Origin of the sequence: Kocuria sp. HSID16901 (assembly GCF_003989425.1) — a bacterium.
GTDB classification, from domain to species: Bacteria; Actinomycetota; Actinomycetes; order Actinomycetales; family Micrococcaceae; genus Rothia; species Rothia massiliensis.
Window position 1 is genome coordinate 1 of sequence record NZ_RBLM01000003.1, and the last position, 227969, is coordinate 227969.

Consider the following 227969-nt stretch of genomic DNA (forward strand, 5'->3'; position numbering starts at 1 on the left):
GAACGGTCGCCTCGAGCACCTGCGTGGCCTGGCCCTCGGCTTCCGCAACCTCACCAACTACATCGCCCGCGCACTCCTCGAAGCCGGCGGATTCAGACCACACCTACACCCCGAATTGTGAAGAGCCACGTGTCGACGTGTCCGTTGGGGGAGTCTCTCGTATCCCTTATTTTGGCTAGATACTTTGCTCATTGGGGTGTTTTTTAGTGTCAAGTAGACGTTAACTTTACAAAACGGAAGGCCCTTTGTCGCAGGTTGCGGAAGAGCTTCAACATGGAGTCTGTAAATGACATCGCCCTGTTCGCCTTCCTCTTTCTTATGATTGGCGCAGGGGGCAAAAGTCTTAATTGAAGCAAAGTCCATGACCTGGACGTGTTCGCCGATGCCGTTGAAATTAGCGTTCTGGTGGTCAATGCTTCTTTGTAATTGGTCGAGGTAGAAGGCGGGGAACGGGCCTCAGCCGCCGTCGATGTGATCACTTGTGGTCGTCTATGCCCTTAGCTCGTAGTCCAAGCGTTTCAAGCAAACATCGCGTTCTGTCCGCCGGCTTTCAGCCGTCACCTGGTAGGCGGTGCAACGAAGTTCTTACGTGTAACCCCGGCGTCGTTAAAACACTCATGGCGGCCCACCCCGGAGGGGGACCGCCATGAGCAGGCAAGTAAGGTCGCCTAATTAGCCCTTGAGCTTATCGCCGATGTTGCGAGCGGCGTCCTTGACCTTCTCTGCGCCATCCTTGACGGCGGCGGAGAGCTGGTCGCCCTTGCCTTCGTTTTTCAGATCATCGTTGCCAACAGCTTCGCCAACTTTCTCCTTGGCGTTACCGGAGGCGTCCTGAAAGGCGTTGTTTGCCTTGTCCTCGATACCCATAGCGGGACTCCTTTCGTAAGGTTCCCCAAGGTATTACCCGAGGGGTCAGCATGATTCTTTGTAAGGAACCGTGACTTAGTTGCCGAACTTGTCGTTCAAGGCATCCTTGGCCTTATCGACATGCTCGTCCTTGACGGTATCCTTACCGGTCTTGTCATTGACGGCATCCTTGCCCTTGTTCAGAGCGTCGTCAACCTTGTCGTTATTCAGATCGAAACCCATAATCGGCTCCTTTCGTTGCGGCAACCCTTTGAATTTTGTGCTCTGGGTCGCCTCTTGGTGATCACACTAGGCCAAGCGTCCGGGCAATGTGAACCGTCCACCGCCAGATTCCGGGATTGTTCACCCCTGGCAAAACGTCGTCACTGAATCGTGACCTCATTTTCAGCCAATGTGGAGATAGTTCCCTGGAAGCATTGGTGAATTGGGCTCCTCATTACCTTGCGGCCCGATAGAACTGCCCTGGCGACTCGATGTCCTGGCGCAACTCACGAGCGGCACGCCATGCCCACCGCGGGTCGCGAAGCGCCTCGCGGCCAATGCTCACGGCGTCGGCTTGTCCACTCGCAACGATGTGCTCGGCCTGTGTGGGATCCGTGATGACTCCGACGGCGCTCGTCACGATGCCGGTCTCTTTACGGATGTGCGCAGCAAATTCCGTCTGGTACCCCGGCCCCGGCTTCACATGAGGCTGCGGCAAGTTCCCGCCGGACGAAACATCCACCATGTCGACGCCGAGCTCGCCGGCCTGGCGGACGAACTCGGTGATCTCAGCGAGATCGTCGTCGTTAGCGCGGCGTCCGGCGTCGGTGCCCCATTCTTCCTTCCAATCCACCGCCGAGACTCGCAGCAAGAGCGGCATCTCATCAGGCAGTTCCGCGCGAACACGGCGGATGACCTCAAGGGGGAAACGCATGCGGTTTTCCAGTTCCTCTCCGCCCCAACGGTCATCGCGGGTATTGACAGCCTTCTGGAGGAATTCATGCAAGAGGTATCCGTGGGCCGCGTGAATCTGCACCGTATCGACGCCGGCCTGCACCGCCCGACGCGCGGCGTCGGCGAAAGCCTGGGCGGTCTCCAAGATGTCGTCCTCGGTCATGGCGCGCGGAGCGTCAAAGGGGCCGAAAGGCTCATCTGTGGGGGCGAGGGTTTCCCAGGCGCCGTCTTCGGAAGCCAAAGACCCGTCTGGGTAGCCCGGTAGCGCGTGGTAGGTGGAGGCCTTTCGGCCTGCGTGGGCCAGCTGAATGCCGAAGGCGGCACCTTGGCCGTTCTCGTGGACGAAGTCCGCGATCCGCGAGAAAGCGCTGACCTGGTCATCGCTCCACAGGCCCAAATCGCCTGGGGAAATGCGGCCCGCGGGAGTGACACCGGATGCCTCGGCAAGAACCAGGGAGAAACCACCGGTAGCGAAGGACCCAAGGTGGGCAAGGTGCCAATCGGTGGGCACGCCGTCGTCGGCCGCGCTGTACTGACACATCGGAGCGATCAAGGCCCGGTTCTTGAGAGTCAGACCACGAAGAGTCAGGGGCTGAAATAGATGGGAGTAGGCCACGAGGAAACCTTTCCGAGGGGATTGTTCTGAAGTTTTCCTCCACACCAACGACGCTTTTGTGGTGTTTTATTCCCCCTGGGTGCCGCAAAGAGACACACCCTGCTGACGCGACGCGAATTTGCCGGAAAAAAGAAGAACTATGACGCTGCTTCGGTCAAGGTTTGGTAAAGAATCCCGCGCCGCATTGGTGTTTTGTACTCACGAGTGTTTTATACTGAATTGTCGATATCGACGAGATGTGCGAAGGCTTCGCGCATGCCGTCACGTGCGCCTGCAGCGTGACGGTTCTATGGGAGACGAACCACGTGAGACAGGCAAGAAGGCGGGACGCGCAACGCGTCCCGCCTTACTTCTTTAACTATTGGAAGGCTCTGCAACTAGCCCGGGATGTCCAGAGCCTCACACGTCCCGATTTGCGGGGCGGCCCGGTGCCAGAGGCAGAAAAACCGGTACCTCAAAATCGCGCTGTGCAAAAGCGTCGGCAACCGCCTGGGCAATCTGGCCAGTGCGCTCTTGCGAAACCAAGGCCAAAACCGCGCCACCAAATCCGCCGCCCACGAGCCGGGCCCCGAGGGCCCCATTGTCCAGGCAGGTCGCGACGGCGACATCGAGTTCCTCGCGGGAAGCGCCCAGATCGTCCCGCATGGAGCAATGCGACGTCGTAAAGAGCGAACCAAGCTCGGCCCAAGTTTCCGCGGTGGTGGGCAGGCGATCCGTGAACAGTGAACGGGCCCGCTCCACCAACATCATGTCCGTGAAAATATGTTTCATCCACGATCGGAGTTTGGTGACGCCCACGCGGCGAACGACGGTGGGGTCTGCTGCGAGCCGCTCCAGGGTTTCCTCCAGGACTCGTTCCCTGGCTTCGCGGGCTTGCTCGGCGTTCAGGTCGGGAAAACCGATCTGCTCCGGTAGGAGATCGCGGAGGTATTCGACTCCGGTGGCGTTCTGGAGGGCTTCGCACACGTCGCGGCGAGCCGAATACTGGCCATCCGCCAGATCATGCGGGGCACGGGTATCGATCACCAGGAACGTTAGGCCAGCATCCGAAACGTTGACGTCCACCGGCTGGATCGAGAAGTCCCGGAAGTCGATGACTATGGCCTGCCCGGGCAGAGAGCGCAGGGATGTGGTTTGGTCAAGCCCACCGGTCACGGCGCCGGCCACCTCGTTCTCGGCCCGCATGCACACTCGAGCCAGGCGTGCGCGAAGTTCGTCGTTGTCCGGACCGCAGCCGCCCACGGGGAGGGGTTGCATGGAAGCTTCGGTGCGCAAGGGGCAGGAGAGCTCCAGGAGCGCCAAGGCTGTTGCACACTCGAGTGCGGCGGAGGATGACAACCCGCCTCCGACTGGGACGGTCGAGTCGATGAGGAGGTCGGCGCCAAAATCCGGCGGTAGGGCGATGTCGCCGCCGCCTTCCTGATTCATGGACCAGGCGACGCCGCCCACGTAAGAAAACCATCCGCTCACGGTTCCGGGCGTGATCTCCGAAACGCGGTGTTGCACGGGTTCGCTCATCTGCAGCGACTCGGCGTGAAGGATGCCGTCTCGCCGGAGACGGCCGGCGATCAGCGTCCGGTACGGCAGTGGCGTGGGAAAACATGCGCCGCCGTTGAAATCGACGTACTCGCCCAAGAGGTTCAGGCGTCCGGGGGCTGACCAAACGCCGTCGGGCTCCGATCCGTACCTCTCAAGGAACGCCTCTCGCAGGGCCTGCACCTGCGCGGTGTGGTCCGGCAATCTGGCCCATCGAGCCGCGATCGAGGCCTCGGTCATGGAGCTGTACCTGAATTCTGTGTTGGACGTTGTGGGGAAAATGACGCGCGGTTCGGCCGTGGAGAGTCAGATTGGGGATTGGCGGAGACCGCGCGCATCAATCATTGTAATGCGGTTCGGATCCGCTCCCAGGCGGCGAGAGTTTTGTGGACCGAAGCAGTCCGTCCACGGCAGCGCGAACGCCGAACTCGCAGGCCTCGGCCTCAAATCCGGCCACGCTGGCGCCATCGCCCTCCGCGCCTCCGCCCCGTGGCCCCGGTGAGGTGAGTCGCGCACGATTGTGTTCGGCTGAGACAAACCCCAACACCGAGTAGAGCACCGTTCTGGCGCCCCAGTCGGCGTGGCGCTCGTCCAAACCGGCCGCTTTCAGGCAACGGCGGACCTCCACAAAAGACCTGATGGACTCCGGGTGGGCCGCCATCGCCACCCCGACGACGTCGGCGCCGTCCGGATACGGAACGATAGCCTCCCGTGCGGTCCTGGCCAGGGCGACAACGGCCTCCACGGTTTCGGCGGGATCGAGCGGGCCCGAGGGTTCCTCGATGCGTTCCGGAGACGCCAGCATCCGCTCGGCCAGCAGGGTCAGCAATTCCTGCTTATTCTTCACGTGGTAGTACAGGGCACCCGGCGCGACGCCGAGTTCCGAGGCGACCCGACGCATCGACAAATCGCCCAACCCGTACTCGCTCAGCAGCGAGAGGGCGGTCGAGAGAATGCGTTCTTGGGTCAGGGCCACGAAAAGAGTCTACCGAGGGTCTTCTCGCCCACGCTGCTGAGGCTTAGGAGAGGGCCTCAGAAATGGCGGCGTTGAAGGCATCGATGTCGTGGGGATTGCGGCTCGTGATGAGGTTGCCGTCCACCACTACTTGCTCGTCCTCCCACGCGGCACCGGCGTTAATGAGGTCCGTAGTGATCGAGGAGAACGAGGTCAGGCGGCGCCCCCGCGCGAGGTCGGCCTGGGCAAGGATCCAGGGTGCGTGGCAAATCGCCGCGACCGTCTTGTTCTGGTCGAAGAAGGCCCGAACGAAGTCCGTGGCGCCGTCGGCGATACGCAAAGCGTCCGCGTTGAGGGTTCCGCCGGGAAGGACGAGGGCATCGTAGTCTTCCGGGTTGGCCTCCGCGAGCGGGACGTCCACGGAGAAGGAGTCTGCGTGGTCCCAATCGCCGTTCATGGCCGTCAAGGTCCCTTCGGCGGGGGAGACGATGACGGTCTTAGCGCCGGCGTCGTCGAGAGCCTTGCGGGGGCGGGTCAGCTCAACCTCTTCGACACCGTTGGTCAAGAGGAAGGCGACGGTCTTTCCGGAGAGGTCTGCCATGGTGTAATCCCTTCTGAGCGTGCTGTTTTAAGGCCACGCTACGTCTGAACGACGGAGCGACGAAAGGGTGTGCGCTCAGAGCACATTGTCGATGAGGCAGCCCCCTGCGAACATTGAACACCGTTCAAAAACGGTGTTCAATGCTCACATGATGTGTGAACCAACTGCCCTCGCCCGCCGAATCTCCGAAGGCCAGAGCCTTAACCGAGAGGAAGCACTGTCCATCCTCAACGCCTCCGACGCCGAAACCCTGGGGATCGTCGCGGCCGCTTCTGACCTCCGCCGCCAACACTTTGGCAATAGCGTCAAGGTCAACTATCTGGTCAATCTGAAGTCCGGCTTGTGCCCGGAAGACTGCACCTACTGCTCGCAACGCCTAGGTTCGGCCGCCGAGATCCTGAAGTACACGTGGATCAAGCCCGAAGAGGCCGTGCGGCAGGCTGAGCTAGGAATTGCCGGTGGTGCTTCACGCGTATGCATGGTGGCCAGCGGCAAGGGGCCTACCGACCGGGACGTCGACAGGGTCTCGACGATGATCCACGGCCTGAAAGGCGCCAATCCCGACGTCGAAGTCTGCGCTTGCCTCGGAATCTTGCGTGAAGGCCAGGCGGAGAAACTCCGTGATGCCGGTGCGGACGCCTACAACCACAACCTCAACACCTCCGAGGATCACTACGGGGAGATTTGCACGACGCACGGATTCGGTGAACGTGTCGAAACGGTGCGTCGCGCCCGTGAGACCGGGCTTCAGGCGTGCTCGGGCCTGATCGTGGGCATGGGGGAGAGCCCCGAACAGCTCGTCGATGCCGTGTTTTCCCTGGTGGATCTGGGTGCCGAATCTATTCCGGTCAATTTTCTGATGCCCTTCGAGGGCACTCCGCTGGAAGGAACGTGGGAGTTAGATCCCCTGAAATGCTTGCGTATTCTCGCGATGGTGAGAATGGCCGCCCCGGATCGTGAGGTTCGGATGGCGGGGGGACGAGAAATGCATTTGCGTTCGCTCCAGCCCCTCGCCCTCAATGTGGTCAACTCGCTGTTCCTGGGCGACTACTTGACGAGCGAAGGGCAGTCCGCCCTGGATGATCTACGGATGATCCGCGACGCCGGATTCGAGGTTTTGGGTGCGGAGGGCCGCGACCTGGTGGCCGAACACGAAGAACGCACGGAGCAGGTGTCCCTCCGGCGTCGGGGAGTAGGAACCGAGACCGCGCCAAACGCCTAGCCCACGAGGGGTTTGTCGCCGCTCCTGCCCAACCGCTGCCTATGGGCCGTATGGTTTGTGTGTGGACTTCATGATCGTCATTATTGTGATTCTGTTGGCGACCCTCGTGCTCGTAGGCGTCGGCGACCGATTCAATCTGCCCTGGCCGGTGCTGTTGACGCTTGCCGTCGCAGCGATCATTTTCATTCCGGCGGTTCCGAACGTCAGCATCAAGCCTGAGCTGATCCTGCCGATCTTCCTCCCGCCCTTGCTCTGGGCGCTAGGGCAAAGAGCCAGTTGGCAGATGTTCCGAACCAACTGGCGGGCGATCGTCATCTATTCGGTGGTCCTCGTGGCCATCACGATCTTGGCCGTGACGTGGACGGCCCTCGTCTTCATCCCGGGAATGACGCTCGCGGCGGCCGTGGCCATCGGTGCGGCCGTCGCCCCGCCGGACCCCGTGGCGGTTGAGGCTGTCGCGGAACCGGTGGGAATCCCACGACGCATCGTCGCCACGCTCCAAACGGAGGGCCTGTTTAACGACGCCGTCTCCCTCGTGGCCTTCCAGGCGGCGCTCGCGGCCATTACGGATCACGGGCACCTCTCCGCTCCCATGTTGGCCTTGGAATTTCTGTACACCGCGGTTGCGGCCGTGGCAGTCGGCCTGCTTTTCGGGTGGTTGGGTGGCATTGCGCGGCGGTACCTGACCTCGAGCGTGGCACGGTCCGGCTTGACCCTGGTCATCCCGTTCGCGATCTACATCGCTTCCGAAGAGATCCATGCATCCGGCGTGATCGCCGTGGTGGTCGGAGCCGTCCAGATGTCGAGCACCATCGGTGACCTGGAGCCCGAGGATCGTCTCAGCGGAACGGCCTTCTGGGGCGTCTTGGAATTGCTCATCACCGGCGTCGCCTTCGGCCTGATTGGGCTGCAGGTTCGCGCGGTTATCGACGACGCCGGCGACCGCATCGGCGAAATGATCCTGCACGGAGTCATCATCTCCGCCGTCGTGATCCTGTTGCGGCTGGCATGGATGGCCGTGATGGTGGCGGTCAACTCCGCCAAGGGTGGCCGCTTCATGACGCCGCGCACCTTCGGCGAAGCCCTGGTAATGACGTGGTCCGGCATGCGCGGACTGGTGACGCTGGCGCTGGCCCTCTCCCTTCCGACGATCGGCTTTGATTTCCGTTCCGAGGTGCTGGTCATCGCATTCGTGGTGCTCCTGTTCACCATGGTCTTCCCCGGACTGACGCTGCCCATGCTCGTCAAGATCTTGGGGCTCGACCAAGAGGACGACCAAGACCGGCAGGAACGCGAGCTGCTGCAAAGGGCTCAGTACGCGGCGATGGAGGCCGTCCGATCCTCAGCCAAGGATGCGCCCCCAGAGATGGTGGCGACGGTTTCGGAACTCTACCGGCGGATGGTCCCGCGAAGCCCGCAGGAGATCGAAAGCTCCGAGGTCTACGACCAGCAGATGCGGGAACGCACCAAGCGGCGCAAGCTATTTGTGCATATTCGCGATATCGCCTTGAACGCGGCGCAGGACGAAGTGATCAAGGCACGTTCCGACCGGGGTGTGGACCCGGCAACCGCCGACCAAGTGTTACGGAGACTCGATCAGCTCGCCGCCATCGAGAACCCCGATATGGCCGGAATACTTCCCGCGATGAGACCAGACGGGAACCCACAAGCAGCCCAACGAATGGGCAGGAAAGAGCCTGGCGACTCGCAACCGCCGGCCTCATGATGAAATAGAAGACATGAACTATCGCGTCTTCCTCACCCCCGCGTACCTGACGTCCCTGCTGGTGATTCTGCTCGGCGCCATCCTCGTAACCGCCCATCTGGGCGTTCTCGGCTGGATCCTGCTCCTTGCCGGCCTGGCCCTGAACGTGGTGGCCTCGATGGTCAGCCACAACCGCGAAGAGCTCCGCAAGGCGGACCAGCTGGAATCCGGATCTCCCGCGGCCAAACCGTGGTCTCAGGAGGGCCGTACGCGGGATACGTCCCGCTCCTAAAACACACCGGCCCCGCGCCGTCGACACAGAAAGGGCCCGCACCCCACGCGCGTGCGTGAAGTGCGGGCCCTTCCTGTTTTCTGCGCCCTGATTAGCCTCGGCGGAGGACCTTGCGGACCCTGGTGAAGACGCTCTCAACGGTCTCGGCCTCTTCCAGAGAGACCAGGCCGTTGAACATGTCTCCGACGTGGCGCTTATGGATCTCCTGGGCCTCCAGGAAGACCTGCACCCCATGGCTGGTCAACTCTGCGAAGGCTGCCCGGCCGTCCGTCGTGTCCTCGATCCGTCGGAGAATTCCCTTCTCGCAGAGCACTCCAACTTGGTAGCTGAGGCGTGACGGGGAAAAGACCATCTCGTGGGCGATATCGCCCAAACGCAGACGCCGGTCCTTGGCGTGGTACAGGAGCTGGCACACGTCGTAATCGGCGAGACGAAGCGCCGTGTCCTTTCGGAGCAGTTGTTCGAGCTTGTTCAGCAGCATCTGTGAAGTCTCGAAGTACTGCCGCCACGCGTCGGAACGAATCCTCTCCTCGCTCCCGACCGGGCTTTCTTGTGGTTCTGTCAACGGTTATCCCCCTTGGTGGTTTCTCTGCGATGACCTCTTGACGTCCCCAAAATTTAGGCCCGCTAAGAAAATGCCATGCGTTCAAAGAGTACTAGGAAATTTCCAAACCAAAACTTTGGAAACCACGATTGGGTGAACTTTTCGCGTCTCGAAGTTAACGCAACCGTGCCCTTCCGGTTAACCAGGCTCGATCCTGGCGGAAATTCAACGAATTTACTTGTCAAGGAAAGTAAGTACGGCTCGTACTCGCCGGTTACCGGCGTCGGGGGCCAAGCCAAGTTTGTCGAAAATATTACCTATGTGTTTGGCCACAGTCGCCGAGGAGACGAAGAGTTCCTTCTCGATCTCGGAGTTGGCTTTCCCCTGTGCCATGAGATTGAGAATCTCCAATTCGCGGGGGGTCAGCTGATCCAAGGCGCTCGAACGGCCCGTGGACGAAGCGTTGCCCATGAGGTGCTTCACGACGTCGGGGTCGATCACGGTGCCCCCGCCGGCCACGGTTTCCAGGGCACGAGCGAAGTCCTCGACCTTGGCGACCCTGTCCTTGAGAAGGTATCCGAGTCCGGAAGAGTCTTCGGAGAAGAGTTCACGGGCGTACGCGGAGGCGATGTACTGGGAAAGCACCAAGACCGGTAGGCGGGGGTAGCGCTCGCGAAGGGTGTGGGCGGCTTGAAGTCCGTCGTTGGTGTTGGTGGGTGGCATGCGCACGTCGGTAATGACGACGTCGAGGCCTTCGTCCGCGTGTGCCTCGTCCACCGCCGTCAGGAGAGCGCCGGCGTCTTCAACTTGGCGCGTGACCTCGTGACCGAGTCTCGTCAGGACCATGACGAGCCCCTCCCGCAGCAGAGTGGAATCTTCCGCAAGAACAATGCGCACTGGTTCGGCCTTTCGACAGGGTCGGGACAGGTAGTGGGAGCGTAGCTTCATGGCGACGACCCACCCCTCCCAGGGTATCTGCCGACGCCTCCGGTGGAGATTAGGTGGCTGCGTCGATGGAATCGGGGCTTTGACTGCTCAATGGCAGGCGTCCGTAGAGGGTGGTTGGTCCGCCCACCGGGGATTCCACCCAGACGCTGCCGCCCAACGGTTGCACGCGTTCGTTGAGCCCAGACATTCCCGTTCCCTTGCTCATATCGGCGCCGCCCTGGCCGTTGTCCGTGATCTCGACCGTCAGGGCGCCGTCCATGACCGACGCCGAGATCCACAGGGTGTTCGCCGTGGAGTGCTTGAGGGCGTTGGTGACGGCCTCGTTGGCAACGTAGTAGGCGGTTCGCTGGATGTCGTTGGGCAGCTGGTCGGCTGCGGTGTAGTGCAGATGCACCGGCAGCATGCAGTTGTTCGCCAACTCTTCGAGCGCCGCCCGGAGGCCGTGATCTTCCAAGACTGCGGGGTAGATGCCTCGAACGGTGTTGCGAAGGGTCTGCAGCGCGTGGGTCATTTGCTCCTGGGCGCGGACCACTTGTTCCCTGGCCGACGTGATGTCGACCCCTTGGCCTTCGAGCATTTGAAGTTCAAATTCCGCCATCCCGAGACGCAGGTTGAGGTTGACGAGTTCTTGCTGGACGCCGTCGTGAAGGTCCCGCTCGATGCGGCGTCGTTCGGACTCAAAATTGTCCAAGATGCGGGCGCGGGAAAAGGTCAACTGGTGAACTTGACGTTCAATTTCCTCGGGCCGAGGGCTGAGCAGGGCCTTGGAGACCGTGGCGGTGATCGCGGAGTAGAGACCGTTGAAGTACGCGAAGAGGATGAGGCAGCCGAAGAACGCGAGGGCGGGAATCCACCATTCGTCGGCGTGCAGGGGGCGCTTAGCCATCCACGATATGACGAGGGGGTCTTGGCTCAGGCTCTCCGTATCGATGTCTTGGTGGAGCGCTCCGGTGACGGTCCACAGCATGACCGTGATAAACAGTGTGGCCGCCTCGAGGAACAACACGATCATGGTGGCGATGCCGAACATTGCGGAGGCCACCATCGCCAGGACGTTTCGCCACGAGGCGGGTTCCTTGTACCGGGTTTTGAGCCACACGGTAAAGGGCCTCAGGGGAAGGGCAACATGGGCCGAGGGGATGTCGCGGAACCCCAACATCCATAAGCGGCCGCGTTCGACGTAGCCGAACCACAGTCCCAGAATTGGTAGGAAGATGAGGCAGATGGCGGGAAGTAGGAGAAGTTCGAGAGAAATCCTGACCGAGGAATTGGTCGAGAGGGTGAGCAAGGTCAGGAAGCCAAAGAAGGCCACGAAGAAGATGAGGGGCTGAAGGACCATCCCCATGATCGCCGCCCACGGACCCGCCGTCACGAGATACCAGGGGCTCCTGAGCAGGCGCCACATCGACTGGTTCATTCTGTTCTTTGCCTCAGGTTCCAGGGTTGGTGTTACTCGTGAGGTTACACGTCGGTTCAGGACGAGGCCGAGCCGAAGGGGGCTATGGGTTGGCCGATGAGGCATGCACTGGTCGAGACGGCCTCGTCGGCGCGGGAGGAACCCCTTCGGGTCGGCGCTTCGTCACAAACTATCGTGGCTCGGATCGGCCCGCCGGGTCAGTGGGGCGGGCACTGAAGATGGGGTAGTGCTAGTTCTACCCTTCAAAGGGCGCGGGGGAGAGGCCCCAGAAATGCGTGATGGCCTCTGCGGCGATGAACGAGCGTGTGCCTGAGCCCAACTGTGGCGGAAATTCGTGTGGTGAAGGAACCACGTGTCCCATTCCCTCGACGGACCACAGCTCGACGGGTTCGCGGCCCTGTTCACTCCATCGGGTCACCTCGACGTCCTCGAACCGGCGTTCCGTCACCGGGTCGGTGGAAATGCCGTTGCGGCGGGCAAAGTACGAGGCCGAATCGACGGCGGAGAGTACCTCGCCACGGGATTCGGAACCCCAGAGTGATGCTTCGCCGCCCGCGTAGGGCGCGAGGGGATCCGCCGTACCGTGGATTGCCATCAGGCGGATAGGGCGCGGCTTCACGGTTGGACGGTCGGTGAGCAGAAAATTGCTCGGCGCGGGCTGGGTGGCCGCGATGATTGCTGCTCCGGCGAGCAGCTTGGGTGCTTCGTGGAGGAGGCGTATCACCATCTGGCCGCCGTTGGAGTAACCGACCACGAAAACCCGGGCGGGGTCTACGTGGTGTGCGCGGGTCATGTGGCGGATGATGGCGGCCGTGAAGGCGACGTCGTCGATTCCCTGGCGGCGGGACTCGAAGGTCGAACCGCGACGGGAATCGTTGAAATGCCGATGGAAGGCGTCGGGGTAGGCCACGAGGGCACCTGCGGCAACGGCGGCGGCGTCGAAGGTTTCGGCGGTGAATTTCCGGAAGACGCGCGAACTTTGTTGCGATCCGTGGAAAGCCAGGATGAGAGGTGGGCTCGGATCGTGCCGTTCGGGGGCCACCACGGTGAACGTTCTCTCGACACCCTGAAGGGGAAGGGATTCCCTCGTCACGACGTATGGCTTGCTCACCCGGACAGCATAGGCGGAAGCGGCAGTGAGGGTCGAGGAGCCGCCGATTCATGGCTTCATGTGGACGACGTCGACTGTGTTGATGGTGGCCAACGCGCTATTTTGTACAGAATCCGTCCGTTTTGAGGGCGACCATCGACCCTGTGCCTCGACGAGGAGAACTATGACCATCGTGAACGTCTTGCCGCTGATCGCGGCCTGGGTTGTTGCTCTCCTGGCTCCTGGCCCCGACGTTCTGATGATTCTGCAGCAGGCGGCCCCTCGAACCTCGACGGCGGAGGTGCCTTCCACGGCGGCCCCTCAGGCAACCGGTGCCCGCCCCAGAATCTTGGGGCTTGCGGCGGCCCTCGGGGTCATGACCGGGAATTTGATGTGGATGGTGGGCGCGGTCGTGGGACTAGGCGCGCTCGTGGCACTCTTCCCCGCGATAGTTCCGATCCTGAAAATCTTGGGCGGCTGCTTCTTGGCGTATATGGGCTTGTCGGGGCTGTGGTCGTTGCGAGGCGCCTCGCGTGGGGGCCCCGCGGTGAAAGTACGCCGGGCGAGTCTGCGTGGTGCGTATCTCAAGGGGCTCGCGACGAACCTCGCGAACCCCAAGGCCCTGATCTTCTTTACCGCGCTCTTGGCTCCGTTCATGAGCCACGGATTTCCGTGGTGGCAGACGGCCATCCTCGTTGTGGTCTTCATGGTGATCGGACTGGCCTGGTTTGCGACCTTCGCATGGGTGGCTTCTAGCGGGGTCGTGGTGCGGTGGATTCGCACCTACTGGTTCCGCGTCGAGGTTGCGACGGCGTGCCTGTTTTTCCTGATCGGGGTCGGCTTCCTGGTCGACGGCGTGGTTGGGCTGGCTGGATGACCACGGTCGACGTCGTCGACTGTGGTCCTTCCCGACGACGCTTCTGACATGTGTGAGTGTGCACCGGGCGACATGTTCGGAAACTTTGGGTAAAGGGACGTTAGCGGTTCATATTTAATACCTAATAGCCCTAAGTTTCTGGGTTTTCGGTGCTGTTTGGGTTTATTCATAAAAATTGCCGCCGGAATGGTCGTTTTGGTAGCCGCCCCTTTAGCAGCGCCCCAAGGGCGCCGGATCACTATGGTCCTCAACCCCGAAGTTTCGGGCTCATCGGGCTGGTCGCAGGAAAATTTCCTCCTCGAAAACGTGGAAACTTTTGTCAAAGTAGATAATTTCTTGATGATTCCTTGTAAAGAGCTGTCGATAGATCCAGAAACTTAGCGTTACAAGGGATTCACGGATTGGAAAGAGTTAACCGACCTTCACGTAAGAATCCGCTGGTTATTTGGAGAGTGCACGGTCGCGGTATCCAACCGGCGGTTCGTGCCCTCGAGAACGGAACATCCCCTCGGAAAGGCAAACCTGAAATGGCACTCGGAAACTTCAGCAAAGCGACTGTGGGTATTGGTGCGCTGGCTATGGTCGCGGGATCGCTGGTGGTCCCCACCGCCGCGAATGCAGCGAACGACAATGCCGGGCCACAGCCGGATCATGCTGCTGCGGCCGCGGCTCCCAAGGACCTCAAGGACCCGCAGCTCAAGGAATTGGCGAACGACATCGTCGCTACCAACGAAAACAGCGACCTCAACATGGATGCCCACTACGGTTTCTATCAGAAAGAAGACGACGGCCGCGGCATCACGCTCGGAATCGTCGGATTCACCACCGGCACGGGCGACTTCAACAAGGTCCTCGACAACTACGACAAGGCGACCGGCGGTCAGAACGCGTTGCACGACTACATTGAACCGCTCAAGAAGCTCTCCGGAGACAACTTGGACGGCCTGGATCAAAAGGGTTTCCACCAAGCGTGGAAGGAAGCCGTGAAGGATCCCAAGATGCAAGAAGCCCAGCGTCAGGTTCGTGACGAGCTCTACTTCAATCCCGCCGTCGACCAGGGTGAACAGGACGGGGTCGGTGCCCTCGGCCAGTTCATCTACTACGACACCTTGGTGCTGAATGGCATGGGTAGCGACCCGGATGAAAAGGGTTTTAAGAAGATCCACCAGGAGACCGTGGATTCCTTCGGCGGCAAGACACCGGCACAGGGCGTGGACCAGAAAGAATTCCTGGAGCGGTTCTTGGACATCCACCAGGACAGCATGGAGCACTCGGACAGCCACAACGACAAGGACACCTTGCAACGGGTCACCGACGAGCAGCGTCCGTTTGTCAACGAGTCCAAATTTGATTTGCAGTTCCCGCTCGACTGGACCGTCAACGAAGACCACTACCAGGTCAACAGCTTCGACGACCTCGGCAAGTAACCCCCTCCACGACTCGGAAGACCCTACCGATAGGACAGCAGACTCATGCGAAAGTTCGGCACACGATGCGTTATTTCGGCTTGCATCGGCACCCTGATGGCGGGCGCCGTCGCTCCCATGGCTCAGGCGGCTCCCGCCCCTGGCGATCAGAACTCGGCGGCACAGGCCACCCAGCAGAAGGACAACCAGCCTTCCTCGATGCTCTACGGGCTCAATAACAATCCGAATACCGTCAAGGACGAGGACATCAACAAGGTGGTCGGCAAGACACCGGCAACTAAGGTTCTTTTCCACGGTTTCGCGGATAACGAGATCGATTCGACGCGGTCTGATCTGGTCAACACGTGGAACAGCGGTTCCGTCCCGGTATTTACGTGGGAATTGCGGACCGGCGATGCGAATGAAAAGAATGTTCTGCACGACATCGAGACCGGGAAAAAGGACGACCTCATCCAGCGCGAGGGCAAAATGCTCCAGAGTTACGTCAACGGTCCGGATGGAAAGGCCGGCACCGACGACGACCGCCAGGTCTATCTGCGGCTCGGCCACGAGATGAACGGCGATTGGTACCCGTGGGGCGCCACGAAGGAAAATTCCCCGAATGACTACGTCTCCGCTTTCCAGCACGTTCACCAGCAGCTAGACGGCGTCGGTGGTCTCGATAAGAGCCACCTACAGTACATGTGGATCCCGATGAGCATGGGCGGCGTTGGAGCCAACGGAAACGTGCCCGGCAAGGAGTTCTACCCGGGGGACGATTACGTCGATTGGGTCGGCGTCGATGCGTACAACCGCAACAACGAACAAGGATGGCAGCAGCCCAGCCAGATCCTGGAGCAGTCGCTACGTGAAGTCACCGAAATTGCCCCGAATAAGCCGCTGGCCATTCCGGAAATCGGCTCCAACGAGGGTGACGGTAAGAACCAGTGGATGAACGACATGTGGGGCACCGCAAGCTACTTCACGGGTGCGCACGGCGAGAAGGTCAAGATGCTCTCGTACTTCAATAACGACAAGGACGAGGGCGGCAAGCTCGGCTGGACCAAGTGGTCGGCCATCGACCGCGATAACCAGAAAAATGGCGGCAACGGTGGAGACCAGCAAGTCACCGGTGCCAGCGGCGATCCCCTGCACGTGTACAGCGCCTTCGTGGACACCATGAAGAAGGACAACATGGTGGGCGCCGACGGCCAGAAGCACCTGACCGAGCAGCAATTCCAGGGAAATTTCTAAATAGCGCCCCGCTCCTCCCCGACGCGAATGCGTCACCCCGGCCGGCGAAGCCGCTGAAACGACGGCCCTTCGTCGGCCGGGAACCTCACCCACATTCACTCTTCTTAGGAGAAACCATGAAACTCTCCCGCACCCTCCTCGCCGCCGGTCTCCTCGGAACCACCGCGCTGTCCCTCGGATCTCAGGCGGCCATGGCCGATGTCCCCGCCGCCCCCGCACATGAGGTATCTCCGTATATCGACGTCAATGCGGATAATTTCCACACGATTAACGACGCTCAGCAGGCCTCCGGGGTCAACGCAGCCACCCTCGCGTTCCTGAATTCATATTCCGGGAATTGCGACGTTCAATGGGACGCCTCGAGCAGCGACGGCTCCGGATACATGAAGGACCAGATCTCGGAATTCCAGAAGAACGGTGGCGACGTCACCATCTCCTTCGGCGGAGCCAGCAACGGTGATCACATGGTGGCTCACACGTGTAACGACGTCGCCAAGATCAAGAGCGCCTACGAAAACATAGTGGATACCTACGGGGTCAATCACCTGGACTTCGATATCGAAGGCGGGGCACAGAAAGACGACGCTGCCAACCAACGACGCAATGAGGCACTGGCCCAACTCCAGAGGGAGCGCCCCGACGTCAAAGTGGACTACACGGTCCCGGTGGGCCCCGATGGAATCGACCGCGATACCCAGGGCGTGCTTGCCGACACCAAGGACAAAGGCGTGGCAGTGAACACTGTGAACATCATGGCGATGGACTTCGGTGAGGATGAGGACACCGTGGCCGATGGCAGGAAAGCCATCGATGCCACCAACGGTCAGCTCCAGGGCGTCTTCGGTGACCAGCATCCCGGGCTCGGAGTCACCTTCTGCGCCAAGAAGGACGGCGACCAACAGTACTTCAGCGTGCAGAATGCTCGCGATCTCGAGGGATACGCCGTGGAACACGGAGCCCAAAAGCTCTCCTTCTGGCAGCTCGAGAAAGACGTCCACGACGGCTACGAGTACTCCAAGGCTCTCGCCGAGATCCAGTGAATTTCAGCACTGACCCATGTCGAAGGGAACGAACACCATGAGTAAGACCCTCAGAATGCCCTCCCGCGCCACACTGGGCGCGATCTCGGCGGTCGCCCTTGTCGCGACATCCGGAATCCTCTCCTCCTCCGCTGCCATGGCCGACGGTCCCGCGAGTTCCGCAAACCTGCCCGACCTGGGGAAAAACGGAACCAGCTTCCACCTTCAGGCCGGCGGTGCTGATTTCGACACCGCCATGCCGGACAAGTCGGTGGCGACGTACGTGATGAAGAAGGGCCAGAAGCCCACGATGTATCTCACGACTGCGGACCAGGGGAAGAACAACCTCAAGTACAAGGTCCAGCAATTCGACGCCGAAAATACGAGCGGCGGTCCGTCGTCGGGCGATATTCGTACGAAGCCAGACACGAACTACGGACAGGTAGCTGGCTTCGGGGCCACCATGACCGACTCGGCGGCCTTCTTGCTTCAGCATTCACCGAACCGCGATGAGATCATGCAGAAGCTTTATGGCCAAGGTGCAGACGATGCTCATCTGAACATCGCCCGCGCGCCGATGGGATCAACGGATCTCATGTCCGATCCCGATGACTATCACTCCTTGCAGGACGGTGGGGCGGATACCTTCTCGATTGATAAGCACCCGAGCGATCAGCGGGAGATCGAGATGCTGCAGCAGGCTAAGAAACTCTCCGGTCAAGATTTCAAGCTCATCGGTACCCCATGGACCGCTCCGGGCTGGGCCAAAAAGAGCGGACAGCTTCATCCCGGTAACGACGACGGCGGGGCGAATGAGCTCAATATGGATAAAACCGGGGATTACGCGCAGTACTTCAAAAAATATGCTGAAGCCTACGACCAGATTGGCCTGAAGCCTTGGATGGTTTCATTGCAGAACGAACCGCTGAACCCCAATACGAAAATGCCGACTACTCAATTGAGCAAATTTGTTCAGGGAAGTAACGGCAACTGGACGCCCGACGCCGCAGAGGCCGGGAAAAACGAGGTAACGCTGGCCCACGCGGTGAAGCAGGCCCTGCCGCAAGACGTCGGCATCCTCGGGTGGGATCACAATACGGATACTCCGGACGGCTCCGAGCCGGTTGCGGGTTCGGACGACGTCGACATGATGGGGTACCACTCCTACAACTCGACGAACCCCTCGGGGCCGAACAACTACCAAGATCAATCGCGGAAAAAGAACTCCTTGATGAGCGAAGGTTCCAACATGGTGGGGGAAACCGACGCTCGCGATAAGCTCGGCGACACCGTGGAGAAGGACATTATGGGGCCCATGCGTCACGGAGCTTTGGGATCGCTGTACTGGTCCTTGATGCAGGACAGCCAGGGAAACCCCCATTTTGGAAGCGATGATTCCTGCGATTCGTGCCGCGGTCTCGTGACCGCCACGGACAACGGCAACTACGAACTCTCCCAGGAGTATTACTACTACTCCCAGTTCAGCCGTTTTGTGGCACCGGGTTCCACGAATATCGAGTCGAATAACTCCGGCAATCTCTCGTCTGTGGCCTTTCAGAATGGGGACACCACCACCGTCGTCGTCCTGAACGACGGCGACCACAAGGTGAAGTAACACCGGTGCGGCACGGCACGAGGAGTGGCCTCGGGGGTTCTCCTCGTGCCTTGTCGCGCGTTGCCTATTGATCCTGGAGGGCCTGAGCGCGTCGGGGCGGTACGCTCTAATTACCTAGTGACACTATTTTTTGGCTCCTTATCGGGAGGAAGTCTCCACCTATGCCCAGTTCCTTACGACGCACGGCACCGGCCACGGGCGTCCGACGCGACGTCATCAAGCTCCTTATTTGTCTGGCCATGGTGCTCGTGGGAGGTCTCGGTTCTTATATCGTCCAGACCAACGCGGGAACCGTTCAGGTTCAGAGCCTCAAGATTCCCGGGCCCAATGGTCAGGTGATTTCCGCGGACCTGTACAAGCCGGTTACGGCGAGCGAGGACCATAAGGTGCCGATGGTTGTGGTGACCCCGGGCTTCCAGCGAACCAAGGAGACCCAGGTCAGCAATTCCCTCGAGCTGAGCCGGCGTGGCATGGCCACGCTGGTGGTGGACCCCTATAACCAAGGCGAATCTAGCTCTCAGGCGCCGGACTCGAAGGACTCTGCGCTGATCCCAGCGGTCGATTACGTCACGAAGACCTCCACCTTCAACTACGTAGATCAGGACCGTATTGGAATTACGGGGCATTCGGCCGGAGGTAGCCAGGTCAGAACCGCCGCCGCTCACTACGGGAAATTGGAGAAGGACGCTCTGAAGAAGGCGGCTGATCCCTCCTCGTCCGGTGGTGCGACCGTGACCGAGGAAGAGCGTGCTCACGCGCGGTCCCTCAATAAAATCCGTTCGGCGTATATCTCGGGATGGTTGCGCAATTTCGACGACAAGTCCTTCAAGAACATCGATTCGAACCTCGGCCTCGGTTATGCCCGATATGACGAGGGCGGATACAGGAACGCCAACGGAAACGGAGACCTGACCAACGCCCCGGAAGCCATCGCGTTCATCAACTCCGGTTTACCCAAGAGCCAGCACATCTCTTCCGTCAAGACTGGTAGCCCTTACGGCGATGCTTCGGACCGCACGTACCGCATCGCCAACAACGACGAGACGATTCACCCCTTCCAGCCGATGTCGCCCAGCGCCATCGGCGGCCTGATGGACTTCTTCACGACGACCCTCGACTGGCACACTGACCTTTCGAGCGGGAATCAGACCTGGTTTCTGAAGGAAGTCTTCAACCTGATCTCCATGGTCGGTGGGCTGGTGATGCTTCTGCCGTTGAGCAGGCTGTTCCTGCGCATCCCGGCGCTGAGATCTGCCGCTCAGCCGGTCCCGGCCCCACAGGCCCGACAAACCGGCGTCGGCAAACTGATCTTCTGGGGCACGCTGGTGGTCGCCGCCGCAGTGGCCTGTGTGACGTTTATTCCGCTCTCTAACGCCACGAAATTCGTGTTCCCCGACGCGACCAACTCGGTCAACACGTGGTTTTTCCCGGCGCGCATGGTCAACGGTGTGTTGCTCTGGTCCTTGGTCAATGGCCTGTTCGGCTTGGCGTTATTTTTTGGGACACACTGGCTCTACGGTCGACGTCGCGGGGCAAGCTCTCGCACATGGGGGCTCAGGATTGGGGCCAAGGACTTCGGAAAGACGCTCCTGCTCGCTCTGCTGCTCGTCACGAGCTTCTACGTGTTGCTGTCTGTGATTTACGGACTGTTCCATTCCGACTACCGTTTCCTGGTGGTTGCGGCTCGCCCGATCTCGGCACGGTGGTTCTGGGTCGGACTCATGTATATCGTGTTGCTCTTCGTCTTCTTCTTCAGCAATTCGCTACGCGTCAATGGGTCGATGCGCATTGCGGGGCAGAAGAAGTGGGTGGGCTACCTAATCGCCGCGCTCGCGAATTCGGTCGGCCTGGCGGCGATCTTCGTGATCCAGTACGTCACGTTCTTCTCCACAGGAACGGTGTTCTGGACGGATGACTGGCTCTACGTGAATATGCTCCAGTCGGTGCTGCCGATGATGGTGATCCTGCCACTGTTCAACAGAGCGTTTTTCACCATCACCGGACGGGTCTGGCTTGGGCCCATCGTCACCGTCACACTCTTCGCGATGATGGCCCTCGGCGGCAGCGTGATCTACGTGCCTCTGCCGCACTAAACGCCGGCCAATCGCCTTCTCGCGCGTTAGCCCTTGAGGAGATCCTCGAACGGAGTCACCTTGAGCGCGGGAAGGCCCCCACCGCCGGCCAAGTGGGGCCGTTGTGGGGTCGTGCCGACCGGGGCTCGCTTCTCTCCCGACCCTGCATCCGTAGCTGGGGCGGAATCTTCGGCGACATCGGACGAATCCAAACCGACAGCAGGCTCGGCCGGGTGCTGCCGGCCGGTGGCTCCGAGCCTCCAGGTTAACCTCTCCGCGAGCTCCCCACCGGCACGGTCGATCCGGGTTTGCAGGGTGGTATCCGTGCCGAAGTCATCCGTTGCGGCGAAGACTCCGGTGGGCACGACGTCGGCGTGGAGATAGGCAAAAAGCGGACGCAGGGCAGTCTCGATCATGAGGGAATGTCGAGCCGTTCCGCCGGTCGCGGCCAGGAGCACGGGCTTGCCCAAGAGATCGTCGTCGCTCGTGAGGTCCCAAAAGGACTTGAACAGGCCCGTGTACCCGGCCTTGAACGTGGGCGTCACCGCGATGACGGCGTCGGCTGTTCGCACGGCGTCGAGGGCATCGCCCACGGCACCGGACGGGAACCCCATGGTCATGGTGTCGGCGATCCCGTGGGCGAGGCCGCGCAAGCCGATCGTCTCGACCGAGGCGCTTACGCCGGCGCGATCCAACGCTGTACGGGTGGCCTCACCGAGGCGCTCGCCGAGCAAGGCGGTGGAGGAAGGCTCCGAGAGGCCCGCGCTCACGATAACGATGGTGGGGTTACGCATGACGTTCTCCTTCAACGTGCTCTTCCGGTGCTGAGTGATTCTCAGAGGTTCGCTCCGCTTCGGCCTGTGCTGCCCGCCGGGCCTCGAGAACGCGGGGGTGTACGGGTGCCTCCGGGACCTCCGGATTGTGAGAGGCCGCGTATTCCTTACGGAGCTCCGGCAAGACCTTCTCCCCGAACAGATCCATCTGCTCCAGCACTGTCTTCAACGGCAAACCGGCGTGGTCCACGAGGAACAGCTGGCGCTGGTACTCGCCCGCGTAGTCGCGGAAGGACAGGGTCTTTTCGAGGACCTCCTGCGGGGAACCCACGGTCAAGGGTGTCTGATCCGTGAACTCCTCCATCGTGGGCCCGTGGCCGTAAACCGGTGCGTTATCGAAGTACGGACGGAATTCGCGCCGGGCATCCTGGGAGTTGGGCCGCATGAAGAACTGACCACCCAGACCCACGATCGCTTGCTGGGCCGTTCCGTGGCCGTAGTGTTCGAAGCGCTCGCGGTACAGGTCGATCATCTGGCCCGTGTGCTTCATGTTCCAGAAAATATTGTTGTGGAAGAAGCCGTCGCCGTAATAGGCCGCTTGTTCCGCGATCTCGGGCGTCCGGATGGAGCCGTGCCACACGAAGGGCGCGACGCCGTCCAGCGGGCGCGGCGTCGAGGTGAAGGACTGAAGCGGCGAGCGGAACTTCCCTTGCCAATTCACGACCTCTTCCCGCCACAGACGGTGCAATAGAGCGTAGTTCTCCACCGCGAGATTGATGCCATCGCGGATATCCCGACCAAACCACGGATATACCGGGCCGGTGTTTCCTCGGCCGAGCATCATATCCACGCGGCCATCGGCGAGGTGCTGCACATAGGAGTAATCCTCCGCGAGGCGCACCGGGTCCATGGTGGTGATCAGCGTGGTGGATGTGGACAGAATAATGTTTTTGGTTTGCGCCGCGAGGTAACCCAAGAGGGTCGGAGGGTTGCCCGGGGCCGCGAACGGCGGGTTGTGGTGCTGCCCCGTGGCAAAAACGTCCAGGCCAATTTCTTCCGCCTTGCGGGCGATCTGAACGGTCGCCTTGATGCGTTCGTTCTCACTAGGGGTGGTTCCGGTGGTGGGGTCCTGGGTGACGTCCCCCACAGTCATGATGCCGAGTTGCATGGTTTCCTCCTGGGTCGTGGTTCGTTGTTCTGACCCTATCAACATTCGTGATGTCCCGCTTATTCCCGGAGAAAAATACGTGAATTGTAAAGTAATTTCGACGTGGGGTGGGTGCGATGTCCCGAGCCTGATGTGGCGCTACAAAGTTTATGTACTTTCGAGTTTTTCTTGGAAGAATGGGGCCTTAAGGACCCAAGCGCCGCGCGGAGGCGGCGTTGAGAAATGGGGCGGCGCCGAAATGCTGTGGGCGGCGATCTGCCCGCGATTGAAGCGAGGAAGAGATGAGAGGACGCCGTCCCGGAAAATGTGACACCCGCGGGGAGATCCTGGCTCGGGCTCGAGAGCTGTTTCAAGAGCAGGGGTACGCCAAGACCTCCATGCGGTCGATTGCCCGTGCGTCAAACGTGGATCCGTCCCTGATGCACCATTATTTCTCCTGCAAGTCGGAGCTATTTTCCGAGTGTCTGCTGGGTAAACCCACGGACTTCGTCCCAGAGGAGATCGCCGACGAGGTTTTCCAGACGACGCCGGTGGGAGAGCTCGGGAACAAGCTGGTCCTCACGATGATCACGGCGTGGGAGAGCCCCGGGGTCAGCGCCGCGATCCGGGCCAATCTGATGTCGATTGGGGAGGACCGGCTCTTGGTCAGCCAGTTGCAGGCGGCCATTCGCGGAATCATTGGAGGGAGGCTCGCGGCGCGCATGGGCGATATCGACCACGTGAATCTGCGGGCGAGCCTGGTGATCTCTCAGATGGTGGGCTTGGCCATCGCTCGGTACGTGTTTGTCGAGGAGTCGGATTTGGCCCGAATGGAGCCGCAGGAAATCGCCGAGATTATGGGGCCGACAATCCAGCGTTACCTCGTGGGCGACGTGGGGGTCTGACCTGCGGGGTTGACCGCACAGGAGCCTCCGCCGAAGCGCCAACGGTTGCGCGAGAACCACCGATACGCCAGCTGGGAAACGGCCGTAACGCCGGGCGCGAGAATAATGCGCGCCAGGAGTCGGTCCGCCCGATGATGCGATGCCGCGAGTCCAGCCGCAATGGCTCGATGGCCCCAGAGGTGCGCGGCGTCGGGAAGGGCTGTTCCCGGAGCAGGGGCTGGTCCGGCGGCGTAGAGGGCTTCTTCGGTGAAGCGCTCGACGTCGTCCTCTGAGAGTTCAGTAATTACCCGCGAAAAGGGGATGACCTCGAGGCGACCGCGCGTGCGTTGTGCGAGCAGGCGGGCCAGCGGAACGCATGGCCCGCAGTTGTCGTCGTACACGAATACCCTCATGACTTGAGGTTATCCCGCCCGTCAACGCCGGCGGCTTCGAGGTTAGCCCCGGTCGGATTCTCGCTGGACCGGGTAGACGTCGCCGCCGAGGTTGGGGTCGGGAAGGACGTCGTCGGGGTCGATGATTTCGACGCGGTGACCGTCTGCGATGAGGCGCCGGAGGCCCTCCAAGAACATGCGGCGCGCCATCGCGTCGAGGCGGGTGACGCGGGAGAGGTCGAAGACCATGGTGCCCGAAGCGCACTCGAGGCCCGCCAAGCGGTGCATGATCGCCTCGGCACCCGAGAACTGAATGACACCCTGCATCCGCATGATGGTCTCGTGAGGCTCCTCGCTGACGGAGCGGATGACGTTCGAGCCGAAGATGCCGGCGTCGAGTAGGTGCAGGCCCATGTCCTGTGAGAGCTTATTGAAAACCCGGACGCCGCGGACGCTGTTTCCTTGGCGATCCAGGCGCGGGGACATGACACCGATGCCTACCTGGCCCGGCAAGACACCGAGAATACCGCCGGAGACGCCGGACTTGGCGGGAATGCCGACGTTCGAGAACCACGTTCCGGAGGCGTCGTACATTCCGGCGGACACCATGACCGCGAGCACCTGGCGTGCGACCTCACGGCTCGCCACGTGCTCACCGGTAAACGGGTGCACGCCGCGATTCGCGAGGGTCGCTCCCATGACGGCGAGGTCGCGCACCGTGACCTTGATGGCGCATTGGGCGACATAACCGGCCACCGCTTGGTGTGCGTGCTCCTCGAAGACGCCCAAATTGCGGAGCATGTGCGCCAAGGCGAAATTGCGATCTGCCGTTTCCAGCTCGGAGCGGAACACGGATTCGTCCATCTCGAGATGTCTGCCCGCGAGGCGCGAGAAAAACTCCACCGTCCGTTCGGCCCGTTCCTCGAGTGAGGAGCCCGGCTCCGCGAGCATGCTGTGGATCGTGATGGCGCCTGCGTTGATCAGGGGGTTCTTGGGTCGGTTGGTGCCCCGCTCCAGGGAGAGCTCGTTGAAGGCCTCGCCTGTGGGCTCGACGCCCACCTTGGCCGCCACGGCGTCGAGCCCGCGATCCGTCAGGGCGGCCGCGTAGGCGAACGGCTTGGAAATCGACTGGATGGTGAACTCGCGCTCGTCGTCGCCCACGGAATAGGTGCGTCCCTCGATGGTGGTCATCGCGATGGCAAAGACATCCGGGCGGGCCTTGGCCAATTCCGGGATGTAGTCGGCGAGTTCGCCCCCATCCTGGCCTCGGGTTTCCTCAAGCAACTGCAGCATGTACTTGCGTACGGGAGACTCCACTGGGTCCTTCCTGGTGATCGGCGGTGACCACGATTGCGATTCGGTGCACGTCGAGCCTATGCGAAATGTGAGCCCGTGAGGGCATCCGCGATCACACGGTTTAGGACTCCGCCTTCCGCAGCGTCCGCAGGGACATTGCGGCCGCAAGGATCATGAGGACCACGCCGATTCCCGAGGTGAGCGCGACCCCCGAGTCGAAGGCCGAACGTGCCGACTCGAGGAGTTGTGCCCCGGCGTCGCCTCCCACGTGAGAGGCCACTTCCGTGGCACCCCCGAGGGTTTCTTGGGCGGCGGCTCGTGCGTCGTCGGGAATGCCCGCCGGAATGGTCAGGTGAGACGAGTAGGCGGCGTTGAGGATGGATCCCAGCACGGCCGTTCCGAGGACCGCTCCGGTTTCGTAGGCCGTCTCTGAGATGGCCGACGCCGCCCCCGCCTTGTGCGCGGGTACCGCGGAGAGAATGACGTCGTTCGAAATGGTTTCCGCGGCACCGATACCCGCTCCGAGAATCACGAATGCGGTGATCAGGCCGAGGTCCGAACCGGCCGGTCCGGCAATGGTCACGATGCCGAACCCGACGGCATTCAGCGCGAGACCGCCCGAAACCACCTGGGCCGGCGTGAAGCGGCGCACCACGGGAACCACGGCGAGGCCCGAAATGACCGTCGCCGCCAAGCCGGGAATCAGGACGATTCCGGCCTGAAGCGGGGTCTTGCCGCTGATCAGCTGGAGGTGCTGAGAGATGAAATACAAGAAACCCACCAGCGAGAACACGCTCAGCAAGTTCGCCAAGACGGCCCCGGAGAACGCCGAGTTGGTGAAGAGCCGGACGTCCAGCATGGGGTCGGGCCGGCGCAACTGCCGACGAACGAACGCGAAGCCAGCGACCACCGCGACCACCAAGCCTACGACGACGTCGCCCCGGAGCCCGTCGCTCGCGAACGTCTTGATGCCGTAAACGAGCGGCGTCATGGTGGCCATCACGAGAACGATGCTGATGAGGTCGATGGGATTGGGCGAGGGATCCTTGGACTCTGGAACCAGCATGGGGGCGAAAACCAAGAGGGGAATCAAGACGGGAACGGCCAGCAAGAAGACCGAGCCCCATGAGAAATGTTCGAGCAAGAAACCGCCCACAATGGGCCCGAGTGCGGCCCCGCCAGAGAACCCTGCGGCCCAGATGGCAATGGCTCGACGGCGTTCCTGCGGGTCCACGAAGATGTTGCGAATCAGCGAGAGCGTGGCCGGCATGAGCACCGATCCGAAGAGGCCCATGGCCGCACGGGCCGCGATGAGCCATTCGGCGGAAGGGGCGAAGGCAGCCGCGAGGGAGATCACCGCAAACCCAGTACTCCCGATCAGAAGGATTCGGCGTCGGCCGATGCGATCCCCGAGGCTTCCCATGGGAACCAATAAGCCGGCGAGAACGAGGGAATAGATATCCACGATCCACAACAGCTGTGGCCCGGTGGGTTCGAGATCCCCGGAGATGGCCGGCAGGGCAAAGGAGAGGACGGTGTTATCGACGGCGATCAAGAGCACCGGAAGCATGAGGACGGCGAGGGCGGCCCAACGGCGGTCATGGTGCTGAGGGCGCTCACCTTTGCGTCGTAGTGACGGTGACATGCTGCTCCTCTCCGAGAATGGGGTGACTTCTTACGGTACTGTACCGTCTGGACGGTTTACTTCCAAGAGGCTAGGGTCGAAATCATGAGCGCAAAGAACCGAATTGTGGACGCTTACGAATCCATCTTGATTTCGGAGGGGGAACGCGCCGCCACCATGGATGCGGTGGCTGCACGGGCCGAGGTCTCCAAGGGTGGCCTGCTGTATCACTTCAAAGACAAAAACGCTCTGGCTGACGGCTTGATCGAACGACTATTGGAGTACGCGGCCGAGGATTGCGAGCTGATGCGTTCTTCGGGCGAAGGGGCTTCAAGGTATTACGTGCGCTCGTCGGCCTTTTACCTCAATGACGATTCCAGTCAGGGTGCTCCGATTGACCGCACCTTCATCGCCGTGTTGAGCCTGGGGCAGGAAGCGCAACCTAAAGCCCGTGAAGCCATGCGCCGCATTCACGCGGACTGGTACGAGATCATTCTGGAGGAGGTCGGAAATCCCGTGACGGCCTCCGCCATTCTGCTGATGGGTGATGGTCTGTATTACAACGCCGCCATGGCAGGTGGTGGGGTCGATTCGGAGGGAATGCCGGTCGTAGACGGCCTGCGTGATTCGGCCCCCGGGTCCGCGTCGATCATGAGCCCCGATGGCCTGGAAGACCTGCTGGCCCTTGTGGACCGGATTAAGGGTGGGGCCTAGGCACCGTCGCCGGTGAGGCGCCGAATCAGCGATTCCGTGGTGCGTGTGAAGATCTCATCGCCCAATTCCTCTGGCAACGGACCGAGTTGTCCGAAGAGTTCCATGCTGATGGTGCCGATCAACGTTCCCCATGCCTCGATGCCGAAGGCGATGTGACGGGGAGAGGCTTCGACGCCCATCTTTTCCACCTCGGGAACGACCCATGCAGTCAGCGCCTCGGAGGGTTGGCTTACGGGTGGGTTCCCCTCCGAGATGGTGGCGATCAGCATTCCGATGACTCGCGTTCCTGCGTTCGTGGTGCGCTCTTCCGGCGCCGCATAGCCGGGAACGGGTGAACCGTAGAGAAGCGCCCACTGTTCCCGGTGTCTCAGTGCCCAGTCCCGCATGGCGTGGGCAATGGATCGAAAGCGTGTGGCTGGTTCCGCCGAGGGGTCCAGGTTCTGGGTGACGGCGTCGCCGAGAGATTCGTAGGCATCGACCAATAGCGCCGTCAGTAGCTCCTCTTTACTCGACACGTACCGGTACACCGCTGAGGAGACGACGCCGATCGTGCGCGCGACTTCGCGCAAGGACAGGTTGGCGGCTCCGCGCGTTGCCAGCTGTTGGCGGCCGGCCTCGAGGATTGCTGCCTCCATATGTGCGCGACTCTCCGCGCGAGTGGGGCGTGAGGTGCTCATGAATTCAGTGTGCCACGGGTTCGATCCACACCTTTGAAAAGAGAGCACTGCTCTTGAAGTGTCTTCGAGTGAGGGCTAGGCTGAAAGTCATCAACTAGAGAGCACTGCTCTCGGAAAGTGGTGGGTCATGAAATACCTCGTCACGGGTGCGGGTCAGATCGGCACCCAAATGGTGCGGAATTTAGTCGAAGCGGGCCACCAGGCGGTGGTCTTGCGGCGTAGCCAGAAGTCGGTGGAAGGGGCTGAGGTTCTGGTGGGGGATGTTTCCGACCGGCGTCTTCTGGCTCGGGCCATGCGGGATGTGGCTGCGGTGTTTCACTGCGTTCACGCGGCGTATGACGCCGATGCTTGGCGAAAGATGCTCCCAGACCAGGAGCGAGCCGTCATGGACTTGGCCGCCGATGCGAATATCCCGGTGGTCTTTCCGGAATCCGTGTACGGATTTGGGGCGGGGGCTGAAGACCTGACGGAGGGCGATGCCTTGGCGCCGCGAAGCCCGATGGGCCAGGTGCGAGCGGAACTTCTCGCGGCCCGGCGCGAGCACGACGCGACCACGCTCAGCATCGTCGCCTCGGACCTGTGGGGGCCGACTGCGGAACCATCGACCTCGGTGGCGCATTTGGCGGTGATGGTTCCGCGCCCGCGAGGTAGAGCCGGATACGCCATGGGAAACCCTCGTCTGCAACACACGTTGACCTATATCCCTGACTTGGCAACGTCCATGATCGCGGCCGCGGAAAACGCCGCGGAGCTGGCGCCCAAGGGGGATCTCATAGCGCACGCCCCGTCGATTACAGAGTGCAGCTTGGAAGAACTGAACCGTGTGGTGAGTGAGGAGGCGGGGGTGCGGCGTCGAACCATCCGCCCCGTGCCGGCGGGACTGCTTCGGGTCATGAGCTGGATGCATCCGATGCTTCGAGAGTTATCGAACCAGTCCTATTTGTGGACGCGACCTGTGCTCATGAGGCCGGGAATACTGAGTGATCGATATGGGCTGGAGGCGACGCCGCTACGCTCCGCCGTCCGACACATTCTGTCCGTCACGACCCCCTGACTAGCGAAGCTGGCGGTAAGCTGACAACAAGGTGAGCCATCACATCATCTCGCACTCCGGAGGATGCCCCCATGAACCGTTCAGCGCAGAATAGGTCTCGTTCCCTGACCATCGCGGTCGTCACGCTCGCCGGCCTCGCGCTCGCCGGGTGCGGAGGATCCTCCGATGATTCGAAGGGGTCCTCGTCAGACTCGCCCTCGAGCAGCTCGAGCTCCTCGTCGTCGTCATCATCTTCGACGCCGTCGAACTCCCCCTCGAAAAAGCCCTCTGAGGGAACGGACGGCGCAACTCCTCAGCCGTCGTCCACTCCTTCAACCGACAGCTCCCCAAAGCCAGATCAGGGCCAACCCACGCCGACTCCAGAGACCAGCACACCTCAGGCTGAACAGAATGCGCCCGCACCGGGTAGCCGGTCACAGCGAGGCAACCTTGTCAAAGGCATTGGCCAGCCAGCCGTCATCAACGGCGCGAGCGGTCAGCCCGCAGCGACCATGGTCCTCAACGGCATCCAAAACTCTCCCCAATGCACGGCCCCTTATGCGGGCCAGCCCGAGAACGGACGGTTCATTAGCCTGAACATGGGCGTCTCCACGGGCAGCGCCGCCGACATGCAGAGCGTCCTGAACGACGACCGGTTCTACTTCTCCGAGGCGAACTGGAAGTTCATCGGGGCCGACGGAAGCGTGATCGATCAACCCGCGACGGTCTCCACGTACAGTTGCATCCCGCCCAACCAAACCATCCCCCTGGGAATCGCTCCGGGCCAGAACCTTCAAGGTTCCGTGATCCTCGATATTCCACAGCAGGCAGGCACCCTCGTGTACACGGATCCGGTGATTCACGATGGCTGGGAATGGCAGGTCCAGTAGTCGCTTAGGGTTCCGAAGGGACCTTCTGGGGTTCCGGCGTGGGCTCTAGGGCCCGCGCCGTTCCTTGTTGTCGGATGACCCATCCGAGGGTGATGATCCACGCGACGGCCAGCAGGATAAGCACGATGTTGGAGGCGCCTGCCGGCAGTGCGTCCTGCGCGGTATCGGTGCCCAAAAGGGTGCGCCCATTAGTCAGAATGATGAGGCCGCCTGCACCGACGGCGAGAACACGCGGCGCCAGAAACCGGACGAGCCACGCCGCCACGGGGGCCGCGATGACGCCACCGACGAGCAGCGCGAGGACGAAGGGCAGATTGATGCCTTGATGGCCGAGGGCCAGGAGGAACCCCGCGGATGCCCCGAGGCTCACCACGAACTCCGAGGCATCGATGGAGCCGATCACCTTCCGAGGCGAAATCTTTCCGGACGCCAGCAATGTCGGGGTGCCGACGGGCCCCCACCCGCCGCCTCCGATGGCGTCCATGAACCCGGCGAGCATGGCCAACGGAACGAGGAAGAACCCCGGGACCCGGCCCCGAAAAGACGGCCGCACGGTGCGCGTTCGGAGAAAGCGCACCAGAACATAGACTCCCAGCAGGAGCAAGATCACCGACATGACCGGCTCGGCCCCTTCGCCGGAAGCGGCCAAAACGTTGGCTCCCAGGAAGGCCGCGATTCCCCCGGGAACGGCCATGAAGGCCACAACCCGCCAGTCGATATTGCCGAAGCGCCAATGGGAAGCCCCGGAGGCCAAGGTGGTGCCGATTTCGGCGAGATGAACCGTGGCCGAAACCGAGGCCGGGGCAAGTCCGGCGGTGAGAAGGAGCGACGACGACGTCACTCCGTAGGCCATGCCCAGGGAGCCGTCGACGAGTTGTGCTGCCAGCCCAATGAGGCCGAGGATGATCAGGGTTTTCACGTGGCGCTCCCGATTGAGGTGTTGTGTAGTTTTGAACACCATAGGGAGGCGCGCACGCGGCGCTCAACGGTTGAGTAGAAGCGAGTAGTCCGGTGACCTCGCGTTTCGTCGCAGGGCGGTCATGACCGCGAGAGTGTCCTACGATGACGCGATGGTGGAACCCTTCAGGACGGAACGGATGTATTCGGCGGCGGTGGCCACCACGGTGTCTGTGGCGTCCTGGACCTCCAGCGGCGAATACGGGAAGGACGCCGAATGCTGGGCCCAGGCGTGCATCGCCAGATCGTTCCACGAGTCGCCGATCGAATAGGTCTCATAACGCCCACCCAGGTACGCCTCGTCTAGCCATGCCAACCCCGTCCCCTTGGTGCAGCTTGGCGGCACGACGTCGAGGAAGTCCTGGTTTCGGTGGCAGTCCACCTGGCCCTGAAAGCGCTCGCGGATCCACGACGTCGTGCGCTCCATCCGTTCCTCGTTCCCCTCAATGAACAAGGGAATGCCTACGAACTCGTGATGAGGAATATCCTCAACGGCCATCGGGGCGAAATGGGCCAAGATCGAGCTGGATTTGGAACCGGTGGTTGAGGGGAAGTGGGCGTCGTGACCGGATTCCAGGGTGGTTCCGTAGACCGCGATGCCCTGCTCCTGAGTCAGGGTCTCCACGATCTCGCGGACGACGACGTTGGGGATGGTGTGGCTCGTCAGCACGCGGAAATCGGCGTCGGTCACGGCACCGCCCGTGTACAGAACGTAATAGTCGAATCGAAGGCCAGTACCTTGGAGCGCATGAATCGTCGCGGCGATGGACTTTCCGGTGGAGCACACCGCCAGATTTCCGGCGGCCTGCCACTCGTGGATGGCTTCTACGCTTTCGGCGCTGATCTTCTGGTCAAAGACCAGGGTTCCGTCTAGGTCGAAGGCCATCAACTGCGGCGACATGGAGTCCTCGGTTTCCTCGGCGATTACGTGAAGTAATGGTCCCACAGTACGGAACGGAGCTGCGGTTCAGGGTAAGGTCCGTCACAGAACCCCGAATGGGGGAAATGGCCAGGGACCCGGCTGGAACAGTCGGCCCCACGACAAGGAGCCGCGACGGAGCGCTCAGAGGGAAGGACGCATGGAGCAAACCCATCACCAGCTGTCAGAGATCCTGGGGCAGGCTGAGGCCTACTACGTGAAGGAGGGGGACGGGCGGTTCCGCTCGACCATCCATGCTCAGGGCGCCTGGAACGAGCACGAGCAGCACATGGCGCCCGCCTCCGGGCTCCTGGCGCACTGCCTGGAACAGCATGAACCCCGCGAGGACATGCGCATTGCCCGCATCAGCTACGAGATCTTAGGGCTCATTCCCGCCGGCGAATTTGAGGTCGTGACCACGACCCTGCGGCCGGGACGGACCATCGAATTGATTCAGGCCGAAATGATTGCCGGGGGACGGACCGCGATTCGGGCCAGTGCGTGGCGATTGATCTGCACGGATACCAGCGAGGTCGCAGCGACCGAAGAAGCCAGCATCCCCTCTCGAGACCAGTGCACCCCGTGGCGAGGTGCCGACGAATGGCCGGGCGGGTTCATCCGCTCCCTGGACGGCCTACGAGCCCCGGAACACCGAGCGGGCCACGGGATCGGATGGGTTCGCCCGATCTTTCCGCTGGTGGATGGCGAGGAATCGCCGGACTGGGTGCACCTCATGGGTGCCGTGGATGCCTCCAACGGCATCGCGACCCGAGTGGCCCCTGGAGATAAAAAGTGGATCTTCCCCAACGTGGATCTCCAGGTTCACCTGTTCCGTCGCCCCGAAGGCCAATGGCTCGGTCTGGAAAACGAGGTCAGTTTCGGTGACGACGGCATCGGACTCACCTCGTCGATCCTGCACGACGACCACGGCGCGTTCGGCCGGGCGGAGCAGACCCTCACTCTGAGGCGAATCGGCTCCTAGGCATCTTATTGCGACGACGCCGCCCGCACCGCTCAGAGGAGAGCGAGGCGGGCGGCGTCGTGCGTGAGGTCGTGTGGGGCTAGCGCAACACGCGCACGCCTTCCGAAGCGCTCCAGGTGACCTCGACGCCCTTGCTGAACTTCTGGTGGATCTTGCCGTCAGAACCGCGGTATTCGTCCGTGGTCGGGGCGCCCCAGCCGTTCTCGCGGCCGTTATCGATCCAGGCACCACCGATCGCGCCGGTCTCGATGATCGTGTGGGTTCCGCTACCCGGCGTCCACATGTAGAGGTTGGAGACGCCGCCCTTCTTGAACCACTGGTACGCCAGGCCGTTCTTGGAGATTTCCTCGCTCGTGGGAACGCCGGCGCCATTTTCGCGGCCGTCTGTGGCCCACTTGCTACCGATCCCGCCGGATTCGTTGATGATGTGCGTTCCGGTTGCGGGTGTCCACATGTAGAAGTGGCTGGTTTGGCCCTTCACGAACCACTGGTACGCGGTGCCGTTCTTGGACACCTCGTCGCTGGTCGGGAAGCCGGAACCGTTTTCGCGGCCCTGCTGAACCCAGCGGCTACCGATGCCGCTAGTTTCCTGAATCGTGTGGGCGCCGGTTCCGGGAGTCCACATGTACAGGTTGGACACCCGGCCGTTCTTGAACCACTGGTAGGCCATCCCGTTCTTGGAGATTTCGTCGCTCGTGGGGATGCCGGAACCGCTTTCGCGGCCGTCGTTGGCCCATTTGCCGCCGATCGCGCCCGATTCGTTGATGATGTGCGTTCCGGTTGCGGGGCTCCACATGTAGAAGCTGCTGGTGTTGCCCTTCTTGAACCACTGGTAGGCCAAGCCATTAGCCGAGATCTCGTCGCTGGTCGGGAATCCCGAACCGTTTTCGCGGCCCATTTGGACCCAGCGGTTGCCGATGCTGCCCGATTCGTTGATGACCTGGGCACCGTTCTGAGGGGTCCACATGATCAGGGTCGACTTGCCGGCCTTGGTCTTGAACCACTGGTAGGAGAATCCGTTCTTCTTGAATTCTTCCGACGAGGGGTACCCGTAGGCCCGCTCGTATCCGCCAGCGCGGTACTTCGCGCCGATGGCACCGTTGAAATTCACCGAGTGGGTTCCGGTGAAGGGGGTCCAGTAGATCGTGTAGTTCTTGGTGAACTCCTGGAATACGCCACCGTCGACGAGTCCGCCGCGTTCGTTGGCCCGCGGGTTTCCGAAGGTCGAGGCGCCGCCGAGGGCGTCGTAGAGGTTGCGGATGCCGTTGACCACCACGGGCGTTGACGAACCGCCGGCTGCCGGCGCCACAGCGTTGACCGCCGCCTTGGCGTTGATTCGGGGGTAACCGCCCACGTTACTGCCGGTGGACACCAAAATATTTCGGATCTGTTCCACGCCGAGCGACGGGTTCCGCTGCTTCATGAGGGCGATGAGACCGGCGACGTGCGGTGCCGCCATCGAGGTGCCGTTCAACGTGCCGTAGCTAGCCGCGGCCGGAGCGGAATATCCGGTGTTGTAGGTGGACCAAATGTCGGCTCCCGTGGACCCGCCGGGGGCGACGACGTCGAGCATCGGCCCGTAATTCGAGTAGCCCGTCATGACGTCGGAGGAGGCCGTGGCACCAACCACGATGGCGCCCAAGCAGTTCGCGGGGCTGACGTCGTTGGCGTTGACGCCCGAGTTACCCGCGGCCACCACCACGGGAACGTTGCGGGAGGCCGCACCGTCAACCGCGGACTTCATGATGGAGGAACACTGGCCGGGCCACGCTGCCGAGAAGTTGACGACGGTCGAGGGGTTCGGGTTCGCGGGAGCACCGGCGACGCGACCGCCCGACGCCCAAGTGATCGCGTCCGCGAAGTCAGACACGTAGCCGGAGGCGCCGATGCCGAAGGCCCGGACCGGCTGAATCTTCGCGTCGGGGGCAACGCCGGAGACGCCGATGCCGTTATTCGTGGAGGCCGCCGCGATGCCTTCAACGTGAGTGCCGTGCCAGTTTTCCCCTGCTGCCATCACACCGGGGTCGGTGGGATCTGAGTCCCGCCCGTAGACGCCGTCACGGTCATAGTCCGGGGAAACGAAGTCGTAGCCGCTGACGACCTTCGAGTTGAGGTCGGGGTGGTTGGTGGTACCCGTATCGACCACGCCGATGGTTTGGCCGGCTCCGGTTGCACTTTGCCATGCCCCAGGGGCGTCGATGATTCGCATATTCCACTGGTACGGCCCGAAATAGGGGTCATTTGGGGTGGTCGGATACCCGGTGGTGGCATTCTTGACGATCTTGTCCGCTTCCGCGAATTCAACGTCGGGCTCTGCCGAGAGTTTCTTGACCACCTGGTCTTGCTCGCTCGCGTTGAGCTTCTTGGAGGACTGCACCACGTCCGAATTCGCGGCCGACGTCTTGACGATCTTGGCGTCCTTGGCCGGTGTTGTTTGCCCGGTCTCCTGCAGAACCTTGGTTTTGGTGGCCTCGGGGGTGTTGTCCTTGAACTTCACGACGACGCGGTCGGTGGAGTCCTCGACCGTCGCGGTGGGAGCAGCTGCCGCGGTTTTGCCCGAGAGCTGAGCCAGCGATGAGTCGCCCGTCTGCGTCTGGGACTGTTGTTGGCTGGTCGGTCCAGTGGGGGGTGCCGCCACGGCCTGGGTGGCCGTGAGGCCGAGGGCCCCGGACACGAGGCAGAGGGCGAAAAGAGTACGGGAGGAACGCATGGGGGCCTTAAAAACTCAGGGTGCGAAAGAGTGAGATTGATGGGCGCGAGTTCACGTTCGTGACGGACACGAAAACGATCCTCGCACTCTGTCGAATCATGTTTCAGGAATGCCGCGGTGTCAAGGTCACTGATTTCCTCGTCGACCGGCACAGAGCCCATGCGCTCCCGTAAAACCTACAATCCGTACATTCTTCGAATGTAAGCACCGTAGAGAATTCGATAGATGTTGGGGGAGACTTTCAGGAGAATTCCTGCGAGGCCGAAGACCGGTTTCACACGGAGTACCGCGGGAATTCCGCTCCATTGGATACGACGACGGCACGTTTCCAGAACCTTTTGAGCTTCTTCGCCTTGGAGCACGATGGCCTGCTGGGCATTATTCAGGTAGGTCAGGATCCGCGAGGCCTGATACGCGTTGCGGCCCGCCGGGGTGGTGAGGAAGGGGCCAGCCACCCTTCGGATTTCCTCCACGAGAGCGTCACTCTCGGCCACCGGGGTGATCTTGCCCCACGTGGCCGAACCGGCGTCGACCGTGTATTCATACAGAGACGAAGGAATGATGGCTACGCGTCGCGAATTGGCGTAAGCGGAGACGCAGAACAGCGCATCTTCGGCGCGCGTCACCTCAGTGTGGAACCGAACGTCGCGAATCGCCTCGGCGGAGACCAGCTTGTCCCACACGTAGGGTGTGACGTCGTCGGACAAGAGTTCCAGGGTCGCCTCTCGACCCGTCCGGATGCCCGGCTTGCCGGCCCGGCGGTCGCGTTGCGTACCATCCGCGCTGAGCAGCGTGTGGCTACAGACGACCAGGTCAACCTCGGATTCGCGTGCGTAGGCGTGCATGGTCGACAGGAAATTGGGGCGGAAATGGTCGTCCGAATCGATGAATGCGATCCAGTCGCCGCGGGCGGCGTCGAGGGCCTGATTGCGGACTGTGGAAACACCGGCATTGACGGGATTATCGAAAACCCGCACCCGCTCGTCCGGATGCTCGCGCAGGAAGTCCGCCACGACCTCGGAGGAATGATCCGGCGAACCGTCGATCATCACGAGTAGTTCGAAGTCTGGGTCCGTTTGGGCCAGCACGGACTCGATGGACGAGACCACCCGGTCGGCGGTTTTGTAGACCGGCATGATGACCGAGGTGCGGGGGTGCTGACCTGAGCTCACGGAATCTCCTGTGTCGTTTCGGGTACTGCTGCCGCCGTCATCCTAGCGAAGTCGGCCGGGGAGAGCCTTAGAGCGCGGCGCGAGGTTAGGCGGTCACGACCTCGACGACGTCGTGGTGCTGACGCCCCAGAGGTCGCTCGCGAGCCTGGCGATATGCATGGCCAGGTAGGTGTGCTCGTCGTCGGAGAGTTCTTGATGCAGGTGGACTTGGAGCAGGAGCACAACTTTATAGGCGCAGTCGTAGGCGCGGGGGTATCCGGTCCGCACGGCCTCGTGAATCGCGGGGAATGCGGGGTCGGTGGTGTTGGCGTGAATCCCTTGTTCGGCCCGAACGAATAGGTACCGAAGATGCGTGACGAAGCGGGCGACCGAAAGGTTTGACGGGTCGATTTCCTGGCCAAAGGCGTTGGAAATCACGCCGAAGATTTCGGTAAAGACTTCCGTCATTTTGAAAGTCTTAATGAGATCTTCGGTCGCAAATTGCGAATTAACGAGGTGCAGGGCCAGCGGCGTGGCTTCGTCCTCAGGGAGTTTCACACCCAGGCGTTCGTTAATGATGGAGATGGCACGATGGCCGAACGCCGTTTCTTTGGGGTAGAGATGTCCGACCTCGATGCTGAGGGGGTATTCAATCCGCAATCCATCGGTGGCGCGCACGATCGCGTAGTTAATGTGGTCGGCCAGCGGCAGGATGAAGGAGTGCGAAATGTTGGCACCCAGTTCCTCGCGGGCGATTTTTTCCAGGTCCGTTGCCACGGCGAGAACGTCCGAGGGAATTTCCGAAAGCATGGCCGTCAGGTGTTCCTCGGCTTGCTGCTCGGGGTAGAACTTTTGCGTGACGGCGTCGGCGTCGATGGGTTGGCCCTTCTTTTTGCCGAAGGCCAAGCCGCGTCCGATGGCCACCACTTGATCGCCGGTATCGGTTTCCGCCAGAACCACGTTGTTATTAAATATTCGAAGGATTCGCACGACTGCCGTTCCTTTCTTCCCCAACGTTGCCCAGGCGCTACCGGGCGGCCGCGTCAGCCTCGATGAACCCGTGTGTTCAAATCTTAGAATCCCGGGGCTTTGAACACGATCAAAGCCACGAAAATTGCCGCAAGAAGGACGGCGCTGATGATGATGAGGGCTGTCAGGACGACGACGTTTGTGGCGTGACCCGGCTGATGTTCGAACCGAGGGTGGGGGTTCTTCTGTGGGGCGGGAGCGGCAGGTTTCTTCTGCGAGCTTTCCGGGGAGGCTTGGGCCGATGTGGGCTCTTCCTTCGGTGAGGGCTTCGCTTTTTCCCGATCACCGGTGGTGGCACGTTCCTTGCTGGGCTGCGACTTTGCCTTCGACGAGGAATCGACGGTTGAAGTGGAGGCCGCGTCCTTTGTCTTTGAAGCGGACACGGAATCACCGGAGGCGGATGCCTTTTCTCGTGCAGAGGTGGGCTTGTGGGCCGAGTCCGGTGTCGAGGAATCCTTTTTCGTGGAATCTGCCGAGGGCGAGGCGGACGATGCCGCTTTTTTCGACGAGCGGAAGGTTGACATGGGCCTCCTTTCAGAAGTGTGTCCCACGATACACAGTTTGCGCTCGCCCTCGACAGTTGGGAGATGTGGTGTTGCTCCTGGTCAGCCCGTTGTTCCTGAGCTATTTACGCCGGGCTGCCGACGCTTAGGCGGCGGCGTCGTACTGGACCTCCACGGAAATGCCCTGGTCCGTGACGAACGGTTTGCCGACGTGGGCCGTGCGGGATGAGCCGAGGGGACAATTCACGACCTCGCGCCCGGTCTGATCCCGAATGACGAGGTTTCCGCCAGCGGGGATCGTTTCCTGCGCCACGGAGTATTCCTTCTCTGCTCCATTGAGTGTGCCCTTGTTGGTGTACGAACCGTCCGCGTTCGGGACCGGCTTGGGGGTGCCTTCGGGGTCAGGGAATCGGATGTATTGGGAGAAGTTCCCGTAGGAATTGTCCTTGACGTCGTTGATGATGAATTGCTCGTGGGTGGCCTGACCGGAGGGCTTGACGTCGACGTACACGGTCGAGTTCATGTCCATGAGCTGGTAGAGGAGGTGGGGTTGACCGTGCACATCAAAATTCGTGGCCCGGTCGGCAGGTATCACCGACTCGATGGCCTGCCGCGCGGACTGCGCTCGCTTGTCGGACGCGTTGCGGTCCCAGACTGCGGTCACCACGGCGAGGGTAACTACGACGATCACGGTGGATAGGGCGGCCACAAGGAATTTACGCATGAATGTTCTCCGGTTTTCAGTGGGTTGAGGAAATGTTGAAATACATCGTTTCAACTCTGAGGTTTCCGGTCAGTGGAGGGGCCTGTAGTTGTGGGTATAGCTGCCGATACTTCGTGGCGGTGGAGGGCCTTGGTACGGAAATGGCGAGGACGGATACCTCGTGGTGCCGAAGCGTGAACGGTTTGACCAAGGTGAAAACTGATGGGCGCATCATTTTCGGCGGTAAGCATAGGTTGCCAATGAGGAGTAGCTTGTAGGGTGGTTCTTCGAATTTTCGTGTCCCCCAAAGGAGCAAGAAGCATGAGTACTTCTCGCACGGAATCTGCCGCGAGCTCCAGTAGCCGCGTCAAGGTTCTGGCATTCTCGGGCGCCCTCGGTGGTTTCCTCTTCGGTTTCGACTCGTCCGTCGTCAACGGCGCGGTCGACTCGATTCAAAAAAGTTTCGGGCTCTCTTCGGCCATGACGGGCTTCGCGGTGGCATGCGCCCTGCTGGGTTGCGCCGCCGGCGCCTGGGTTGCCGGTCCGGTGTCGAACCGGTGGGGGCGCACCAAAGCGATGGTCTTGGGATCCGTCTTCTTCCTGGTTAGCTCGCTGGGCGCTGGCCTCGCTTTCGGCGTGTGGGACCTCATCATCTGGCGCTTCATCGGTGGGTTAGGTATCGGCATCGCATCCGTGACCGCTCCCGCCTACATCGCGGAGATTTCCCCGAAGGACAGCCGCGGACGCTTGGGCTCCATGCAACAGCTGGCCATCACCATCGGTATTTTCGTGGCATTGCTATCTGATGCCGTCATCGCGAATAGCGCTGGCGGGGCCGGTTCTCAGCTGTGGTTCGGAGTCGAAGCGTGGCGGTGGATGTTCATCGTCGGGCTGATTCCCGCGCTGGTGTACGGCGTCGTCTCATGGGGACTCCCGGAGTCGCCGCGCTCGCTGGTCTTGCAAGACAAGAACGACGAGGCGAAGAAGGTTCTCGCGACGATCGTGCCGCCGGAGAAGGTGGAATCCGAGATGTCCGAGATCAAGCTCGCCATCGAGGAAGATCGCCGAGCAAACTCCGGATCTATTCGAGGCACCGCGCTCGGCCTGCGCCCGATCGTGTGGGTCGGAATCGTCATGGCCATCTTGCAGCAATTCGTCGGCATTAACGTGATTTTTTACTATTCGACGACGCTGTGGAGTTCGGTCGGCTTCGACGAGTCGGACTCGTTCATGATCTCGGTGATTACCTCGGTCATTAACGTATTGGTGACCCTGATTGCCATTGGCCTGGTGGACAAGATCGGGCGCCGCCCGTTGCTATTGGGCGGATCGATCGGCATGTTCGTTTCTCTGGCGATCATGGCCATTTCGTTCACGCAGGCCGTGACCGTTGACGGTAATCCGTCGCTCCCCGGGGCATGGGGGCCGCTCGCTCTGATCTTCGCAAACGTATTTGTGATTTCCTTTGGCGCCACGTGGGGTCCCTTGCTGTGGCTCATGCTCGGTGAGGTGTTCCCCAATACGATCCGCGCTAAGGCGATGGGCCTCTCGACCGCCGCGAACTGGCTGGCGAACTTCGCCGTGAGCATGCTCTTCCCGGTACTTGCGGGATTCTCCCTGGCCTTCTCTTACGGCCTGTTCGCACTCTTCGCGCTGATCAGCCTGCCGTTCGCCTACTTCTTCATTCCCGAAACCAAGGGTGTGGCGTTGGAGGAGACGGACAGCCTGACGGTTCCGCGCCGCCAGAAAGCGCGCATGCCGAAGCTGTAACAGCCCTGGACTGCACCACTCGGCAGCCGGATTCGTACCGGCTACCGAGTGGTGTGGCGTTTAAAGGCTCATGACGTAGGCCAAGGGGACGGCGACGATGAGCACCGTCGCGGCAATCCACGCGAGGATTTTGCCGGGCCCGATGGCGCGGGGGCCGTCGTCGATCTCGGCGTCGCGCAGTTCCGGGGGAATACCGTCGGGGTAGATCTCCTCACGAGGGTGATAGCCCTCAATGGCGAAGTCCTCGTCATCCGACGGCGGCTCCTCCACGGGGAATTGTGCGGCGGGAAGGGCTTGGTTGAAGAGTTCGCGAGCCTCGATGTCGGAGAGGTCGTGCTCGGACGGGTGGTGTTCGCCGGGCTGGTGCGGGATTGGGGCCACGGAATCCTCCTGGATGGGTTGTCACCAGGGTATCGAGTTCTTATCCAGCGGGAAATGATGCCGAGGAACGAGGGTGGCGTGCCATAATCGCGTTGTCCGTCGTCAATGACGAATTACGCACCACTACCGGAAGCCTCGTTCTATGCATTTCTCATCCTTTGGTATTGGTGTCGTGATAACGGTGCTGACGGTCGTTGTCGCGGGACTTTCCCTGCGGTACACCATGCGTAAGAACCGGGCGGGTGGAGATGGGGGCCCGACGGTTGCTGGGACGCCGGTCAGGCGACAGCGAACGACGGCCCTCGTTCTTTTGGCTGGATGGGCATGGCTTGGCTTTGGCGTCTACATCGTGGTCACCAGCCTTCTTGGGCCCGGGGACGGAGCGGCCATCATACTGGGCCTGCCGGTGCTCGCAGCTGGTGCCTTCTTCATGATCTGGTTCAGGAATGTCTATAAGGAATTTGACGCTCACGAAATGCGGTGGCACGGAATCACCGGAAGTGAGCACCGCATGCTGTACCGGGAGATCGAGCATTTTCGGTGTGAAACGTCGGAATCGAATCGACATGTGTCTATTTATCTTGCGGGCATCAACGGTCAAGAGGTGAAGGTTTATTTGTCGATTTACGATGCCTCGACCCTGTTGCGTCAGCTTCAGTACAGGTTGGACCACGGCAAATGGGCCGACCGTCCCTTGGGTCCGGGTGATGCTGGACCGGAGGACTTCCTGTCCCGGTCGGTGACGCTCAAGCCCACTGACCTGTCGGATCCGCGGGTTCGGGAAGATGCGTAGGGGCAATCGGCCTACCTACGGGACGTGTCTTGAGCTGAGAGGGCCGCATTCGCTGACCGCCACTCCTTCGCGCTCCGAGGCAATGAATTTCCTTCCGAGGCACGGCCTCGAAATAATGGAGTTTCCGCCCGTCAGCGCGGGGTTTTTGGAATATACTCGCGTCGTCAACCACCTCGCGCGAACCCCGGAGCAACTATGCCAATGCACACCATAATTTCCGTCGGTGTAGCGATGATCGTGATGGTTGTCGTCACCTCCATCGCTTCGTGGTTCGGTCAACGCAAGAATAAGCAGGCCGATCGGTCAATCGCCCCGCAACCTTACGGTTTCAGCGCCGGAAATAGCGGTCCCCAGGCTTATCCTGGGTCGCCCGAATACATGGCGGCCGGGCGGGCTCACGACAATCAGCCTATTCCGGTGAAGAGGCAGCGAATGCTGCGGATTATTCCGATCGTCGGTTGGGTTTTTGCGGTCGTGGGCGGCATTTCGGTCCTCTTTGGCCTCTTGGGTTTGTTGATGTCAGAGCCGCCCCTCCTGGGGATGGGAATCTTCGGCATCATCTGCCTGCTCTTCGGAATCATGTTCATTGCGTGGTACCGGAATTTCTACATGGAATTCGACGACATGGAGGTTCGCTCGCGCAGTGTCTGGGGCCAAGAACGTCGCATGGCGTATCACGAGATCGATGTGTTCAAATTGGGACAGTCGGGAAATGGCATCACCCTGACTGCTAAGAGCGTTCGGGGCGACAAACTGTCGATGAGCGCCACCATTTACGATTTCACGCGCCTGATGCGCCAGGTGAAATACCGTCTCGATTACGGGAACTGGGCCATGCGTCCGCTCCTCGAAGACGAGGTCGGCCCGGAGAATTTCGTGGAACAATTCAACGGGGTGTCGGTCTCCGGGTTGGCACGCCCCGCCGAGGGCAATCAGGTGCAGGCCAATGACTGATCAACCTAAACCGATCCAAAAGCCCTCCGTCGAGGGAGCGCCTCACAGGTCCAGCGCCGAGGAGAAGTTCTTCAACGATGTGGATTCAGACAACATCGTTTCCATGTTTTTCATGGCATTGAACGCCAAACCCCTTGAAGAAGCTCAGAAGTGGTTCCACGACATCAGCGTTGAGGACGCCGCCCGACTCGAGCGAGGCGAAAGCATGGAACGCCTCCCGGTCGCTCCTCAGCCGCAGGTGCCGACGATGAATCGGAGCTGGTCGTGGTTGGTCTGGGGAATTCTGGCATGGCTGATTCCCTCGTTGGTCATCTGTGTGCCGTTGGCCCTGTTCGCTGGGGCCTCATGGATTGTGATCGCGCTGATCGTCGTGGGTTTCTTAGTCCTTGGGACGGCCGTCGCCGTCCTCCTCAAGGCGAGGATCATGTTCCGAAATGGCCAGGCCACCATGAATTACATGGCTGAGGCGGGCCGTCACGAATTCGGGTCCTCTCGAGAAGCCGCACGGGTTGCCATCCTCGACGGAGAGGATCCGAAGGAATATCTCGAAACTATCCGAGAAATTCTGGAAGATTCGTCCGAAGACAACCCTTCCGAGCCCGAAAGTGACCCCGGGCAGGACCTTCGAGGCCGTTGATCGATCCAGCAACGCCTGTCTATGTCCGGTGAGTGCACCGGTCGGTTCAGGTGGTGGAGGCCGCTCGTTCGTGGCCGTCCACTTGCCCGAATTCGCCTTCCAGACGGCCACGCGAACCCGGTTGAATCAGGCGGGCGAGACTGACCAAACCGTCTCGTGACCAGGTGCGACGTCGCACCATGAGGCACGGCTCCGCGACGTCGATGCCGAGGAGCTCGCATTCGGCCTCATTGCCGAGCACCGCCTCGACCTCGTGGCGGCCGCGAGTCAGCGGCGCGACTTGGGTCAGATAGTCATTGGGCGTGGTCACGGTGAAGTCTTGGCTGAGATAGTCGGGGGCGGCGTCGGGCGCCACGTAGCGGTCCTCGAGCTGAAGCGGAACTCCGTTGTCGTAGTGGACGACCAGCGAGTGGTAAACCATCCCGGAGAGGCCGTCAGCTTCGAGCCATTCGGCGTCGTCCTCCACAACCTCGGCGCGCTGGAACAGAACTTCGGTGCGGTGTGCGTGGCCGCGTTCGTGGATTTCGTCGGCGATATTGCGGATTTCCACGAGTGAGGTCGGCGTCTTGGCGTCGGCGATGAACGTGCCGACGCCGCGAACCCGTTTGAGCATCCCCAGGGAGCTGAGTTCCCGGTAGGCGCGGTTGATGGTCATGCGGGAGAGCCCGAGCGCCTCGACGAGCTCATTTTCAGAAGGGACGGGCTCGCCCGGTGAACACGTGCCGTCGTGGATGCCCTCCTGCAGGACCCGCATGATTCGCCGGTATGCGGGGTCGCTGTGGGTGGCCACATTTTGGTAGGCGTGCGTGAACGCTTCGATATCCACAGGGCCCCTTTCGCTCTTGACAACTGGTTGTATATACAGGACTATATGACAAAGGTCATTTTGTGATTCACACTGCATTTGTGTGGTCGTGGGTCACTCCACGAGTCTACGAATCCCACGGGGTCGAGCGAAGAGGCTTGGCTCTTGTGTCACCACATCTAGGAGAGTTGCCCGATGTACGACGTTTCATCCCCCAACCACCAGCCCCGTCCTGTTTCGGCCCCGCGTGGCCCCGAGCTCACCACCCTCGGGTGGCAGCAAGAGGGAGCCTTGCGCATGCTCATGAACAACCTTGACCCAGAGGTAGCCGAGCACCCCGACTCCCTCGTGGTCTACGGCGGAACCGGCCGCGCTGCCCGTAGTTGGGAAGCCTACGACGCCATCGTGCGTACTCTGAAGACGCTCAAGTCGGACGAGACCATGTTGGTTCAGTCGGGTAAGCCCGTGGGCGTTTTCCGCACCAATGAATGGGCGCCGCGCGTCTTGATCGCCAACTCCAACCTCGTGGGCGACTGGGCGAATTGGGAGGACTTCCGCAAGCTCGAGGCTGAGGGCCTGATGATGTATGGCCAGATGACGGCCGGTTCCTGGATTTACATTGGCACGCAGGGCATTCTGCAGGGAACCTTTGAAACATTCGGCGCCGTCGCCAGCAAGCGCTTCGGCGGAACCCTCGCCGGAACCATCACCCTGACGGCAGGTCTCGGCGGCATGGGTGGTGCTCAGCCGCTCGCCGTCACCATGAACGAGGGTGTGGCCATCTGCGTCGATTGCGACGAGTCTCGCATCGACCGCCGTATCAAGCACCGTTACCTCGACGTCAAGGCCAACAATCTCGATCACGCCCTGGAACTCGCGGTGGAGGCCCGCGACGCCAAGAAGCCGCTCTCCATCGGTCTCGAGGGCAACGCCGCCATCATCTTCCCCGAGCTCCTCAAGCGTGAGGCACCTATCGACATCGTCACCGACCAAACCTCGGCGCACGACCCCCTCGCGTATCTGCCCATCGAAATCCCCTTCGCCGAGATGACTCAGGAAGCTGAGCGCGATCCTCAGCTGTTCACCAAGAAGTCCCGCGAGTCCATGGCCGCGCAGGTCCAGGCCATGGTGGAATTCCAGGACCGTGGGGCCGAGGTCTTCGACTACGGCAACTCGATCCGCGATGAGGCGCGTCAAGCCGGTTACGAGCGCGCATTCGAATTCCCGGGCTTCGTCCCGGCGTATATTCGCCCGTTGTTCGAGGAAGGCTTGGGGCCGTTCCGTTGGGCGGCTCTGTCGGGGGACCCCAAGGACATCGAGGCCACCGACCGAGCACTCCTGGAGCTCTTCCCGGAGAACGAGCACCTGCGCCGGTGGATCACCATGGCCGAAGAAAAGGTCGCCTATGAGGGCCTGCCGGCACGTATCTGCTGGCTGGGGTACGGCGAACGTCACCGTGCCGGTCTGAAGTTCAACGAGATGGTGGCCAACGGTGAGCTTTCGGCGCCGATCGCCATCGGTCGTGACCACCTCGACTCCGGTTCCGTGGCCTCGCCGTACCGAGAGACCGAATCCATGAAGGACGGTTCGGACGCCATCGCCGACTGGCCACTCTTGAACGCCCTGGTCAACACGTCATCGGGGGCTTCCTGGGTGTCGATTCACCACGGTGGCGGCGTCGGAATGGGCCGTTCGATCCACGCCGGGCAGGTTTGTATTGCCGACGGCACGGACCTCGCCGCCCAGAAGCTCGAGCGCGTGCTGACTAACGACCCCGGCATGGGCGTGATTCGCCACGTCGACGCCGGTTATGAACACGCTTCGGACGTCGCCAAGGAACGCGGCGTGCGCATCCCCATGGCTGAAGGAGACGAATGAGTTCAACCCTGTTGACGGGAATCTCCGAGCTGGTCACCAACGATCCCGAGGCGGGTCACGGCAAGCTCGGATTGATAGAAGACGCCGCCGTGGTTCTCGACGGCGAGACGGTCGCTTGGGTCGGGCCGCGTTCGCAAGCTCCGGCGGCGGATACGGCTCGAGACCTTGGGGGACGCGCCGTTCTGCCGGGCTTCGTGGAATCGCACTCCCACATGGTCTTTTCGGGCGACCGTTCGGAAGAATTTGCTGCTCGAATGGCTGGGCAGAAGTACACCGCCGGTGGCATTCGTGGGACCGTGAAGCACACCCGCGAGGCCAGCGAGGAACACCTGCGTGCCAACATGCAGCGCCTCGTCAACGAGTCCTTGCGTTCTGGGACCACCACCGTGGAGTGCAAGTCCGGATACGGCCAGTCCGTGGAGTCCGAGCTGCGTAGCCTCGAGGTGGCGGGCTCGCTGGCGGATGAGGTGACGCTCCTCGCCGCCCACGTGGTGCCCCCGGAATATGAAGGGGACACCGACGCCTACGTTCGGGTGGCTGTTGAGGAGATCATTCCCCGATGCGCCGAGAAGGCGACGTGGATCGACGTCTTCTGTGAACAAGGTGCCTTTGACGAGTCGCAATCCCGCAAGGTGCTCCAAGCCGGTATTGACCACGGTTTAACCCCCCGAGTGCACGGGAACCAGCTCCATCAGGGGCCGGGCGTCCAGCTCGCGGTCGAACTTGGTGCAGCGTCGGTGGACCACGTCGTCCACATCAATGATGCCGACATCGAAGCGCTCGCCTCGAGCGACACCGTCGCGACGCTCCTCCCTGGGGCCGATTTCTCGACCCGCAATGAATATCCCAATGCACGCGGCCTCCTGGACGCCGGGGTGACCGTCGCGCTCGGTGCCGACTGCAATCCGGGAACCAGCTACACCACCAGTCTGCCGTTCTGCATCGCGATTGCCGTGAGAGATCTGCACATGACGGCGGACGAGGCGGTCTGGGCGGCAACCGCCGGTGGGGCACGGGCTCTTCGACGGAACGACGTCGGATCCCTTCGCCCCGGCACGAGGGCCGATCTCGTGGCATTAGACGCACCCAACCACCTGCACCTCGCGTATCGACCCGGTGTGCCGCTGGTGTCCACGGTGTGGCAGCGGGGGCGTCTCGCATATCAGGCTTCGGAGGTGACGTCATGACGAATTCGATGGATCGTAGTGCTTTCACAGTGGACCAATCGGCCGCGGAATGGACCGGTCGCATCGACGGCGACGGCCGCGAACACCGCAGGTGGCACCAAGTGGTTTCCCCATACACCGCGCAGGCCGAACGGGAAGCTCCGGGTGGCGTGGTCTACCTGGGTTTCTCGAGCGACGAGGGAGTCGAGAGGAATAAGGGCCGGCGGGGTGCCGCGGCCGGTCCGGAGGCACTCCGTGGTGCGCTCGGTGGATTAGCTCTCGCCGATCAAGACGCGGACATCCGCGCTTGGGACGCGGGAACCGTTGCCGTCACTGACGATCAGCTCGAAGCGGGTCAGAAACGATTGGGCGAGGCAGTACGTCGCGTCATCGATGCGCAACGTCTCCCCATCATTCTGGGAGGCGGTCACGAAATCGCCTTCGGGACGTATCAAGGAGTGGCCGCGTCTGCCCGTCGCCAGGGCAAGAGGCTCGGGGTCTTGAACCTCGATGCACACTTTGATCTTCGACCGGACCCAGTCCCCAGTTCGGGAACGCCTTTCCGTCAGATGCTCGAGACCGAAGAGGCGGGCGGCGGAGACTTCCAGTATTCGGTGTTGGGCATCAGCCAGCCGAGTAATACACAGATCTTGTTCGACACGGCAGAGAAGTACGGCGTCCGGTATCTGCTGGATGAGCACTGTTCCGTTGCCGACCGTGAGCGAGTTCGAGAGTTTGTGGCCGAGGTTCTCGACGACGTCGACCTCCTTTACCTAACCATCGACCTTGACGGTCTCCCCGCCTCGACCGCGCCCGGTGTCAGCGCCCCCGCGGCCTACGGCGTCCCCCTGGAAAATATTCAACTGGCCTGCGACCTCGCGGCCTCGAGCGGAAAACTCGCGGCCTGCGACGTCGCCGAACTCAACCCCACGTACGACATCGACGGACGGACCGCGCGCACCGCCGCGCGCCTGGTCCACCGTATTGCGACCGCATCGCAGAACTCAGAGCTAGGAGCAACCTCATGAATCAATCGACCCAACATGAATCCGACCAGCGGCCCGAGGTCGTCGTCGGTGTGGGTGCCGTGAGCTTCCAAGACGTCGTCGACGTCGCGCGCCACGATGCCACGGTCCGACTCTCCGATGAAGCCTTGCAAGCCATACAGGAGTCCAGCGAACGCATCACCGAGCTCGCGAACTTCGACCGCCCGGTCTACGGCGTCTCGACTGGATTTGGCGCGCTCGCGAGCCGTCACATTCCGCAGGAGATGCGCCGTCAGCTGCAACGCGGCCTGATTCGTTCCCATGCGGCGGGTTCCGGTCCCGAGGTCGAACGTGAAGTCATTCGCGCCTTGATGTTGTTGCGGCTCTCTACTCTCGCCACGGGTCGAACCGGGGTGCGCCCCGAGGTGGCCCGGGCCTATGCGGACATGCTCAGTGCAGGGATCACCCCGGTCGTGCACGAATACGGTTCGCTTGGATGTTCCGGAGACCTCGCGCCGTTGGCTCACTGCGCGCTCGCGATCATTGGTGAAGGCCCCGTTCGTACTCGCGATGGCGAATTGACGACGTCGGCCGAGGCACTCTCGGCGGCCGGCCTGGAACCCGTGGTCCTCGCGGAGAAGGAAGGCCTGGCGCTCATCAACGGAACCGACGGCATGCTCGGTCAGCTCGTGCTTGCCCTGAACGACCTCGACCGCTTGATGCGGCTCGCCGACTTGGCCGCCGCCATGTCGGTTGAGGGCCAGCTCGGGACCGATCGCGTCTTCCAGGCCGATCTTCAAGCCTTGCGCCCCCACCCCGGCCAGGCAGCCGCGGCCGCGAACATGACGTCGATCCTGACGGATTCCGGAATCGTTTTCAGTCACAAGGGCGACGACTGCACCTACGTCCAAGACGCCTACTCATTGCGGTGTTCCCCGCAGGTTGCCGGTGCCGCTCGAGACACCATCGAACACGCACGCATGGTCGCCGGGCGTGAGCTCGCCGCGGCGGTGGACAATCCCGTCGTGACCTTGGATGGCAGGGTCGAGTCCAACGGCAATTTCCATGGCGCCCCCGTCGCGTACGTGCTGGACTTCTTGGCCATCGCGGTTGCCGATACCGCTTCCATCTCGGAGCGCCGCACGGACCGGTTCTTGGATGTCGCTCGCAACCGCGGCCTGCCGCCTTTCCTGGCCGACGACGCCGGCGTCGATTCCGGCCACATGATCGCTCAGTACACGCAGGCGGCGATCGTCTCCGAACTCAAACGCCTGGCCAACCCGGCTTCGGTGGACTCGATTCCGTCCTCGGCGATGCAAGAAGATCACGTGTCGATGGGCTGGTCCGCGGCTCGCAAGCTCCGGAAGGCCATCGACGGCCTCAACCGGGTGCTCGCGATCGAGATTCTCACGGCCGCCCGCGGTATCGACCTGCGCGAACACGACGCCGCCCCGGCCACATCCGCAGTGATCGCCGCAATCCGCGAGGCCGGAGTCGAGGGGCCCGGGCCTGATCGATTCCTCTCGCCGGAGATCGAAACGGTGGTTGAACTGGTGTCCTCCGGGGCTCTTCTCGAGACGCTCGAGACGGTGACCGGCGAACTGCGCTAGGTCTTTGCTGCGGTAACGCGAAGGGGCCGTCGCCGACGAGTCGGTGACGGCCCCTTCGCTTTGCGCGGCCCCGTGCGGGATGGATCGATACCAACAAGGACGGGAGTAGGCTTCGGCCTGGGGTAAATAGTGAAGCCGAGGTACGGTCGTTGCTAAGCCATTGCCGCGCCACAGGGTTGTTCCACCAGAATCCTGATTCCGTCTTGGGTATTCTCCGATAGACGTATGGGCGTCCGCTGTTTACTGATTTTGGTCCGCCGAGCGCAGCAATTGACGGGGTATAGGGTCAAGAGTGGTGGGAGAGAGAAAAGCAGGCCTTGGTGTATCGGACAATAGGTCGAGCCCAATGTTCCTCGACTTGCCCCTTACGTTGTGTGAGGGCGGATTGTGGGGTCTATGAGGAATTACTATAACGCCTTCGAAGTGAGCCCTGTCCCTGCCCCCCCCGGTCCTGATGCGGTCGCGCCCGAGCCGTTCCACGGGATCTACGGAATGCCGTCGTTCGTGACCATCCCTACAACTGATCTGGCCGCTTCTGTCGACTTCTGGACTCGCGGCATGGACTTCTTTGAGCTGTTCAGCGTACCGGGCCAGCTCGTGCACCTGCGCCGATGGCCTCACCAGGGGTCGCAACCTGAGGCATACAGCGATGGGTCGAAGTAACCCGCACTATTGATCGGAGAACGGTCCCTCACTGGGAGACTTCTGGAGTCTTCGTGTCAGACTGAGTGATCGCCAGATTCGCGGCGATTGGATTCCCACGGGACCCGCCCGAATAAGCGCCCGGTGAAGCCTGCCAAGGCGGTGCAGCCGGGTTTAGTTGCGGTTCAGGCCATGACGACGAGTGTCCAAGGCTTGCTTGAAGTGACTCTCGGCGGCATCTATCTCCGAGTTCGGTGTGGCAGGATCGAAGACCCTTAACAACGAATAACGGAACGTGGAAGGGTCCAGGCCACGTAGTTCAACGTTGCCACCATGACCGTTGGCGGCATAGGAACTCCATCTTTGGTTGATGCGTTCGGCCCCATCAGCTTTTCCTACGTATTGGCGACCATCGCGTGTGTCGGTAATGAGGTAGAGCCCTAGCACTGAGGCCAGGGCTGTCCGCCATGCTGCGTAGCGGTGCTCGCGCATCACCGCCTGCAACTGGTCGTAGTCCAGCACCAGTTCATCGAATCCGGGGAAAGGGATAGGTGCAGCATCGGCGATTTCGAGAACAGGATAGTTTGCTGCCGTGGTGGTTGCTATCCGCCAAGCCCGTGGCGATCTCCACCCGATGACGAGCCGATTGTTCAGATCAGCCATCGCATCTGAGGCCGTCAGATCGAAGACGCGACGGTGCTCGTTGGACGAGACCAGTCCGTGATTCTCCACGACTGACCAGAGTCGGGCTCGGTTGCTGCCCTCTGCGACGAATACGATCCAAAATCGCGGCGGCTTGGCCGGAAAACTCCGGGTATTGAGGGACTGGTTGGTCGTGTACTCCATGATTCGTTCGTATGTGGAATTTGGGCTGATACCGGCCGAGCTGTCTTCGTGTTCCTTGATGAACGCGTGACGGATTACTAGGGAATCGAAGGGGTCGATGCCGGCGTTGTTGAGGATCGTTTCGAAGGTGAGCACGATGTCTGTACCCCAGTTCCAGAGTTGGATGATGCTTTTTGCTCGTCAGCATATAACTGTGTGATGTCGACACGGACAAGCTCTGATGCCTTCCATTAGCGCATGGAGAGTCTAAGAAGCATCCCGCGGGCCTATGAGCACAATCATCATGTTGGGGACACTGGGGTGTTCATCGATGACGATGGTGAGACCATCGGTAGTAGTGCGGTGCCTCTTTAGATTGGTATAGGCATCTTGCACCATAAGGTACGCACTATCCTCTGGGACACCGAGAGAGGTGATTACACATTTGGCCTCGACCCTGCTCACATAGCGCGGATCGTCTTTGTCCGTGGCCTTGGTAGAAGCGAAGGCAAAGTACTGCATATCGGGTTCGGAGAACCAACTGGGCTTCTCCGCAGCCCCACACGCCTGGCCTGCCGTGTCAAACCATGCCCTGATCTCTTCTTTGCTGAGTGCCGAAGGAGTCGGAGTAGGGCTGCTTGTTGTAGGAGTAGCGGCAGGGGTGCTGGTCGTTTCGGTTAGTGAGTTGTTGCTGACGGTCCGGCGGGCACTAGGGGTAGAGGTGTTGAGAGTGCTCGCGATCCCTATGCCCGCTGCGGCGACAAGTATCACAGCGGGGAGGCAGATGGCTGTCACGCCTTCCCAAATGATGCGATCTCGCTGTGTCAGTACGACAATGCCAATAATTATCGCGGTGATCAGTAGGGACACTCCAAGCATCTGAACGGCGGGGAACAAGACAAACAATGCGCCAAGGACTGCAAGGCCGACTGCGGTGAGACCGAGAGCTGTGTATTTGGGTCCGGGGTGCATAAGGGTGTCCTGTCGGTGATTCGCTGGAGACTAGCAAGGGTGTGGTGAAGTCAAGGAGTCAGCACGACGGCACCCTGAGTGGATTATTGTGACCACACTTTGAGGGGTGGCGGTGCCACTAGCCGTGACGTTGTCTGGGCTGCGGCTTTAGTTTACCTGATCGTAGCCTTGGCGAAGCCTCCTTAGAGAGTGGCAAGATCGGTGGAGGGGGCCTAAGGACGCGGGTACAGGATGTGGATTCTGGTTGTGGGATATTGAATACGGGTTGAATGCAAACGACCGAACGTGATGCAGAGACGCTAACTAACGGTTAAGTCCTGATAGTTACGAAACAAGATCTCCAGACGCTGCTCTTAGGTGCTTAATTTCCTAGTTGCTCTGAAAGCTTTGTCTACGGCTCGATCTAGTTTGTCGTGGGCCTTGAGCAATACGGGGTCCATGGCCAGAGGGTTGTAGTGCTCAGCCAAGGACCGATCGGGATGTAAGGCGCGAGCTTCGAGTATTTTTTGCCCAGCCTCGATGATTTGTTCCCTCTGAGAATCGGTCAGGTTCGGGGGGGGGGGGGGGGGCGAAGCTCACGGTGTCGCAGGAGAAACACCTGGTCTCGCTGTACCGCTGCGGGGAACATGCGACGGCGGAGATTGCAGAACTGTTCGGTGTGGCCCGATCAACGGTCTGCCGTGCAGTCCAACGTGCTGGAGCATCATCGACCGAACTGTTAGTTCATGATCAGCCGCATCCGTGTCATCCATCAGGTGCCATGGAGCACGTCTTTCCAAGCCGCCCAGTGGGCAAGTCAGATCAGAGTCACCTCTCCCTAGCCCAGCCTCATCGGTGTCCACTGATCGACGGCATATAACCAAGTCGAATTCGATCTCTATGGCGTTTAGCGCCTGCGACGTTGCAGGGAAAGCAGCGATTGCAGATCGTTGGCAGCCTGTTTGCATTGTGCAATCAGCGTGGAATCGACGACCAGGTCGCCTCGCGTGGCGACAGAAATGGCGCCGAGCGGGTCGTTCTTCACGAGCACAGGAACCGCCAAAGCGGAGACCGCTTCATCATATTCCCCATGAGTCGAGCAATATCCGGCCCTCGCGATCTTTCGAAACTCTTGCTCGAGTTGTAATGGATCGGTTGTCGTGGTCGCGGTGAACTTAGCCATCGGCCGACCCGTGACAAACCGAGCGCGTGCCTTCTCAGGCAACTGCGCGTAGTAGACCTTAGAGATCGCCCCGGCGTGAGCGGGGAACAACTCTCCTCCCAGCGGATATCCCCGAAGAGCGCCTTCCTTACCATCGCAAGCGACGAGGGAGCGCATGTGGGCATGGTCAGGCACAGCAAACGTCGCTACCAACCCCGTGGATGCGGCGAGATCGATGATGATGGGTTCAGCGAACCTCTTGAGAGAACTTGCCCGATTCCAGGCTTTGGTGAGCTGCAGTACGGCTGTACCTAGGTAGTAACGCCTGGTCTGGTCGTCACGACGCAGGAATTGGAGCTCGCACAGTGTATTAACGGCACGCTGCGCCGTCGACGTGCTGCAACCGAGCCGCCTGGCGAGCTCCGAAACCCCCAGGCTGTCGCGTTCTGCGTCGAAGGCCAGCAAGGCCTCCAAAGCATGCGCCGCTCCGTTAACACGTTCCACTATGAACCCTCATCCCTTTCTCCGGGAAACTCTGGAATAGCCAGTGTTGTCCAGATCATACTCTCACTCAAGGACTAAAGAACTCAGACAAAGGTGGATCCGTGAAGTGGCAATCCATAAGGGATGAGACCCCAGTTACTCATCAATACGCATATTTCGATACGGCAGCCGCTGCACCGCCAGTCAAAAGTGCCGTACAGGCAATGGCCGACTACCTCGCCAAGACGGTGGACTCAGGTCCATACCTGCCGTCACTGCGAGCAGAGATATACCGAAAGATCGAAGACATACGGGGCAAGACCGCACAGTTTATCGGCGCAGAATCCGAGGAAATCGCCTTCACTCGCAACGGTACGGAATCGATTTCCTTGGTAGGCCGAGGGATTGAGTGGAGGCCAGGAGACGAGCTGATCCTGCCCGATACTGAGATGCTCAGCAACGTCGCCATCTGGCGTCAGCTGGAGCCGGAATTGGGCATTCGAATCGTTACGGTCAGGGCCGATGAACACGGTCTGATCGACCCTGCGTCGGTTGCTAACGCCATTTCTCATCGAACCAGGCTGATCAGCTTTGCATCCCTGTCCAACGTGACCGGAGCTGTGCAGCCAGTGGACCAGATATGTCAGGTGGCCCGAAGGGCTGGCGTTCTAACTCACGTGGATGCAGCGCAATCCTTGGGGATGATCCCCACTGACGTCAATCACATCGGTTGTGATTTTCTCTCGGCGTGCACCAGGAAGGGGCTTCGGTCCGTCGAGGGGTCCGGCATCTTATACGTGAGGCAAGAACAAATTTCGAGTCTCTCTCCCGTACTGGCCGGCTGGTGGAACGCTTCAATAGGTGAGGGCGGCGGTATTGAGTTTCCGGGCACGGCTCGCCGTTTCGAGGCAGGGTCCCCGAATGTGCCCGTCATCCTGGCTCTCGAAAAAGCCATTGACTACGCAGAACACATCGGTGTCGCGGACATCGAGTCACGCGTGCGGGAGCTGACCGAATATGCCGTGGCGAAAATTCGGTCCATCGACGGGGCATCTGTTTATGGACCCCCTGATTCCACTCATCGCTTGGGCATCATTCCATTCAACGTTGCCGGAACCGATCCTGCTGAACTGGTATCAGCTCTCGAGGAGCAGGGAATCATTATCGAGTCTGGTCACTTCATGGCCACGCCGATTCTGAAGACATACGGGATCGAAACGATGGCGCGAGCTTCATTACATTACTTCAATTCCCACACCGAGATCGACCGCATGATCTCGGTTATCAAATCAATTGTCGATAACGAACAAGGTAGGCACTGATGGTCAATGCAATGCTGATGAGCAGCTCTAAGAAAGACAATTTGGGCTACCTCGAACATGCCTCCAGCCAGCTAAAAACCCTGCTTGGCAGTGGACTGAGGGATGTACTCTATATTCCGTATGCGGCGATTACGCCAACTTATGACGAATATGAGTCCCTTGCGGCCGAACCGTTTTCACGTCTTGGTTACACCATTCGTTCTATTCATCACGAGCCGGATCCTCTCCGTGCAGTATCTGAAGCGGGGGCAATCGCGGTAGCAGGCGGCAATACTTTCGCCTTGCTGGACCGTCTATATCACGGAGGTCTTGTGGACCCGATCCGGCGTCGAGTAGTAGACGAGGGCATCCCATACGTCGGTTGGAGCGCGGGAACAAATGTAGCTACGCCAAGCATTCGCACCTCCAATGACATGCCGATTGTGCAGCCGGCCTCTTTTGAAGGTCTGGGCTTAGTTCCCTTCCAAATCAATCCACATTTCGTATCCGGTAAACCGGCCGGTCACAACGGTGAAAGCCGTGAAGAACGGCTGACCGAGTTCGTGACTCTTAACAGCAATGAGGAAGTCCTGGCCTTATACGAAGGTTGCGCGCTTCATGTCCAGGGGGACACCGGAACTATTCTCGGTGAACGTGAAGGAATTGTGTTCAGCCACAACTGCCAGCCCAGAACGATCGCTGCCGGAAAAACGTTTGGCCTTAGCGAAATCAAGGGGAAGAAATGAGCATTAGAGAAGTTTCAGAAGTTATCAATCTCATCGATGACCCGGACCTTAGCGGAGCAGGGGTGAAGAAACTCTTGGACTCCGCTAGCGCTACAGGATGCACCATAACGGTGGACTCTGTCCCCTACGATGATCCGCATCGGGCATTCACATGCGATTTCATTAAAGTCACTATTCCGGGAAGCAATGGGAAAACCCATGGCGGGAAACGGCGAACATTGGGAATTGTCGGTCGCTTAGGAGCCCAGCAAGCTCAACCTGAGCGCATTGGCATGGTCTCTGACTCCGACGGATCCATTGTTGCTCTAGCACTTGCGCTGAAGCTGCTTCGTATGCATCAGGCCGGAGCCATTCTTCAGGGCGACGTCATCATCACCACTCACGTCGCTACGCACGTGTCGATCACGGAACACCAACCGGTAGATTTCATGGGCTCGCCTGTCAGCTCCGCGACAATGAATGATCACGAGGTCGACGAGAACATGGACGCGATCCTTTCCGTGGATACCTCCAAGGGCAACAAGATTATTAATCATCGCGGAATTGCCATCTCTGCGACGGCGAAGCAAGGCTACATTCTGCCTGTCGCCCCCGATCTGGTCAGCATCCTGGAGAACGCGACAGGAGAACCCGCATTCACTTTCCCCGTATCGCTCCAGGACATCACTCCGTATGAGAACGGGTTCTACCACTTCAACTCGATCATGCAGCCTCATGTTGCAACGGTTGCTCCGGTCGTTGGGGTTGCGCTGACAGCCAAGGCCGCAGTCCCCGGAAGCGTGACGGGAGCGAGCTATCCAGACGCGATTCTGGACGCGGTTCGATTTGGGCTCGAAACCGCAGTTCAGTTCACCTGGGGTCGCGCGGAGTTCTTCGATTCATCCGAATTTGAAAAGCTCCAAACGCGGTACGGGTCGCTGAAGCAATTCCAAACCTCAGGCAAGAAATAGCCCCGGACACAGGAGTGAGCGACGTGGCTGAGAACAAGGTTGCCCCGGAAAGCAACGAAACACGGCACCCAAGAGCCTTCGAGCCCGTGGTGCTAGTACCCACGATTATTCTGAGTGTTCTTGGCGCCATCGTTGGGTTGAACCTGATTACTACGCTGGGAATCTCCGCGAATACCAGCATCATCGGCGCAGTGATCGCCATGCTGCTGGGGAGGGTTTCCTTCTTCGGGTTATCCAAGCTCCGCAGTGAAAATCGACAGAACCTGGTGCAATCGGCGGTTTCGGCCTCGACATTTGCAGCAGCAAACGCTCTTTTGGCGCCCATCGCTATTCCATTCGCCCTTGGAAAGCCTGAGCTCGTTTGGCCCATGCTGATCGGAGCATCGATAGGTGTGCTCGTAGACGTCTTTGTCCTTTTCAAAGTCTATGGATCGAAGCTCTTTCCGGCATCCAACGCTTGGCCGCCGGGGATCGCTGCGGCCGAGACGATCAAGGCGGGATCGCGTGGAGGCAAGCGCGCGCTTATTCTTGCCGCTGGCACCGCAGTAGGTATCGGAGGGTCATTCCTTTCTCTACCCATGTCCGCTGCCGGTGTGGCACTTATCGGCAATATGTGGTCCTTGACGATGTTCGGAATCGGCCTGCTGATTGCCCAGTACGCTCCGACCCTGTTTCAGGTGGAACTGACGGAGCTGTACATACCGCACGGGCTGATGGTCGGGGCCGGCATTGTCGCCCTGTTTCAGGTGCTGTGGATCATCTTTGGCTCGCGAAGCAAATCGGCCCAAAAGCGCGAGGCAAAAGTCGCAAAAGCTGCCGAGACTGATCCGTCTTTGAAGTACACGGTGAATTCCCAACAGCTTGCTCGAGCTTTTGGGTTTGGGTACTTGGCATTCGTGGTGGGAGCTGTAATTCTTACCGGCTTTGCAGGCGTCCTAGAAGGATTGCCGTGGTGGGAAATCGTGGGTCTGGTTCTGTTTGCCGGATTGGCCGCAATCATTCACGAACTGATCGTGGGATTGGCTGCAATGCACGCGGGTTGGTTCCCGGCTTTTGCAGTTACGCTGATCTTCCTGGTTATCGGTTTGTTGATTCACATTCCAGTCGCACCCCTGGTCTTGTTGGTTGCCTACTGTTCAGCAACTGGACCGGCCTTTGCTGACATGGGTTATGACTACAAGGCCGGATGGATCCTGCGGAGAGAACATCGTCCCTACACTGCATTCGAAATGGACGGGCGCAAACAACAGCTGCAAGCGTCCGTGGTAGCAATCGTTGTCGCCATCGGCATCGTCGCAATTTCGTGGGACCACTTGTTGAATGGTGGCGGCATTCCGCCGACCTCCCAAGTCTTCGCTGACACCATCAGAGCCGGCGTCAGTGACCCGTCTATTGGCAAGACGATGGCCCTGTGGGCCATACCGGGGGCGATCATTCAGCTCGTGGGCGGCCCTCAGCGGCAACTGGGCGTCTTGTTCGCAACGGGCTTGTTGGTGGCCTCGCCAAACGCTGGCTGGCTGGTCCTCATCGGATTGCTTGCGCGAAAGCTTTGGACGACTTGGCGCGGTGAAGAAGGTGAACGAGAGGTCGGGCTGGTTGGTGCAGGATTGATTGCCGGTGACTCGTTGTTCAACCTCGGCAAGATCATTCGGATTTGATGTCTTGCTGACAACGCAATGTATGTTCCGAGGTCAGAAATCGTGTTGGAACCATGTCGAAGCGCCATACCGACACAGCGATTATTGCGACTCCTCGCAGTTGAGGGCGAGCTGGCCAGAGCCGAGCAACCATAAAAGGCCCCTTCGCTGGTCCCGCCTTGGGGCGCCCAACCTCAGGACGCCCGGTCGGGGGTATCTACAGAGCAAGCTGTAAGATCAACAACGGAGAAACGGACTGGATGCTGCCGAGCAGATCCCAAAAGGTACGAAGGTTCGCTGCCGGTTCGGGCCCCAGGGTCTCTTTTGGCTACGTTTGGCCGCCCTGGGGTTTCTTCATGTATCGGCCACTCCCGTGACGGAATATCGAAGGATGAGCCGTCGTATTTGCCCGGGCCGTGGTGCCTCTCGCGGGCTTGTGAGCCACTACCCTGATCTCAGGTCTTCTCGTAGGCTCGGACTCAACGAAAGGAGCGCGACATGGCAGTTCAGATGCCGGAGGGGTCGGAACACACCACTCTTACTCCTGCTCAATTGAGTGCTCTGATTGATGAATCGCAAGAGCGGCTCGCCGGAGTGAATCGGCTCCTTGAATCCTGGTGACCTCTTGGGTCTACCTCACTCGTGATGACATTGTGAAAATTCACCAGAGGATCACATCCGCGCCAATACGCGATGAGCACCTTCTTCTCAGCGCTGTGGACAAGCCATAGGCCAGTTGCATGGGCGTGGCGGTCTACCCTGAAATCGAAGACAAGGTGGCGGCCCATTTGATCGGCCTCTCCCAAGGGCAAGTCGAGCAAGCCTTTGTCTCGGCATGGATCAGGGCGTTTACGAAACCCTTGAAATAACAGACTCGAAACCCTCCTGTGACGTCCTCCTGTCTTGCCCCTCAGAAGCCTCTGGGAAAAACCGATGGGAGACGGATGCAAGGTGCAAACCGCATTCAGGGATTTGGTGTCATCCGGGAAACGAATGATCGTCGCGGCCAGTACAGCTAGACCCGCTCGATCTCGCGCACGGAAATACTGTGAGTCCCCGGCGTCAGGCCGTGCGCCGTAATGACCTCATTCACCCGCGTCGCCACGGCCTGGGCGATGCTGAGGGCCGTGACTCCAGAGTCCTCGGCGACCCAGACGGCTGCCGTGAGCGTCGCCGTCGAACCCTCCTGATTCAAAGAGAGTCCGTGAGTTTCGTCCGCTTCGGTGGTCGGTTGGCGCTTCCAGAGCGTGCGTAGGAAATCCCCGATACCGGCCTCACGACGGGTGACGCCCGGAACGGCGTCGATGGACCGGGCGAGAACCTCGATAAGCCCTTCCGGTCGATCGGTCGAAATGACCGTGCCGGAAACGGCTGCCGTTCCAGTGCCCTTGCTGGAAGCCGCTGACTCGGATGGAGAGCTTGACCGAGATGAACGTTGGCTAGTCATTGAGCACATCCTCCACAGAAAATTCGATGTCGGCGACGTGCGCCCCCAGCTTGCTCGACATGATGTCCCTGATCGCGGGGCGGACGACGTCGTCGAGATCTTGGAAATGGAAAGTGGGCGAAACGGTCAGGCCGATGCGCAGCGTGAGCGGTTGCAGCCCGTCAGCGGGGTCTTCGGAGCCGGTCACGGTGCAACGTCGGGCCATGAGCCCCGGGTGGGCATCGACGATTTCACGGGCGGTACGGGAGATCACCAGTTGACTGAAGGATACGGTGGCGTCGTCGTCGCGATGCACCGGGATGTCCGCGCCGCGGCGCAGGGTTGAGCGAGCGAAGTTCAACACTCGCTCCCGGGCTTGGGAAGTCATCGTGAGGGAGCGGTCTTCCCGCTGGGCTGCATCGGTCATGCGATCGAGCTGCTGAAGCCGGTCGCGCAGATCGGAGCAATGCGGGCAAGCGCGTTGGTGCTCATCCGGCACGGAGTCCTTGGTGTCCATGACAGATTCGACGGTTCGCCCGCATTCCAAAGGTTCGTCGTTATTCATCGCCATTCCTTCATGTCCTGGGCCAGACGCGCGCGTGCTCGGGAGAGTCGACCGCGCACCGTGGCAACCGGGGTCGCGAGCGTTTCTGAGATTTCCGCATAGGAAAGGCCCATGTATTCCCGTAGGACCCAACATGCCCGTTGGTCATCGGGCAAGGTCAGCAGAAGTCGTGACAGCTCATCCATGCTCGAATGCACCTCCGTCACACGCTGAGGGTCATTCGCGGGTCGAGTATCGGTCATCGAGGGGTGGTCTTGATTCGTCTCATCGATCGGGACAGTCGCGGAGCGCTTTGGTGACCGCAATATGTCCTTGCAACGATTCACGGCCTGCCGATAGAGCCACGTCGGAAACGCTTCCGGGATCGCGAGGTGTTCCAACGTGGTCCATGCCTTCACCAGCGACTCCTGGGCGACATCCTCCGCGTCGGCGCGATTGCCGAGCATCCGGTAGGAAAGTCGAAGAAGGGGCGCCTGATAGCGATCCACGAGCCGTGCGAAAGAGTCGAGATCTCCGTCCTGAGCACGCAAGACCAAGGTGGCGATGTACTCCGGGGTGAACTCATCGTCGGAATTCATGGATGCGCCTCCTTGCCTCTGGTCGCCCCAAAAGGCCATGATGCCCACCATCCTCGCAGATTGAAGCCCCTAATGGCACCCAAAAAAATTCTTTAAGAAAAGTCGTGACGAATGGTTCGCAGCCTCGTCAGTATAGGTACAAGCCCGTTTCGACCAGATCAAGGGAGTCATCATCATGGCACATGAAAACAAGGCACCGCAGAACAGCAGCGTTGGCGAATCGGTAAGCCCTCTGCAGACCAGCAAGGGCAACACGACCATCAACGACACCGTCGTCCAGAAGCTCGCCGGCATTGCCGCCCGCGAGGTTCCCGGCGTTTACTCCATGGGCAACGCCGCACGCCGCGCCTTCGACTCGCTCTCGGAGCGCATCCCGGGATCGCAGACCAACGTCGCCGGCGGCGTCTCCGTGGAAAAGGGAGAAAAGCAGGCGGCCGTTGATCTCAGCATCGTCATCGAATACGGCACGTCCGTCGTCGAGATCGCGAACAGCATCCGCCGCAACGTGATCCGCACGGTCGAGCAGGCCACCGGCCTGGACGTCATCGAGGTCAACATCGACGTCACCGACGTCCACCTGCCCAACGACGACAACCAGAACGAAGAGTCGAACGACCGCGAGCTTCAGTAATTGAGTAGGGGCCGGCGCACTGGTGCCGGCCCCACCCCTCAAATTTTTCTCTGGGAAGGGACACAGCATGAAACCGAGTCACTTAGGACTCATCGTCGGTCTGGCGTTGGGCGCCATCGCGTTCTTCGGAGGATTCCTCGCATTCCTCACCGCCGTCGTCTTTGCCGTGATCGGTGGCGCCGTCGGCCTGATCCTGGAAGGACGGCTGGACCTGCGCTCCTTGATGGGCCGCGGTTCTGACAGGAGGTGACCATGTCTACCAGTGCGCCAGAGCAGGGCACTTCTCCCTCCGGGGTTTCCGGGTCACGTGAATCGGAGGGGGAGCGAGGTCGCCTCGTCGTGGCCGACCGCGTGGTCGAGAAGATCGCGGCGCAGTGCGCTTCAGAATTCTCGAGCGTCGGTGGTCGAGGGGGAGGATTCCTCGGCATGGGTGGCCACGCCGATCTCGATTCTCGCCCCAACGTCAAGGTGGAACTCACGGGGTCGATCGCTGTGCTCAGCGTCGAACTCGGCATTGAATATCCCCTCCCGTTGGAGGAGACGACCGAGCAGGTCCGTGAGGCCCTCGTGCGCACCGTGTCCCGCCTAGCCGGCGTCGAGGTTCGACAGGTGGATATTCGAGTCAAGTACCTCGTGCCTCAGCATCATCAAAGCGAAAGGGTTCTGCTGTGAAATCACTGCGACGGCGCCCCTTGCGCGCCACCCCGTCAATTGTGGTTGCGCTCGTGATCCTTGCGGTCGGAATACTGCTGACCATCGCGGGTATCCAGAAGCTCTCCACTGGCCAGTGGTGGCCCCAACTGACCGACGCGGCCAACTCCGCGTCCTCGGCGGCATGGAACTCCAGCTGGGGGTGGGGTGTGGCGATAGCTTCCGCCGTCTTGGGCGTGATCCTGTTGCTCTGCGCCATCATCCCTGGAGGGTTCAACGCCGCCATGCTGGGCCGCCAGCCGGAACCCACCTCTGGTGCCCGTGGTCCCATCGACGCCGTGGTTGATAACCGTGGCCTCGCGACCCTCGCCTCGGCTGCGGCCGCCCAGGTGGACGGCGTCGCCGGGGTTAAGTCCACGGCCACGCCCAAAAAGGTCACGGTGCAGATCACGACGCCGTTGCGTTCCACCGAAGCATTAGTGGGTCAGGTGCAACAGGCCGTCGAGAATCGTTTGGCCTCGGCCGAGCTCGAAACCTTCCCCAAGGTGCGGGTCACCGCGCAGAGCAAGGACGTGTCATGAAAAAAACCGCAGGTGCTTTTAACCGAACCTGGCTCACCATCATCGGATGCATCCTCCTCATCGCGGGAGTCGGATGGGGCCTCGTGGCGGGCGGGGTGTTCTCCTCGGCCGGTAGCACGTGGGCTCCTGACGGCACGCCGCTGCAAGGAGCCGGTGGGCTCCTGGAGGCTGGGTGGCTCGCCGCGGCGACCATCGCCGTCGGCATCCTGTTGATCATCGTGGCGCTATGGTGGTTCATTCGCCAAGCGCCCCGGAGCGCAGGGGCCTCGACCTTCCGCTTTCAGCGGGACCCCCGGTACGGCGTGACCTTGGTGGATTCTAAGGTGATTGCTTCTGCCATCGCGGAACACGTTCAAACGCTCACGAATGTTACGGACGCCAAAGCGGGGCTTAAGGGCGAGCGAACCAACGCCGAGCTCGTACTGGACGTCACCGTTCACGAGCGAGCCGATCTTCCCACCGTGACTCGAGAGATTCGCGAGCAGGTGGTGCCAGCCGCCGCCCGAGTCTTGGGCGGCCCTCTGAATAGCGTCGGAATCGCCTATTCGGTAACTCGAAATTCCCGTTCGAAACGCACCGTGCAGGTGCAATGAGCGGAATACAAGAAACCTGATCGTGGAGTCTAGTCCCAACCCTCCAGCGCGCATCTCGCTCGGCGGGTGTTAGGGGAGATTTTTTGGGGGACCCCACGGTCGAGAATTCCGGGAATTGAGTACTTTTCCGGAATATATGCCAAACGGCTCGCCGAAAATTCGACGGGCCGTTTGGCCTATATGAGGGTCTGCGCGACCAGCGTCGGATTGCCGGGGAAACGCCGTGACGGAGGCTACAAAAATATTAAAATTGAAATCCGTGATTCCGTGTGACCAGGTGGGTCATGCTGGGTACAATTTGTTCTGAGCCAACACGGAAAATTCATTCACACCTTTTGAAAGGGAATTGACCATGAATATTTTTAGCTGGATTATCATCGGACTCGTTGTTGGAGCGTTGGCAAAGCTCATCATGCCGGGCCGTCAGGGTGGCGGGATCATCGTCACCATGATTCTCGGTATCGTCGGAGGTTTGCTGGGTGGTTGGCTTGGCAAAGTGTTGTTCCACGTTCAGGGAAATGGCTTCTTTTCTCTCACCACGTGGATCCTGGCGCTCGTCGGATCACTCATCGTGCTGTTCATTTGGGGCCTGATCTTCGGTCGCAATAAGAACCGCGCGTAGTCATGCGACGGACTCACGATGAGCCGTGAGTCACGACGACTCGTGAGAAAAGCGGGGCGGCCCTTCTGGGCCGCCCCGCTTTGTCATAACACTCACCGAGGAGCCTCGCCGTAGAGTGCACAGGAGGCCTCTTTAAAAAGGGCGGGGCCGGCTCAGTAATCAGAAGATTCCGAGCCGACCCGGTGCCCGGGCAGGTGTCGCGTACAAGAACTCTGCCCGGGGTCACCCCCGAACGGCTCTTGAGCCAACACGCCGCTCGAGCGAAACTGACTTTACGCGGGCATTAGGCTTCCGACAAGGCAAAACTCGGTATTTTTGGCCACAGAATCTCACTTTTTCTGGCCCCCTTGCTCGATGGGTGACCGACGCCGGACTGAAGCGTATCGTCGAAGTCATGGACGCGATTTCACTGCTTACTGACCTGGCCAAGAGGCCCTCCGAATCGGCCGCACGGCTCAAAGAACATGCGCCCCCGGAGATGCTCAACGAGCACCCGGGGGATCACGACAACTCGATGGCCTGGTTGCTGTGGCATACCGGCCGCGAGATCGACGAACAGGTCAGCGAGCTGTCCGGCCGTGAGACGGTGTGGACCGCTCAGGGCTTCGACGAACGCTTTGGCCTGGAATTGGAACCTCACGAGCTTGGATACGGGCATAACCCGGAACGTGCCCGCTCGATCGTCGTCGATGATGTTGAGTTGTTGTTCGAACACCTCGACGCCGTGATCGCCGCGGAGCTGGAGTACATCGGCACGCTGACCGAGGCGGATCTGGATGACGTCGTCGACGAGAACTGGGACCCGCCGGTAACGCGGGGTGCGCGCCTCGTGAGCGTCTCCGAGGATGCCTTGGAGCATCTCGGCCAGGCCATGTACATCACCGGAATGAAGCCGACCGCACAGGGCTAAACCCTGCCGATCGGAGGGCCCGGCTCCATGTGGGCCATCCTCACTCGACGGAAGAGGCGAGGGGTAGCCGGACCTCAAATTCCGTGTGACCGGGGCGCGAGGTCAGTCCGATGGTCCCGCCGTGCGCTTCGACGAGGGCTTTAACGATGGCCAGTCCGAGGCCCGTGGTGCCTTCTCCACCGGATCGAGCCTGATCGGCTCGGGCGAAACGGCCAAATATTTTGTCCTGAAAATTCGGGTCAATGCCCGGGCCGTTATCGGTCACGGTGAGGACGGCGTCGTGCCCATTGGCTGAGGGGCTCAGCGCCGTCGTGACCCGGGTCCCCTCCTCCGTGTGTTTGCGTGCATTGGAGAGCAGGTTCAGGAGAATCTGCTGGACCTGTCGTGGGTCCGCGCGCAGCGTGATCGGCTCCGCGGGTAACTCCAGGCGCCATTCGTGGAGAGGCGCGGCGACCTGGGTGTCGGCGACGTTTTCCACGACCAGCTCCGTCAAATCCACGGTTTCCCAAGCAGGTTCGCGTCCCTCATCGAGCCGGGCCAGTAACAAGAGGTCGTCCACGAGCGCGGCCATACGTTGCGACTGCGAATCGATCCTCTCGAGGGACGTGCGGCCCTCGTCGGTGAAGTTCTCGGTCCACTTGAGGAGGTCGGAATATCCCCGAATGGAGGCCAGGGGAGTCCTGAGTTCGTGCGAGGCGTTCCCCACGAATTCTCGCATGTGGTCCTCAGACTTCTGGCGGGCGGTGAGCGCTGATCCCACGTTGTCGAGCATTTGGTTGAAGGCGTGGCCGACGGCGCCAACTTCGGTATCACTTCGGGCGTCTCGGGGGCTGACTCGGCTGGCCGCCGGGAGCTGCCCGGACTCAAGGTCGAGCCTCGATACGCTGGTCGCGACCGCCGACACACGCTCGAGGGGCTTCATCGTGCGTCGAATGGCCGCCGAGCCCATGATGCCGGCCAACACCAAGGACGTCCCTGAAACTCCCGCCATAATCGCGACGAGGGATTTGAGCGTGTGATGCACTCCCTTCAGGGGCAGACCGGTCACGACGATCTGCCCGCTCGGATCGGTTTCGGCCACCACGAGGTAGTCCCCGCTGGTCAGGTCGACGTCCTTTTCCTCACCAGGCCGAATCGCGCGCAGGGTGCTTTGGTCTTCCGATGTCAGGTTCTGAATCTCCCCGCCGGAGTCCAAGATTCCTCCCGAGAGGAACCCCTGAGCTGAGAAACGGGCGTTGAGCGTGCCTGCGGCTTGACCCGGCGCGTTCAGGGGATTGGGCGGGGTTCCGGCGTTTGCCCCCGTGCCCTGGCCGGGCCTCGTCCCCGAAAAGCTCGTGGCTCGGTGCGACGCCTCGGAGAGCTGACCGTGCAGCTGGCCCTTCAACGTGGCATTCATGGCCCCGTAACTCACTAGGCCAATAGCCAGGCAGGCGAGCCCGAGGAAAAGCATCAGGAGCACGATCAACCGAGTCCGTAAACGCCATCCGGCGGGATGCCAAGCCGGGGAGGGGCGGGATTCCTCTCGCGTGGACGGACTCATCAGGCGACGGGCTTGATCACATATCCGGCGCCACGGACCGTGTGAATCATGGGTTCGCGGCCGACGTCGATTTTCTTGCGGAGGTAGGAGATGTAGAGCTCCACAATGTTCGCCTGTCCGCCGAAGTCGTAATTCCACACGTTGTCGAGAATCTGTGACTTGGAGACGACGCGACGTGGGTTCTCCATGAGATACCGAAGGAGCTCGAATTGCGTCGCGGTCAGTTGAATTTCTTCGCCGGCACGGGTTACTTCGCGGGTGTCTTGGTTGAGGACGAGGTCGCCGACGACGAGTTCGGCGTCGTCGGCGACGGCGATACCGGAGCGCTGTACGAGGCGGTGCAGGCGGATCATGACCTCTTCCATGGAGAACGGTTTGGTCACGTAGTCGTCGGCCCCTGCGGCGAGGCCTTGGATGCGGTCGTCCACGGCGTCCTTCGCGGTGAGGAAGAGACACGGGACCTCGGGCAAGAACTGGCGGATTCGCCCCAACAGTTCGATGCCGTCGAAGCCGGGCATCATGATGTCCAGGACCAAGACGTCCGGATTGAGACGCCGTGCTGCCTCAAGGGCGCTCGGACCATCGCCGGCGTGCTGGACTTCCCAGCCGATCATGCGCAGACCCACGCTGATGAGTTCCGCCAACATGACCTCGTCATCGACGACGATGGCTCGGATGGGGCTACCGTCTGGATGCTCCAAAACGGGGAGGTTCTTGGCGATTTCGGCGGGGGTTGACGTGCTCGACGGGTGGCTCATGTTTCACAGACTAGTGGTTTTACGTGGGATTTCGAGGGCTGAGAGGCCCAAAACGGCCAGGTCACAGCCCTATCTGCGAAAGGTCACAGCGCACACATAAGTGCGCGAACCAGGCTCGAAAGAACATCGGGTGCTCCACCCTCGGAAAGTGCCACACCACTTTCCGGAGCCTTGAGATTGACGAAAGGACCTTTGATGACCGACCACGATCCCACTCCAACGGGCGGATCCCACCGCCATCCACGCACCGCGCGCATCACGCGGCACACACCGTATCCATCCGCCACCGTAGGCCAAGGGCCGGTGTGGGGTGCGCCCGCCTCCGAATGGAATGAACACCGGGAACCACGGCCCGATCGATGGACGACCAAGAAGACGTTGGCCACGGCGGCACTCGCCGTCGCCGTGACCGGAACCGCGACGGGCGCGGCCTTTGGGCTCTCCTCAACCGGCTCGTCGACCAGCGGAACCGACGCGAGCCATGGGATGGGGCAGACCTCACCCCAGCAAGGTTCCGGGCAGACTGGAACGGAAGGTCAGTCACCTGGGACAGCGGAGGGTGGTGAGAACGGTTCGGGTCAGAACGGTTCAACCTCGGCGCCCGGAGGCCAATCCGGGGAGAACGGACAGGCGCCACAACCCGGTGAAGGCGGAATGACCGGGCAAAACGGGGAGGCTCCTCCCACAGGCGAGGCGGGAGGTACACCGCCGGGTGGAACCTCCGAGTAGGCAAAGATGTCACCGGGTGGAAATACCCGTGAGGAAACGTGTAAATTTGACGACGAACGATGCGATCTGCGCCAGGGTGCGATAAAATGATGGTGTCGTTGACAAAACGTGTACCGACCGGTTGCCGCGTCGGTACGTTCAGACCCCCCGAGCCCTCTCCCTAGGGCCTAAGAAGCTTTCAGTTTCTTAAGGTACGCTCGGGGTCGAAGAGGCCCGTGTTTGTGGTTGTGGTTCCCCCAAACACGGGCCTCTTCTCTTTGTCCGGCCGCTGAGTGCCCTAGATTCCGGAAATTTACTCTCACAGCCCCACCACAGCCAGGCCAAATGGCCCACAAAAATGGCTCAACGACCGTGGTGGTCATGACTACTTCACCCAGGCACAACACCACGACCGCCGAGCGAGGCGCCCACCTGTCACATCCCGGCGAGCAGCCGGGTCATGAGGCGAACCCCGGCCTTCCGGCGGCATCCAGAGTGACGGATATCGGGCGCGATCCCATCGACGTCGACGCCGCCACGACGGTTCTGGACGTGACCATTCCGGTCTTTAACGAAGAGTCCGACCTCGAGGCGTGCATTCGCCGTTTGTCCGGATACCTTGCCGAACACAGCCCGTATTCCTATTCGGTGACGATCGCCGATAACGCATCCACGGATAGGACGCTGGTGATCGCGGAGCGTCTTGCCCGCGAAATTCCGCCGGTGCGGGTCGTCCACCTCGATCGTAAGGGCCGCGGCAACGCCCTCCGCTCGGTGTGGTCGAATCCTGCGGCGTCGATCCTCGTGTACATGGACGTGGATCTCTCAACCGACCTCGCGGCCCTCCACCCGTTGATTGCCCCGTTGCTCACTGGCCACTCCGACCTAGCGATCGGCACACGGTTGGCCCGAGGGTCGCGCGTGGTCCGAGGGGCCAAGAGGGAATTCATTTCTCGTAGTTACAACCTCATGTTGCGAACATTCCTCGGGGCGCATTTTTCCGACGCGCAGTGTGGCTTCAAGGCGATTCGGGCCGACGTCGCCCGACGTCTCATCCCCCACACCGACGACGCCGCATGGTTCTTCGACACCGAGATGTTGGTTCTCGCCGAGAAAGTGGGTCTGCGCCTCGCCGAAGTGCCGGTGGACTGGACCGATGATCCGAACAGCTCTGTCGACGTCGTGGGGACCGCGATCGACGACGTCAAAGGGATGGTTCGGCTTTCGGTCGCGATGGCCACCGGGCGCATACCGGTCTCGGCCTTGCGCGAAGAGCTCGGCAGGGGCACCATCGCCGGGCAGACGAATGGGCTGTTTTCCCAGGTGGTCCGGTTCGGGGCCGTGGGTGTCTGCTCCACCCTGGCCTACTTGGTGATCTTTTGGGCGTTTCGACAGGTAGCGGATGCGCAGTGGGCCAATTTTGTGGCCCTCCTCGTGACGGCCGTGGCCAATACCGCCGTGAATCGGTTCTTCACCTTCGGTGTGACCGGACGACAGGGCGCGCTGGGGCATCACGTCCAGGGGTTGGTGGTGTTTGGCCTGGGCTGGGGCCTGACCGCAGGTGCCCTATGGGGCCTGCACCGTGTTGGCACTCCAAGCGTTCCCCTGGAAACGGCCGCACTGATCGTGGCGAACCTCGCCGCAACGCTCATGAAATTCCTGCTCTTCCGGTGGTGGGTTTTCAACCCGAAGGATCATGCATGAGCGCCCCAACGACTGCACCCCACCTCGTGACCAAACCCCAATCCCAGGAGCCTCCGAACACCATGACGCATCGCACTCGAACCTCCCGTCGGTGGGCACTCTTCACACCACGGGACGGTGACCCCCGCTGGGCACGGCCCGCGGTGGCGCTGATGATGATCGGTACCGCGGTACTTTACCTCTGGAACCTGACCATCTCTCAGTACGGAAACTCTTTCTATGCCGCGACCGTTCGGGCCGGAAGCTCGTCGTGGACGGCGATGCTCTTTGGATCACTCGATGCCAATAACGGCATCACGGTGGATAAGCCGCCGGCCGCATACTGGATTCCCGCGCTGTTGGCACGAATCTTCGGTTTCAATTCCTTCACGGTCCTCTTTCCCCAAGCCGTGATGGGCATCGCGGCCGTCTGGTTCCTGTATCTCGCGGTGCGGCGAACCAACGGCACGGTCGCGGGGTTGATTGCGGGCACCACGATGGCCGTCACTCCGGTTGCCGTGATGATGTTCCGCTTCAATAACCCAGACGCCATGCTCACCTTGTGCCTCGTGTTGGGCGCCTATTTCACGATCCGCGCGATTCAGTCCGGTCAGACGGGGCGTTCCCGATCTGGGTGGTGGATGTTCGCCGCGGGACTCGTGATTGGACTGGCCTTCCTGGTCAAGATGTTGCAGGGATTCATGACAATCCCGGCCCTCGTGGTGGCTTTCGCGGTCGCGGCGCAGGCCGGATGGCTTCGCAAGATTCGCGACGTCGTCATCGCCGGGATCGGGGTGTGCCTTCCCGTGGGCTTGTACGCAATGGTCTTCGCCCTGTGGCCCGAAGGATCCCGGCCGTACATGGCGGGAACCAACGGAAACTCTTTCTGGGAATTGGTGATGGGCTACAACGGTCTCGCGCGAATCCTCGGACAGTCCGGTGGGGGCGCCTCTGAACCGGGCGGCTCCGCTGCGCCAGAAGCTGGAGGAACGGCCGCCGACGCCGCAGGCGCCGCGATGGGAGGCGCGCCGGGTGGCGGTGGTACCGGTTTTGGTGGCACCACGGGAGTGCTGCGCATGTTCAACTCGGGCTTTGGCTCGGAGATTTCCTGGCTCATTCCCGCGGCCGTCATCATGATGATCGCGGGCCTCTGGTTCACCCGGTTCGCCCGCCGCACGGATCTCACGCGCGCGGCTCTCATCCTGTGGGGCGGCTGGTTTGTAGTCAACGCCGGAATTTTCTCGTTCATGGAGGGCACGATCCATCCGTACTACGTGGTGGTGCTGACCCCGGCCATCGGAGCACTCATCGGCATCGGCGCGGTGGAACTCTGGAAGGGTCGAGCTCATTCGTCGGTTCGGTGGGTACTGAGCATCAGCCTGCTCGCCACAGTGGTGTGGGGATTCGCTCTCATGCAGCGGCAGGCACCCGATTGGTTGCCGTGGGTCCGGTGGATCATGCTGATTGGCGGATCGCTGACCGCTGTCGCCTGGATGGCTCGTCTCGACGAGATTGGGGTGCGCGGCCTTCGCAACGGTGGCGTGATCCTGGCCTTGGCGGCGTTGATCTTCGGCGGGTTGGGGGCCACCTCGTGGGGCGTGGCCACGGCAGGTAACGCCCACTCCGGTTCGATCCCCACCTCGGGTCCCGCGGTAGCCTCCACACAAGGTGGAATGGGCGGACCTGGAGGAATGGGCACCGCGCCAGGCGGAAGCGGGGACGCAAGCCAAAAGGGCGGCGGCGAGACGAACGCCGAACTGACCCAGCTGCTGAAGAACGCCGGGACCAAGTACTCCGCGGCGACCATTGGCGCTACGGGAGCGGCCGACCAGATGCTGGCCTCTGACACCGAAGTCCTGGACATCGGTGGGTGGATGGGATCGGATCCGTACCCCACGCTGGATCAGTTCAAGACCATGGTCCAAAACGGGGACATCAAGTACTTCGTGGCCGGTGGCATGGGTGGCGGCGGAGGCGCGCCGGGCGGAAGCTCGTCGTCCTCAGCAATCCAGGAGTGGGTTGCCGCTCATTATCAGGCCAAGACGGTAGGAGGTTCGACCGTGTACGACCTGTCGGCCTAAATCCCTCCTCAGAACGGTGCGGCCCCGGCGCTCTGGTGAGTGCCGGGGCCGTCGTCTGTCACAGGGTGGTCTACTTCAGGTGCTCGTCCATGTTGAGTACGCCGCCCCACGCGAATCGAATGAGCACTTCGCTGAGTTTCGTCTGCTCCTCTTCGGTCTCGGCGGCGCCGATGATCTTCACCGCTTCCAGGACCGCGCTCATGATGGCGTGGGCGCAGAGACGGCACGAGGCAAGGTCCGTGAATCGAGATTCCTCGCGCAACACGTCGGTGAGGGTATCCACGAGTCCGTCGCGGAGCGAATTAACACGTTGGGCGACGTCGGGCCACTTCAGCATGTCGGATTCGAAGAGCAGCTTGTAGGCATCTGGTTGCGTGACCACGAGTTCGGTGAGCACCCTGATGGTTTGCTCGGTCCGTTCGTAGGATGTGAGGTCACCCGCGCGCAGAGGGGTGAGAGCCTTGTCCAGGAATTGCTCGGTGCAGTTCTCGACGACGCTGAGGTAGAGGTCGTCCTTGCTCTTGAAATAGCGATAGAGGAATGGTTTGGAGAGCTTCGCGCCGTCGGCGATCTCGTCCATGGTGGTGTTGTGGAACCCGCTCCGCGCAAAGATCTCTCGGGCAGTGTCGATGATGCTCTTGCGGGCTTGTTCGTCGTCCGTGCGCCGTTTCCGGGGCATGTCCAACTCCTCATTGTGTCTCGGTTCGAATCCGCCTCGGCGCCTCGCCTCGTCATCGTGACGCGCTCGCCGCAGAGGTTCGTCTGGTCCTAGTTAGTGGTCTACGGCGGTCTTCTTGAGAAGAGTCGCCACGAATTTCTCACAGGCATCGATCTGGGTCAGTTCGACCCACTCGTTTTCCGTGTGGGCCTGTGCGATAGACCCTGGGCCGCAAACGATGGCGGGAATACCCGCCGAGAAGTATTGGCCGCCTTCCGTCCCGTAGGAAACGTGTGTGGATTCGCCGCCGCCGTCGAGGACCGCTCCCAGCTCCTGAGCGAAGGCGACGATGGGATCTTGCAGATCGGTCTGGAGCGCCGGCACCTTGGCGAGAATCTCGAAATCGACGCCGACCTGCGAGAGGGCCTTCTCATCCGCTCCGCCGAGGCCACGCACTCGCTCGACGTCGGAGCGGAGCTTCGGTTCGATCTCGTTGCGCAGATACTCGCGAATGGTCTCAGCAAGCTCTTCTGGAGAAGTCTCTGGAACGATCCGGAAATCGTATTCCAAGACGCACCGGTCCGCGACGATGTTGTACGCCGATCCTCCGCGCGCCAGATTAACCCCACCCGTGGTGTACGGGATGTTGAAGCCATCCACGTGCGGACCGTTCTCGCGCAGGTCATCCGTGAGTTGGTTGAAGAAGTGGATGAATTCGCCGGCGTATCGCACGGCATTGATGCCCTGAGGCGCCAGCGAGGAGTGCTTGGGGACGCCGCGGAAGGTGAGCCGCCCTCGTTGCGGAGCCTTATGCGCCACCACGATATTCATCAGCGTCGGCTCACCGACGATGGCGTATCGAGGACGGATGCCTCGGGAGGTGAATTCCTCGATCATTCGGGGTGCGCCGAGACATCCGAGCTCTTCGTCGTACGTGAATGCATAGTGGATGGGCTCGCGAAGATCGGCTTCGACGAAGCGCGGCAACATCCACAGGGCCACGCCGATGAAGGACTTCATGTCGGCCGCGCCCCGGGCGTACAGCTTGCCGTCGCGGATGGTTGGCTCGAAGGGGTCGGTGTCCCACGGTTGGCCCTCGACCGGCACCACGTCGGTGTGACCCGAGAGGACGACGCCGCCAGAGGTGGATCCGTCGGCTGCCGGGATCGTAGCGAAAAGGTTGGCGCGCTCGCCGTCGTCGGAATAGGTCCGGTGGGTCGGGATGTCGAAGCGAGCGAAGGCCGCCTCTAGGTACTCGATGAGCTGGAGGTTGGAAGTTTCGCTGATCGAGTCGTGGCGCAGGAGCTCGTAGATCGTCTCCAGGGAGGCGGGGGCCTCACGGTTCGTCGAGTTGCTGTTCAGTGTCGTGGATTCCTGATAGTCGCCCATGTCACCAGCCTAGTCGGAGCCTACGTGCGGCATTCGTTTGTTCCTTAGGTCGGTCAACACGACGACGTGAAACGCGAAAGAGCTGGGTTGCCGCGCACGAGACCGCATCGATTTGGGGGGATGGATGCCGCCAGTGAACTCCGAGGCTTTTGAGCGGATGGTCTATGGGGGTCTCATCACGCTGCAACGGATTGCCGCACTTTGTGTCTCGACAACCCAGCCAAGTCAAAGGTAGTGGGGGCGATTGGTGCAGGGCCTCTTTATTTCAAGAAGTTAAGCAGGATGATCCAATTTTTATATTGGACTCGAAAGTAGTCTTTAGATCATGTACGAGTGATCACCCAGAGAGTGGAAGGCCCTGCGGTGGTACACCAAGGGGGTTCCCGGGTCCTCGTTGCGCGAGGCTTCGAGGACCTCCGCCGTGAAGACGAGGGCCGGTCCTGCTTGGGCCTGAGTGAGGGTCTGGCAGCGCAAAACCCGGCTGACATCGGTGAGCAACGGCTCGCCGGTCGGCAGAGTCTTCCAGTTCATGGCGTCCCCAAATCGAGGGGCCCCGTGGGTCGCGAAAACCTTGGCGAGCTCGACGTTTTCGGCATCCAATAGGTGCACCAAGAATGTTTTTGCATCCGCGATATACGCCGCGGAACCTCGTCGGGCGGCCAGGGAAAAGCCAAGGATTGCCGGGTCCGCCGAAATGGAGGAAACCGATGACGCCGTGAGCCCAACCGGGCCTTGATCGCTGTCCGCGGTGATGATCGCTACGCCTGCCGGGTGGTGTCCGAAAATTTCCTTGAAAATTTCGGTGATCGTTTCCTGGTTCTCTGGACTCGCCTGAGTCATCGATCGTCCTTTCAGCGGTGCTCCGTGCGCGCGCAAGGTATGCCTTCACGGTCACGATAGATCGGCCGACGGAGTGGCCTCACGGTGAGTCGGATTCTTACGCCCCGTCTCTGAATGTGACTCGATTGTGAATCCGAGTCACGACGGGGCGCTCACTCACCCTGTACCGCTTGAGGTTACCCGGCGGGCAGCTCCGAGGGGAGTGGCGATGCTGCCGGGCGTGGGGACGGGCCGTGGCTGGCAGGCACGATCGGGTCGAAGGGCATGCCGGGGACGGCGGTCCGTCGACCAATGGAGGAGTAGCTGAATCCTGCCTCGGCGACTCGTGCGGGCTCGTAGAGATTCCTGCCGTCGACGATGACTCGTCCCTTCATGCGGGAGGCCAGGAGATCGGCATCGAAGACTCGGAATTCTTCCCATTCGGTGCAGATCGCGAGGGCGTCGGCACCGGCGAGGGCGTCAAAACTACTGTCGGCGAAGGTGATGGCTGCCGCGTCGTCGCCGAGGGCTGCCCGGAAGGTCTCCGCAGCAACGGGGTCGTAGGCCCGGACGTTGGCGCCGGCTTCGATCAAGGAGCGCACGAGGGAGAGGGAGGGCGCCTCGCGAACGTCGTCGGTCTTGGGCTTGAAGGACAGCCCCCAGACGGCCACCGTCGCGCCCGCCATGTGAGGCATGGCTTCGGTGAGTTTGTGGAACATCGCGGATTTCTGGTGGTTGTTGACGCCGTCCACGGCTTCAAGAATGCGCGGCTGGCATCCCGTGGTGCGCGCGGTGTGGGCGAGGGCCGCGACGTCCTTGGGGAAGCACGAGCCACCGTAACCGGCTCCGGCGTAGAGGAATTTGTAGCCGATCCGTGAGTCCGAGCCGATGCCCACACGGATTTTTTCGATGTCCGCGCCGGTGGCTTCGGCGATGGCCGCGATTTCGTTCATGAAGCTGATCTTGGTTGCCAGCATCGCGTTGGCGGCGTACTTGGTCATCTCGGCCGAGGCGATGTCCATCGCGAGGATCTTCTCGTGCTGCCGATTGAACGGTTCGTAGACGTCACGCATGGTGCGTTCGTCCAGTGCGGAGGAAGTGCCGATGACGATCCGTTCTCCGTGCTTGAAGTCCTGGATCGCCGCCCCTTCCTTCAAGAATTCCGGGTTGGAGCAGACCGTGACGCGGTGGTCGACGCCGCGATGGGCCAGGCCCGCGTTGATGATGTTCTGCACTCGATCCGCGGTGCCGACCGGAACGGTGGATTTATCGACCACGAGGAGTTGGTGGTCAACGAGACGTCCGACGTCGCGTGCCACTGAATCGACGTAGCGAAGGTCCGCGGATCCATCCGAGCTTTGAGGGGTGCCGACGGCGATGAAGGCGACCCGCGCCTCGGCCAAACCGTCCGCGGCGGAAGTGGTGAACTCGAGTCGGCCCTGGTTCGCGTTGGTCCGGATCATCTCGTCCAAGCCAGGTTCCCAAATGGGGCAGATCCCTGCTTGAAGGGATTCGACGCGTCGTGGATCGACGTCGATGCACGTGACGTGGTGGCCGCCGTCGGCCAAACATGCACCGGTCACCAGACCGACGTAACCGGACCCGAAAATTGCGATTCTCATACTCAGCGTCCTTCGACCGTGGGAGAACCCGCCGCAACGGATTCCTCATCGATCCACGGTAAACGCGTGGACACTACGCGGAGTTGAACATCCCGTGACGAGCCGCGGAAGCTCTCACGACGATGTGGCGCGCCGGCCCTCCGCGGGACGGCGCGCCACGGGCGTCACCTCAGGTTGTTCCGTTTGGCGTGACGGCCGATGTACCGGGCCTTGTGGGAGAGCAGGATGCCACCGACCACGGCGGCGACCGCCGTCGCGAGGTACATATCGATACTCGCCGCACCCGTTCGCGCCAATTTTTCTGCCGCGAGAGCCCGTGCATTGGGGGTCGGTTCGGGGGCTGGCTCAGGAGCTTCGACCGCTGCGTTGACCGGCGCCGGCTTCTCCTCCTGAGGCGCTTTGTTCTTCGGGGCGGGAGTGGGCGGCTTGGGCGACGGCGTCGGTGCGCTGTGCACCACGGCAGGCACCACGGTCTCCGCGGGAGCCGGGCTCGGCTCGGGAGCGGGCGTCACGGATGGCGTGGGGTTCGCCTCCGGGGTGGGCTTCGGATCCGGCGTCGGCGTCGCATCCGGTGTGGGACCCGTGGAGTGTTTCACCTCAGGTTCCGATGTGGGCGTCGGGGTGGCATCCGGTGTGGGCTCGGGCTTTGGTTCTGGGGTGATGTCAGGCGTTGGCTTCGCGTCCGGCGTCGGCTTCATCTCGGTTTCGGGGGTTGGCTTGGGCTCGGGTTCCGGCTTTGGCGCGGGCGCTGGGGTCTGATTCACCACCTTGGTGAGGTGGAGGATGCTGTTGTATTCCTTGTCCTCGATCATCGTGGGGACGATGAGGTCGCCGTTATCCAGCCGGGCCGCCACCAGATTCTCGCGATTCGTCTTGCCCATATTCGGCACGCTGAGAGTGGAGAGGACCTGTCCGTCAGGCGTGGACCAGACCAGCTGGCTATGCATCGCATCGACCGTGACGACCTTGTCTCCGTCGAAGAACATCTCGGCAATCTCACCCGCCTCGCCGGAGGGTGCGCCCACCGGCCGAACGACCGAGAAGGCGCCGTTGTTGTAGGCAAGACGCTGTGTCTTGGCGTAGCTGCCGTACATCGAGTTCCAGCGAAGGATGGTCTGACCGTCCGACGTCAGACCCCTCAGATCGACGCCAGCATCATCCGCCGGCATGCTTTCGGCAACTTCCGTGACCGGATGGGCTCCCGGGGCGAAATGCAGCAGGCGGCCCCTGTGGACGACATTGCCTTCGGCGTCGTACGTGCTGGAGCCTGGAGCGTAGAGGAAGGTTCCGTCGTTCAGGGCCACCAGGGAGCGAGCGAAGCGAGTGTAGCGATCCCCGTAGTAGCTGCCGGAATCCAGGGTTGTGCCGTTCTTGCTTAACTCTGCCAAGCGGGCTGAAACCACCTCGGGCCGCGGGAGCTGATGCTTCTCGACGGTGCCATCCTGCGAGATCACGGAGAGGGAAGCAGCGCCCTTGGGGCCAACGCTAAGGAGTGCCACCTTCTGGTTCACGGGGTTGTACCCCATGGCGAGCGGTGTTTCACCGGCGGTGTCCAGGGTGCTGAGGGCTCCGAGATGTGTGAGGTGCCCTGAGGCATCAAGCCCGATCTTTTCGACCGCGCTGCTTGCGGAGTTGTACGCGTACAGGACTCCGCCGGCACGGTCGGCGGCCAGGGGGAACCCGGAGGAGGAGGGAACCTCGAGCGACGAGGTTGCCTGCATGCTCTGATGATCCACGGAGGTGAGCCGCAACGGACCGTCGCCGAACTTTTGGCCGGTAGCGTGCACCACCGTGTTCTTAAGGACGACGACGCGGTTCACGGCGGAGACGTCAACCCCCGAATCCCAGGACGCACCCACCAAGAAGGGAGAGGCCGCGAGGTCGAGGGGCTGGCCCGCGTAGCTGAAGGAGAGTGGGGCCAACGGGGCGCCCTCGTTGTAGAAGTCAGAGAACGCGTGCGCGCCGTCGCGCGTCAGGGTGGCCTCCACGTTCTTTACGGACACGATGCCGGTGTCGGTGGACTGGGTGGCACCTTTGAGCCCGAGCTTTGCCATCACCACTTCGTGAGGGCCTTCAGTTTTTCCGGACTGGTAGTTCCGGGTGGTCACGGTGAAGGACAGGGTGGATTCGCCGTCACTATCGATGACGAGTTTGGGGTTGGCAAAGGTCAGGTTGAGGGCACAACTGCTGACGTCCTCTGGGGTGCTGCAATGGCTCGTGAACTGCACGAACCCGCGTCCACGAATCTCGAGACGGTGGGAATCACCGGTGACGGACTCCTGGGGGAAGCTGTACACATGATCGTGCTCGGTGACTCCCTCACCCACGGCGCGGTGACCGCCGACGTAGGAGATGAAAGACGGACGAAAGCCCCAGTGCAAGGACGAGGCTGCTGCGTTGCTCTGCCCTGAGCCGACGGATAGAGGCGCGGTGGGTGCCGGAACCTGATCCGCGAGAGCGGGGGCGGCGGGGAGTGCGAGCGATCCCAAGAGAACGGCTCCACAGGCCAGTGTGATGGGTTTGAGGTGCGAGACGGGCGATGCCACAAGAAACCTTTCCAGATTTTAAATGAGGACAGGTTAAATATAAATATAGTGAACCCTAATTTCTAGGGTTTTGTGGCCCGCAGATCGCCGTCATGTCGGCCTAACCGAGGATCAGGTGCCCCGCTAGGAAGAACATAATGAGGGCGATGATCCCGTCAAGAATTCGCCACGTTCCTGGGCGAGCAAAAAGCGGGCGCAGGAGCCGAGATCCCAGACCGAGGGCGAAGAACCACACGGTTGATCCGAGAACGGCCCCGATGAGAAAAATCCAACGGCCGGTCTCTCCCTGCTGGTTGCCGATCGAGCCGATCAACACCATGGTGTCGAGATACGTGTGAGGGTTGAGGAAGGTCATGGCCGCGCAGGTCATGAGAAGCGCCATGACCGTTGGTTGTTTGGTCTGCTTCTTGGTGGAGGTGTGTTTCCGAACTGCGACGCCGACGCCGCCCGTATGAGTCTCGCTCGCCTCGTCGTCGGCCACCTCCGGGAAGCTCGCGTTGGGGCCGACGGCGTCTTCGGCGGTCACCACGAGGGCTTCGCCGCTAGGCCAGATGGCCCGTTTGGCCGCCATGGCACCGTAGGCGGTCATAAAGATCACCCCACCCCAGAGCAGGATGGTCTGCACCCAGGGCGCCCGTTCGACGATGTATCCCATGCCGCCGATGCCCGCGGTGTAGAGGAGCGTGTCTGCGAGGATGCAAAAAATGATGAGCGGCAGCATGGGGCGACCCATAATCCCCTGTTTCAGGAGGAAAGCGTTTTGGGCACCGATGGCCGTGATGAGGGCAAGAGTGGTGCCCAGGCCCAGAAGGATGAGGGAGAAATCGACGGTCATGACTCCAAGCTAGGGTGTTCGCTGAATACAGTACAGCTAAACTATTTAAGGATACCTAAGCTGAGCTTATGGTGGGCGCATGAGGAGATTTACCGCCGAACAGTTGAGGACCTTTGCGACCGTGGTGGAGGAACAGACCTTCGAGGAAGCGGCGCTCGTGCTGAGGGTCTCGGCGTCGGCGGTGTCGCAGCGGATTAAGGCGATGGAGCAGTCTTGCGGCCAAATTCTGTTGCGGCGATCCAATCCTGTAGAGCCGACGGATCCGGGCCGTGCCGTGCTTCGGTTGGCCCAACAAATTGAGTTGCTGACGGTCGAATCGGAGAGGGAGCTTGCCGGGGAGGATCGAGCGCGTCGTCTGTCCATCGCAGCGAATTCGGACTCCTTGGCAACGTGGCTTCTGGATGCGCTCGCAAAAATCCCTCGTGAGGAGCGTATTTACTGTGAAGTGCGCCGGGAAGATGAGCGACATTCCTCGGGTCTCTTACGTTCCGGCGGAGTGATGGGAGCGCTCACGGTCGACCCACAGCCCGTCCAGGGATGCTCGGTTGAACTCCTAGGGTCGACGCGGTACGTGATTGCCGCCGCTCCCGATTACGTGCGTCATTACTTCCCTGGTCTTGAGAAAAGGGGAGGCGCCATGAGCGAGGAGCAGTTGCGGTTGGCCCCCTTGATTCAGTTTGACCGTAAAGACGTGATGCTCGAAGACATGGCCGTGCATCTGGCCGAGGCGTACGGACTGCGCCCACAACAGGATGCGCCGCGAATCTATATTCCCTCGTCAACTCAGTACTATCGGGCCGTGCTCCTCGGAATGGGGTGGGGTGCCGTGCCTGATCTTCAGGCGGCGGACGCACTGGCCGATGGCTCGCTGATTCCGCTGGTCGATGAGCCGATAGATCTCCCGTTGTATTGGCAACGTTGGACGATCGATTCCCCCGCCCTGCACACCATCACGGAGGCTATTCGGGAGACGGCGTCGGAGCGGCTGCGGCAATAAGCGGGCGGGGCTCGGTGTGTCGTCCCGGCGGAGGCTTGGGTCGATACGCCTTAACCCCGTGGATCGAAGTGGAACTTCTTTCCCTCGGCTCGGACATACCCGCCTGAAGGTGCCGGAAAATGCGATCCCAGAAGGAGTATCTGTTCCTCGGCCGCCCAAGTGAGGAGCTTGAAGCGGGTCGATGCCGCCTGGTCGGCATTGATGTCAACGCTGGCGTTTATCTCGGGGTGTTCGAGCTGGATCGAGTGATGGAGGGCGTCCCCGGAGATGATGGCCTGTTGGCCTTCAGAGTGAATCAGGACGGAAAGATGACCCGGCGTATGTCCGGGTGTGGGGATCAGTCGCACCTCGGATGTGATGTCGAGACCCGCGGGTGGTATCCGTGGCGTTGAGAGCATGTCTCGCTTTTCCAGCGGCTTCACCGAATCGTCAATCATCACGGCTCGGGCCACTTCGACGTCAGTTGTACTCCAATACTCCCGCTCGGCGTGGCTCATCACGTACGTTGCCCTCGAAAAGGTGGGCACCCATTCCCCATCCGACCACGTTGTGTTCCACCCGACGTGGTCGGCATGTAGGTGAGTGAGGAGAACCAAATCCACCGTCTCGGGGGCGAAACCGGCGGCCGTGAGGCGTTCGATATATGGGGTCTGGAGGTGGTCCCACGCGGGATTGTCGCGTGTTTTGGCATTGCCAATGCCAGTGTCGACGACGATCTTGCGCCCCTGTGACGTCATGGCGAAGGAATGCGTGCCGGATGCTATGCCTCCCGTGCGCGTTTGATGCCCATTAACGGAAATGGATTGGGGGTCCACGTTGGGGAGCAGCCACTGGCCGATCTCTGCTGGAAGTTGAGTTTCCTCAACTCGGTGGATTGAGACGTCTCCGACGGTCCAACGGTTCATAACTTCCAACCCCTTAAAGCAAAATCTTTGCGTTAAGAAACTGTAAGCGCATAGACTCCATAACGTCAACGATCAACGGCTCGAGGCGGGAGTGTCATGGTGGAGGCGCGCGAACAGGTTGCTCAGTACATGCAGGATGTCGTCTCTGGTGTACGGAGCGATGTGGGATGGGAGAACACGTCCTCAAACAATGAGGGGCGCTTCGGCGAGAGCTCGATGGAGTCATCCAGGCCGGGTCCTCGTGCCAGATTCCTGAGAGCCAGAGATGCCTGGGAACGGCACGAAAATCGGGTCCATGCCTGGGCTGTAACTGACTTTGATGCTGCGGAGAAGCGGTCGGATCGCTTGGAAGAAGCCGTCCGACATGGCGATTCACCAGGGGCATTGGCGGGCTGGACCGTCGGCGTCAAAGACGTTATCGACGTCGTAGGGTTTCCGACCCGCAACGGCTCGGATGCACCCCCGCGCCATCCCTCGAAGGATGCGTCATCGGTGCAGAGGCTCAAGCGCGAGGGCGCCAATATTCTCGGCAAGACCGAAACCCACGAATTTGCCTACGGGCTCATCACACCGCAGACCACCCATGCCTTTCGACCGGATCGAATTGCTGGTGGCTCGAGCGGCGGTGCAGCCGTCGCGGTAGCCAACGGCTCTGCCGAGGTGGCGTTGGGAACCGATACGGGCGGATCGGTGCGAGTTCCGGCCGCCCTCAATGGAGTTCTCGGCTTCAAGCCGACTCATGGACGTCTTGCGTTGGACGGCGTGACCCCACTGTCGCCGACTCTCGACCACCTCGGCGTCATCGCCTCGACTTGGGATGGACTCGAGGGGGTATTTAGCGTCTTGGACTCGGGAAGCGATGTGCCGGTGGCGTCGTCACATGGGTTGACTATGGGGTATCCGCCATTGACTCGGGAGAGCCACGTTCAGCCCGACATCGCATCCGCTCTTTCTGAGTTTCTGCGCGTTGGCGACGGCGCCGGTGCAACGAGTCAGAAGGTCGAACTTCCCCTCTGGGATAAGGTTCCGGCGATCCACTACGGAATTATGGGCCCGGAAGCCAGTGCTGAGCATGCTTTTCTCAGTCCCGAGGATCGTTCACTCTTGGGGGAGGAAACACGTTCCCTGCTCGACGGCGGCCATACCATCCCGGCTACGGATTACCTCCACGCCCTCCGGTGGCGAGAGGAGATGCGGCGGCTTTGGGTCGAGCTCTTCAACTCTGTGGACGTGCTCGTCTTGCCCACCACTCCTGTGGTCGCCCCATATCGAGGTGAGGGGGAAATCCGTTGGCCCGACGGGGCGGTCGAGTCGGTGACGGATGCACTGGTGCGGTGGTGCGTACCCGCAAATATCACTGGCCTCCCCGCCCTGACTATCCCCTTCGGGTGTGACGCGGAGGGTATGCCGATTGGTCTCCAAGTGGTGGGCCCTCCAGAGTCGGACCGGTGGTTGCTGGGTACGGTGCGGCAACTCGTGGAAAAATGGTCCTCGTCGACCACGACGACGGAGGAGGCAGGGTGGCCCCGAAAACTGGACCTCGACCCGGAGGGCGAAGCGCTCGTATCCAAGCGACCGTCCACAATGCAACGCGAGAATTGCTCACTCGACGGGATCGGGCGGAGCTGAGCGTTCCCATGATCGCTGAATTCGCGGGGGTGACTCCTTCTACGATCTACCGGCGATGGGGTAATCTCGATGCCCTCTTCTCAGACGTGGCCACGGAAAATCTCCGACCGGAGCAGTCGCCCGAAGACCGTGGATCGTTCGAGGCCGACATCTTGGCCTGGGCAGAAGCATTCGCCGAAGAAATGGCCAGCAATTCCGGGCGGGCCATGATTCGAGATGTACTTTCCGGTGGCGAAGAAAATGCAGGAACCTGCTCCGACTATGCTGCGGATCAGATTGACGTCATGCTTGAACGAGCGCGTGCGCGCGGTGAATCCGTCCCGTCACGGGAAAGGGTGGTCGACGTCATCGTTGCACCGCTCATGTACCGCATCCTCTTCCGCCCGCACATTCCGGCAAACACGGAAAATCTGGTCGGTGAGTTGATGCGAGCCGCACCAGAAGAACGTTAACTGCGCCTTGGGAAGGGTTAGTGCGCGAGATAGTCCGCCGCAGCCTCCCCCGCGATGCGCCCCGAATTGAAGGCGAAGGCGAGGGTCAAGCCGTCGATTTGTGGGTAGGTTCCGCCGTAGAAGCCGGTGGCTTCATTGCCTCCCGCGAAGAGTCCAGGTACGGGAACGCTGTGCGCATCCAGAACACGCGTGCGCTCGTCGATGCGGATGCCACCCAAGGTTCCACGAACCGTGTTCACCACCTTGACTGCATAGAACGGTCCCTCGGACACCCCGTGCTGGAGTACCTGTTCGGGGGAGAAAAACTCCTCGTCGCGGCCGGTTTCCACCGCATGGTTGTACCGATCCACGGTGGCCGCAAACTCCTGGGCCTGGAAGCCGACGGCGCCGGCCAATTCCTCGACGGAAGTCCCCATGTAGGCAGATCCGCAGTCCACGGCCTCGCCGAGGGCTTCCACGAGTTGCGGTTGCGCGGGGGTGCCTTCGGTCCCGGGAGGTAGAGGAGCACCGTGATCCTCAGCGGGAGATAGGTGGGGGAGGCCGTCCGTAGCGAGCCTTTCGACGGTTGCGGAGTCCAGGATCATCCAGAACTGCCCGCCTTGCTGCTGCACGGCGGAACCTCGGTGGCCAAAACGGTAGGTCACGGCCTCATCCACGAACCGTTTGCCCGCTCGGTTGACCCACAAAAGCGGCAGGTTGGCCAGAACGGCGAGCGATCGGGACGAGAATCGACCCGGAACCGTGAAGGCGGGAATATCCAGGGCGACGTCGTCGTCCGCCACTCCACCGGCGGCCACCGCAATCTTGCCGCCCGTTCCCACGGCCTTGCGTTCGCCGGTGAAATGCACCTCGGAGGCCGGGATGGAACCGAGAACTCGCTGCACGAGATCGTGATCCCCCACAAAGCCGCCCGTTCCGACGACGACGGCGCGCGTTGAGATGTCCACCAGGATCGGGTCTTGGTTCTCGTCCGAGGCGATGTCCTTTTCGGCCTCCTTGCTGAGGGCCGTCCTCGTGGACAAAGGGGCGCCGGCGTCGGTTTTCTCGGCGCGAATACCCAGGATTTCGCCTTCCTGGCCCGTGACGAGGTCGGTTGCGGCGGTCTCGGTCAGTAATACCCCGCCCATTTCCGCGAAGGAAGCGAGCATCTTCTTGAAGCCGCCGAATTTGGAAACGTAGCGGTGGTACGTGCGGGCTTCCCGGTGGGCCGTGAGGATGCCGGTTTGGGCTGTCACCAGGCCGTGGTGCGCGCCGTCATGCTCGGCCAGGGTGGTTTTCAGGCCGTGCGAGGCCAGCCACGACACGGTATCGCCGGAGCGCCCCACGATCTCCCGGACCAGCTTTTCGTTGCAGCGGTGGCGGTTGTACTCCGTGATGGCGTGGAAGGCATCGCGCGCGGAGAAGGTCTCTCCGGCGTCGCGTTGGGCTTCGGACTCGTAGGCGGCGAATCCTGTGGCACCGAACATCGCGGCGCCTCCCGGGCGATTGCCCTTCTCCAGGAGTACGACCCTCACGCCTCGCTCCGCGGCGGCGAGGGCGGCGGCAATCCCCGTGCCGCCTGCTCCAAGGACAACGAGGTCTGCCTCGTGCTGCTCGGCATCGTCGCGCGGCTCGAACGTGAGTTCGGTAGTCACTGATCCTCCATCAATTTAGGTTTACCTCACAGGGTAAAGGGAAAATCGGCGCTCCAACAGGCGCGCGGGAGTCCGTGAAGCCATCGGGTCACGCGGAGACCACATCCGTCACGTTCTTGCAGTGCCCGTCTTCTTCGTGAATGTGGGAATAGGATTGCCAAGCAAAAGGTTTACATGTAAAGTAAAAAACGAACGTACAGCACGAAAGGATTCATCTCATGACCTCATTCAACGAACTCACCCCCGGTACCTGGAACTTCGACCCCACTCACTCCGAGGTGGAATTCACGGTTCGTCACGCTGGCATCTCGAAGGTCCGCGGTAACTTCACCGACGTTTCGGCGGAGCTGACCGTGGCAGAGCCCGCCGAGAACTCCTCGGTCAAGGCCACGGTCCAGATGGACTCGATCGATACCCGCAACGCGGACCGCGACGGCCACGTCAAGGGCGGCGAATTCTTCGACGTCGAGAACTACCCGACGATGACTTTCACCTCGACCTCCATCGAAGCCGACGGGGAAGATTTCACCCTCAACGGTGATCTCACGATCAAGGGTGAGACCCGCCCCGTCTCCTTCAAGGGTGAATTCGGCGGCGTCGCCGTGGATCCGTTCGGTGCCACGCGCGCCGGCTTCTCGGCCACCACCACGATTTCCCGCAAGGACTTCGGCATCACCTGGAACGCCGCACTGGAGACCGGCGGCGTGCTCGTTTCGGATAAGGTCAGCATCTCCCTGGACGTGGCGTTCACCGCTCCCCAGGCCTGATCTGCGCCCCTCCCTCGGACACTAACCCTCCCCACCGTCTCCACGGTGGGGAGGGTTTTTGCGTGTGGGGTGGCGACGTCGCGGGGTGCGCTACGGTCGGAGGAGGAAACCCAGCGGCAAGGGAAGAGGCTCATGACGACGCTCAAGGAATGGTCCGCGGCTCACCGGGCGTGGGTCGACGAATTCGTGCTCACGTTGCGCTTGGCCGGTGCCGGGCCCGCGCAGATCGCCGACCTCCTCGCGGATGCTCACGAAAAGAGCGACGAACGGGGGCAAGGCCCCGAGCCGACTTTTGGGGACCCCGTGGGCTACGCGGCGAGCCTGGGATATCGGGTGCCGCGTCGGGATTCCAGCGCGATGCTGCGCGTCGCCCTGCCCGTGGTGGTGCAGGTTCTTCTGCTGATGATCGGAAGCTATGCCGTGCGGGACTGGATTCTCGGTCACGACGTCGTCATTAACCTCGCCACGCTGATCTGCTGGGTGGTCATGGCGGCCATCGTTTTTGTCGTGACGGCAACCTCTGCGTGGGGGAGTACGGCGATCTATCGTGTGGGGGTCTTCGCCGCCGTCTTTGGGGTGGCGATCATCGCCGGGGCCGCGGGAGTGGTGCTTTCGAGGAGGGAAGACCTCCCCGTGGTGTTCACAGGGACGCCGGTGCTTCTAGCCGTCGTCTCGCTGGCCGGGGTGCTGGGGATCGCGGTGTTTTCGACGGTCAAGCTCGTCAGGGCGTCCACTCCGCGGCGGGCCTGGGCATTGCTGTTCTGGCTGGTACCGGGGTTCATGGCCTTCGACGCCGGATATACGGCGTTGGTCGGCTAAGCGGCGCCTACCCCGGTGCCGCTATGACGTGAGCTTCTGAACCACGAAATACACGGCCGGGATCAGCACCAGAAGAGCCAAGGCCCAACGGCGGATTTTGGTTTCGGCCTTCGCCGCGCGAATATCCGGGCGATCTTCGCGTTTTTCGGTTGGGTCCGATTGCCCCTCAGGAACGTGAGGGGCGCCGAGAGGCCGGTTTTCGCCGGCAGGGCCAGGCGTGTTCTGGCCGGTGTCCTCCGGCGCCGAACCGTCCCCGCGCCGTTGCTCAGGGGATGTATCCGAAGGTTCGTCAGGCACCTAGCGCCACCTGGTCGTCATAATTAGGCCGATCATCATCAGGCCGATGCCCACCGCGATGTTCCAGAAGCTCAGGTCCGGAATCGGCAGGGTCTGGTCGGAGATGTAGAAGGTCATGATCCATAGCAGCCCAATGATCATGAATCCCAACATGATGGCGATGTACCAGGTCGGCGTGGGGGAGGCCTGGCGGAGGTTTGAGCTCATCTCGTCGGCAATGCGCTGGAGGCGTTCTTCCTCGGCGGTCTGGCGCTTCTTCTTTTCCTTGGCGCTCTCGGGGCGCTCGGCGGACGACTCGTCGGCGACCAGTGCCGTGGTGCGGTCCGTTTGACCGACGGCGTCACCTTCCGCGGCGTCCTTGGCGCGGCGTGAACCGAATCGGCGACCGCGCGATTTCTTCGTCGAAGACTCCTCGGTGACGAGGTCCTTTTCGCCGGTATTCTTCTTCTCGGCCATATGCTCCTCCTGAAACTTCCGCGGGACGTGCTCGGCGGTATCCCCTACACGCTAGAATCTTGTGCCGGGCGGCCCCTATCGTTTTGGCCGCATACCCGATTGTTGAGTCTAACTAATCCGTCTGGCACATGCCCCCACAGGGTGTGGATTCACAGTGTGAAATCAGCGAAGCCAGAGGCGCAGTTTCCGCTGCATCCACTGGGAGGTCAATGTGGGCTCTTCTCGAGAACGGCGTCGTGAGCTGAAAGGCCGACGACGGCCGCGCGGTCCCCTGGGGTGGGTCCTGCAGATCCTGGGTGAATTGCTCATCACCGCAGGTCTCGTCGTCGTGCTCTTCGTGGTGTGGCAGTTGTGGTGGACCAACATCGCGGCGGGTCAGGCCCAGGCCGACGCCGTGAACGACATGAAGAGATCCTTCCAGAGCGCCACTCCGCAACCTGCGCCGTCAAACGGTGAACCTCCGGTGGCGCAGGCCCCGGACCACGGCGGTGCCATCGGCATCGTCTATATCCCGCGTTTCGGTGCGGATTATGAGCGGCCCGTGATGCAGGGAACGGGGACTGATGTTCTCGACACTCTCGGTTTGGGCCACTACACGCACAGTGCCATGCCGGGCGCCGTCGGGAATTTCGCCGTCGCCGGGCACCGCCAAACCAACGGCAAGGTTCTCGATCAGATCGACAAACTCGTCACCGGGGACAAGATCTATGTGCAAACCGCGGACGGCTATTACACCTATACATTCCGGAATAACGAGATCGTGATGCCCAGTAATACCGGAGTTATCGCGCCGGTGCCGGGGCGCCCGGGGGAGCAACCGAAGGACAGAATCATGACGCTCACTAGCTGCAACCCAAGGTTCGGCTCCCAGGAACGCATCATCGCCTACGCCGTCATGGATGGCTGGCAACCCAATTCGGCCGGGCCGCCTGCCGAAATCGCCGGCGCCGTGGGAAAGGGCTGAACGCATCATGTACGGATGGATTTTTCGCCATTTGCCGGGGCCCCTGTGGCTGCGGATCGTCTTCGCGATAGTCTTAATTGCCGCGGCCGTATGGGTGCTCATGGAATATGTGTTTCCGGTGGTCGCGCAGTACAGTCCGTTGAGCCCCGACGTGACCGTGGATGAATAGGAGCTTTGCATGACCATCAAGATCCTCGTGGTGGATAACTACGACAGCTTCGTTTTTACCCTCGTCGGTTACGTCCAGCAGTTTGGCGCGGAAACCACCGTGATCCGCAACGATGCGCTGACCACTGAGGAAGCGATTCGTTTGGCCGAGGAGCACGACGGCGTCCTCCTCTCCCCGGGCCCGGGTGCTCCTGCGGATGCCGGGGTGTGCATCGACTTAATTCATTGGGCGACCGAGCACGGTAAGTCATTGTTCGGTGTCTGCTTGGGGCATCAGGCCATTGCCGAGGCCTTTGGCGGTACCATCTCGCATTCACCGGAACTCATGCACGGTAAGACGTCGGTGCTTACGCATAATTCGACGTCGGTTTTTTCGGGCGTGCGCTCTCCGTTTACGGCCACGCGGTATCACTCCCTGGCGATCGCCGAAGGAACGCTACCGGAGGAGCTCGAGACCACCGCGACCACCGAGTCGGGGATCATCATGGGCATCCGCCATCGCACCGCGCCGATTCACGGGGTCCAGTTCCACCCCGAATCCGTGCTGACGGAGGATGGGTACCTGATGGTCGGCAATTGGCTCGAGTCTTTGGGACTCTCAGGCGCCGTACGGAAGGCGCGGGAACTGTCGCCGTTGATTGGGTCGTAAAGCCGATGCGACGGTTGGTCGAAAACGCGACGATGCATGGCTGGAAAGGTCATGCCAGAACCCATCCCCATTGATGATGAAGCAACGATGGACCGCACTGATCGCGACCGTTGCGGCATGGCTCGCTGTGCTGGTTGCGGTGTTTCTGTCCATATTCTTGGAACGGGCGATGTGGATCTTGGTGGCATTCACCGCAATCACGGCACTTTCCGTCACACTCTTCTGGGCTCGGAGAATGCGTCGTCGCTAGCCCGACAGGACAGTCCACAAGCAGTCAATTATATTGATAATTTATCTAAATACTATTGATTCTGCTTTAGAAGGTCCTCGACCATCCAGGTGAACGATGTGCCACTGTACGCATCTGTGTATGTCAATTTTCCCTTGGTGTCTGGGAGGTCGAGCAGCATTCCTCCGACGGCTTTTTCGTTACTATGCAGCGAGTTTGGTAAGACTTGGGCACCTTGGCGAAAGCAGTTGTAAGTTATGGGGGTCATGATTTCGTTGGCCCGGGTTCCGTTCCCGCCCACGAACGTCCAAGACGATTGATTGACGCCATTTCCAAAATTTTTCGAATCGGCTATGTATGAATCTTTTGACTGTCCCAGATCTCCGACTTCTTCTTCAATATTTAGATTAACTAGATTCCCATTTTCTGGTTTCGGTGCACCTTCGTAGTCGGCGTTAGGGCACTGTGTTACGGGTTCTGCGGAATTCACCTTGAATCGGTAGACCATTGCATCGTCAGAGTCCTTCACGACCGCCTCCTGCCCTGACTTGAGGGTCTCTTGATTCTTGGAGGCCTGAGATGTCTCGGATCCGGCCGTGGAGGCAGGGGGGACCGAGAGGGGGTCAGAGGCTTTGTCTCCTGATGTGGAACAGGCGGAAAGCGCGAGAATCGAGCATGGAATGATGAGCAGGGCTAGTTTTTGAAACTTTGTATTTTTTGAGGTGATCTTATGCACGAATCGAACTATATAGGAGCGAACGGGATTTGTCGTGTAGTCGAACACTCGATGGGTTGAGCGGCTTATTTTGTGGAACTCGACGACTTGTTGCTTGAGTCCGTGATTTGTTCGCGGGAAGTATTGAGCGGGATTCATGCATTCTGCATGACCGAGTTTTCATGAAGGTGCTCTGCGGCCTAGGCGCTACGATTTGATGCAGTTTTGTAAGAAAATTGATCTATCCCTAAATTAGATCATGGAGATGGTCGGCTGTGATGGTTATAGGTGCGCCGAGCGTAGGACCAAGGGTATTTTTGGTTCATTTGAGGGCATTGTGAGTCGGATTTTGGGAGCTGGAACTCCAGAAAATGTTTGGAGCCGCACTCCGATCCAACCACCAACTTGATGGGCGAGGGCCTGGCATTCAGGGCAAGTAACTGCAGTGGTTATCGACAAAGGAACCACTCCTACGTATTTAATGCCCGCAGGAACCGCCGCAGCACCCACCAGAGGGGGTTCCCGACGTCGAGGAGTCTCCTTCGGGAAGGCCGTCGCCGACGTCGCCATCCATGAGATTGCGCCGACTTCCGATATCGGGGCCTCCACGAGGCTTCTCCTGGACACCTGCCAATACGGCGGCGAACCCTGCCGGCGCGGGTTGATCCGCGGGTGCCCCTGCCTGGCCGGGAAGCGAGCGGCCTCCGGGGCCACACGCGGACGCCGCGGCGGAGAACCTCGGGTCCTTGCGTTTTGGCTCACGAGCGGTGGCGAAACGCTGCATCTGCTCGGCGGTCGGGTACATCCACGAGACCACGATCTGTGGGCCGAGGAGCGTGATCGGCAGGACCATGTCGCCGGAGGCGGCGATCATGTCCGCCACGTGCTCGCACTGCTCGAAAGCCCACTCGTCCTCACCGCGCACGTACACGGTGATCGGGTAGCCCTGCTCCGCCAGCGACGCCGCGGCGTCGAGAAAGGCTTCCCGTTCGACGTCGTCCGGGCCACCAGCGGGGATGAAAACCTCAACTTCGGTTAGATCCGACATGCTTCCCTCCACCTAGAATCTTCCGACCATCGTGCCCTGGCGACCGCCAACGCGCCAAGCGTGTTCGCGGCACGCCGAGCGTTATGACCGGTTAGGAGCGCGAACGGTTGCGGCTGGCGGCGCGCATGGCCTCGTGATCGATCCAGAACTCACGCGTGGTGACCTCGTCGTCGCCCTTCCACGCCTCGAGACCGCGAATTTCCGGTAGGTCCGAAGCATGGAAGATCGGTTCGCGACGCTCCCGGCGCTGCGCCTCGTAGTGCTTGAGGACCTTGTTGGCGACCCCGGCGAGAAGGAACACGGCAATGAGGTTCAGCAACGCCATGATCGCCATGAACACGTCCGCCAACGACCACACGAGGTCGAGGGCCACCACGGCCCCGCCGAAGACGCACAGCAGGACCACCACGCGGTAGGCCTGAAGAATCCACTTCTTGCTGGTCAAGAACTCGATATTTGATTCGCCGTAGTAGTAGTTGCCGATCACGGACGAGAACGCGAAGAGGAAAATCGCGACGGTCAAGAAGTGCACCGCCCAACCGCCGAGCTGTGCGGCCAGAGCGGACTGCGTCAGGGAAGCACCCGCGGCTTGGTCACCGAAGGTCGGGTTAGAGAGCAGAACAATGAAGGCGGTGATCGAGCAGACCACGAGGGTATCGAAGTACACGCCGAGCGACTGAACGAAGCCCTGCTTGGCGGGGTGCGAAACTGCGGCGGTGGCACCCGCATTGGGTGCCGAACCCATGCCTGCCTCGTTCGAGAACAAGCCACGACGCACGCCCTGAATGATCACGCCCATCAGACCACCGGAAACAAATTCCTTGATACCGAAGGCTCCCTGGATGATCTTGACGAACATTTCCGGAACCAAATTCAGGTTCATGACGACGACGATCAGGCCGAGTCCCACATACATCACGGCCATCACAGGTACGAGCACCTGGGTCACCGAAGAGATCGAACGGATTCCGCCAAAGATGATGAGAGCGGTAATAACCGCTAGCACGACGCCGATGATGACCTTCAGCCCGGACCCCTCGGCCAGGTCGGGGGCGAAGGACTTGGTCGACTGCGAGATGGCGTCGACGATCGAATTGGACTGCACCGTGTTGAACACGAATCCGTAGGTCAGGCAGATGATGACGGCGAACGCGACGCCCATCCATCGAGCCCGGAGTCCGCGTTCCATGTAGTACGCCGGGCCGCCAACATACGACTCCTTGCCGGGATGCTTGTACAGCTGCGCCAGCAACGACTCGACGAACGCACTCGCGGCACCCAGGGATGCGATAACCCACATCCAGAACACGGCACCCGGTCCGCCAATGCTGATGGCCAGCGCGACGCCGGCGATATTGGCCGTACCGACGCGGGATGCGGCGGAAATGGTGAAGGCTCGGAACGAGGAAATCTGGTTTCTGCCCGATGAATCCTTGCCGCTGGGCTCGCCCAGCACCCGGAACATCTCGGAAATCGACCGGAACTGCACGCCGCGGGTGCGGATCGTGAGGTACAGGCCAATGCCAATCAGGACAACGAACATGCCCTGCCAGATGAAGTCGCCGACATGAGTCACGATGTTGGTGAGTGCATCCATGAGTATCACTTTCGAGTGCGAGCGGGCCCCGAGCGAAAACAGCCCGCGGCCGTGACAGCATATCCGGCCTGAGAAATTACCGAAACTCGACGTAGTCAGGAGGTTGCGCCGGACACAGTTGAGCGCGACGGTGAACCCGCAAAGCCACTAACCGACGAGGAAGCGCCCCATCACGAAGTAGCGCCCGGCGTCGAGGAGCAGCAACACGCAGATGACGGCGATGGCCACAGGAATCGCTGTACGGATCCACGGACGGGCTGCCGACCATGCTCTTCCGATCCACTTGGATGCCCGATGATGCTGATTGAAGAGCACGGCGACGCACATGACGAAAAGCGGACCCTGCGAGATGACTGCCCAGGCCAGGAATGCCGGGAGAACAGCCCATGCGGGTTGGTGAGAGGAGAGACCGATGGTGACGACGAACGGCAGATCGGCCGTGACGATCGCGACGAACCCGAGCGCCACCGAAAGCAGGCCGGCTAGGCTCCTGTCTTGCTGTTCTTTCTCCTCGGGAGGATCGTTACGGTGAATCCAACGGTAGCCGGCGAAACACAACCCCACGATGGCCACGAGAATTTCGATGCCGGCGGCCCAACCACCTGCCCGTAGCAGTGAATGCCACGGAATATCGGCCAAATGCTCGCCGAGTAGGCGCGAGAGAGCGAACCCCCAGGCGGCGGTCCCAAGAATCAGCACCGCGCCAAAGAGCAATACGTCGCGTCGCGCCTTTCGTGCAGCGGATTGTCCGGAGTTACCCCGGGCCGCAATGTAGACGGCGGCGATCAAGGCCGGAACCGGGTCAAATCCGCCGATTCCGAGCCCCGAGGCGACCCCGAAAAACTGCAGCTCGTTCACTCGACCGACGCCGAATCTGGGCCAGAAACTTTCCGCGGCGCGGACTTAAGACGAGGGGTTGAACCCGGCCGGACAAACGGGAAAGCCAAGACGCCACGGATCGGTGCACCCGTGAGCATCATGATCAAGCGATCAATGCCGATGCCCATGCCGCCCGTGGGAGGCAACCCCGTTTCCAAGGCGTCCAGGAAGTCCTCGTCGATCTGCATGGCCTCGAGATCACCGGCCGCGGCCTTGAGAGACTGCTCGGTCAGGCGGCGTCGTTGTTCGAGGGCGTCGGCCATCTCGGAGTAGGCGGTGCCCATCTCGGTCCCGTTGATCACCAGGTCCCAGCGTTCGGCCAAGCCTGGTTCGCTGCGGTGTGGACCGGCCAGCGGTGAGGTCTCTACGGGGAAGTCCTTGTAGAACGTGGGTCGAGAGGTCTTCGCCTCAACGAGTTCACCGTAGAGTTCTTCGATCACGGCTCCGGGGCCCATGTCGTCGCGTACGTGGATTTCGTGCTGGCGGGCCAGCCCCAGAAGTTCTTCGAAGTTCGTTTCCAGGTCGATGCGTTGGCCGACAGCCTCCGAGAGCGCGTCGCACACGCTGACCACGGGCCAGGGGCCTGAAACATCCGTCAGTACGGCCTCCTGGCGCGGATCCTTGGGATCCTCACCGAGACGCAGCGGCAGCACTTCTTCGCCAAAGACCTCGCGCGCGGCATTCTTGAGGAGGCGTTCTGTCAGCTCCCGCATGACGTTGTAATCCGCGTACGGTTGATACGCCTCCAAGACCGTGAACTCCGGGTTGTGCGTCGCGTCCGCGCCTTCATTGCGGAAGTCGCGACCCAACTCGTACACCGGGCCCATGTCGCCGACGACGAGCCGCTTCAGGTACAGCTCTGGGGCGATGCGCAGGGTGAGGTCCACGCCGTAAGCGTTGATGAACGTTTTGAATGGACGGGCACTCGCGCCGCCGTGCACCGTGTTGAGCATCGGCGTCTCGACCTCGAGAAAGTTATGAGCGTCCAGGGTTCGCCGGATTGAGCGAATCGTGGCCGAGCGGATGCGAAGCCTGTGGGATTCGGCCGGGTTCACAATCAGGTCCATCGAACGACGTCGGAGCCTGGCCTCGGGGTCGGTGAAGGAATCGAAGGGGATCGGGTGCAGGCACTTTGAAAGCATCTCCCACGACTCCACGATCAACGACGGCGTCCCGTTGCGCGAGGCCCCGATGCGTCCGCGGAACAACACGTGATCGCCGGTGTCGATCCAGCGAACGGCCCGTCGGGTTTCGGGGCCGCAGACGGCGTCGTCGAGCACCGCCTGGATCACCGTTCCATGCTCGTAGAGGTCGATGAAGCTGACCTTGCCGTGACGCCGGATCGAGCGAACCCGCCCCGTCACCGAAAGAGCTGAAGGCCCTGGTTCGGCGCGGTGCGACCCAGAGGCCTGGGCGCCTTCCTGAGAAGATCCAGCCACGAGAGCGCCCTGATCCGTTCGAGACCGTGCCTCTTCGGCTTCCGGGGAATTCAAGAGCGCTGAGAAGGACACCACGCTCATGCCTTCGCCCGTCCCCTTGGGGTAGGGCTCGATCCCGGCCTCGCGCATCTGCTCGAGGTGGGCGATGCGATGCCTCGTCTGATCCGACCACTGCGGGGCGAGATCCTCGGGGGCGATGCGGCGTCGTTCGGACTCACGCAGGCGGGCCAGCTCATTGCGGCCGAGAGTACCGGTGCGGCTCGGCTTATGGGTGAGCCACGCCGGAAGGAACCCTTCCGCCACACCACACGCGAGCCCGACCGGGGCAAGGGAAACGTAGGACTCGACACAGATAAACCGCGGAACCCATGACGGGCTGAATTTCTGATTGAACTTGTAGAGGCGCTCGAGCTGCAGGAACCGGTCCAAAACCCCTAAAACGGAGGAACCGAATTTGGTCAACGGGTTGGCGCCGAGCTCCTCCGAGCGCGCGAAGGTTTCTCGGAACATCGCGAAGTTCAGGGACACGCGGGTGATGCCCAGGCCTTCGGCCTCTTCCATCATCTTCACGATCATGAACTCGGTGGTTCCATTGGGCGCACCGGGAGCGCGCCTCATGACGTCGAGGGATAAGCCGTTGCTACCCCACGGCACGAAGCTCAACAGCCCGATGGGCTCGCCGTCGGACGAGTACGCCACCAGGGTTACCGTGCGGTAATCGGCTGGGTCTCCCGTGCGGTTCAGGGCCATGGAGAACCCGCGTTCGACCTTGCCGTGACGCCATGTATCGCTCAGCTCGGCCATGTGCCCGAGTTGTTCCTCGGAGAGGTCGCCCTGACGGCGCACCTTGACCGTGACACCCTCGCGTTCCAGGCGCTGGGTGCTATGGCGAATCTCGGTCATCGACGTGTTGTTGAGGGAGAAACGGTCCGGGTAGAGGATCGCCTCGTCACCCATCCCCACCACGGTCATTCCCGCTTGGGCATATGCGCGGGCACCTTCGCGGCTCGCACTGATGACGGCGGGAATCCAGCCATATTCCCTGGCCTCGGACTTCCACTCCTGAATGGCACTGGCCCAAGAGGCATGCTCGCCGATGGGATCTCCCGAAGCCAGCGAGACCGAACCAAATACCCGATAGGTCACGGCGGCGCGACCGTCCGGGGAGAAAACCGTGGACTTTTCCCGGCGCGTGCCGAAATAGGAGAGGGAATCCTGGTGGCCGTAGTCGCGGAGCAACGCCCGGAGCTGGAGTTCGCGCTCGCCGGTCCACGAGTGCACCGGTCGGGCGGAACGCAGGAAAACCCAAATGGCGACGATCGCGGTGAGGCCGTAGACCGTCGAAATGATTTGAATGCACCACAGGGGAATGCCGTGGAGGTGGCCCAAGACCCCTGGTGTGGTGAAGCCGAGCGCCCGGATCATGACGGCGCCGATGTCGTGAAGGGAATCCAAAGGCAAGAAGACGAGCGCTAACAAGGCGGCGAGGGCGACGCCGGCGAGTAAGACGAGCAACGCAGCACCGTAGGAGGCCTTGAGAACCCGTGCGGGGAACTCCCGACGTGCTCGGAACATTAAGACCAACAGGACGATACCCACGGCGGCGCCGATGAAGTCCCAAGCGGGGTGTTCCAGGGGCACCTCGGCCCAGAGATCGTCCCAGTTCTCCACGTAAGGGAACGAGATCGCCGTCAGGACACCCAGAAGAACTCCGAAGAACTGGAAGACCATCGCGGCCCACAGCCCGGCCCGTTTACGGCGGAGGAGCGCCCAAAAAACGACCGCCGTGATGACCAACGTCATCAAGCTCCGCTCGACCGGAATGTTGAGGAGTCCGAAAAGGAATTCGGGCCAGCCGATCATGGACCGATGGAGGGGTCGGGTCACGAGGAGGGCAACGTTCATGAACGTCGCCACGGCATAGAGCCAGATCATCAGCTGCGCGGTACGGCGTCCTCGGGGACTCTTTCCGTTCGCAATAGACCGGGCTGGCGTGCGTTTGGTGCTCATCGAGTCATTTCCTCGTGATTAGGACGTGGGGGCGAAAAAAGGGCTGGTGCTACCCAACCACGAAAGGCTTTTCACCATACCGGGCTGCCACACGTCTTGACGATGGCCTCCCGCGGCGACCGAGTCGACGGTCAAGGACGTGGGCCCGGCAACGTGGTCGCGGAACTTCGTCAACGACGGCCAAGAGAGCGGGTCATCCTGGCTGGAATAGTAATTGAGGTTGACGGAGGGTTTGGTCGTGGCCGCGATCTGCTGCAGGTCGTACCGGGGATCGTCGGACTCGTTCCATTGCTGGCCCTTGGTGTATTCCGGCTCGAAATAGCCCGATTGGACGAGCCCCGAACCGAAAAGATCAGGGTGTTTCACACTGAACATGGCCGAGCAGTACCCTCCGGCGCTGTACCCCGTGGCGGCCCAAGCGCGAGGATCGTCGCCGACGCGAAGGTTTTGTTTGACCCAGGGGATGAGGTCCTTCGTGATGTAGGTTTCCACGCGCGGGGTCTCATGATGCGGTTGTTCTCGGGTGCCGTCCACGCATTCGGTGTCGTAGGTGCCGGGCAGGACGGCGGGGACCACGAAGATCGAATCACGCAGTTTTCCCTCGTCAACCGCCTGTTCAATCATGTGTCCGTAGTCGAGGGAGTGGGAATAGGTCTGAGGCGACCCCGGGAACCCCGTGAACCCCATGATCACGGGGTACATCTTGTCTTTGTCATGCAGATAAGACTTGGGAAGCCACACCATCACGTCATAGGTTTGGCCACTGGTCTCGCCGGCTACGGGAACCGTGAAGTATTGGCCGTGCGCTGCGGTGTCCTGAATCTTGTTCTGGAACGCTGGATTCTTCTGAGGATCGCGCTGCTCGTCCGTGACACTTCCCGAGAGTGCGAGAGCCTTGGTCACGCCATGAGCGGGGGCGCCGTATTTTTCCGTCGGGAGTGCCATCGCCGATCCGCCAGCGAGGTCATCCCACGAGGTGTACCAGCTATTCTGCCGATTCAAGTAGGCCGCCACGGAGACCAGAATCAATACCGACACGAGCAGCATGACCACGGCTTGAACCACGGAACTGATCAGACGGCGCGTCGGAAGTCGCGGAAGGAACACCACGGCGAGCAAGAACACCAGTGCCGTGAATACCCACAGCGCAATGAGGAATCCCCACTCGGTGAGTTCAAATATCTGCATGTTCCTCCTCTGCGCCGCTCAATGGCGATGCGGCGCCGTCTGTCGATTCTACGGTCTCAGGCCTCAACGTTGACCTGCTAGGCGGACTTTTCCGCAGGAAAGGACTGCCCATGATGAGAGGTATGTACCCGGCGGTACCGATAATTCCGGACCGAGAGTAGGGCGCCTCCGAGTACCGCAGCCAGTGCAGATCCGGTGAGAATGGCGACCTTGGCCTTGTCGCCAAACGGGGAACCCGCCGCGAAACTCAGTTCGGAAATCAAGAGTGAGACGGTGAATCCGATGCCCGCCAGAACCGACAGCCCGATGAGGTCCCACCACGCGATCGTTGGGTCGAGGCTAGGGCCACGGAACCGCGTGACGAGCCACGTCGCGCCGGTGATCCCGAGGCACTTGCCCAGGAGGAGCCCGACGACGATGCCGATCCCCACCGGGCTTCCCAACGCCTTGGTCAACCCATCAAAACCGCCGACGGTGACTCCCGCCGAAAAGAACGCGAAGACGGGAACGCAGACGCTCGCAGAGAGGGGACGCAAGCGATGCTCGAGGATCTCGGAGAGGCCGTGATCGCTGGCGGCGGGCGTGCGTGGGCCCTTCTGTACCGGAACGCAAAATCCGAGGAGCACTCCGGCGATCGTCGCGTGGATGCCCGATCCGAGGAATAAAGCCCAGGTGAGGACGCCGAGCGGCAGCAAGATCAACCAGGCAGCCACGGAGGACGAGTGAAAGAGCTTCTCCCAGCGTCGGGCCGCCAGCGCGTAGAGGGCCAGCGGCACAACGGCCAAGGCCAGAAGGCCGAGGTTCAACCCTTCGGAATAGAACAGGGCGATGATCGTGATCGCGATGAGGTCGTCCACCACAGCCAGCGTCAGGAGAAAGGTGCGCACGGCGGCTGGCAAACTCCGGCCCACGACGGCGAGAACTGCCACAGCGAAGGCGATATCGGTAGCCGTGGGGATCGCCCAGCCACCCATCGTCTCGCCGCCGGAAGCCGCATTGACGAGGGCAAAGATGATGGCCGGAAGCGCGACGCCTCCGACCGCCGCGGCGACGGGGACGACGGCTGTTCGAGGGTCGCGGAGGTCCCCCACGGTAAATTCCTTCTTCAGCTCCAGGCCGATGAGGAAGAAGAAGACGGCCAGCAATCCGTCAGAGGCCCAATGGCCCACGCTTAAGTCGAGGTTGAGCGACCCGAGATGAATCCCGAGATGTTGGTCGCGGACGGCAAAGTACCAGGACGAAGCTTCGGAATTGGCGACGACGAGGGCCGCGACCGTCGCGACCAGAAGAATGATTCCACCCATGGATTCCGAGCGCAGGGCGGTGCCGAGACGTTGAATGGGGGTGAGTGCACGGTGTGACATGGGGTCTCCTGTGGATCGGGGACCGACGGGCCGAGACGGCACACATCGGCGTTGCAGAAGCGCATCCTGCGCTTGCCGACCAGACTTCCCGGCACACCAGAGCGCCCCATGTTACGTGCTTTCGTAGAACACGTCCATGTCGCGGATCACCGGGCGATCCATGCCGCCAAACCGTTGAATGCCCAAGTGAGAGCGCGGGCGTGCCATCGGGTGAAGCATGACGTAAGGCATAATAGCCGTGTCATGCTGGCCGAGGGCCGGCGCAGTATCGTCCAGCGGGAAGGGTTCGGTGTAGCACGTGCCCAAGAGTCAGCCCGAGCCCCAGTGGCTCTCACCCGAAGAACGGGAAGCGTGGTTGTGCCTTTCGGCCATCATGTTTCAGCTACCCGGACAACTCGAGAATCAACTCCAGCGCGATGCCGACCTCGGGTTCGTCGAGTACATGGTTTTAGCAATGCTTTCGGAAGCACCGGATCGTCAGCTGACGATGACCGAGCTCTCGACGCAAACGAATACCCGGCTGGCACGGCTCTCCCGCGTGGTCAAGCGGCTGGAGGAAAACGGCCTCGTGGAGCGAACCACCTCCGAGCTCGACCGGCGCGTCAGCATCTGTCACCTGCGTCAGCCAGGCATTGACACCGTCGTCGCCGCCGCCCCGGGGCACGTGGCACAGGTTCGTGCGGCCGTTTTTAATCGACTCACTAAACGTCAGGTCACGCAGCTGGCAGGCATCGGCGAGGCCTTGTTGGGAGGCCGTCCGTCGGCCATCGTTGCGGCACAGCTCGCCAAGGGCGCTCAACCCAGGGCCTGACGGCCTTCGCTTATGAGCCCTGAAGGGTTTGTCCCGTCGCCGTGAAATAGATGTGGGCATCGTGAGAGACGAAGATCGACTCTCCGTAGAGGAAACTATCTCCGTCACTCGTCAGGGCCGTAATGGACAGGGACAAGCGGGGCCTCTGGTCCGTGATTCCCAGGAGACGCGCATCGTCGCGGGACGGCACAACCTGCGCCACGCTGAGATTCTGTTTCGCGATGGTCACCCCATGACGTTTTTCGAGGTAACCATAGAGGGACTGCTCGCTGAAATCCTCGTCCTCGATTCCGGGAAACTGTCCGATCAGAAACCACGTTCGTGAAAGCTGGTGCACGCTCCCGTCAACGTAGCGACGTCGGCTCATGTGAAGCACCTCGGAGTGGGGTTCAACCCCTAGCGCGCGGGCCACGGCGAAATTCGCGCGCACCGGCCTCAACTCCAAGACATCGGAATGGACGTGATGCCCGAATCCGGTGAGCTGCCCAAAAAACCCGGTGAACGTGCTGTCGAAGTGTTCACCCTGCTCAACGCGGTGATCGACGGGTTCAGGCTCGGGACGATTGACCTTGGTGCCGTGCCCTCGATGCCGGGTGACGAGGCCATCGCGGGCCACCTCGTCGATCGCGCGACGCATCGTGATGCGTGAGACGCCGTATTCGCGGCACATCTGCGTCTCAGTAGGTAATAATGCGCCGTCGTCCAGGCGGTCGATCCGTGCCCTGAGCAGACGTTCGACGACGCGATACTTGGGCGGTGTCGACTCAGACATTCAGCCTCCTGGGATCGGTACCCCTACGCTCTCAGGGCGGGGATCTGCCGTACCAGTATGGAACACGCAGGCCTCTCGGTGCATGTGGACGTGGCATAGTGTGGTCGAAGAAGTCCAATGGAGGGACCACCATGGAATCTGAAAACGCGACTGCCATCGAATTTGTCGATGTCAGCAAGCGATATGACGCCGTCACGGCCGTCGAGAATCTCAATCTCGAGATCCCGGACGGGCTCATTACCGTCTTCGTGGGGCCCTCGGGCTGCGGCAAAACCACCTCCCTCCGCATGATCAACCGGATGGTCGAACCGAGCGAGGGGCGCATCCTGATTCAGGGGCGGGACCACAGGGAAGAGCCAGCCTTTCAGCTGCGTCGATCTATGGGATACGTGATGCAGCAGTCCGGCCTGATGCCGCACCGTACGGTCGCGGACAATATCGCCACGGTGCCTCGCCTCAACGGCGTCTCGGCCCGCACCTCGCGCCACAATGCGCTCGAACTCATGGACACCGTTGGCCTGGACCGGGGGCTCAGCAAGCGGTATCCGGCACAACTTTCCGGCGGTCAGGCCCAACGGGTGGGAGTGGCCCGAGCGCTCGCGGCGGATTCCCCGATCCTGTTGATGGACGAGCCCTTCTCTGCCGTGGACCCGGTGGTTCGCGCCGATCTGCAACGCGAATTGGTTCGATTGCACGAAACCCTCAAGCGGACCATCGTCTTCGTGACCCACGATATCGACGAGGCCGTGACCTTGGGGCACCGCGTCGCGGTCTTCGGGACCGGGGGCAAGATCGAACAATTCGGCAGCCCGGAGGAGATCCTCCGGCAGCCCGCCAATGACTTCGTCGCCTCCTTTGTCGGCCACGACCGCGGAACCCGCCGCCTGACCTTCGCCGCATCCGATGACCTCCCGATCCATCCGCTGGATTCTCCTGATCGCCCCTGGGGCGAATGGGAATTGGTTCTCGACGACGCGGGTCACCCGAGAGGATGGCGGATCGCCGACCGGCACGTCCCCGGCGGAAGCCTCTTCACGCGAGGTCAGAGCCTCCGGGAGGCCCTCGACTCTGTGTTGTCCTCGCCGTCCGGCTGGGGCGTGGCTGTGGACGACGACGGCGTCGCTCTTGGGGTGCTCTCCTCGGACGACGTCATGGACGCCACGACTCGCGAACGCCTGAGCCGTTACGGGGTCGGTTCGTGACGTGGCTCTTCCATAACCTCTCCTACGTGGGCGAATTGACGTGGCTGCACCTGCTGCAGTCCGTTGTGCCCGTGATCATCGGGACGATCATTTCGATTCCGATCGCCAAATTCTCCGCCGTGCGGAGGGCGCGCGGTTCGAAGGGGTCGGGAGGACTCGGCTCACGGGCCGGCAAGGTGCGGCGCGGCGTCGTCGTGAACCTGGCCTCCCTGCTGTACACGATTCCCTCATTGGCCCTCTTTGTGCTGTTGCCGTTGATATTGGGCACCGCGATCACGTCCTTGACGAACGTGATGATCGCGTTGAGTCTCTATGTGGTGGCGATGATGGTCCGAACCTGCGTGGACGCCTTCGAGTCCGTGGACGTGGCCGTTCTCGACGCCGCGACGTCGATGGGTTACCGCCCCGCTCGTCGGTTTTGGGCCGTCGAGTTGCCGCTCTCTATTCCCGTAATGGCCGCCGGGCTGCGGGTCGCTCTCGTCTCGAATATTTCGATGGTTTCCGTGGGCGCGGTGATTGGCATCCAGTCACTGGGCACGCTCTTCACCGATGGTTTGCGGCGTGACTTCACGACCGAAATTGTGGTCGGGATTGTGCTGATCGCGTTGATGGCGATCATCCTGGACCGCTTGGTGGCCTGGTCTGCCGCGGCCGCAACGCGTTGGCAGGTGAAGGTATGAACGTCGTCCAAGAAACGTGGAACTGGTTCGGCACCCCGGGGTCCTGGACGGGAGCGACCGGCATCTGGGCCCGGGTGGGCGAGCACCTGGCGTATTCGGGCTTGGTATTGGGCATCGCCGCCGTTATCTCGATTCCTCTTGGCCTCTGGCTGGGGCATACGCGGCGAGGTGGCAACCTGGTGATCGGTGTGGCCGGGGCGCTGAGGTCCCTGCCCACTCTGGGGCTGCTCACGCTTTTTGCGTTATGGATCGGCATCGGTCTGACCGCGCCCGTCTTGGCTCTGGTGATTCTGGCCGTGGCGCCCATGCTCGCGAACGCCTATACGGCCGTCGCCGCGGTGGACCCCAGCGTGGTCGACGCCGCCCGGGCCCAAGGCCTGAAGGAATGGCAGATTCTCACCCAAGTGGAAATCCCCAACGCCGTGCCCGTGTTGTTTAGCGGCATTCGAAACGCGGCCCTGCAAGTGGTGGCCACGGTAACGGTCATGGCCTACATCGACCTGGGTGGTCTGGGGCGATTCTTGATCGACGGCCTGGCGGTGCGAGATTACTCGCGAATGGTCGCTTCGATGCTTCTCGCGGCGGTGCTTGCACTGGTTATCGACGGTGTTCTGGCCTTCATCCAGCGCTTGTTGACCTCCCCGGGCTTGGTGAAAGAGGAATCATGAGGCATTCACACGCGACCACCTCACGACGTCGGGCCTTGGGGCTCGCGGCCGCTGCATCCGTTCTGACGATGACGGGCTGTGGGCTGTCCGGCGAAAACGCGTTGGGACCCGCGAAGGGCCGGGGAACCATTGTGGTGGGCTCCGCCGATTTCGTGGAATCCCAAATCATCGCCGAAATCTACGCGGCCGCCCTCAATAACGCCGGGCACAAGGCCGAGACCGACCCGGCCATCGGCGCGCGGGAAGCCTACATCGGTGCCATCCAGCAGGGCAGCGTGAGTCTCGTCCCGGACTATTCAGGCAACCTGTTGCAGTACTTCGACGCCAAGTCCACGGCCAGCACAGCCGAGGACATCATGGCCGGGCTCAAATCCGTGGTGCCTCAGGGCTTGGAGGTCATGGAGGCGTCGCCCGCCGAGGATAAGGACGCGCTGGTGGTCACCCAGTCCACTGCCAAGAAATATGGGCTCTCCTCCCTCACGGACCTAGGTTCGGTCTGCTCGAACATCACCCTGGCGGGGCCCCCGGAATTCCAAGAACGCGCATATGGCCTACCGGGTTTGAAGGATAAGTACGGCTGCGTTCCCCAGAAGTTTTCGCCCATTAACGACGCCGGCGGCCCCCTGACCGTCAAAGCTCTCCTCGATGACCAGGTGCAGGTGGCAGACATCTTCACCACCACTCCGGCGATCGAAAAGAACCATCTGGTGGTGCTCGACGATCCCAAGAACAACTTCATCGCGCAACAGGTCATTCCACTGATCCGCAGCGATCAGGTACCCGAAGCGGCGCGAGAGGTCATCAACAAGGTTTCTCGGACATTGACGACCCAAGACCTGATCCACCTGAATGACCGGGTGAGTGGGGACGAGAAAGTCTCCACCGTTCAGGCCGCTCAGGACTGGACCTCGGGTAAGGGGATGTAAGGTCGGAGGCGATCCTCCCGGTTCACGAGCCAAAACTTTATCCGTAAAGTGATGTGATGATGAGTTACTCCAACACCTCTTCCCTGTCAGCCCCGCTGGGTTTGCTCCTCCTCCGCGTCGGACTCGGCGTCGTATTCCTGATGCACGGTTTGCAGAAAATCAATGAGTGGACGATCGACGGCACGGCATCGAATTTTCAGCAGATGGGAATTCCTTCACCCGAGATTGCCGCGACCATGGCGGCATACGCCGAATTGGCCGGCGGGATTGCGCTGATCGTGGGCCTGCTTTCTCGCATCGCGGGTCTAGTCCTCGCCGTGGACATGTTCGGTGCCATTTATTTTGCGCACGGTTCTCACGGTTTCTTTTCCTCCGGAGGCGGCTACGAATTCCCGCTCGTGCTCGCGCTGGCGAGCCTCGCAGTCTTCCTGTTGGGGCCTGGACGTTTCGCGATTGCCGGTGGCCTGGAAAACCGACGAGGATGGGGAATCTTCGCCTGACCTGCGGCGTCGTCCGCTGAGTCGCTTCTCGTGCGACTAATATTCGGAGCATGCTTCTGACCCTGATCCGTATGGCCACCGCGATCCTGATCGTGTTTGTGATCGTTTCCCTGGCTAACGATTGGCGCCTGACCCGGCCCATCGCGAATCTGTGGCGTCGTCATAGTGGATACGTGCGGTGGTATATCGCCAGCGCTCCGGCCACATATATCTACATGTTCATCTTGATCATCACCACGTGGGTACTCCTGGGGATGCCGGAATTCGCCCGGGATGATTTTCTCAAGGGTCAGTCCACGAACCTTCAGCATTTGACCACCAACCCGATTCGCGCGTTAGTGCGTAGCGCCTTCTTCGTGTCGAGCGCCGAGTTGCTCACGTGGGTAGCGCTCTTCGGACTGCTGTTGGCCCCGGCCGAACGGTGGCTGGGTACAGCTCGCACCATCGCGGTTTTCGCGGTGGGGCATGTTGTGTCTACGGCGGGTGCCGCCCTCGATGTGTGGATTCACATCCGCTACTTCCATTTTTCGGAACGACTGTGGAATGTCGAAGACACCGGCGCGAGCTACGGATTCATGTCGCTCGCGGCCCTGTTGTTCTACCGCCTGCGCGGGTGGACGCGGTGGGTCCTCGGCGCCGCACTGGCCGTGGTGCTGGTATATGGGGCGATTGAGGGGACCGGATTCACGGCTCGGGGGCATGCCATCGCGGTCCTCCTGGGGCTGGCGTTGTATCCGATGTCGCGTGTGCCCGACGTCGTGGCCCGGCTCGGTACCGGTCGAAGCATCGTCGATCTGTGGAAGCGCCGGACGGCGGACGGCTCCGCCGACACCCGGGCAGAGTTTGCCGCGGCCTCACGAGCCCGCCGTGCGCGGTCGGGACGCCGCCAAGCCGACACTTAAAAGTCAGAGATCTGAATTTTCCCCATCGACATCAGATGTTCGTAGGCGTGGGGGCGTGACATGAGTTCCCCCAGGTTTTCGGGAACGACTTGCCAGCTCAGCCCAAACTGATCCTTGCACCAACCGCACGCGACGGCGTCGGGGTGGGCGCTCAAGGTATCCCACAGGCGGTCGATTTCTTGCTGGTCGGGAGCTTCCACCATCAGCGAGAATCCCTCGGTGAAGGTGAAGTCCTGGTCCACACCCGAATCCATTGCGGTGAACCACGTGCCAGTCTCCGCGTCGCCGAGGCGGAAATCCGAGAACATGACGGAGCCTTGTTTCGCCGGACCGGTGGGCTCGGGGTATTCAGCGCGGTTGCCCATGACCGACCCCGGAAAGAGCTGGAGGTATTCGGCGGTGGCTTCGGCCGCGCGATTTTGGGCGGGGCCACAAAACATCAGGGCCGGCATGAGGAACGGTCGCGGTTCGCCCTCGGGGTTGGTCAGGATCAATTGCCAGCTCACGCCGTATTGGTCCTCAACCCAGGCGTATTGCGGGGAGAAAGGATATTCTCCCAGAGGCATGAGTTCGCGTCCGCCTTCGGACAAGACGGCGTGGACCTCCTGGAGGTAGTCCGCCGCGTCGTCGATGCGCGAAGGGTCGAAATTGATCATGAATCCCGCCGCGGGAGTGGGGCGGAATTCGTCACCGGCGTTGATGAGAGCGATCGGGAGGTCATGGATTCGCAGACTCACCGTGAGAGTCTTGCCGGCCATCGGCCGTTGAAAGTCGAGGAGTCCTTCGGTGGGGTAGGTCTGTCGGGACGTGATCTCGACGTCGCGAAAGGCCTTCGCGTAAAATTCGGCGGTTTCATCCGCGCGGCCGTTCGACCAGATATTGGGGGTGATGGTCATGACCAAGATCCTTACACTCGCCGACCGGCGGGAGCGCCTGCCGTTGGGCTTTCAGACTATTCCGATATCGGCTCTGTTGATAGGGCCACGTGAAACTTTGAACGAATCTTCCGGGCGGGGGCGTTCGGGCAGATGAGCGACGGCGGCCGTGTGGAACGCACGGACCAGCGGGTTCTCCTCGCCGCGGAGCCACGCGAGGCACAGCGGGACGGGCGGCGCGTCGTCGAGCGGAATGGACACGACGCCGGTATGACCGTGCGACGCCATCGCGGATCGGGGTGTGGCACCCACGCCCCGTCCTGAAGCCACCAAGGCGGCCCACTCGTCGTAGTTATGACATTCGAGGATGGTGCGTGGGCGATGAGGGTCATCCCACAGCGTCGGCCGGGTGTTTCCGCTGACCGTGTTGACCACGAGCGGGTATTGGCCGAGCTCGTTCCATGAGATCGACGTGCGGTGCGCGAGGGGGCTACGGGTGCTCACGGCCGCGACGCGGACTTCTCCGGCGAGCTCGACGCATTCGACCTCCTCTGAGGAGATGTCACGGCGGCTCAGAGCGACGTCGACGGTCTTGTCCAGAAGCGCGGCGTGAATGTCGTCCCGTCGCGAGAGCCGCAGGCCAACGCCCGTGGAAGCCTCGAATTGCGCCGTGGTCCGGGAAAACCACGGGTCCGGCAAGGCCCAAGGGAAGCCGACGCGAAATTCTGGTTCCCGGGACACCTCAGTCAGCGCGGCCTGGACGTCCCGCAGGATTTTGCGAGATCTCTGGAGCAGCACCTCGCCCGGTGCAGTGAGGCGGACCGAGCGAGAGGTGCGGACCATCAGAGTCACGCCGAGCCGCGTTTCGAGCTGTTGGATGGTACGGCTGAGCGCGGGTTGGGTGATGTGAAGTACCCGAGCCGCTTGGGTGAAAGATCGATGCTCGCCCACGGCTTCGAGAGCTCGGAGGTGACGCAATTCGATGTTCATGACGCCACAGCATAGTCGTCGTGCCTGGTCACAGGTCTGTCAGTGAGGTGAGGGCGGGTGGTTCCTCGGCGGCTCAACGACTGGGCGTCTCAGCCAGCTGGGGTGGTGACCACGCCGTGTTGCCAGTGGTGATCCTCACGGCGGTATTCGATGCGCGTATGGTTTCGGTCTTCGCGGGCCTGCATGAATTCCACCTCCCTCGGTTCCAGGGCGTAGAGCTGCCAGTCCGGATTGGGTGATCCGTCGTAACTCGGGCGTCCTTCCCAATCCCGTTCCGACTCTTCCCGGCTGAGGGGGTGGACGACGCCGGTGACACGCACCTGCCGTCCCGACTCGCGCCAGAAGAAGATCATGGACGCGCGTGGGTCCGCATCGAGCTGTTGCCCCTTGCGGGACGTGCGATGGGTGGAGAAGTGGAAGCCGCGATCGTCAATGTCCTTGACGATGAGGGTTCGACCCACGGGGGTGCCGTCGTTATCGACCGTCGTGAAGGTCATGGCATGGGGCTGCCGTTGCCCCGAGGCGATGGCTTCCTGGAACCACTCAGAAAACAACTGGTGTGGATCTGAGGGCACGTGATCCGGGTCGAGGGTCGGCAGGGGTTTGGGGAAGGACGGTAGGGAACTCAACTGGTCGCTCAGAGTGGACATATTTCGATGCTAAGTGGAGAGCACGGGCTGCGCGAGGGTGGATTGGCCATCGGCATCGGTCCATGACGGATGGTTATGGGCGAGATCTACACAAGCGGTGGAGAAAGTTATCCACAGGTGTGCATAACGGTGTGTACAACTCGAATATCTGTCCTACAAACGGGCTTCACGCACGGGGAGGGTCCCGGCGATCAGGCCATTTTCAGGGTGCGTCTCGTTCTGCGAATCATCGAACTACGCGTGTGTAACTTGCCCACAGGTGGGGATAACTCCTGTGGATAACGGCGGTCTGAGCGAGCGGCGAATTCGGGCTTCGACGGCGACACCCTTGATTTTCTGGGGAAGTCCAGGGGTGGACGACGTGTGCCTCCACATCTGGTGATCCACAGGGGTTGAGGATAACGAGCCGAGCGTGTCCACCTGGTGTGCACAAAGTTATCCACAGGTGGGGAAAAGTGGGTAGTTCTGACGGAGAATGTCCCTTAATGGCTCGACACGGTGAGCCTGAGAGCGACACAGCACCGGCGGGCGAGCGCCGTCATTTCAACGAAGGAACGAGCGTCGGCATTCTTCCCGAGGGCCAGGGTCGTGAAATCACATCGAGAGGAGTCACAGCCATGTAAGTTCTCCACATTGTGGAGAAGCGCTGTGGATAACCATGTTCGAAGAGTGGGTTGTCCCCAGTGGAGCTTCATATCGGAGGAGGCCTCAGGGGTCGAGTAAGAGTGTGGCGTTAGAGTGAATACGTGACGCAAAGGGGCGTTCACACCAGTGACAAGGGGTGCCCTGCCGGGCTGAGAACACACCCTTGGAACCTGATCTAGCCAGAACTAGCGAAGGGATCGTCACCGTGACAGATTCACCACAGCATCACTCACAGACCGCCGCCATTGTTGAGTGTGCCCAGGAGGTGCGCGCAACTGCGCCGCTGGTGCATTGCCTGACCAATTCCGTGGTCAAGGAGATCACCGCGAACGTCTTGCTGGCGGCCGGAGCTTCCCCCGCGATGGTCGAGCACCCGGAAGAAGCTCGCGTGTTTGCCGGCATCGCGAACGGTCTTCTTGTGAACGTCGGCACCATCTCGGAGGAACAGACGGACGCCATCCGTGCCGCCGTCGCCACCGCCAACGCACAGGGTGTCCCGTGGGTTCTGGACCCCGTCGCCGTCGGGGGCCTTCCGCAACGCACGGAGCTGGCCCGGGAACTCCTCGACCTGAAGCCCACCGCGGTCCGTGGCAATGCGAGCGAAGTCGTGGCCCTCGCGGGATTGGGGCAGGGCGGACGAGGCGTTGACTCGACCGAGTCCGTGGAGTCAGCGCGCGAAGCCGCCGAAGCACTCGCCCGGCGGACCGGCGGCGTGGTCGCCGTTTCGGGGGAGCGCGACCTCATTGCCTCATCCGGTCGTGTGACCCGTTTGACCAGCGGGCATTCCCTGATGCCGCTCGTGATTGGCACCGGTTGTTCGCTGGGTGCCGCCGTCGCCGCGTATCTCGGCGCTGCGCGTTCATCCGGTATGTCGGACCACGACGCCGTCGTGGCCGCTCACGCCCACCTAGGGGCGGCGGGCACGGTGGCCGGCCGATCCGCCGAGGGCCCCGGGTCCTTTCACGTTCGGTGGTTGGATGCCCTGCATGCGCTGTCTCCGGAAGAGATCGCGCAGGTGGTCGAGCTGGAGGACGCGGCATGATCCCCTCAGGAGTGGATCTCTCCCTGTATTTCGTCACGGACACCACACTCTGTGGCGGCCTCGAAAAAGTTCCGGGCGTAGTCTACGAGGCCGTGATGGGCGGCGTCGGGGTGGTGCAGGTTCGGGATAAGCACCTCGACGACGGCGCCTTCGCCCAGCTGGCGAGCGCCTGTGCCCAGGCCGTGGCGCAGGCCAACCAAGATTCCGGTCGCACAGCCCGCACGGTGGTCAACGACCGACTTTCCATTGCCGCAGACCTCGGCCTCGACGTTCACGTGGGTCAATCCGACGCCGCAGCCGAACGAGCCCGAGAAACGCTGGGGGAGTCCGCGATGATCGGACTGTCGGTGTCGACCCCCGAACAGGCGCGGGCCGCGGTGGACTCCGGGCACGCGGATCTCGTGGGAATCGGGCCCGCCTGGGCCACACCCACCAAAACGGACGCCGCGAAACCACTCGGACCGGAAGGAGTCGCCGAATGCGCGCGGATTGCCCGGGGCGGCGGAATGGCCAGCGTGGTGATCGGCGGCGTCAATGCCCACACGGCTGGTTCATTGGCCGGGGTGCCGGCAGATGGTCTGTGCGTGGTCTCGGCCATCGCGTCGGCGGATGATCCCCGGAGGGCAGCCTCAGAACTCCTCCGCCTCTCGCAGAACACCCTTGATCGAAAGGACCTCCGCTGATGCGCCCGCCGATTGCTCTCTCGATCGCTGGATCTGACCCCTCGGGTGGGGCTGGGACCCTAGCGGATCTCAAGACCTTCGCCGCTGTGGGAGCGTATGGTTGCGCCTGCACCACCTCCTTGACCAGCCAGAACACTCTCGGCGTGCAGAGTGTGCATGGTATCGACGCGGAGGTCGTGGTTTCCCAAGTTGAATCGGTGATTGACGATCTTCCCGTGGACGCCACCAAGATCGGGATGTTGGGTTCGGCCGAGACCGTTCGACATTTGGCACGGATGATCGCATCTCGTCGCCGCGACTTCGGCGTCGTCGTGCTGGATCCCGTGATGGTTGCGACCAGCGGCGACCCCCTTCTGGCCCCCGATGCCGACGCCGCATTGCGCGATGAACTCGTGCCGTTGGCGGACGTCATCACCCCGAACCTCCCCGAAGGGGCGCGTCTGCTGGGGCGGCCCGACGACGTCGCCACCTCCCTCGCCGCCGTGCGTGAACAGGCCATCGAATTGCTCGCGCTGGGGCCTCGGGCGGTTCTCCTCAAGGGTGGGCATCTCGCGGACGCTCAGGCCGTGGACGTCTTGGCGATGAATCCGAGCTGGGCTCCCGGTGGTCGGGCCCGGGTCTCGGAGCCGGTGATTCGGGAATTCACCTCTCCACGCATCGAAACCCGCAATACGCATGGAACGGGGTGTACGTTGTCGTCGGCGATCGCCGCCTACGCCGCCCGGCATGCGATGCCCGTGGACCCGCGTACAGCGCCCGGTCTGGAGGAAGCCGCCCCGAATGTGGAAAGTTCAGGCGCCGGTACGGTCCCCGAGCAGTCCGATGCCCTACGCCCGGTGGACGACGACGCCCTGGTCGAGGCCGTGCGGCGCGCGAAAACCTACCTCACCAGGGCCTTACGGGAGGGTGCCGGCTGGGAAATCTCCCGCACCCCTGACCGTGGGCATGGACCGGTCAACCATTTCGCCCCCGAAACATGATGAGCAGCCAAAGAGTAGAGCAGATGATGAACGAGACGACGTGGCGCACCGGACCCTTCACCGGGAAGCTGTGGAGCGATGCATCGGAGATCATGGCGCGGGTCCGCGGCCTCGCGTTCCTCAACGAATTGGCCGAGGGGACTCTGGACCCTCACACCTTTGCGCATTACATCCAGCAGGACGAGTTCTATCTGGCGAATTACTCGCGGGCGATGGCGGTGCTGGCCTCCCGTGCGCCGTCTGGCGAAGCCGCCGAGTTTTGGGCCGGATCTGCGAGTACGGCGGTTGCCGAGGAAAAGGTGCTGCACGAGCAGCTCTTGGCCGATGAACGGCTGAAGAATATCGACCTTCCCGAGGTCCCCTCGGCGACGACGCGTGGCTACATGTACACCTTGCTCGCAGCTTGCGCGTACGAACCCTACGAGGTGGGAGCCGCGGCGGTCCTCCCGTGTTTTTGGATTTACGCGCAAGTGGGCCGCGAGCTCGCGGCCCGGGCGAGCGCCATCGCCGAGCACCCGTACGGCCGTTGGGTGCAGGAGTACGACGATCCGGAGTTCGCCGAAGCCACTCAACGCGCCATTGATCTCGTGGAACAAGCAGCGGAAGGTGCCACCGAAAAGGTCCGCGAGCGGATGCGGGACGTCTTTCTGGATGCGTCACGCTACGAGGAGATGTTTTGGGACGCGGCGTACCGGCGGGAGAGCTGGACGCTCTGAACCGCCGGCGCGCCGCGTCGAGAGGCTATTTGACCGTCAGAACGGGGCACTCCGCCTCAAGGATGACCCGTTGTGCGCTCGATCCAAGGAACAGCTTCATCACGGGGGAACGTCGTCGCGTCGCCAAGACGATCAAGGACGCGTGGTGTTCCTCCGCCAGGCCCAAAACTTGCTCCGCGACGTCGTCCCCGGCCCGCTGGATTTCGAATTCCAGACCGGCCTCGATGATCTGTAGTGAGATTTCCTTGACCTGATCGATCCTGCCGGCTGCCGGCCCCGCGGTGTTGTCGGTCGCGTACACGACCACGCGCAACGCCGCCTTGGCCCGCTCGGCTGCCGCGATCGCCTCCTGGAGAACCCGCGGGCTCGCATCGGTGCGATACCCGACGACGATGCTTCGGGAGGCCCGGTCGATCGCCTGGGAAGAGGAGACTCTCAAGGAGGGCTCCGCGCCTCGGCGTACCGGCTTGGAATAGAAGTCGGACATGATGTTTACCCTTCTGCGAGTTGCGATTCCTGAGCCTGCCAGATCGGCATTAGCCGAAGGCGATCACGCCCACCAGCATGCCCACCACGAGCATGACCAGGGACACGATCAGTGCACGCCATAGAACCTTCTTGTGGTGGTCGCCCAGCTCGACGCCGGATAGCGAAACCAGCAGCAAGATGGCCGGGACCAGCGGGGATTGCAGGTGGACCGGCTGGCCGGTGATCGATGCGCGTGCCATATCCGTTGCCGGAATGCCGTAGTGGCTGGCGGTTTCGGCGAGGACGGGCAAGATGCCGAAGTAGAAGGCGTCGTTACTCATGAAGAACGTCATCGGGATGGAGAGCACGCCGGTGATCACGGCCATGTACGGACCCATCGATGAGGGGATGATGTCCACGAGCCAGGAGGCCATGTCGTCGACCATTCCGGTGCCGCTCATGACACCGGTGAGAACGCCTGCGGCCATGACCATCGCGACCACGGAAATCACGGAGGTTGCGTGCGACGCGAGCTCTTCCTGCTGCTCCTTGACGCCACGGAAGTTGACCAAGAGAGCCAAGACCGTGCCAATCATGAACAGGTACGGAAGGGGCAGGATGTCGACGATCAACAGAACCATGATCGCGATCGTCAGGATGAAGTTGAACCAGAACAAGTGCGGGCGCAGCGTCTCGCGGTTGGGGTCCAGGGCCGTGTCCGTCAAGGCGGAGGTGGTCTTGCCCTCGTCTTCGAACTGGTTGATGACCAGAGCCTGAGTCGCTGGGCCAGCGGCTTGGGCGCCCTCGCCCGTGGAACGTGCCGCGGTGTCGGGACCTTCAGAGCGTGCGGCAACGGATGCCGCCAAAGAGCCGCCGCGCTTGCCGGACTCGCCGTTCTTTTCGGAATCCGAGGACGGCGCGTTAACCCACGCCACGCCCTTGGCCGCGAGACGACGCCGTTCGGAACGACCGAGCATGTAGGAGAAGACCAAGGCGACGATCAGGCCGGCGATGAGTGACGGGACCATGGGGGCAAAGATCGAGTTCGCGTCCACGTGCAAGGCAGAGGCGGCGCGCGCCGTGGGCCCGCCCCACGGGACGATGTTCAACGTTCCGTTAATGAGTCCGGCAACGCAGGTAAGAACCACCGGCGACATCTGCAGCCGCTGGTAGATCGGCAACATAGCGGCGGTGACCACAATGAAGGTGGTCGAACCGTCGCCGTCCAAGGAGACCGCGCCGGTCAGCAGCGCGGTACCAAAAACGACCTTGACGGGGTCGTTGCCGCAGAATCGAAGGATCACCTCGACGAGTTTGTCGAAGAGGCCGACGTCGATCATGATGCCGAAGTAGATGATCGCGAACAGCAAGAGTGCCGCGGTGGATGACATGGACTCGATGGCGTCCATGACCATGTCGCCGATCCCGAGCCCCGCGCCGGCGAAGAGGCCGAAGATCGTGGGGATCAAAATGAGTGCCAAGACGGGCGACAGCTTCTTGGTCATGATCAGCACCATGAAGACCAGGATCATGGCGAATCCGAGAAGGACTAACACAGGCTTCTCCTTTGAAGAGTGATGTGATGTGGGATACACCCTAGGGAATCGTGAGAGTTCTTCGCCCCCTTGTGCTCACTGATCCCGTTCTGATCGTTTCGCGCCTTATGCGCATTTTGCTCAAACTCTTGTGAACCGTAGGCTTTGTGCATGTCCCGCCCATCGGATTCCTTCTCGCGCCGCGTCCTCACGAGCCAGCTGGCCGTGATCATCGTCGTGCTCACGTTGGCGGCCGGGATCTTTGCCTGGCTGGGAATTCGTAACGTCACGGACACCACCGAGACCCAAGCGCTCGCCATAGCCCGCACGCTCTCCACGGACGACGTGGTGGTACAAGCCGCGACCGACGCCAGCACGCAAGGCATCGACCCCCAATCCGCACGTCAGGCCCCAGTTCAAAAGCTCGCTCTGAAAACGGGCGCCGCCAATAAGGTCGACTTCGTGGTGGTCACGGACGATCACGGACTCCGCCTGGCCCACCCGGAGCCGTCACTCATCGGTAAAAAGGTGTCCACTTCACCAGACGCCGCCTTGGCCGGGCTCGAGGAGATTACCCACCAAGCCGGCACCCTCGGGGAGACGGTTCGGGCGAAGGTCCCGGTTTATTCGGCCACGGGGGACGGGACCGTGGTCGGCGAAGTGTCGGTCGGCATCAAAACGTCGGCGGTGGGTGCGGACGTCCGGCGAGAGGTCTTGGCCATTGGGGGTCTAGTGGCCGTCGCGCTCGCGGTGGGAGTGGCCGCCTCGGTCGCACTTGGTCGCCGGCTCCGGCGCCAGACCCTCGGCATCGGTCCGGAAGAACTTGCGGAGATGACTCAGCACCAGGAAGCGGTGCTTCGAGGGCTCGACGACGGCGTCCTCGGCTTCTCCCCAGAAGGCCGCCTGACCCTCACCAACCAGACGGCGCGACGGCTCTTGGGGCAGGAGGGCGCGACCGAGGACGTCGTCGTCCCCCACGCGATCCAGGGCATGGTGGTCGAGGTCCTGGAGCAGGACGTGAGAGAAGGGGACGAGGTCAGCGTGCGACGCCGCGTTGCGGTGGCTGACCGTATCCTCCTGGCCACAGCGGTTCGAGTGCGCCGCGAGGGGATGACGGTGGGTGGCGTCGTGACGTTGAGGGATGAAACGCAAGTACTCATGATGTCCCGTCAGCTGGAGTCCGTCACGACGATGGCGGATGCCCTCCGTACACAGCGCCACGAATTCGCGAATCGTCTGCACACGGTGATGGGTCTCGTCGGAACCGGGGCTTATGCCGAAGCCGAAAGCTATCTGGGTGAGATCCTCCGGACCGGACCCATCGGTGCGCCGGTCCAAGGAATCGAACTCGTGGAGGATCCCTACCTGCGGGCCCTGATCGAGGCCAAGGGGACGACGAGCGCCGAGTCCGGCGTGGACCTCCGGGTTGCGGAGAATTCCCTAATCCTCGGGCGCCTTCGGGAACCCGAGGACGTCACCTTGATCCTCGGCAATCTCATGGATAACGCGGTGCGGGCCGTGGTTCGTGCGGAGGGGGCGTCGAGAGTCGTGGAGGTGCAGTTGATGAGCGATGGGGCCGATCTGCACGCCGTCGTCACGGATTCCGGCGCGGGAATCGACTCGGAAGCCGCCGGCGACCAGGCTTTCGAGAAAGGCATAACCGGTGAGGACCACGAGGAAGATGGCCACGGCCTAGGGATTGGCCTGGCTCTGTGCCGACGCGTGGCCGGCCGGCACGGAGGTCGCGTGTGGCTGCTCGCCCGTCACGACGAACGGTTCGGGGGAGCGAGCTTTGGTGTGGAATTACCGGACGTTTTGGAGGAAATACCATGATCACCGTCCTCGTCCTCGACGACGACCTCTACGTGGGGCAGCTGCATTGTCAGTATGTTTCTGAGGTTCCCGAATTTCAGGTTCTCGAACCGGTCCGAGACCTTCGTTCGGCCAGGGAAGTTCTGGCCGGTGGTGGCGTGGACCTTCTGTTGGCCGACCACGTACTACCCGATGGCCGGGGAGTGGATTTGGTGCGGGAATTCGACGTGGATGCCATCCTTCTCTCGGCGGTGAACGATGCTACGGTCGTGCGCTCCGCTCTGAGGGCGGGTGCCTTGACCTACATTTTCAAGCCGTTCGAGGCGACCTATCTTCAGGGTGTGCTGCGCCGGTACGCGAGGTATCGACGCATGTGGGATAGGGAACGACTCTCTCAAGCAGACCTCGACCGAGCACTCCGGGCCCTGCACGATGCCTCGAGTGCGAGCGGGCGACACAACACCGCGCCACCCTCGTCCACCACGGCGAAGGTCCTCGAATGTCTCCGGGCCCACGACGGGGTGCTCTCGGCGGTTGACGTTGCGGATGCCGTGGGCATTTCTCGGGCGACGGCGCAACGTCACCTGGCCAAGCTGGCCGGCACTCGAGCGGCGACGGTCAGCCTTCACTACGGTTCCACGGGACGTCCCGAACACCTCTACGCGGCCGCCCCGGAATGGTGATGACTGGCGGTTCTACGGCCCTCGGCGGAACCTGGATATCCTTCTTCCATGCAGAAACTTTTTTCCTACGGGACCCTTCAGAATCCAGCGGTCCAGAGCTCCCTATGGGGCGGCACGGTGCCGACGTCGCCCGCGAATCTTCCGGGATTTTCCGTCCAACAGTTGACGATCACCGACCCTGACGTCGTGAAGCTGAGCGGTAGCAAGCAGCACCCCAGCCTCGTCCGGAGTATCGGGGAATCCGTGGACGGCGTCGTCCTGGAGCTCGACGACGAGCAGCTGGCGGCCGCCGACCGATACGAAGTGGCCGACTATGCCCGCCGGGAAGTCCTCCTGGCGGATGGAACTCACTGCTGGGCCTACGTTCCTGCCCGCCCCCTCGCCGCGGCGCAACGCGTGGTGTTGGGCGGTGACTCCATCGCGTACGGCCAGCACGACCCTGAGGGCGGTTGGGCGCATCGCCTCGCCACGGAACTCGAGTTCTATTCATACCCGGACCGGCGGATGTTCAACCTCGCGATCCCCGGGATTTTCTTGACCCAATTGGCGGAACAACTCCCCGGCGAATTGCCGTGGCGACGTCCGGATACCGTGCTCATCGCGGCCGGCGTCAACGATGTAGCCCGGCCCCTGGATGGCCCGCAGCCGAATCCGGACCTGGAAGCAGCCCTAGATACCCTGAACGAAGCGTGTCGAGAATTGGGCGCGCGCATGGTCGTGTTGAGCCCCATCTGGCTCGACGAAACCCGGCGGAAGACCGTTGGCGGCATGCAATCGACGGTCCGTGCCGTTCACAATGTCGTGGAACGGCAACGCACCTGGTGCGAGGAGCGCAACGTGGACTTCATCGATGCTTGGGAGGCCCTCCAAGACCGCCCCGACCTGCTCGGCGACGGCTTGCACCCCAACGCGGCGGGCCACGCACACCTTTATGAGTACCTGCGCGACCGTCTGTAGGTACGCGCTTCGCCGGCCCGGATAGCCTGTTGGTGAGAACCCGATACCTCCAGGAGCTTGATGAACCACCAGAGCCCCGACGCCCATCACCCAGACCTCGCCGACTTCCCCGTGCGAGATCCCACCACGCGACGCGTCCGCAGCGGCTTGAGCAAAGCCCTGCTGATCCTCGCGAGCCTCGCCATTGCGGTCGCGCTCGGAACCATCGTGGGGCCTGCGGCCGGCAGCGACGTCACCCTGGTTTCGTGGATCATAGAGATCCCGTTGATCTACGTACTCACCAGAATCTTCCGAGGCGCGAATGAGTCGGATGCCCCTCGCCCCTGGTGGCAGCTCACCGCGCGCTCGACGGCGAGCCTGATGTTGGGCGGGGTGCCCGGCTTCTGGGTCGTCATCTACCTGCTCTTTGTGCCGAACCTCCCGATGGTGGACAAGCTGCTTGGGCTGGTGTGCCTCGCGCCGTGCGTCATGTATCTGCACTCGTGGTACCGGCTCATTCGCCGTGGCCGGTGAGGCACTTTGTCCAGGTTCACGGGCGACGTCGTCAAGACTTCCGCTGGCGGCGGAAGATATGACGTTCCCCTAGGAACGCTTGGAACCGCAGTGTTAAGGTCGAAACGGATCTATTAGCTGGATCACCGAAAGGAATGGTTATGGCTGACCAGTACGTACTACCGGATCTTCCCTACGACTACGCAGCTCTTGAGCCCCACATCTCGGCTCGCATCATGGAGTTGCATCACGACAAGCACCACGCGACCTACGTCAAGGGTGCGAACACCGCGCTTCAGAAGCTGGAAGAAGCCCGGTCGGCTGGCGATCTCACCTACGTGAACCAGCTCGAGAAGGACCTTGCTTTCAACCTGGGTGGTCACACCAACCACTCGATCTTCTGGAACAACCTTTCGCCGGACGGAGGCGACAAGCCCACTGGTGAACTCGCCGCCGCCATCGACGATTTCTTCGGTTCCTTCGACGCCTTCCAGAAGCAGTTCACCGCAACTGCCACGGGCGTCCAGGGTTCCGGTTGGGCCGTTCTCGCGTGGGACTCCATCGGAGAACGCCTGAACCTGTTCCAGCTCTACGATCAGCAGGCCGGTAACGTTCCGCTGGGTCAGACCCCGATCCTGCAGCTGGATATGTGGGAGCACGCCTTCTACCTGGACTACCAGAACGTCAAGCCGGACTACGTCAAGGCCTTCTGGAACATCGCCAACTGGGCCGATGCCCAGGCGCGTTTCGACCGTGCTCGTCAGCAGACGAAGGGCCTCATCGTCCCCAACTAGGGATGATCGGTACCTCACGGCAAAGCCCCGCACCCCTTCGGTGCGGGGCTTTTCGCGTCCGAGGGGCATCTCTCATGGTGAACGTTGGTGGAATCGGTGCCACAAAGCGGGAAGAGTCGAGGGCAACCATGTTTTCCCGAGGAGGCTTATGTACGCGACCATCAATCCCGCCAATGGCCAGACCACGCGTGAATTCGACGCCGCCACGCGCGACGAAATCGACTTTGCCGTAGAAACCCTCCACAACGGGTTTCAGGCCTCCCGCCACGTTTCCCCGGAAGAGCGGGCACCAGCTTTGGTCAAGGCGGCGGAACTCTTCCGGGAACGTGCCGACGAGCTGGCCGCCACGATCACGCAAGAAATGGGCAAACGGAACCGAGACGCCCTGGGCGAGGTGGAGATCGTGGCTCAAATCTTCGAGTACTACGGCACCAAAGGCCCCGAGATGCTCGCCGACCGTCCCGTGGAGGATTCCACCCAGAACGACGTCGTCCAGTATCGCCCGATGGGTGTGCTCCTCGGCATCATGCCCTGGAACTACCCCCTGTATCAGCTGGCTCGATTCGCGGCCCCAAACCTGGTGCTGGGAAACTCCGTGTTGATTAAGCCCGCCCCCTCCACGCCGGCCACCGCGATCGCCTTCGCGGACGTCCTCTCCTCCGCGAGCCTCGGTCCGGATGTGTATCAAACCCTGTTGGCCATGACCGACGACGTCGAAGGCCTGATCCGAGACGAACGCATTGCCGGGGTGTCCTTGACGGGCAGCGAAGGCGCAGGCTCGAAGGTCGCTGCGGTCGCCGGGGAAGAGGTGAAGAAGGTCGTGCTGGAACTCGGGGGATCGGACCCCTTCATCATCTTGGATGAGGAAAACCTCGAGGAGATCGCGGAAGTTGCCGTCGAGGCTCGCATGGAGAATATGGGCCAGGCCTGCAATTCGCCGAAGCGGTTCATCGTGATGGAGGAAGCCTTCGCTCCGTTCGTTGCCGCCGCTAAGCGTCTCCTCGAGAAGAATTATCACCCGGGTGATCCGCAGAACGCGCAGACGAGTCTTGCGCCGCTCTCCTCCGAAGCCGCCTTAGAGAAGATCGCCGACCAGGTGGGCCGGGCCGTGGAACAAGGGGCCACCCTGGAAACGGGCGGTCACCGCCTGGACCGTGAAGGCTTCTACTACGCGCCGACGCTGCTCACCGGCGTGACGCCCGAGATGGATGCGTACCACGAGGAGCTCTTCGGCCCGGTATTGGTGGTCCACTCGGCCAATAGCGACGAAGAGTGCATTCGCCTTGCCAACGACTCCGCTTTCGGGCTCGGTGCCGCCGTATTCGGGGGCGACCCCGAGCGCGCCGAAGCGGTCGGTGAAAGCCTCGAGGTGGGCATGGTGTCCATCAACCGTCCCGAAGGCTCCGAAGCGGAACTCCCCTTCGGAGGTGTGAAGAAGTCCGGAATTGGACGCGAACTGGGCCGTTTGGGTGCGGTGGAATTTGCGAATCAGCGCCTCTTCCGCGCCTAAATCACGACGACGTCCCGCCCCTAGAGCGCTGTGCTGGCGCATGCCCGCTGGTGCGACAAGAATTGGGGGTAGAACCGAGGGGAACCCGCCGCGTGGAAGGAGCCGAAATGGCTGAACTGACTCAAGAGACCGTCGTGGAGATCATGCGAAGCGAACGCTTTGTGATGATGACGTCGGTATCCCAAGAGGACGGACGCCTGCACTCTCACCCCATGAAACCGCAACGGGTCACGGACCATGCCGAAGCCTGGTTCTTCATCGGGTTGGAGAGTTACCAAGCCGAAGATATCGGCAAGAATCCCGAGGTCAACCTCTCCTTCGCCGAAGCGGGATCGTGGCTGTCCGTATCGGGGCGCGTACGGTTCGAGAATGCGAATCGGGCGATGATCGACGAACTGTGGAACGACAGCGTCGCGGCCTGGTTCGAAGGCGGTAAGGAAGACCCGAACCTGGGTCTCATGCGTTTCGTGGGCGATTCCGCGCGCCTCTGGGGGCGGCCGGGCGGCAAGGTCGCCTCGCTCACGCAGATCGCGAAATCCAAGCTCGAGGACCGCGTTCCGGACGCGGAAGCGGGAGCTGCTGGTCGCTGACCAGGCGCCCCCGCTTCCGAAGTCTATTCGGTCTCTCCGCGACGCATCGCGGCGTCGTGGGCGGCGGCCCGATACATGCCGAGCGGGCCCTGATCCGCGAAGGCCTTGGTGTGGTCGTAGCGGAACAGCCGCGGGGGCCGATGTCGCGTTCCTTCAATGCGCTTGCCGGTGTCGATGATGCTCTTGGACGCCGCGATCTGCCGCCGGAAATTCGCGGGATCGAGGCGCCGACCGAGGATCGCCTCGTAGGCTTCCCGGAGCTCGGCAAGGGTGAATTCATCGCCCAGGAAGGAGTGCGCGATGCGGGAATACCCCACCTTGTTTTTGAGCCGATACAGGGCGTAATCGACGATCTCGTTGTGATCGAAGGCGAGCTGGGGAAGGTCATCCGCGCGCATCCATTGAATGTTTTCGTGGACTCGCGTGTGCGAAACCTCGGTCGCGGGAATCGAGGCCCAGTACACCACCGAGACGACGCGTTCGCACGGGGGCGCCGCTTCCTCAGCGACCTCGTCCTCCGGGCCGGGGACCCGGTGCACGCGCCCAAAGGCATAGAGCTGTTCCAGGTAGCCCGGCACCAAGCCGGTAGCGCGTTTCAACGTGGAGCCGGCGGACTTCTCCAGCGAGAGATCCGGTGACAGTGGCCCACCGGGAAGTGCAAACATGCCACGGTAGGGCTCGCGGAGACGACGAACCAGGGGGAGCCACAAAGAATGGTGCTCCTCGTCGTCGACCTTTCGCATAGCGAGTATGACGGTCGAGACGGCCAGCTGCACGGAACCGGGCCGCTGTACGGGGCCCACCTGCTGGTCCTCGTCCGGTTCCGGGTGGGTCATTGGTCGATCTGCAATTCACCCATGCGGTCCCAGCCGTCGCCTTCGACCTGGCGGGAAATGATCTTCGGCGTCTCGACGAGGTGCGGTTTCATGGCCTCGAGACCCTTGGCGAAATGATCGCTCGACACGTGAGCTTCGGCGGCGTCGTCATCGAATGCCTCGAGCAACACATATTCGTTGGGGTTCTCGATGCTGCGGGACCATTCGAACCACTTATTGCCGGGCTCAGCCCGCGTGGCTTCGGTGAATTCGCGGGTGATTTCGGGGAACGAGTCCGCGGAATCTGCAGTGACGTGAAATTTCACGATGATGGAAATCAACGGGTACCTCCAAAACGCAGGGTTAATGCCTCTATCGTGTCATATCCGGAGGTGACGAGTCGGTGACAGAATGGACGCATGACACAACCCAAAGTCAGGTTTCTCGACGTTCCTTCCTCCGTGATCTCGGCTGAGACGATCTTGCCTGGGGTGGAACCGGAGAAGGTTTATGCCCTGGTCTCGAACCCCTTTCGTCATCACGAGCTCGACGGCAGCGGCTCCGTCCAGGGGCAGATTTCCGGGCCGGAGGCGCCCGGGGAGGGCGAGACTTTTCGGCAGTCGATGCGGCTTTATGGGATCCCCTACACCGCAACCTCCACGGTGTATCGGGCCGAACCGAACCGTGCTTTTGGTTGGCGCAGGCCCACGGGTTTCACATGGACGTGGGAGATGGAACCGACCGATGAGGGCACTCTGGTGCGCGAAACCTTTGACGCGAGCCATGCATCGATTGTGGGCCTGCCGTTGGCCGGGGCGTTGCGCGTGGCCGGGGCCTTCCAGCGCAACCGGCGGGGAATCGCGACGTCGTTGTCCCGGCTGAGCAGGCGCTTCGCCTAAGAATCACACCGAAAAATGAGCGCCCGTTTCGGACCTGGGCGAGTGCAACCCCAAAACCTGAGGAGATGTCCGTGAAGATCTTGCTTCCCACGTCTATTTCGCTGGACGAAGCGCAATTGCCCCTGGAGGACGGAGACCTCACCGTTTCTTACGATCCCCAGTCCCCCATTCCTGAAGAGCATATCGACGCCGAAGTGCTCGTGGCCTGGGTCAACACGGATGAGCAATTGGCCGACGCCGCGCGGCGCATGACGAACCTCCGCATGATTCAGGCCTTGGCGGCGGGCCCCGACCAGGTCGCGAAGGCGGGGTTCTCGGAAGACGTGATCGTGTGTTCCGGTATCGGGCTACACGACGTCACCGTTGCGGAACACACTCTTGCCCTGACCTTGGCGCTGGTGCGTTCGCTCCCAACGTTGGGTGAGCTCCAGAAGGAACACGTCTGGTCGAAAGAGCTGGGTGGCGCGCAGGAATTGCATCCGGCGGGGCGAGTCACCACGTTGCTCGATGCGCGGGTCACCATCTGGGGCTTCGGCTCGATCGGCACGACCGTCGCGGGGCTCTTCGAAGCCCTCGGCGCGCAGGTCACCGGCATCGCTCGAAACGGCGGCGAGCGTCACGGTTATCGCGTCGTCGCGACCGAAGAGAAGGACGAGGTCCTGGCTAACACCGATGTTCTCGTGATGATCCTTCCGAATTCCGAGGCCACGCACCATGCGCTCGACGCCGAGGCGCTCGCGACGCTGCCTGACTCCGCGTACGTGGTCAACGTGGGCCGCGGGCCGACGGTGGACGAACCCGCGTTGATTGCGGCCCTGGAAGAGGGAAAGATCGCCGGGGCGGGTATCGACGTCACCACCACGGAGCCACTGCCCGCAGACAATCCTCTGTGGGACGCCCCCAACCTCATCATCACTCCGCACTCCGCCGGTGGACGGCCGGTGGGCGGCGAAAAGCTGATCGGGCACAATCTCGAGGCCCTGCGCGGCCGGGGCGAATACCGTAACGCGATGAACGCCTAGTCGCGCTTTACGCTTCCACCAGGCCCGACTCTTGGGCCTGTTGCGGCAGATGCTTCCGATAGAAGGACACCACTACCGAGAGGCACAGCGCAGCGACGACGCACCCACCGATGAACATCCACGGATACGTCAGCCACGAGTGAAGCACGGCCAGAGCCGCCGGAATGAAGAAGCCGAGGTAGGTCAGCGAGTAGTAGACGGCCGTCAGGCCGGCGAGATCGTGCGGGCCGGCGATGCGCTGAACCTCTTGAAGTCCCGAGACCAGAAGTAGGCCATAGGCGCTTCCCAAGAGGGCGGCGGCCAGAGTCGCGATCCACGGGTTGACGGTGTAGGCCGCCCAAGCCGCGCACGCCATCGCCGGAACCGCCACGCCCAGCGAGACCACGACGCCGCGGGCCGAATCGGCGTTGTCGATCCGCTTGCCAACTTGCTGCAACACCAGGCCACACCCCAGTCCCACGAGGCACAGGAAGCCGGAGAATCCGATGCCGAAACCTTCGGTGCGGGAACTCATGAGACCGGGCAGGATCGCGTAGGCGCTTGCGGCGCACCCGAAAACCCACGGGGCCATGGGGACCACAACCCACAGGAAACGGCGATGCTTGGCCGCTGGGATACGCAGGTCGTCGACCAAACGAGACGGCGCAACCTGACGCGCGTGGGTTTCCGGGGTGGCCGCCGCGGCCAGGAACCCAAGCAACGCGACGACGATGTGCACGAGGTAGGGCAGCGTCGCCTGAAACGGGGCAAATTGCGCGAGGCCCGCGGCGACGGCGGCGCCCAAACCAAAGCCAGCGGTCAGGGACATGGACGCGCGACGGGCGCCGGCGGCGTCGTCGGCCCGGGTGTCATACGGTGCGACGGAGAGTTCCTTGACCCACGAACCACCGACCACCATGCCGAGCCCCAGGCCGATGCCGGAAAGGACGCGGCCGACAAACAGAATGGCCGGATTTCCGGCTCCCAGAATCAGAAAGATCGAAGCGATCAGGGCCAGGGCGGGCGCCGGGAGCATCAGCGGGCGGCGTCCGAACCGGTCAGACAGCGGACCGCCGATCAGTAGTGCGGGGACGATGCCTAGGACGTACGCACCGAGGAGGACGTCGACGGCTCCCGTGGAGAGCCCATCGAGGTCCTTGTACATCACCAAGAGGGGAGTGAACTGGTTGCCGCCCCAGGCCACGGCGAATATTGCGACGGCGGCCAGTAGCCAGGGAGGGAGAATGCGCTTCTGCGGAAGCAATGGAAAGTCCTTTCAGGGGGTGTCGCGCGAACGGTGAGAATCGGGGTCGCGTGGTGGGGTTTAGGCGAGGTAGCGGCGGTGGGTTTCCTGGAGGTGGGAGGTGAGCCGGGCACGGAAAGCGGCGGTATCGCCGTCCTCGACGAGCTGGGCGAGTTCCTCGTGATGGGCAAGGACGGCCACGGCGTTTCCCGTGGACTTCCAGACCGCCCGCGTGGACATGCGGCGTTGGCGATCCCCGAGGTTGTCGAAGAAATCCACGAAGAGGCTGTTGCCGGCCCGAAGAACGAGGCGGTGATGGAAGGCGGCGTCGAGGGCGACGAATTCCGTGGTGTCGCCGTCGGCCAGTGCTTGACGTTGACGTTCGGTGACCGCCCGGAGCTCGGCGGCGGCTTCCGCGGTTTCCCCGGCGTTCACGATGCTCTCTACTGCGTGAGATTCCACGACGATGCGCGCCTCGACGACTTCACGGGCCTCGTCGGGACCGGCCTGACGAATGAGGGCTCCGCGCTTGGGGTAGAGGGTCATCCACCCTTCCGCCTGGAGCCTGACGAATCCTTCGCGCACCGGCGTCCGGCTGATCTGCAATTCCGTCGCGATTTCTCCCTCGCTGATGAGGGTTCCGCCTTCGAGTCGGTGGTCCAAAATGCGGGCCTTGACTTCCTGGTAGACGAGGTCGCTTGCCGGCACGGCGGCTTGAGGGCCTTTCCTGGCCGCAGACTCATCGACGCTCGGTGTCATGGAAACTCCTGGAGGTGAAGGCGGGAACGGTGGGTATGCCGTCCATGCAACATAGATACAAGTTGTACGGTAGACCCGATGTCGTGGCTAGTGCAACCCTAATGTGGCAGCTGACCTGCGGTGATGTGAGGTGTGGCGGGCGCTTGTTTGACAGCCCGCGGCGCCCCCGCATAGCTTGAATCCCGCAGGTGGGTGAAGGCTCACCGCGGCGGTGGGGCCCGCCGCAACCAACCTCGCCGACCGGAGTCGTCCGACTCTGGGGCGACAACGGTCCCTACCCGAGCGGTTTCGTCGAAAGAGGGCGACGCCGCCTCCTGGCGTCCCCGCGCGCCTGAAAGGTAGGAACATATGACGAGCGCATCCAGCGCACCGCTCGAACACGCCACGCCGCGCCCGCTGCACCACCGTCCGGGATTCCTCGCCCTGGCCTTTCTGGGTGGTGCACTCGGAACTGGATTCCGATACGCCATGACCCTCGCCGTTCCTGGGGCAGGCCAGGGGCTCGGCATCACCCTGACCATCAACCTGGTGGGTTCTCTTATCCTGGGCTTCTTTCTCGAGGCGCTGTCTCGTCGAGGATCGGACAGCGGACGACGTCGTCAAGCGCGCATCCTTCTGGGTACCGGCCTGTTGGGCGGCTTCACGACGTACAGCACGTTAACGGTGAGCACCGTTGAGCTCATGGGGTCCGGGCGTGTGGGTGCGGGCATCGGCTACGCGCTCGTCAGCGTTGTGGGCGGACTGATTGCGGCCGGCGTGGGAATGGCGTGTGCCGGTCGATGGGTTCCGTCGACGCGCTCCAACGAAGGGGAGGCCCGTTGAGCGGCGTGGTTTTTCTCGCGGTATGCCTCGCTGGAGGGCTCGGCGCGGTATTGCGCATGCTCGTGGACGGCTGGGTGAAATCCCTCGTGGGCGCCTCTTTGCCGTGGGCGACGGCGGTCATCAACGTGTCCGGGTCTTTGGCCTTGGGGCTGGTCACGGGCTTGGCGACGTCGCATGGTCTAACCCCGGAGGTCCAGGCGGCGGTGGGCACGGGATTGTTGGGCGGATATACGACGTTTTCCACCGCGAGCGTGGAGGCCTTTCGCCTCGTACAGGTCAAGCGCTGGAATGCTTCGCTCGTGTATGCGTTCGGGATGATTTTATTGGGCGTCGTAGCCGCAGGATGCGGCTTGTGGATCGGCACGATGTGAGCAGGGGGTGGCCTAGGCCGCCCTCACGCACCCCGCGGTGACCTCACCCGAGGGGAACCGTCACACTTGCCGGACTATCTAGGTCATCAGGGCGGCAATCACCAGGAGTGCCGGCACGGCTGCCACCGTGGATAGCAAGACGATGTCCCTGGCCAGCGGCACGTTGTGGTTGTAGCGCGAGGCGAAGTTGAAGAGGTTCTGCGCCGTCGGGAGTCCGGCCAGCGCCGTCGCGGCGAAGAGGTCGTGCTGCGGCAGGTCGAAGACGAACCGACCCAGGACGTATGCCGCAATCGGCATGAGCGCAACCTTGAGGACCACGGCGAGGATCGTCTCGAAGCGTTCCCCGGGGTTCGCGAGCGGTCGGTTACCGCGCAGGGACATGCCAAACGCCACGAGAATCAGCGGAATTCCCGCGCCGCCGAGCAGGCTCAGCGGTTGGTGGATGACGTCCGGAACCCGCACATGGAAGGCATTCAACACGACGCCGAGGAGTGAACCGATGATGATCGGGTTGCGAACGGGCTGGGTCGCGACGGTTCGGAAGGAAAAATAGCCCTTCGAGACGACGTCGAAGATGGCTAGGCACACCGGCGTCGCCAGAATCAACTGGAAGAGCAAGATAGGTGCGACCTGCGAAGGATCGCCGAAAATATACGTGGCAACCGGCAGGCCCATATTGTTGGCATTCAGCAACGCCGAGCCGACCGCGCCCACGGTGACTCGACCAACCTTTCGGCGCATCACGAGACCGACGATCACCGAGTAGATCGCCGCCATGGCCACGAAGCTCAACGCCGCCACGGGCAGACGTGCGGAAAAAATTACGTGCAGATCCGCGGATGAGAGGGTGGTGAACATCAGGGCGGGAAGGGCGACAAAGAATGCGAACCGATTCAGCGTCCATCCGGCACCCTTGCCGAGGATCCCCTGGCGTTCCACCAGATAACCGATCCCGACGACGATCCCAATGATCGCAAAGCCTTCAAGTACCCCGATCATATGGTCACCGTCCCGCAACAAACATCAGGTGCCCGGCGCCGCACACCGCGCCCACGACAGTTCCTACGACGAGCTCTACGACGGTGTGCTTCTTCAAATACCACCGGGACCAGCAGACCGTTCCATGAACGAACAGGGAAGCGACGATCCACCATGGCCCCAGCAATCCCGGCAACACCATTCCGAAGATGGCACTCATGGCCGCGTGGGCGCTGGCTTTGAGCTTGAAAGTGATCAAAGCAATCAGCAGGACCGTCACCAGCATCACGGTGATGATGCTTTTGGTGGCCGGCGCACTGGGGGCGATCAAAAGAATCACGGCACCCACCGCAATGGAAATCAGCGACATCCCATAAAACACATAGCGCTGTTTGCGGTGATAAATGAATCGGTCGCTGACCTTGCCCGTGTACGCCATATAGAGGGAGAGTCCCCAGGGAATGACGACCACGGCCACGACGCCGACGAGCGCCTGCCACAGCCACCCCGCGCCGGTACTCAGCGGCACCCCGACGAGCAAAATGATCGCCAGGATGAAAGGGGAAAAGATCTCTGTGCCAGTGAAGGCCGCGGCGCGTTTGAGGTGGTTCACGGCCTCCACTGTGACACATTCAGCGATCGAACGCTCTTGCGTTACAGGTCGCGACCGATCGTGAGGTGAATCAGCGAGGGCCCCTTGGTTCCCATTGCTTCACGAACCGTCTCACCGAGGGTCTCCATGGTCGCTGAAAAACCGGTGGCGCCGAAGCCCTCAGCGAGCTTGACCCAGTTCGGCTGCTTGAGGTCCACGGCGGTCGGCGCAATGTTCCGCGCCTCTTCGTTCGCGCGAATTTCACCGTAGCCACCGTTATCCACGCAAATGACCTGGATGTCCAGCTCTTCCTGGACCGCCGTCATGAGCTCCTGGATGGCGAACATCAGTGCGCCGTCGCCCAGAAGGCACACCACAGGACGCTCGGGTGCGGCAATTTTCGCTCCCACGGCGGCGGGCAAGCCGTAACCGAGGGTTGCGTAGGTGGCCATGTACAGGAGCGAATTGGGCTTCTGGGCGCGGTAGAACGTCGTCGTGCCCATGTAGGTGACCTGCGAGGAGTCGCCGGCGATGATCGTGTCATCCGGCAGGACTTCCATGATGAGCTCGTTGAGCTCGGCCAACTCCGGCGCGATGGAGCGGCCCTCGTCGTCCAGGCGGTCGAAGATCGGCTGGAGGTTGCGCTCCTCGCGAGGTGCCTGACCCTCGGTGGTGACCTTGAGGGCTGCTACGAGCTGAGGAACCACGGCCGCGGAGTTTCCCGGAAGTTCGAGGTCGGGGGTCATGTTGGTGAGCATCTGGTCGCGCATGATGTCCACGCGAATCACCGGACCATTGGGGTGGATGTCGCCGTCCCAGAGTTCGGCCTCACCGATCTTGGAGCCGACGATCAACATCGCGTCGGCCTCGCGGCAGAATTCGTGTGCGGCGGTCAAGCGCAGGTCCGCGCCGAGGGAGAGCCGGTGCTTCTCGGGGATCGCGCCCTTACCGTTGACCGATGTGATCACCGGCGCTTCGAGCATTTCGGCCAATTCGAGCAAGGACTCGCCGGCTGCCAGCGAGCCGCCACCCGCCACGATGAGGGGCTTCTTGGCGTCGGCGAGCATGCGGGCCGCGCGGGCGACGTCGTCCACCGGGGCGGGTTGGGGAGAACCGAGGGGGCGCGCCTGAAGATCGGCCTCGGTGAATTCGGCTTGCTCCTCGAGGACATCCAGCGGCACCTCAATGTGCACCGGACGCGGGCGGGAGTGCTTGAACGAGACGAACGCGTTATGGATCATCTCCACGGCCTCGAGGGCAGAGTTGACGCGGCGAGAGGTTCCGACGATTGCACCGACCGCGCCCGTGGGGTTCTTGGTCTCATGCAGGGCACCGATGTCGCGGAACTCCTGACCGCGGGGGCGGCCCGGGGAGAGGATGATCATCGGTCGGGACTCGGCATATGCTGTGGCCGCGCCGGACAGCGAATTGAGCAGGCCGGGGCCGGAGGTGGTGATGACGACGCCGGGCAGGCCGGTGGTCAGCGACCAGCCATCCGCGCCGTAGGAGGCCCCTTGTTCGTGGCGCGTGGTCACGGGCTTGATCTGAAGTTCGTCGAGGTGGCGATAGAACTCGAGGTTATGTGTGCCAGGGATGCCGAAGACGGTGTCGATGCCGTAGTTACGGAGGGTCGCCAGAATGGCGTATCCGGCGTTATGGCGGGGCTCGGTTTGGGTGATCGCATCGTGCGTGGACTGCTCGCTCATGAGATTCCTCCTCGCCGCGGCGCTGCGGCTGATGGTCGTGACGGCCGTATGTTCGGTGGGTCGTGTCCCGTGTGGGAGCCTATCGCGACGCGCGAGACCCTAGCCGGAGTATCCGGGTGTGAAACCAGATTATACGTATATGCAACTCATCGGGTCGAAGCGGTGGCAATCCGTTTCGACCCGAGTCAGTCACGGGACATCAGGTTGGCAATGAACTCAGGGAGATTGTTTGCACAAAAACCGGGAGCACCAAGCAAACTCCCATTGGGGGAGTCCCTCGCCAAATCGTTTCTGTTCGTCGTGAGCTTGTAGTTCCACTGAGCTCACCGCCAGGCTAGCGCTGCAGTTCCATAGCCGAGGACGTCGCGCTTCAAAGTTTTACCGTCCAACATCAAAGGTGGGGGTGCCACAGACAAAACTCCACGCGGTGCAGCAACATGTACCTTGACATCAGTTGGCTTGGGCACCGCATTTGCGGATACTCGCGGCAGCTTTTTTAATTCACGGGCGGCACCCAACAGACTGATCTGAACCACGCCCGCCTCACCTTGTGTGAGAAGCTTTATGATTTCCGCTGCCATCATGCTGCCTGTTGCGTGGTCCAATGCCTGCACTGGTAATGAACCCGGCCTGGACATCCCTTGTTTATCAACGGGGTTGGTGCCACAGAGTGATGCAATGCCACTGGCGGCTTGAATGATCGAGTCAAAGCCGGAACGCCCACCCCACGGGCCTGATTCCCCCCCAAGCCGATAGAGATGCCACAATCAGGTGCCCATGGCGACGTCGTAGGTCATCAGAGTCAAGGCCGAAACGTCTCAGGGACCTTGGGCGGTACCCCAGCAACACAACGTCCGCTTTTGCCAACAGTTCTTCTAAATCCTCTTGATGTTTCCCCAGTCTGCGACAGCAGAACGTTTGCCCATTGCATTCGAGTAGTACTGATCCTCCAGTTCTGACCGTCCCGGAGGGTCAACCCGCAGTACGTCAGCGCCGAGGCAGGCGAAGAGCTGGGAACATGTGGGCCCTGCAATAACTCGCGTTAGATCGAGAACCCGCACCCCGTCCATCGGGAGGATGCCACCCTCCAATGTCCGTCTTGGCCCTTTGCTCTTAACGCTGAACCAGGGATCACCACAGGTAGCGATCTCTTGCGGATGAAGTTGCCACTCTTCTGGTGTACGAACCGCGGCCGCGACGCCGCCGCACCGGATGACAACCTCCTCAGCTTCCTCTGCGTTGACTCGGGACAGCGAGGTTTGCAAGCTCCGCTTATCCGTGGCGTCCAAAGCCCTTAAGATCGCTCCGGCGTGGTGTGGGTAGTTGCCGTGCAATCGTATCCATCCGTCTTTGGTCTCAAAGAAGCCGGATAAGGGTGCCCAGCCATCGGCGCGATGCCCACCAACTATGAGGTTCTCCAGCGCAGAAAAGGCGCTGGTGATTAACGATCCAGTCGTAGTCACTTGCCACTGTTGACGACGCGATATTGCCGCCTCCTGCACTGCCCGCCTTGCGGCCTCCACAGCCGTTGTTGCGAGTCCTTGCACGTCAAGCGGACAGTTCCGCCAGTGCTCACCATCGGTCACCATGTCCCACATGTTATCTGCGTTACACACTTGCGTGGCTATGCGCTCCACAACACGGCCACCACCGATGCCCTATCTGTGCTGGGGGCAAGGAAGAGTGCGCAGTTATCAGCACAATTCTCGGCATGCCCTACTTCTCGACCTCAACGGCACAGGGGGGGCGCGGCTCGAAAAAGCCCTACGTGCGCGAGCCGTCCAGTCGCCTCCGCCATTCAGCGAACACCTCGGCATCCGTGCGCGGCGTCGCGAGCGACACCACGAGGTAGACCACGAGCGAGGTGGCCAGGCCGATATAGATCGGCTGATTGGCGTCCACACCGAAGAAAACCATCGAAACGAGTACACTCACGGCGCCCACGAGCATTGAGCTGGCAGCACCAGCCCCGGTGCCGCGTTTGAAGAACAGGCCGCCCAGAATGGCCACCAGGAGACCACCGACCAAGATGTCGTACGCGATGGTCAGGGCCGTGACGACGCTCGGTACGAGCATGGCCAGAATCGTGGCAATGATGCCGATTCCCAGCACATACCAACGGTCGCCCGAAATGCTTTCGGAATCCTCGGAGTCTTGGGGGAACGTGGCGGCGTCGTTCTTTCGGAACAACTGTGCGATGAGGGGGACGACGTCGACGCGGGCCACGGTTGCCGAGGCGATCAGTGCGCCCGAAGCCGTGGACATCATCGCCGCAACACCCGCAGCGAGCACGATGCCGCCGAGACCCGCGGGCAGGAAGTCCTGCGCCAGCGCGGCGAAGGCTTCATCGGACGTTTCGAGGTGGGGTAGGACCACGGCGGCGGCCATACCGATCACCGCGCCGGCGATGCCGTAGAGCAGCGTGTAGACGCCGGCAGCGAAGCCGCCCCAACGGGCCACGCGTGGCGTTCGCGAGGTAAAGACTCGCTGCCAAATGTCCTGGCCCACCAGGAGTCCCAGCGTGTAGACCACGAACATCGTGATGATGGAGTCCGCGCCCATGGAGCCGAGGTCGAAGAATTCGGTTCCGAGGCGCTCGTGAAGCCCGGACCAACCGCCGGCCGAGTGCAGGGAGAACGGCAGGAGCAGGAAGAACATCCCGACCGTCATGATGAGGAATTGCAACAGGTCGGTCAGGGTGATGGACCACATGCCGCCAAAGATCGAATAACCGATCACCACCACAGAGCCGAGGAGAATGCCCCACGGACGGTCCAGGTCGAACAGGACCTTGAAGATCGAGGCGTAAGCCGAGGTAGAGGTGACCGCGAGCATCACCGTGTAGCCCAGCATCACGATGGATGATGCCTTGATGGCTCTGCCGCCGTAGCGGAGTCCCAGCATCTGCGAGACGGTGTACACCCCGAGCCGCTGGAGCCTGCCCGCGAAGGCAAGGGAAAGCACCATCACGCCGACCGCGATGGCGGCGACCATCCACATCCCAGAGATGCCGTAGGTGTATCCGAGCCCGACGCCGCCGATGGTGGCCGCGCCACCCAGCACCACGGCCGACATCGTTCCGGTGAAGAAGACGTACCCCAAGCGACGTCCGGCCACGCGGTAGTCTTCGGTGCTTTTGGCTTTGCGTTTTCCGTACCAACCGATGAGGACCATGGCAAGGAGGTAGACCAGGATCATCAAGAGGTTCACTGCAGGTCCTATCGGAGATGTGATGGGGAGCTCAGGTGACTCTATCGGTACGATGCAAGAAGTCCAAGAGAAAGGTTTCGAGCGGTGAAGGCATTGCCCGTCCAGCAGCCGGATCGGTCCCCTGAGATCGGCTCCCGGTTAAGGAACCATCGATTGCGTCAGCACATGACCATCGAGAAACTCGCCGCAGCCACCGATCTGACGAAGGGGTTCATCAGTCGCGTCGAGCGCGACCAAACCTCGCCCTCGGTGACCTCGCTGGTCAAAATCTGCCGCGCGCTACGCGTGGACATTGGGGCCCTCTTCAAGGAACCCGACACCCAGGTGATCCGGCTCGACGACGCCCCCGAGGTGGATTTGGGCGGAGCGGGTATCCACGAGCGGCTGGTTTCCGGGGTGAACCTGGAAAAGGTTCAGGTGATCCGGGCGACCGTGGAGCCTGGCGGGTCCGGTGAAGAAGCCCTCTATACGGTCGACTGCGAAACCGAAGTCTTGCATGTGATTTCGGGAGAATTTTTGTTGCGCACGAGCGCCGGAGAATTCGCCCTCGAGGCCGGAGACTCGATTACCTTGAGTGGCCAAGAACCGCATTCTTGGCGTAATACAGGAGACGAGACGGCGGAAATTCTTTGGGTGCTCGTTAACGCATAGTCAAGGGCGGTTGAAGCCTCTTTACATAGGCTGAATCATCCTTAGAATTGAAATACTTCCCTCGCACCGTTCGATCACCACAAAAGGTTTCCCATGAAAGTAGTAATACTGGGGGCCACCGGCCAGATGGGGCGGTTGCTGACCCGAAAATTTCTGGACGAGGGCCATGACGTCGTCTCGGTCAGCCGCCGAGCTGCGCCCGAAGGATGGATGGGGGACCGTCTACGCCATCTCGCATTGGACCTGACGTCCATACCCTTCCCCGAACGCGCGGCCCGGTGGGCCGATGCCATCATCGACGTCACCGATAGCCGGAAGAAGCCGGCTCTATTTCAGCGAATCGCTCACAGCGTCGCGGTCACGGTGGGGGCCATGCCGCCTGAAAGTCAGCCGGCCGTCTATTGCCTCGGCATCGTCCGTCAAGACAAAACCTCGTACGGCTACTACTCCGGTAAAGCGAATCAGGATCGGATATATCGATCGGCCTTGAGCCGATACAGCCTCATTTCGGCCACGCAGTTCACGAGCTTCGTCGAAGAGATTTTCGCCGTCACCTCGAAGTTCGGATTCGTCTTAGCGCCGCGCGGTATCCGCTGGCAGCTCCTGAATCCCGAAGACCTGGCCTCCGAGATGGTGGCCGTGATCTCGGAGGGGAAGGTGGGTGACCTGACCGCATCGGGCCCGGAGATCCTCACCTCACAAGAGGCCGCCACCCGGTTTGGAAAACTGCGCGGTCGGTCCTATATGACGGTGGGTGCGCCGGTCCCGGGAGCGCTCGGAAAGTTTCTCCGTTCGGGATTCAACATCGTAGAGAACGCCGACATCGTGGGGCATCGCAGCTACGGCGAGCTCGGTCGAGGCACCGGGTGGGGGTTGTAGGAGGGCAGCCTTTCGCGACACGACGACGCCGTCTCAGGAGTGAAAGGCAGGGCGAAAGCCCGTCATATCGACCCTCTGGTTGAAGATCTTCCGGTACGGCCCTTCGGAATACGTGGCGCGCCGGTTCGCTGTGACGCGAACCGGCGCGCAGTGATTTTGAGGGGTTTAGACTCCGGTGTTCTGAGTGATCCACGCGCGGTGGTCGTTCAGATTGGCGTAGTTGCTTCCGGCGTTGATGTTCGAACCGGGGTCTGCGGTGTCGCCCGTGGAGCAGACGCCGACGATCACGCCGTTGATGACGAGCGGGCCACCCGAATCGCCGTGGTTCGAGGCTCCGTCGATGCCCCGCACATGGACGGCCTTGCCGCCGTAGGCATCCGAGGATTGGCCCAGAACACTGACTCGGGCCGTGAAGAGCCAGTCGGCAGGAACGCGGTTCCCGCGGAGGCCGTAACCGAAGATGCTTCCGGTGTCACCCGCGCGCGGTGTGTAGCCGTTTCCGAGTTTGGCGTATTGGCTCACCTGGTGAGGGCTCTTCAAGTGGATCAGCCCGACGTCGCCGTACGGGGAGTTGACGACCCTATCCGCGGCGTATGCCGGGCCGGGATTTGAGGTGTCGTTGGAATAGTAGGCCTTCATGTTTTGCGAGCCTTCGGTGCAGTGGCGTGCCGTGAGAATCCACTGGCTGCTAATGGCCTCGCCCGTACAACCGAACGTTCCTTGTTCGCCCGCCGTATTGAAGGAGAGCTGGACGATGTTGGGGCTGTTCGTGGATTGACCGCCGACGATGTATTCGGTGGGTCGAGTGTCCGTGGTCGCCAGGGCGGGCGTTCCTGAAACGCCAAACGCGATGGCGGCTCCGAGAATTCCTACGATGGAACCTGTCCTCTTGAGGTGCAGAGATTTCTTCATTGATGTTCTCCAATAGCCACGGTCTCAACAGAGTGCTGAGCCCTGATGTGATTCATGCTATTCACGAGATGAGTCATCAACAAGAGTTTTTACAAAAATTTGGTAACTCGCGTCATCAAAATCAGGTTAATGTTTATTTCTACGCGTTATGAATTAAGCAGATAATTGTTTCACTGGAAAGTTTTTTGGGCGGCCGATGTTTTCCGGCGCCGTTTCTGGCGTGAGTGATTCCGGACCGTCCGTGCAGATTCCTTCAACGCCCCAGGAGGCAAGCTGGGCGGCCCGCTCGGCACTGTTGACGGTCCAGGTGTTGACCCGGAGCCCTTCTTCGTAGATCTTCCGCACGATGTCTGCGGTCAATTCGCGGTGGTGGGGGTGGACAAACGACGCCCCCGTGAAGCGCGCGGCGTCGCGCCACACGGAATGTCGGTTGAACGGCGCGAAGCGTCCTCGTTCAAAGAGGCACGCGGTGGGAAACTCCGGCAACTGGATGTGGAATGCCGCGAGCAGTTGGTGATTGAACGAGGAGATGATGACGCGTCCGCTGCGGCCCTCCGCCGGCAGGCGCTGCAGACTCTGGCCGATGGCCGAAATATAGGTTTCCACGCGGTCGGGGGTCGGGTCGGTGAGTTTCAACTCGATATTGGCGTTGAGGCCCGTTTCGATCATCAGGTCCACGAGGGCGTCGAGGCGCGGCACGCGAACGTTGAAGAACTCCTCCGAAAACCAGCTTCCGGCATCGAGGGAATCCAGATCGGATGCGACGACGTGACTCACCCGATCTCGCGCGTGTGCGGTGCGTTTGAAGGTGGGATCGTGGATCAGCACCACGGTGCCGTCGGCGAGGAGATCCGCGTCGGTCTCGACCCACGAAAATCCGGCTTCTTCGGCGGCCCGGAATGCGACCAAGGTGTTTTCGGGTGCTTTCGCGGAGTGCCCGCGATGGGCGATCAAGAAACTCACGCCGCCATCCTGACAGGGAAAAGTAGCGATCGTGTGAACTTTCACCTCTTTTTGGATGAGCGATCCGGTGATACACCTGGCCTATGGAGACATTCACCAAGCACACCACTGGACGCGCCGCCGACTGGGAGAAAGCCGGCCTGGATTGGCTTGCCGAGGCGGAAGAGGACGGCGGGGCCCGAGTGTGTCGGGTGGTCGACGTCGTCGAGGACGGCCTTCAACTGGAAATGATCCACGAGGCGTCCCCCTCAACGTCCGCGGCGCGCGCCTTCGGGCAAGGCTTGGCCCTGACGCACGACGCCGGCGCGGCAGCCTTTGGCGCAGGCCCCACAGGATGGGAAGGCGACGGTTACCAAGGCCCGGCTGGCCAACAACTTCCCTTGCCGCTTGGAGAATTCGATTCCTGGGGTGCCATGTTCGCCCGATTGCGGCTTGCACCCCTGGTGCGGGAAACCTCTGGATTCTCGGGCAAGGACCGCGCGCTCTTCGACACGCTGTGCGACCGACTGCATGACGGTGCCTTCGACGATGACGATGCTCCCGCGCGGCTTCACGGAGATCTGTGGGCGGGAAATGTCCTATGGGCCGACGATCAGGCCGTTCTGATCGATCCGACCCCCTATGGCGGACACCGGGAGGACGACCTCGCGGCGCTCGCCATGTTTGGCGCACCCCACCTGGGCGACATTGTGAAGGGGTACGAGGAAGTCCATCGCCTGGAGTCCGGCTGGCAAGAACGGGTGGACCTGCATCAACTCCACCTGATCTTGTTGCATGCCGCCTTATTTGGCGGCGGGTACTTACGCCGGGCGACGGACGCCGCGCGCCGTTACGTCTAGGCCGGAAATGTGGGCGGTCCTCGTGCGTTGAAGCAACTTTCGTTGCACAATGGGAAACAAGCCATCGTGAGTGCGGAAGGATCAGCGTGAATAGCCAGAACGAACAGCCCCAAGCCCAACCGAGTTTTTCGGCCCAACCTGAACGAATCATCGAAAAGGGTGCCGACGGTCGCGAATACGTGGGACCCGTCAATGCGGCCCAGGTGCCCCGCTGGGCGGGCCTAGGCACGTTTGCCCGTTTGCCGCGGTTGGATGAAGTCGGCTCGGCGGACGTCGTCGTCGCGGGTATGCCGTGGGATACCGGAGTCTCCTATCGCCCCGGCGCGCGGTTCGGCTCGAATCACGTGCGCGAATCGTCCCGCTTGCTGCGCCCGTTCAACCCCGCGCAGAACGTCTCTCCGTTCAAGAACACGCAGGTCGCGGACGCCGGCGACATCATCGGCAACCCCTTTGACATCGAAGAGGCCTTGGCTGCGATGCAGGCCGGAGCCTCGGAACTGACGCGCAACGGAACCAAGATGGTCACCATCGGCGGCGACCACACCGTGGCACTGCCGAACCTCCGCGCCATGCACGAGCTACACGGTCCGGTGGCCCTCTTGCACTTCGACGCCCACCTGGACACATGGGACACCTACTTTGGCGCCGAATACACCCACGGAACCCCTTTCCGGCGCGCTTTCGAGGAAGGTCTCATCGACACGGACGCCCTGTGCCACGTCGGCACCCGCGGCCCGCTGTACGGAACGGAAGATCTGGACGACGACGCCCGCTTCGGCTTTGGCATCGTCTCCTCCGCGGACATCTACCGCTTGGGAGTCGACGCCGTGGTGGACCTGCTGCGTCGGCGGGTGGGCGACCGTCCGCTCTATGTTTCGCTGGATATCGACGTTCTCGACCCCGCCCATGCCCCGGGAACCGGCACGCCCGAAGCCGGGGGTGCGACCAGCCGCGAGATCCTGGAGATAATCCGCGGCCTACGCGGTCTGAACCTCGTAGGCGCGGAGGTCGTCGAGGTCGCTCCGGCGTACGACCACGCCGAGCTCACGGGCATCGCGGCGGCACACATTGTCTACGAATTCTTGAGCTTGCTCGCCTTGGGGAAGAATTCCCCGGCCGACGGCCCCGCGTACGGAGAAGCCAAGCACACGTACGGGCAATAGCGAATCAGGCTGCCCATCCACTCGAATCAAAGGAGACTTTAGTGGTCAACATCAAGGAACTCATGGCCGGCGCGACGGGCGCCGATGCTCGCCTCATGCGCGGATTCGCGGAGCGGGCCGCAGGATTCCGACCGTCCCCGGTGCGCGACGTCTTCGAGGTTTCAATGCGTCCCGGAATCATTTCGCTCGCGGGAGGTAACCCGGACCTGGACCAGCTGCCGCTGGAAAAGATCGGTGAGATGGCGTCCTCGATCATCGCTCGGGAAGGGCTCGAGGTGCTGCAGTACGGTTCTGGGGCCGGGCTGGAAGAGCTCGCGGAGCTCGTGTGTTCCTTCATGGAGTCCGAGGGCTCCCACCCCAAGCTCGACGAGATCCAGATGACCGCGGGCTCCCAAATGGGGCTGGACCTGGTGACCAAACTGTTCACGGATCCGGGCGACGTCGTGCTGGCCGAAGGGCCCACCTACACCGGTGCCTTGGGCGTATTCGAGGGATACCAGGCCGAGGTTCAGCAGGTGGAGATGGACGAGCAGGGACTCGTCCCCGCCGAGGTGGAGGAGCGCATCAAAGCCCTCAAGGCTGAGGGCAAAAACGTCAAGTTCCTCTACACCATCCCGAACTTCCAGAACCCCACGGGCGTCACGCTGGCGGACGACCGACGAGCCGAACTGGTGCGGGTGTGCCGCGAGAACGACGTCCTGGTGGTCGAGGACAACCCATATGGTCAGCTCGGATTCGACGGCGAACGTCACCGCTCCTTGCACTCGTACGATCCCGAGGCCGTGATCTATCTGGGCAGTTTCTCCAAGGTGTTTTCTCCGGGCGTGCGCGTGGGCTGGATGGTTGCCCCGCCGCGGGTCCGCAAGTTCTTGCAGATCGCGGGCGAAGCCGTGACCATCTGCCCCTCCGTGCTCTCTCAGCGCCTCGTGCTTGGCTTCATGAGCGAAGGAATGTGGGAAGACCACACGCGGAACACCGCCAAGCTGTACGCCGAGCGGTGCCAAGCGGTGCTCGACGCCTGCGAGAAGCACATGCCGGCCGGCACCGAGTGGACCGTCCCTCAGGGAGGTTTCTTCACGTGGCTGACGCTGCCGGAAGGCGCGCGGGTTTCCAACGCGGAGCTGGCGTTGCCCGAAGCCATCGACGCCGGCGTCGTCTTTGTGCCTGGAACGGCCTTCTATGACGATTCCGCGGCTGAGACCCCGTTGCCCGAGCCCTCGGGTGCCCGGAACCTCCGGTTGGCTTTCTCCTCCGTCGCCCCGGACCGTCTGGCGGAAGGCGTCACGCGCCTCGCGGGAGTGCTCTAAGCCGAATTCGTATCCGGGGCCGGGGTGAGTGCCGAATATTGCGACCACGACCCCGGATACAACCGGCCGTGCAGCCCAGCTGCTTCCATCGCGACGAGGTTATGGCAGGCGGTCACGCCGGAGCCGCAGTAGACGATGGGAGTCGTGTTCTCGTCGACGCCCGCGGCCGTGAATCGCTCGCGTATGGCCGCCTGCGGGAGGAATTCGCCCTCTGGACCTATATTTCCGGCATGGAATACGTTGGCGGCGCCCGGAATGTGGCCCGCCCAAGCGTCCATCGGTTCGGTCTCCCCGCGGTAACGAGCGGGTGCCCGGGAGTCGATCAGGGGAGCGCCGGAGCGACCAGCCTCCACGGCGTCGTCCATGTCGGCCAGCCATTCCGGATTTACCGGAGTGCGGTGGAAACTGCCAGCCGGAGCAGCGACGACGTCGTCCGAGCCTGTCGCCAGCTCATGTTCGCCGTGTGCCGCGGTCCAGGCTTGGAGGCCTCCATCGAGCAGGGCTGCCCGGTGCCCCGTGGCGCGGAGAAGCCACACCAGCCGGGAGGCGGACGCCCCAGAGGCGTCGTCGTACGCGATCACGGTGGTGGACTCCGTGAATCCCGCGGCCTCCATGCCGGCGGCGAAGGTGTCCATGCTGGGGAGAGGGTGCCTGCCGCTTTTGGCAGTGGCCGGTGCGGCCAGTACGGTATCGAGATCCACGAAAGCGGCGCCGGGGAGGTGCCCGGAGGCGTAGGCATCACAGCCCGACCGCCCGTCGAGGTACCACCGCACGTCGGCCAGCGCGGCGTGGGACGATTCTTCAGCCAGGAGCCTATCGGCCTCGGCCACGGAGATGATCCACGGTAGATGTGACATGGTGCCCATCCTACGCGCGGCGGTCTCAGCAGGTCTGTGAGTATTTACCCTTGGAAAGCTTCATGATTTTCTCCACGTAATGCTGGGTTTCCGAGATCTCCGGGACACCCTTGGCCTTCTTCATGGCGTTGGGTCCGGCGTTGTATCCGGCCAGCGCGTAGCGCGTGGAATCCTCTTCCGACGAGGCATACTTCTGGGCTTCTTCGCGCAGGTACTTCATGTAGCGGCCCTGTGCCGCGATCGCATCGCGTTCGTTCATGGGGTCGCCCTCGCCCCACACATCCCAGGTGTCCTGGGTGAATTGTGCGATGCCCATGGCTCCAGCGTGAGAGTGCGCCTCGGGATCCCAGCCCGATTCCGCTTCGATCTGCGCCGCGAGGACTTTGACCGGGAAACCGGATGTTTCGGACGCCTTTTGGAGATCGCCGGAGAGATGATCGGGGATGGGGGAACTATTCATGGCCGTGCATTCCGACTCGCCGTAATTGCTGATCATGAGCCCCGTCGCGCCAACCGCAAGAAGCACGAGCGCGACCACGACCTGCCAATGCTCGGCGAGCTTGCGCAGGAAGGATCCACCCTGGCCATGGTCAGGGGCGGTGGAGCGGCGGTTCGAAGTAGGCACCTGCACAGCTTACAGAGTGGAAGAGACGGACCGACGAGGTCATGAGGCGCGTCACCCGCATGTGACGAGCGTGAACGCATTTCTTATCGGAGCCGGGCGGCCTTCATGGCGGCCAGTGCTCCCGTGAAGATTCTTTGGAATCGATCCGGGGTGAGCCTGCCGGAGGGCGCGATGGGCAGGAAAGATTGATGGGCCACGGTGCGGGAACGAGTGAATTCGAGGATGCCCTCGCGGCCGTGGCGGTGGCCGAGGCCCGAGGCTTTCAATCCGCCGGAGGGGGCAGCTACGGAACCCCAGGCGGCGGCGAACGCCTCGTTGACGTTGACCATGCCCGCCTCGAGACGTCGAGCAACGGCCAATCCGTGGGCCCTATCCCCGGAATAAACGCTCGCGTTCAAACCGTAAGGGGTGTTATTTGCGGCGTCGACGGCGTCGTCGTCACTCGCCACCGAGTACACGGCGACGACGGGGCCGAAGGTTTCTTCGCGCGTAAGCCGAGCCGATGAGGGGACGTCCGTGAGCACCGTGGGCTCGAAAAAGCACGGGCCCAGGTCAGGTCGGGCGGAGCCGCCGGCGAGCACGCGGGCACCCTTCCCCACGGCGTCGTCCACCGCGGTGCGAACCCGCTGGAGGTGGTTCGCGGAGATCAGGCTGCCGACGCCATGCCCGTGATCGAATGAGAACCCCAGCCGAAGTTCCGCCGTCGCACGGGCAAAGCGCTCGCAGAAGGTTTCGTAGAGGGATTCGGCCACGTAGATCCTCTCGATGGACAGGCAGAGTTGGCCGGTTGAGGAGAAACAGCCGCGGATGGCGCCGTCGACGGCCGCGTCCAGGGAAGCGTCCGCGCAAACGATCATGGGATTCTTGCCGCCCAATTCCAAGGTTGCGGGTTTCAACGCATGACCCGCCGCCGCCGCGATCCCGCGCCCGGCCGCCGTCGAACCCGTGAAAGAGATGCCATCCACGGAGTCGAGGAGCTCATCGCCTACCTCGTCAACCGGTCCCGGAACCAGTTGCCAGACGGCGGAGGGGAGACCCGCCGACATCGCGAGCCGGCGCAAGAGAATCGCGGAGAGAACGGTCTGAGAATCCGGTTTGTGGACCACGGCGTTGCCGGCCACCAAGGCCGCGAGAAGGTCCGTCGCGCCCAGTGATACGGGGTAATTCCACGGCGTGATGAATCCAACCAGCCCCATCGGCAGGTGATCCACGCTCGTGCTGGTCAGCATCGGCAAGGCACCGCGACGTCGCTCCCGCGCCAACGCGTCTTCGGCGGAACGACCCACAAAGCGGCAGACGTTATAGGCATCCAGGATCTCGTCGTAAGCGTGGAGTCGGGATTTTCCGGTTTCAGCCTGGATCACGTCCAGAATCAACGCCTCGTTGCGGCGAATCTCATCGTGTAATCGAAGCAGTATCGCCGCGCGCTCCCGGACTGGACGGCGGGCCCAGCCTTCTTGGGCGTCGCGGGCATGTGCGGCGGCCCGTCGGACGTCCGCGGCGGTTGCCGAAGGAAGTGAGGCTAGCCGAATCGACAGCGCCGGGGCGGTGATCTCCAGCGCGTCGCCGGTGCCCACGACGTCGTCCGCGAGGTTTTCCGTGAGGAAATCGCCTAGTCGCCGGGGCAAGATGGACGTGGTTCCGGTGGAATGATCGTGCTGGGCGCTCATGCCTCCAGTCTGGCAGATTTCGCCTAGGATGTGATGCAACACACTTTTGTCGATGACTAAGGATGATGATGGTTTCGCTCTCGATACGCCGGGCCCTGGAAGGGATGGATGGCCCCGTCGGCGTGATCGATCGCGATGCTCTAGACGTCAACGTGGCGGCCCTCAAGGAACGTTCGCACGGGGTGCGAATCCGGGTGGCCACGAAGTCCGTGCGAGTTCCCGAGGCACTCCGGCACGTCCTTTCTCACGACTCCATCCACGGCATCATGGCCTATTCCCTGCAAGAGGCATTGGCCCTCTCGGAGGAGGGTTTTCACGACATCCTCGTCGGGTATCCGACCACGAATCGACCCGGCCTGCGGAGGCTGGCGCGCAGCGCAAAGCACCGGGAAAACATCACGGTGATGGTCGACTCGCCTGACCATCTCGACTATGTGGAGAAGTACCTCCACGAAGGAACCGTAGACCACTCGGCCTCGGATGTGCCTCGACCGCCGGTGCGCTTGTGCCTGGACGTGGACGCCTCCCTCCGGGTGTTGGAGAAGGTCTTTTCGGACACGATCCATGTGGGGGCCCGACGTTCACCCATCCGGACCCCCGAACAAGCGGTCGACGTCGCACACCAGATCGCCCAGCGCCCCCATTTCAAGCTCGTGGGCATCATGTCCTACGAGGGTCAGATCGCCGGGCAAGCGGACGCGGGATACAGCCCCAAAGCGTGGGCGACCCGGGTTATGCAGCGCATTTCCCGGGCAGAACTCAAGCAGCGGCGGACTAAGGTCATTGACGCGATTCGCCAGGATCATGAGCTCGAATTCGTCAACGGTGGCGGCACCGGTTCCCTCGAGAGCAGCGCCGCCGAGGGCACGCTCACGGAGGTCGCCGTGGGCTCGGGATTTCTCTCGCCCGGTCTCTTCGACGGGTACACGAGTTTTCGGCACCGCCCCGCGGCGTTCATCGCCACACCGGTGGTTCGTCGTCCCGCACCGGGCTGGGTCACCCTCTTTCAGGGTGGCTGGGTTGCGTCCGGGCCGGCGGGTCGGGACCGACTGCCTACCGTGGACTGGCCCGAAGGGCTGAGCTATTCACCCACGGAAGGGCCCGGCGAAGTCCAGACGCCATTGCACGGCCCGGGAGCCGACCTACTGAGCCTTGGTGACCTGGTCTATCTGCGGGACGCCAAGGCGGGTGAGCCCGCGGAGCATCTCAATGAGTATCTGGTGGTATCCAACGGCCAGGTGGTGGACACCTGGTCCACCTATCGAGGAAGAGGATGGGCCTTCTGATGACGACGCTGAGTAACTGGTCCGGAATCGAGCACGCGACTCCGCGCCATCTTTGGAAGCCAGAAACGTTTTCGCAGGCCCAAGGCCTGGTCCAACGGGCCGCTGAGCAGGGAGAACGCATTCGCGTAATCGGAGCCGGCCATTCCTTCACGCCCGTTGCTCTCGGCTCGGACCACGTGGTCAGCTTGGATCGGCTCAGCGGTGTGATCGACGTCGACCCGGTGCATTATCGGGCGCGATTTTTGGCAGGGACGCGATTGCGGGACATCCCCGACTTGCTCCAGCCGTACGGCCTGGCCCTGCCCAATCAAGGGGACGTCAATCCGCAGTCCCTCGCCGGTGCCTTATCCACCGGCACCCACGGAACCGGCCTCGGCTTCACCGGCTTGGGCGGCGTCGTCACAGGCTTGACGATCCTGACCGCCACCGGCGAAATCCTTCGCCTCTCCGAGACCGAACATCCGGAACTTTTTGACCACGCGCGTGTTTCGGTCGGCGTCCTCGGGATGATCCTCGAGGTGGAAATTCAGTGTGTTCCTTCATTTGACCTCATCGCGGAGGAAACGGGGGAGTCTCTGGAAGAGGTGCTGGACGGTTTCGAACATCGCGTACGCGAGCATGACCACGTCGAATTCTTCTGGTTCCCTCACACGGATTTCGCCATGGTCAAGACCAACACCCGCGTCGCACTGGGGGAAGCGGGCCCCGAGCATCTGGCGTCCGTGCGAGAACAACCGGCATGGATGCACCTGATCAATGACGAACTCGTTCAAAACGTCGGATTGCGGGCCCTGTGCGAGGTGGGTTCGCGCTTCCCCCGCACCGTCGCGCCGATGGCCAAGACGGCGGTCAAGGCTATGTCCGATCGCGCGTATCGGGCCGTGGCACACGAGGTGTTCGTGACCTCACGGCGCGTGCGCTTCAATGAGATGGAATATGCACTCCCCTTCGAGGCCGGCCCCGAGGCTCTTCGCGAGATCCGGAGCTTCCTCGATGCTCACGATATTCCGGTGACCTTCCCCGTGGAGGCCCGGGTAGCCGCCGCCGACGACGTCCCCCTCTCGACCGCCTCCGGCCGGGAGACCATGTACGTGGCGATCCATCGCTTCGTCAAGGATGACCCTTTCGAGCTCTTCCACGGCATCGAGCCGATCCTGCGGGCTCATGAAGGCCGTCCCCACTGGGGTAAACGCCATACTTTGGGCCAGGAAGAGCTCTCTGCGGTGTACCCGCGCTTCGAGGAATTTCGTGAGGTGCGACGCCGCATCGACCCCGACGCAGTGTTCGGGAATCAGCACACCGATCACCTCTTCGGAGTGCACCGCCAGAGTCCGTAGACTCGACTTATGCTTCCCGCCATCATTGCGACCGTTATCGCCGCCCTGCTCATCGGGGTTGGGGTGCTCGGCATCATCGTCCCAATCCTGCCAGGATCCCTTCTGGTGATCATCGCGACCCTCGTCTGGTCACTGACCGTGCGGGCACCGGAAGGGTGGTGGGTTCTCGGCGCGGGCGGCGGCTTGGCTCTCATCGGCCTGAGCGCTTCCCTGTTTTTAACGGGTCGCACCATGAAACAACGGCACATTCCCAACCGTTCCTTGCTGATCGCCGCGGTGTGCGCGGTGATCGGCATGTTTGTCATCCCGGTGCTCGGCTTGCTCGTCGGATTTGTGGTGGGTCTTTTCGCGTCGGAGCTGTATCGGCAACGCGACCTCGACTCGGCGGTGTCGTCCTCCGTTGCGGCCCTCAAGGCCGCCGGAACCGGCATGCTCATCGAGTTGGCTTGCGCTTTACTGGCGGGAACCGTGTTTGTGATCGCCGCCCTCACGTACTTCATCACAGCCTGAGGCCGGTAGACTGGCCGCCATGAAATCTCTGCCTGCTTCCCTGGCCCTGGCCGCCGCCGCGATTATTCAAGCGATGGGCGTCTATCACTGGCGGGGCGACTCCATGGCGGTCTCTGGGCAGGTATTTTTCCCGATCCTCTTTGGGCTCATGTCCATCTATTTGGCCTGGCGAAATAAGGATTCGGAGCGTTTTTACGTTGCGCACATGATTCTCGCCGTGATCGGCGTGTTGGGCCTCGTGGCCACCGTGATCGGAATGGTCGGGACCATTTGGGCCCTGTACCCGTCGCTGATCATGTACTACGTCTTCCTGCTGGTCCTCATCGTGGAGACCGCCTTGCGGATCGCGGCCATGCCGAAGAAGGCCAAAGCCACCGAGGAGGAGGCCGCCGCTGAAGGAGCTTCTGACGACGCCGTCGCTCAGCCCGCAAAACGCCGACGCCGCCGCCGGGCGGGTTCAGGCCCAACTCATCTGGTCGCCACCTCGAAATCGGGTGCTTCCGGATCACACGCATCCGAGGGCGGATCGGCCGCCGCGGATGCCGACGCATCCGAGCACGTTGCACACGAGAGGACCGACGAGCGCTGATGTCTCGAGAGGCCGCAACTATGTCTTCCCCTGCCACGAAGCCTCGTGAGACGTCACTTCCGTGGAAGGTCTGCGCGTGGGTGATTGTCGCGATCGTTCTCGGCGGGCAATTTTGGTACGCAATGACCACCGGCGGGCTCGACTTCACCGTGTATCGCGCCGGCGCGACGACGCTCTTTGGCAATGACGGTATGCAGAAGTCGCTGTACGACCTGCATCTCGTTCCCCTGACCGAGACCTCGTACCTCCCGTTCACGTATCCGCCGTTCGCGGCCATCCTGTTCTTGCCTTTCGCGTTCCTGCCGGTCAAGGTGGGCGTCGCGATCATGGTGATCTTTTCGATGGCCGTGGCCTGGTGGTTTGCCGCAATCATTTACGACTACGTGAATCACCGAGGCCGCACGATTCCGTTCCAGGACAAGTTGGGCCGGACGACCACTATCGCGCTGCTCGCCGCCCTCATTTGTCTCTCCGGACCGTGGCGTCGAGGCCTGGGCCTGGTGCAGATCAACCCGCTCATCATGTTGCTGATTTTGGCGGATCTTCTGCGGCCGGCCACTAAGGTCCCTCGGGGACTGCTGATTGGCATCGCCGCCGGTATCAAGCTCACGCCCTTGGCCTTCGGCTTGGTGATGCTCATGCGCAAGGACATCAAGGGATTGGTGACTCTGGCGGCGTCGTTCGCGGGCACCATCCTGGTGGGCGTGATTTTCTTGCCGCACCAGGCCAAGGAATTTTGGTTCCACGCGGTGTCTGATCCATCGCGCGTGGGCAATATTAACTACCTGGACAATATTTCGATCCAGGGATGGCTCATGCACATCGGCCTTACCGGTTCGGTGCTCAAGGTGGTCATGTATGTGCTGATCGTGACGCTGATCGTGGGCGTAGCCGCGGTGATCCCGTCCCTCGATCGGCGCGGCATGAAGCTGTCCATCGTCTCGTTGAACGCCTTCGTGATGCTCGCGATCTCGCCGATCTCGTGGTCCCACCACAACACGTGGTACCCGCTGATCTTCGCCGCCATTTGCGTGGACGCCGTGCCGTGGTTGTTCTCTCGGCCGGGCCTTCAACGCCGCGTCGCCCTGACCCTGGCATGGGTCGCTGCCATTGGGCTGTATATCTCTCCGATGTGGATCGGCATTGCCCTGTATGGTTCCTCGGAATACCTGGACTACATCACGACCATTCCGTTGGTGGTCTCCGCGATCCCCATCATCTGCCTGTTCCTCTTCATCTGGATGTGGATCATCGGCGCTTGGCGTAAGCGGAACGTCACCGACGAGCGAGTTCTCGCCTCGGCGTAGCGTGTAGGTCGGACGGTGACGTCGGGGCCGGGGTGCGGTACCCCGGCCGTGTCCGTCAGCGCGTGAAGCTGCGCACCTCAACACCGGCGTCGTCCAGGGCCTCGCGCACGGACCGGGCGATCTCGACGGCGCCGGGTGTATCTCCGTGCACGCACACGCTCTCGGCGTCCACGGACACATCCGTGCCGTCCACCGCGGTGACTTTTCCTTCGGTCACCATTCGCACCACGCGGGCCGCGATCTCCTGGGCGTCGTGAATCACGGCGCCCGGTTCCCGGCGCGAAACCAGCGCGCCTTCCGGCGTGTAACCCCGATCCGCGAAGATTTCGGGGACGGGACGCAGACCCGCACGGGTTGCCGCCTCGGCGATTTCGGAATTCGGGAGCACCAGGATGGGCAGGGTGGGATCGACGGTCGCGATGCCTTCCGCAACTGCAGCCGCCTGCGCCGGGTCCTTGGCGATCCTGTTGTACAACGCGCCGTGCGGCTTGACGTAGGAAACCCGCGTGCCCGATGCCAGCGCCAAGGCCTGGAGCGCCCCGATCTGGTAGATCACGGCGTTGACGAGCTCGTCGTGTGCCATGTCCATGACGCGGCGTCCGAAGCCTTGAAGGTCGGGGTAGGCGACGTGCGCGCCCACGGCCACGCCGTTGTCGGCGGCGGAGCGGCACGTGGCCCGGGCGACGTCGGGGTCGCCCGCGTGGAAGCCGCAGGCCACGTTGAGCGAGGACACGATGCCGGCCATCGCCGCGTCGTCGCCCATGGTCCAGGAGCCGAAGGACTCGCCGGAATCCGAATTCATATCGATGTGCATTATTCCTCCACTGAAAAATTGGTATAGGACGACGACGCCCCGGCCGCACCCACCACGCGGGCCGCCTCCCGGGAGGCGATGCGAGCGCAACGGGCCAGGACATCGAGGGGCAAGGCGTTCTCGGGCTCGACGTCGTCGGTCAGCTTCGCGACCAGAGCCGCGAAAACTCCCACGTAAGCGTCACCCGCCCCGGTGGTATCCACGACCTTCTCGGCGCGGGTCGCCTCGATGTGCTGAGGTTGGGGCGCATGCCGCGTGGCGATGGCGGAGCCTTCGCTGCCGAGCGTCACGACGGCCGCCGGGGCGAGCTCCGTGAGCGTGGCTGCAGGAGAACGCCGGTCGGGAAGAGCATGCCGCCGGATCACTGCCTGCGCTTCGGACTCGTTCACCACGAGAACGTCCGTCGAGGAGAGGCACTCCGCGGAAACGTCGGCCGCCGGCGCCAAGTTGAGGATGAACCGTGCGGACGTTTCGGAAACGGTGCGCGCCAGTTGCTCGAGGGTTTCCACGGGAATTTCGCCTTGCGCGACCACCACACGGGATCCTCCGAAGCCCTCCGAACCCGCGCGGCGCACGAGTTCCGGGGAAACGCTCCGATTGGCGGCGGGCACGATTGCGATGGTGTTCTCCCCGTGAGCATCCACGGTGATGTGGGCTGTCCCCGAGTCTCCGGGAACTGTGCTCATGGCATCCGTCGCGACGCCGTAGACCCGCAGCTCCTCGAGGAGGCGGTGACCGGCGTCGTCGTCCCCCACACAACCGAGGAAGGCGGTGGCGGTTCCGGTCAATGCCGACGCGACCGCCTGATTGGCGCCTTTCCCGCCGAGCCCGTACGTCACGGACTCACCGACCAGGGTCTCGCCGGGCGCGGGGAAGCGATCCACCGTGACGGTCACATCGCGGCTCACGGAACCGACCACGAAGACTTGGGGCTTTACCAAATGCGCACCCGTTCCTCAGGGGCAAGCCACATGTCGTCGCCAGGCTGCACGCCGAAGGCTTCGTGGTATTCGTCCACGTTGCGCACCGTCCCGTTACAGCGGAACTCCGAGGGGGAATGCGGGTCGATCGAGAGCAACATCTTTGCGGTCTGCGTCCGGGCCTTCGAGCGCCAAATCTGCGCGTAGGCCAGGATCAACCGCTGGGTCGCGCTGACACCGTCGACCTTGGGCGCTTCCTCCAGGCTCGTTCCGGCCTTGTCCAAGGCCTTGCGGTACGCCTTGATCGCGATGGTCAATCCGCCCAAATCGCCGATGTTTTCGCCCAAGGTCAGTTCGCCGTTGACGCGGTCCTCGGCCGGGTCGAGGCCCTCCGGGGTGTACTCGGAATACTGGCTGACCAGGGAGGACGTGCGCTTCTCGAACTCGCGGAGATCGGCTTCGGTCCACCAGTCGTTGAGGTTGCCGTCGCCGTCGTATTTGGCGCCCTGATCGTCGAATCCGTGGCCGATCTCGTGCCCGATCACCGAGCCAATGCCACCGTAATTTGCGGCGTCTTCGGCCTCCATGGAGAAGAACGGGGGCTGGAGGATCGCGGCAGGGAAAACGATCTCGTTCATCACCGGGTTGAAATATGCGTTCACGGTCTGCGGGGTCATGTGCCACTCGTGGACGTTGATCGGCTGGCCGAGCTTGCCGAGTTCGTAGTCGTGTTCAAAACGGTTGCCCGCCTTGACGTTCTCGACCACGTTCTCGCCGATGATGAGCGACGAGTAGTCGCGCCACTCGTCGGGATACCCGATCTTGGGCGTGAACTTGCCGAGTTTTTCCAGGGCGCGCTCGCGGGTCTCGGGGGTCATCCACTCCAGCGAAGAGATCGATTCCCGGTAGGCCTCGATGAGGTTCCCCACGAGCTCCTGCATACGAGCCTTGTGTTCCGGCGGGAAGTGGCGCGCCACGTACTCCTTGCCGACTTCCTCACCCAGCAGCGATTCCACGAGCCCGACGCCGCGCTTCCAGCGGTCCCGCATTTCCTCGGTGCCCATGAGTCGCTTGGAGTAGAACTCAAAGTTTTCCCGCACGGCCGCCGAGTGCAAGAATGCGGCGCGTGAATGGGCGATGTGCCAGGCCAGCCACAGGACCCACCGTTCCATCGGCTCGGAGGCCCACATGTCAGCAAATCCGCGAAGATATGAAGGCTGGGCGACGACGACGCGTTCGAAAGTCTCCCGACTACCACCCAACGCTTCGATCCACCGCTCCCACGGGAACCCGGGGAAATCCGTGCTCAGGGTGTCGGGGGAGTACGGGTTGTAGGTCTTATGGGCGTCGCGGCAGGCGACTTTGTCCCAGTGGTGTTCGGCCAGCCGGGTCTCGAGGTCGAAGATCGTTTGCGCTGCGTCTTCCGGGCTGGTCCCGAAGCGTTCGGCGACGCCGGTGATCTTGAGCATCGAGGCGATGTGCTCTCGGTAGGCTTCGCGAATTTCGGCGTACTTTTCCTCGCGGTAGTACTCTTCGTCGGGCAGACCCAGGCCGGACTGGGCGAGATAAGGAACGTACTGCGTTGCCTTCTTCGCGTCGTTATTGACGTACACGCCCACGGGGCTCCCGACGCCGCTCGCGTCGAGCGCCGCCATGACGATCACCAGACCGTCTTTGTCCTGGGCCGTCTGCAATAGCTCAAGGTCCGGGTCCAAGGGGCGGTTGCCGGCTTTTTCGATGGCCTCTTCGTCCATGAAGGAGTTGTAAAGGGCGCCCACCTTGGATTCGGGGTCTGCCTCGCCGGCGGCTGTGATGATGTCACGGATTTGTTCTTCCGAACGATCGCGCAGGGCGTAGAATGCGCCGTCGATTCCCCGGTCGGAGGGGATGTCGTGCTGAGCGATCCAGGCGCCGTTGGCGTATCGGTACAGGTCTGCCTTGGGATCCACGGTGGTGTCCATGCCCGCAGTGTCCAGGCCGCGTTCCGCCGGAGCGGTGTGCTGATCAGAAGCGTTCGAAGTCATGTGCCCCAGCCTACCGATCCCTACATGACGCCGACTGAAGAATTACTAAGGTCACCCTGACCCCGAAGGGCTCAGCTCGATAGACTGGTGGACATTGCCATAGTGCTTACCCCTCCGGAAGAGGGCCGGGAACGAAGCCCGGAATCCGTGACGAAAGGACCCCGCCGTGACTCAAGCCCCCGAACGTCCGTTGCGCGTTGCCGTGATTGGATCGGGCCCCGCAGGCGTGTACGCCTCGGATCTGCTCTCCAAGTCCGACGCCGTTGCAGAGGGAAATCTCGAGGTCAGCATCGATATTTTCGACCGCTACCCCGCGCCGTTCGGTCTGATTCGGTACGGCGTGGCGCCCGACCACCCGCGCATCAAGGGCATCATCACCTCGTTGCACAAGATCATGGAGAACCCGGCCATTCGCTTCTTCGGCAACGTCGAATACGGCACGGATATCACTCTGGCCGAGCTCCGGGAGCACTATGATGCCGTCATCTTTGCGACCGGTGCCTACTATGATGCCTCCCTGCACATTCCCGGCGTCGAGCTAGAGGGCTCCTACGGCGCTGCGGACTTTGTGGCGTGGTACGACGGCCATCCGGACGTGTCCCGCGAGTGGCCGCTCGAGGCCCGCGAGATCGCCGTGCTGGGTAACGGCAACGTGGCCCTCGACGTCGCGCGCGTACTGTCCAAGCACGCCGACGACCTCCTCGTGACCGAGATTCCGGAGAATGTGTACGAGGGTTTCAAGAAGTCGCCCGTGACCGACGTCCACATTTTTGGTCGACGCGGCCCCGCGCAGATGAAATTCACCCCTCTGGAGTTGCGTGAACTCGCGAAGTCCCGCGACGTCGACATCGTCCTGTACGACGAAGACTTCGAATTCGACGAGGCCTCCCGTGCGGCGGTCGAATCGAATAACCAGATCAAGGCCATGGTGAAAACCTTGGACAAATGGCGCGAGGAGCAGCGAGAGAATCCGGGTACGGCCTCGCGGCGTCTGCACCTCCACTTCTTGCAGTCTCCGGCGGAGATCGTGGGGGATGAGAACGGTAAAGTTCGTGCGATTCGCATGGAACGCAACGAGCTCGACGGCGCCGGCGGCATCCGCCCCACCGGGGAAACCCTCGAATACGAGGTTCAGGCCGTGTACCGGGCGATCGGCTACTTCGGTTCCGAGTTGCCGGAGGTCGGCTACGACAAGCTGCGCGGCGTCATCCCTAATGCGGAGGGCCGCGTGCTGGACGAGACCGAGAAGGCCATTCCTGGTCTATACGCAACCGGCTGGATCAAGCGCGGTCCCGTCGGCCTGATCGGCTCCACGAAGTCCGACGCCCTGGAAACGATCACTCACCTCATCGAGGATCACGAGTTCACGGCGAGCGAGGCCGAGCCGGAGAGCGTGCCGGAATTCCTCGAAGGCAAGGGCATCGAGTTCACCACGTGGGAAGGCTGGCACGCCCTGGATGAGCACGAGCGTTCGCTGGGTGCCGCAGCTACCGACGCCGCCGGTCAGCCGCGTAAGCGCGTCAAGGTGGTTCCGCGTGAGGACATGGTGAAGATTTCCCGCCAAAAGTAACCGTGCGCGCCGTCGTATCGATGGAATGACCGCCCCTCGGCACTCGCTGAGGGGCGGTCATTCATATCTGAATTCTTTGCTTTTGACCCCTCCACAACGTGATTTGCGTCCTAGAATAGGAAGAGGAACTACCCAAGGAGGGGCGCCATGTCAGAGACCAAAGGCTTCAATCCCGAAACAACTTTTGGTGCACGAGCACTTGCGGAAAGCGCTGAATCATCGAATCTGAGTGAAATCCACGGCGAGATCATCGTGGGGATCGACGGTTCTGATCAGAGCTATGGTGCCCTGACGTGGGCGGTCTCTGAGGCTAAACGACGCAAGGTCCCCGTCCGCTTAGTCACCGCGTACTCGCTTCCCGTTTTTACCGGCACGGGTTTCGACGCCGGATATTCGATGGTTGACGACAAAGCTCTGGAAGACGGCGTCCGCCAGATCCTCGACGAGGGCTATCGTCGCGTCGAAAATGAAGGCGTGGAATTGCGCGCGACCGTAGAAACCGGCGATGCGTCAGGAATCTTAATCGAACTATCCAAGCGCGCCGAGCTCATTGTGGTGGGGTCGCGGTCGGCCCGTGGATTCCTGGGGCGGCTTCTGGGGACCGTTTCGACGGCCCTCCCGGCGAAGTCCCGGTGCCCCGTCGTCGTCGTTCCCCTGAACTGGGCCAAGCGCCACGCGGAGGACGCCACGATCCTCACGCCATCGCACGGCGTGGCTGTTGGTTCCGATGGTTCGGACCAGGCCCGCATCGCTATCCTCAAGGCCGCCGAACAGGCCGAGCTCATGGGTGTTAACCTCACTCTGGTCAATGCATTGGCTCCGTTTACGGGGGCCGTGAACTGGGTTCCGGCGGCCGTGGACTTCGAGGCGATGTACCGCGAAGTCGAGCAATTGCAGGAGTCGGCCAAGAAATGGGTGAAGGGCTACTACCCGGATCTTGAGGTGACGGCGGAACTTGTCGACGGATCGCCGGTGAAGGTCTTGATCGACGCCGGCGAGGAAGCCGACATGATCGTCGTCGGCACCCGTGGTCGTGGCGGGCTGACCGGCATGATCCTGGGCTCCACCTCGCAGGGTGTGCTGCACGCGGCGGACAATCCGGTGATGATTGTTCCGGATCTCGACGACGACCGTATCGAGACTGCTCCCGAAGCGGGCGTGGTCTGGGGCTAGAGGCCCACGTGATCCCCCGGGGTGCCGTGCATCTCGGGGGTTCCGCTCGCTGTTTTGTGATTCGCGACGCTTTCGGCGGATTCGATTTGTACTTTCACGCTGGAGCCGATTATGCTTATGGAGGTCCAAGCAAGGAAAGCTTCCCGAGCTGGCCTAAGCCCCCATCGTCTAGCGGCCTAGGACACCGCCCTTTCACGGCGGCGGCACGGGTTCGAATCCCGTTGGGGGTACTGCAAGTCTTCGGATTTGCTCACCACATGTGGTTCCAATAAGATTGATTCTCGTTGGAAAAACACCAAGGCCCTGTAGCGCAGTTGGTTAGCGCGCCGCCCTGTCACGGCGGAGGTCGCGGGTTCAAGTCCCGTCAGGGTCGCTCAGGCGGCGTATTTCTTCTGAAGAAATTCAGGTGAAGACGCCGTCGTGGCATATCTGAGAAGAAATGCCTGGCTCTGTAGCTCAGTTGGTAGAGCGTACGACTGAAAATCGTAAGGTCACCGGATCGACGCCGGTCGGAGCCACTGAAAACCGCCCCGTAGGCTTCTATGCGGGGCGGTTTTCTTTTTAACCGGTGTGGGGTCTGGACTTTCTCGATCAGTGCAGCCGGCCCTGCAATTTCCGCCGGCGACAACATTTCACGGGCTCGAAACCTTGAAGTAGATTCACGCACGACATTCGGCCGCGGCAGAGACCTACCATCGTCGGGACAGGTGCTCGCCAAAATGCCCGCCGGAACAGGGGATACCCATGAATTTAGACCATTACGACAGCGCTCGAACGCGGAAATTTCAGCGAAAAGTGACGTTGCTTTCGGCCGGTGGGGTCTTTTTGGATGGCTTTGATTTGACCATCATTGCCGTCGCTATGCCGATGATCGCCGGCGAATGGGGCTTGGGTGCGGCGGAAAAATCGATTTTGACCAGTAGCGCCATTATTGGCTCATTCATTGGTGCGGTATCGCTGGGAAACCTCACGGACCGCTTTGGTCGCAAGGCGATGTACATCATCGATCTTTTGGCATTCGTCCTCTTTGCCGTTCTGACGGCTTTTGCGCCAGACCTCTGGTGGCTGGTGATTTTCCGGTTCCTTTTGGGAATCGGTATCGGAGCTGACTACCCGATTTCTGCGACCCTTGTTTCGGAATTCGCGTCGAAGAAGGGCCGCGGCAGGCTGTCGACGTCGTTGGGTGCGATGTGGTTTGCCGGGGCCGTTGTGGCCTATCTTGTGGGACTGCTGACTCTGCCCCTGGGCGACTTTGCCTGGAGGGCAATGCTCTTGGTGGGCGCCATCTTCGCCCTGATAGTTTTTGCCTTCCGAGTCACGCTTCCCGAGTCGCCTCGGTGGTTGGTGGCCCACGGCCGGCACCAAGAAGCTCGCGACGTCGTCGAGAAAATTACGGGGGTGCGTCCAAGCCGGGATGAGGTCCAGGCCGAAGCTGCTGAACCCGCCCAAGCTCCTGCTCAGGCGGCACGCCTCGTGAGCCTCTTCAAAGGCCGCCAGAGAAATCGGACGCTCTTCGTGTGCGGGTTCTGGTTTTGCTACGCCACGGCCTACTACGGAATTTCGATGTACACCCCAACGATTCTTGCGCCCTTTACCCAAGGGAATCACGTCGCCGTCATCGTGGGATCCGGGATTGTGGCGGTTTTGGGCCTTGTCGGCTCGGTCATCGGAATGAACCTGGTGGATTCGTGGGGGAGGCGCCCGCTCATCATCACCTCCTTTGCCGGGCTGACAGCATCACTCGTGGTGTTGGCGATGACGGTCAATCCTCACCTGATTTTCTTGATTGTCCTGTTCAGCATCGCGGTTCTCTTCTCCAATTCTGGCGGCGGCATTCTGAACTTCGTGTACCCGACGGAGCTCTTCCCGACCGAGTTGCGGGCCACGGGGTCCGGACTGGCGACGTCGGTGAGCCGCATTGGCTCGATCTTGGGTGTCATTGCGTTCCCGAATATGGTCGCGGCGTGGGGAAACAACGTGGCCTTGTGGGTCTTTGCCGCCGTGGGCCTCTCGGGATTGTTGATTTGTGTTTTCATGGCACCCGAAACGAAGAACCGTAGCTTGGAAGAGATCAACGCATAACGAAGCCGTGAGCCGTCAGGAGATCGGTAGTCTGTGACCCATGGATGGTGTTGTAACAGGGGAGATCCGCCCCGAAACTCCGGTTGATGTTCCAGCAATTGGCCGAGTTCTTGAGGCGGCCTTTGAAACCTCTGAAGAGGCTGAGCTGGTTAAGGCGTTGCGACGGGATCCAGCGTGGATCCAAGGGCTATCTTTCGTTGCGACCGATTCCGATGGATCGGTGATTGGATATGCCTTGCTGACCCGCTGTCATGTGGGTGAACAACCCGCATTATGTTTGGCGCCGTGTGCCGTCGTGCCGGAATATCAGCGGTCCGGCGTTGGAACGGCCGTGATCGGAGCCGCGCTGGAAAGTGCTCGACAACAGGGTGAGGGCACGGTCGTCGTATTGGGCCACCAAGGCTATTACCCGCGGTTCGGGTTCGTCCCGGCGTCGGACTACGGCATTGACCTGAGCATCGATGTCCCTGACGGGGCCTTGATGGTGCTCTCGCTTGATGGCGGCCAGGTACCGAGTGGACGGGTGCGTTATGCGGAGCCCTTCGGGATCTAGGTCTCCGACTCTCGGTGTAGAACGACAACGCCGTTCGGTCCTTCTCGCGAGGTGACGACAAAACACCAGGTGTGAGGAGAGTATGTTCCTCACGCCCGGTGATGAGCCGTCAATCGTGCTGGAAGGATTTGAGGAAGGCCTCGCCGTCGTTGGAGAGTTGTACCCGGTTGGGGTCGAGCGGGTACGGCTCCACGGGCAATTGCCTGAATTCCATGCGGTCGAGGCCGGCCTGCGAGAAAGATTTGAGCACTGCGGCGAGTTCTTTCTGATCTTTGAGACCGCTGTCCACGGTGATGGAAGAGGACGCCTTGTTCAAAAGGTCGAACATCTTCGTGGGATTGCTCAGGACGTTGTCCTTTTTGACTTTGTCCAGGATGGCGGCCATCACCTGCTGCTGGTGTTTGATCCTGGCGAGGTCGCTGCCGTCGCCGATGGCGTGGCGGGTGCGGGCCATGGCCAAAGCGTCTTTACCGTGTAGGGTCTGGCATCCGGCGGGTAGGTTCAGGTTGGCGTCTGGATCATGAAGGGCCTCCGGGAGGCACATGGTGATCCCGTCGAGAGCATCAATGACCGACATGAAGCCCCCGAAGCTGACGTCTACGGAGTGGTCGAGTGGAATGCCCGTGAGATCCGTGACCGCTGAGACGAGCTGTGAATCCCCTTCATCGAGAAATGAATTGATCTGGACCGGCTGTTGGGGGTCGGACGCATATTCTTTGGAATTCTTGGGCGGCTTCACCATGGTGTCGCGGGGGATTTGGATGCCGGTGGCCTGGGTGTGGGTGGAATTGAGGTGAAGGATCATGAGCGAATCGCTGCGGCGCCCTTCGGCTTCTCCGGCGTTGATTGATCCGTCTCGCCCGTCAGAGCCAATCACCAAGATATTGAGCGGCCCGTCGTGGTTGGAATTCGACGCGAGCCCGCTGACTTCGGTGGTGTGCAGATTGTTCGCCAAGTGATTCGTGGCAATGAATCCAAGAGTTGCCGCTACAGCGACGGCGCATAGCGTGGCACCTGCCGCAATGCGCGGACCTTTCCGTTTGTACCAGGGGCGTTTGGGCTGGCTGGTTGCCATCTGAGCCTCGGTGTGAGGGCCGAGCTGATGATTCCGTCGCGTGTACGTCATGGGTTCCTAGGGGGTGTGAGGAAACGGTGGGGCATCCCTCCTGGGATGTAGAAGTACATCAATTTTGAGGTATTTTTTTGTGAAAAACCCGGGGGTGGCCTGAAATTCGCCCCCGAGTCACCCCGTCCACGACGACGGCCTACTTAATCTCGACCACCACAGGCAGATGGTCCGAGGCACCCTTGCCCTTGCGTTCTTCGCGATCGTATTCGGCGCCGGTCACCCGTTCGGCCAGTGCCGGCGAGTACAGCTGGAAGTCGATCCGCATCCCCTCGTTTTTGGGGAAGCGCAGGGAGGTGTAATCCCAGTAGGTGTAGTCCTTCTCGCCCTGCGTATAGGGGCGGGCGACGTCGGTCAGGTTGGCGTCCTCCAGGAACGAGTAGAACGCGGCGCGTTCCGGTTCCGTCACGTGCGTCATGTTGTTTTTGCGGAAAAAGTCGATGTCCCAGACGTCGTCGTCTTGAGGTGCGACATTCCAGTCGCCCACGAGGGCCAGCTGCACTTGAGGGTCCTCCGCCAGCCACTTTTGCGTGTCTTCCCGGAGCACCTTGAGCCATTCAAGCTTGTACGCCATATGGGGGTCATCGATCCCGCGACCATTGGGGATGTACAGGCTCCACACCCGGACGCCGTCGCAGGTTGCCGCGATGGCGCGCGCCTCCTGGATCTCTTCCTTGCCGGGTTTCCCGAAAACCGGCTGGCCCGGAAAAGTGCGTTCGACGTCGTCGAGGCCCACTCGGGACGCGATGGCGACGCCGTTCCACTGATTCAGACCGAAATGCGCGACGTCATAACCGAGTCGTTCAAACATGGCGAAGGGGAAGTTCTCGTCCTTGGCTTTAGTCTCCTGGATGGCCAGCACATCGATGTTTGAACGGTCCAGCCAAGCCTCCACTCGGTCTGCTCGCGCGCGGATCGAGTTCACATTCCAGGTGGCAATTCTCATCGGTGGGTGCTTCCTTTGTGCTTGAGAGGTTTCGAGGTGAAAACGGCGTCTCCCTCATCCTGAGCGAGAAGACCCTCAGTCTCAAGAATTGAGTCTCTCGAAGGTGATTCGCCGTGTCACTCGCTCGCGAAAAACCACCCTCGGGTGTAGGTCACAATCCCGTCACATTCGGCACTCGGAGGCGCTTCCTACTGTCGAGTAAATTAGTTCCGCACCAAGATCTCGGTTCACCTCGTCCAGTCGTCCGAGTCCAACGGAACGCGCGAAGGGCTGACAATCATCCCGCGTGAGATCGCCGTGACCGTTACCCGGGGCCTCGCGTGGGAAGCGGCCACACCCTGGGGGAATCCGACGAATAATCGGGGTTTGATTTCTGTGGAGGTGAGCTCCGGAAGGTAAAAGCCCTTGGGGAATTCCCATGTGATGAGAGTTCCTTGGGTGGCGGACGAACGCTTCACCGAGGTGCCTATCGAATTATAAAGAGCCAATTCCGGGCCATCGTTTGAGACTGAACCCATTCCTGTGGCGATCATCGACACCGTGACGGCGGATTGCAACCGGCCCGGGCCGCTGGTGTCGGGGGCTACGCCAAATTTCAGGCTTATCCCCTGCGAGCGTGTGGCGGTGGAGTCATTGGCACCAAAGAGAATGCCAAAGAAGTTCGGCGACGCTGCAATTTCGGGCACATTTCTTGTCGCGACGATCACGGGATTGGACCAGGCAGATTGCGCCGCGGATGGTGGGCGACTATTCCATGAAGTGCTCATCATTCCTTCTGTGGCACGAGCCGATAGCAATTCATCTCTCCGACACCCGGCAATGGTGTCCAAGAGATGCCGCAGTGGACTGTACAGAATGGGATCACCAAGAACACCTGATACTCGTGAGTAACTTTTTGAGTTCTGAACGACCTCGCGGCGCAAGTGACCCTTTGGTCCATTGGTTGGGTTGCGCGCCCGTCGGCGACTAACGTGATGGGGGACACGCTGACGTCGTCGGGTGGGATGCCCGTGGCCAGCACGAGACTTCACGGAGGAATCACATGACTGACCAGCCCGGACCACAGCAGCCTGTACCTCCGGCGTCGCCATTTCGCGAGGATGTCCTCACGGGCCAGAACATCCTGGTGACAGGTGGTGGGAGTGGGCTCGGTCGAGGCGTGGCCCGGCACTTCGTTCAGCATGGCGCCACTGTGCATATCTGGGGACGGCGAGAAAGCGTTCTCCAGGAAGCGGCCGATGAACTCAACGGCGAGTCCGGGGCAGGTTCCGCGCACTACCAATCCGTAGACGTCCGCGACGCAGAGGCCGTCGACGCGGCGGTGGAGCAAATCTGGGAGCAGCACGGCCCTTTGACCGCGGCTATGAACAACGCCGCCGGAAACTTTATTGCCCAAACCAAAGATCTCAGCCCGCGTGGGTTCCAGGCCATCACGGACACCGTGATGAAGGGGTCATATAACGTGACCCACGCCGTCGGGCACCGGTGGATCGAGCAGGGGCTGCCCGGCAACATCCTCTCGACGCTGGTCAGCTGGGTTTATACCGGCTCGGCCTTTGTGGTTCCCTCCGCCATGGCCAAATCGGCCGTCCATGCCATGACCATGTCCCTCGCCGTGGAGTGGGCCAAGTATGGAATTCGCCTCAACGCCATCGCGCCTGGCCCCATCCCCACGGAATTCACCTCCGTGGTGCTGGGCTCGAATCGAGGTGGCCAAGGGGCCATGACCGATATCGACGCTGTGCCCGCCCAGCGCGCTGGAACCGTCGAAGAAATGGGGAACCTGGCGACCTTCCTGATCTCTGGCGGGTGCGACTACATTACAGGGCAAACCATCACCATGGACGGCGGCCAAATGCTCGCCGGGCCATCGACCTTTTCCGCACTCTCGGACCTCGACGACGCCGACTGGGCCGAAATTGCGGCGAAGGGTAAGCAGGCCGCTGCGGAGTCGAAAAAGAACCGTACGACCTAGTCGGACTCGTGTGAAGGCTAGGTGTCGCGCGCATCTGGCATTGTCCCCGCAGGGTCGATAACCTGTGATCCGAGACACAGTTTTGGAGTTTCGGAATCTCAGAGAGGAGAACCGGCGCATGTCGAGCGAACAGGTCATGGAGCTGAAGCACTTCATCGGAGGGCAGGAGGTCGCGGGTCGATCGGGTCGCTTTGCCGATGTGTACGATCCGAGCACGGGTCAGGTTCAGGCGACGGTTCCTTTGGCCTCACGGGACGAGGTGGACGAGGTGGTCCGCAACGCTCGGGAAGCCCAAGTAGCCTGGGGCGCCACGAACGCGCAAAAGCGAGCCAGAGTTCTCGGCCGTTTCGTGAACCTGGCCAACGAGCACGCCGACGAGATCGCCGAGGCACTCTCGCGCGAACACGGGAAAACGGTTCCGGATTCTCACGGTGACCTTCAGCGCGGATTGGACGTCGTCGAATTCGCGATGGGTGCCCCACACCTACTCAAAGGGGAATTTAGCGACTCTGTGGGCACGGGAATCGACGTCTATTCGATGCGGCAACCGCTCGGTGTCGTCGCCGGGATCACCCCATTCAACTTTCCCGCGATGATCCCGCTGTGGAAGGCCGGACCGGCCATCGCGGCGGGAAACGCCTTTGTGCTCAAACCGTCCGAGCGCGATCCATCCGTGCCGCTGATCCTCGCTCGCCTCTGGAAGGAAGCGGGCCTGCCCGACGGCATCTTCAACGTCGTCAACGGCGACAAAGAAGCGGTGGACGCATTGATCGACCACGAGGACATTCGCGCCGTGGCTTTTGTGGGCTCCACCCCCATCGCGCAAAGCATTTATGAGCACGCGGCAAGCCGAGGCAAGCGTGCCCAGTGCTTCGGCGGCGCGAAGAACCACATGATCGTGATGCCCGACGCCGACCTCGATCAGGCTGCCGATGCCCTGATCGGCGCGGCCTATGGCTCCGCCGGAGAGCGTTGCATGGCCATTTCCGTGGCCGTTCCCGTGGGCGAAGAGACGGCGGACGCCTTGGTGGCCAAGGTGAAGGAGAAGGCCGAAAACCTCACCTTTGGTCCCTCCTTGGACGAATCGTCGGATTATGGCCCGCTCGTTTCCTCGGCCGCCAAAGAGCGTGTGGAAAGCATGATCGGCCGCGGCGTCGAGGAAGGTGCCGAGCTGGTGCTGGACGGTCGCGGTGCGTCGGTGGCCGGGCACGAGGAGGGCTTCTTTGTGGGCCCGACTCTCTTCGACCGCGTCACCCCCGACATGAACGTGTACCGCGAGGAAATCTTCGGACCCGTGCTGACCGTATTGCGCGCAGCGGATTTCGACGAGGCCTTGGAGCTGCCGACCCAACACGAATTCGGCAACGGCGTCTCGATCTTTACCCGCGACGGCGACACGGCGCGTGAATTCGCCCGCCGCGTGGAGGTCGGCATGGTGGGCGTCAACGTGCCGATCCCCGTGCCCATCGCCTATTACACCTTCGGCGGTTGGAAGGCCTCCGGATTCGGGGACCTCAACCAGCACGGCCCGGACGCCTTCCGCTTCTACACCAAAACCAAGACGGTGACCCAACGGTGGCCATCCGGCATCAAGGAAGGAGCGAGCTTCGTCATGCCCACCGGCAACTGACGCCGCCGCCCACCGGCCACACCGAACCAGCAGGAGGACGATCGATGACAGAACAGCAGGACGCACCCGTACTCACCACCATCCGGGGCCACCTCGGACTCATCACACTGAACCGCCCGCGCGCGGTCAACGCGTTGAACGTGGAAATGATTGGGCTCGTCAACCAGGCCCTCGACGAGTTCGAGGAGGACGCCAACGTCAAAGTCGTGGCGATCGTCGGCTCGGGGGAACGCGGGCTGTGCGCCGGGGGCGACGTCGTGGCCCTGTATAAGGCCGCATCCAGCGATGATCCCGGTCAGGGCATCGATTTCTTCCGCCAGGAATACGCCTTCGACTACCGCATTTCGCGATACCCCAAACCGTTCGTCGCGATCATGAATGGGCTGGTCTTGGGCGGCGGCGTCGGGCTCTCGGTTCCGGGGTCACACCGCGTGGCCACGGATTCGACACGCACCGGGATGCCCGAAACTGGCATCGGCTTTTCCCCGGACGTGGGAGGCCTCAACTATCTTTCCCATGCACCCGGGCAAGCGGGTAAGCACCTGGCACTGACCGGGCTCCACATCGACGGTGCCGACGCCATCCACGCGGGCTTGGCCGACTACTACGTCGAGGATGCCCAGGTGGAGGAATTGCTGAAGCAGCTCGAAGACACCGAGAATCCCGGAACCGTGGCGACCGTTCTTCAAGAGGTCGAGGCCGAGCTTCCCGAGTCGACGTTGGCGGCCGCGGCGTCGTGGATAGATGAGGATTACGCCCCGGAAACCGTGGAGGAGATTCTCGCCAACGTGACGGCCAGGGTCGAGAAGGATCCGGATAACGAGCTCGCGGCCTCGGCGCTCGCCGCACTGCGACGCAACAGCCCCACCGGCATGAAGACGGCGTTGGAAGGCCTGACCCGAGCCTCAAACCAGAGCCTTGCCGAGACCTTGACCCAAGACTTCCGCACCAGCGGAAACGCGCTCTTTGCCCACGACATGGCCGAGGGTATTCGCGCGCAGGTGATCGACAAAGATCGCAACCCACAATGGCAACCGCAAACCCTCGAGGATGTGGATCGGGAGACCGCGCTGGGATTCTTCGAGCCGGTACCGAATCACGAGGACCTGCGATTGTCGGACGAAGGAGCAACGTCATGAACATCGCATTCCTGGGCCTCGGAAATATGGGCGGTCCCATGGCCCGCAACCTCAAGGACGCCGGGCACGCCGTCGTCGCCTTCGACCTCATGGAGGCCGCGCGAGAGAACGCCGCCGCCGAGGGCGTGACCATCGCGGCCAGCGGTGCGGACGCCGTCAAAGATGCCGAGGTCGTCATCACGATGTTCCCGGCGGGCAAGCACGTTTTGGCGGCCTACCGCGGAACCGAGGGCGAACTGGGGCTGCTGGCCGTTGCTCGCCCGAACACGCTATTCATCGACAGTTCGACCATCAGCGTGGATGAGGCGGTCGAAGCCGCAGAACTCGTCCACGAGGCCGGCCATCGAGCAGTCGACGCGCCGGTCTCCGGAGGAACCGCAGGAGCCCAAGCCGGCACCTTGACGTTCATGGTCGGTGGACCGAAGGCGCACGTCGACGCCGCCCACGAACTCTTCGACGTCATGGGGAAGAAGATCGTCCACTGCGGAGAGAACGGCGCAGGCCAGGCCGCCAAATGCTGTAACAACATGTTGCTGGCGATCACGACCATCGGCGCGAGTGAAGCCTTCACGTTGGGATCCAAACTGGGCCTAACCGATCAGGCACTCTTCGATGTCATGTCCACCTCTGCCGCTCAATGTTGGTCCGTGACGACCAACTGCCCTGTTCCGGGCCCGGTGCCCACCAGCCCTGCCAGTAACGATTACCAGCCCGGCTTCGCGGCGGCCCTCATGGCCAAGGACTTGGGCCTCGCCTTCGCGGCCCTGGAATCCACCGGCACTCGAGCGACCTTCGGCCGGGCGGCGCACCAGGCCTACACGGAATTCACCGAGGCCGGCAACGGGCACCTCGACTTTTCCGCGATCATTCAGACCATCAGAGAGGACGCATCATGAGCGAAACCACCGCAGATTCCCCGATCATCACGGAAAAAACCGAGGACGGCGTCGGGCTGATTCGGCTGAACCGACCGAAAGCACTCAACGCGCTGAACTACGAAACCATGGTCGCCGTGGTTGAGGCCGCGGAAGGCTGGGAGCGCGACGAATCCGTGTCCGCGATCGTGCTGACCGGCTCGGAGAAAGCGTTCGCCGCCGGTGCGGACATCAAGGAGATGGCGTCGAAGAGCTTCACCGAGATGTACGCGAGCGATTGGTTCGCCCACTGGCAGCGCCTTACCCAGGTTCGTTTGCCGATCATTGCCGCCGTCAACGGCTACGCCTTGGGTGGCGGATGCGAGTTGGCGATGATGTGCGACATTCTCGTGGCTGGTGAAGGCGCGACCTTCGGGCAGCCGGAGATCAACCTGGGTGTTCTTCCGGGTATGGGTGGTTCCCAGCGACTCACGCGCGCCATCGGTAAGGCCAAGGCGATGGACATGATCCTGACCGCCCGGAATATGGGGGCCGAGGAAGCCGAACGCGCAGGATTGGTGTCCCGGGTGGTTCCCGACGCCGAGGTGCTGGACACCGCACGGGACATCGCCGCGAGCATCGCGCAGAAGTCTCGACCGGCCGCGATGATGGCCAAGGAGGCAGTGGCCGCGGCGTTCGAAACCCCGCTGGCTCAAGGCCTCGCCTTTGAACGTCGCGTTTTCCACTCACTTTTTGCGACCCATGACCAGGCCGAAGGCATGGCCGCATTCTCGGAACGGCGCTCGCCCAACTTTGAGAATCGCTGAATCTTAACCGACGACGCCGCCGTCCTCGCTCTGTGAGGGCGGCGGCGTCGTGATGCACGATGGGTCGTTAGGCGTGGTCGTGCCCCGGGTAGGTGACCTCGATCTGCCGTCGGACCTCGTCCAGGAATTCCATTTGCGCGATGGTGTCTTCCCACGGCATGACCGGGGATTCCAGGAGCCCCTCCTGGATGCATCGGGTGGCTTCGCGCATCTCATAGGAGTATCCGCGACCGATCAGCGGCCACGACTCTTCCCGAGAATGCCCCTGAGCGTCGGTCACGGTGAAAGATTCCGCCTGATGCATGGGCGCAGGGATCGAGATGAATCCCTCGTGCCCCGAAATCACGGCCTCCCGCGGTCCTTGCGAAACCAAGGACATCGTCATCTGTGCCGCGGCATTCTCGCAGGTCACGGTCACCTGCGTGAGGGCATCCACGGTACCGCGTTTAATGGTTTGGGCGACGACGCCGATGGGCCGCCCCAATGCGAGCCAGGGCCAGTGCAACACGTAGCAGCCCATGTCGAGCGTGGCCCCGCCACCGGCATCCTCCCGCCACAGTCGGTGGGTCTTGTCCGCCGGTCCACGGAATCCGAGGTCGGCCTGGACCCAGCGCGGGGTCCCGATCTCGCCGGATTCGATCAGCTCCGCTACCCGAGCGCGGAGGGGATGGAAGCGGGTCCAAAGGCCTTCCATCACGAAGAGATTCTTTTGTCCGGCCAGGTCGAGGACCTCGCGAGCCTCCTCGGCGGTGATCGTGAAGGCCTTCTCACACACAATGTGTTTGCCGGCCTCCAGTGCTTGAAGCATGTTCTCGTAGTGCTGTCCGTGAGGGGTCGCGATGTAGAGGACCTCGACGTCGGGATCCGCGAGGATCCGCTCATAGCCGGTGCGTTCGTCGTCGTCACCATAGGCTTTGGCTACACCGAAATCCTGGGCGAATTCCTCCGCCGAATTCTGGTTTCGGGACGAAACCGCTACCAGACGGGCGTCTTCGAGGGCGGCGATGTCCGGCGTGACCTTGCGGGCAATCGCACCCGTCGAGACGATGCCCCATCCCAGGGTTCGACCGGTCGCTGTCAGGGGGTTTTGTGTCTCCGTCATGCATCCATACTAGGCAGGCTCCCATACGGGGCGCGCCCGCCGGGGCCGATCAGGATGATCCCTCACCGGCCCCGGCGGTTACGCGGCTAGCGCCGGATCCGGGCCACGACGGCGTCTACCACCACAAACAGCGCCAACGGCAAACCGAAGAGGGGCAGGAACACACCAACGGCGACGGCGGGAACACCCACGGCCGGCCAGGCCCACCACGGTGCACGCCGCAGGCCAGGGCGCGGCGCCTTCATGTTCGTGAGCCTTGGGCGGCGCTTCACCCACATCCAGTACCCCGTCACGACGCTCGCGGCGATGCCCAACGCGATCAGGAACAGCAGGATCTGATTCGCCAATCCCAGCCAGAGTCCCATGTGGATATCGACGCCCCATCGAGCCAGTTTGGCGGGCAGGGAATAGTCCTTCGAGAAGGAGACATGATCCACCTGCTCGTAGGTCACGGGGTCGACCGTTACCGAGTCCACCTCGGTGGGGAAATGCCGGTTGATCTCGTTAACCGTCCACGCTTGATCCATCGATGCCGCTGGGGTGATGTCGAGCTGCTTCGAATCGATGCCGTACCGATGTGCGGCCCTCAGGATCGCGTCGTATCCGGAATCCAAGGGCATGGGCATCGCGTCCGCGCCGGACGACGGTGTGGAGGATCCATGGCCCGCGTGGCCCGCGTGCTCGTCGGCCTGCGCGGCCTGGCCGGTCAACGACGTCGTGGGTTTGGGGGAGCTCCAGTTGAGGGCGGCCCTCAGATTGGTGACGTTCTCGCCCGCGTAGGTGGACCAGGTGATGCCGGTCGCCGAAAGGAACACCATCGCGACGAGCAAACCGAGGCCCAACGTCGAATGCCAGCCCAGGATTCGCGGCCGCCCGCGCGCGCCCTTAGTGGGCAGTGCCGCCTCCCGGAGCGCGCGCCGTCGACTACGGCCCGCTTTAATCTTGGAGGTCAGCTGGGGAACCCACAGGATGAGGCCGCCGAGTGCAATGACCCACATCCACGACGCCGCGAATTCGGCGTAAATCCTGCCGGGTTCACCGAGGTGGAGGTCCCGGTGTAAGTGATCGATCCACGTGCGGAGCGGCAGCGCTCCGGAGGACCCGTACGTGATGAGATCTCCGCGAATCTCGCCGTTCGCCGGGCTGACGAATACGGTCCGACGGTCGGATTCGGAGGATCCTGGCGGCGGCGCGAACATGACGCGGGTCGAGTCACCCGCTTCGGCGGCAGGCCGGACGCCGGTGGGCTGGGCTTCAGCCGCGCTGCCGTTCTCGCGGTGCACGTGATCGATGGCCCGCCGGACTTGGTCGTCGAGGCTCAAGGCCTGGACGTCGGAGCCGGCGGTGAGCTCGTGCGAATACACGATCTTTTCGAGCTGAGGTGCGGCCGCGTAGAGGGCCCCGGTCAAAGCGGCGACCAGGATGAACGGGCCGACGATGAGTCCGGCGTAGAAGTGCAGGCGCAAAATCATGGCCCGAAACCACCCGGCACGACGTGGGGTGCGATTTTGTGGTGAGGCGCCCCGAGAAGGGCGCGGGGGAGCGGTAATGGTCATTTTTCCTCACGGTGATGAGGCGCCGCACGAGGTATCCGTGGGCGCGGTGATACGGCGGGCCGCTGAACGCGCGGTCCGGCCAGGGGGATCAGGGAGTCGTGAGGAAAAGAGGCGGTCCCCTGACGGGAATGATGGTGTGAAACCGCTTCTTTAGCGGCGGGGCGAAAGCCGTGGTGACACCAAGAGGGGCACGAAGGCGGGGGATCAGCAGGTGACGAGTCAGCCTCGCGATCCACGGCACGATGAGGGTCGCGAGGATCCAGATCGTCGCATCGACCGCGCCGAGGAAAACGGCCGCAACGATGGTCCCGAGAACGTGTGCCGCAAACATCGGGAGGGAACCGTGATCCATCGCCATGCCGCTGGTCTCCATCGAATGATGCGCCATCATCTCGGCGTGATCCATGCCGGCCGCACCGCTCATGCGGGCGTGAGCCTCACCTGATGCGGCGGCGCTCGCGCCCACGGGACTGCCCGCAAGAATTCCAGCCTGCCCCGAGCTCGGGATCATGAGGAGCCAGTGCACCGCAACCTGCCCCAGGGCGAGCAACGGAAGGCAAGCCAGAGTATTCAACCGAAAACGGGTCAGGGCGAAGACGCCGCTGATGAGCGGAAGGCTCAACCCCACGGCCAAGCCTGAAATAGCCAGCTGACCACCGCCCAGAACGTGCGCAAAACACCCCAACCAGGCCGTCACCGAGACCAGCAAAAGGGTGCGCGCCAACCGCCAATCGGTGGACCCTGCGGTCACCGTGGGGTTGTTTACTGGCGCGTTCACTAGGTCAGTTTATGTGAATCACGGAGCGCGGAGGCTATGAACTCTTGAGCCCAGGGAAGTCCGCTTCCGAGAATTCGTGGCCGTAACCCTCCGACGTCGTCCGCTCTTCCCGGAACGTCTCGGTCCTTTCGCCGTCCTCACCGTGCATCTGCCTCTCGTGCGCTCGCAGTTCGACACGGCGAATTTTCCCGGACACCGTCTTGGGGAGGTCAAAGAATTCCAGACGCCGGATGCGGGCATAGGGGGCTAAGTTGGCGCGACAGTGGGCCAGGATGGATTCCGCGAGTTCCGCCGTGGGTTCGTGACCGGAATTCAGTGCGACGAAGGCTTTCGGCACCGCCAAGCGAAGCGGGTCCGGGGAGGGAACCACGGCGGCCTCGGCCACCGCAGGATGCTCGATGACCACGGATTCCAGTTCAAAGGGCGAGAGCTTGTAGTCGCTGGCCTTAAAGACGTCGTCCGCCCGGCCCACGTAGGTGAAGTTTCCGTTGGCATCCCGGCTCATGATGTCGCCGGTGTGGTACACGCCGTTGCGGAAAACCTCGTCATTCTTGGCGGGGTCCGCTTTGTATCCGGTCATGAGGCCGACCGGGCGGGGTTCCGTCACGATGCACACCTCACCTTCGCCTTCGTCCGGAACCACCTCGTCCGTCACCGGGTCCACGAGGACGATGTCGAAGCCGGGCAGCGGGCGGCCAACGGTTCCCACCACAAGTTCCTGCCCAGGCGTATTGGCGATCTGCACCGAGGTTTCCGTCTGACCGAAGCCATCGCGAATATCGAGACCCCAAGCTTCCCGTACCCAGTTGATGACCTTCGGGTTGAGGGGCTCGCCGGCGGCGACAACTTTTCGTGGCGGATTCTTGAGTGTGGTGAGGTCCGCCTGGATGAACATGCGCCACACGGTAGGCGGCGCGCAGAAGCTCGTGATGCCCTCGGCGTCCATGGTGCGCATGAGCGCCGCGGCGTCGAACCGCGAATAGTTGTAAATGAAGACGGTCGATTCCGCGATCCACGGCGTGAAGATGTTGGACCACGCGTGTTTGGCCCAGCCGGGGGAGGCGACGTTGAGGTGTACGTCCCCGGGTTCCAAGCCGATCCAGTACATCGTGGAGAGGTGGCCCACGGGATAGGAGACGTGCGTGTGCTCCACGAGTTTGGCCCGCGACGTCGTTCCCGAGGTGAAATACAGCAAGAGGGTGCTGTCTGCGGGGGTCGGGGCTTCGGGGGTGAATTCCCTAGATGCGGCGGTGCTTTCGGAATACGCAACGTGGGTGCGTCCGGGAACGGCGTCTTGGGTGAAGCCGCCGGTTTCGATGACGGAGAATTCTCCCGGTACCTCCGCGAATTTCGCGACGTTGCCAGAATTTGTCACCACCCAGGAGACCGACCCGCGGGCCACACGCTCTTCGAGGTCTTTGGGTCCGAGCATCGTGGTGGTCGGCAGGAGGACGGCGCCCATTTTGATGCCGGCCAGCATGCTTTCCCAGAGCTCCACCTGGTTGTCGAGCATGAGGATCATGTGGTCGCCGCGGCGCACGCCTATCTCGGTGAGCCACCGAGCGACCTGGCTGGAGCGTTCCGACAATTCACGGTAGGTCAACCGTTGAGAAGAGCCGTCCTGCTCCACGATCACGAGGGCGTTTTGGTCCGCCCGTTCGGGGGTGGCGGCGACGGCGTCGAACCAGTCCAGCGCAAAGTTGAAGTTCTCGAAGCGTGGCCATTCGAAGGACGTCCGCGCGGCGGCGTAATCTTCCCGGAGTTCGACGAGGCGGTCTCTGGCCTGACGGAATTGCTCGGTGACGGTCACGGTGTCTCCTCCTCACACGCTGTGACTCACTATTATTGTGAGCCACCTCACTCATGAGAGCGTATCCCAGGGGTAAGGGCGAACGGAAGTTTTACCGTGGTCACGAGCCCATGCGGGTGTCATGTGGGGCGCCACCGTTCATGCGGAGACGGGTGAGCTGAAGGGTGAGTGCCACCAAGGCCGTGGCTCCCGCGCAGAGGGCGAGGGCCGAGCCGCCGAGTCCCATGCCGATGAGTGCCGCGCCCAGGGCCGAGCCGATCGCGGCACCGAGGTAATTGGCTGAGGCGTTGGCGGCTACTGCGGTGGCGCCATCGTCAGGATTGGCGGATATGAGGGTGTGCTGCTGAGGTGCCAAGGAAGACCAGCCCATGGCACCCCAGGCAAAGAGTCCCACGGCGAGCAGTGGCAGGGGTGAGCCCAACGCCACGGCCCCAAAGGCGAGAGCAAGGATGCTGAGGATTATGGCCGAGAGCTTGAGAGGGCTTCGCGCGGCGTCGACCACCCGGCCGATTGTCAGAGCTCCGATGGCTCCGCCCAGACCCCAAATCCAGATGGCTAGGGTGTGATGCTCCGCCAGGGCCGTTCCGGAGAGGACGTGCGTGATGTATGTGTAGAGTCCCAGCGCGGCGATTCCCGTGGTCAAGGTGACCAGGATGGTGACGAGGTTGCGCGGGTGAGTCAGAGTGCGGAGGCGTTCCCGGGCCGTTGAGGCGGGCACGTTAGGGATCCCGGAATTTTCTCGAAGGGCGACGCCAACCAACGCCACCACACCCAGCACCGCGATGAGCCCTATGCTCAGTCGCCACCCGGCGACGTCGGCGACCATCAAACCCAGTGGGACGCCGAAGACCGTGCCCAAGGCTAGTCCCGCCAAAACGAGGGAAAGCGCCTGACCGCGACGTTCCGGGCCCACCAGGGATGCGGCGACGGCGGAGGACAGCGGGGAGTAAATACCTGCGGCGGCGCCCGCGACCAAGCGCGTGACGATGAATATTGCGGGGCCGGGAGCCACCATGGTTCCCAGATTGGCCAGGGTGAAAACGCCTAAGGCTAGGGCCAGGCTGCGTCGGGATCTGCGACCGGCGAGCCCCGCCAGTAGCGGGCCGACGACGGCGTAGGCGCCCGTGAATGCGGTGACCCCTAGCCCGAGGAAAGCTTCGGGGGCGCCCAGGTCGCGCGACATTGCGGGGAGTAATCCGGCGACGACGTAGGCATCCAGCCCCAAACCGACGCTCCCGAGAATGAACGGCCAGAGTCGAAGGATCATGAGTCTTCCGAGGGGGTGGCGGGGGAAGCGTCTCGAATGGCTTGTTCGACAAGCGCCGGCAATAGTCCGGGGAAGCGGGCGTCGAGGTCGCGGGTGCGAAGGGAAATGAGGCACATGCGTCCCTCGCCGCGTGTCCACGTCACGCCCGCTTCGCGGAGAATGCGGGTGTGATAGGTCAGCGTCGAGCGTGGAAGGTCGTCGGCGAGCGTGATGCTGTCGTGCTCCTGGCCGTCGGAGAGTCGACGCAGCATTTCCAGGCGAATGGGGTCGCTCAGGGCTGCCAGGACTTTGGGGAGGGAGATGTTCTGCGTGCTGGGATGCTCGTAGCTTCGGGGGGTCATGAGTCTCCAGATGGGTGTTCGTGCAACTTTATTTGCACGATACATGTGCAAGAAATCTTGCACAATCCCTCCGGAACGACCCGTTGCCGCCTAGTTTGGGTGCGGCCCATTGGGGCCGGGGTGCTGGTGCGCAGGGCCAAGGGGTGGCCTTCTCGTGGCCTTGATCTTTCCAAGCCGAGGCAAACTGTCCCCCGAATTATTCCTTCTCACTTAGTACTGCCTCGCGAGGCAGCTAATGCAATTTGGGCAGCGATATACCCGTTCATTCCAGGGAGGTCCGGTCCTCGCCAGTAAAACCGCTTCGACCACCCGATTGGATTCTGGCCCAATGATGGGGATATCCACCGTGGCAGGCCTTCTAAAGGTGTAAATTCCCTCTGGGCGCAAGGTCTGTGTATTACTGATCCGGATTGGGAGGGTTCTTCGAGAAATAGGTGGCCTTCCACCAAAACCAACCGGTCGCGATGGCTAGGACGACGAAAATAACGAACATCAACGGTTGGTGCGTCGTAAATGCCAGAACAACACTCAATAGGGCGGCTATCAAACATGCGACGGCCTTAATAACCTCGATGGTGGTTCGGTTCATCCTGTACCCCTGTAAACATGGGAAAGTTAGTGTTCAGGAAAAATATACCATGTGAGTAAAGATATTGCAGGTGGTGTTTTGCGTAACTTTAATACAAAATGTAAAGTTAAAGTTCAGTAAATTTAGTTAGAACACCAATACATTCGTTTCAATGCGACTCGATGACCTTTCTATCATTGTTGATGCCCTTGAGGTGCCACCAAGTCCCGACGGCATCCATGCGGCTGAAACTGGCGTACAACGGGAGCTTGTGAAGGTTTGTCGTCATTACCTCCGCCTGTGGCGTTGCGCCTCCGTGCATCTTCGGACCCAGTCGATCTGCCTGAAGGGGGGCTCTGAATCGCTGAAGGAATGTTTGTGGTGAACCCGTGTGTTCGTTATCGGGTGGGTTCTATTGAGTGGAGCTCTGGCCTCCCCAAACTCGATCTGCTGTTTGATGAGTTGAATCGATACTGTAGTGCCCTATTTTGAACGAAACCGTGATTGCCAGCAGGTTGAATGTAGAACAAGAATAATGGAGTTATTATATTGCCGAAATCAATAAAGACCTTTTTGGGTCTTACTTATGCAATTATCGGGCTTTCTGTTCTCGCATTGCTGTTGTCGTGGATTTTCTTTCAGCCATACACTGAGTTTTATATTAAAACACATGGAAGTTCTTTTGACAGTCTTCCGAGTCAACAGTTCAAAGTGAATACTGTAGTATTTATTCTTGTGATTCGAAGTGCATTTTCGCTGGGGTGGATTAGCTCATTAATCTATATGAGAAGGCTTGTTAGGGCTCGCAATCGGCATCTTCTGGTGATCATATCGGTGTATGCGGTCATTAGTTTTGTAGGGTACGGAATACTAGTGTTTCAGAATGCAATGTTGTGGCAGACGGTCATCCGTGGGTCGCAAGCCCTGGCTGGTGCTGGGTTACTGGTCTTAGTGCTGTCGCAGAGGGCTAGACGATCTATCAAAAAGTACGTGGACGACCCAGACTAGTATCTCTCCGTCGATTGATGAGGTCAGGTGGAGTCTGGCTGCTGGTGGTAGGCTTTGGAAGGGTCATGCTGCTGGAATATTTTGCGCACTAGCCATCGAGAATCGTGATCGGCCATGGAGTTCGGTGACCTGGAGGTTCGGCAACATGTTGGCGCTTAGGGCTGACGGTTGTGTGGCGTCAGTCTTCATAGTGATAGCGGCATGACGCTATTCGTATTTCATCGGCAAGTACTTTGTAAACGAGCCTGTGTTCATTGGTAATGCGTCGAGACCAATATCCATGGAATCCATGCCTGAGAGGTTCTGGCTTCCCGATACCCTCGTTGCCGTTGCGCTGGATATCTTTCAGGAGACTGTTAATCCTCCGAAGAACTTTCCGGACTTGGGCCTGCCACCAGAGATCATCATCCCAAGCCGAGTCGTCCCATGTGAGTTTCACTCGATGAGACCCTGTTCGGTTCCTCCGCCATTTTCGAGCCTGTCGATCGAGGCTAGGAGTCGCCGGGCATTGGCCGGACTTCTGAGGAGATAGGCGGTTTCTTTGAGGGATTCGTAGTCCTTGAGCGAAACCATGACCACGGGCTCATGGCCGGATCGGGTGATGACGATTTCTTCGTGGTCGTTGGCTACCGCATCCAATGTTTGGGCGTACTTTGCCCGGGACTCCGAGAATGACATGGTTTTCATGAAGCCCTCCTTTGCGTACGGAAAATTGTACGTTCACGCGAGAGGGGCGAAAGGTGCATCCTTCGGTTTCGAAAGTTTTCTGCGGGGAGTTAACTGACCGCCGGCGGATCCCTCCTAGTCTTGGCCGTCCCACCAGCGGTCGAGGAGGGTGACCGGCGTCGTGCGCTTGTGGCGTGTGATGAGGAAGCGGCGTTCGATGGCTTCGGCCTGCTCGTCTTCGACATCCCGCCCTTCCAGGTAGTCATCGATGACGTCGTAGCTGAGGCCCAACTCGTCCTCGTCGAGGCGGCCCGGTGTGGCGTCGAGGAGGTCCGCCGTCGGGGCTTTCGACCAGACGCGTTCGTCTGCTCCGAGGTGGCGCGCGATTTGACGAATCTGGCGTTTGTTGAGGCCGAAGAGGGGCAAAATGTCTGCACCGCCGTCGCCAAATTTCGTGAAGAAGCCCGTGGTGGATTCCGCCGCGTGATCCGTGCCGACGACGAGTAGGCCCTTGTCTCCGGCTAGGGCGTATTGCGCGACCATGCGAATGCGGGCCTTCACGTTGCCTTTGGAGAAGTCGGAAATGTCGACTCCGGTGGTCTGGCGGTATTCGTTTTCGACGCCGGTGGTGGCGGGCTCGACGTCGAAACTCCAGCTGGTTTTGGGGCGGATGAATCGCAAGGCGGCCTGGGCATCGTCTTCGTCTGCCTGAACGCGGTAAGGGAGGCGAACGGCCACGAAATCCGCGTCGGTCCCTCGGTTCGAGAGTTCCTCCACAGCCAATTGGCACAGCCGCCCGGCGAGAGTCGAGTCGACGCCGCCGCTAATACCAAGCACGAAGCCCTTGGTGCCGGTGGATTCGAGGTAATCACACAGGAAATCGACGCGCCGCTTCACCTCCTCGGCGGGGTCAATCTGGGGCTTCACGCCCATTTCTTGAATGATCTGTGCCTGGAGTGTCCGCATGGCTCCATGATAGGTGCCGCGTGTTACCGAAAGATTGCGTGGATACTCGGCACCCTCGAGACATCGAGGCTCAGGTTCGGTAGCATCCCGACTATATGTGACTCAGGACACAAAATGTCCTGAATTGCGGATTCCCACAAGGAAGGGTCGTCATGTCTCAGATTCTCGGAGCTCCGTCCACAGGGCTTATCCCCCTCATTCCCTATCCGGATGGTGACCTTCTCGAGGTACGGAACCTCCTCAATGACGAGGAGCGCGAAAGTTACGAGCGGGTTCGTGAATACCTTCAGGAAGTCGTGCGACCGGCCAGCGTCGAGTATTGGAACGAAGAGGAGTTCGCCTTCGATCTCCTTCCGGGCCTCGCGAAAGTCGGCCTGGGGGAGATTGAACTCTCGGATACCTCGTGGCTGTACCGGGGACTGGTGTACGCAGAGGCAGCGCGAGCCGACGTGTCCCTTTCTGCTTTGGTGGGCATTCATAATGAGTTGATTCTGGGAATGATCCAGCAACTCGGATCGGAAGAGCAGCGGTCCACGTGGCTGCCACGGTTGCGTACATTCGAGGCCATTGGCGCCTTCGCCCTCACCGAGCCGGACCACGGGTCCGATATCGCCGGTGGTCTGGAAACTACCGCGACCCGCGACGGCGACGAGTGGATCATCAACGGCTCGAAGCGCTGGATTGGTGCCGGAACTATTGCCGATTTCGCTCTCGTGTGGGCTAGAGATACCGAGGATCTTCAGGTGAAGGCTTTCCTGGTGGAAACGGATCGTCCCGGATATCGAGCGTCGAAGATTCGCAACAAGATGGGTCTGCGCATCATGCAGAACGCAGATATCGAATTAGACGACGTTCGGATCCCCGCCGAAAATCATCTCCCTGGGGCCGTGGACTTCTCGAGTGCCAACGAAATGCTTCGCAACTCTCGGGTGTGGGTGGGTTGGCAGGCCTATGGGCTACAGATGGCGGCTTTTGACGTCGCCCGAGAATACGCCGTGAATCGCACTCAATTTGGTCGGCCTATCGCCAAGTTCCAATTGATGCAGCAAGCCTTGGCGGAGATTGCGGGGAATGCGCACGCAAACCTTGGTCTGATGATCCAGGTGGCTCGCTCTCAGGAAGAGGGAACGCTGGATATGATGCGCGCCGCGATGGGTAAGTCCACCGGGACGCGGTTGGCTCGTGAATCGGCTGCGAAGGTGCGAGCCATGTTGGGCGGAAATGGCATCACGAGTGATCATGAGGCCTCCAAAATCTTCTGCGACGCCGAAATTTTGTACACCTATGAGGGCACGTACGAGATCAACTCGCTGATTGTGGGGCGGGCGGTCACGGGAATCTCTGCATTCGTGTAATTCCACAAAGTGGGCCAGTCTGCAGGACGTTTTCTGGGCGCCCAGTAAGACGGCGTTGGCTTCCGCGGGGTGGTCACCTGTGCGTCAGGGATGGGGCTGGGTGTGATCCAAGTTACGATGAATGGAGATCGTCACCTGTGCGAATTGTCGACGTCGGTGGTCGCGTGTCAATGAAGGAGAACCATGGAACTTCACGGAATATCAGTCATCGTGACCGGGGGAGCCTCTGGCCTGGGCCGTGCGACGGCCCTGCGCCTGGTTGAACAAGGTGCCCACGTCTACGTATTCGACCTCCAGCGTGCCATCGACGACGCCGCAGCGCAGGAGGGGATCACCTACCTCCCCGTGGACGTCACCGACCCAGAATCCGTTAAAGCCGGAGTTGATCAAGCTGTCAACAGCGGAACCGGCCCGCTGCGCGTCGCGATCAACTGCGCCGGTATTGGCACTCCCGGGAGAATTCTCGGCAAGGGTGGGGTCCACGACTTCGCCAAATACACCGCAGTGATCACCGTCAACCTCATTGGCACATTCCAGGTCTTGGCTCTTGCCGCCGAGGCCATCGCCGCAACTGACCCCGTGGATGAGGACGGCCAGCGCGGCGTCATCATCAATACTGCTTCCGTGGCCGCGTTCGAGGGGCAGGTTGGTCAGGCGGCGTACGCGAGTTCCAAGGGCGGCGTCGTCGGGCTGACGCTTCCGGCTGCCCGTGACCTTGCGAGCCATGGGATTCGCGTCAACACCATCGCGCCCGGAATTGTCGATACGCCCATGATGGCCGGTATCGACCCCGAATTCCGCACGACGCTGGAACAATCCGTTCCTTTTCCGCACCGTTTGGCCACGCCCGATGAATACGCCGAGTTGGCCCTGGACATCATTCGCCACGACTACCTCAACGGCCAGGTCACCCGCATGGATGGCGCGATCCGCATGTCGCCGCGCTAAGTCCACCACGCCCCGCTCGCCCCGAGGCGGGCCTACTTCAGGAGGAACCATGTCCGAGGCGTACATCGTCGAAGCGCTCCGCACCCCGGTCGGTCGCCGTCAAGGTGGTCTTTCTGGGGTCCATCCCGTGGACCTTGCCGCGGTGCCCATCGGTGCCGCGCTGAACAGGCTCGGGATCGGGTCCGAGGAATACGACGAGATCATTCTTGGATGCATCGACCAAGTTGGACCGCAAGCCTTCGACATCGCCCGCACGGCATGGCTCGCCGCCGGAGGCTCCGAGGCGGTCCCGGGAACGACCATCGACCGGCAGTGCGGTTCGGGCCAGCAGTCGATTCATTATGCGGCCCAAGCGGTGATGTCGGGAACCAGCGATGTGGTGATGGCCGGCGGCGTGCAATCCATGAGCTCGATTCCCCTCGGCTGGGCCAACACGGCCACTCAAGAGCTCGGTTTTCCTCATCCGTTCGCTGGGGCGCGCGCGTGGGAACAGCGATACGGGAAGCAGGAGATCTCGCAGTTCCGCGGCGTCGAGCTCATGGCCGAACGCTGGGGCATCACCCGGAACGACGCCGAAGCCTTCGCCCTCGAATCCCATCGTCGCGCACGTGCGGCCCAGGAAGCCGGCGATTTTGATGATGAGATCGTCCCTGTGGGCGATGTTTCTCGCGACGAAGGCCCTCGTGAACCGAATCGCCGCAAGATGGCGGAACTCGAGCCGATCCGTCCGGGTGGGGTGCACACCGCGGCATCGGCATCACAGATATCCGACGGTGCCGCCGTGCTGGTCCTAGCCTCGGAGCGCGCCGTCGACAAGTACAGCCTGACGCCCCGTGCTCGAATCCATCATCTGTCCGCCCGCGGAGACGACCCCGTCCAGATGCTCACCGCTCCCATCCGGGCGACGCGACGCGCCCTAGAGAAAACTGGGATGTCCCTCGACGATATGGATGCCGTCGAAATCAACGAAGCCTTCGCTGGTGTGGTTCTCGCGTGGGAACGTGAGCTGAAACCGGATATGGCGACGGTGAATCGTCGGGGTGGTGCCATCGCACTGGGTCACCCCATCGGCGCCACCGGCGCACGACTCATGACCACGCTGCTCCACACCTTGGAGCAAACTGACGGACGTTTTGGCCTGCAAACCATGTGTGAGGGTGGCGGTCAGGCCAATGTGACCATCCTCGAGAGACTCGACGCCTGATGCCGTACACCCTGAAGCGCCTAAGCCTGACCCCCGGCGTTCGGGCGGAACGGGAAGAGGCGTTGGGCGTCGGCTGAGCGTGGCCAGGAGCGAATGGGCTGGTCACGCCGGGTATTTTTTGTCCCATACCGAGGGTATCGGGCATTAGACTGTGATTCGGATTACCATCCTGGGCGATGCCGCGTGGCCTGCCCAGGATCTGCGGCCCTTGAGCCGTGGGAAACCAACGTCACGTGCACCAACTCAAAGGAGAGACCGTGAGCCCCGTGAACCCCGAGCCCTCGTACGACATCACCGACCCCGTCGACGCCGACTACCTCGGTGTGTTCGCAGACCTCAGCGATGAGGATCGCGAAGCCTGGAACCAGTCCCGCCAGTACGGCCGCGAGATTCTTCCGCTCATCAACGGCTATTGGGATCGTTCGGAGTACCCGCTGGACCTGGTCCGTCGGATCGGAGAACTCGACCTCATGACGGACGGCCTGGACATTCCCGGGCACCGGAAACTCTCGGCACTCGGCGCAGGGTTGGTGACCATGGAATTGTCCCGATGGGACGGGTCCATGGCCACCGCCGTCGCCGTCCAGGGCGGGCTCGCGCTGCGTTCGATCGCCCTGTTCGGCTCGGACGAGCAAAAATCCAAGTACGAGGGCCCTCTCGCCGACGCCAGCCTTCTCGGCTCCTTCGCCCTGACCGAACCCACGCATGGTTCCGATTCGGTGTCCCTGGAAACCCGCGCCGTCAAGAGCGGGTCGGAATACATCCTGACGGGCGAAAAGAAGTGGATTGGCAACGGCGCATCCGGTGGCATCACCGTCGTCTGGGCACGGGACGAAGAAAACAACGTCCGCGGATTCATCGTGGATCAAGATTCGGCCGGATACGATGCCGAGATCATCGAAGGCAAAGGCACCTTGCGCGCAATCCACCAGGCACGCATCAGCCTGAACGACGTCCGCGTGCCCGAAGCAAACCTGCTGCCGGGCGCGAAAACGTTCAAGGACGTCTCCCAGGTCTTGGTGCAGACACGGGTCGGTGTGGCGTGGTCTGCCTTGGGCCACGCCGTCGCCGGTTACGAAGCGGCGTTGGAGTACAGCAAACAGCGCATCCAATTCGGCAAGCCCCTCGCCAAATTCCAGATGGTGCAGGAGCGGCTCGTCCGGATGCTCTCCGAGATCACTGACATGCAGCTCATGTGCGTGCGCATCGCCGAACTTCAGGAAGCGGGCAAGCTTCGCGATCAGCAAGCAAGCCTGTTCAAGGTGCACAACACGACGAAGGCGCGGGAGGTGCTCTCGACCGCTCGGGACCTCCTGGGCGGCAATGGCGTGCTTCTCGAGAACCACGTGATCCGGCACATGTTCGACATCGAGGGCGTGCACACCTACGAGGGCACCGAGAATATTCAGCGGCTCATCGTGGGACGGGACATCACGGGGCAGTCCGCTTTCGCCTAATCGATGCGGATGGACGCGGGCGGGGGGGGGTCCTCGGCCGCGTCCTCGTGAGCGGTCAACCCACGCGCGTGTGCTGGTGCTTGCTGACCATGAAGGTTTCCGGGTCGGCGCGGTTCCACGGCTCCATCCAGTCCTCGGAGGCGGTGCCGTCCAAGAGGGAATTCGTGGTCAACCAGGTGTACATCTTCCGGTATGACGCCGAACTCGTGGAGTCGATCCGGTGCATCACGTGTTCCGGACCCAGGTCCTTGAACGATTGCAGGCCCATCGAGGCGAGAATTCTCATGGCCGAATTCATGGTGCCCACGTGGAAGTTTTTGACGCGCTCGCCTTTATTCTCGACGTCGATCCCGCGAGCGAGTCGCGGATTCTGTGTGGCCACACCCGAGGGGCAAGAATTCGTATTGCATTTCTGGGCCTGAATGCATCCCGTGGCCATCATCATGCCGCGCGCACTGTTGGTGAAGTCGGCTCCCAAGGCCATGCGACGCACGATGTCTGCGCCGCCCACCACCTTGCCCGCAACGCCCACGGCCACACGATCTCGCAATCCGACCCCCATCAGGGCGTTATGGACCGTGATCAGGCCTTCCGTGAGTGGCATCCCGACGGCGTCCTCAAACTCGACCGGCGCGGCACCGGTCCCGCCCTCGGAGCCGTCTACGGTAATCCAGTCCGGCGTGATGCCGGTTTCGAGCATCGCCTTGCACAGGGCCAGAACCTCAATGCGGGAACCGACGCAAAATTTGATGCCGACCGGTTTGCCCTGGGCCGCCTTGCGCACGCGGGCAATGAATTCCACGAGCTCGCGCGGCATCGAGAATTCGGGATGAGCCGCGGGGCTGACGCAGGTTTCTCCCTCCGGCACCCCGCGAGCCTCGGCAATCTCCGGAGTGACCTTCTCCCCGGGGAGCACTCCGCCGAGGCCCGGCTTAGCGCCCTGGCTGAGCTTGATGAGGATGGCTTTGATTTCAGGCTTTGCGGCCTTCTCGGCAAAGACCTCGTCGTTGAAGCGGCCTTCTTTGGTGCGGCAGCCGAAATATCCGGAGCCAAATTCCCAGACGACGTCCGCACCATATTTCAAGTGGTACTTGGTCAGTCCGCCTTCGCCGGTTTCCTGCGAAAACCCGCCCATCGCGGCGCCTTTATTCATGGCCATCACGGCATTGGCCGAAAGAGCCCCGAAGCTCATCGAGGAAATGTTGAACAGGGAAATCTCGTACGGCTGAGTGCAATCCGGCCCGCCCAAACGTTGCCGCGGGGCTTCCGCGAGCGGTTCCACGGGAGCCATGGTGTGCAGCAAGAAGTCGTGGCCAGGGCGGAGGACCTTGCGCTCGGTGCCGAAGGCTTGCTCCCCTCCGAGGCCCTTGGCCCGTTCGTAGATCATCGTGCGAGTATCTCGGTCGAAGGGACGGCCGTCGTAGTTATTTTCGATGAAGTACTGCTGGATTTCCGGACGGATGAATTCCATGAGGTACCGGGCGTGGCCCAACACCGGGAAATTGCGCAGAATCGTGTGCTTCTTTTGAAGGATGTCGTGAGTCGCGACCCCGAGCAGTCCGGCTGCCCCTGAAATGCCGAGTGATGCGGCGATCCGTTTGGCTGACCGAGACATATTCAACTCCTTGCAGGCGATCCACGAATGGGGCCGAGGTTGGTCCAAACGCCGAGGGCAACGGCGTGGGAAAATATCATCCATGCACGAGCACGGTCTTCCTCATGGTAGCCCTGTGGGGGAAGGTTTCCTCCGAGTCACTAGGGTTAATGCACCACATTTTGTGGACGACGCCGGGGCGGCATTGGCGTATCTGGTTCGTGAGACGGAGCGTGCGGAGCACGTCAGGTGCCGTTATGCGATGTGGCTGGATTCCGCCTCCGCCGGGATCGCCGGTGGGGCACCGTCACGGTGGAGCGTTTTTGGGTTGCCCACCGAGGTGCTTCGCTACGACGACGCGGGGCGGCGCACACCCCGGGTCGAAGTTCTCAGCATGGACGGTTCGCACCGTGAAACGTGCACCGGGACGATTCTCGACGTGCTTGACCGGCGTCTGGCTGCACCGGACCAATCACCCCGCCTGAAATCCTCGGAATCCGTCCCGGAGGAGGTGCGCGACGTCGCCGGCGCCTGGTTTGGTTATCTGGGATACGAAGTCGCGGAAGACCTCGAAGGCGCCGCCCCCTACACCGCGGACACCCCGGACGCCGTGTGGATGCGTTCGGAACGGTTGGTCATGGTGGACCACCACTCGGGTCAATCGTGGGTTGTGGGGGACCGCGACTGGATAGATCGGGTGCATCGGGCCGCCGAAGTCTGGGAACCCCCGGTCGACGTCGCGATCCCCAAGTTGCCTCTGCCGGACCGTGGAAACTATCTCCGAGCGGTCGAGGAATCGCTCGAGGAGATACGCCAGGGAAATTCCTACGAGGTGTGCCTGACCGCGGAATCTCGGGGAATTATCGACATGACGTGGGGCTTTCCCGAAGTTCTTGGTGTTTACCGGGGCCAACGCCGCGGCAACCCGGCACCTCACGCGGCCTTTCTATGGTGTGACGACGTCGCGATCCTTTCATCGAGCCCGGAGCGGTTCCTCTCCGTGAACGACCAGGGGTGGTGTGAAGCGAAGCCTATTAAGGGGACGGTGCGGCGGTGCCCGGACCCCGCGGAGGACGCGCGGGCGGCAGAATGGCTGGCGCACGACCCCAAGTCTCGCGCCGAAAACCTCATGATTGTGGACCTCATGCGCAACGATTTCTCGATGGTCTGCGATCCCGCATCAGTTCACGTACCGGTCCTCATGGGCATTGAAAGCTATTCGACGGTGCACCAGCTCGTTTCCACGGTTCGCGGGCGTCTGGCCGAGGGCCGAACCGTGATCGACATGCTCCGGGCCGCGTTTCCCGGGGGATCCATGACGGGGGCTCCCAAGCCACGAACCCTCGAGATTATTCAGCGGCTTGAGAGACGAGCGCGTGGAGTCTATTCGGGGGCCTTGGGGGTTCTGGGGCGGCGTCGTTCCGACATGTCGATAGTGATTCGCACCGCCGTGTTGACGCCTGGCGCCGACGGGCAATCTACCGAGATCAGCGTGAGTGCAGGCGGCGCAGTGGTGGCCGATTCCGACCCAGCGGCCGAGTACGAGGAAATGTTGACCAAATTGGAAGCGCCCCTCCGGAGGATTGCCCAGCTCGAGGACGGTTGAGCTGTCGCCTCGGGGTCTTCTGGCCGCGTGGTCTCTCACCGACATCAACCAAAAGGTTGATCACAATTCAACCGTTCCTGCCATGACGCGCGCGCGGGGATTTGGTGAAATTGAAACAACTTAGGTCACAGAACGATGTTTTGTGGCAGCTATTCACCAATTCACGTTCGAAGGTGCATCATGAAAAAGCTCGTCAACGCCGCATTTATCTACATGGTGGTGGGAGTCCTCTCCGGACTTTTCTACCGAGAATTCACGAAGGCCAATGACTTCCCCGAGGGTGGATTCACCCAGCTGAGTGTCGTACATACGCACCTCCTCACGCTCGGATTCATCGTGCTCCTCGTGGTGCTGGCATTGGAAAAGGTCTTCGGGATCTCTCGTAGCCCCAAGCTGTTTTCTTGGTTCTTCTGGTTGTATAACGCGGGCGTCGTCGTCACCTCCGGGACCATGGTGTGGCACGGAATGCTCACGGTCCTGGGTGAAGAGTCCAATGCGATGATCGCGGGTATTGCTGGGATCGGTCACATGCTGATTACCGCCGGAATGATCGTCCTGTTCATCGCCCTGCGCCGGGCCGTGGCTCGCGACCAGCACGATTCCGTGAAGGGTGTGGAGGCTTCAGTATGACCTCGGTTGCGGCTTCATCGTCCGCGAGCGGCACCACGCCTCGGCCGTCCACCAAGGATTGGGTTGCCTTAGCCGTTCTCGCGATCGGTTTGGGCGTGATCGTCCTGGACGGCACGATCGTCGGGGTGGCCTTGCCCGCGATCATTGCCGACGTGAACCTGGACCTCACGGACGCGCAATGGGTCAACAGCCTCTACGCCGTCCTCCTTGCGGGCTTGTTGTTGTCAACCGGCAAGCTCGCGGACCGTTGGGGCCGCAAACTGATGTTTATTCTGGGGCTCCTGATCTTCATCGGCGGCAGCCTGTTCGCGGCCTTGGCCGGTTCTGCTGGCCCGCTGATCGGCGCTCGCGCAGTCCAGGCGGTGGGGGCGGCGTTCATCATGCCATCTACCCTTTCCACCGTGAACGCCGTGTTCCGCGGCCCTTATCGCGCACCTGCCTTCGGCGTGTGGGGTGCGGTCATGTCCGGTGCTGCGGCGATTGGCCCGCTTGCCGGCGGTGCATTGACGCAGTGGGCTTCGTGGCATTGGATCTTTTTGATCAATATTCCGTTGGGCCTTCTCATCATCATTGCCGCGATGGTGACCGTTCCGAATACTCGGAGCACGGAACATCGCAAGGGAGCCGACGTCGACGGCGCCTTGCTCAGCGCCATCGGGTTTGGGGCGTTGGTCTTCTCGGTCATCGAAGGCCCGAACCTGGGGTGGTGGACTCCGTCCGAAGATTTCTCCATTTTTGGTGCCGTCTGGCCCAAGACGGCGGCGATCTCGGTTGTCCCCGTGGCATTGTTCATCGGCATTGCCGCGATCATCCTGTTCGCACTGTGGGAACGGCATCGCGAAAAGGTCCAGCGCTCCGCCTTGCTCAACCTCGACCTCTTTACGTTTTCGACGTTCTCCTGGGGGAATCTCACGGCCGCGATGGTCGCTGTGGGCGAATTCGCGATCATCTTTGTGCTCCCGCTGTACCTCACCAACGCCCTGGGGTTGAACCTCATGGGGGCGGGGCTGATCCTTGCCGCTATGGCGCTTGGAGCGTTTTTCTCGGGTGCCTCGGCACGCCACCTGGCGGCACGGTTCGGTGCGGAAGGCACCGTGTTGATCGGGCTCGGATTGGAAGTCGTCGGAACGGTCGTTCTTGCCTTCCTGGTCGGCCCCTCGACGCCGGGTTGGCTGGTCGCGATTCCGTTGGTGGTTTACGGCCTCGGCCTCGGCCTGGCTTCGGCACAGCTGACCGGCACCGTGTTGCGAGACATTCCCGTCGACGTATCGGGTCAGGCCTCGGCCACGCAATCCACGGTGCGGCAAATCGGGTCCGCTCTCGGAACGGCCTTCGCTGGAGCGGCGCTTTCGGTATCTCTGAGCCTTACGTTGCCGTCGTCGTTGAACGGGACAGGCCTGAATCAGGGGCAATCGGATCAGCTTGCGGAAGCCACGCGTCAGTCGGCTGGAGGGCTCATCCCGCAGCTTCGCGACCAGGCTGCTTCCGGGAGCATGGGCGCGAATTCCGCGTCGGTGGTCGATGCGCTGAGCTCCGGATTCGCGGACGCGACCCGGTGGGCGCTTCTGGTGGCCGTGGTCTTCCTCGTCCTCGGGTTCGTGGGGTCGCTGCAATTGCGGCGCGCCTCGGCTCGGTCGAAGAGCAAAAGCCAGGAGACGGCATGACCCGTAGAATGGCCGCATGACTTCCGAACTGACCACCACATTGCCCATCGAGGCCGCCCGCGACAGGCTCCGCGAACTCATCATCGACCTTGCCGTTGTGCGTGGGAAGGTCACTCTCGCCTCCGGGCTCGAGGCGGACTACTACGTCGATCTGCGCCGCGTGACTCTTCACCATGAGGCGTCGCGGCTCGTCGGGCAGGTCATGCTGGATCTTCTGGACCGTAACAACATCGTTTTCGACGCCGCCGGTGGCCTCACGATGGGTGCCGATCCCGTCGGTCACGCGATCATGCGCAGCGCGGGTGACGTCAACCGTGCCGTGGACACGTTCGTGGTGCGCAAAGCGCAGAAATCCTACGGAATGGGGCGCCAGGTCGAGGGGCCCGACGTGACAGGGCGCGACGTCGTGGTGCTTGAAGACACCTCCACCACGGGTGGGTCTGCCCTGACGGCCGTCGAGGCATTGCGAGCCGCCGGCGCCAACGTGGTGGCCGTGGCCATCATTGTGGACCGAGCCACCGGCGCGAAGGAGCGCATCGAGGAGACGGCGGGAGTGCCCTGCCTCTACGCCTTCTCGAAGTCGGAACTCGGCCTGGACTAGCGGTGGAATCAGGGCAGGAAAACGCCGCCGATCCCACCGAGGTCAATGGTCGTGCGGAAGAGGTCCCGACGCCGGCCAGCGACGGCCCCGCGGCCGAACACGTGATCGGCGTCGGTCCGTGGGAAGGTCCGTGGCCAGACGGCGACCACTGGGACCCTGAGCTGTTGCGCGAGGGCGATCGGCGCAATGTGACCGATGAATACCGCTATTGGTCGATGGACGCCATCATCGCCGACCTCGACACCAAACGGCACGGCTTTCACGTGGCCATCGAAAATTGGCAACACGATTTGAATATCGGCTCGGTGGTTCGAACGGCTAACGCATTTTTGGCACGTGAAGTGCACATTATTGGGCGCAAGCGATGGAATCGACGCGGGGCCATGGTCACGGACCGTTATCAGCACGTGAGGCACCACACGACAGTGGAATCGTTCATTGAGTGGGCTCGCGAGCAAGGGTTGGTGGTGATCGGCATCGACAATTTCCCCGATTCTCGGCAACTCGAAACCTATGATCTGCCCGAAAATTGCGTCTTGGTTTTCGGGCAAGAAGGCCCGGGAATTAGCGAGGACATGAAGAACGCCGCGCGGGACACCCTCTCGATTCAACAATTCGGTTCCACGCGGTCGATCAACGCATCGGCCGCCGCTGCGGTCGCGATGCACGCCTGGATTCGCCGGCACGTTTTCCATCAGCAGGTCGGTTAGGGAGCTTTTCTGCGGTGAGGCGGCACCACGTCCGGTCACGAACCATTGCTCGGCGCGCGGCCGCGTAAATTGCCCGGTCGGTGGGGGATACGCCTTGTTAGACTGAAACTAGGTTTGCGGAGGCCCTGGACGCCAGGTACTCCGGTATCCACGGGTCGTGACAATCATCGGCTCGCCCTTCTGTCATAAAGGAGTCAGTATGCCCATCGCAACACCGGACGCATATGCAGAAATGCTCGACAAGGCGAAGACTAAAGGCTTCGCCTACCCGGCGATCAACGTGACCTCCTCTCAGACGCTCAACGCGGCGATTCGCGGTTTTGCCGAGGCAGGGTCCGACGGAATTATTCAGGTGTCGACGGGTGGCGCTGCTTACTGGTCCGGCTCCAGCAAGAAGGACATGGTTGTCGGATCGTTGGCGTTTGCCGCTTTCGCCCGTGAGGTTGCCAAGCAGTACGACGTCAACATCGCTCTGCATACCGACCACTGCCCCAAGGACAAACTGGACGGCTTCGTCCTGCCGCTCCTCAAGGAATCCGAAGACGCCGTGGCTCGCGGCGAGGACCCCATCTTCAACTCCCACATGTGGGACGGTTCCGCGATCGAGCTCGAGGAAAACCTCCGCATCGGCGCCGACCTGATTGAGCGTACCGGCAAGGCCCACATCGTTCTGGAGGTCGAGATCGGTGCCGTGGGTGGCGAGGAAGACGGCGTCGTCGGCGAAATCAACGACACCCTCTACACGACCACCGAAGACGCGCTCAAGACCATCGAAGCCCTTGGTGAGAACGGTGAGAAGGGTCGCTACATCACCGCGTTGACCTTCGGTAACGTCCACGGCGTGTACAAGCCGGGTAACGTCAAGCTCCGCCCGGAGCTGTTGGATCAGATCCAGCGTGAGGTGGGCGAGAAGCTGGGCAAGGAACGCCCGTTCGATCTCGTCTTCCACGGCGGTTCCGGTTCGTCCGCTCAGGAAATCAAGGACGCGGTGTCCTTCGGTGTCATCAAGATGAACGTGGACACCGACACCCAGTACGCCTTCACCCGCCCGGTAGCCGGCCATATGCTCGGCAACTACGAGGGCGTTTTGAAGATCGACGGCGAGGTCGGCAACAAGAAGCTCTACGACCCCCGGACCTGGGGTGCCAAGGCCGAAGACGGCATGGCCGCTCGCGTCGTTCAGGCGTGCGAGAACCTCGGATCCGCGGGTACCGCGATCAAGTAGTCACACGAGGGCGATCGACCTCATTCACGGCGCGGGTGCATCCACAGGTGCACCCGCGCCGTCGTATTTCTCCGGGATATACACATGCGGTGGGCGGAGGGCCGGTGGCCCCGGTTCTTCGCCGACGCCGCGGGTAGGCTGGAGGCAGTCACCATCACCGATAAAAGGAGCCCAATATGAGCCTGGCAGGGAAGAACTTGCTGGACGGACCAGAACCCACGTATCTGGAGGAGGAACCGGAGCTGAAGGCTCGTATTGAGGCGGGGGACGAAGGCGAAGACCTCGCCCGGGCCTTCCCCAAGTCATCGTTGGCTTGGTCCATTCTTGCCGAAGACGCGCTGAACTCGGGATACACCATCGAAGGCTATGCCTATGCCCGCGTGGGTTATCACCGTGGCCTAGATGCCCTCCGCGGTCACGGATGGAAGGGCCACGGACCCATTCCGTTTTCCCACGAGCCGAACCGCGGATTCCTCAAGTCGCTCTACCTGCTCGGGCGCGCGGCGTCGGCGATTGGCGAGCAGGATGAGGCTGAACGCATCTCGACCTTCCTCAACGATTCGGATCCTGAGGCGGCGGCTCACTTCTCCGCGTAGTTTCCCCCCCACACAACTCGGGGACGTCGGGTGTCCCTTTCGTCCATTATCGGGATAATTGGCTGTGGCCTCCCACAGCGTTGTGGGTCGGTTTTTCACTGAAAGGAACAGCGAAACATGCGTATTGGTGTGCCCACTGAGATCAAACCGGAGGAACGCCGCGTCGGGATGACCCCCGATGGCGTTCACGCCGCGGTTGAGGCCGGTCACGAGGTCTTCGTGCAATCCGGCGCGGGGGATGGCTCGGGCTTTAGCGATGCAGAATACGTCGAAGCCGGCGCTCAGATGGTGACTCAGGGCGAGGCCTGGTCTCGTGCGGAGCTTTTGGTCAAGGTCAAGGAACCCATCGAATCGGAGTACACCTTTTTACGTGAGGATTTGACGCTCTTCACGTACCTCCACTTGGCTGCGGACCGCGCGTTGACGGAAGCACTGCTGAAGGCCAAGACCACGGCCATTGCCTACGAGACCGTCCGCGATGGGCGATTCTTGCCGCTTTTGGCTCCGATGTCCGAGATCGCCGGTCGTCTGGCTGCACAAGCGGCGGCGCAGTTCACTCTTCATACGCAGGGCGGCCCGGGCATCCTCTTGGGTGGCGCCCCCGGTGTGGCACCCGCTCGTGTACTCGTTTTGGGTGGCGGCGTGGTGGGTACGCAGGCCGCGTTGCTCGCCGTCGGGCTTCGGGCCGAAGTCACCATCCTGGACGCTTACCTTCCCCGAGTCCGCGAACTCACCGACTACTTCGGCAATTCCGCGCGGGTCCTGGCCAGCAACCCCCGCAACGTGGAGCGGGAACTTGCGACGGCCGACGTCGTCATCGGATCGGTCTTGATCCCCGGGGCGGCGGCACCCAAGCTGGTGCGCCGCGAACACCTCTCGTTGCTCAAGCCCGATTCCTTGCTGATAGACGTCGCGATTGACCAGGGCGGATGCTTCGAAACATCGCATGCGACCACGTACGACGATCCGATTTTCGAGGTCGACGGGATTCGTCACTACTGCGTTGCCAACATGCCCGGAGCCGTGCCGCGTACCGCCACCGCCTCCCTGACCAACGCCACCTTGCCCTACGTCTTGCAACTGGCGCAGGGCGTGGACGCTGCCTTGGAATCCTCCGAGCCGCTGAAGAAGGGACTCAACACCGACGCCGGTCAGATCACGGTCCCCGGGGTCGCGCAGGCATTCTCGGATCTTCCGGCCCGTGTCTGACGTGGGAATACGCTAAAAACTCGTATTTGCTGTCAATTTGCAATAATCTCGGTCCATGACCGAGCACGCCCACAACCAGCAGCCTCGCGGCGGCGCGAATGACGGAGCGATCTACCTCGTCTCCACGGCAGGAATCCCCAATTTTGGCGATGAACTCATAGCCCACCGGTGGGTTTCCTACCTTGCGAGAGTCGCGCCGCACCGCGAGGTGTGGCTGGATGTTCGTGAACCGGGGACGGTTTCGTCCCTGTTGAAGGGCATTCACCCGAACCTTCACGTGACGAATACCGCGATCCGTGCGGTGCATTCGTCCCTGCATGAGTCGGACCGAAGCGTGACCGATCTGGTGCAGAATCTGGGGTCGCCTCGTTTCGATGTGGGGTTGCTCGAGATGCGAGAAGCCTCGACGCTTCACCTGCTCGGGGGCGGGTTCGTCAACGCGATGTGGCACGAAAACGCCATGATTGTGGAAGCGATGCGGGCGGCGGCTGAGGTCTCGGGGGCTCGGCTCCTCGCCACCGGGCAAGGGATCATGCCACCTGGCCCCGAAACTTTCCAAGGATTCGATCACGTCAGCGTCCGTGATCGGCCGAGCGCGGATCACCTAGGCCGTGAACTCGGGTACGACGACGCCTTCTTGGTTCCCGAAACCCCCGCTGTTCCGGACGAGCCTCGCGCAACGGAAGCCATGGTGTGCCTTCAGGGGGACCTGTTGAATCCCGGTGACCTGGATCGGTTCGTGGAATTCACGACCGCTCAATTGCGCGCCTGGGACATTCCGCCGGAACGCGTGACCTACGTCGAAGCACTACCGGGGGAGGATTATCCCGGCCACGTCAAGCTTCGGGATTCATTCGGTGAACACCGCTTCGTTCCATTTAGCGCGATGTGGCGGGACGGCATCGAATGGGGCCCACACCAGGTGTGGATCACGACCCGTTTCCACCATCACCTCGTAGCGTCACTGCACGGTGCCCGCGGGATTGCCCTACCCGGTAAGGCCGGTTACTACGACATCAAACACAGCTCCCTGGCCGCCTTGGGCACCGGATGGTTTGTCAGCGCCGGAGACCCCAGCGATGTTCGGCCCTTGGATGCGCTGGGTGTGCCCCACGGATTGGAGAAACCCGTCGAGGCCAAAAACGCGGAAGCCGACGCCCTCTATCGGGACTATATGTAGCTGCGTCGCGGCGGACTCCGAGAACAGACGACGGCGTGATGGCAGTGATCCGGTGTGTGACCCACCCAGCGGTTACGTCGTACCCTTGAGGTAACCCCTTGTGAGGGAGAAGTTTTCGGAACCATCTCACGCGAAACGGAGCGTCTCTTGACGAATCAGCCCCCTCAGAATCCGTCACCCAACCCCGAAGAGGGTTCCGGATCCGGCTACCGGCCCGAGCCGAAACAGAGCTCGGACTCGGCCTACGGACAGCAGCCGCATCAAGGGCCCGGCCCGAACCACGGTCCTGGCCCCGCTCACGGTCCCGGTCCTTCGCACGGTCCTGGCCCGCAGCAGGGCCCTGGCCCGTCCTATGGCCCAGGTCCTTCGCACGGCCCTGGCGCGCAACAAGGCCCTGGTGGCCCCTCCTACGGACCAGGCCCGGCTGGTCCGCCGCCTGGCCCCGGCCCCTCATACGGCCCCGGATCTTTCGATGCCTACGGCAACCCCATTCCATCGGATGCCCGTACCTTGGCACTGTTCTCGCACCTTTCCACGGTGCTCGCCATGGTGATCTCTCTGGGGTCCTTGAGCTTCTTGGGCCCGCTGATCTTCTGGCTGATCTACAAGGACAAGCCGGGGTACCAATTTGTGCGAACGAGCTCGGCTGAGGCTTTCAACTTCAACGCCATCATCTGGATCGTGAATATCGCCGGAATTGTCATAACCGCGGTGACCTTCGGCTTGGGCGCGATCATTGCGGTTCCCGTGATGATCGTGGTGAGCATCATCGCCCTCGTTTGCCACATCGTGGGCGCGGTCAAAGCCAACCGTGGCGAGATCTATCGGTATCCCATGAAAATTTCCATCCTGAGCTAATCGGTAGGGTCCGCGTCGTGAACTCGCGGCGCGGGCCCCTGCGCAGGTCAGACCCCATCGCCAGGGACGTGCCCAGGGCCAGCGCTAGCGGGTATCCTGGTTGCTGGCCCACAGAGATGAGTCTCGACGCGCCACCCTCCGCCGTGAAACCCGGCGGAAACCTGTCTACAGGAGTGGAAGTTTCCAGATGCCCGCAATCGTAATCGTTGGCGCCCAGTGGGGCGACGAAGGCAAAGGCAAAGCCACCGACCTCCTCGGCGGTCGCGTCGACTACGTCGTCAAACCGAACGGTGGCAACAACGCTGGCCACACCGTGGTGGTGGGCGGCGAAAAATTTGAGCTCAAACTCCTTCCCGCAGGCATTTTGAGCCCCAATGCGACACCGATTATCGGCAATGGCGTCGTCGTCAATCCTGAGGCCTTGTTCGAAGAAATCGACGGGCTCGAGGCTCGCGGGGCAGATACCTCCAAACTGCGAATTTCCGCGAATGCGCATTTGGTCGCGCCCTTCCACCAGACCATGGATAAGGTCACGGAACGTTTCCTCGGGAAGCGGGCCATTGGCACCACTGGTCGCGGCATCGGCCCGGCCTACATGGACAAGATCGGCCGCCTCGGAATTCGTGTGCAGGACATCATGGACGAATCCATCCTGCGTCAAAAAGTCGAGGGCTCCCTCCGCCAGAAGAACGAACTGCTGGTCAAGGTCTACAACCGCCACCACGTCGAGGTTGAGGAGATCGTCGAGTACTTCATGTCCTTCGCCGAGCGCCTCAAGCCGATGATCGTCGACTCGACTCTGGTGCTGAATAAGGCCCTCGACCGCGGCGATAACATCCTGTTGGAAGGCGGTCAGGCAACCTTCCTCGACGTCGACCACGGCACCTATCCGTTTGTGACGTCGTCCAACCCCACGGCCGGCGGTGCCTCCGTGGGTTCGGGCATCGGCCCCACGCGCATTTCTCGCGTCGTGGGTATTCAGAAGGCCTACACCACCCGTGTGGGCGCAGGCCCCTTCCCCACCGAACTCTTCGACGAATGGGGCGAGTTCCTGCAGCGCACCGGCGGCGAATTCGGCGTCAATACCGGCCGTCCGCGCCGTTGCGGTTGGTACGACGCCGTCCTCGCGCGCCAAGCCGTCCGTATCAACGGCTTTACCGACCTCTTCCTGACCAAGATGGACGTCTTGACCGGCATCGAGAAGATCCCGGTGTGCGTGGCCTACGACGTCGACGGCGTGCGCCACGACGAAATCCCGATGACCCAAACCGATTTCCATCACGCGAAGCCCATCTACGAATACTTCGACGGGTGGACCGAGGATATTTCCCAGGCGACATCGTTGGAAGACCTCCCGGAGAACGCGCGCCTCTACGTGGAAAAGCTGGAGGAGCTCTCGGGATGCCGCATTTCCGCGGTCGGTGTGGGGCCAGGGCGCGAGAACACGATTGTGGTGCGGGACCTCATCTCCTAGTCAGCGGCGCAATGTACCGTGCGGTACCTCTATAGTTGGTCCTCATGGCCTATGTGATGAGTACCTTGATCGACTCCGACGATCACGTGACGACGCACGAGTCTGCGGAAGACGCGATCTCGGCACTGCACCAGAACCCAGGCGCCTCCGTGTGCCTGGTTCTGGAAGGGGCGACCGAGGAGGAACTGACGCACCTTGGTGAGGCCTTCAGCCTGCACCCTCTCGCGCTGGAGGATGCCTCCCACGGACACCAACGCCCCAAACTGGAACGCTACGGTGATGCCCTATTCCTCGCCGTGCACCCGATCGCTTACACAGACCAGACGGAAAAGCTCACGATCGACGAAGTGCACGCGTTCATTGGGCCAAACTACTTTGTGGTGACCCTGGCTCAGGGCGGTCCTTCCGAAACCATCGTTCGCCAGATGCAGCGTGCCTTCCGGCGCCCTCATCTGGACCCGCATAATCCCCAAACGTTGCTGTATTTCCTGCTCGACGTCGTCGTGGACGGATATGAACCCATCCTCATGGATTTGGAAGAGGACCTCGACGGGATCGAACAAGACCTCTTCGCCGGTGGAAACACCTCCCAACGGATCTACGAACTGTTCAATGAGGTCGTGAAATTCCAGAGGGCGACGCGGCCGCTGAGCTACATGCTCGACCTCCTGATGCGGGGCGCCGAGAAGTACGAAACTCCGCAGCAACTTCACCCTCACTTCCGTGACGTTCGTGACCACGTGCTGCGTGCGCTCGAACACCTGGATAGCCTGCGTTCGGCCCTGCAGAACGCCCTGACCGTCGATTCCACGCTCGTGGGCCAACGGCAGAATGACGCGATGAAAAAGCTCTCCAGCTGGGCCGCGATACTCGTGGTCCCCACCATCATCGCTGGAATCTACGGCATGAACTTTGAGAACATGCCGGAGCTGCAGTGGCCCCTGGGATATCCCTTTGCCCTGGGACTCATGGTGGGCATCGAGGTCGTCCTGTACATCATCTTCAAAAAGAAGAACTGGATGTGAAGGAAGCCGATACCAGCGGTATCGGCTCGAGTACGATAAGGGCGTGACCTGTCGGCCCCAGTGAAGGAGCATGTCGTGAGCCAGCTTAAGGACGTCGTCATTGTGGGTGGTGCCCGTACCCCGCAAGGAAAGATCATGGGTCAGCTCGCGAGCCTCAGCGCGGTGGACCTTGGTGCTCATGCCATCGGAGCCGCTTTGGAACGCGCGGGAGTCGGGGCCGAGCACGTGGACCAGGTGTATATGGGGCACGTGATTCAGGCCGGGTGCGGGCAGAATCCGGCCAAGCAATCCGCCATGGCCGCGGGAATTTCCCGCGACGTTCCCGCGATGAGCCTCAACAAGGTCTGCCTTTCGGGGCTAGCCGCCGTGACCGAGGCCGCCCGGCTGATTCGGCTCGGAGAGGCCGAGGTGGTGGTGGCCGGTGGCCAGGAATCGATGTCGAGCGCTCCCCACGTGGCTCCGGGGGTTCGCAGCGGCAAAACCTACGGTGACCTGCGCTTGGTCGACGCCGTTGCCCGCGATGGCCTGACGGATGCCCAGGATGGTCGCGCGATGGGCGAGATGACCGAAGAGGATAACCATGCGCGCGGAATCGGTCGCGCGGAGCAGGACGAGATCGCGGCGGCTTCGCATCAACGCGCTGGTGACGCCGCGCGTCAGGGCATCTTTGCCGACGAGATTGCGCCCGTTTCTATTCCACAGCGCAAGGGCGAGCCGGTTGTTGTCTCGGAAGACCAAGGGGTGCGCCCGGACTCGACCGCCGAGGTTCTGGGCCGTTTGCGTCCGGCCTTCGCTCAAGATGGCACCATCACCGCAGGAAATTCTTCGCCTCTTTCCGACGGCGCCGCCGCCCTGGTGCTGACCTCCAAGGAATACGCCGATGCACACGGCCTGACCGTGTGGGCCGAGGTGGGATCTGCGGGTCAAACCGCCGGACCCGACGCCGCCCTGCATTCTCAGCCCTCCCAGGCCACCCAATCCGCCCTCGACAAGGCTGGATGGTCGGCGGAGGAGCTCGACTTCTGGGAGATCAATGAGGCCTTCGCGGCGGTATCCTTGCAGTCGGGTCGAGACCTGGATGTTGACCAGGACAAGATCAACATTCACGGCGGCGCCATTGCGCTGGGCCACCCCATCGGGGCTTCCGGCGCGAGGTTGGCCCTGCACGCCGCCCTGGAACTCCATCGGCGTGGCGCAGGCAAAGCCGCCGTCTCGCTGTGTGGCGGGGGAGGACAGGGCGAAGCCCTCCTGCTCTTCCGCTGAACCCCGAAGCCCCGCCGCTCAGGACGTCGTCCTGCGGCGGGCACACCCGACGACGCCTCACCACGTTCCCTCGTCACATCCGCGGGGAGCGTGCCCGACTATGGAGACATCATGACTCGACGCATCGAGCACCTGAAGGACCAAGCCTGCCTGATGGTGAAAGGCCCAGATCGCCCAGGCATTGTGGCCGCCGTCGGATCCGCGATCGCACGCAACGGTGGCAACATTCTCCAGAGCGACCAGTTCACCAGCATCGACGCTGAACCTGTGTTCTACCAGCGGACCGTGTTCCACAGGGAGAACCTCACCGAATCTCTGGCCGACATCGAAGAAGACCTCGCGGAACAGCTGGCCCACGTGGGACTCGAATGGCGCCTCATCGATCGTTCCAAGCCCAAGCGCATGATCGTGCTCGCTCCGAAGTCCGATCATTGCCTATTGGATCTCCTGTGGCGCCAGCAGCGCGGCGAATTGCCCGTCGAGATCCCCATGGTGATTTCCAACCACCCCGACCTCCGCGAAGAAGTCGAATACTTTGGTATCGACTTCCACCACGTCCCGTCCATGGGCGCGGACAAGTCAGAGGCCGAGGCCAAGATTCTGGAGCTCATCTCAGGGCGTGCCGACTTCGTGGTGCTGGCGCGCTACATGCAGATTCTGTCCGAAGAGTTCTTGGGCGCCGTCGGGGTCCCGATCATCAACATTCACCATTCCTTCCTGCCCGCCTTCATCGGTGCAGGCCCTTACCGGATGGCGTGGGAACGCGGCGTCAAGCTGATCGGGGCCACGGCTCACTACGTCACCCCGGAGCTCGACGCCGGCCCCATCATCGAGCAAGACGTCACCCGGGTGGATCACACGTTTTCCCCGGCAGACCTCCAAAAGCGTGGGGCATACGTCGAGCGCGAGACGCTATCCCGGGCCGTGCAGGCGCATGCCGAGGACCGCGTGTTCTGGCACGGGAATCACGCGATCGTCTTCTGATCCTTCCGCGCCTAGACGCCAGCAGGGTCGCGGCGGCCGAGGCGCACCTTCTTGACCTCGCGGCCCTTCTCAACGTCGGTATCGCGGAACCCGAAGAACCAGGTCAACGTGAAGGACAAGACCAGCGCCACGGCCGAGGATAGGAGATAGCCCCAGAAGCTCGAGTCCAAGCCCGCGGGATTCACGAAGGACGTGAAGCCGATCAGCGACCCTGTGAAGCCCCACATGTTGACGTGGAACAGGCCCGTCAGCAGGCCGCCGACGGCCGAAGCGCACGAAGCCATGATGAACACCCGGCCGTACTTGAGGTTTACGCCGTACATCGCCGGCTCGGTGATCCCGCAGAACGCCGAAATTGCGGCCGGTCCGGAGAGTTGCTTGATCTTCTGGATCTTCGAGCGGAAAAAGACCGCGGCCACCGCACCACCCTGCGCAACCATCGTCACGGAAATCAGCGCATTGAGCTGAGAGTGTCCGCTCGTGGAAATATCCTGCGCGACCAGAGGGATGACGGCCCAGTGCAGGCCGAAAATGACCAGGCACTGATAGAGACCACCGATGATGAGCCCCGAAATTGCGGGGGAGAGATCGTAGAGGAACTGGATTCCTTGGGCGATGCCCGAGGACATCAGCGTGACGATGGGCCCCAACACGAGGATGATCGCCAGCGACACCACAACGACCTCGACCAACGGCACCAGGATCATCCGCAAGGTCACGGGGATGACCTTCTTGAGCCAAGGCTCCACCACGGACGCCAACCAGGCAGCCACAATGATCGGGAAGATCGTCGAGGAGTAGTCGGCCATGTGATACGGAAGACCGAAAAATTCCCCATTGAGGGACATGCCCGCAATGGATCCACGGCCCTCGCCCTGGGACATCTCGATCAGGCTTGGGTATGTGAGGACGCCGCCGATGATCGCGACGATGATGGGGTCCGAACCCAGCCGTCGGGCCGCCGTGTATCCCACAAAGATCGGCAGGAAGAAGAAGACGGCTCCGGACATCGCGTCGATCAGCGCGTAGGTCTGTGAATTCTCCGTGGTGACGCCGAAGGTCAGGAGCAGCGACAGGATGCCCTTGAGAATTCCTGCGGCCGCGAGCAACCCGATGATTGGGATCATCGATCCCGTGATGACTCCGATGAGCGAGCTGAACCCGTGTTTGACCCACCCCCAAGCGGTATCGGGGCGTTCCGCGGCGGATTCTTCGGCCGAGGCGTCTTCGGCGGTCGCGGCATCGCCCAACTGGTTCTCGATGGCGGCGTACACGTCCTCCACGGCAGGCCCGATGACCACCTGATATTGACCGGCACCCTTGGCGACGTCGATGACGCCGTCCAGGTTGGCCACGGTTGCGTCATCGGCCTTCTGGTCATCTCTAAGGTAGAAACGCACGCGGGTGATGCAGTGGGTGACGCTTCGGATATTGTCCTCGCCGCCCACGTGATGAATGATGTCCCACGCCAAGGCGTCATAGCCGGTGAGTTCCTCGGGGCGAGTCTCCGACGGGTTGTCTGGTGGGGTCGCGGTGCCCTCGGCGCTTCCGGTAGCGCTCGCCGCCGTGGCGCCGGAAGTACTACTGGATTTCTCGGCCGGTTGCGCAACCTTGGCGGTGGCCGCGGCGATGGGTTGACCGGCTTCTGCCTCGCCGCGATCCACGGTCCAGTGGCTGAGTCTCTTGGCGGAGTTGGTGATCACCAAGATCACCGTGGGGTCCTTCCCGGCTTCGCGGATTGCGGGGACATCCACAGTGCCGAGTGCCTGGCCCGCAGCCACCTCGTCGCCTTTGGCGACTCGCAGGTCAAAGGGTTTCCCGTGAAGTTCCACGGTGTCGATGCCAAGGTGGATCAAGAATTCCAGGCCGGACGACGTCTTGAGGCCGAGCGCGTGGCCCGACGACGCAACCATCGTTACGGTGCCGCCGACCGGCGCCACGATCTCTGAGCCGTGTGGTTCGCTGATGCCAAGGCCTTCACCCACCATTTTCCCTGAGAAAACGGGGTCGGGGACGGCGGTGATATCGATGACCTCGCCGGAGACCGGGGCGAGAATCTCGACGGGTTCCTCTGGGAGTTCGCTCATGGTTCTGGCTCCTCATTGAGTCGTACCCCACGCCGATGTGGCGTGGGGTACACACAAGAGTAGCTTTTCGCACCTGACGGGGGCACCCACGGGGTGCGTGGCGGCGATCCCTTTCGGCTAGTCCTTAACGGTCGCCGACGCGGCGACCGCGCCCGCAGAGATCTCGCCGCCCTGTACGTTCAGTGAGCTCAGCCGATCCGCGGAGTTGGTGATGACGACGATCGCCGTCGTGTCCTTGCCTGCGTCCTCGATGGCTTTGAGGTCCATGGTGCCCACGGATTGCCCGGCCTCTACACGATCGCCCTTGACGATCTCGATGTCGAAGGGCTCGCCTCGCAGTTCCACGGTGTCGATGCCCAGGTGCAACAGCACCTCTAGGCCGTCCTCGGTTTTGATGCCGAGGGCGTGCTTGCTGCTCGTTGCCACGGTCACCGTGCCGCTGACGGGAGCGACGATGTCTCCGTTTGTCGGATTCTGGACCCCGAATCCTTCGCCCATCATCTTTTGCGCGAAAACGGGATCTGCGACGTGCTCAATCCTGATGACTTCGCCGGACACCGGGCTGAGGATCTCGCTCGGATGGCCCACCTTGGCGGAACCGTCGGTGAAGTGAGAGGAAACGGTGTTCATGTCGTTTGTCCTTTGTGAGGCAACACAATGTCGCGTCCCACTCTAGAACAGACGATCGCTCGCGATGCGGGCACCCTCCACGAGCGAACGGATCTTGGCCTCCGCGATATCCGGGTGAAGCCGTCCGCCCAAACCGCAGTCGGTACCCGCGACGACGTTCTCCCGCCCCACCACGGAAGCGAACTGCTCGATGCGCTGAGCAACGAGTTCGGGGTGCTCGACCACATTGGTCGAATGGGACACGACTCCGGGCACAATGATCTTTCCCTCGGGGAGGGCGACGTCTTCCCACGCCTTCCACTCGTGAGCGTGGCGGACGTTGCCGGCTTCGAAGACGTAAGCCCCGGCATTAATGGTGAAGAGCGACTCGATGAGATGTTTGATCTCGATGTCGGTGCTGTGGGGGCCGTGCCAGGATCCCCAACACAGGTGAAAGCGCACCTGATCTTCGGGTATGCCGCGCAGGGCATGGTTTGCGGCCTCGATTGCGAGGCGATTGAACGAGAGATACTCGTCGATGCTCGGCTCGGGGACCAGCTGATCCCACGCCTCGGCGATCGACGGGTCGTCTAACTGAAGAATGAAACCGGCGTCGGTGATGGCCTTATATTCCTCGTGAAGCACATCGGCCCAGGCATAGATGAACTCTTCGTCCGTCGCGTAGTACCGATTGCCGATGCGGGAGGCTGATCCGGGGGAGAGGGACGCCACGAAGGCCTCCGACGCGCCGTTCTGATCGACGGCGGATTTCAGATTCGCGATGTCGGTCTCTACGGCGTCCCGGCCTTCGTAGGTCAGCGGCCCGGTCGCGATCGGAAATTCGCCGTCTGGGTCGTTGCCGAGGTCGATGGAACGATAGAAGTCCGCAAAGCGGTTCCAGTCTCGACGCACGGCGAAACTGTTGTACCGGCCGTTGCCCGGCTCGCTGAGGATCTCCCGGAATGAGGCGCCGTCGACGGTCTCAAGGCCCCCGGTTCGGGCGAAGGAGTAGTGCCACCAGGCGCCGTAGTCGATGTCGTCGACCATCGCGTGACCGTATTCGCCGTCGTTGACGGTGTCGATGCCCCACTCGACCTGACGGGCCACGATGTCATCCACCGAGGCGGACAAAGTGCGACGAAATTCTTCGTCGGTGATCTTGCCGTCGCGGCGTCGGGCATTGGCTTGGATCAGCTCGTCGGTGCGGGGCAGGGACCCGACGTGGGTCGTCCGGATGCGATCGGTGCTCCTCAACATGATTCCTCCATCGATCCTGGCGTGAGCACCGCTCCCATGGAAAGGGTTCGGTTGCTGCGACGTCGTAGAGCCAGGTCTCTCGGCCGCTCGGGATGGTGATGTACCCAATTCACCTTTCCCGGCGTTGACTAGGGAATCCAATCGAGGGCGCTGAAATCACGCCTGTGACACGCTGTTGCGCCACTGTTTCGTGTTACCGATTTGTGACGAATGGGGTTATGGTGTCGATTACACACCAGGATCATGTGGGTCACGGGGAATCGCTCTGTGCTCAATCTGAGGACTGGGGAACCACGCCCCAAACAGGGGAAACTACATCGCCGTCGCGCGCATCTACCGATGCCCACCGTCTCGCACGGGTATCGGGCGGAAACGTGCGATGACTCGTCTCTTAAAAGGGAATTTATGTCTGATAAGACTCAACAACAGGTGAGCAAGGACCCGGAGGAATCCGCATTCGAACAAGAGCAGGCGGGCTTCCATCAAAGTCTCGGGCCTCGTCAGCTCCAAATGATTGCGATCGGCGGTGCTATCGGTACGGGCCTGTTCTTGGGCGCCGGTGGCCGTCTCGCGAGTGCCGGCCCCTCGCTGTTTCTGGACTACGCCCTCTGCGGCATCATCGCCTATCTGATTCTTCGAGCTCTGGGTGAGCTCGTCGTGCACCGCCCCTCCTCAGGCTCTTTCGTCTCCTACACCCGAGAGTTCTACGGTGAAAAGGCGGCGTACGTCTCCGGGTGGATGTACTGGCTTAACTGGGCCACAACCGCGATCGTGGACTCCACCGCGATCGCGATCTACGTGCACTGGTTCGGTCAATACAGCGCCTTCATCGACGCGATTCCACAGTGGCTGATTGCCCTCCTGGTGATCGTGATCGTGGTTCTCATGAACTTGATTTCGGTCAAGGTCTTCGGCGAGATGGAATTCTGGTTCGCCTTGATCAAGGTCGTCGCGCTGGTGACCTTCCTGGTCCTGGCCATCTTCTTCGTGATCTTCGGGACGCCCACCGGTTCGCCCCGCGGCTTGGGTCTGATCACCGATAACGGCGGCCTCTTCCCGAACGGCATCATGCCGGCACTGGTCATCATGCAGGGTGTCGTATTTGCGTACGCTTCCATCGAGCTGGTGGGTACGACGTTGGGCGAAACCAAGAACGCGGAAAAGGTGATCCCCAAGGCGATCAACACCGTGATCCTGCGTATCGCGGTCTTCTACGTGGGCGCGATCTTCCTGCTCTGCCTTTTGCTGCCGTACACGGCCTTCAGCGCGGATGAGTCGCCGTTCGTGACGTTCTTCTCCTCGATCAACGTCAGCGCGGCTGGCCCGATCATGGAGCTCGTCGTCATCACTGCGGCCCTCTCCTCGCTCAACGCGGGTCTATATTCCACGGGACGCATTCTTCACTCGATGTCGATGGCGGGTTCCGCGCCGAAGTTCGCACAGCACCTCACCAAATCCGGCGTTCCTTACGGCGGCATTCTGCTGACCGCGGGTGTCGCGCTGTTGGGCGTGGTGTTGAACTACTTCGTCCCGGACGAGGCCTTTGAAATCGTGCTGAATATTGCCTCGCTCGGCATCATCGCCGGTTGGGCCGCGATCGCGTTGGCGCACATGAAGTTCGTGCAGCTAGCCAAACAGGGCAAGTACAAGCGGCCCGAGTATCGGGCGCCCTGGGCACCGTTCACCAACTGGATTACGTTGGTATTCCTCGTTGGTGTGGTCGTGCTGATCGGCTTCGACTATCCGGTGGGTACCTACACCTTGGCTTCGATGATCATCATCATCCCGGCCTTGATCATTGGGTGGTTTGTGGTGCGCACCCGCGTACGCGAACTGGCCGCTGAGCGTGAAGGATTCACGGGCATGTACCCGATTGTCGCGGACCGCCCCGCAGCTCACCGCGACAACCGCCATCACACGGGTCGTGGCAGCACCACCATCATTCACGAGGAGGACGACCCCAAGGATCACTGATCCCGACGTCACCTCGTGGTTACGGTCCCGTCCCTGAAGTATCAGGGGCGGGACCGTCGTCGTTGTGCTCGCGTTTCATCATGCAAGAAACCCCGGACTGTTCATGGGCGTGAGACATCGCGGGAGTACCCTGGGACGAAGCAAAACACCTTGGAGGAGTACACATGCCCGATCTGCGATCCAGGACTTCGACGCACGGACGCAACATGGCAGGCGCCCGCGCTCTGTGGCGCGCCACCGGTATGAAGAAGGAAGATTTCGGGAAGCCGATTGTGGCGATCGCGAACTCATTCACGCAGTTTGTGCCGGGCCACGTTCACCTCAAGAACATGGGCTCGCTCGTGGCCAGCGCGATCGAAGAGGCGGGCGGCGTCGCCAAGGAATTTAATACCATCGCGGTGGACGACGGCATCGCCATGGGGCACGACGGCATGCTCTACTCCTTGCCTTCCCGCGACATCATCGCCGACTCCGTGGAATACATGGTTCAGGCGCACCGGGCCGACGCACTGGTGTGCATCTCCAATTGCGACAAGATCACCCCCGGAATGCTCATGGCCGCGATGCGCTTGAACATTCCGGTGGTCTTCGTCTCCGGCGGCCCGATGGAATCCGGAAACGCCGTGGAGGGGGTCATCGAGCACCGCATCGACCTGGTGGACGCGATGTCCTACGCGGTCGATGAATCCGTGACCGACGAGCAGCTCGGACTGATCGAGGAAAACGCCTGCCCGACCTGTGGCTCGTGCTCGGGCATGTTCACGGCGAACTCGATGAACTGCCTCACCGAGGCCCTGGGGCTTTCCTTGCCCGGTAACGGCACGACCCTCGCGACGCAGGTCGCCCGCCGCGAGCTCTTCCTCAAGGCGGGCCGCACCGTCGTCGAGATCGCCAAGAAGTACTACGAAGACGACGACGATTCCGTTCTCCCCCGGAATATCGCGACCAAGAACGCCTTCACCAATGCGATGGCGCTGGATATCGCGATGGGTGGTTCGACGAATACGGTTCTGCACATCCTCGCCGCCGCGCAAGAGGCCGAGGTGGACTTCAATCTCAAGGACATCGACGAACTCTCCCGGCGCGTGCCGTGCCTGGCCAAGGTGGCACCCAACTCCACGCAGTTCCACATCGAACACGTCCACAAGGCCGGCGGCATCCCCGCGATCCTGGGTGAGTTGGACCGAGCCGGCCTGTTCCTGCATGACGGAGTCCGCACGGTGCACGCGGAGTCGGTGGACGCCTGGCTCAACGAATGGGACATCCGCCGTGATACCGCCTCCGAGCGCGCGCGGGAGCTTTTCCTGGCCGCCCCTGGGGGAGTGCGGACGACGCAGGCATTTTCCACGGCCAATAAGTTTGAAGAACACGATACGGACCCGGAATTTGGCTGCATCCACTCGGTGGAGCATGCCTACACCAAGGACGGCGGCCTCGCGATCCTGTTTGGCAATATCGCCGAAGACGGCGCGGTGATCAAGACCGCCGGTATCGACGAGAGCCTGTTCCACTTCCGTGGCAAGGCCTTTGTGGTCGAGTCGCAGGACGAGGCCGTGTTCGAGATCCTGTCCAAGCACGTCGAGCCAGGGGACATCGTCGTGATCCGTTACGAAGGCCCCAAGGGCGGCCCGGGCATGCAGGAGATGCTGTATCCCACCTCGTACCTCAAGGGCTTGGGGCTCGGGAAGGAATGCGCGCTCATTACGGATGGACGCTTTTCCGGCGGTACCTCGGGAATCTCGATCGGCCACATCTCGCCAGAGGCTGCGGCCGGCGGCGCCGTGGGGTTGATCGAGCACGGAGACGAAATCGAGATCGACGTCGCCAACCGACTCCTCCAGGTTCATGTGTCGGATGAGGAACTGGCCCGACGGCGTGAGGCCCGTGGGCCGCTTCCCTGGAAGCCGTCGAAGCCGAGGGAGCGTCAGGTCTCTAAGGCCTTGCGTGCGTATGCCTCGATGGTCACGAGTGCGGACAAAGGTGCCGTGAGGGTCGTTCCGGAGTAAGCTCTCCGGAGCAGACCGAGAGGTCGGCACCCCTAGGCTTGAGATTCAAGTTGTCCACGAGGAAGTTTCCTCGTGGACAACTTGTGTTGTGGCATCGGTTACACTCGGCGTGAAATTTGACTATGCTGGCGCACAACATTCACGAGCCGACAGGGGTTCGTGCTCTGAATAATTGCGAGGTATCCATGTCTTCACGCGGCTCATCCACCTCGGCCAAAGATCGATCGGCCGAGGGAGCGCAGAAGCAGTTCGAGGCTGAACAAGAAGGCTTCAAGAAAGGGCTCACCCCCCGCCAGCTCCAGATGATCGCGATCGGCGGCTCGATCGGAACCGGTCTCTTCTTAGGGACGGGAGGGCGCTTACAAAGTGCCGGTCCCACGCTGTTCATCCTGTACGCCGTCGCCGGTTTCTTTGGGTACCTCATCTTGCGCCAGCTCGGTGAGCTCGTGGTGCACCGGCCGTCCTCAGGGTCCTTTGTGTCCTATTGCCGTGAGTTCTACGGCGAAAAATCCGCGTACTTTGTGGGCTGGATGTATTGGTTGAGCTGGGCGACCACAACGGTGGTCGACGCGACCGCCATGGCGATCTACATCAAGTGGTTTGGGCAGTACATTCCGTTCCTGGGGGAGATTCCCCAGTGGGTTCTCGCCTTCGTGGTGATCCTGATCGTGACCGTCACGAACCTCATTTCGGTCAAGGTCTTCGGGGAGATGGAATTCTGGTTCGCGGTCATTAAGGTCGCGGCACTGGTGATCTTTATGATCGTCGGCATTTTCTTCGTGATCTTCGGTTCACCCTCCGGAGCGTCTACGGGTTTCCACCTGATCTCCGAGAGCGGCGGGATGTTGCCCAATGGGTTGTTGCCGGCGCTGGTGGTTTCGCAGGGCGTCGTCTTCGCGTATTCGGGCATTGAGTTGGTGGGTACGGCCTCGGGCGAAACCCAAGAGCCCGGTCGAGTGATTCCGCGAGCCATCAACTCGGTGATCGCGCGCATCGCCGTGTTCTATGTGGGTTCCGTTCTCCTGCTCTGCCTCCTCCTTCCGTACACCCAGTACAGCGACAACGAATCGCCTTTCGTCACGTTCTTCTCCTCGATTGGCGTGGATGCGGCCGGACCGATCATGCAGCTGGTCGTCATTACCGCGGCGCTCTCGTCCTTGAATGCCGGTCTGTACTCGACCGGTCGCATTGTTCACTCGATGGCGATGGCCGGATCTGCGCCGAAATTCGCTCAGAAGTTGACCAAAGCGGGCGTTCCCTTCGCGGGCATCCTCCTGACAACGGGTGTTGGCGTCCTCGGTGTCATCCTGAACTATTTGGTTCCGGAGGCGGCCTTCGAGATCGTGCTCAACCTCTCCGCGGTCGGGATCATCGTGGGTTGGGCAGCCATTACTCTGCCCCACCAAAAATTCGTGGCTCTCGCGAAGAAAGGTCTGTATCAGAGGCCAAAGTATCGCGCACCCTTCGCGCCGTTTACCAACTGGCTCACCATGCTGTTTTTGGTAGCGGTGATGGTGTTGATCGCCTTCGATTTCCCCGTCGGTACGTATACCTTGGCGTCGATGGTCGCGATCATTCCGCTGATGATCATCGGGTGGTTTATGGTGCGTCGTCGCGTGATGGAGGTCGCCGCCCAGCGTGAGGGCTACACCGGTGCCTTCCCGGTCGTGGCCCAATGGCCGACTACGAGCGAACATGACGGCAAGGATCATCATCGTGGCTCGACCACGACGATTCACACGGAGGACGAGAAAGACTAATTTCGTCCCTTCACCAAAAGGCTCCCCGCCCTAGTGGGGAGCCTTTTGTGTTCCCAGGGTCAGGTTGCCGCGGTATCGATCTTTGAGAAGGTGGCTTTCATGGGCCAAATTGCCGGGTACACTTTTCCTGACATCCCGATTCGGTGAAGTGGGTCATAGCGTTGTGACGTGCTGACGAGTCGGGATTCGCAATGATCTTGAGCGACCGCGGCAAAGGAGCCTGTCGAGTTCGACGGCGTCTTTCCCGGGGCTCCCCAACCCAACAAAGGGCTTGCATGTCATCAAAATCGACGATCCAAGAAACTCCTGAGTCTGCCTCAGGTAATACCAAGGAATTCCTGGCCGCAGAGGATCAAGGTCTCCACAAGGGCCTCGGTGCCCGCCAGCTCCAAATGATCGCCATTGGCGGTGCCATCGGAACGGGCCTGTTCCTGGGCGCGGGTGGTCGTCTGCAAAGTGCCGGACCGTCCCTGTTCATCATTTACGGCATTTGTGGATTCTTCGGGTACCTCATCCTCCGGTCCCTCGGCGAATTGGTGTGTCACCGTCCGTCGTCGGGATCCTTCGTGTCCTATACCCGCGAATTCTATGGCGAGAAGGCCGCATACGTTTCTGGCTGGTTGTACTGGCTGAACTGGGCCATGACGGCCATTGCCGACGCCACGGCCATCGCGATCTACGTCAAGTGGTTCGGCCACTACAGCGATTTCGTCGCGTCGATTCCGCAGTGGGTTTCCGCGCTGGCGGTGATCGCGATTGTCGTGGCCACCAACCTCATTTCGGTCAAGGTTTTTGGCGAGATGGAATTCTGGTTCTCGCTGATCAAGGTTGCGGCCTTGGTGATCTTCCTGGTGGTCGGCATCATCTTCGTGATCTTCGGGTCCCCGAACGGCAGCCCCACGGGATTCCAGCTGATTACGGACCATGGTGGGCTTTTCCCCGCGGGTGGCTTGGCGGCGCTCGTCGTCGTTCAAGGTGTGGTTTTTGCGTACGCCGGTATCGAGCTCGTGGGCACCACGTCCGGTGAGACTCGAAATGCCGAGAAAGTGATCCCGAAGGCCATCAATACCGTGATTCTGCGCATTGCGGTGTTCTATGTGGGTCCGGTCCTGTTGCTGTGCATGCTCTTGCCGTACACGCAATACAGTGAGGACGAATCTCCCTTCGTCACCTTCTTCGCATCCATCGGAGTGGACGCCGCCGGCCCGATCATGCAGCTCGTGGTGATTACGGCCGCGCTGTCGTCGTTGAATGCCGGCCTGTACTCCACCGGACGCATCATGCACTCGATGTCAATGGCGGGCTCTGCCCCGAAATTTGCCTCGAAGCTCAATAAATCCGGCGTGCCCTTCGGTGGAATCCTGCTGACGGCGGCCGTGGCCCTGCTCGGCGTAGTCCTGAACTACCTGGTTCCGGAGGCGGCTTTTGAGATCGTGCTGAATATCTCCGCGGTCGGCACCATGGCCTCTTGGGCGGCCATCACGATGTCTCACCAGAAGTTTGTGAAGCTCTCCAAGCTCGGTCACTACGTCCGGCCGAAGTATCGTGCACCTTTCGCGCCGTTCACCAACTGGCTCACCGTCGGTTTCCTCGTGGCCGTCATGGTGCTGATCGCGCTGGACTATCCCGTGGGGACGTACACCCTGGGGGCCATGCTGATCATCATCCCGCTGCTCGTGATCGGCTGGTTCGTCGTGCGTGGTCGGGTCATGCAGATCGCGGCCGAACGAGAGGGAATCACGGGCATTTATCCCGTGCTCGCCGTGCGGCCGTCGGTAGAGGTTCAGCACATGAACCAGGACCATCGCGAAGGGCGGTAAGTAGCGGCCGACGCCGTCCGGGCTGTACCGGGCGGCGTCGGCACCTTAGCGCACCACCGAACTGAGAAGCAGGCTCGTTTCACTATTAACGACGCCGTCGATCCCGCGGATGCGCTTGAGCACGGCGTCGAAGTCCTGCAAATCCACGCAGGTGAGTTCGGCGACCAAGTCCCATCCGCCGTTGGTGGTGTGGAGTGCGAGAATCTCGGGAAGGCCGCGCAATTCGTGAATCACGTGGTCTGTGGTTCGGCCCTCAATCTCGATGAGAGAGATGGCCCGGACCTGTGCAACATCGGCATAGTCGCGCACTCGGACGCTAAATCCCACGATGATCCCCCGAGCGGTGAGGGAATCCATGCGTTTAGTCACGGTGGTTCGCGAGACGCCCAGTTCTTGGGCCAGGGCGGCGACGGGCGTTCGACCGTCCTCGCGGAGGGCGGCGATGAGGCGTCGATCGAGATCGGTGAGGCGTTCCATGAACAGAATGCTAAACGAAAGCTCTCAATCTGCACATTTAGCCGTCAGATTGACGGCATAATGCCAATTTTGGACCTAATGTGAAATCTATACACTCACTTTTGGGAGAGTCTGGCCAGCCACAGGTTGGCCCTGAACAGTCGAAGAAAGGACTTCAATGACGCAGTTCGTCGATGTCAAGAACATGGCACGCTGGATCCAGCGTGATGGCGTGGAAAAGATCATCGGAAACATGATCGGTTACCTGGAGCGGGACTTCTCCCGCTGGGAAAAATTCGACAAGACGCCTCGCATCGCCAGCCATACCCCGTTTGGCGTGATCGAGCTGATGCCGACGTCGGACGGTGAGCTGTACTCCTTCAAGTACGTCAATGGCCATCCCTCGAATCCGGCCCGCGGCTTCCAGACGGTCACGGCCTTCGGCGTCCTCGCCGACGTCGACAATGGTTACCCCACGTTCGTCGCCGAGATGACCCTCTTGACGGCCCTCCGGACGGCTGCGACCTCCGCGATGTTCGCCCGCAAGTTGGCCCGCCCCGATTCGCGGAAGATGGCTCTGATCGGCGCCGGTTCCCAGTCCGAGTTCCAGTCCCTCGGTTTCCGAGCCGCCTTCGGCATCGAGGATTTGTCCGTGTACGACATCGATCCGAAGGCTGTGGAGAAGCTCAAGCGCAATCTGGAGCCGCTCGGGTTCCGGATCACCGCGGCCGAGTCCGTGGCGGAGGCCGTTCAGGACGCCGACATCATCACCACCTGCACCGCCGATAAGGCTCAGAACACCATTTTGGCCAATGAGAACGTCAAGCCCGGCGTGCACCTCAATGCCGTCGGTGGTGACTGCCCGGGGAAGACCGAGCTTGAAGGCGAGATCCTCAACCGCGGCAAGGTGTTCGTGGAATTCACCCCGCAGACTCGCGTCGAGGGCGAAATCCAGCAGATGGATCCCGACTTCCCGGTCACCGAGTTCTGGCAGGTGCTCAACGGCCAGGCCGAAGGGCGCACCTCGCCGGAGGAGATCACGATCTTCGACTCGGTCGGTTTCGCGATCAATGACTTCTCCGCATTGCGTTGCGCGAGCGACGCGACCGCGGATTCGGATCTCCAGGATTACATCGATCTGGTGGCCGATCCGGAGGACCCGAAGGATCTGTTCTCCCTGGTCAATTCCATGAAGCCTGTCGGTTAATCGGAGCCTTTAGCTCGATTAAGGGGCCGTGGTGCACTGTGGCGTGCACCACGGCCCCTCTTTTGTGGGTAACATGATCGACACATCGAGCCGATATCGTTCGGAATTACTCGCACATGCTTACTTAGCACAAAGGTATTTACCTATGACATCTAAAGCATCACAGTCCGAGGTTTCCCCTCGGGACAGTGCCACAGAGAACTCTTTTAACGACGAACAGGCCGGGTTCCACAAGGGATTGGGGCCCCGCCAGCTACAGATGATCGCCATCGGCGGCGCGATCGGTACAGGCCTCTTCCTGGGTGCGGGCGGCCGCCTGCACAGCGCCGGCCCGTCGCTCTTCCTGGTCTACGCGGTGTGTGGCCTGATGGGCTACTTGATCCTCCGCTGCCTCGGCGAGCTCGTGGTGCACCGGCCGTCGTCGGGCTCTTTCGTCTCGTACTCCAGGGAATTCTTTGGCGAGAAAGCCGCGTACTTCTCCGGGTGGATGTATTGGCTGTTCTGGGCCACCACCGCCGTGGTGGACGCCACCGCAATCGCCATTTACGTGCGCTGGTTCGGACAATACCTGCCATTCTTTGGCGATATCCCGCAGTGGGTCATTGCCTTCTTGGTGGTCGTCATCGTGGTGGCCATGAACCTCATCTCCGTCAAGGTCTTCGGAGAGATGGAATTCTGGTTTTCCCTCATCAAGGTGGCCGCATTGGTCATCTTCCTGATCCTGGGCATCATCTTCGTGATCGTGGGGACGCCCAATGGCTCGCCCGTGGGCTTCCAGCTGATGTCGGACAATGGCGGCATCTTCCCCAACGGGTTGATGCCGGCCTTGATCATTTCCCAGGGCGTCGTCTTCGCGTATGCGGGTATCGAGCTGGTCGGCACCACCTCGGGTGAGACTAAGAACGCCGAGAAGATCATCCCTAAGGCCATCAACACCGTGATCTTGCGTATTGCCGTGTTCTACGTTGGTTCGGTCCTGTTGTTGTGCCTGTTGCTCCCGTACACCGCCTTTAGCGAAAACGAGAGCCCGTTCGTGACCTTCTTCTCCTCGATCGGCGTCGACGCCGCAGGCCCGATCATGCAGCTCGTGGTCATTACGGCCGCGCTCTCCTCGCTGAACGCCGGGCTGTATTCGACCGGTCGGATCATGCATTCCATGGCGATGGCTGGTTCCGCACCGAAGTTTGCGCGGAATCTGACTAAGTCCGGAGTTCCTTTCGGCGGCATCGTGCTCACCGCTATCGTCGCGCTTCTCGGAGTCGTGCTGAATTACTTTGTTCCCGAAAGCGCCTTTGAGATCGTGCTGAACTTCGCTTCGATCGGCATCATGAGCGCGTGGCTGACGATCACGTTGTGCCACATGAAGTTTGTCTCGTTGACCAAGACGGGTCGATACGTCCGCCCGCACTATCGGGCGCCGCTGGCACCGTTCACCAACTGGATCGTGCTCGCGTTCCTGGCTGGCGTCGTGGTCTTGATCGCCATCGACTATCCGGTGGGTACTTTTACCTTGGCGTCGATGATCATCGTGATTCCGGTGTTGGTCATTGGCTGGTTCGTGGTGCGCGGCAGGGTTATGGAGATCGCCGCTGAGCGCGACGGCGTGACTGGACTGCACCCCGTGGTTGCTCAGCGTCCCGCGGCCAAGAAGGGCCGCGAACGCTAACTCGAGCGAATCGTCGGACCGACGGCCCCGCGCTGACCAGGCGCGGGGCCGTCGTCGTCCACCGGGCTTGACGCCGGGCGACGTCGGAGGACCCCGAGTGGATACTATGTGGCCATGCGTAACGTCAGCCTTGTATCGGAACGACTCTCCCTGGACCCACCGTGCGCCGACGACGTCGCCGCGATTGCTGACGCGTGCCAAGATCCGGAGATCCCTCGCTGGACAGGCCAGATTCCTCATCCCTACGACGAAGACGACGCCATGGAGTTCATCGAAGGGATTGTCGGACCCGGCTGGGCTCGCGGCGACTGCCTGAACTGGGCCGTGCACCTCCGCGACGTGGGTTTTCGGCCCAATGATGGAACCCTCATGGAAATCCCGAAGAAGGCTGCCGACCAAGCCCCTGGCGATGAAAATTTGGGGCTGTTCAGCGGAATCGTGAGTCTCAACCTGAGCGGTACTGGGGGAGCATCGATCGGGTATTGGACGGCCAAGGGTGCCCGAAACCAGGGAATCACGCAGGAGGCCTGCGAACTGGTTCTCGATTTTGCTTTTCGGTCAGCGTCTGAGCGAAGTCACCCGGGGCTGGGCGTGCACCGGGTTGAGTGGCGCGCCATGGTGGGCAACGTGGCATCGGCGAAGCTGGCCCAACGGGTCGGATTCAGTTATGAGGGGCTCCTGCGAAGCGCCCTCACAACCATCGACGGTCGCCGGATGGACGTGTGGGTCGCCGGACTGTTAGCCGAGGATTCCAGGGCCGTCAAAGAGTGGCCGGACCACGTTTTCCGTCCTGCATAGACCCGCGACACGCCGCTAATCTGCCCACCGAGGGTATGTGACAAATTGTGAAGTTCACCCAAAATTCGCCTCTGTTCTGGGCAAATGATGACTATTCAGTGAAAAATCTGACGAAGGCATACAGTTTTGTAATCGTTTCTTTATAAAATTTGCCTGTCTCGAGAGCAATCACTCATGCACCTTCCCATGCTCCGGGCATTTCGGTTTCACCACTCGTCACCAGTTGATTGGAGCCCGATCATGGGTCATTCGAAGTCTCGTCGGTATGTACCGCGCCACGCCACCGCTCGACGTGGCGTGTCCGCCGCTGTCCAGGGAACCTTCGGTTCTCGAGGCGCGCGCGCCGTCGTCGCCGCCTCGGCGTTGGCAGCCACCGCGCTGACCGGCACGCAATTGCACAGCGCACCCCAGGCTCATGCCGCGGCCCAGGACCTCGTCCGGGTCAGCGACGCCCAGCGCCAGGCGGATTCTCAGCGCCTGTTGGACGGCATTAACGCCTACCGTCAGTCCCAGGGCCTTCGCCCGGTCAGCTACTCGGCTCGCTTGAGCCAGATCGAGCAGCCGCATTCGGACGCTCAGATCGTTGCCGAGAATTTTTACCACACCGATGCTTTTCTGACGGATTCCCGGGCCGGAAACTACACGCACGCGAATGAGGTCATTGCGCTGTCCTACCAGCGTGATGTCATGCAGCTGTTGGCCTGGTGGAAGACCTCACCTGCACACAATGCGGCAATCCTTAACCCGAACGCCCAGGTCATCGGTATCGGTCTGAGCTACGCGGATGGAAGCCTGGCCCGGACGGGTCAGCCGTGGCAGATCCTCGGCTCCGTGAACCTGTACGGCTACCGCAATGGAGGCGCTCCGTCGGATGCGACATCGACCGTCGGTGGCGGTGTGGCGCCTCAGTCGTCGTCTTCCTCCTTTGCTCCGTATGGCGCGATTGGGGTGACCTACTCGTCGAACGGCGGCGGATCCGCCTTCGGTCAGCCGGTCATGGCCGAGAGCGATGCGACCGGTGGTCGATACCAGATCTTCAAGACCTCATCCGGCCTGCGCTACAAGTTCCTCTGGAGCGAAAGGACCGGAGCTCACATCGTCAAGGAGTTCGGCGCGATCGGTCAGGTCTGGGCGGCGAAGGACTTCGAGCGTGGCTACGGATTCCCGGTCTCGAATGAGTACCGATACGGCTCGGAGATGCGTCAGAACTTCTCCAACGGCTACATCATCGGCTGGAACGTCTACGACGGAAGCGTTCGCGTTTATCGGTAGCCACTGCGGGTCACCGTAGAATAGAACCGTGACTTCCCAGCATTCTGCACCGCAGCTGACTCGCACCATTCTCTTCCTGATGTGCCTGGCCACAGGCCTCTGCGCAGGAGGAAATTACTTCAATCAGCCGCTGCTGGACGAAATCTCACAATCGTTGGGAGTCAGTAGCGCCACCGCCGCGACGTCGGTCACGGTGGCGCAGGTGGCCTACGCGGTGGGACTCATCTTCTTGACCCCTCTCGGCGATCTCATGGAACGCCGAAAGCTCACGGTCGGGCTGATTGGTCTCACCGCCGTAGGCCAAGCCATGGCCGGGTTCGCCCCGGCCTTTGGCGTTTTCATGATCGGTATCGCCGTGGCCGGTCTCTTCTCTGTGGCGGCGCAGGTTTTGGTGCCGTACGCGGCGATCCTTGCGCCTCCGGGTCGCGGTGGGAAGGCCGTGGGCACCGTGATGTCCGGCTTGCTAACGGGTGTGCTGCTGGCGCGCGCCGTCGCCGGGATCCTGGCGGACCTGGGCGGCTGGACCTTGATCTATCACGTTGCGGCGGTCCTGATGGTCCTCATCGGGATAGGCCTGTGGAGGGTTTTGCCTCCCTCGTACCCCGAGAATCCACCGAATTACCTCGGCTTGTTTTCCTCGATGGCACGGCTCATTCGGAAGCATCCCCGGCTCCGTACGCGAGCCATGATGTCGGGCATTTCCTTCGCTTCGATGAGCGCAATCTTTGCGACGACCACCCTTCTTCTCGCTGGAGAGCCTTTCAACCTCAGCCCCTCGGTTATCGGCGTGGTGGGGCTGACCGGCCTTGCCGGAGCCCTCATGGCCTCGGTCGGCGGCGGCATGGTGGATCGGGGGGCACGGCCGCCGAGGCACCTTCTTTGGCATCGTGGCCTTGGCGCTGGGTTGGGGTGCGTTTTTTCTCAGCGGTCACAGCGTGATCTGGTTCTGCGTCGGCATGATTCTTGCCGATATTGGGGTGCAACTGATTCACATCATTTCCATGAACACGGTGTACACCTTGGACCCTTCCGCGCGGAATCGCCTGAATTCGGTGTACATGACCGTGTACTTTGTGGGCGCTGCCCTGGGCTCCGGGGTCGGTGTCTGGGCGTGGAGCGCGGGGCACTGGCTCGGTGTGTGCATCGCCGGGGGTGTGATGACGGTGCTCTGTGCGGTCATCATGTGGCGGGACATTCACTTGGAGCGGCGCGACGTCGCCACCGCCTGACATCTTGGCCTCAGAACTAGAAATTGGGTGTGACTCACGTAATATCGAGGAGCACCATAATTTCTCACATATGAGGTGAATACCTTGAAATTGAACCACGTTCATCGAACCATTGGCCTGGCGGCAATCGGCGCATTAGCTCTCGCGGGTTGTGGGACTGGAGGGGGCGGCTCCTCCAGCGAGTCTTCTTCCGAAACGTCGATATGCAAGAAGGAAGCCTCGGATAAAACCACTATTGACTCCGCACCGAAGGTCGAGTGGAAAGAGCGGGTCAACGGTGTCAAGGCACCCGAGTCGAAGGAATTTGGCCCGGAAAAGGTAAATGGCGACAAGGTCCCTTCGTGCTTTGAACATTCACCCGAGGGCGCCCTATTGGCTTCGACAAACTATATTTCGGCTATAATGTCGACCGACAAGGACTATATCATCAAAGTGTTTAAGCAGCAGGGAAATGATCGCGCTAAATCAGATAAGACGATTAATCACCTGAATAACGTTGGCACTTCGGAAGAGGAGCGCAATAAATTTAGAGGGAAAATCCAGGTTGCCGGGTACAAAGTTACAGAGTACTCAAAGGATCGAGCCAAAATTGGAGTAATCTTAAGTTATGACGGCCAGCAGGACTATCTGAAATTGACCCCCGCTATTGAATGGCAAGATAGTGACTGGAAGCTTGCAGTGGACTCTGGAGATAAATCGACGTTATCTTCCGATGACGTGAAGAGTTCAGACGAATTTACCAAGTGGGGCCCTAACGTTTCCGAAGGATCCTCGTCCTGAAGCAACTCCTGACCGTGTCGAAACGCCGGTCGTGAATTAAACGACGACGTCGGCCCCGGAGATTGTTTCCGGGGCCGACGTCGTGCTTCGAGTGGTTATTTAAGCCGTACGTTGCCTCTTGGAGGAAATGACCCCGGTGTTGAAGCCGGCCAGATGTAGGCCGCCGTGGAATCTGGCGTGCTCGATTTTGATGCACTGATCCATGACCACGTTGAGTCCACCTTTTTCGGCGATGGCCGCGGCCTCCTCGTTCCAGGAGCCCAGTTGTAGCCAGAGGGTCTTGGCGCCGATGGCGACGGCTTCCTTGGCCACGCCGGGGAGGTCTTCGTGGCGGCGGAACACGTCGACGACGTCGGGAATCTCCGGTAAGTCCTCGAGCGAGGCGTAGACCCTCTGACCCAATACCTCCTTGCCTTTGGCGGCGAGGATGGGATTCACGAAATACACCCGGTACCCGGAACTCGAGAGCAGATACGTCGAGACGAAATACGACGCCCGAGCGGGCTTGTCGGACATGCCGACGATGGCCACGGATTCCGTGTGGTGCAAGATGTTGAGTCGTTCGGGGGCGGTGGGGCCGCGCCAGGTGCGTTCGGAGTGCTGTGATGGTGTCACCGGTTTTCCTCCTGATGAATTGCGGAATCACGGGTCAGGCCGGTGGCCGCTGTGAGAGCCTGATCCAGGTCCCAGAGGATGTCCTCCGGGTCTTCCAGTCCGACGGAAATGCGGATGAGGTCCGCCCCGACCCCACCGGCATCGAGCTGTTCCTGGGTGAGCTGTTGGTGAGTCGTCGAGGCGGGGTGAAGCACGAGCGTGCGGGCGTCGCCGATATTGGCAAGGTGGCTGGCGAGCTGAAGATTCTCGATGAACCGCCCTCCCACTGCGCGACCGTCTAGGCCGTTGGCCTCGGCCACGCCGAAGCTAAACACGGAGCCGACGCCTAGCGGCAAGTATTTCTGCGCCCGCTCGTGATGGGGATGACCCGGCAAGCCTGCGTAATGGACGTATGAGATGCGTGGATCTTCGTCGAGCCACGCGGCGACCTCGCGCGCATTGGCCAAGTGCGCATCCATGCGCTGGGGGAGGGTCTCGAGGCCCTGGATGAGCGAAAACGCCGACTGCGGTGCCAGAGAAGGCCCAATATCGCGCAGCTGCTCGGAACGTAATTTGGTGAGGAAGCCGTATTCGCCGAAGTTGCCCCACCATGAAACGCCGTTATAGGAGGGCACCGGTTCTGTCATCGAGGGGAAATTTCCGTTGCCCCAGTCGAAGGTCCCGGCCTCGACCACCACACCACCGAGGGTCGTGCCATGGCCGCCAATAAATTTGGTGGCCGAGTGAATCACAATGTCGGCCCCGTGCTCGAAAGGGCGGATGAGGTACGGCGTCGAGATGGTGGCGTCCACGATCAGGGGGATCCCTGCGTCATGGGCCACCTTGGCCAGCCCCTCGAGGTCTGCGACCTGACACGCCGGATTGGAGACCGCTTCGGTGTAGATCGCCTTGGTGTTGTCTCGGAGGGCTTCCTTGTATGCGGCTGGTTCCATGGAGTCGACGAACGTGGTCTCGACGCCAAACCGCCTCAGCGTGACGTCGAGCTGGGTCACTGTTCCACCGTAGAGCTGAGATGAGGACACGATGTGGTCCCCGGCCTGGGTTAATGCCGCGAAGGTGACGAATTCGGCGGCCATGCCCGAGGCCGTGGCGACGGCGCCAATGCCGCCTTCCAGGGAGGCGACTCGCTCTTCGAAAGCGGCCACGGTGGGATTGCCGAGCCGGGAGTAGATGTTGCCGTACTTCTGGAGGGCGAAGAGGTTGGCGGCGTCGTCGGAATCCTTGAAGACGAAGGACGTGGACTGGTAGATCGGCACGGCGCGAGCCCCGTGTTCGGCATCTGGGGTGCCGCCGGCGTGCAATGCGCGAGTGCGGAAACCAAAACTGTGCTCTGCCATGTGCATCCTTTGCGGTGTATCGGTGCCGTCTGCGACGAGTTTGGTGCCATCCTCCGCGCCCCGCATGAGTCGATGCAACTATTGCGATTGTGTCAGCATGCGGCCGAATGTGACGTTCGGCCGGAGTGGTCCAAAAACCTTGTGCCGTATGGGAAGCCTGCGGGCCGCCGCCGACTAGTTCAAATGCAGTACCTGCAAAAAGTTGGCAAAAATAAGCAGGCTGATTATCGTTGAACGGGAGTCTGTGTTCACAGTCTCCGTTGAATCACATCACTAGGAACACCATGAGCGAATTTCTCCGCCAGCGGTGGGAGCAGATCCTCTTCTCCAGCTGGCAGCACATGAGCCTCGTGGTGCAGTGTTTGGTCCTTGCAACGGTGGTCGCCATCGTTCTTGCCGCACTGTGCTATCGAAGCCGGGCGTTGACCTCCGTGGCCAACAATGTCTCGGCCGTCGGGCTCACCATCCCCTCTTTCGCGCTGATCGGCTTGCTCATCGTTCCCCTGGGGTTCGGAGTGCTTCCGGCCGTTGTCGTCGTGACCTTCTTTGCGATCCTGCCGATCCTGCGTAACGCAGTGGTCGGACTCGCAGGCGTGGATCAGGCCACCATTGAGGCGGCACGGGGCATCGGCATGAGTCGAACCAAGACCTTCTTTCGGGTCGAGTTGCCCCTCGCCTGGCCCGTGATTCTCGCGGGAATGCGCGTGTCAGCGCAGATGACTATGGGCATCGCGGCCGTGGCAGCCTATGCCCTTGGTCCCGGTCTCGGCGGATACATCTTCTCGGGACTTTCCCGCCTCGGCGGCGCGAATTCCCTCGAGTCCGTTGTGACGGGCGTCGTCGCCGTCATCATCCTCGCCCTCATCCTCGACGTGGTTCTGATCCTCGTCGGCCGACTGACCACCTCAAGGGGTATCCGTGTCTGAGAACATCCATAGCAATACCGGCTCCTCCCACGCGGCCGGCAGCGACGCCCACACCGCCACCCAAGAACCGACCGCATCCGGGGCCGGTACGGGTCAAGGCGCCAAGGGAGCGTCGATCCTCATCGAGAACGTCACCAAGCGGTACGGCGCGGGCAAGAAGCCGGCCGTCGACCAGCTGACCCTCGAAATTCCGGCGGGACAAACCATCATGTTTGTGGGCCCCTCCGGTTGTGGCAAGACGACCACCCTCAAGATGATCAACCGACTCATCGAACCCACCGAAGGACGGCTCATCCTCGGCGGTAAAGACGTCACCAAGATCAACGGAGATAAGCTGCGCCGCACCATTGGCTACGTGATCCAGGCCGGTGGTTTGTTGCCGCACCTGACGGTCGCCGCCAATATCGGCCTGGTGCCGAAGATGTTGGGTTGGAGCAAAAAGCGCATCGCCGAGCGCGTCGAGGAGCTTTTGGACTTGGTGTCCTTGGACCCCGCGACCTACCGCGACCGCTACCCCCGGGAACTCTCCGGCGGACAGCAGCAGCGCGTTGGCGTGGCTCGTGCGCTCGCGGCGGATCCGCCCGTTCTCCTGATGGACGAACCCTTCGGCGCCGTGGACCCGATCACGCGTCAGCGGCTCCAAGACGAGCTCATCAACATCCAGAATGAGCTGCAAAAGACGATTGTGTGCGTGACTCACGACTTCGACGAGGCAGTGAAGCTGGGGGACTGGATTGCCGTCTTCGACGAAGGCGCGCAAATTGTTCAGTACGACACCCCCGAACGAATCCTCGCGAACCCCGCCAACGACTTCGTCGCCAACTTCATCGGCTCGGGTGCCGGCCTCAAGCAGCTCGGCTTGGCCCGTGTGGGCGAGGTCGACCTGATTCCCGGCGTTCTCGGCCGCCCCGGACAGGACGCGCAGGAGTTGCTGCGCCACGTCGACATGGCGGGGCTGAACAGCGCCGTCATTCTTGATGAGCGCGAACGCCCGATGCAGTGGCCTTCTAAGGATGATCTGGGCCGCATGACCACGGTTCCCCACGAGGTTAATCCGGATTTGCCGCTCGTGAGCACCCGTTCAACCCTCAACGACGCCCTCGACACGATGCTCGTGGCAAGTACGGGCGAAGCGATCGTGGAGGGTCCTCGCGGACGTTACGAAGGCATCATCACCGTCGAAACCGTCATGAATGCGATTACCGAGCTGCGCTCTCACAAGCCGGGGGAGTACACCCCGGTCGGCAACAACACTGGTGAAATTCCTGTCTCTGAGGTCTCCGGTGCGGATCAGGGATCCTCGGAGGAAACCTCGGCGGCCGCAACGGAGCCGTGGAACGACGGCGGTGAGCGTTCATGAGCCAATCCGCGGAAACGAGCGCCCTCGATACGGGCAAGCGCCCTTGGATCGGGCTCGTTATTCAACCGGTCGTCATTATTCTTGCTTTGCTGGCGATCGTTGTGTGGCTCTCGAATGCCAATTTGTCCGACACGGAGCGAGTCACCCTCGCGCCTAAGGACCTCCTGGACATGACGTTTCAGCACCTGGGACTGACCGTTGCCGCGGCCGTCGTCGTGCTGATCTTGGCCATCCCGGTCGGCGTGATCCTCACCCGCAAGTCACTGCGGTGGCTAGGCACGCCGGTCATGGCCATCGCCAACCTCGGTCAGGCGGCCCCGCCCGTCGGGCTGGTGGTGCTCTTTGCCTTTTGGCTGGGCTTCGGCTTTCAGGCCTCCGTGCTCGCGCTGATTCTGTACGCGTTCCTGCCCGTCCTGAAGAACACGATGGTGGGCCTGGATGCCGTGGATCCTCGGGTGGTCGAGGCCGCCAAGGGCATGGGAATGTCCACGATGAGCGTGTTGATGCGCGTCGAGCTTCCACTGGCTCTGCCGATCATGCTCGCCGGCATTCGCACGGCCCTCGTCCTGCTGGTCGGCACGGCCACGCTGGCGACGTTCGTGGATGGCGGTGGCCTCGGCCTGCTGATCACCACCGGCGTGAACCTGTCCTTGAACAGTGTGCTCATCACCGGATCGCTGCTCGTGGCGTTGCTGGCTTTGTCTGTGGACTGGATCGCTCGCGTGTTCGAGCAAGTCGCCCGACCGAAGGGACTCTAATCATGTTCGGAACCAAGAAAATGAAGGTCGCGGCGCTCGGCGTCGTCGGCCTGGTGGCCCTGAGTGGCTGTGGACTTCAGCCGGCAACTTCGACCGTCCCTAATATTGAAAGCGGTGCGATCAAGCCGATCGATGGGGTCAATGACGAAAAGATCACCGTCACGTCCAAGAATTTCACGGAGCAACTCGTGCTCGGCAAAATCGCCGTCATCACGGCAGACGCCGCAGGATTCGACGTCACGGATATGTCCAATGTGCCGGGCTCGCAACCATCTCGAAACCTGATGCTGACCGGTCAGTCCCAAATCGGGTGGGAATACACGGGAACGGCATGGCTGACCTACATGGGCGAGGACAAAGCGATCCCGGATTCTCAGCAACAGTGGGAAGCCGTGAAAGAAAGGGACGCCAAGAACAACCTCACGTGGGGAAAGCCTGCTCCGTTGAATAACACCTACGCGTTTGCCGTGCGGGAGGACTTCGCGAAGAAGTACAACGTGAAGAGCCTGGACGACATCGGCAAGGTTCCGGTGGATCAGCGAACCATGTGCGTTGAATCGGAATTCAATTCTCGAAGTGACGGGTTGAACCCGATGCTCGAGAAGTATGGCCTCAAAAGGGGAGCGCCAGACGGGGTTCCCAATAACAACATTTCCGTGATGGATACCGGAACCGTGTACGCGGCGACCGCTAAGGGCGACTGCAACTTTGGCGAGGTGTTCACGACGGATGGCCGCATCCCGGCGCTGAATCTCAAGGTTCTCCAGGATGACAAGGAATTCTTCCCGAAGTACAACGCCTCCCCGGTGTTTAATACGGATCTGGTGAAGAAGCACCCCGAATTGGAAGACCGGTTCCAAGAGGTCGCCAAGTTGCTGGATGACAAAACGATGCAGCAGCTGAACTACCAGGTCGATGTCGAGGGTAAGGACCCCGGCGACGTCGCCCTGGATTGGATGGACCAACAAGGCTTGGTCAAGAAGAAATAACGGATCGGAATCTGTGATGAAGCGGCACGGGCCATGAGGCCCGTGCCGCTTCGATGATTCAATAGATCCGGCGTAATTATTGCCTGATCTAGTCTTCTCTGGTCGAAGATATTCCTATTTTTACACCAAGTATCACTGCTAGCACGGCAATGATGCCGATTGCTGGTCCGCTTTCTTTTATGGTTGCTGGTGTTTGAATGAGTGCAATGAACCCGAGGGTGTAAATTGAATATTCGGTAGCGCTTGGTAATAAATTTGATTTCTTCCGCATGCGTGTTACCTATGAAAAGCAAGAGTTCTTTATTTGGTTGATACCCATGATTTCTCCAAATAGCCCGAATGATGCTGCCGTTGCAGCATGCCATTGTGCAGCCTTACCGTGTTTGGCGTGGTAGGCTCGCCAGATAATTTGGATTGCCCGTTGAATGCTCCCAAATTTTCTGATTAATTTATAAGCAATTCTCGCACTGGCGCCCCATGGGACGAGATGCACGCCAACGGCGGCCACGCATACGGTCCGACCCCATACCCCCCCTGGGGGTCTGCCAGGATTGGATACTGTGTGTTCTCCGTGGGGAGAATTCTTTGCCTGGGGATGTTTCCCTCTATCTCAAACGGAGTCTGAACGCTTTGCCCGGCCGCATCTATAGCCCACGGGATCTTGTACAGTGCTACAACAGTTCCAGTTTGGCTCTCGAGGCTTGCCGATCCATCTTCGTGAAGCTTCAGGGAGGTGTCTGGGGACGTGTTGACCTGGAAATCGTATGTCATCGGCGAATCTGCCGAAGGAATGTGGATGAGGGTTTGCATGCCGTCTTCGGTGTTGAAGGTTGACAGTGTCGCATCGTCAAGTGACGTGCTGGATATTGGAGGGCCGCTTGCTTCGATGGGAGCGGACGGTAGGGCATTGGACGGGTCTACGTGATGGTGGGTTACCGTTCCGGGGCTCTGGAACGAACCCACAGAGTCGGACCAGTATGCTTCGTTCAATGGTGTGGTTCCCGAAACTGCAAGTAATTCGTCTCATGCTCGGTCGATTTTGGTATCCGCCTCAAATGTAGCCGCGTTTGCTGCCATGGGTGGGGTCAGCGAAAAGATCATTGCCGTCAAAAGTGAAGTGGTGACGGTCATTGGTTGGATCTTCATTGGTCCTCCCGGGTTCTCAAAACTATGGCATCAAAGTATTCCGAGAGGCTCGTGGGATCAATGGATTTTTCAATAATCTCCGGTTGCTACGCATCGCTATTAATTTATATTGGACTTGATGAGGTTAAACGGAAAATAGTCCAATTGTGAAACAGTTCGTCACGCTTCAGGTAGAGCCCACCGGCTAGGAGGCCTGTCGACGGAGTAACTCTGTCAATGCCGCGACTCCCTCGGCCTGTTCGTGCCAACCCGTGCGGATGAGCGCCTTGCTCACCGCTTGCGGCGACACCCCCAGGGCTTCGGCAATCGCGCCGTGTTGGCCTCGGACCCCGGGAACTACGAGGTCCACAACGCGCCACTCGGCTTCGCTGCGAGTTCCCACGAGCCGGGCGATGAGGCGCGCGAGCCCGGTCGCGGCGTCGGCAAGGGCCGGGTCGGGGCCGTCCACGGCGATGTTCTTGAACGTCGCGTTGCCTTGCCCGGGGTGCGGCGTGCATCGCTCCATCGCGGCACGGGCGTAGGAGAGGGCGATGTCGGGCGCATCGGCGGTCGCTTCCGGGCACGCTCCCAGTCCGACGGCGCTTCCCGGCGTGCGGAGTCCCCAGAGTGCGGCGTCGAGAACGTGCTGCGGGTCGGCAAAACTGGCCCCGATCTTCTCGGATCCGCGAGCGGACACACTGCCGCCCGTGGTCTCGGCGGCGAGTGGAAGCGAGGCGAACCGTTCACCGAGGCTCGCTGCGTGGGTCGAGGCGATGAAGAGCGCGTACATAATCGATCATTATGCCTGGATGGCCGGCCCGCGGCGGGAAACGACGCCGCTCACCAATTTCCGGGCTAGCTCGTGGCGTTCCGTACGGAATCGCGCAAGGCGTCGAAATGGGAACTGAGCAACTGCGACGCGAGTTCTTTTTCTCCGGCCAAGACGGCGTCGAGAATTTGGTGATGAACCTGCGCGTTATGGCGTGCCACGGGCGTGGAGTGTTCCACGCTTTCCCGGATCTTGTCGTATACCGACCAGAAGACTTCGAGGAGGCGCATGAGTAGGTCGTTGGAGAGTGGGCCGAAGAGCAGTCGATGAAATTCGTGGTCTAGTTCAGCGCTCTTGGCGCCGTCGTGGGTGGCTTGTTCCATCCCTTCCACGCACTGGACCAGAGCCTGGCGGTCCGCCTCAGACATGGCGTCGATGGCGGGGCCGATGAGGGCGGATTCCAGAGCCTGACGCACTTCGATGACGTCCAGGGCCTCATGGCCTTCCCGCTGGAGGGACATGCGGGCGTGAAATTCCAGCCCGAGAGCCAAAGCCCGGAGATTCTTGTGGCCCACGAACATGCCGTAACCGTGGCGCACCTCGACGATCCCGAGGGACTGCAGAACCTTGAGGGATTCCCGCACGGTATTGCGGCCGACGCCCAGCTCCTCGACGAGCTCGTATTCCGTGGGCATCGGGTCGCCCGGGGCAAGGCCGCGATCCAGGATGATCGACATGATGTCCTGCTGAAGTTCGCGCATTCGTTCGGCGGCACCCGATCGCGGCTTCGTGGCTCTCTTCTCGCTGTTCACAAAATCCCCTGTACGACTGGTTTTCTCCTGGAACTCATTGTGCCCGGAGAGGTGGCAACCCCTCGATCCCCCCGATCGCAGGAGTGATCTTGACAACATCGTGAGGTCTTACTACATTGAAGCATCAAACATAGGACATCCTACATCCGACGTGGCGGAGGACCACATGAAAAATGAGTTTTCGACGATGAGGTCGACGACTCCTCATCGCTTTTCGCGGCGAGGATTCCTCAAGACCGCAGGCGGCCTGAGTGCTGCCCTCGCCTTTTCCGCTAGCCTTTCGGCCTGTTCGGCGGACGCAGCAACTTCGGGACGCCGCCGCATCGAGGCCGGTATTTCGTACACGTTGTCCACGGGGTTCGACCCCATGGTCACGAGTGGCGCCACCCCGATGGCGGCCAATCTGCATCTATTCGAAGGTCTCGTTGATCTTCACCCGGCCACGAGGAAGCCCTACGCGGCCTTGGCGACGGAGATGCCGCAACGGGTGGACGCGACAACCTACGACATCCAACTTCGCGAGGGCGCGCGCTTCCACGACGGCTCCCCGGTGACCCCGGACGACGTCGTCTTCTCCTTCGAGAGGGTCCTGAACCCCGAGAACGGATCCGCGGCGCTGTCCTTCGTGTCTTTCATCGACCGCGTGGAACCGCAGGGGTCTCACGGCGTGCGATTCCATCTCAAGTACGGATTCACCTTGTTCAACGAGCGGCTCTCGGCGGTCAAGATCGTGCCGCGAGCCGTCGTCGAGAAAGATCCCAAGGCGTTCGACGCGCGCCCTGTGGGCTCCGGCCCGTACTCCTTTGTTCGTGCGCTCAAAGACAACCGCATCGACTTCCAGAAATTCGAGGACTACAACGGGCCGTACCCAGCGACCGTCGATGAGATGACCTGGTTCTTGCTATCCGATGCCGCCGCGCGGGTCACCGCCCAGGACTCCGATCGTGTGCAGGCCATCGAGGACGTCCCCTACCTGGATACTCGCTGGCTGAAAGATCGCTCGGACCTGGAACAGGTGCCGTCATTCGGCATGCTGTTCATCATGTTTAACCTGCAGAAGCCACCCTTTGACAATGTTCTCGTGCGCCAAGCTCTGCACTATGGGCTAGACACGGAGCGAGTGATTCAGCGTGGTCTCCTGGGCAACGGAGCCGCGGCGACGTCGTACATGCACCGCGAACATCCGGACTACATGCCGGCCGGAACGGTGTACGAGTACAACCCCCAGAAAGCTGCCGATCTGCTCTCCCAGGCGGGCGTGGATTCTCTGAAATTCACGGTTTTCTCGACCGACACGGCGTGGGTCAAGGACGTCATGCCCGTGATCCTCGAATCCTGGAATTCCCTTCCCGGTGTTTCCGTGGACCTCAAGGCTCTGCAATCCGGAGCTTTGTACGCGCAGAATGTGGACACCGGCGAATACGGGGTGTGCGTCGCGCCCGGAGACCCTTCCGTCTTCGGTAACGACCT

The 227969-nt window shown here is 61.6% G+C and carries 219 protein-coding genes, 3 tRNA genes and 2 riboswitches (1 of these 224 running past the window's edge); of the genes, 124 read left to right on the forward strand and 98 right to left on the reverse strand.

The features are described from left to right. Positions 1-672: 672 nt before the first annotated feature. The 6 genes from D8M21_RS05040 to D8M21_RS05065 form a co-directional block, all read right to left on the reverse strand. Positions 673-867: a CsbD family protein gene (locus tag D8M21_RS05040; protein WP_048682449.1), complete on the reverse strand. Its 195-nt coding sequence runs from the start codon at positions 865-867 to the stop codon at positions 673-675. A 75-nt stretch (positions 868-942) separates the two neighbouring features. Further along, positions 943-1089, reverse strand: a complete 147-nt coding sequence (locus tag D8M21_RS05045) for an Rv0909 family putative TA system antitoxin (protein WP_126855695.1) — start codon at positions 1087-1089, stop codon at positions 943-945. Positions 1090-1303: 214 nt separating this feature from the next. Beyond that, positions 1304-2419 carry an NADH:flavin oxidoreductase/NADH oxidase gene (locus D8M21_RS05050; RefSeq protein WP_048682446.1) on the reverse strand — a complete coding sequence of 372 codons (1116 nt, stop codon included), beginning with the start codon at positions 2417-2419 and terminating at the stop codon, positions 1304-1306. Between the two features lie 399 nt (positions 2420-2818). After that, the gene (locus D8M21_RS05055; RefSeq protein ID WP_048682443.1) at positions 2819-4195 is read right to left on the reverse strand and encodes a galactokinase; all 1377 of its coding nucleotides are present in this window, start codon (positions 4193-4195) and stop codon (positions 2819-2821) included. A gap of 97 nt (positions 4196-4292) precedes the next feature. Further along, a complete protein-coding gene (locus D8M21_RS05060; RefSeq protein WP_048682440.1) occupies positions 4293-4931 on the reverse strand; it encodes a TetR/AcrR family transcriptional regulator in 639 nt (212 codons plus the stop codon). Between the two features lie 43 nt (positions 4932-4974). Continuing rightward, positions 4975-5511 (reverse strand): type 1 glutamine amidotransferase domain-containing protein, encoded by a 537-nt coding sequence (locus D8M21_RS05065; RefSeq protein ID WP_048682436.1) that lies wholly within the window; start codon positions 5509-5511, stop codon positions 4975-4977. Positions 5512-5662: 151 nt separating this feature from the next. Here D8M21_RS05065 and bioB point away from each other — a divergent pair, with 151 nt between their 5' ends. From bioB to D8M21_RS05080, 3 genes are all read left to right on the forward strand, one after another. After that, positions 5663-6733: a biotin synthase BioB gene (gene bioB / locus D8M21_RS05070; RefSeq protein WP_126855736.1), complete on the forward strand. Its 1071-nt coding sequence runs from the start codon at positions 5663-5665 to the stop codon at positions 6731-6733. A gap of 70 nt (positions 6734-6803) precedes the next feature. After that, on the forward strand, positions 6804-8459 hold the full coding sequence (locus tag D8M21_RS05075; protein ID WP_048682432.1) for a cation:proton antiporter: 1656 nt from the start codon (positions 6804-6806) through the stop codon (positions 8457-8459). A 13-nt stretch (positions 8460-8472) separates the two neighbouring features. After that, a complete protein-coding gene (locus D8M21_RS05080) occupies positions 8473-8730 on the forward strand; it encodes a hypothetical protein (protein ID WP_048682428.1) in 258 nt (85 codons plus the stop codon). Positions 8731-8821: 91 nt separating this feature from the next. Here the strand turns inward: D8M21_RS05080 and D8M21_RS05085 are convergent, their stop codons facing one another. The 4 genes from D8M21_RS05085 to D8M21_RS05100 all read right to left on the reverse strand — a co-directional run bounded on the left by D8M21_RS05085 (position 8822) and on the right by D8M21_RS05100 (position 12750). Further along, the gene (locus D8M21_RS05085; protein WP_126855696.1) at positions 8822-9295 is read right to left on the reverse strand and encodes a MarR family winged helix-turn-helix transcriptional regulator; all 474 of its coding nucleotides are present in this window, start codon (positions 9293-9295) and stop codon (positions 8822-8824) included. A gap of 213 nt (positions 9296-9508) precedes the next feature. Beyond that, positions 9509-10171, reverse strand: coding sequence for a response regulator transcription factor (locus D8M21_RS05090; RefSeq protein ID WP_202975603.1), 663 nt, complete (start codon positions 10169-10171; stop codon positions 9509-9511). Between the two features lie 100 nt (positions 10172-10271). After that, entirely contained in the window at positions 10272-11639 is a 1368-nt protein-coding gene (locus D8M21_RS05095; RefSeq protein ID WP_048682419.1) for a sensor histidine kinase, read from the reverse strand. Positions 11640-11874: 235 nt separating this feature from the next. Beyond that, on the reverse strand, positions 11875-12750 hold the full coding sequence (locus D8M21_RS05100) for an alpha/beta hydrolase family esterase (protein ID WP_048682416.1): 876 nt from the start codon (positions 12748-12750) through the stop codon (positions 11875-11877). Between the two features lie 163 nt (positions 12751-12913). Between D8M21_RS05100 and D8M21_RS05105 the strand changes: the two genes are divergently transcribed. The 6 genes from D8M21_RS05105 to D8M21_RS05130 all read left to right on the forward strand — a co-directional run bounded on the left by D8M21_RS05105 (position 12914) and on the right by D8M21_RS05130 (position 20993). Beyond that, positions 12914-13606, forward strand: a complete 693-nt coding sequence (locus D8M21_RS05105) for a LysE family translocator (protein WP_048682415.1) — start codon at positions 12914-12916, stop codon at positions 13604-13606. Positions 13607-14133: 527 nt separating this feature from the next. After that, positions 14134-15033, forward strand: a complete 900-nt coding sequence (locus D8M21_RS05110) for a chitosanase (protein WP_065424314.1) — start codon at positions 14134-14136, stop codon at positions 15031-15033. Positions 15034-15078: 45 nt separating this feature from the next. Beyond that, entirely contained in the window at positions 15079-16266 is a 1188-nt protein-coding gene (locus tag D8M21_RS05115) for a glycoside hydrolase family 26 protein (protein WP_048682410.1), read from the forward strand. A gap of 116 nt (positions 16267-16382) precedes the next feature. Continuing rightward, positions 16383-17306 (forward strand): glycosyl hydrolase family 18 protein, encoded by a 924-nt coding sequence (locus D8M21_RS05120; RefSeq protein WP_048682408.1) that lies wholly within the window; start codon positions 16383-16385, stop codon positions 17304-17306. Between the two features lie 37 nt (positions 17307-17343). Further along, the gene (locus D8M21_RS05125) at positions 17344-18900 is read left to right on the forward strand and encodes a glycoside hydrolase family 30 protein (protein WP_161800287.1); all 1557 of its coding nucleotides are present in this window, start codon (positions 17344-17346) and stop codon (positions 18898-18900) included. 161 nt (positions 18901-19061) lie between these two features. After that, a complete protein-coding gene (locus D8M21_RS05130) occupies positions 19062-20993 on the forward strand; it encodes a poly(ethylene terephthalate) hydrolase family protein (RefSeq protein WP_048682403.1) in 1932 nt (643 codons plus the stop codon). A 26-nt stretch (positions 20994-21019) separates the two neighbouring features. On the opposite strand, the gene D8M21_RS05135 is transcribed toward D8M21_RS05130, so the two are convergent. Further along, complete coding sequence (locus D8M21_RS05135) at positions 21020-21766, reverse strand: CE1759 family FMN reductase (RefSeq protein ID WP_065424305.1); 747 nt, start codon at positions 21764-21766, stop codon at positions 21020-21022. Further along, positions 21759-22913, reverse strand: a complete 1155-nt coding sequence (locus D8M21_RS05140) for an LLM class flavin-dependent oxidoreductase (RefSeq protein ID WP_048682400.1) — start codon at positions 22911-22913, stop codon at positions 21759-21761. Before D8M21_RS05140 ends, D8M21_RS05135 begins: the two co-directional genes overlap by 8 nt. A gap of 281 nt (positions 22914-23194) precedes the next feature. On the opposite strand from D8M21_RS05140, the gene D8M21_RS05145 reads away from it, so the two are divergent. Continuing rightward, on the forward strand, positions 23195-23797 hold the full coding sequence (locus tag D8M21_RS05145) for a TetR/AcrR family transcriptional regulator (protein ID WP_048682398.1): 603 nt from the start codon (positions 23195-23197) through the stop codon (positions 23795-23797). Here the strand turns inward: D8M21_RS05145 and D8M21_RS05150 are convergent. The 3 genes from D8M21_RS05150 to D8M21_RS05160 form a co-directional block, all read right to left on the reverse strand. Further along, the gene (locus tag D8M21_RS05150; protein WP_082156833.1) at positions 23770-24189 is read right to left on the reverse strand and encodes a DCC1-like thiol-disulfide oxidoreductase family protein; all 420 of its coding nucleotides are present in this window, start codon (positions 24187-24189) and stop codon (positions 23770-23772) included. The genes D8M21_RS05145 and D8M21_RS05150 overlap by 28 nt on opposite strands. A gap of 42 nt (positions 24190-24231) precedes the next feature. Beyond that, positions 24232-25485, reverse strand: coding sequence for a glutaminase (locus D8M21_RS05155; RefSeq protein WP_126855697.1), 1254 nt, complete (start codon positions 25483-25485; stop codon positions 24232-24234). A 100-nt stretch (positions 25486-25585) separates the two neighbouring features. Continuing rightward, positions 25586-27109 carry an MFS transporter gene (locus D8M21_RS05160; protein WP_048682389.1) on the reverse strand — a complete coding sequence of 508 codons (1524 nt, stop codon included), beginning with the start codon at positions 27107-27109 and terminating at the stop codon, positions 25586-25588. A gap of 84 nt (positions 27110-27193) precedes the next feature. Here D8M21_RS05160 and D8M21_RS05165 point away from each other — a divergent pair, with 84 nt between their 5' ends. Next, on the forward strand, positions 27194-27802 hold the full coding sequence (locus tag D8M21_RS05165) for a TetR/AcrR family transcriptional regulator (protein ID WP_053090014.1): 609 nt from the start codon (positions 27194-27196) through the stop codon (positions 27800-27802). Here D8M21_RS05165 and D8M21_RS05170 read toward each other — a convergent pair. Beyond that, positions 27799-28479: a TetR/AcrR family transcriptional regulator gene (locus D8M21_RS05170; protein WP_065424304.1), complete on the reverse strand. Its 681-nt coding sequence runs from the start codon at positions 28477-28479 to the stop codon at positions 27799-27801. The two genes, D8M21_RS05165 and D8M21_RS05170, sit on opposite strands and share 4 nt — an antisense overlap. A 127-nt stretch (positions 28480-28606) precedes the next feature. Here D8M21_RS05170 and D8M21_RS05175 point away from each other — a divergent pair, with 127 nt between their 5' ends. Together D8M21_RS05175 and D8M21_RS05180 are read left to right on the forward strand one after the other, a co-directional pair. Further along, positions 28607-29533, forward strand: coding sequence for an NAD-dependent epimerase/dehydratase family protein (locus tag D8M21_RS05175; RefSeq protein ID WP_048682383.1), 927 nt, complete (start codon positions 28607-28609; stop codon positions 29531-29533). Positions 29534-29604: 71 nt separating this feature from the next. After that, a complete protein-coding gene (locus D8M21_RS05180) occupies positions 29605-30402 on the forward strand; it encodes a hypothetical protein (protein ID WP_048682380.1) in 798 nt (265 codons plus the stop codon). 4 nt (positions 30403-30406) lie between these two features. Here the strand turns inward: D8M21_RS05180 and D8M21_RS05185 are convergent, their stop codons facing one another. Next, the gene (locus D8M21_RS05185; protein ID WP_126855699.1) at positions 30407-31321 is read right to left on the reverse strand and encodes a sulfite exporter TauE/SafE family protein; all 915 of its coding nucleotides are present in this window, start codon (positions 31319-31321) and stop codon (positions 30407-30409) included. 138 nt (positions 31322-31459) lie between these two features. Beyond that, the gene (locus D8M21_RS05190; RefSeq protein WP_048682377.1) at positions 31460-32260 is read right to left on the reverse strand and encodes an HAD-IIB family hydrolase; all 801 of its coding nucleotides are present in this window, start codon (positions 32258-32260) and stop codon (positions 31460-31462) included. 178 nt (positions 32261-32438) lie between these two features. Here D8M21_RS05190 and D8M21_RS05195 point away from each other — a divergent pair, with 178 nt between their 5' ends. Further along, a complete protein-coding gene (locus D8M21_RS05195) occupies positions 32439-33260 on the forward strand; it encodes a thioesterase family protein (protein WP_126855700.1) in 822 nt (273 codons plus the stop codon). 79 nt (positions 33261-33339) lie between these two features. Here D8M21_RS05195 and D8M21_RS05200 read toward each other — a convergent pair whose 3' ends face one another. The 5 genes from D8M21_RS05200 to D8M21_RS05220 form a co-directional block, all read right to left on the reverse strand. Next, a complete protein-coding gene (locus tag D8M21_RS05200; RefSeq protein WP_048682371.1) occupies positions 33340-35970 on the reverse strand; it encodes a S8 family serine peptidase in 2631 nt (876 codons plus the stop codon). 176 nt (positions 35971-36146) lie between these two features. After that, entirely contained in the window at positions 36147-37142 is a 996-nt protein-coding gene (locus D8M21_RS05205) for a glycosyltransferase family 2 protein (RefSeq protein ID WP_048682368.1), read from the reverse strand. A 93-nt stretch (positions 37143-37235) separates the two neighbouring features. Further along, the gene (locus D8M21_RS05210) at positions 37236-38111 is read right to left on the reverse strand and encodes a PRD domain-containing protein (protein ID WP_048682366.1); all 876 of its coding nucleotides are present in this window, start codon (positions 38109-38111) and stop codon (positions 37236-37238) included. 83 nt (positions 38112-38194) lie between these two features. Next, a complete protein-coding gene (locus tag D8M21_RS05215) occupies positions 38195-38674 on the reverse strand; it encodes a hypothetical protein (protein WP_048682363.1) in 480 nt (159 codons plus the stop codon). Positions 38675-38798: 124 nt separating this feature from the next. Further along, on the reverse strand, positions 38799-39377 hold the full coding sequence (locus tag D8M21_RS05220; protein WP_048682360.1) for a hypothetical protein: 579 nt from the start codon (positions 39375-39377) through the stop codon (positions 38799-38801). A gap of 300 nt (positions 39378-39677) precedes the next feature. Here D8M21_RS05220 and D8M21_RS05225 point away from each other — a divergent pair, with 300 nt between their 5' ends. After that, positions 39678-41126, forward strand: coding sequence for a sugar porter family MFS transporter (locus D8M21_RS05225; protein ID WP_048682358.1), 1449 nt, complete (start codon positions 39678-39680; stop codon positions 41124-41126). Positions 41127-41186: 60 nt separating this feature from the next. On the opposite strand, the gene D8M21_RS05230 is transcribed toward D8M21_RS05225, so the two are convergent. After that, the gene (locus D8M21_RS05230; RefSeq protein WP_048682357.1) at positions 41187-41507 is read right to left on the reverse strand and encodes a hypothetical protein; all 321 of its coding nucleotides are present in this window, start codon (positions 41505-41507) and stop codon (positions 41187-41189) included. Between the two features lie 142 nt (positions 41508-41649). Here D8M21_RS05230 and D8M21_RS05235 point away from each other — a divergent pair, with 142 nt between their 5' ends. The 3 genes from D8M21_RS05235 to D8M21_RS05245 all read left to right on the forward strand — a co-directional run bounded on the left by D8M21_RS05235 (position 41650) and on the right by D8M21_RS05245 (position 43891). Next, on the forward strand, positions 41650-42300 hold the full coding sequence (locus tag D8M21_RS05235; protein WP_048682356.1) for a hypothetical protein: 651 nt from the start codon (positions 41650-41652) through the stop codon (positions 42298-42300). A 201-nt stretch (positions 42301-42501) separates the two neighbouring features. Next, a complete protein-coding gene (locus D8M21_RS05240) occupies positions 42502-43254 on the forward strand; it encodes a hypothetical protein (protein ID WP_048682355.1) in 753 nt (250 codons plus the stop codon). Beyond that, the gene (locus D8M21_RS05245; protein WP_048682351.1) at positions 43247-43891 is read left to right on the forward strand and encodes a hypothetical protein; all 645 of its coding nucleotides are present in this window, start codon (positions 43247-43249) and stop codon (positions 43889-43891) included. Before D8M21_RS05240 ends, D8M21_RS05245 begins: the two co-directional genes overlap by 8 nt. 46 nt (positions 43892-43937) lie before the next feature. Here the strand turns inward: D8M21_RS05245 and hutC are convergent, their stop codons facing one another. After that, positions 43938-44717, reverse strand: a complete 780-nt coding sequence (gene hutC / locus D8M21_RS05250; RefSeq protein ID WP_048682349.1) for a histidine utilization repressor — start codon at positions 44715-44717, stop codon at positions 43938-43940. Positions 44718-44891: 174 nt separating this feature from the next. Between hutC and hutU the strand changes: the two genes are divergently transcribed. From hutU to D8M21_RS11590, 5 genes are all read left to right on the forward strand, one after another. Beyond that, positions 44892-46574, forward strand: a complete 1683-nt coding sequence (gene hutU, locus D8M21_RS05255) for a urocanate hydratase (protein ID WP_048682346.1) — start codon at positions 44892-44894, stop codon at positions 46572-46574. After that, on the forward strand, positions 46571-47761 hold the full coding sequence (gene hutI / locus D8M21_RS05260; RefSeq protein ID WP_048682343.1) for an imidazolonepropionase: 1191 nt from the start codon (positions 46571-46573) through the stop codon (positions 47759-47761). Before hutU ends, hutI begins: the two co-directional genes overlap by 4 nt. Before the next feature lie 8 nt (positions 47762-47769). After that, on the forward strand, positions 47770-48768 hold the full coding sequence (hutG, locus tag D8M21_RS05265; protein ID WP_202975608.1) for a formimidoylglutamase: 999 nt from the start codon (positions 47770-47772) through the stop codon (positions 48766-48768). Further along, positions 48765-50336, forward strand: coding sequence for a histidine ammonia-lyase (gene hutH / locus D8M21_RS05270; RefSeq protein WP_048682333.1), 1572 nt, complete (start codon positions 48765-48767; stop codon positions 50334-50336). Before hutG ends, hutH begins: the two co-directional genes overlap by 4 nt. A gap of 504 nt (positions 50337-50840) precedes the next feature. Continuing rightward, on the forward strand, positions 50841-50999 hold the full coding sequence (locus D8M21_RS11590) for a hypothetical protein (protein ID WP_321174111.1): 159 nt from the start codon (positions 50841-50843) through the stop codon (positions 50997-50999). A 153-nt stretch (positions 51000-51152) separates the two neighbouring features. Here D8M21_RS11590 and D8M21_RS05280 read toward each other — a convergent pair whose 3' ends face one another. From D8M21_RS05280 to D8M21_RS05295, 3 genes are all read right to left on the reverse strand, one after another. Beyond that, the gene (locus D8M21_RS05280; protein WP_238651068.1) at positions 51153-51959 is read right to left on the reverse strand and encodes a GIY-YIG nuclease family protein; all 807 of its coding nucleotides are present in this window, start codon (positions 51957-51959) and stop codon (positions 51153-51155) included. Positions 51960-53128: 1169 nt separating this feature from the next. Further along, positions 53129-53323, reverse strand: coding sequence for a type IIL restriction-modification enzyme MmeI (locus D8M21_RS11595; protein WP_126855737.1), 195 nt, complete (start codon positions 53321-53323; stop codon positions 53129-53131). Positions 53324-53661: 338 nt separating this feature from the next. Continuing rightward, on the reverse strand, positions 53662-54420 hold the full coding sequence (locus D8M21_RS05295; protein ID WP_053090013.1) for an IclR family transcriptional regulator: 759 nt from the start codon (positions 54418-54420) through the stop codon (positions 53662-53664). A gap of 101 nt (positions 54421-54521) precedes the next feature. Here D8M21_RS05295 and D8M21_RS05300 point away from each other — a divergent pair, with 101 nt between their 5' ends. The 5 genes from D8M21_RS05300 to D8M21_RS11550 all read left to right on the forward strand — a co-directional run bounded on the left by D8M21_RS05300 (position 54522) and on the right by D8M21_RS11550 (position 59654). Then, positions 54522-55721: an aminotransferase class V-fold PLP-dependent enzyme gene (locus tag D8M21_RS05300; RefSeq protein ID WP_048682323.1), complete on the forward strand. Its 1200-nt coding sequence runs from the start codon at positions 54522-54524 to the stop codon at positions 55719-55721. After that, positions 55721-56446: a dipeptidase PepE gene (gene pepE, locus D8M21_RS05305; protein ID WP_048682321.1), complete on the forward strand. Its 726-nt coding sequence runs from the start codon at positions 55721-55723 to the stop codon at positions 56444-56446. The genes D8M21_RS05300 and pepE overlap by 1 nt, the downstream gene beginning before the upstream one ends. Next, positions 56443-57396, forward strand: coding sequence for a DUF1177 domain-containing protein (locus D8M21_RS05310; RefSeq protein WP_048682319.1), 954 nt, complete (start codon positions 56443-56445; stop codon positions 57394-57396). The genes pepE and D8M21_RS05310 overlap by 4 nt, the downstream gene beginning before the upstream one ends. A gap of 23 nt (positions 57397-57419) precedes the next feature. Next, the gene (locus D8M21_RS05315; RefSeq protein ID WP_126855701.1) at positions 57420-59054 is read left to right on the forward strand and encodes an OPT/YSL family transporter; all 1635 of its coding nucleotides are present in this window, start codon (positions 57420-57422) and stop codon (positions 59052-59054) included. Between the two features lie 477 nt (positions 59055-59531). Beyond that, a complete protein-coding gene (locus D8M21_RS11550) occupies positions 59532-59654 on the forward strand; it encodes a hypothetical protein (RefSeq protein WP_274542916.1) in 123 nt (40 codons plus the stop codon). 394 nt (positions 59655-60048) lie between these two features. Here the strand turns inward: D8M21_RS11550 and D8M21_RS05320 are convergent, their stop codons facing one another. The 3 genes from D8M21_RS05320 to D8M21_RS05330 are packed head-to-tail and all read right to left on the reverse strand — an operon-like array spanning position 60049 to position 61602. Beyond that, positions 60049-60480, reverse strand: a complete 432-nt coding sequence (locus D8M21_RS05320) for a hypothetical protein (RefSeq protein WP_048682317.1) — start codon at positions 60478-60480, stop codon at positions 60049-60051. Continuing rightward, positions 60473-61024 (reverse strand): hypothetical protein, encoded by a 552-nt coding sequence (locus D8M21_RS05325; protein WP_048682315.1) that lies wholly within the window; start codon positions 61022-61024, stop codon positions 60473-60475. The genes D8M21_RS05320 and D8M21_RS05325 overlap by 8 nt, the downstream gene beginning before the upstream one ends. Next, positions 61021-61602: an RNA polymerase sigma factor gene (locus D8M21_RS05330; RefSeq protein ID WP_048682312.1), complete on the reverse strand. Its 582-nt coding sequence runs from the start codon at positions 61600-61602 to the stop codon at positions 61021-61023. Before D8M21_RS05330 ends, D8M21_RS05325 begins: the two co-directional genes overlap by 4 nt. 175 nt (positions 61603-61777) lie before the next feature. Between D8M21_RS05330 and D8M21_RS05335 the strand changes: the two genes are divergently transcribed. From D8M21_RS05335 to D8M21_RS05365, 7 genes are all read left to right on the forward strand, one after another. Next, complete coding sequence (locus D8M21_RS05335; protein ID WP_048682309.1) at positions 61778-62233, forward strand: Asp23/Gls24 family envelope stress response protein; 456 nt, start codon at positions 61778-61780, stop codon at positions 62231-62233. A gap of 67 nt (positions 62234-62300) precedes the next feature. Then, positions 62301-62483: a hypothetical protein gene (locus D8M21_RS05340; RefSeq protein WP_048682307.1), complete on the forward strand. Its 183-nt coding sequence runs from the start codon at positions 62301-62303 to the stop codon at positions 62481-62483. Between the two features lie 2 nt (positions 62484-62485). Further along, the gene (locus D8M21_RS05345) at positions 62486-62905 is read left to right on the forward strand and encodes an Asp23/Gls24 family envelope stress response protein (protein ID WP_082156830.1); all 420 of its coding nucleotides are present in this window, start codon (positions 62486-62488) and stop codon (positions 62903-62905) included. After that, positions 62902-63465 (forward strand): DUF6286 domain-containing protein, encoded by a 564-nt coding sequence (locus D8M21_RS05350; RefSeq protein WP_048682304.1) that lies wholly within the window; start codon positions 62902-62904, stop codon positions 63463-63465. The genes D8M21_RS05345 and D8M21_RS05350 overlap by 4 nt, the downstream gene beginning before the upstream one ends. Then, positions 63462-64058, forward strand: a complete 597-nt coding sequence (locus D8M21_RS05355) for a hypothetical protein (protein WP_085528500.1) — start codon at positions 63462-63464, stop codon at positions 64056-64058. The genes D8M21_RS05350 and D8M21_RS05355 overlap by 4 nt, the downstream gene beginning before the upstream one ends. Positions 64059-64410: 352 nt before the next feature. Next, positions 64411-64680 (forward strand): GlsB/YeaQ/YmgE family stress response membrane protein, encoded by a 270-nt coding sequence (locus D8M21_RS05360; protein ID WP_048682299.1) that lies wholly within the window; start codon positions 64411-64413, stop codon positions 64678-64680. A gap of 394 nt (positions 64681-65074) precedes the next feature. Further along, positions 65075-65590, forward strand: coding sequence for a mycothiol transferase (locus D8M21_RS05365; protein ID WP_048682572.1), 516 nt, complete (start codon positions 65075-65077; stop codon positions 65588-65590). Between the two features lie 40 nt (positions 65591-65630). Here the strand turns inward: D8M21_RS05365 and D8M21_RS05370 are convergent, their stop codons facing one another. Then, on the reverse strand, positions 65631-67130 hold the full coding sequence (locus tag D8M21_RS05370; RefSeq protein ID WP_126855702.1) for a sensor histidine kinase: 1500 nt from the start codon (positions 67128-67130) through the stop codon (positions 65631-65633). Then, complete coding sequence (locus D8M21_RS05375) at positions 67130-67888, reverse strand: response regulator transcription factor (protein WP_048682293.1); 759 nt, start codon at positions 67886-67888, stop codon at positions 67130-67132. Before D8M21_RS05375 ends, D8M21_RS05370 begins: the two co-directional genes overlap by 1 nt. Positions 67889-68083: 195 nt before the next feature. Between D8M21_RS05375 and D8M21_RS05380 the strand changes: the two genes are divergently transcribed. The 3 genes from D8M21_RS05380 to D8M21_RS05390 all read left to right on the forward strand — a co-directional run bounded on the left by D8M21_RS05380 (position 68084) and on the right by D8M21_RS05390 (position 72360). Then, the gene (locus tag D8M21_RS05380; protein ID WP_048682291.1) at positions 68084-68617 is read left to right on the forward strand and encodes a hypothetical protein; all 534 of its coding nucleotides are present in this window, start codon (positions 68084-68086) and stop codon (positions 68615-68617) included. A 360-nt stretch (positions 68618-68977) separates the two neighbouring features. Further along, entirely contained in the window at positions 68978-70300 is a 1323-nt protein-coding gene (locus D8M21_RS05385; RefSeq protein WP_082156847.1) for a bifunctional glycosyltransferase family 2/GtrA family protein, read from the forward strand. Further along, positions 70297-72360, forward strand: coding sequence for a glycosyltransferase family 39 protein (locus D8M21_RS05390; RefSeq protein WP_065424302.1), 2064 nt, complete (start codon positions 70297-70299; stop codon positions 72358-72360). Before D8M21_RS05385 ends, D8M21_RS05390 begins: the two co-directional genes overlap by 4 nt. A 70-nt stretch (positions 72361-72430) precedes the next feature. Here D8M21_RS05390 and D8M21_RS05395 read toward each other — a convergent pair whose 3' ends face one another. From D8M21_RS05395 to D8M21_RS05420, 6 genes are all read right to left on the reverse strand, one after another. Then, positions 72431-73039 (reverse strand): TetR/AcrR family transcriptional regulator, encoded by a 609-nt coding sequence (locus D8M21_RS05395; protein ID WP_048682285.1) that lies wholly within the window; start codon positions 73037-73039, stop codon positions 72431-72433. Positions 73040-73132: 93 nt separating this feature from the next. Further along, the gene (argE, locus tag D8M21_RS05400; RefSeq protein WP_048682283.1) at positions 73133-74407 is read right to left on the reverse strand and encodes an acetylornithine deacetylase; all 1275 of its coding nucleotides are present in this window, start codon (positions 74405-74407) and stop codon (positions 73133-73135) included. Positions 74408-74725: 318 nt separating this feature from the next. Next, positions 74726-75247, reverse strand: coding sequence for a flavin reductase family protein (locus D8M21_RS05405; RefSeq protein WP_048682279.1), 522 nt, complete (start codon positions 75245-75247; stop codon positions 74726-74728). Between the two features lie 176 nt (positions 75248-75423). Then, positions 75424-76848: a UDP-glucose dehydrogenase family protein gene (locus D8M21_RS05410; RefSeq protein ID WP_065424301.1), complete on the reverse strand. Its 1425-nt coding sequence runs from the start codon at positions 76846-76848 to the stop codon at positions 75424-75426. A gap of 164 nt (positions 76849-77012) precedes the next feature. Next, a complete protein-coding gene (locus tag D8M21_RS05415; RefSeq protein WP_126855703.1) occupies positions 77013-79394 on the reverse strand; it encodes an HtaA domain-containing protein in 2382 nt (793 codons plus the stop codon). A 100-nt stretch (positions 79395-79494) separates the two neighbouring features. Next, a complete protein-coding gene (locus D8M21_RS05420; protein WP_048682274.1) occupies positions 79495-80229 on the reverse strand; it encodes a LysE/ArgO family amino acid transporter in 735 nt (244 codons plus the stop codon). Between the two features lie 79 nt (positions 80230-80308). Between D8M21_RS05420 and D8M21_RS05425 the strand changes: the two genes are divergently transcribed. Continuing rightward, positions 80309-81226, forward strand: coding sequence for an ArgP/LysG family DNA-binding transcriptional regulator (locus tag D8M21_RS05425; protein ID WP_048682271.1), 918 nt, complete (start codon positions 80309-80311; stop codon positions 81224-81226). Positions 81227-81276: 50 nt separating this feature from the next. On the opposite strand, the gene D8M21_RS05430 is transcribed toward D8M21_RS05425, so the two are convergent. Continuing rightward, positions 81277-82131: an MBL fold metallo-hydrolase gene (locus D8M21_RS05430; protein WP_048682268.1), complete on the reverse strand. Its 855-nt coding sequence runs from the start codon at positions 82129-82131 to the stop codon at positions 81277-81279. 96 nt (positions 82132-82227) lie between these two features. On the opposite strand from D8M21_RS05430, the gene D8M21_RS11410 reads away from it, so the two are divergent. Both D8M21_RS11410 and D8M21_RS05440 read left to right on the forward strand, forming a co-directional pair. After that, the gene (locus D8M21_RS11410; RefSeq protein WP_126855704.1) at positions 82228-83760 is read left to right on the forward strand and encodes an amidase; all 1533 of its coding nucleotides are present in this window, start codon (positions 82228-82230) and stop codon (positions 83758-83760) included. Positions 83761-83768: 8 nt separating this feature from the next. After that, a complete protein-coding gene (locus tag D8M21_RS05440) occupies positions 83769-84212 on the forward strand; it encodes a TetR-like C-terminal domain-containing protein (RefSeq protein WP_238651073.1) in 444 nt (147 codons plus the stop codon). 17 nt (positions 84213-84229) lie between these two features. Here the strand turns inward: D8M21_RS05440 and D8M21_RS05445 are convergent, their stop codons facing one another. Further along, complete coding sequence (locus tag D8M21_RS05445) at positions 84230-85846, reverse strand: FAD-dependent oxidoreductase (protein WP_048682263.1); 1617 nt, start codon at positions 85844-85846, stop codon at positions 84230-84232. Positions 85847-86064: 218 nt separating this feature from the next. On the opposite strand from D8M21_RS05445, the gene D8M21_RS05450 reads away from it, so the two are divergent. Both D8M21_RS05450 and D8M21_RS05455 read left to right on the forward strand, forming a co-directional pair. Next, the gene (locus D8M21_RS05450; protein ID WP_048682260.1) at positions 86065-86613 is read left to right on the forward strand and encodes a YceI family protein; all 549 of its coding nucleotides are present in this window, start codon (positions 86065-86067) and stop codon (positions 86611-86613) included. Positions 86614-86745: 132 nt separating this feature from the next. After that, a complete protein-coding gene (locus tag D8M21_RS05455) occupies positions 86746-87432 on the forward strand; it encodes a hypothetical protein (protein WP_048682257.1) in 687 nt (228 codons plus the stop codon). A gap of 21 nt (positions 87433-87453) precedes the next feature. Here D8M21_RS05455 and D8M21_RS05460 read toward each other — a convergent pair whose 3' ends face one another. Together D8M21_RS05460 and D8M21_RS05465 are read right to left on the reverse strand one after the other, a co-directional pair. Continuing rightward, positions 87454-87729 carry a hypothetical protein gene (locus tag D8M21_RS05460; protein WP_048682254.1) on the reverse strand — a complete coding sequence of 92 codons (276 nt, stop codon included), beginning with the start codon at positions 87727-87729 and terminating at the stop codon, positions 87454-87456. Beyond that, positions 87730-88185, reverse strand: a complete 456-nt coding sequence (locus D8M21_RS05465; RefSeq protein WP_082156828.1) for a cell division protein CrgA — start codon at positions 88183-88185, stop codon at positions 87730-87732. A 211-nt stretch (positions 88186-88396) separates the two neighbouring features. On the opposite strand from D8M21_RS05465, the gene D8M21_RS05470 reads away from it, so the two are divergent. Genes D8M21_RS05470 through D8M21_RS11260 form a run of 4 tightly spaced genes read left to right on the forward strand, consistent with a single transcriptional unit; the run spans position 88397 to position 90275 of the window. After that, entirely contained in the window at positions 88397-89149 is a 753-nt protein-coding gene (locus tag D8M21_RS05470) for a class E sortase (RefSeq protein ID WP_053090011.1), read from the forward strand. A gap of 7 nt (positions 89150-89156) precedes the next feature. Next, on the forward strand, positions 89157-89318 hold the full coding sequence (locus tag D8M21_RS11470; protein WP_048682249.1) for a hypothetical protein: 162 nt from the start codon (positions 89157-89159) through the stop codon (positions 89316-89318). Between the two features lie 9 nt (positions 89319-89327). Then, on the forward strand, positions 89328-89966 hold the full coding sequence (locus D8M21_RS05475) for a glutamine amidotransferase-related protein (protein ID WP_048682247.1): 639 nt from the start codon (positions 89328-89330) through the stop codon (positions 89964-89966). Between the two features lie 51 nt (positions 89967-90017). After that, positions 90018-90275: a hypothetical protein gene (locus D8M21_RS11260; RefSeq protein WP_126855706.1), complete on the forward strand. Its 258-nt coding sequence runs from the start codon at positions 90018-90020 to the stop codon at positions 90273-90275. Here D8M21_RS11260 and D8M21_RS05485 read toward each other — a convergent pair. From D8M21_RS05485 to nhaA, 7 genes are all read right to left on the reverse strand, one after another. Next, complete coding sequence (locus D8M21_RS05485; RefSeq protein WP_126855707.1) at positions 90269-90931, reverse strand: hypothetical protein; 663 nt, start codon at positions 90929-90931, stop codon at positions 90269-90271. The two genes, D8M21_RS11260 and D8M21_RS05485, sit on opposite strands and share 7 nt — an antisense overlap. Positions 90932-91388: 457 nt before the next feature. Continuing rightward, on the reverse strand, positions 91389-91958 hold the full coding sequence (locus tag D8M21_RS05490; protein WP_048682240.1) for an arsenic metallochaperone ArsD family protein: 570 nt from the start codon (positions 91956-91958) through the stop codon (positions 91389-91391). A 91-nt stretch (positions 91959-92049) separates the two neighbouring features. Beyond that, positions 92050-93555 (reverse strand): alanine/glycine:cation symporter family protein, encoded by a 1506-nt coding sequence (locus tag D8M21_RS05495; protein WP_048682236.1) that lies wholly within the window; start codon positions 93553-93555, stop codon positions 92050-92052. Positions 93556-93702: 147 nt separating this feature from the next. Beyond that, the gene (locus D8M21_RS05500) at positions 93703-94413 is read right to left on the reverse strand and encodes a hypothetical protein (RefSeq protein ID WP_048682233.1); all 711 of its coding nucleotides are present in this window, start codon (positions 94411-94413) and stop codon (positions 93703-93705) included. Next, positions 94410-97883 carry a bifunctional lysylphosphatidylglycerol synthetase/lysine--tRNA ligase LysX gene (gene lysX, locus D8M21_RS05505; RefSeq protein WP_065424300.1) on the reverse strand — a complete coding sequence of 1158 codons (3474 nt, stop codon included), beginning with the start codon at positions 97881-97883 and terminating at the stop codon, positions 94410-94412. Before lysX ends, D8M21_RS05500 begins: the two co-directional genes overlap by 4 nt. An 18-nt stretch (positions 97884-97901) precedes the next feature. Beyond that, a complete protein-coding gene (locus D8M21_RS05510; RefSeq protein WP_048682231.1) occupies positions 97902-99071 on the reverse strand; it encodes an alpha/beta hydrolase in 1170 nt (389 codons plus the stop codon). A 77-nt stretch (positions 99072-99148) separates the two neighbouring features. Continuing rightward, a complete protein-coding gene (nhaA, locus tag D8M21_RS05515; RefSeq protein ID WP_048682228.1) occupies positions 99149-100435 on the reverse strand; it encodes a Na+/H+ antiporter NhaA in 1287 nt (428 codons plus the stop codon). A gap of 298 nt (positions 100436-100733) precedes the next feature. On the opposite strand from nhaA, the gene D8M21_RS05520 reads away from it, so the two are divergent. Beyond that, the gene (locus D8M21_RS05520) at positions 100734-101246 is read left to right on the forward strand and encodes a MarR family winged helix-turn-helix transcriptional regulator (protein ID WP_048682222.1); all 513 of its coding nucleotides are present in this window, start codon (positions 100734-100736) and stop codon (positions 101244-101246) included. Positions 101247-101256: 10 nt separating this feature from the next. Here D8M21_RS05520 and D8M21_RS05525 read toward each other — a convergent pair whose 3' ends face one another. Next, positions 101257-102018, reverse strand: coding sequence for a GntR family transcriptional regulator (locus D8M21_RS05525; protein WP_048682219.1), 762 nt, complete (start codon positions 102016-102018; stop codon positions 101257-101259). A gap of 131 nt (positions 102019-102149) precedes the next feature. On the opposite strand from D8M21_RS05525, the gene D8M21_RS05530 reads away from it, so the two are divergent. The 6 genes from D8M21_RS05530 to D8M21_RS05555 are packed head-to-tail and all read left to right on the forward strand — an operon-like array spanning position 102150 to position 106896. Continuing rightward, complete coding sequence (locus D8M21_RS05530; protein WP_048682217.1) at positions 102150-103220, forward strand: ABC transporter ATP-binding protein; 1071 nt, start codon at positions 102150-102152, stop codon at positions 103218-103220. Beyond that, positions 103217-103900: an ABC transporter permease gene (locus D8M21_RS05535; RefSeq protein ID WP_048682213.1), complete on the forward strand. Its 684-nt coding sequence runs from the start codon at positions 103217-103219 to the stop codon at positions 103898-103900. The genes D8M21_RS05530 and D8M21_RS05535 overlap by 4 nt, the downstream gene beginning before the upstream one ends. Further along, positions 103897-104568, forward strand: coding sequence for an ABC transporter permease (locus D8M21_RS05540; RefSeq protein ID WP_048682210.1), 672 nt, complete (start codon positions 103897-103899; stop codon positions 104566-104568). Before D8M21_RS05535 ends, D8M21_RS05540 begins: the two co-directional genes overlap by 4 nt. After that, positions 104565-105494, forward strand: coding sequence for an ABC transporter substrate-binding protein (locus D8M21_RS05545; protein WP_048682208.1), 930 nt, complete (start codon positions 104565-104567; stop codon positions 105492-105494). Before D8M21_RS05540 ends, D8M21_RS05545 begins: the two co-directional genes overlap by 4 nt. Positions 105495-105550: 56 nt before the next feature. Continuing rightward, positions 105551-105994: a DoxX family protein gene (locus tag D8M21_RS05550; protein ID WP_238651079.1), complete on the forward strand. Its 444-nt coding sequence runs from the start codon at positions 105551-105553 to the stop codon at positions 105992-105994. A gap of 50 nt (positions 105995-106044) precedes the next feature. Then, positions 106045-106896, forward strand: a complete 852-nt coding sequence (locus D8M21_RS05555) for a rhomboid-like protein (RefSeq protein ID WP_048682205.1) — start codon at positions 106045-106047, stop codon at positions 106894-106896. Here the strand turns inward: D8M21_RS05555 and D8M21_RS05560 are convergent. From D8M21_RS05560 to D8M21_RS05570, 3 genes are all read right to left on the reverse strand, one after another. Beyond that, the gene (locus D8M21_RS05560; protein WP_048682203.1) at positions 106893-107792 is read right to left on the reverse strand and encodes a VOC family protein; all 900 of its coding nucleotides are present in this window, start codon (positions 107790-107792) and stop codon (positions 106893-106895) included. The genes D8M21_RS05555 and D8M21_RS05560 overlap by 4 nt on opposite strands. Positions 107793-107843: 51 nt before the next feature. Beyond that, entirely contained in the window at positions 107844-108761 is a 918-nt protein-coding gene (locus D8M21_RS05565) for a LysR family transcriptional regulator (RefSeq protein WP_065424299.1), read from the reverse strand. Positions 108762-108850: 89 nt separating this feature from the next. Then, positions 108851-109411 carry a pyridoxine/pyridoxamine 5'-phosphate oxidase gene (locus tag D8M21_RS05570; RefSeq protein WP_048682200.1) on the reverse strand — a complete coding sequence of 187 codons (561 nt, stop codon included), beginning with the start codon at positions 109409-109411 and terminating at the stop codon, positions 108851-108853. Between the two features lie 767 nt (positions 109412-110178). Further along, positions 110179-110271, forward strand: a riboswitch (TPP riboswitch). Here D8M21_RS05570 and thiM point away from each other — a divergent pair. The 4 genes from thiM (at position 110262) to D8M21_RS05590 (ending at position 113477) form a co-directional block, all read left to right on the forward strand. After that, positions 110262-111098, forward strand: a complete 837-nt coding sequence (gene thiM / locus D8M21_RS05575; RefSeq protein ID WP_048682198.1) for a hydroxyethylthiazole kinase — start codon at positions 110262-110264, stop codon at positions 111096-111098. (Overlaps the previous riboswitch by 10 nt.) Further along, the gene (thiE, locus tag D8M21_RS05580) at positions 111095-111781 is read left to right on the forward strand and encodes a thiamine phosphate synthase (protein ID WP_048682192.1); all 687 of its coding nucleotides are present in this window, start codon (positions 111095-111097) and stop codon (positions 111779-111781) included. The genes thiM and thiE overlap by 4 nt, the downstream gene beginning before the upstream one ends. Further along, a complete protein-coding gene (thiD, locus tag D8M21_RS05585) occupies positions 111781-112761 on the forward strand; it encodes a bifunctional hydroxymethylpyrimidine kinase/phosphomethylpyrimidine kinase (RefSeq protein ID WP_048682189.1) in 981 nt (326 codons plus the stop codon). Before thiE ends, thiD begins: the two co-directional genes overlap by 1 nt. A gap of 23 nt (positions 112762-112784) precedes the next feature. Beyond that, entirely contained in the window at positions 112785-113477 is a 693-nt protein-coding gene (locus tag D8M21_RS05590) for a TenA family protein (protein WP_202975605.1), read from the forward strand. A gap of 25 nt (positions 113478-113502) precedes the next feature. Here D8M21_RS05590 and D8M21_RS05595 read toward each other — a convergent pair whose 3' ends face one another. Both D8M21_RS05595 and D8M21_RS05600 read right to left on the reverse strand, forming a co-directional pair. Further along, complete coding sequence (locus D8M21_RS05595) at positions 113503-113964, reverse strand: universal stress protein (protein WP_048682186.1); 462 nt, start codon at positions 113962-113964, stop codon at positions 113503-113505. A gap of 49 nt (positions 113965-114013) precedes the next feature. Continuing rightward, on the reverse strand, positions 114014-115501 hold the full coding sequence (locus tag D8M21_RS05600) for a CitMHS family transporter (RefSeq protein WP_048682182.1): 1488 nt from the start codon (positions 115499-115501) through the stop codon (positions 114014-114016). A gap of 150 nt (positions 115502-115651) precedes the next feature. On the opposite strand from D8M21_RS05600, the gene D8M21_RS05605 reads away from it, so the two are divergent. The 7 genes from D8M21_RS05605 to D8M21_RS05635 all read left to right on the forward strand — a co-directional run bounded on the left by D8M21_RS05605 (position 115652) and on the right by D8M21_RS05635 (position 122318). Beyond that, positions 115652-117313 carry a sensor histidine kinase gene (locus D8M21_RS05605; protein WP_048682181.1) on the forward strand — a complete coding sequence of 554 codons (1662 nt, stop codon included), beginning with the start codon at positions 115652-115654 and terminating at the stop codon, positions 117311-117313. Beyond that, the gene (locus D8M21_RS05610) at positions 117310-117975 is read left to right on the forward strand and encodes a response regulator (protein ID WP_048682178.1); all 666 of its coding nucleotides are present in this window, start codon (positions 117310-117312) and stop codon (positions 117973-117975) included. Before D8M21_RS05605 ends, D8M21_RS05610 begins: the two co-directional genes overlap by 4 nt. 48 nt (positions 117976-118023) lie before the next feature. Beyond that, positions 118024-118932, forward strand: a complete 909-nt coding sequence (locus D8M21_RS05615; protein WP_048682175.1) for a GDSL-type esterase/lipase family protein — start codon at positions 118024-118026, stop codon at positions 118930-118932. Between the two features lie 60 nt (positions 118933-118992). Beyond that, a complete protein-coding gene (locus D8M21_RS05620) occupies positions 118993-119445 on the forward strand; it encodes a hypothetical protein (protein WP_126855709.1) in 453 nt (150 codons plus the stop codon). Between the two features lie 140 nt (positions 119446-119585). Further along, complete coding sequence (locus tag D8M21_RS05625) at positions 119586-120218, forward strand: superoxide dismutase (RefSeq protein ID WP_048682171.1); 633 nt, start codon at positions 119586-119588, stop codon at positions 120216-120218. Positions 120219-120366: 148 nt separating this feature from the next. Next, on the forward strand, positions 120367-121728 hold the full coding sequence (locus D8M21_RS05630) for an aldehyde dehydrogenase family protein (RefSeq protein ID WP_048682168.1): 1362 nt from the start codon (positions 120367-120369) through the stop codon (positions 121726-121728). A 107-nt stretch (positions 121729-121835) separates the two neighbouring features. Then, a complete protein-coding gene (locus D8M21_RS05635; protein ID WP_048682165.1) occupies positions 121836-122318 on the forward strand; it encodes a pyridoxamine 5'-phosphate oxidase family protein in 483 nt (160 codons plus the stop codon). A gap of 23 nt (positions 122319-122341) precedes the next feature. Here the strand turns inward: D8M21_RS05635 and D8M21_RS05640 are convergent, their stop codons facing one another. Both D8M21_RS05640 and D8M21_RS05645 read right to left on the reverse strand, forming a co-directional pair. Continuing rightward, on the reverse strand, positions 122342-123154 hold the full coding sequence (locus tag D8M21_RS05640; RefSeq protein ID WP_048682162.1) for an NUDIX hydrolase: 813 nt from the start codon (positions 123152-123154) through the stop codon (positions 122342-122344). Then, positions 123151-123474 carry a putative quinol monooxygenase gene (locus D8M21_RS05645; RefSeq protein ID WP_048682159.1) on the reverse strand — a complete coding sequence of 108 codons (324 nt, stop codon included), beginning with the start codon at positions 123472-123474 and terminating at the stop codon, positions 123151-123153. Before D8M21_RS05645 ends, D8M21_RS05640 begins: the two co-directional genes overlap by 4 nt. A 78-nt stretch (positions 123475-123552) precedes the next feature. Between D8M21_RS05645 and D8M21_RS05650 the strand changes: the two genes are divergently transcribed. Next, on the forward strand, positions 123553-124032 hold the full coding sequence (locus tag D8M21_RS05650; RefSeq protein WP_048682156.1) for an SRPBCC family protein: 480 nt from the start codon (positions 123553-123555) through the stop codon (positions 124030-124032). Positions 124033-124103: 71 nt separating this feature from the next. Then, a complete protein-coding gene (locus D8M21_RS05655) occupies positions 124104-125054 on the forward strand; it encodes a phosphoglycerate dehydrogenase (protein ID WP_048682151.1) in 951 nt (316 codons plus the stop codon). 7 nt (positions 125055-125061) lie between these two features. Here the strand turns inward: D8M21_RS05655 and D8M21_RS05660 are convergent, their stop codons facing one another. Together D8M21_RS05660 and D8M21_RS05665 are read right to left on the reverse strand one after the other, a co-directional pair. Further along, positions 125062-126297, reverse strand: coding sequence for an MFS transporter (locus D8M21_RS05660; RefSeq protein ID WP_048682146.1), 1236 nt, complete (start codon positions 126295-126297; stop codon positions 125062-125064). A gap of 60 nt (positions 126298-126357) precedes the next feature. Next, positions 126358-127035, reverse strand: a complete 678-nt coding sequence (locus D8M21_RS05665; RefSeq protein ID WP_048682143.1) for a GntR family transcriptional regulator — start codon at positions 127033-127035, stop codon at positions 126358-126360. A gap of 348 nt (positions 127036-127383) precedes the next feature. On the opposite strand from D8M21_RS05665, the gene D8M21_RS05670 reads away from it, so the two are divergent. Beyond that, positions 127384-127857: a fluoride efflux transporter FluC gene (locus D8M21_RS05670; RefSeq protein WP_048682140.1), complete on the forward strand. Its 474-nt coding sequence runs from the start codon at positions 127384-127386 to the stop codon at positions 127855-127857. Between the two features lie 5 nt (positions 127858-127862). Next, positions 127863-128228, forward strand: a complete 366-nt coding sequence (gene crcB / locus D8M21_RS05675) for a fluoride efflux transporter CrcB (protein ID WP_321174114.1) — start codon at positions 127863-127865, stop codon at positions 128226-128228. A 78-nt stretch (positions 128229-128306) separates the two neighbouring features. On the opposite strand, the gene D8M21_RS05680 is transcribed toward crcB, so the two are convergent. The 7 genes from D8M21_RS05680 to D8M21_RS05710 form a co-directional block, all read right to left on the reverse strand. Continuing rightward, entirely contained in the window at positions 128307-129227 is a 921-nt protein-coding gene (locus D8M21_RS05680) for an AEC family transporter (protein WP_048682133.1), read from the reverse strand. A 4-nt stretch (positions 129228-129231) separates the two neighbouring features. Then, positions 129232-129819, reverse strand: coding sequence for a hypothetical protein (locus D8M21_RS05685; protein ID WP_048682128.1), 588 nt, complete (start codon positions 129817-129819; stop codon positions 129232-129234). Between the two features lie 41 nt (positions 129820-129860). Further along, positions 129861-131504: a thiamine pyrophosphate-binding protein gene (locus D8M21_RS05690; protein ID WP_082156827.1), complete on the reverse strand. Its 1644-nt coding sequence runs from the start codon at positions 131502-131504 to the stop codon at positions 129861-129863. Positions 131505-131827: 323 nt separating this feature from the next. After that, positions 131828-132271 (reverse strand): CoA transferase, encoded by a 444-nt coding sequence (locus D8M21_RS05695; protein WP_126855710.1) that lies wholly within the window; start codon positions 132269-132271, stop codon positions 131828-131830. Further along, positions 132210-132353, reverse strand: coding sequence for a hypothetical protein (locus tag D8M21_RS11555; protein WP_274542918.1), 144 nt, complete (start codon positions 132351-132353; stop codon positions 132210-132212). Before D8M21_RS11555 ends, D8M21_RS05695 begins: the two co-directional genes overlap by 62 nt. 26 nt (positions 132354-132379) lie before the next feature. After that, positions 132380-132967 carry a CoA transferase gene (locus D8M21_RS05705; protein WP_161970372.1) on the reverse strand — a complete coding sequence of 196 codons (588 nt, stop codon included), beginning with the start codon at positions 132965-132967 and terminating at the stop codon, positions 132380-132382. A gap of 301 nt (positions 132968-133268) precedes the next feature. Next, complete coding sequence (locus D8M21_RS05710) at positions 133269-134714, reverse strand: sodium:solute symporter (protein ID WP_048682125.1); 1446 nt, start codon at positions 134712-134714, stop codon at positions 133269-133271. An 84-nt stretch (positions 134715-134798) separates the two neighbouring features. Between D8M21_RS05710 and D8M21_RS05715 the strand changes: the two genes are divergently transcribed. Further along, entirely contained in the window at positions 134799-135365 is a 567-nt protein-coding gene (locus D8M21_RS05715) for a helix-turn-helix domain-containing protein (protein ID WP_085528543.1), read from the forward strand. 93 nt (positions 135366-135458) lie between these two features. Beyond that, positions 135459-136244, forward strand: coding sequence for an SDR family oxidoreductase (locus D8M21_RS05720; RefSeq protein ID WP_126855712.1), 786 nt, complete (start codon positions 135459-135461; stop codon positions 136242-136244). Positions 136245-136409: 165 nt separating this feature from the next. On the opposite strand, the gene D8M21_RS05730 is transcribed toward D8M21_RS05720, so the two are convergent. Next, the gene (locus D8M21_RS05730; RefSeq protein ID WP_048682112.1) at positions 136410-137156 is read right to left on the reverse strand and encodes a S1 family peptidase; all 747 of its coding nucleotides are present in this window, start codon (positions 137154-137156) and stop codon (positions 136410-136412) included. 153 nt (positions 137157-137309) lie between these two features. Continuing rightward, a complete protein-coding gene (locus tag D8M21_RS05735) occupies positions 137310-138119 on the reverse strand; it encodes a glycerophosphodiester phosphodiesterase family protein (protein ID WP_048682110.1) in 810 nt (269 codons plus the stop codon). An 83-nt stretch (positions 138120-138202) separates the two neighbouring features. On the opposite strand from D8M21_RS05735, the gene D8M21_RS05740 reads away from it, so the two are divergent. The 3 genes from D8M21_RS05740 (at position 138203) to D8M21_RS05750 (ending at position 141428) form a co-directional block, all read left to right on the forward strand. Continuing rightward, positions 138203-138958 carry a fructosamine kinase family protein gene (locus tag D8M21_RS05740; protein ID WP_048682106.1) on the forward strand — a complete coding sequence of 252 codons (756 nt, stop codon included), beginning with the start codon at positions 138203-138205 and terminating at the stop codon, positions 138956-138958. 146 nt (positions 138959-139104) lie between these two features. Continuing rightward, the gene (gene speB, locus D8M21_RS05745) at positions 139105-140121 is read left to right on the forward strand and encodes an agmatinase (protein WP_126855741.1); all 1017 of its coding nucleotides are present in this window, start codon (positions 139105-139107) and stop codon (positions 140119-140121) included. Positions 140122-140162: 41 nt separating this feature from the next. Next, complete coding sequence (locus D8M21_RS05750; RefSeq protein ID WP_053090010.1) at positions 140163-141428, forward strand: aminotransferase-like domain-containing protein; 1266 nt, start codon at positions 140163-140165, stop codon at positions 141426-141428. Here the strand turns inward: D8M21_RS05750 and D8M21_RS05755 are convergent. The 3 genes from D8M21_RS05755 to D8M21_RS05765 all read right to left on the reverse strand — a co-directional run bounded on the left by D8M21_RS05755 (position 141425) and on the right by D8M21_RS05765 (position 144580). Further along, positions 141425-142285 carry a sulfurtransferase gene (locus D8M21_RS05755; protein ID WP_053090009.1) on the reverse strand — a complete coding sequence of 287 codons (861 nt, stop codon included), beginning with the start codon at positions 142283-142285 and terminating at the stop codon, positions 141425-141427. The genes D8M21_RS05750 and D8M21_RS05755 overlap by 4 nt on opposite strands. 25 nt (positions 142286-142310) lie before the next feature. Beyond that, positions 142311-142910 (reverse strand): lytic transglycosylase domain-containing protein, encoded by a 600-nt coding sequence (locus D8M21_RS05760; RefSeq protein ID WP_126855713.1) that lies wholly within the window; start codon positions 142908-142910, stop codon positions 142311-142313. A gap of 83 nt (positions 142911-142993) precedes the next feature. After that, entirely contained in the window at positions 142994-144580 is a 1587-nt protein-coding gene (locus tag D8M21_RS05765; RefSeq protein WP_048682103.1) for a succinic semialdehyde dehydrogenase, read from the reverse strand. 65 nt (positions 144581-144645) lie between these two features. On the opposite strand from D8M21_RS05765, the gene D8M21_RS05770 reads away from it, so the two are divergent. From D8M21_RS05770 to D8M21_RS05790, 5 genes are read left to right on the forward strand one after another with little or no spacing between them, the layout of a single operon-like run. Beyond that, positions 144646-145866, forward strand: a complete 1221-nt coding sequence (locus tag D8M21_RS05770) for an alanine racemase (RefSeq protein ID WP_238651080.1) — start codon at positions 144646-144648, stop codon at positions 145864-145866. Further along, positions 145866-147203, forward strand: a complete 1338-nt coding sequence (locus D8M21_RS05775) for a D-arabinono-1,4-lactone oxidase (protein WP_161800286.1) — start codon at positions 145866-145868, stop codon at positions 147201-147203. The genes D8M21_RS05770 and D8M21_RS05775 overlap by 1 nt, the downstream gene beginning before the upstream one ends. A gap of 9 nt (positions 147204-147212) precedes the next feature. After that, entirely contained in the window at positions 147213-147713 is a 501-nt protein-coding gene (locus D8M21_RS05780) for a DUF456 domain-containing protein (protein ID WP_048682098.1), read from the forward strand. Positions 147714-147732: 19 nt separating this feature from the next. Beyond that, the gene (locus tag D8M21_RS11265) at positions 147733-148302 is read left to right on the forward strand and encodes a hypothetical protein (RefSeq protein ID WP_048682095.1); all 570 of its coding nucleotides are present in this window, start codon (positions 147733-147735) and stop codon (positions 148300-148302) included. Between the two features lie 20 nt (positions 148303-148322). Further along, positions 148323-149609, forward strand: coding sequence for a glycosyltransferase 87 family protein (locus D8M21_RS05790; protein ID WP_048682531.1), 1287 nt, complete (start codon positions 148323-148325; stop codon positions 149607-149609). A 55-nt stretch (positions 149610-149664) separates the two neighbouring features. Here D8M21_RS05790 and D8M21_RS05795 read toward each other — a convergent pair whose 3' ends face one another. From D8M21_RS05795 to D8M21_RS05805, 3 genes are read right to left on the reverse strand one after another with little or no spacing between them, the layout of a single operon-like run. Beyond that, positions 149665-150423: a LamB/YcsF family protein gene (locus D8M21_RS05795; RefSeq protein WP_048682092.1), complete on the reverse strand. Its 759-nt coding sequence runs from the start codon at positions 150421-150423 to the stop codon at positions 149665-149667. Continuing rightward, positions 150423-151364 carry a ribokinase gene (locus D8M21_RS05800; protein ID WP_065424296.1) on the reverse strand — a complete coding sequence of 314 codons (942 nt, stop codon included), beginning with the start codon at positions 151362-151364 and terminating at the stop codon, positions 150423-150425. The genes D8M21_RS05795 and D8M21_RS05800 overlap by 1 nt, the downstream gene beginning before the upstream one ends. Next, the gene (locus D8M21_RS05805; RefSeq protein WP_048682087.1) at positions 151358-153367 is read right to left on the reverse strand and encodes a M13 family metallopeptidase; all 2010 of its coding nucleotides are present in this window, start codon (positions 153365-153367) and stop codon (positions 151358-151360) included. The genes D8M21_RS05800 and D8M21_RS05805 overlap by 7 nt, the downstream gene beginning before the upstream one ends. Positions 153368-153533: 166 nt before the next feature. Between D8M21_RS05805 and D8M21_RS05810 the strand changes: the two genes are divergently transcribed. The 7 genes from D8M21_RS05810 (at position 153534) to D8M21_RS05840 (ending at position 158745) form a co-directional block, all read left to right on the forward strand. Beyond that, a complete protein-coding gene (locus tag D8M21_RS05810; protein WP_048682083.1) occupies positions 153534-154937 on the forward strand; it encodes an FAD-dependent oxidoreductase in 1404 nt (467 codons plus the stop codon). A gap of 147 nt (positions 154938-155084) precedes the next feature. After that, complete coding sequence (locus D8M21_RS05815) at positions 155085-156110, forward strand: universal stress protein (RefSeq protein WP_053090007.1); 1026 nt, start codon at positions 155085-155087, stop codon at positions 156108-156110. A gap of 157 nt (positions 156111-156267) precedes the next feature. Further along, positions 156268-156340 (forward strand) — tRNA-Glu (locus D8M21_RS05820). 69 nt (positions 156341-156409) lie between these two features. After that, a tRNA-Asp gene (locus tag D8M21_RS05825) sits at positions 156410-156483 on the forward strand. A gap of 72 nt (positions 156484-156555) precedes the next feature. Beyond that, positions 156556-156628 (forward strand) — tRNA-Phe (locus D8M21_RS05830). A gap of 226 nt (positions 156629-156854) precedes the next feature. Next, complete coding sequence (locus D8M21_RS05835; RefSeq protein WP_048682080.1) at positions 156855-158192, forward strand: MFS transporter; 1338 nt, start codon at positions 156855-156857, stop codon at positions 158190-158192. Between the two features lie 40 nt (positions 158193-158232). Further along, the gene (locus D8M21_RS05840; protein WP_048682078.1) at positions 158233-158745 is read left to right on the forward strand and encodes a GNAT family N-acetyltransferase; all 513 of its coding nucleotides are present in this window, start codon (positions 158233-158235) and stop codon (positions 158743-158745) included. A 109-nt stretch (positions 158746-158854) separates the two neighbouring features. On the opposite strand, the gene D8M21_RS05845 is transcribed toward D8M21_RS05840, so the two are convergent. The 3 genes from D8M21_RS05845 to D8M21_RS05855 all read right to left on the reverse strand — a co-directional run bounded on the left by D8M21_RS05845 (position 158855) and on the right by D8M21_RS05855 (position 161584). Next, positions 158855-159871: an LCP family protein gene (locus tag D8M21_RS05845; protein ID WP_048682075.1), complete on the reverse strand. Its 1017-nt coding sequence runs from the start codon at positions 159869-159871 to the stop codon at positions 158855-158857. Between the two features lie 139 nt (positions 159872-160010). Beyond that, positions 160011-160817 (reverse strand): exodeoxyribonuclease III, encoded by an 807-nt coding sequence (locus D8M21_RS05850; protein WP_048682072.1) that lies wholly within the window; start codon positions 160815-160817, stop codon positions 160011-160013. 227 nt (positions 160818-161044) lie between these two features. Further along, on the reverse strand, positions 161045-161584 hold the full coding sequence (locus tag D8M21_RS05855) for a hypothetical protein (protein WP_126855715.1): 540 nt from the start codon (positions 161582-161584) through the stop codon (positions 161045-161047). Positions 161585-161859: 275 nt separating this feature from the next. Here D8M21_RS05855 and D8M21_RS05860 point away from each other — a divergent pair, with 275 nt between their 5' ends. The 5 genes from D8M21_RS05860 to D8M21_RS05880 all read left to right on the forward strand — a co-directional run bounded on the left by D8M21_RS05860 (position 161860) and on the right by D8M21_RS05880 (position 167242). Further along, entirely contained in the window at positions 161860-162792 is a 933-nt protein-coding gene (locus D8M21_RS05860) for an SDR family oxidoreductase (RefSeq protein ID WP_126855716.1), read from the forward strand. Positions 162793-162910: 118 nt separating this feature from the next. Further along, the gene (locus D8M21_RS05865; RefSeq protein ID WP_048682063.1) at positions 162911-164422 is read left to right on the forward strand and encodes a CoA-acylating methylmalonate-semialdehyde dehydrogenase; all 1512 of its coding nucleotides are present in this window, start codon (positions 162911-162913) and stop codon (positions 164420-164422) included. A gap of 44 nt (positions 164423-164466) precedes the next feature. Then, the gene (locus D8M21_RS05870) at positions 164467-165561 is read left to right on the forward strand and encodes an enoyl-CoA hydratase/isomerase family protein (RefSeq protein WP_048682061.1); all 1095 of its coding nucleotides are present in this window, start codon (positions 164467-164469) and stop codon (positions 165559-165561) included. Beyond that, positions 165558-166457 carry a 3-hydroxyisobutyrate dehydrogenase gene (gene mmsB, locus D8M21_RS05875; RefSeq protein WP_048682058.1) on the forward strand — a complete coding sequence of 300 codons (900 nt, stop codon included), beginning with the start codon at positions 165558-165560 and terminating at the stop codon, positions 166455-166457. Before D8M21_RS05870 ends, mmsB begins: the two co-directional genes overlap by 4 nt. After that, positions 166454-167242: an enoyl-CoA hydratase gene (locus D8M21_RS05880; RefSeq protein ID WP_048682054.1), complete on the forward strand. Its 789-nt coding sequence runs from the start codon at positions 166454-166456 to the stop codon at positions 167240-167242. The genes mmsB and D8M21_RS05880 overlap by 4 nt, the downstream gene beginning before the upstream one ends. A gap of 67 nt (positions 167243-167309) precedes the next feature. Here D8M21_RS05880 and D8M21_RS05885 read toward each other — a convergent pair whose 3' ends face one another. From D8M21_RS05885 to nadE, 10 genes are all read right to left on the reverse strand, one after another. Then, positions 167310-168344, reverse strand: coding sequence for a Gfo/Idh/MocA family protein (locus D8M21_RS05885; protein WP_048682051.1), 1035 nt, complete (start codon positions 168342-168344; stop codon positions 167310-167312). A gap of 86 nt (positions 168345-168430) precedes the next feature. Next, on the reverse strand, positions 168431-169900 hold the full coding sequence (locus D8M21_RS05890; RefSeq protein WP_048682048.1) for a PepSY-associated TM helix domain-containing protein: 1470 nt from the start codon (positions 169898-169900) through the stop codon (positions 168431-168433). 88 nt (positions 169901-169988) lie between these two features. Then, complete coding sequence (locus tag D8M21_RS05895; protein ID WP_126855717.1) at positions 169989-170678, reverse strand: hypothetical protein; 690 nt, start codon at positions 170676-170678, stop codon at positions 169989-169991. Positions 170679-170712: 34 nt separating this feature from the next. After that, positions 170713-172488: an AMP-binding protein gene (locus D8M21_RS05900; protein WP_048682043.1), complete on the reverse strand. Its 1776-nt coding sequence runs from the start codon at positions 172486-172488 to the stop codon at positions 170713-170715. Positions 172489-172588: 100 nt separating this feature from the next. Continuing rightward, positions 172589-173755, reverse strand: a complete 1167-nt coding sequence (locus D8M21_RS05905) for an MFS transporter (protein ID WP_048682040.1) — start codon at positions 173753-173755, stop codon at positions 172589-172591. Then, entirely contained in the window at positions 173752-174096 is a 345-nt protein-coding gene (locus D8M21_RS05910) for an ArsR/SmtB family transcription factor (RefSeq protein WP_048682036.1), read from the reverse strand. The genes D8M21_RS05905 and D8M21_RS05910 overlap by 4 nt, the downstream gene beginning before the upstream one ends. Before the next feature lie 397 nt (positions 174097-174493). After that, entirely contained in the window at positions 174494-174685 is a 192-nt protein-coding gene (locus tag D8M21_RS05915) for a hypothetical protein (RefSeq protein WP_048682033.1), read from the reverse strand. 1165 nt (positions 174686-175850) lie between these two features. After that, positions 175851-176111, reverse strand: coding sequence for a Txe/YoeB family addiction module toxin (locus tag D8M21_RS05920; protein WP_082156823.1), 261 nt, complete (start codon positions 176109-176111; stop codon positions 175851-175853). Next, positions 176108-176359 carry a type II toxin-antitoxin system Phd/YefM family antitoxin gene (locus tag D8M21_RS05925; RefSeq protein WP_048682027.1) on the reverse strand — a complete coding sequence of 84 codons (252 nt, stop codon included), beginning with the start codon at positions 176357-176359 and terminating at the stop codon, positions 176108-176110. Before D8M21_RS05925 ends, D8M21_RS05920 begins: the two co-directional genes overlap by 4 nt. 114 nt (positions 176360-176473) lie before the next feature. Further along, the gene (nadE, locus tag D8M21_RS05930) at positions 176474-177304 is read right to left on the reverse strand and encodes an ammonia-dependent NAD(+) synthetase (protein ID WP_048682024.1); all 831 of its coding nucleotides are present in this window, start codon (positions 177302-177304) and stop codon (positions 176474-176476) included. Positions 177305-177456: 152 nt separating this feature from the next. On the opposite strand from nadE, the gene D8M21_RS05935 reads away from it, so the two are divergent. The 4 genes from D8M21_RS05935 to D8M21_RS05950 all read left to right on the forward strand — a co-directional run bounded on the left by D8M21_RS05935 (position 177457) and on the right by D8M21_RS05950 (position 182268). Beyond that, a complete protein-coding gene (locus tag D8M21_RS05935) occupies positions 177457-178659 on the forward strand; it encodes an acyl-CoA dehydrogenase family protein (protein WP_126855718.1) in 1203 nt (400 codons plus the stop codon). Positions 178660-178842: 183 nt separating this feature from the next. Then, complete coding sequence (locus D8M21_RS05940; RefSeq protein WP_048682018.1) at positions 178843-179607, forward strand: SDR family NAD(P)-dependent oxidoreductase; 765 nt, start codon at positions 178843-178845, stop codon at positions 179605-179607. Between the two features lie 49 nt (positions 179608-179656). Then, positions 179657-180811 (forward strand): acetyl-CoA C-acetyltransferase, encoded by a 1155-nt coding sequence (locus tag D8M21_RS05945; protein ID WP_048682015.1) that lies wholly within the window; start codon positions 179657-179659, stop codon positions 180809-180811. 257 nt (positions 180812-181068) lie between these two features. Beyond that, positions 181069-182268, forward strand: a complete 1200-nt coding sequence (locus D8M21_RS05950) for an acyl-CoA dehydrogenase family protein (protein ID WP_238651085.1) — start codon at positions 181069-181071, stop codon at positions 182266-182268. A gap of 55 nt (positions 182269-182323) precedes the next feature. On the opposite strand, the gene D8M21_RS05955 is transcribed toward D8M21_RS05950, so the two are convergent. Beyond that, positions 182324-183883, reverse strand: a complete 1560-nt coding sequence (locus D8M21_RS05955) for an FMN-binding glutamate synthase family protein (protein WP_053090006.1) — start codon at positions 183881-183883, stop codon at positions 182324-182326. A gap of 82 nt (positions 183884-183965) precedes the next feature. On the opposite strand from D8M21_RS05955, the gene D8M21_RS05960 reads away from it, so the two are divergent. From D8M21_RS05960 to purU, 14 genes are all read left to right on the forward strand, one after another. Beyond that, on the forward strand, positions 183966-185468 hold the full coding sequence (locus tag D8M21_RS05960; protein ID WP_161800285.1) for an anthranilate synthase component I family protein: 1503 nt from the start codon (positions 183966-183968) through the stop codon (positions 185466-185468). A 180-nt stretch (positions 185469-185648) separates the two neighbouring features. Then, positions 185649-186098 (forward strand): DUF2871 domain-containing protein, encoded by a 450-nt coding sequence (locus tag D8M21_RS05965; RefSeq protein WP_048682012.1) that lies wholly within the window; start codon positions 185649-185651, stop codon positions 186096-186098. Continuing rightward, a complete protein-coding gene (locus D8M21_RS05970) occupies positions 186095-187762 on the forward strand; it encodes an MFS transporter (RefSeq protein ID WP_048682010.1) in 1668 nt (555 codons plus the stop codon). The genes D8M21_RS05965 and D8M21_RS05970 overlap by 4 nt, the downstream gene beginning before the upstream one ends. 16 nt (positions 187763-187778) lie before the next feature. Next, the gene (gene pyrE / locus D8M21_RS05975; protein ID WP_048682007.1) at positions 187779-188363 is read left to right on the forward strand and encodes an orotate phosphoribosyltransferase; all 585 of its coding nucleotides are present in this window, start codon (positions 187779-187781) and stop codon (positions 188361-188363) included. Positions 188364-188464: 101 nt separating this feature from the next. Further along, positions 188465-189073 (forward strand): TrmH family RNA methyltransferase, encoded by a 609-nt coding sequence (locus tag D8M21_RS05980; RefSeq protein WP_238651106.1) that lies wholly within the window; start codon positions 188465-188467, stop codon positions 189071-189073. 199 nt (positions 189074-189272) lie between these two features. Further along, entirely contained in the window at positions 189273-190298 is a 1026-nt protein-coding gene (gene fbaA, locus D8M21_RS05985; RefSeq protein ID WP_048682001.1) for a class II fructose-bisphosphate aldolase, read from the forward strand. Between the two features lie 176 nt (positions 190299-190474). Beyond that, a complete protein-coding gene (locus D8M21_RS05990) occupies positions 190475-190894 on the forward strand; it encodes a DUF3151 domain-containing protein (RefSeq protein WP_048681998.1) in 420 nt (139 codons plus the stop codon). Positions 190895-191011: 117 nt separating this feature from the next. Then, positions 191012-192103: an alanine dehydrogenase gene (ald, locus tag D8M21_RS05995; RefSeq protein ID WP_048681995.1), complete on the forward strand. Its 1092-nt coding sequence runs from the start codon at positions 191012-191014 to the stop codon at positions 192101-192103. A gap of 55 nt (positions 192104-192158) precedes the next feature. Then, positions 192159-193283, forward strand: a complete 1125-nt coding sequence (locus D8M21_RS06000) for a polysaccharide pyruvyl transferase family protein (RefSeq protein ID WP_048681993.1) — start codon at positions 192159-192161, stop codon at positions 193281-193283. A 147-nt stretch (positions 193284-193430) separates the two neighbouring features. Then, positions 193431-194141 carry a DUF4870 domain-containing protein gene (locus D8M21_RS11350; protein ID WP_174229712.1) on the forward strand — a complete coding sequence of 237 codons (711 nt, stop codon included), beginning with the start codon at positions 193431-193433 and terminating at the stop codon, positions 194139-194141. A 187-nt stretch (positions 194142-194328) separates the two neighbouring features. Next, positions 194329-195615 carry an adenylosuccinate synthase gene (locus D8M21_RS06010; RefSeq protein ID WP_048681986.1) on the forward strand — a complete coding sequence of 429 codons (1287 nt, stop codon included), beginning with the start codon at positions 194329-194331 and terminating at the stop codon, positions 195613-195615. A gap of 56 nt (positions 195616-195671) precedes the next feature. Beyond that, positions 195672-196640 (forward strand): magnesium/cobalt transporter CorA, encoded by a 969-nt coding sequence (corA, locus tag D8M21_RS06015; protein ID WP_065424309.1) that lies wholly within the window; start codon positions 195672-195674, stop codon positions 196638-196640. Between the two features lie 75 nt (positions 196641-196715). Continuing rightward, positions 196716-197903 carry an acetyl-CoA C-acetyltransferase gene (locus D8M21_RS06020; RefSeq protein WP_048681980.1) on the forward strand — a complete coding sequence of 396 codons (1188 nt, stop codon included), beginning with the start codon at positions 196716-196718 and terminating at the stop codon, positions 197901-197903. A gap of 111 nt (positions 197904-198014) precedes the next feature. Continuing rightward, on the forward strand, positions 198015-198887 hold the full coding sequence (gene purU, locus D8M21_RS06025; RefSeq protein WP_048681977.1) for a formyltetrahydrofolate deformylase: 873 nt from the start codon (positions 198015-198017) through the stop codon (positions 198885-198887). Positions 198888-198898: 11 nt separating this feature from the next. Here the strand turns inward: purU and D8M21_RS06030 are convergent, their stop codons facing one another. From D8M21_RS06030 to D8M21_RS06040, 3 genes are all read right to left on the reverse strand, one after another. Next, the gene (locus D8M21_RS06030) at positions 198899-200974 is read right to left on the reverse strand and encodes a glucose PTS transporter subunit IIA (protein ID WP_048681974.1); all 2076 of its coding nucleotides are present in this window, start codon (positions 200972-200974) and stop codon (positions 198899-198901) included. A gap of 117 nt (positions 200975-201091) precedes the next feature. Next, on the reverse strand, positions 201092-201604 hold the full coding sequence (locus D8M21_RS06035) for a PTS sugar transporter subunit IIA (protein ID WP_053090003.1): 513 nt from the start codon (positions 201602-201604) through the stop codon (positions 201092-201094). A 42-nt stretch (positions 201605-201646) separates the two neighbouring features. Further along, a complete protein-coding gene (locus D8M21_RS06040) occupies positions 201647-202840 on the reverse strand; it encodes a cobalamin-independent methionine synthase II family protein (RefSeq protein WP_048681972.1) in 1194 nt (397 codons plus the stop codon). Positions 202841-202844: 4 nt separating this feature from the next. After that, positions 202845-202939, reverse strand: a riboswitch (SAM riboswitch). A gap of 306 nt (positions 202940-203245) precedes the next feature. On the opposite strand from D8M21_RS06040, the gene D8M21_RS06045 reads away from it, so the two are divergent. From D8M21_RS06045 to D8M21_RS06060, 4 genes are all read left to right on the forward strand, one after another. After that, complete coding sequence (locus tag D8M21_RS06045) at positions 203246-204814, forward strand: amino acid permease (RefSeq protein ID WP_126855720.1); 1569 nt, start codon at positions 203246-203248, stop codon at positions 204812-204814. A gap of 164 nt (positions 204815-204978) precedes the next feature. After that, the gene (gene ilvD, locus D8M21_RS06050; RefSeq protein WP_048681964.1) at positions 204979-206820 is read left to right on the forward strand and encodes a dihydroxy-acid dehydratase; all 1842 of its coding nucleotides are present in this window, start codon (positions 204979-204981) and stop codon (positions 206818-206820) included. Between the two features lie 185 nt (positions 206821-207005). Next, positions 207006-208580, forward strand: coding sequence for an amino acid permease (locus D8M21_RS06055; RefSeq protein WP_048682512.1), 1575 nt, complete (start codon positions 207006-207008; stop codon positions 208578-208580). Between the two features lie 275 nt (positions 208581-208855). Next, entirely contained in the window at positions 208856-210400 is a 1545-nt protein-coding gene (locus D8M21_RS06060; RefSeq protein WP_048681961.1) for an amino acid permease, read from the forward strand. A 45-nt stretch (positions 210401-210445) separates the two neighbouring features. On the opposite strand, the gene D8M21_RS06065 is transcribed toward D8M21_RS06060, so the two are convergent. After that, the gene (locus D8M21_RS06065) at positions 210446-210877 is read right to left on the reverse strand and encodes an Lrp/AsnC family transcriptional regulator (RefSeq protein WP_048681959.1); all 432 of its coding nucleotides are present in this window, start codon (positions 210875-210877) and stop codon (positions 210446-210448) included. A 157-nt stretch (positions 210878-211034) separates the two neighbouring features. Here D8M21_RS06065 and D8M21_RS06070 point away from each other — a divergent pair, with 157 nt between their 5' ends. The 6 genes from D8M21_RS06070 (at position 211035) to D8M21_RS06095 (ending at position 217808) form a co-directional block, all read left to right on the forward strand. Continuing rightward, positions 211035-212063, forward strand: coding sequence for an ornithine cyclodeaminase (locus D8M21_RS06070; protein ID WP_048681955.1), 1029 nt, complete (start codon positions 211035-211037; stop codon positions 212061-212063). Positions 212064-212208: 145 nt separating this feature from the next. Further along, complete coding sequence (locus D8M21_RS06075) at positions 212209-213729, forward strand: amino acid permease (protein ID WP_048681953.1); 1521 nt, start codon at positions 212209-212211, stop codon at positions 213727-213729. A 114-nt stretch (positions 213730-213843) separates the two neighbouring features. Further along, positions 213844-214527 (forward strand): GNAT family N-acetyltransferase, encoded by a 684-nt coding sequence (locus D8M21_RS06080; protein ID WP_065424308.1) that lies wholly within the window; start codon positions 213844-213846, stop codon positions 214525-214527. A gap of 240 nt (positions 214528-214767) precedes the next feature. Beyond that, on the forward strand, positions 214768-215799 hold the full coding sequence (locus D8M21_RS06085; protein ID WP_048681951.1) for a CAP domain-containing protein: 1032 nt from the start codon (positions 214768-214770) through the stop codon (positions 215797-215799). A 28-nt stretch (positions 215800-215827) separates the two neighbouring features. Further along, entirely contained in the window at positions 215828-217048 is a 1221-nt protein-coding gene (locus tag D8M21_RS06090; RefSeq protein ID WP_202975606.1) for an MFS transporter, read from the forward strand. 64 nt (positions 217049-217112) lie between these two features. Continuing rightward, positions 217113-217808 (forward strand): hypothetical protein, encoded by a 696-nt coding sequence (locus tag D8M21_RS06095; protein ID WP_126855721.1) that lies wholly within the window; start codon positions 217113-217115, stop codon positions 217806-217808. A gap of 99 nt (positions 217809-217907) precedes the next feature. On the opposite strand, the gene D8M21_RS06100 is transcribed toward D8M21_RS06095, so the two are convergent. Then, positions 217908-218423 (reverse strand): CoA-binding protein, encoded by a 516-nt coding sequence (locus D8M21_RS06100; RefSeq protein WP_048681944.1) that lies wholly within the window; start codon positions 218421-218423, stop codon positions 217908-217910. Continuing rightward, a complete protein-coding gene (locus tag D8M21_RS06105; RefSeq protein WP_048681942.1) occupies positions 218420-219760 on the reverse strand; it encodes an O-acetylhomoserine aminocarboxypropyltransferase/cysteine synthase family protein in 1341 nt (446 codons plus the stop codon). Before D8M21_RS06105 ends, D8M21_RS06100 begins: the two co-directional genes overlap by 4 nt. Before the next feature lie 284 nt (positions 219761-220044). Between D8M21_RS06105 and D8M21_RS06110 the strand changes: the two genes are divergently transcribed. The 4 genes from D8M21_RS06110 (at position 220045) to D8M21_RS06125 (ending at position 223793) form a co-directional block, all read left to right on the forward strand. Continuing rightward, positions 220045-220686, forward strand: coding sequence for an ABC transporter permease (locus D8M21_RS06110; RefSeq protein ID WP_048681938.1), 642 nt, complete (start codon positions 220045-220047; stop codon positions 220684-220686). Positions 220687-220801: 115 nt separating this feature from the next. Continuing rightward, positions 220802-222046 (forward strand): ABC transporter ATP-binding protein, encoded by a 1245-nt coding sequence (locus D8M21_RS06115; protein WP_048682506.1) that lies wholly within the window; start codon positions 220802-220804, stop codon positions 222044-222046. Further along, a complete protein-coding gene (locus tag D8M21_RS06120; protein WP_048681936.1) occupies positions 222043-222804 on the forward strand; it encodes an ABC transporter permease in 762 nt (253 codons plus the stop codon). The genes D8M21_RS06115 and D8M21_RS06120 overlap by 4 nt, the downstream gene beginning before the upstream one ends. Before the next feature lie 2 nt (positions 222805-222806). Continuing rightward, positions 222807-223793 (forward strand): glycine betaine ABC transporter substrate-binding protein, encoded by a 987-nt coding sequence (locus tag D8M21_RS06125; RefSeq protein WP_048681934.1) that lies wholly within the window; start codon positions 222807-222809, stop codon positions 223791-223793. A gap of 88 nt (positions 223794-223881) precedes the next feature. On the opposite strand, the gene D8M21_RS06130 is transcribed toward D8M21_RS06125, so the two are convergent. The 3 genes from D8M21_RS06130 to D8M21_RS06140 all read right to left on the reverse strand — a co-directional run bounded on the left by D8M21_RS06130 (position 223882) and on the right by D8M21_RS06140 (position 226499). Then, positions 223882-224064, reverse strand: coding sequence for a hypothetical protein (locus tag D8M21_RS06130; protein ID WP_126855722.1), 183 nt, complete (start codon positions 224062-224064; stop codon positions 223882-223884). A gap of 1059 nt (positions 224065-225123) precedes the next feature. Beyond that, positions 225124-225708: a hypothetical protein gene (locus tag D8M21_RS06135; protein WP_053090001.1), complete on the reverse strand. Its 585-nt coding sequence runs from the start codon at positions 225706-225708 to the stop codon at positions 225124-225126. Between the two features lie 65 nt (positions 225709-225773). Next, positions 225774-226499: a FadR/GntR family transcriptional regulator gene (locus tag D8M21_RS06140; protein WP_238651087.1), complete on the reverse strand. Its 726-nt coding sequence runs from the start codon at positions 226497-226499 to the stop codon at positions 225774-225776. Positions 226500-226665: 166 nt separating this feature from the next. Here D8M21_RS06140 and D8M21_RS06145 point away from each other — a divergent pair, with 166 nt between their 5' ends. After that, positions 226666-227969 carry the 5' portion of an ABC transporter substrate-binding protein gene (locus D8M21_RS06145; RefSeq protein WP_202975607.1) on the forward strand. The gene runs 298 nt beyond the window's last position, so the window shows 1304 of its 1602 coding nt (coding positions 1-1304); it begins with the start codon at positions 226666-226668; the stop codon falls past the right edge of the window.

Excerpts from the sequence above, each read along its gene's own strand:
- D8M21_RS05040 (WP_048682449.1), bottom strand. The coding sequence starts at position 867 with ATGGGTATCGAGGACAAGGCAAACAACGCCTTTCAGGACGCCTCCGGT.
- D8M21_RS05045 (WP_126855695.1), bottom strand. The coding sequence starts at position 1,089 with ATGGGTTTCGATCTGAATAACGACAAGGTTGACGACGCTCTGAACAAG.
- D8M21_RS05055 (WP_048682443.1), bottom strand. The coding sequence starts at position 4,195 with ATGACCGAGGCCTCGATCGCGGCTCGATGGGCCAGATTGCCGGACCAC.
- D8M21_RS05065 (WP_048682436.1), bottom strand. The coding sequence starts at position 5,511 with ATGGCAGACCTCTCCGGAAAGACCGTCGCCTTCCTCTTGACCAACGGT.
- bioB (WP_126855736.1), top strand. The coding sequence starts at position 5,663 with ATGTGTGAACCAACTGCCCTCGCCCGCCGAATCTCCGAAGGCCAGAGC.
- D8M21_RS05075 (WP_048682432.1), top strand. The coding sequence starts at position 6,804 with ATGATCGTCATTATTGTGATTCTGTTGGCGACCCTCGTGCTCGTAGGC.
- D8M21_RS05080 (WP_048682428.1), top strand. The coding sequence starts at position 8,473 with ATGAACTATCGCGTCTTCCTCACCCCCGCGTACCTGACGTCCCTGCTG.
- D8M21_RS05095 (WP_048682419.1), bottom strand. The coding sequence starts at position 11,639 with ATGAACCAGTCGATGTGGCGCCTGCTCAGGAGCCCCTGGTATCTCGTG.
- D8M21_RS05105 (WP_048682415.1), top strand. The coding sequence starts at position 12,914 with ATGACCATCGTGAACGTCTTGCCGCTGATCGCGGCCTGGGTTGTTGCT.
- D8M21_RS05110 (WP_065424314.1), top strand. The coding sequence starts at position 14,134 with ATGGCACTCGGAAACTTCAGCAAAGCGACTGTGGGTATTGGTGCGCTG.
- D8M21_RS05115 (WP_048682410.1), top strand. The coding sequence starts at position 15,079 with ATGCGAAAGTTCGGCACACGATGCGTTATTTCGGCTTGCATCGGCACC.
- D8M21_RS05120 (WP_048682408.1), top strand. The coding sequence starts at position 16,383 with ATGAAACTCTCCCGCACCCTCCTCGCCGCCGGTCTCCTCGGAACCACC.
- D8M21_RS05125 (WP_161800287.1), top strand. The coding sequence starts at position 17,344 with ATGAGTAAGACCCTCAGAATGCCCTCCCGCGCCACACTGGGCGCGATC.
- D8M21_RS05130 (WP_048682403.1), top strand. The coding sequence starts at position 19,062 with ATGCCCAGTTCCTTACGACGCACGGCACCGGCCACGGGCGTCCGACGC.
- D8M21_RS05135 (WP_065424305.1), bottom strand. The coding sequence starts at position 21,766 with ATGCGTAACCCCACCATCGTTATCGTGAGCGCGGGCCTCTCGGAGCCT.
- D8M21_RS05140 (WP_048682400.1), bottom strand. The coding sequence starts at position 22,913 with ATGCAACTCGGCATCATGACTGTGGGGGACGTCACCCAGGACCCCACC.
- D8M21_RS05145 (WP_048682398.1), top strand. The coding sequence starts at position 23,195 with ATGAGAGGACGCCGTCCCGGAAAATGTGACACCCGCGGGGAGATCCTG.
- D8M21_RS05150 (WP_082156833.1), bottom strand. The coding sequence starts at position 24,189 with ATGAGGGTATTCGTGTACGACGACAACTGCGGGCCATGCGTTCCGCTG.
- D8M21_RS05160 (WP_048682389.1), bottom strand. The coding sequence starts at position 27,109 with ATGTCACCGTCACTACGACGCAAAGGTGAGCGCCCTCAGCACCATGAC.
- D8M21_RS05165 (WP_053090014.1), top strand. The coding sequence starts at position 27,194 with ATGAGCGCAAAGAACCGAATTGTGGACGCTTACGAATCCATCTTGATT.
- D8M21_RS05170 (WP_065424304.1), bottom strand. The coding sequence starts at position 28,479 with ATGAGCACCTCACGCCCCACTCGCGCGGAGAGTCGCGCACATATGGAG.
- D8M21_RS05175 (WP_048682383.1), top strand. The coding sequence starts at position 28,607 with ATGAAATACCTCGTCACGGGTGCGGGTCAGATCGGCACCCAAATGGTG.
- D8M21_RS05180 (WP_048682380.1), top strand. The coding sequence starts at position 29,605 with ATGAACCGTTCAGCGCAGAATAGGTCTCGTTCCCTGACCATCGCGGTC.
- D8M21_RS05190 (WP_048682377.1), bottom strand. The coding sequence starts at position 32,260 with ATGTCGCCGCAGTTGATGGCCTTCGACCTAGACGGAACCCTGGTCTTT.
- D8M21_RS05195 (WP_126855700.1), top strand. The coding sequence starts at position 32,439 with ATGGAGCAAACCCATCACCAGCTGTCAGAGATCCTGGGGCAGGCTGAG.
- D8M21_RS05200 (WP_048682371.1), bottom strand. The coding sequence starts at position 35,970 with ATGCGTTCCTCCCGTACTCTTTTCGCCCTCTGCCTCGTGTCCGGGGCC.
- D8M21_RS05215 (WP_048682363.1), bottom strand. The coding sequence starts at position 38,674 with ATGTCAACCTTCCGCTCGTCGAAAAAAGCGGCATCGTCCGCCTCGCCC.
- D8M21_RS05220 (WP_048682360.1), bottom strand. The coding sequence starts at position 39,377 with ATGCGTAAATTCCTTGTGGCCGCCCTATCCACCGTGATCGTCGTAGTT.
- D8M21_RS05225 (WP_048682358.1), top strand. The coding sequence starts at position 39,678 with ATGAGTACTTCTCGCACGGAATCTGCCGCGAGCTCCAGTAGCCGCGTC.
- D8M21_RS05235 (WP_048682356.1), top strand. The coding sequence starts at position 41,650 with ATGCATTTCTCATCCTTTGGTATTGGTGTCGTGATAACGGTGCTGACG.
- D8M21_RS05240 (WP_048682355.1), top strand. The coding sequence starts at position 42,502 with ATGCACACCATAATTTCCGTCGGTGTAGCGATGATCGTGATGGTTGTC.
- D8M21_RS05245 (WP_048682351.1), top strand. The coding sequence starts at position 43,247 with ATGACTGATCAACCTAAACCGATCCAAAAGCCCTCCGTCGAGGGAGCG.
- hutU (WP_048682346.1), top strand. The coding sequence starts at position 44,892 with ATGTACGACGTTTCATCCCCCAACCACCAGCCCCGTCCTGTTTCGGCC.
- hutI (WP_048682343.1), top strand. The coding sequence starts at position 46,571 with ATGAGTTCAACCCTGTTGACGGGAATCTCCGAGCTGGTCACCAACGAT.
- hutG (WP_202975608.1), top strand. The coding sequence starts at position 47,770 with ATGGATCGTAGTGCTTTCACAGTGGACCAATCGGCCGCGGAATGGACC.
- hutH (WP_048682333.1), top strand. The coding sequence starts at position 48,765 with ATGAATCAATCGACCCAACATGAATCCGACCAGCGGCCCGAGGTCGTC.
- pepE (WP_048682321.1), top strand. The coding sequence starts at position 55,721 with ATGGTCAATGCAATGCTGATGAGCAGCTCTAAGAAAGACAATTTGGGC.
- D8M21_RS05310 (WP_048682319.1), top strand. The coding sequence starts at position 56,443 with ATGAGCATTAGAGAAGTTTCAGAAGTTATCAATCTCATCGATGACCCG.
- D8M21_RS11550 (WP_274542916.1), top strand. The coding sequence starts at position 59,532 with ATGGCAGTTCAGATGCCGGAGGGGTCGGAACACACCACTCTTACTCCT.
- D8M21_RS05320 (WP_048682317.1), bottom strand. The coding sequence starts at position 60,480 with ATGACTAGCCAACGTTCATCTCGGTCAAGCTCTCCATCCGAGTCAGCG.
- D8M21_RS05325 (WP_048682315.1), bottom strand. The coding sequence starts at position 61,024 with ATGAATAACGACGAACCTTTGGAATGCGGGCGAACCGTCGAATCTGTC.
- D8M21_RS05330 (WP_048682312.1), bottom strand. The coding sequence starts at position 61,602 with ATGAATTCCGACGATGAGTTCACCCCGGAGTACATCGCCACCTTGGTC.
- D8M21_RS05335 (WP_048682309.1), top strand. The coding sequence starts at position 61,778 with ATGGCACATGAAAACAAGGCACCGCAGAACAGCAGCGTTGGCGAATCG.
- D8M21_RS05340 (WP_048682307.1), top strand. The coding sequence starts at position 62,301 with ATGAAACCGAGTCACTTAGGACTCATCGTCGGTCTGGCGTTGGGCGCC.
- D8M21_RS05345 (WP_082156830.1), top strand. The coding sequence starts at position 62,486 with ATGTCTACCAGTGCGCCAGAGCAGGGCACTTCTCCCTCCGGGGTTTCC.
- D8M21_RS05355 (WP_085528500.1), top strand. The coding sequence starts at position 63,462 with ATGAAAAAAACCGCAGGTGCTTTTAACCGAACCTGGCTCACCATCATC.
- D8M21_RS05360 (WP_048682299.1), top strand. The coding sequence starts at position 64,411 with ATGAATATTTTTAGCTGGATTATCATCGGACTCGTTGTTGGAGCGTTG.
- D8M21_RS05365 (WP_048682572.1), top strand. The coding sequence starts at position 65,075 with ATGGACGCGATTTCACTGCTTACTGACCTGGCCAAGAGGCCCTCCGAA.
- D8M21_RS05370 (WP_126855702.1), bottom strand. The coding sequence starts at position 67,130 with ATGAGTCCGTCCACGCGAGAGGAATCCCGCCCCTCCCCGGCTTGGCAT.
- D8M21_RS05375 (WP_048682293.1), bottom strand. The coding sequence starts at position 67,888 with ATGAGCCACCCGTCGAGCACGTCAACCCCCGCCGAAATCGCCAAGAAC.
- D8M21_RS05380 (WP_048682291.1), top strand. The coding sequence starts at position 68,084 with ATGACCGACCACGATCCCACTCCAACGGGCGGATCCCACCGCCATCCA.
- D8M21_RS05385 (WP_082156847.1), top strand. The coding sequence starts at position 68,978 with ATGACTACTTCACCCAGGCACAACACCACGACCGCCGAGCGAGGCGCC.
- D8M21_RS05390 (WP_065424302.1), top strand. The coding sequence starts at position 70,297 with ATGAGCGCCCCAACGACTGCACCCCACCTCGTGACCAAACCCCAATCC.
- D8M21_RS05395 (WP_048682285.1), bottom strand. The coding sequence starts at position 73,039 with ATGCCCCGGAAACGGCGCACGGACGACGAACAAGCCCGCAAGAGCATC.
- argE (WP_048682283.1), bottom strand. The coding sequence starts at position 74,407 with ATGGGCGACTATCAGGAATCCACGACACTGAACAGCAACTCGACGAAC.
- D8M21_RS05405 (WP_048682279.1), bottom strand. The coding sequence starts at position 75,247 with ATGACTCAGGCGAGTCCAGAGAACCAGGAAACGATCACCGAAATTTTC.
- D8M21_RS05410 (WP_065424301.1), bottom strand. The coding sequence starts at position 76,848 with ATGAGAATCGCAATTTTCGGGTCCGGTTACGTCGGTCTGGTGACCGGT.
- D8M21_RS05420 (WP_048682274.1), bottom strand. The coding sequence starts at position 80,229 with ATGACCGTCGATTTCTCCCTCATCCTTCTGGGCCTGGGCACCACTCTT.
- D8M21_RS05425 (WP_048682271.1), top strand. The coding sequence starts at position 80,309 with ATGAGGAGATTTACCGCCGAACAGTTGAGGACCTTTGCGACCGTGGTG.
- D8M21_RS05430 (WP_048682268.1), bottom strand. The coding sequence starts at position 82,131 with ATGAACCGTTGGACCGTCGGAGACGTCTCAATCCACCGAGTTGAGGAA.
- D8M21_RS11410 (WP_126855704.1), top strand. The coding sequence starts at position 82,228 with ATGGTGGAGGCGCGCGAACAGGTTGCTCAGTACATGCAGGATGTCGTC.
- D8M21_RS05440 (WP_238651073.1), top strand. The coding sequence starts at position 83,769 with ATGATCGCTGAATTCGCGGGGGTGACTCCTTCTACGATCTACCGGCGA.
- D8M21_RS05450 (WP_048682260.1), top strand. The coding sequence starts at position 86,065 with ATGACCTCATTCAACGAACTCACCCCCGGTACCTGGAACTTCGACCCC.
- D8M21_RS05455 (WP_048682257.1), top strand. The coding sequence starts at position 86,746 with ATGACGACGCTCAAGGAATGGTCCGCGGCTCACCGGGCGTGGGTCGAC.
- D8M21_RS05465 (WP_082156828.1), bottom strand. The coding sequence starts at position 88,185 with ATGGCCGAGAAGAAGAATACCGGCGAAAAGGACCTCGTCACCGAGGAG.
- D8M21_RS11470 (WP_048682249.1), top strand. The coding sequence starts at position 89,157 with ATGTACGGATGGATTTTTCGCCATTTGCCGGGGCCCCTGTGGCTGCGG.
- D8M21_RS05475 (WP_048682247.1), top strand. The coding sequence starts at position 89,328 with ATGACCATCAAGATCCTCGTGGTGGATAACTACGACAGCTTCGTTTTT.
- D8M21_RS11260 (WP_126855706.1), top strand. The coding sequence starts at position 90,018 with ATGCCAGAACCCATCCCCATTGATGATGAAGCAACGATGGACCGCACT.
- D8M21_RS05490 (WP_048682240.1), bottom strand. The coding sequence starts at position 91,958 with ATGTCGGATCTAACCGAAGTTGAGGTTTTCATCCCCGCTGGTGGCCCG.
- D8M21_RS05495 (WP_048682236.1), bottom strand. The coding sequence starts at position 93,555 with ATGGATGCACTCACCAACATCGTGACTCATGTCGGCGACTTCATCTGG.
- lysX (WP_065424300.1), bottom strand. The coding sequence starts at position 97,883 with ATGAGCACCAAACGCACGCCAGCCCGGTCTATTGCGAACGGAAAGAGT.
- D8M21_RS05510 (WP_048682231.1), bottom strand. The coding sequence starts at position 99,071 with ATGCAGATATTTGAACTCACCGAGTGGGGATTCCTCATTGCGCTGTGG.
- nhaA (WP_048682228.1), bottom strand. The coding sequence starts at position 100,435 with ATGTCACACCGTGCACTCACCCCCATTCAACGTCTCGGCACCGCCCTG.
- D8M21_RS05525 (WP_048682219.1), bottom strand. The coding sequence starts at position 102,018 with ATGTCTGAGTCGACACCGCCCAAGTATCGCGTCGTCGAACGTCTGCTC.
- D8M21_RS05530 (WP_048682217.1), top strand. The coding sequence starts at position 102,150 with ATGGAATCTGAAAACGCGACTGCCATCGAATTTGTCGATGTCAGCAAG.
- D8M21_RS05540 (WP_048682210.1), top strand. The coding sequence starts at position 103,897 with ATGAACGTCGTCCAAGAAACGTGGAACTGGTTCGGCACCCCGGGGTCC.
- D8M21_RS05545 (WP_048682208.1), top strand. The coding sequence starts at position 104,565 with ATGAGGCATTCACACGCGACCACCTCACGACGTCGGGCCTTGGGGCTC.
- D8M21_RS05550 (WP_238651079.1), top strand. The coding sequence starts at position 105,551 with ATGATGAGTTACTCCAACACCTCTTCCCTGTCAGCCCCGCTGGGTTTG.
- D8M21_RS05555 (WP_048682205.1), top strand. The coding sequence starts at position 106,045 with ATGCTTCTGACCCTGATCCGTATGGCCACCGCGATCCTGATCGTGTTT.
- D8M21_RS05560 (WP_048682203.1), bottom strand. The coding sequence starts at position 107,792 with ATGACCATCACCCCCAATATCTGGTCGAACGGCCGCGCGGATGAAACC.
- D8M21_RS05565 (WP_065424299.1), bottom strand. The coding sequence starts at position 108,761 with ATGAACATCGAATTGCGTCACCTCCGAGCTCTCGAAGCCGTGGGCGAG.
- D8M21_RS05570 (WP_048682200.1), bottom strand. The coding sequence starts at position 109,411 with ATGTCCACTCTGAGCGACCAGTTGAGTTCCCTACCGTCCTTCCCCAAA.
- thiE (WP_048682192.1), top strand. The coding sequence starts at position 111,095 with ATGATCCCCTCAGGAGTGGATCTCTCCCTGTATTTCGTCACGGACACC.
- thiD (WP_048682189.1), top strand. The coding sequence starts at position 111,781 with ATGCGCCCGCCGATTGCTCTCTCGATCGCTGGATCTGACCCCTCGGGT.
- D8M21_RS05590 (WP_202975605.1), top strand. The coding sequence starts at position 112,785 with ATGATGAACGAGACGACGTGGCGCACCGGACCCTTCACCGGGAAGCTG.
- D8M21_RS05595 (WP_048682186.1), bottom strand. The coding sequence starts at position 113,964 with ATGTCCGACTTCTATTCCAAGCCGGTACGCCGAGGCGCGGAGCCCTCC.
- D8M21_RS05605 (WP_048682181.1), top strand. The coding sequence starts at position 115,652 with ATGTCCCGCCCATCGGATTCCTTCTCGCGCCGCGTCCTCACGAGCCAG.
- D8M21_RS05610 (WP_048682178.1), top strand. The coding sequence starts at position 117,310 with ATGATCACCGTCCTCGTCCTCGACGACGACCTCTACGTGGGGCAGCTG.
- D8M21_RS05615 (WP_048682175.1), top strand. The coding sequence starts at position 118,024 with ATGCAGAAACTTTTTTCCTACGGGACCCTTCAGAATCCAGCGGTCCAG.
- D8M21_RS05620 (WP_126855709.1), top strand. The coding sequence starts at position 118,993 with ATGAACCACCAGAGCCCCGACGCCCATCACCCAGACCTCGCCGACTTC.
- D8M21_RS05625 (WP_048682171.1), top strand. The coding sequence starts at position 119,586 with ATGGCTGACCAGTACGTACTACCGGATCTTCCCTACGACTACGCAGCT.
- D8M21_RS05630 (WP_048682168.1), top strand. The coding sequence starts at position 120,367 with ATGTACGCGACCATCAATCCCGCCAATGGCCAGACCACGCGTGAATTC.
- D8M21_RS05635 (WP_048682165.1), top strand. The coding sequence starts at position 121,836 with ATGGCTGAACTGACTCAAGAGACCGTCGTGGAGATCATGCGAAGCGAA.
- D8M21_RS05640 (WP_048682162.1), bottom strand. The coding sequence starts at position 123,154 with ATGACCCACCCGGAACCGGACGAGGACCAGCAGGTGGGCCCCGTACAG.
- D8M21_RS05650 (WP_048682156.1), top strand. The coding sequence starts at position 123,553 with ATGACACAACCCAAAGTCAGGTTTCTCGACGTTCCTTCCTCCGTGATC.
- D8M21_RS05665 (WP_048682143.1), bottom strand. The coding sequence starts at position 127,035 with ATGACACCGAGCGTCGATGAGTCTGCGGCCAGGAAAGGCCCTCAAGCC.
- D8M21_RS05670 (WP_048682140.1), top strand. The coding sequence starts at position 127,384 with ATGACGAGCGCATCCAGCGCACCGCTCGAACACGCCACGCCGCGCCCG.
- D8M21_RS05680 (WP_048682133.1), bottom strand. The coding sequence starts at position 129,227 with ATGATCGGGGTACTTGAAGGCTTTGCGATCATTGGGATCGTCGTCGGG.
- D8M21_RS05690 (WP_082156827.1), bottom strand. The coding sequence starts at position 131,504 with ATGAGCGAGCAGTCCACGCACGATGCGATCACCCAAACCGAGCCCCGC.
- D8M21_RS05720 (WP_126855712.1), top strand. The coding sequence starts at position 135,459 with ATGAAAGTAGTAATACTGGGGGCCACCGGCCAGATGGGGCGGTTGCTG.
- D8M21_RS05730 (WP_048682112.1), bottom strand. The coding sequence starts at position 137,156 with ATGAAGAAATCTCTGCACCTCAAGAGGACAGGTTCCATCGTAGGAATT.
- D8M21_RS05740 (WP_048682106.1), top strand. The coding sequence starts at position 138,203 with ATGGAGACATTCACCAAGCACACCACTGGACGCGCCGCCGACTGGGAG.
- D8M21_RS05755 (WP_053090009.1), bottom strand. The coding sequence starts at position 142,285 with ATGTCACATCTACCGTGGATCATCTCCGTGGCCGAGGCCGATAGGCTC.
- D8M21_RS05765 (WP_048682103.1), bottom strand. The coding sequence starts at position 144,580 with ATGAGCGCCCAGCACGATCATTCCACCGGAACCACGTCCATCTTGCCC.
- D8M21_RS05770 (WP_238651080.1), top strand. The coding sequence starts at position 144,646 with ATGATGGTTTCGCTCTCGATACGCCGGGCCCTGGAAGGGATGGATGGC.
- D8M21_RS05775 (WP_161800286.1), top strand. The coding sequence starts at position 145,866 with ATGACGACGCTGAGTAACTGGTCCGGAATCGAGCACGCGACTCCGCGC.
- D8M21_RS05780 (WP_048682098.1), top strand. The coding sequence starts at position 147,213 with ATGCTTCCCGCCATCATTGCGACCGTTATCGCCGCCCTGCTCATCGGG.
- D8M21_RS11265 (WP_048682095.1), top strand. The coding sequence starts at position 147,733 with ATGAAATCTCTGCCTGCTTCCCTGGCCCTGGCCGCCGCCGCGATTATT.
- D8M21_RS05790 (WP_048682531.1), top strand. The coding sequence starts at position 148,323 with ATGTCTTCCCCTGCCACGAAGCCTCGTGAGACGTCACTTCCGTGGAAG.
- D8M21_RS05795 (WP_048682092.1), bottom strand. The coding sequence starts at position 150,423 with ATGCACATCGATATGAATTCGGATTCCGGCGAGTCCTTCGGCTCCTGG.
- D8M21_RS05805 (WP_048682087.1), bottom strand. The coding sequence starts at position 153,367 with ATGACTTCGAACGCTTCTGATCAGCACACCGCTCCGGCGGAACGCGGC.
- D8M21_RS05815 (WP_053090007.1), top strand. The coding sequence starts at position 155,085 with ATGTCAGAGACCAAAGGCTTCAATCCCGAAACAACTTTTGGTGCACGA.
- D8M21_RS05835 (WP_048682080.1), top strand. The coding sequence starts at position 156,855 with ATGAATTTAGACCATTACGACAGCGCTCGAACGCGGAAATTTCAGCGA.
- D8M21_RS05840 (WP_048682078.1), top strand. The coding sequence starts at position 158,233 with ATGGATGGTGTTGTAACAGGGGAGATCCGCCCCGAAACTCCGGTTGAT.
- D8M21_RS05845 (WP_048682075.1), bottom strand. The coding sequence starts at position 159,871 with ATGACGTACACGCGACGGAATCATCAGCTCGGCCCTCACACCGAGGCT.
- D8M21_RS05850 (WP_048682072.1), bottom strand. The coding sequence starts at position 160,817 with ATGAGAATTGCCACCTGGAATGTGAACTCGATCCGCGCGCGAGCAGAC.
- D8M21_RS05855 (WP_126855715.1), bottom strand. The coding sequence starts at position 161,584 with ATGAGCACTTCATGGAATAGTCGCCCACCATCCGCGGCGCAATCTGCC.
- D8M21_RS05860 (WP_126855716.1), top strand. The coding sequence starts at position 161,860 with ATGACTGACCAGCCCGGACCACAGCAGCCTGTACCTCCGGCGTCGCCA.
- D8M21_RS05865 (WP_048682063.1), top strand. The coding sequence starts at position 162,911 with ATGTCGAGCGAACAGGTCATGGAGCTGAAGCACTTCATCGGAGGGCAG.
- D8M21_RS05870 (WP_048682061.1), top strand. The coding sequence starts at position 164,467 with ATGACAGAACAGCAGGACGCACCCGTACTCACCACCATCCGGGGCCAC.
- mmsB (WP_048682058.1), top strand. The coding sequence starts at position 165,558 with ATGAACATCGCATTCCTGGGCCTCGGAAATATGGGCGGTCCCATGGCC.
- D8M21_RS05880 (WP_048682054.1), top strand. The coding sequence starts at position 166,454 with ATGAGCGAAACCACCGCAGATTCCCCGATCATCACGGAAAAAACCGAG.
- D8M21_RS05885 (WP_048682051.1), bottom strand. The coding sequence starts at position 168,344 with ATGACGGAGACACAAAACCCCCTGACAGCGACCGGTCGAACCCTGGGA.
- D8M21_RS05890 (WP_048682048.1), bottom strand. The coding sequence starts at position 169,900 with ATGACCATTACCGCTCCCCCGCGCCCTTCTCGGGGCGCCTCACCACAA.
- D8M21_RS05905 (WP_048682040.1), bottom strand. The coding sequence starts at position 173,755 with ATGATCCTTCGACTCTGGCCGTTCATTCTCGGGAGCGTCGGTTTGGGG.
- D8M21_RS05910 (WP_048682036.1), bottom strand. The coding sequence starts at position 174,096 with ATGACCCCCCGAAGCTACGAGCATCCCAGCACGCAGAACATCTCCCTC.
- D8M21_RS05915 (WP_048682033.1), bottom strand. The coding sequence starts at position 174,685 with ATGAACCGAACCACCATCGAGGTTATTAAGGCCGTCGCATGTTTGATA.
- D8M21_RS05925 (WP_048682027.1), bottom strand. The coding sequence starts at position 176,359 with ATGAAAACCATGTCATTCTCGGAGTCCCGGGCAAAGTACGCCCAAACA.
- nadE (WP_048682024.1), bottom strand. The coding sequence starts at position 177,304 with ATGCGGACACTCCAGGCACAGATCATTCAAGAAATGGGCGTGAAGCCC.
- D8M21_RS05935 (WP_126855718.1), top strand. The coding sequence starts at position 177,457 with ATGTCTCAGATTCTCGGAGCTCCGTCCACAGGGCTTATCCCCCTCATT.
- D8M21_RS05940 (WP_048682018.1), top strand. The coding sequence starts at position 178,843 with ATGGAACTTCACGGAATATCAGTCATCGTGACCGGGGGAGCCTCTGGC.
- D8M21_RS05945 (WP_048682015.1), top strand. The coding sequence starts at position 179,657 with ATGTCCGAGGCGTACATCGTCGAAGCGCTCCGCACCCCGGTCGGTCGC.
- D8M21_RS05955 (WP_053090006.1), bottom strand. The coding sequence starts at position 183,883 with ATGTCTCGGTCAGCCAAACGGATCGCCGCATCACTCGGCATTTCAGGG.
- D8M21_RS05960 (WP_161800285.1), top strand. The coding sequence starts at position 183,966 with ATGCACGAGCACGGTCTTCCTCATGGTAGCCCTGTGGGGGAAGGTTTC.
- D8M21_RS05965 (WP_048682012.1), top strand. The coding sequence starts at position 185,649 with ATGAAAAAGCTCGTCAACGCCGCATTTATCTACATGGTGGTGGGAGTC.
- D8M21_RS05970 (WP_048682010.1), top strand. The coding sequence starts at position 186,095 with ATGACCTCGGTTGCGGCTTCATCGTCCGCGAGCGGCACCACGCCTCGG.
- pyrE (WP_048682007.1), top strand. The coding sequence starts at position 187,779 with ATGACTTCCGAACTGACCACCACATTGCCCATCGAGGCCGCCCGCGAC.
- fbaA (WP_048682001.1), top strand. The coding sequence starts at position 189,273 with ATGCCCATCGCAACACCGGACGCATATGCAGAAATGCTCGACAAGGCG.
- D8M21_RS05990 (WP_048681998.1), top strand. The coding sequence starts at position 190,475 with ATGAGCCTGGCAGGGAAGAACTTGCTGGACGGACCAGAACCCACGTAT.
- ald (WP_048681995.1), top strand. The coding sequence starts at position 191,012 with ATGCGTATTGGTGTGCCCACTGAGATCAAACCGGAGGAACGCCGCGTC.
- D8M21_RS06000 (WP_048681993.1), top strand. The coding sequence starts at position 192,159 with ATGACCGAGCACGCCCACAACCAGCAGCCTCGCGGCGGCGCGAATGAC.
- D8M21_RS06010 (WP_048681986.1), top strand. The coding sequence starts at position 194,329 with ATGCCCGCAATCGTAATCGTTGGCGCCCAGTGGGGCGACGAAGGCAAA.
- corA (WP_065424309.1), top strand. The coding sequence starts at position 195,672 with ATGAGTACCTTGATCGACTCCGACGATCACGTGACGACGCACGAGTCT.
- purU (WP_048681977.1), top strand. The coding sequence starts at position 198,015 with ATGACTCGACGCATCGAGCACCTGAAGGACCAAGCCTGCCTGATGGTG.
- D8M21_RS06030 (WP_048681974.1), bottom strand. The coding sequence starts at position 200,974 with ATGAGCGAACTCCCAGAGGAACCCGTCGAGATTCTCGCCCCGGTCTCC.
- D8M21_RS06035 (WP_053090003.1), bottom strand. The coding sequence starts at position 201,604 with ATGAACACCGTTTCCTCTCACTTCACCGACGGTTCCGCCAAGGTGGGC.
- D8M21_RS06040 (WP_048681972.1), bottom strand. The coding sequence starts at position 202,840 with ATGTTGAGGAGCACCGATCGCATCCGGACGACCCACGTCGGGTCCCTG.
- D8M21_RS06045 (WP_126855720.1), top strand. The coding sequence starts at position 203,246 with ATGTCTGATAAGACTCAACAACAGGTGAGCAAGGACCCGGAGGAATCC.
- ilvD (WP_048681964.1), top strand. The coding sequence starts at position 204,979 with ATGCCCGATCTGCGATCCAGGACTTCGACGCACGGACGCAACATGGCA.
- D8M21_RS06055 (WP_048682512.1), top strand. The coding sequence starts at position 207,006 with ATGTCTTCACGCGGCTCATCCACCTCGGCCAAAGATCGATCGGCCGAG.
- D8M21_RS06060 (WP_048681961.1), top strand. The coding sequence starts at position 208,856 with ATGTCATCAAAATCGACGATCCAAGAAACTCCTGAGTCTGCCTCAGGT.
- D8M21_RS06065 (WP_048681959.1), bottom strand. The coding sequence starts at position 210,877 with ATGGAACGCCTCACCGATCTCGATCGACGCCTCATCGCCGCCCTCCGC.
- D8M21_RS06070 (WP_048681955.1), top strand. The coding sequence starts at position 211,035 with ATGACGCAGTTCGTCGATGTCAAGAACATGGCACGCTGGATCCAGCGT.
- D8M21_RS06075 (WP_048681953.1), top strand. The coding sequence starts at position 212,209 with ATGACATCTAAAGCATCACAGTCCGAGGTTTCCCCTCGGGACAGTGCC.
- D8M21_RS06080 (WP_065424308.1), top strand. The coding sequence starts at position 213,844 with ATGCGTAACGTCAGCCTTGTATCGGAACGACTCTCCCTGGACCCACCG.
- D8M21_RS06085 (WP_048681951.1), top strand. The coding sequence starts at position 214,768 with ATGGGTCATTCGAAGTCTCGTCGGTATGTACCGCGCCACGCCACCGCT.
- D8M21_RS06105 (WP_048681942.1), bottom strand. The coding sequence starts at position 219,760 with ATGGCAGAGCACAGTTTTGGTTTCCGCACTCGCGCATTGCACGCCGGC.
- D8M21_RS06110 (WP_048681938.1), top strand. The coding sequence starts at position 220,045 with ATGAGCGAATTTCTCCGCCAGCGGTGGGAGCAGATCCTCTTCTCCAGC.
- D8M21_RS06120 (WP_048681936.1), top strand. The coding sequence starts at position 222,043 with ATGAGCCAATCCGCGGAAACGAGCGCCCTCGATACGGGCAAGCGCCCT.
- D8M21_RS06125 (WP_048681934.1), top strand. The coding sequence starts at position 222,807 with ATGTTCGGAACCAAGAAAATGAAGGTCGCGGCGCTCGGCGTCGTCGGC.
- D8M21_RS06130 (WP_126855722.1), bottom strand. The coding sequence starts at position 224,064 with ATGCGGAAGAAATCAAATTTATTACCAAGCGCTACCGAATATTCAATT.
- D8M21_RS06135 (WP_053090001.1), bottom strand. The coding sequence starts at position 225,708 with ATGTACGCGCTCTTCATCGCCTCGACCCACGCAGCGAGCCTCGGTGAA.